This window comes from Mongoliitalea lutea, from assembly GCF_014652135.1.
GTDB lineage: Bacteria > Bacteroidota > Bacteroidia > Cytophagales > Cyclobacteriaceae > Mongoliitalea > Mongoliitalea lutea.
Genome location: NZ_BMYF01000006.1, coordinates 1 through 208,161 on the forward strand (window position 1 = coordinate 1; position 208,161 = coordinate 208,161).

General features: G+C 40.2%; 173 protein-coding genes and 2 pseudogenes. 96 read left to right on the top strand and 79 right to left on the bottom strand.

What is annotated here, in order from left to right; genetic code table 11:
- Positions 1–190: 190 nt before the first annotated feature.
- From IE080_RS05935 to IE080_RS05950, 4 genes are all read right to left on the bottom strand, one after another.
- On the bottom strand, positions 191–799 hold the full coding sequence (locus IE080_RS05935) for a Uma2 family endonuclease (RefSeq protein ID WP_189579547.1): 609 nt from the start codon (positions 797–799) through the stop codon (positions 191–193).
- 107 nt (positions 800–906) lie between these two features.
- The gene (locus IE080_RS05940; RefSeq protein WP_189579548.1) at positions 907–1,335 is read right to left on the bottom strand and encodes a DUF8479 domain-containing protein; all 429 of its coding nucleotides are present in this window, start codon (positions 1,333–1,335) and stop codon (positions 907–909) included.
- A gap of 64 nt (positions 1,336–1,399) precedes the next feature.
- Positions 1,400–2,011, bottom strand: a complete 612-nt coding sequence (locus IE080_RS05945; RefSeq protein ID WP_189579549.1) for a sigma-70 family RNA polymerase sigma factor — start codon at positions 2,009–2,011, stop codon at positions 1,400–1,402.
- Positions 2,002–3,141, bottom strand: coding sequence for a glycosyltransferase (locus tag IE080_RS05950; RefSeq protein WP_189579550.1), 1,140 nt, complete (start codon positions 3,139–3,141; stop codon positions 2,002–2,004). Before IE080_RS05950 ends, IE080_RS05945 begins: the two co-directional genes overlap by 10 nt.
- Positions 3,142–3,274: 133 nt before the next feature.
- Here IE080_RS05950 and tgt point away from each other — a divergent pair, with 133 nt between their 5' ends.
- Genes tgt through IE080_RS05965 form a run of 3 tightly spaced genes read left to right on the top strand, consistent with a single transcriptional unit; the run spans position 3,275 to position 6,398 of the window.
- Entirely contained in the window at positions 3,275–4,405 is a 1,131-nt protein-coding gene (gene tgt / locus IE080_RS05955; RefSeq protein ID WP_189579551.1) for a tRNA guanosine(34) transglycosylase Tgt, read from the top strand.
- On the top strand, positions 4,405–5,478 hold the full coding sequence (locus IE080_RS05960) for an LptF/LptG family permease (RefSeq protein ID WP_189579774.1): 1,074 nt from the start codon (positions 4,405–4,407) through the stop codon (positions 5,476–5,478). The genes tgt and IE080_RS05960 overlap by 1 nt, the downstream gene beginning before the upstream one ends.
- Positions 5,478–6,398 carry a DMT family transporter gene (locus IE080_RS05965; RefSeq protein ID WP_189579552.1) on the top strand — a complete coding sequence of 307 codons (921 nt, stop codon included), beginning with the start codon at positions 5,478–5,480 and terminating at the stop codon, positions 6,396–6,398. Before IE080_RS05960 ends, IE080_RS05965 begins: the two co-directional genes overlap by 1 nt.
- A gap of 155 nt (positions 6,399–6,553) precedes the next feature.
- Here IE080_RS05965 and IE080_RS19785 read toward each other — a convergent pair.
- Together IE080_RS19785 and IE080_RS05970 are read right to left on the bottom strand one after the other, a co-directional pair.
- Positions 6,554–6,763: pseudogene (locus IE080_RS19785) on the bottom strand (hypothetical protein); the annotation flags it as partial.
- A 12-nt stretch (positions 6,764–6,775) separates the two neighbouring features.
- Positions 6,776–7,006: a hypothetical protein gene (locus IE080_RS05970; RefSeq protein WP_189579553.1), complete on the bottom strand. Its 231-nt coding sequence runs from the start codon at positions 7,004–7,006 to the stop codon at positions 6,776–6,778.
- Positions 7,007–7,979: 973 nt separating this feature from the next.
- On the opposite strand from IE080_RS05970, the gene IE080_RS05975 reads away from it, so the two are divergent.
- The 8 genes and pseudogenes from IE080_RS05975 (at position 7,980) to IE080_RS06010 (ending at position 16,143) form a co-directional block, all read left to right on the top strand.
- Positions 7,980–9,194 carry a hypothetical protein gene (locus IE080_RS05975; protein ID WP_189579554.1) on the top strand — a complete coding sequence of 405 codons (1,215 nt, stop codon included), beginning with the start codon at positions 7,980–7,982 and terminating at the stop codon, positions 9,192–9,194.
- Positions 9,191–9,751: a hypothetical protein gene (locus tag IE080_RS05980; RefSeq protein WP_189579555.1), complete on the top strand. Its 561-nt coding sequence runs from the start codon at positions 9,191–9,193 to the stop codon at positions 9,749–9,751. Before IE080_RS05975 ends, IE080_RS05980 begins: the two co-directional genes overlap by 4 nt.
- A 113-nt stretch (positions 9,752–9,864) precedes the next feature.
- Positions 9,865–10,167 (top strand): annotated as a pseudogene (locus IE080_RS05985) (EamA family transporter); the annotation flags it as partial.
- Between the two features lie 513 nt (positions 10,168–10,680).
- Entirely contained in the window at positions 10,681–11,967 is a 1,287-nt protein-coding gene (locus IE080_RS05990) for a hypothetical protein (protein ID WP_189579556.1), read from the top strand.
- On the top strand, positions 11,964–12,524 hold the full coding sequence (locus tag IE080_RS05995) for a hypothetical protein (RefSeq protein ID WP_189579557.1): 561 nt from the start codon (positions 11,964–11,966) through the stop codon (positions 12,522–12,524). The genes IE080_RS05990 and IE080_RS05995 overlap by 4 nt, the downstream gene beginning before the upstream one ends.
- Positions 12,525–12,570: 46 nt before the next feature.
- Positions 12,571–14,910, top strand: a complete 2,340-nt coding sequence (locus tag IE080_RS06000) for a TonB-dependent receptor (RefSeq protein ID WP_189579558.1) — start codon at positions 12,571–12,573, stop codon at positions 14,908–14,910.
- Positions 14,891–15,820, top strand: coding sequence for a DUF4249 domain-containing protein (locus IE080_RS06005; protein ID WP_189579559.1), 930 nt, complete (start codon positions 14,891–14,893; stop codon positions 15,818–15,820). The genes IE080_RS06000 and IE080_RS06005 overlap by 20 nt, the downstream gene beginning before the upstream one ends.
- Positions 15,821–15,984: 164 nt before the next feature.
- Positions 15,985–16,143, top strand: coding sequence for a hypothetical protein (locus IE080_RS06010; protein ID WP_189579560.1), 159 nt, complete (start codon positions 15,985–15,987; stop codon positions 16,141–16,143).
- A gap of 15 nt (positions 16,144–16,158) precedes the next feature.
- Here IE080_RS06010 and IE080_RS06015 read toward each other — a convergent pair whose 3' ends face one another.
- Genes IE080_RS06015 through IE080_RS06025 form a run of 3 tightly spaced genes read right to left on the bottom strand, consistent with a single transcriptional unit; the run spans position 16,159 to position 18,615 of the window.
- Positions 16,159–17,253: a BF3164 family lipoprotein gene (locus tag IE080_RS06015; RefSeq protein WP_189579561.1), complete on the bottom strand. Its 1,095-nt coding sequence runs from the start codon at positions 17,251–17,253 to the stop codon at positions 16,159–16,161.
- A 48-nt stretch (positions 17,254–17,301) separates the two neighbouring features.
- Positions 17,302–18,363 (bottom strand): BF3164 family lipoprotein, encoded by a 1,062-nt coding sequence (locus IE080_RS06020; protein WP_189579562.1) that lies wholly within the window; start codon positions 18,361–18,363, stop codon positions 17,302–17,304.
- A 48-nt stretch (positions 18,364–18,411) separates the two neighbouring features.
- Positions 18,412–18,615, bottom strand: coding sequence for a hypothetical protein (locus IE080_RS06025; RefSeq protein ID WP_189579563.1), 204 nt, complete (start codon positions 18,613–18,615; stop codon positions 18,412–18,414).
- Positions 18,616–18,992: 377 nt separating this feature from the next.
- On the opposite strand from IE080_RS06025, the gene IE080_RS06030 reads away from it, so the two are divergent.
- Positions 18,993–20,135: an ATP-binding protein gene (locus IE080_RS06030; protein WP_189579564.1), complete on the top strand. Its 1,143-nt coding sequence runs from the start codon at positions 18,993–18,995 to the stop codon at positions 20,133–20,135.
- A 2-nt stretch (positions 20,136–20,137) separates the two neighbouring features.
- On the opposite strand, the gene IE080_RS06035 is transcribed toward IE080_RS06030, so the two are convergent.
- From IE080_RS06035 to ispE, 4 genes are read right to left on the bottom strand one after another with little or no spacing between them, the layout of a single operon-like run.
- Entirely contained in the window at positions 20,138–20,392 is a 255-nt protein-coding gene (locus IE080_RS06035; RefSeq protein ID WP_189579565.1) for a YlcI/YnfO family protein, read from the bottom strand.
- Between the two features lie 18 nt (positions 20,393–20,410).
- Entirely contained in the window at positions 20,411–20,746 is a 336-nt protein-coding gene (locus IE080_RS06040) for a type II toxin-antitoxin system PemK/MazF family toxin (protein ID WP_189579566.1), read from the bottom strand.
- Positions 20,733–20,975, bottom strand: a complete 243-nt coding sequence (locus IE080_RS06045) for a ribbon-helix-helix domain-containing protein (protein ID WP_189579567.1) — start codon at positions 20,973–20,975, stop codon at positions 20,733–20,735. Before IE080_RS06045 ends, IE080_RS06040 begins: the two co-directional genes overlap by 14 nt.
- Before the next feature lie 40 nt (positions 20,976–21,015).
- Complete coding sequence (gene ispE / locus IE080_RS06050; protein WP_189579568.1) at positions 21,016–21,822, bottom strand: 4-(cytidine 5'-diphospho)-2-C-methyl-D-erythritol kinase; 807 nt, start codon at positions 21,820–21,822, stop codon at positions 21,016–21,018.
- Positions 21,823–22,452: 630 nt separating this feature from the next.
- Here ispE and ilvD point away from each other — a divergent pair.
- The 10 genes from ilvD to truA all read left to right on the top strand — a co-directional run bounded on the left by ilvD (position 22,453) and on the right by truA (position 34,980).
- Positions 22,453–24,129, top strand: a complete 1,677-nt coding sequence (gene ilvD / locus IE080_RS06055; RefSeq protein WP_189579569.1) for a dihydroxy-acid dehydratase — start codon at positions 22,453–22,455, stop codon at positions 24,127–24,129.
- Positions 24,130–24,187: 58 nt separating this feature from the next.
- Positions 24,188–25,870, top strand: a complete 1,683-nt coding sequence (gene ilvB, locus IE080_RS06060; protein WP_189579570.1) for a biosynthetic-type acetolactate synthase large subunit — start codon at positions 24,188–24,190, stop codon at positions 25,868–25,870.
- Between the two features lie 19 nt (positions 25,871–25,889).
- A complete protein-coding gene (gene ilvN, locus IE080_RS06065) occupies positions 25,890–26,408 on the top strand; it encodes an acetolactate synthase small subunit (RefSeq protein WP_189579571.1) in 519 nt (172 codons plus the stop codon).
- A 10-nt stretch (positions 26,409–26,418) separates the two neighbouring features.
- Entirely contained in the window at positions 26,419–27,462 is a 1,044-nt protein-coding gene (gene ilvC, locus IE080_RS06070) for a ketol-acid reductoisomerase (protein ID WP_189579572.1), read from the top strand.
- A 5-nt stretch (positions 27,463–27,467) separates the two neighbouring features.
- Entirely contained in the window at positions 27,468–28,976 is a 1,509-nt protein-coding gene (locus tag IE080_RS06075; RefSeq protein WP_189579573.1) for a 2-isopropylmalate synthase, read from the top strand.
- A gap of 5 nt (positions 28,977–28,981) precedes the next feature.
- Complete coding sequence (gene leuC, locus IE080_RS06080; RefSeq protein WP_189579574.1) at positions 28,982–30,382, top strand: 3-isopropylmalate dehydratase large subunit; 1,401 nt, start codon at positions 28,982–28,984, stop codon at positions 30,380–30,382.
- A 17-nt stretch (positions 30,383–30,399) separates the two neighbouring features.
- Entirely contained in the window at positions 30,400–30,990 is a 591-nt protein-coding gene (leuD, locus tag IE080_RS06085; protein ID WP_189579575.1) for a 3-isopropylmalate dehydratase small subunit, read from the top strand.
- A gap of 359 nt (positions 30,991–31,349) precedes the next feature.
- On the top strand, positions 31,350–32,906 hold the full coding sequence (locus IE080_RS06090; RefSeq protein ID WP_189579576.1) for a hydroxymethylglutaryl-CoA lyase-like TIM-barrel protein: 1,557 nt from the start codon (positions 31,350–31,352) through the stop codon (positions 32,904–32,906).
- A 24-nt stretch (positions 32,907–32,930) separates the two neighbouring features.
- Complete coding sequence (leuB, locus tag IE080_RS06095; protein WP_189579577.1) at positions 32,931–33,992, top strand: 3-isopropylmalate dehydrogenase; 1,062 nt, start codon at positions 32,931–32,933, stop codon at positions 33,990–33,992.
- Between the two features lie 202 nt (positions 33,993–34,194).
- On the top strand, positions 34,195–34,980 hold the full coding sequence (gene truA, locus IE080_RS06100) for a tRNA pseudouridine(38-40) synthase TruA (RefSeq protein ID WP_189579578.1): 786 nt from the start codon (positions 34,195–34,197) through the stop codon (positions 34,978–34,980).
- Positions 34,981–35,023: 43 nt separating this feature from the next.
- On the opposite strand, the gene IE080_RS06105 is transcribed toward truA, so the two are convergent.
- The 9 genes from IE080_RS06105 to IE080_RS06145 form a co-directional block, all read right to left on the bottom strand.
- Positions 35,024–35,665: a DUF2911 domain-containing protein gene (locus IE080_RS06105; protein ID WP_189579579.1), complete on the bottom strand. Its 642-nt coding sequence runs from the start codon at positions 35,663–35,665 to the stop codon at positions 35,024–35,026.
- Position 35,666: 1 nt separating this feature from the next.
- Positions 35,667–36,482 (bottom strand): enoyl-ACP reductase FabI, encoded by an 816-nt coding sequence (locus IE080_RS06110; RefSeq protein WP_189579580.1) that lies wholly within the window; start codon positions 36,480–36,482, stop codon positions 35,667–35,669.
- Between the two features lie 115 nt (positions 36,483–36,597).
- On the bottom strand, positions 36,598–38,250 hold the full coding sequence (recN, locus tag IE080_RS06115) for a DNA repair protein RecN (RefSeq protein WP_189579581.1): 1,653 nt from the start codon (positions 38,248–38,250) through the stop codon (positions 36,598–36,600).
- Positions 38,251–38,295: 45 nt separating this feature from the next.
- On the bottom strand, positions 38,296–39,207 hold the full coding sequence (gene porD / locus IE080_RS06120) for a type IX secretion system protein PorD (protein WP_189579582.1): 912 nt from the start codon (positions 39,205–39,207) through the stop codon (positions 38,296–38,298).
- Positions 39,208–39,238: 31 nt separating this feature from the next.
- Positions 39,239–40,447, bottom strand: a complete 1,209-nt coding sequence (gene coaBC, locus IE080_RS06125; protein WP_189579583.1) for a bifunctional phosphopantothenoylcysteine decarboxylase/phosphopantothenate--cysteine ligase CoaBC — start codon at positions 40,445–40,447, stop codon at positions 39,239–39,241.
- Entirely contained in the window at positions 40,447–40,761 is a 315-nt protein-coding gene (locus tag IE080_RS06130; RefSeq protein ID WP_189579584.1) for a DNA-directed RNA polymerase subunit omega, read from the bottom strand. The genes coaBC and IE080_RS06130 overlap by 1 nt, the downstream gene beginning before the upstream one ends.
- Before the next feature lie 22 nt (positions 40,762–40,783).
- Positions 40,784–41,713, bottom strand: coding sequence for an outer membrane protein assembly factor BamD (locus tag IE080_RS06135; RefSeq protein ID WP_189579585.1), 930 nt, complete (start codon positions 41,711–41,713; stop codon positions 40,784–40,786).
- Positions 41,714–41,781: 68 nt separating this feature from the next.
- The gene (locus IE080_RS06140) at positions 41,782–42,486 is read right to left on the bottom strand and encodes a T9SS type A sorting domain-containing protein (protein WP_189579586.1); all 705 of its coding nucleotides are present in this window, start codon (positions 42,484–42,486) and stop codon (positions 41,782–41,784) included.
- 185 nt (positions 42,487–42,671) lie between these two features.
- The gene (locus IE080_RS06145) at positions 42,672–44,288 is read right to left on the bottom strand and encodes an OstA-like protein (RefSeq protein WP_189579587.1); all 1,617 of its coding nucleotides are present in this window, start codon (positions 44,286–44,288) and stop codon (positions 42,672–42,674) included.
- A gap of 49 nt (positions 44,289–44,337) precedes the next feature.
- Between IE080_RS06145 and tilS the strand changes: the two genes are divergently transcribed.
- From tilS to IE080_RS06200, 11 genes are all read left to right on the top strand, one after another.
- A complete protein-coding gene (gene tilS, locus IE080_RS06150; RefSeq protein ID WP_189579588.1) occupies positions 44,338–45,657 on the top strand; it encodes a tRNA lysidine(34) synthetase TilS in 1,320 nt (439 codons plus the stop codon).
- A 4-nt stretch (positions 45,658–45,661) separates the two neighbouring features.
- Positions 45,662–46,192, top strand: a complete 531-nt coding sequence (locus IE080_RS06155) for a Crp/Fnr family transcriptional regulator (RefSeq protein WP_189579589.1) — start codon at positions 45,662–45,664, stop codon at positions 46,190–46,192.
- A gap of 126 nt (positions 46,193–46,318) precedes the next feature.
- On the top strand, positions 46,319–47,257 hold the full coding sequence (gene mdh / locus IE080_RS06160; protein WP_189579590.1) for a malate dehydrogenase: 939 nt from the start codon (positions 46,319–46,321) through the stop codon (positions 47,255–47,257).
- Between the two features lie 115 nt (positions 47,258–47,372).
- Positions 47,373–50,081, top strand: coding sequence for a hypothetical protein (locus tag IE080_RS06165; RefSeq protein WP_189579591.1), 2,709 nt, complete (start codon positions 47,373–47,375; stop codon positions 50,079–50,081).
- A gap of 70 nt (positions 50,082–50,151) precedes the next feature.
- Positions 50,152–51,816 carry a mechanosensitive ion channel family protein gene (locus tag IE080_RS06170; protein ID WP_189579592.1) on the top strand — a complete coding sequence of 555 codons (1,665 nt, stop codon included), beginning with the start codon at positions 50,152–50,154 and terminating at the stop codon, positions 51,814–51,816.
- Between the two features lie 80 nt (positions 51,817–51,896).
- Positions 51,897–52,577, top strand: a complete 681-nt coding sequence (gene ccsA, locus IE080_RS06175) for a cytochrome c biogenesis protein CcsA (RefSeq protein WP_189579593.1) — start codon at positions 51,897–51,899, stop codon at positions 52,575–52,577.
- On the top strand, positions 52,574–52,825 hold the full coding sequence (locus tag IE080_RS06180) for a CcmD family protein (RefSeq protein WP_189579594.1): 252 nt from the start codon (positions 52,574–52,576) through the stop codon (positions 52,823–52,825). The genes ccsA (IE080_RS06175) and IE080_RS06180 overlap by 4 nt, the downstream gene beginning before the upstream one ends.
- A gap of 10 nt (positions 52,826–52,835) precedes the next feature.
- Positions 52,836–53,252, top strand: coding sequence for a cytochrome c maturation protein CcmE domain-containing protein (locus IE080_RS06185; RefSeq protein ID WP_189579595.1), 417 nt, complete (start codon positions 52,836–52,838; stop codon positions 53,250–53,252).
- Between the two features lie 21 nt (positions 53,253–53,273).
- Positions 53,274–55,805 (top strand): cytochrome c biogenesis protein CcsA, encoded by a 2,532-nt coding sequence (gene ccsA / locus IE080_RS06190; RefSeq protein WP_189579596.1) that lies wholly within the window; start codon positions 53,274–53,276, stop codon positions 55,803–55,805.
- Position 55,806: 1 nt separating this feature from the next.
- Positions 55,807–56,583 carry a Rossmann-like and DUF2520 domain-containing protein gene (locus IE080_RS06195; protein ID WP_189579597.1) on the top strand — a complete coding sequence of 259 codons (777 nt, stop codon included), beginning with the start codon at positions 55,807–55,809 and terminating at the stop codon, positions 56,581–56,583.
- Positions 56,584–56,774: 191 nt separating this feature from the next.
- Entirely contained in the window at positions 56,775–57,902 is a 1,128-nt protein-coding gene (locus IE080_RS06200; protein ID WP_189579598.1) for a DUF4221 family protein, read from the top strand.
- 101 nt (positions 57,903–58,003) lie between these two features.
- Here IE080_RS06200 and IE080_RS06205 read toward each other — a convergent pair whose 3' ends face one another.
- Positions 58,004–58,858, bottom strand: coding sequence for a pirin family protein (locus tag IE080_RS06205; protein WP_189579599.1), 855 nt, complete (start codon positions 58,856–58,858; stop codon positions 58,004–58,006).
- A 93-nt stretch (positions 58,859–58,951) separates the two neighbouring features.
- A complete protein-coding gene (locus IE080_RS06210; RefSeq protein ID WP_189579600.1) occupies positions 58,952–59,953 on the bottom strand; it encodes an acyl-ACP desaturase in 1,002 nt (333 codons plus the stop codon).
- Positions 59,954–60,212: 259 nt separating this feature from the next.
- On the opposite strand from IE080_RS06210, the gene IE080_RS06215 reads away from it, so the two are divergent.
- A complete protein-coding gene (locus IE080_RS06215) occupies positions 60,213–61,451 on the top strand; it encodes a dipeptidase (RefSeq protein WP_189579601.1) in 1,239 nt (412 codons plus the stop codon).
- 16 nt (positions 61,452–61,467) lie between these two features.
- On the opposite strand, the gene IE080_RS06220 is transcribed toward IE080_RS06215, so the two are convergent.
- Positions 61,468–64,632, bottom strand: coding sequence for a histidine kinase N-terminal 7TM domain-containing protein (locus tag IE080_RS06220; protein ID WP_189579602.1), 3,165 nt, complete (start codon positions 64,630–64,632; stop codon positions 61,468–61,470).
- 186 nt (positions 64,633–64,818) lie between these two features.
- Here IE080_RS06220 and IE080_RS06225 point away from each other — a divergent pair, with 186 nt between their 5' ends.
- The 9 genes from IE080_RS06225 to IE080_RS06265 all read left to right on the top strand — a co-directional run bounded on the left by IE080_RS06225 (position 64,819) and on the right by IE080_RS06265 (position 78,273).
- Complete coding sequence (locus IE080_RS06225; RefSeq protein WP_229800523.1) at positions 64,819–65,292, top strand: hypothetical protein; 474 nt, start codon at positions 64,819–64,821, stop codon at positions 65,290–65,292.
- Between the two features lie 169 nt (positions 65,293–65,461).
- Positions 65,462–68,074: an ATP-dependent chaperone ClpB gene (gene clpB / locus IE080_RS06230; protein ID WP_189579604.1), complete on the top strand. Its 2,613-nt coding sequence runs from the start codon at positions 65,462–65,464 to the stop codon at positions 68,072–68,074.
- Positions 68,075–68,272: 198 nt separating this feature from the next.
- Positions 68,273–68,848 carry a pyridoxamine 5'-phosphate oxidase family protein gene (locus IE080_RS06235; protein ID WP_189579605.1) on the top strand — a complete coding sequence of 192 codons (576 nt, stop codon included), beginning with the start codon at positions 68,273–68,275 and terminating at the stop codon, positions 68,846–68,848.
- Positions 68,849–69,009: 161 nt separating this feature from the next.
- Positions 69,010–69,339: a hypothetical protein gene (locus tag IE080_RS06240; protein ID WP_189579606.1), complete on the top strand. Its 330-nt coding sequence runs from the start codon at positions 69,010–69,012 to the stop codon at positions 69,337–69,339.
- 3 nt (positions 69,340–69,342) lie between these two features.
- Positions 69,343–69,825: a hypothetical protein gene (locus tag IE080_RS06245; protein ID WP_189579607.1), complete on the top strand. Its 483-nt coding sequence runs from the start codon at positions 69,343–69,345 to the stop codon at positions 69,823–69,825.
- Between the two features lie 202 nt (positions 69,826–70,027).
- The gene (locus IE080_RS06250; RefSeq protein WP_189579608.1) at positions 70,028–70,573 is read left to right on the top strand and encodes a septal ring lytic transglycosylase RlpA family protein; all 546 of its coding nucleotides are present in this window, start codon (positions 70,028–70,030) and stop codon (positions 70,571–70,573) included.
- A gap of 200 nt (positions 70,574–70,773) precedes the next feature.
- Complete coding sequence (locus tag IE080_RS06255; RefSeq protein ID WP_189579609.1) at positions 70,774–71,841, top strand: efflux RND transporter periplasmic adaptor subunit; 1,068 nt, start codon at positions 70,774–70,776, stop codon at positions 71,839–71,841.
- A 3-nt stretch (positions 71,842–71,844) separates the two neighbouring features.
- Positions 71,845–74,874, top strand: coding sequence for an efflux RND transporter permease subunit (locus IE080_RS06260; protein ID WP_189579610.1), 3,030 nt, complete (start codon positions 71,845–71,847; stop codon positions 74,872–74,874).
- A gap of 279 nt (positions 74,875–75,153) precedes the next feature.
- Complete coding sequence (locus IE080_RS06265) at positions 75,154–78,273, top strand: efflux RND transporter permease subunit (protein WP_189579611.1); 3,120 nt, start codon at positions 75,154–75,156, stop codon at positions 78,271–78,273.
- An 88-nt stretch (positions 78,274–78,361) separates the two neighbouring features.
- On the opposite strand, the gene IE080_RS06270 is transcribed toward IE080_RS06265, so the two are convergent.
- From IE080_RS06270 to IE080_RS06285, 4 genes are read right to left on the bottom strand one after another with little or no spacing between them, the layout of a single operon-like run.
- The gene (locus IE080_RS06270; protein WP_189579612.1) at positions 78,362–79,057 is read right to left on the bottom strand and encodes a hypothetical protein; all 696 of its coding nucleotides are present in this window, start codon (positions 79,055–79,057) and stop codon (positions 78,362–78,364) included.
- A gap of 1 nt (position 79,058) precedes the next feature.
- Positions 79,059–81,065: an alpha-ketoacid dehydrogenase subunit alpha/beta gene (locus IE080_RS06275; RefSeq protein ID WP_229800524.1), complete on the bottom strand. Its 2,007-nt coding sequence runs from the start codon at positions 81,063–81,065 to the stop codon at positions 79,059–79,061.
- A 39-nt stretch (positions 81,066–81,104) separates the two neighbouring features.
- Entirely contained in the window at positions 81,105–82,337 is a 1,233-nt protein-coding gene (locus tag IE080_RS06280; RefSeq protein ID WP_189579613.1) for a M48 family metallopeptidase, read from the bottom strand.
- Between the two features lie 9 nt (positions 82,338–82,346).
- Positions 82,347–83,393, bottom strand: coding sequence for a PorP/SprF family type IX secretion system membrane protein (locus IE080_RS06285; protein ID WP_189579614.1), 1,047 nt, complete (start codon positions 83,391–83,393; stop codon positions 82,347–82,349).
- A gap of 82 nt (positions 83,394–83,475) precedes the next feature.
- On the opposite strand from IE080_RS06285, the gene IE080_RS06290 reads away from it, so the two are divergent.
- From IE080_RS06290 to IE080_RS06330, 9 genes are all read left to right on the top strand, one after another.
- Complete coding sequence (locus tag IE080_RS06290) at positions 83,476–89,076, top strand: T9SS type B sorting domain-containing protein (RefSeq protein WP_189579615.1); 5,601 nt, start codon at positions 83,476–83,478, stop codon at positions 89,074–89,076.
- An 11-nt stretch (positions 89,077–89,087) separates the two neighbouring features.
- A complete protein-coding gene (gene yaaA / locus IE080_RS06295) occupies positions 89,088–89,831 on the top strand; it encodes a peroxide stress protein YaaA (protein WP_189579616.1) in 744 nt (247 codons plus the stop codon).
- 551 nt (positions 89,832–90,382) lie between these two features.
- Complete coding sequence (locus tag IE080_RS06300; protein WP_189579617.1) at positions 90,383–93,466, top strand: T9SS type B sorting domain-containing protein; 3,084 nt, start codon at positions 90,383–90,385, stop codon at positions 93,464–93,466.
- A 105-nt stretch (positions 93,467–93,571) separates the two neighbouring features.
- Positions 93,572–93,883, top strand: coding sequence for a 50S ribosomal protein L21 (gene rplU, locus IE080_RS06305; RefSeq protein ID WP_189579618.1), 312 nt, complete (start codon positions 93,572–93,574; stop codon positions 93,881–93,883).
- Positions 93,884–93,915: 32 nt separating this feature from the next.
- The gene (gene rpmA / locus IE080_RS06310) at positions 93,916–94,176 is read left to right on the top strand and encodes a 50S ribosomal protein L27 (RefSeq protein WP_189579619.1); all 261 of its coding nucleotides are present in this window, start codon (positions 93,916–93,918) and stop codon (positions 94,174–94,176) included.
- Between the two features lie 123 nt (positions 94,177–94,299).
- Positions 94,300–97,026 (top strand): S9 family peptidase, encoded by a 2,727-nt coding sequence (locus IE080_RS06315; protein WP_189579620.1) that lies wholly within the window; start codon positions 94,300–94,302, stop codon positions 97,024–97,026.
- Between the two features lie 139 nt (positions 97,027–97,165).
- Positions 97,166–100,243 (top strand): WD40/YVTN/BNR-like repeat-containing protein, encoded by a 3,078-nt coding sequence (locus IE080_RS06320; RefSeq protein ID WP_189579621.1) that lies wholly within the window; start codon positions 97,166–97,168, stop codon positions 100,241–100,243.
- Positions 100,244–100,412: 169 nt separating this feature from the next.
- Positions 100,413–102,998, top strand: coding sequence for a zinc-dependent metalloprotease (locus IE080_RS06325; RefSeq protein ID WP_189579622.1), 2,586 nt, complete (start codon positions 100,413–100,415; stop codon positions 102,996–102,998).
- A gap of 249 nt (positions 102,999–103,247) precedes the next feature.
- Positions 103,248–103,559, top strand: coding sequence for an HPF/RaiA family ribosome-associated protein (locus tag IE080_RS06330; RefSeq protein ID WP_189579623.1), 312 nt, complete (start codon positions 103,248–103,250; stop codon positions 103,557–103,559).
- A gap of 83 nt (positions 103,560–103,642) precedes the next feature.
- On the opposite strand, the gene IE080_RS06335 is transcribed toward IE080_RS06330, so the two are convergent.
- From IE080_RS06335 to IE080_RS06370, 8 genes are all read right to left on the bottom strand, one after another.
- Positions 103,643–104,272 (bottom strand): rhomboid family intramembrane serine protease, encoded by a 630-nt coding sequence (locus IE080_RS06335; RefSeq protein ID WP_189579624.1) that lies wholly within the window; start codon positions 104,270–104,272, stop codon positions 103,643–103,645.
- 1 nt (position 104,273) lies between these two features.
- Positions 104,274–105,263, bottom strand: a complete 990-nt coding sequence (locus IE080_RS06340) for a polyprenyl synthetase family protein (RefSeq protein ID WP_189579625.1) — start codon at positions 105,261–105,263, stop codon at positions 104,274–104,276.
- Positions 105,238–107,430: a ribonuclease R gene (gene rnr, locus IE080_RS06345; protein ID WP_189579626.1), complete on the bottom strand. Its 2,193-nt coding sequence runs from the start codon at positions 107,428–107,430 to the stop codon at positions 105,238–105,240. Before rnr ends, IE080_RS06340 begins: the two co-directional genes overlap by 26 nt.
- 254 nt (positions 107,431–107,684) lie before the next feature.
- Positions 107,685–108,857, bottom strand: coding sequence for an ATP-binding protein (locus tag IE080_RS06350; protein ID WP_189579627.1), 1,173 nt, complete (start codon positions 108,855–108,857; stop codon positions 107,685–107,687).
- A gap of 261 nt (positions 108,858–109,118) precedes the next feature.
- The gene (locus IE080_RS06355) at positions 109,119–109,853 is read right to left on the bottom strand and encodes a 3'-5' exonuclease (RefSeq protein ID WP_189579628.1); all 735 of its coding nucleotides are present in this window, start codon (positions 109,851–109,853) and stop codon (positions 109,119–109,121) included.
- An 81-nt stretch (positions 109,854–109,934) separates the two neighbouring features.
- Entirely contained in the window at positions 109,935–110,336 is a 402-nt protein-coding gene (locus IE080_RS06360) for a hypothetical protein (RefSeq protein WP_189579629.1), read from the bottom strand.
- Between the two features lie 81 nt (positions 110,337–110,417).
- A complete protein-coding gene (locus tag IE080_RS06365; protein WP_189579630.1) occupies positions 110,418–110,639 on the bottom strand; it encodes a hypothetical protein in 222 nt (73 codons plus the stop codon).
- A 37-nt stretch (positions 110,640–110,676) separates the two neighbouring features.
- A complete protein-coding gene (locus IE080_RS06370) occupies positions 110,677–110,856 on the bottom strand; it encodes a hypothetical protein (RefSeq protein ID WP_229800525.1) in 180 nt (59 codons plus the stop codon).
- A 1,140-nt stretch (positions 110,857–111,996) separates the two neighbouring features.
- Between IE080_RS06370 and IE080_RS06385 the strand changes: the two genes are divergently transcribed.
- Positions 111,997–112,536 (top strand): DUF6705 family protein, encoded by a 540-nt coding sequence (locus IE080_RS06385; protein WP_189579633.1) that lies wholly within the window; start codon positions 111,997–111,999, stop codon positions 112,534–112,536.
- 49 nt (positions 112,537–112,585) lie between these two features.
- Here the strand turns inward: IE080_RS06385 and IE080_RS06390 are convergent, their stop codons facing one another.
- Complete coding sequence (locus IE080_RS06390; RefSeq protein ID WP_189579634.1) at positions 112,586–112,813, bottom strand: hypothetical protein; 228 nt, start codon at positions 112,811–112,813, stop codon at positions 112,586–112,588.
- Positions 112,814–113,194: 381 nt separating this feature from the next.
- Between IE080_RS06390 and IE080_RS06395 the strand changes: the two genes are divergently transcribed.
- Positions 113,195–113,749, top strand: a complete 555-nt coding sequence (locus IE080_RS06395; RefSeq protein ID WP_189579635.1) for a hypothetical protein — start codon at positions 113,195–113,197, stop codon at positions 113,747–113,749.
- Positions 113,750–113,751: 2 nt separating this feature from the next.
- Positions 113,752–114,291, top strand: a complete 540-nt coding sequence (locus tag IE080_RS06400; protein WP_189579636.1) for a DUF6705 family protein — start codon at positions 113,752–113,754, stop codon at positions 114,289–114,291.
- 126 nt (positions 114,292–114,417) lie between these two features.
- On the opposite strand, the gene IE080_RS06405 is transcribed toward IE080_RS06400, so the two are convergent.
- Together IE080_RS06405 and lipB are read right to left on the bottom strand one after the other, a co-directional pair.
- On the bottom strand, positions 114,418–115,134 hold the full coding sequence (locus IE080_RS06405; RefSeq protein ID WP_229800526.1) for a hypothetical protein: 717 nt from the start codon (positions 115,132–115,134) through the stop codon (positions 114,418–114,420).
- Between the two features lie 145 nt (positions 115,135–115,279).
- On the bottom strand, positions 115,280–115,996 hold the full coding sequence (lipB, locus tag IE080_RS06410) for a lipoyl(octanoyl) transferase LipB (RefSeq protein WP_189579637.1): 717 nt from the start codon (positions 115,994–115,996) through the stop codon (positions 115,280–115,282).
- Between the two features lie 103 nt (positions 115,997–116,099).
- On the opposite strand from lipB, the gene IE080_RS06415 reads away from it, so the two are divergent.
- Complete coding sequence (locus IE080_RS06415) at positions 116,100–116,456, top strand: YraN family protein (RefSeq protein ID WP_189579639.1); 357 nt, start codon at positions 116,100–116,102, stop codon at positions 116,454–116,456.
- Here the strand turns inward: IE080_RS06415 and IE080_RS06420 are convergent.
- Entirely contained in the window at positions 116,450–118,915 is a 2,466-nt protein-coding gene (locus IE080_RS06420; protein WP_189579640.1) for a mechanosensitive ion channel family protein, read from the bottom strand. The genes IE080_RS06415 and IE080_RS06420 overlap by 7 nt on opposite strands.
- Positions 118,916–119,129: 214 nt before the next feature.
- Here IE080_RS06420 and IE080_RS06425 point away from each other — a divergent pair, with 214 nt between their 5' ends.
- Positions 119,130–120,626 carry a trypsin-like peptidase domain-containing protein gene (locus tag IE080_RS06425; protein WP_189579642.1) on the top strand — a complete coding sequence of 499 codons (1,497 nt, stop codon included), beginning with the start codon at positions 119,130–119,132 and terminating at the stop codon, positions 120,624–120,626.
- Positions 120,627–120,731: 105 nt separating this feature from the next.
- Here IE080_RS06425 and IE080_RS06430 read toward each other — a convergent pair whose 3' ends face one another.
- A complete protein-coding gene (locus IE080_RS06430) occupies positions 120,732–122,681 on the bottom strand; it encodes an amylosucrase (protein ID WP_189579644.1) in 1,950 nt (649 codons plus the stop codon).
- A gap of 42 nt (positions 122,682–122,723) precedes the next feature.
- Positions 122,724–124,208, bottom strand: coding sequence for an MFS transporter (locus IE080_RS06435; RefSeq protein ID WP_189579646.1), 1,485 nt, complete (start codon positions 124,206–124,208; stop codon positions 122,724–122,726).
- Between the two features lie 329 nt (positions 124,209–124,537).
- Between IE080_RS06435 and IE080_RS06440 the strand changes: the two genes are divergently transcribed.
- Both IE080_RS06440 and IE080_RS06445 read left to right on the top strand, forming a co-directional pair.
- Positions 124,538–125,011 carry an N-acetyltransferase gene (locus IE080_RS06440; protein WP_189579648.1) on the top strand — a complete coding sequence of 158 codons (474 nt, stop codon included), beginning with the start codon at positions 124,538–124,540 and terminating at the stop codon, positions 125,009–125,011.
- On the top strand, positions 124,986–125,528 hold the full coding sequence (locus tag IE080_RS06445) for a hypothetical protein (RefSeq protein ID WP_229800527.1): 543 nt from the start codon (positions 124,986–124,988) through the stop codon (positions 125,526–125,528). Before IE080_RS06440 ends, IE080_RS06445 begins: the two co-directional genes overlap by 26 nt.
- A gap of 133 nt (positions 125,529–125,661) precedes the next feature.
- Here IE080_RS06445 and IE080_RS06450 read toward each other — a convergent pair whose 3' ends face one another.
- The 6 genes from IE080_RS06450 to IE080_RS06475 all read right to left on the bottom strand — a co-directional run bounded on the left by IE080_RS06450 (position 125,662) and on the right by IE080_RS06475 (position 132,844).
- On the bottom strand, positions 125,662–127,281 hold the full coding sequence (locus IE080_RS06450; protein ID WP_189579650.1) for a Gfo/Idh/MocA family protein: 1,620 nt from the start codon (positions 127,279–127,281) through the stop codon (positions 125,662–125,664).
- A gap of 12 nt (positions 127,282–127,293) precedes the next feature.
- On the bottom strand, positions 127,294–127,782 hold the full coding sequence (locus IE080_RS06455; protein WP_189579651.1) for a DoxX family membrane protein: 489 nt from the start codon (positions 127,780–127,782) through the stop codon (positions 127,294–127,296).
- 101 nt (positions 127,783–127,883) lie between these two features.
- Complete coding sequence (locus IE080_RS06460) at positions 127,884–129,233, bottom strand: M48 family metalloprotease (protein WP_189579652.1); 1,350 nt, start codon at positions 129,231–129,233, stop codon at positions 127,884–127,886.
- A 165-nt stretch (positions 129,234–129,398) separates the two neighbouring features.
- Entirely contained in the window at positions 129,399–130,697 is a 1,299-nt protein-coding gene (locus tag IE080_RS06465; RefSeq protein ID WP_189579653.1) for an aminotransferase class I/II-fold pyridoxal phosphate-dependent enzyme, read from the bottom strand.
- Positions 130,694–131,620, bottom strand: a complete 927-nt coding sequence (locus IE080_RS06470; RefSeq protein WP_189579654.1) for a DMT family transporter — start codon at positions 131,618–131,620, stop codon at positions 130,694–130,696. Before IE080_RS06470 ends, IE080_RS06465 begins: the two co-directional genes overlap by 4 nt.
- Positions 131,621–131,671: 51 nt before the next feature.
- Positions 131,672–132,844 (bottom strand): MFS transporter, encoded by a 1,173-nt coding sequence (locus IE080_RS06475; protein ID WP_189579655.1) that lies wholly within the window; start codon positions 132,842–132,844, stop codon positions 131,672–131,674.
- A gap of 92 nt (positions 132,845–132,936) precedes the next feature.
- On the opposite strand from IE080_RS06475, the gene IE080_RS06480 reads away from it, so the two are divergent.
- Positions 132,937–133,587 carry a Crp/Fnr family transcriptional regulator gene (locus IE080_RS06480; RefSeq protein ID WP_189579656.1) on the top strand — a complete coding sequence of 217 codons (651 nt, stop codon included), beginning with the start codon at positions 132,937–132,939 and terminating at the stop codon, positions 133,585–133,587.
- A gap of 52 nt (positions 133,588–133,639) precedes the next feature.
- On the opposite strand, the gene IE080_RS06485 is transcribed toward IE080_RS06480, so the two are convergent.
- Positions 133,640–134,287, bottom strand: coding sequence for a peroxiredoxin (locus tag IE080_RS06485; RefSeq protein WP_229800528.1), 648 nt, complete (start codon positions 134,285–134,287; stop codon positions 133,640–133,642).
- Between the two features lie 182 nt (positions 134,288–134,469).
- Between IE080_RS06485 and IE080_RS06490 the strand changes: the two genes are divergently transcribed.
- Positions 134,470–135,948: a CotH kinase family protein gene (locus IE080_RS06490; protein WP_189579658.1), complete on the top strand. Its 1,479-nt coding sequence runs from the start codon at positions 134,470–134,472 to the stop codon at positions 135,946–135,948.
- Between the two features lie 13 nt (positions 135,949–135,961).
- Here the strand turns inward: IE080_RS06490 and IE080_RS06495 are convergent, their stop codons facing one another.
- Positions 135,962–137,263, bottom strand: a complete 1,302-nt coding sequence (locus tag IE080_RS06495) for a pyridoxal phosphate-dependent aminotransferase (RefSeq protein WP_189579660.1) — start codon at positions 137,261–137,263, stop codon at positions 135,962–135,964.
- 60 nt (positions 137,264–137,323) lie between these two features.
- Positions 137,324–137,524 (bottom strand): hypothetical protein, encoded by a 201-nt coding sequence (locus tag IE080_RS06500; RefSeq protein WP_189579662.1) that lies wholly within the window; start codon positions 137,522–137,524, stop codon positions 137,324–137,326.
- 198 nt (positions 137,525–137,722) lie between these two features.
- Here IE080_RS06500 and IE080_RS06505 point away from each other — a divergent pair, with 198 nt between their 5' ends.
- The 4 genes from IE080_RS06505 to IE080_RS06520 all read left to right on the top strand — a co-directional run bounded on the left by IE080_RS06505 (position 137,723) and on the right by IE080_RS06520 (position 139,583).
- Positions 137,723–138,103 (top strand): hypothetical protein, encoded by a 381-nt coding sequence (locus IE080_RS06505; protein ID WP_189579664.1) that lies wholly within the window; start codon positions 137,723–137,725, stop codon positions 138,101–138,103.
- Positions 138,093–138,293: a helix-turn-helix transcriptional regulator gene (locus IE080_RS06510; protein ID WP_262893052.1), complete on the top strand. Its 201-nt coding sequence runs from the start codon at positions 138,093–138,095 to the stop codon at positions 138,291–138,293. Before IE080_RS06505 ends, IE080_RS06510 begins: the two co-directional genes overlap by 11 nt.
- A gap of 38 nt (positions 138,294–138,331) precedes the next feature.
- A complete protein-coding gene (locus tag IE080_RS06515) occupies positions 138,332–139,066 on the top strand; it encodes a hypothetical protein (protein WP_189579666.1) in 735 nt (244 codons plus the stop codon).
- Between the two features lie 85 nt (positions 139,067–139,151).
- The gene (locus IE080_RS06520) at positions 139,152–139,583 is read left to right on the top strand and encodes a hypothetical protein (protein WP_189579668.1); all 432 of its coding nucleotides are present in this window, start codon (positions 139,152–139,154) and stop codon (positions 139,581–139,583) included.
- 574 nt (positions 139,584–140,157) lie between these two features.
- On the opposite strand, the gene ettA is transcribed toward IE080_RS06520, so the two are convergent.
- Positions 140,158–141,837, bottom strand: a complete 1,680-nt coding sequence (ettA, locus tag IE080_RS06525; protein ID WP_189579670.1) for an energy-dependent translational throttle protein EttA — start codon at positions 141,835–141,837, stop codon at positions 140,158–140,160.
- 125 nt (positions 141,838–141,962) lie between these two features.
- Between ettA and IE080_RS06530 the strand changes: the two genes are divergently transcribed.
- Positions 141,963–143,210, top strand: a complete 1,248-nt coding sequence (locus tag IE080_RS06530; protein WP_189579672.1) for a DUF349 domain-containing protein — start codon at positions 141,963–141,965, stop codon at positions 143,208–143,210.
- A gap of 76 nt (positions 143,211–143,286) precedes the next feature.
- Entirely contained in the window at positions 143,287–143,508 is a 222-nt protein-coding gene (locus IE080_RS06535; protein ID WP_008625540.1) for a DUF2795 domain-containing protein, read from the top strand.
- 32 nt (positions 143,509–143,540) lie between these two features.
- On the opposite strand, the gene IE080_RS06540 is transcribed toward IE080_RS06535, so the two are convergent.
- The 5 genes from IE080_RS06540 to queA form a co-directional block, all read right to left on the bottom strand.
- Positions 143,541–144,260 (bottom strand): LytR/AlgR family response regulator transcription factor, encoded by a 720-nt coding sequence (locus IE080_RS06540; protein WP_189579674.1) that lies wholly within the window; start codon positions 144,258–144,260, stop codon positions 143,541–143,543.
- Positions 144,235–145,290 (bottom strand): sensor histidine kinase, encoded by a 1,056-nt coding sequence (locus IE080_RS06545; RefSeq protein WP_189579676.1) that lies wholly within the window; start codon positions 145,288–145,290, stop codon positions 144,235–144,237. Before IE080_RS06545 ends, IE080_RS06540 begins: the two co-directional genes overlap by 26 nt.
- A gap of 65 nt (positions 145,291–145,355) precedes the next feature.
- Positions 145,356–146,153 carry a LiaF transmembrane domain-containing protein gene (locus tag IE080_RS06550; protein ID WP_189579678.1) on the bottom strand — a complete coding sequence of 266 codons (798 nt, stop codon included), beginning with the start codon at positions 146,151–146,153 and terminating at the stop codon, positions 145,356–145,358.
- 117 nt (positions 146,154–146,270) lie between these two features.
- Positions 146,271–146,951, bottom strand: coding sequence for a 2-C-methyl-D-erythritol 4-phosphate cytidylyltransferase (locus IE080_RS06555; RefSeq protein ID WP_189579680.1), 681 nt, complete (start codon positions 146,949–146,951; stop codon positions 146,271–146,273).
- A gap of 109 nt (positions 146,952–147,060) precedes the next feature.
- A complete protein-coding gene (gene queA / locus IE080_RS06560) occupies positions 147,061–148,110 on the bottom strand; it encodes a tRNA preQ1(34) S-adenosylmethionine ribosyltransferase-isomerase QueA (protein WP_189579682.1) in 1,050 nt (349 codons plus the stop codon).
- A 126-nt stretch (positions 148,111–148,236) separates the two neighbouring features.
- On the opposite strand from queA, the gene IE080_RS06565 reads away from it, so the two are divergent.
- Complete coding sequence (locus IE080_RS06565) at positions 148,237–149,481, top strand: ABC transporter permease (protein ID WP_189579684.1); 1,245 nt, start codon at positions 148,237–148,239, stop codon at positions 149,479–149,481.
- Between the two features lie 79 nt (positions 149,482–149,560).
- Here IE080_RS06565 and recA read toward each other — a convergent pair whose 3' ends face one another.
- Entirely contained in the window at positions 149,561–150,592 is a 1,032-nt protein-coding gene (recA, locus tag IE080_RS06570) for a recombinase RecA (protein ID WP_189579686.1), read from the bottom strand.
- A 162-nt stretch (positions 150,593–150,754) separates the two neighbouring features.
- On the opposite strand from recA, the gene IE080_RS06575 reads away from it, so the two are divergent.
- The 3 genes from IE080_RS06575 (at position 150,755) to IE080_RS06585 (ending at position 153,432) form a co-directional block, all read left to right on the top strand.
- Positions 150,755–151,543 carry a DUF3108 domain-containing protein gene (locus tag IE080_RS06575; RefSeq protein WP_189579688.1) on the top strand — a complete coding sequence of 263 codons (789 nt, stop codon included), beginning with the start codon at positions 150,755–150,757 and terminating at the stop codon, positions 151,541–151,543.
- A gap of 149 nt (positions 151,544–151,692) precedes the next feature.
- Entirely contained in the window at positions 151,693–152,382 is a 690-nt protein-coding gene (locus tag IE080_RS06580) for a response regulator transcription factor (RefSeq protein ID WP_189579690.1), read from the top strand.
- Between the two features lie 3 nt (positions 152,383–152,385).
- The gene (locus IE080_RS06585; RefSeq protein WP_189579692.1) at positions 152,386–153,432 is read left to right on the top strand and encodes a sensor histidine kinase; all 1,047 of its coding nucleotides are present in this window, start codon (positions 152,386–152,388) and stop codon (positions 153,430–153,432) included.
- A gap of 66 nt (positions 153,433–153,498) precedes the next feature.
- Here the strand turns inward: IE080_RS06585 and IE080_RS06590 are convergent, their stop codons facing one another.
- Genes IE080_RS06590 through IE080_RS06600 form a run of 3 tightly spaced genes read right to left on the bottom strand, consistent with a single transcriptional unit; the run spans position 153,499 to position 157,525 of the window.
- Positions 153,499–154,776 carry an APC family permease gene (locus IE080_RS06590; RefSeq protein ID WP_189579694.1) on the bottom strand — a complete coding sequence of 426 codons (1,278 nt, stop codon included), beginning with the start codon at positions 154,774–154,776 and terminating at the stop codon, positions 153,499–153,501.
- A 12-nt stretch (positions 154,777–154,788) separates the two neighbouring features.
- A complete protein-coding gene (locus IE080_RS06595) occupies positions 154,789–155,850 on the bottom strand; it encodes an NAD(P)H-dependent glycerol-3-phosphate dehydrogenase (protein ID WP_189579696.1) in 1,062 nt (353 codons plus the stop codon).
- Positions 155,828–157,525 carry a 1-acyl-sn-glycerol-3-phosphate acyltransferase gene (locus IE080_RS06600; RefSeq protein ID WP_189579698.1) on the bottom strand — a complete coding sequence of 566 codons (1,698 nt, stop codon included), beginning with the start codon at positions 157,523–157,525 and terminating at the stop codon, positions 155,828–155,830. Before IE080_RS06600 ends, IE080_RS06595 begins: the two co-directional genes overlap by 23 nt.
- 220 nt (positions 157,526–157,745) lie before the next feature.
- Between IE080_RS06600 and IE080_RS06605 the strand changes: the two genes are divergently transcribed.
- The gene (locus IE080_RS06605; protein WP_189579700.1) at positions 157,746–158,720 is read left to right on the top strand and encodes a polyprenyl synthetase family protein; all 975 of its coding nucleotides are present in this window, start codon (positions 157,746–157,748) and stop codon (positions 158,718–158,720) included.
- 53 nt (positions 158,721–158,773) lie between these two features.
- Positions 158,774–160,198 (top strand): SLC13 family permease, encoded by a 1,425-nt coding sequence (locus IE080_RS06610; RefSeq protein WP_189579702.1) that lies wholly within the window; start codon positions 158,774–158,776, stop codon positions 160,196–160,198.
- A gap of 49 nt (positions 160,199–160,247) precedes the next feature.
- Here IE080_RS06610 and IE080_RS06615 read toward each other — a convergent pair whose 3' ends face one another.
- On the bottom strand, positions 160,248–161,474 hold the full coding sequence (locus IE080_RS06615; RefSeq protein ID WP_189579704.1) for a peroxiredoxin family protein: 1,227 nt from the start codon (positions 161,472–161,474) through the stop codon (positions 160,248–160,250).
- Positions 161,475–161,906: 432 nt separating this feature from the next.
- On the opposite strand from IE080_RS06615, the gene mraZ reads away from it, so the two are divergent.
- The 13 genes from mraZ (at position 161,907) to ftsZ (ending at position 177,259) form a co-directional block, all read left to right on the top strand.
- Positions 161,907–162,338: a division/cell wall cluster transcriptional repressor MraZ gene (gene mraZ, locus IE080_RS06620; protein ID WP_308428152.1), complete on the top strand. Its 432-nt coding sequence runs from the start codon at positions 161,907–161,909 to the stop codon at positions 162,336–162,338.
- A gap of 8 nt (positions 162,339–162,346) precedes the next feature.
- Complete coding sequence (rsmH, locus tag IE080_RS06625; protein WP_189579707.1) at positions 162,347–163,252, top strand: 16S rRNA (cytosine(1402)-N(4))-methyltransferase RsmH; 906 nt, start codon at positions 162,347–162,349, stop codon at positions 163,250–163,252.
- A gap of 1 nt (position 163,253) precedes the next feature.
- The gene (locus tag IE080_RS06630; RefSeq protein ID WP_189579709.1) at positions 163,254–163,634 is read left to right on the top strand and encodes an FtsL-like putative cell division protein; all 381 of its coding nucleotides are present in this window, start codon (positions 163,254–163,256) and stop codon (positions 163,632–163,634) included.
- Positions 163,631–165,736: a PASTA domain-containing penicillin-binding protein gene (locus tag IE080_RS06635; RefSeq protein ID WP_189579711.1), complete on the top strand. Its 2,106-nt coding sequence runs from the start codon at positions 163,631–163,633 to the stop codon at positions 165,734–165,736. The genes IE080_RS06630 and IE080_RS06635 overlap by 4 nt, the downstream gene beginning before the upstream one ends.
- The gene (locus IE080_RS06640) at positions 165,737–167,200 is read left to right on the top strand and encodes a UDP-N-acetylmuramoyl-L-alanyl-D-glutamate--2,6-diaminopimelate ligase (RefSeq protein WP_189579713.1); all 1,464 of its coding nucleotides are present in this window, start codon (positions 165,737–165,739) and stop codon (positions 167,198–167,200) included.
- Between the two features lies 1 nt (position 167,201).
- On the top strand, positions 167,202–168,413 hold the full coding sequence (mraY, locus tag IE080_RS06645) for a phospho-N-acetylmuramoyl-pentapeptide-transferase (protein WP_189579715.1): 1,212 nt from the start codon (positions 167,202–167,204) through the stop codon (positions 168,411–168,413).
- Position 168,414: 1 nt separating this feature from the next.
- Positions 168,415–169,764, top strand: coding sequence for a UDP-N-acetylmuramoyl-L-alanine--D-glutamate ligase (gene murD, locus IE080_RS06650; RefSeq protein WP_189579717.1), 1,350 nt, complete (start codon positions 168,415–168,417; stop codon positions 169,762–169,764).
- Positions 169,761–170,930, top strand: coding sequence for an FtsW/RodA/SpoVE family cell cycle protein (locus IE080_RS06655; RefSeq protein ID WP_189579719.1), 1,170 nt, complete (start codon positions 169,761–169,763; stop codon positions 170,928–170,930). The genes murD and IE080_RS06655 overlap by 4 nt, the downstream gene beginning before the upstream one ends.
- Positions 170,930–172,042: an undecaprenyldiphospho-muramoylpentapeptide beta-N-acetylglucosaminyltransferase gene (gene murG, locus IE080_RS06660; protein ID WP_373295121.1), complete on the top strand. Its 1,113-nt coding sequence runs from the start codon at positions 170,930–170,932 to the stop codon at positions 172,040–172,042. The genes IE080_RS06655 and murG overlap by 1 nt, the downstream gene beginning before the upstream one ends.
- Positions 172,039–173,430, top strand: coding sequence for a UDP-N-acetylmuramate--L-alanine ligase (gene murC, locus IE080_RS06665; RefSeq protein ID WP_189579721.1), 1,392 nt, complete (start codon positions 172,039–172,041; stop codon positions 173,428–173,430). Before murG ends, murC begins: the two co-directional genes overlap by 4 nt.
- Before the next feature lie 8 nt (positions 173,431–173,438).
- On the top strand, positions 173,439–174,182 hold the full coding sequence (locus tag IE080_RS06670; RefSeq protein WP_229800529.1) for a cell division protein FtsQ/DivIB: 744 nt from the start codon (positions 173,439–173,441) through the stop codon (positions 174,180–174,182).
- A gap of 11 nt (positions 174,183–174,193) precedes the next feature.
- Positions 174,194–175,516, top strand: coding sequence for a cell division protein FtsA (gene ftsA, locus IE080_RS06675; RefSeq protein WP_189579725.1), 1,323 nt, complete (start codon positions 174,194–174,196; stop codon positions 175,514–175,516).
- Positions 175,517–175,627: 111 nt separating this feature from the next.
- Entirely contained in the window at positions 175,628–177,259 is a 1,632-nt protein-coding gene (gene ftsZ, locus IE080_RS06680; RefSeq protein WP_189579727.1) for a cell division protein FtsZ, read from the top strand.
- Here the strand turns inward: ftsZ and IE080_RS06685 are convergent, their stop codons facing one another.
- The gene (locus tag IE080_RS06685) at positions 177,260–177,784 is read right to left on the bottom strand and encodes an NADPH-dependent FMN reductase (protein ID WP_189579785.1); all 525 of its coding nucleotides are present in this window, start codon (positions 177,782–177,784) and stop codon (positions 177,260–177,262) included.
- Between the two features lie 87 nt (positions 177,785–177,871).
- On the opposite strand from IE080_RS06685, the gene IE080_RS06690 reads away from it, so the two are divergent.
- From IE080_RS06690 to IE080_RS06710, 5 genes are all read left to right on the top strand, one after another.
- The gene (locus IE080_RS06690; RefSeq protein WP_189579729.1) at positions 177,872–178,708 is read left to right on the top strand and encodes a purine-nucleoside phosphorylase; all 837 of its coding nucleotides are present in this window, start codon (positions 177,872–177,874) and stop codon (positions 178,706–178,708) included.
- A gap of 64 nt (positions 178,709–178,772) precedes the next feature.
- Positions 178,773–180,050: a M20/M25/M40 family metallo-hydrolase gene (locus IE080_RS06695; protein WP_189579731.1), complete on the top strand. Its 1,278-nt coding sequence runs from the start codon at positions 178,773–178,775 to the stop codon at positions 180,048–180,050.
- A gap of 811 nt (positions 180,051–180,861) precedes the next feature.
- On the top strand, positions 180,862–182,202 hold the full coding sequence (locus IE080_RS06700) for a TlpA family protein disulfide reductase (RefSeq protein ID WP_189579733.1): 1,341 nt from the start codon (positions 180,862–180,864) through the stop codon (positions 182,200–182,202).
- A 1,096-nt stretch (positions 182,203–183,298) separates the two neighbouring features.
- Entirely contained in the window at positions 183,299–183,751 is a 453-nt protein-coding gene (gene tnpA / locus IE080_RS06705; RefSeq protein ID WP_189579735.1) for an IS200/IS605 family transposase, read from the top strand.
- A 448-nt stretch (positions 183,752–184,199) separates the two neighbouring features.
- On the top strand, positions 184,200–185,084 hold the full coding sequence (locus tag IE080_RS06710) for a Fic family protein (protein WP_189579737.1): 885 nt from the start codon (positions 184,200–184,202) through the stop codon (positions 185,082–185,084).
- A gap of 270 nt (positions 185,085–185,354) precedes the next feature.
- Here IE080_RS06710 and IE080_RS06715 read toward each other — a convergent pair whose 3' ends face one another.
- Both IE080_RS06715 and dnaK read right to left on the bottom strand, forming a co-directional pair.
- Positions 185,355–185,729, bottom strand: coding sequence for a co-chaperone GroES (locus IE080_RS06715; protein ID WP_189579739.1), 375 nt, complete (start codon positions 185,727–185,729; stop codon positions 185,355–185,357).
- A 323-nt stretch (positions 185,730–186,052) separates the two neighbouring features.
- Positions 186,053–187,966, bottom strand: a complete 1,914-nt coding sequence (gene dnaK, locus IE080_RS06720) for a molecular chaperone DnaK (RefSeq protein WP_189579741.1) — start codon at positions 187,964–187,966, stop codon at positions 186,053–186,055.
- A 623-nt stretch (positions 187,967–188,589) separates the two neighbouring features.
- Here dnaK and IE080_RS06725 point away from each other — a divergent pair.
- Positions 188,590–189,387, top strand: coding sequence for an MOSC domain-containing protein (locus IE080_RS06725; protein ID WP_189579743.1), 798 nt, complete (start codon positions 188,590–188,592; stop codon positions 189,385–189,387).
- Between the two features lie 189 nt (positions 189,388–189,576).
- On the opposite strand, the gene IE080_RS06730 is transcribed toward IE080_RS06725, so the two are convergent.
- The 10 genes from IE080_RS06730 to rocD form a co-directional block, all read right to left on the bottom strand.
- The gene (locus IE080_RS06730) at positions 189,577–190,314 is read right to left on the bottom strand and encodes a DUF6733 family protein (protein WP_229800530.1); all 738 of its coding nucleotides are present in this window, start codon (positions 190,312–190,314) and stop codon (positions 189,577–189,579) included.
- 372 nt (positions 190,315–190,686) lie between these two features.
- Entirely contained in the window at positions 190,687–191,067 is a 381-nt protein-coding gene (locus tag IE080_RS06735) for a hypothetical protein (RefSeq protein ID WP_189579745.1), read from the bottom strand.
- A gap of 35 nt (positions 191,068–191,102) precedes the next feature.
- Positions 191,103–191,657 carry a hypothetical protein gene (locus tag IE080_RS06740; RefSeq protein ID WP_189579747.1) on the bottom strand — a complete coding sequence of 185 codons (555 nt, stop codon included), beginning with the start codon at positions 191,655–191,657 and terminating at the stop codon, positions 191,103–191,105.
- A complete protein-coding gene (locus IE080_RS06745) occupies positions 191,635–192,582 on the bottom strand; it encodes a hypothetical protein (protein WP_189579749.1) in 948 nt (315 codons plus the stop codon). Before IE080_RS06745 ends, IE080_RS06740 begins: the two co-directional genes overlap by 23 nt.
- Before the next feature lie 57 nt (positions 192,583–192,639).
- Positions 192,640–193,209, bottom strand: coding sequence for a hypothetical protein (locus tag IE080_RS06750; RefSeq protein WP_189579751.1), 570 nt, complete (start codon positions 193,207–193,209; stop codon positions 192,640–192,642).
- Positions 193,210–193,430: 221 nt separating this feature from the next.
- Positions 193,431–194,402, bottom strand: coding sequence for a porphobilinogen synthase (gene hemB / locus IE080_RS06755; protein WP_189579753.1), 972 nt, complete (start codon positions 194,400–194,402; stop codon positions 193,431–193,433).
- Between the two features lie 66 nt (positions 194,403–194,468).
- Positions 194,469–194,978, bottom strand: coding sequence for a TlpA family protein disulfide reductase (locus tag IE080_RS06760; RefSeq protein ID WP_189579755.1), 510 nt, complete (start codon positions 194,976–194,978; stop codon positions 194,469–194,471).
- Positions 194,979–195,435: 457 nt separating this feature from the next.
- Entirely contained in the window at positions 195,436–196,647 is a 1,212-nt protein-coding gene (locus IE080_RS06765) for a porin (RefSeq protein ID WP_189579757.1), read from the bottom strand.
- Between the two features lie 248 nt (positions 196,648–196,895).
- Positions 196,896–197,552 (bottom strand): HAD family hydrolase, encoded by a 657-nt coding sequence (locus IE080_RS06770; protein ID WP_189579758.1) that lies wholly within the window; start codon positions 197,550–197,552, stop codon positions 196,896–196,898.
- 117 nt (positions 197,553–197,669) lie between these two features.
- Complete coding sequence (rocD, locus tag IE080_RS06775; protein ID WP_229800531.1) at positions 197,670–198,944, bottom strand: ornithine--oxo-acid transaminase; 1,275 nt, start codon at positions 198,942–198,944, stop codon at positions 197,670–197,672.
- Between the two features lie 87 nt (positions 198,945–199,031).
- Here rocD and IE080_RS06780 point away from each other — a divergent pair, with 87 nt between their 5' ends.
- From IE080_RS06780 to trxA, 3 genes are all read left to right on the top strand, one after another.
- Positions 199,032–199,187, top strand: coding sequence for a C1orf53 family protein (locus IE080_RS06780; RefSeq protein WP_189579760.1), 156 nt, complete (start codon positions 199,032–199,034; stop codon positions 199,185–199,187).
- 87 nt (positions 199,188–199,274) lie between these two features.
- Positions 199,275–203,561, top strand: a complete 4,287-nt coding sequence (gene dnaE, locus IE080_RS06785) for a DNA polymerase III subunit alpha (RefSeq protein ID WP_189579762.1) — start codon at positions 199,275–199,277, stop codon at positions 203,559–203,561.
- A gap of 114 nt (positions 203,562–203,675) precedes the next feature.
- On the top strand, positions 203,676–203,996 hold the full coding sequence (gene trxA / locus IE080_RS06790; RefSeq protein WP_189579764.1) for a thioredoxin: 321 nt from the start codon (positions 203,676–203,678) through the stop codon (positions 203,994–203,996).
- 55 nt (positions 203,997–204,051) lie between these two features.
- Here the strand turns inward: trxA and chrA are convergent, their stop codons facing one another.
- On the bottom strand, positions 204,052–205,248 hold the full coding sequence (chrA, locus tag IE080_RS06795) for a chromate efflux transporter (protein WP_189579766.1): 1,197 nt from the start codon (positions 205,246–205,248) through the stop codon (positions 204,052–204,054).
- 5 nt (positions 205,249–205,253) lie between these two features.
- Positions 205,254–206,234 (bottom strand): isopenicillin N synthase family dioxygenase, encoded by a 981-nt coding sequence (locus IE080_RS06800; protein WP_189579768.1) that lies wholly within the window; start codon positions 206,232–206,234, stop codon positions 205,254–205,256.
- A gap of 81 nt (positions 206,235–206,315) precedes the next feature.
- Here IE080_RS06800 and IE080_RS06805 point away from each other — a divergent pair, with 81 nt between their 5' ends.
- Positions 206,316–207,080, top strand: coding sequence for a hypothetical protein (locus IE080_RS06805; RefSeq protein ID WP_189579770.1), 765 nt, complete (start codon positions 206,316–206,318; stop codon positions 207,078–207,080).
- Position 207,081: 1 nt separating this feature from the next.
- Here the strand turns inward: IE080_RS06805 and IE080_RS06810 are convergent, their stop codons facing one another.
- Positions 207,082–207,918, bottom strand: coding sequence for a serine hydrolase (locus tag IE080_RS06810; protein ID WP_189579772.1), 837 nt, complete (start codon positions 207,916–207,918; stop codon positions 207,082–207,084).
- Between the last annotated feature and the right edge of the window lie 243 nt (positions 207,919–208,161).

A 208,161-nucleotide genomic window follows, 5' to 3' on the forward strand; every position in this document is an offset into this window, starting at 1 on the left:
ATATAATTATCCAAGAAAATTGTAATAAAAAAAAAATTAAACCATATGAATTTCCCAAATCATCAAATATAAAAAGATAAAATAAAGGGCATTAAAATGATTGAAATCAGTATAATTTATGAAAAAAGTAATTTACAAAATCATCGGATTTATCTATTCAGACAAAATAAGTTATAGACCTTTTTAAGTTTCATTTTAATTCTTCAAAAACCTTATCCAGATCCAAGCTAAACCCTTCAACAGCCTTTAATGCGAAGGTTTCCCCAAAAGTCAGCAATTTGGAACTTTGATAGCATCCATTCACTAATGAATACACGAGTAATGTACATTCATTGGGGTGGATTAGCCAATATTCCTTTACCCCTGCCGCTTCATAAACTTCGTATTTGTGGGTGATTTCCTTTTTGTTATTGCCCGGAGAAAGAACCTCAATAATCAAATCAGGGGCACCTATACATCCTAATTCGTCGATTTTTTCAGGATCGCATATCACACAGATATCAGGTTGCACCACAGTATCAATGTCTTTGTTTTTCTTGGATTTCAATGGAAGACGGACATCGAATGGTGCGGTAAATACTTCACATTTTTTACCTTGCAAAAAATTATAAAGAGCTCCGGATATCTTCATAGAAATTCGTTGATGATTGACCCTTGGTGCGGCGGCTTGTTTGAATACTTTACCTTTGATCAGTTCAATCATGCCCTCAAATTCCCATGTCAGATAGTCCGCATAAGAATAGCTACCGTAGTCCGCTATAGGTTCTTCTACGTTTATATGGTTCTTATCCTTTTTCATACCTTAAAAATAATAAAAACACAAAACAAAATGTATTGGTTTTCATGGGTTTGGGTAAAAAAAATAGGGTGTTCTTTTTGAAGAAATGGGGTTTGGCTGATTGCTGCTTATTGGTATTTGTCAGGTCCCACTTGGATATCAAAAAGGAAGGCGCCATTTCTATCATGATATCGATAAGCCATGGTCACCTCTCTATCTCGGAATACTTGTAGCTGTTCATTTTTCACCACTTGACGGGTAATTTGGGGCTCCAAAATCTCCTTAATCCCCTCTATGTTCACACCCTCGGCTACCATGTTTATCAGGGTATAATTATACTGGAAAACGTTACCCGGAAGCGCTTCTGCTCCATCCAAACGTGTCTCCTGATCTACCATCATAGGGCAGGATTTATTGACCTCTGTTGCCGCCCGCTGAAGGTAATCCTCCTCACTGTGCTCTTGGAAAAAGAAATATTGGATCAAAAAAAAGGTTGCCGCAAATGCGACAGCATATGCAGCGATAGTCGTAATGTTTGGCTTGGGAGATTTTTCCATGAATTTTTATGTGCTATATCTCCAAAAGTAGGAAAATAAATTGGGTTAACACACTTGGATGTTTTTAAATATGTCCTGCTTTTCCAGAAGCTATTTCATACAATAACTCACGTGACCGGTGTAATTGGGCTTTGACCGTTCCCAGTGGCTTTTCCAATTCCACAGCAATCTCCTCATACGAAAGCTCATCGAAATACCGCAACTGTACCAGTTTTCTGTATTTGGCAGGTAATTTATCTACAAAAATCCGAACCATCTCTTTACGCTGGGACTTGATGTACTCGTCCTGTGGATTGTTGTCATCGTCTTCCACATCTATGGTCACAGCATTTCCACCATCATCACTAAGCGTGGTGTTAAGACTCATGGTTTTAAGTTTTTTCTTTCGGATGAAGTCGATGGTATTATTGGTTGCAATTCGAAATAGCCAAGTTGAAAAGGTGTAGTCTTTCTTAAACTTGTGAAGATTTCTAAAGGCTTTGGCAAATGCTTCCATGGTCAGATCCTCCGCATCATCTGCATCACGGATCATTTTTAAGATCATGAAATACACTGCTTTTTTGTAGCGCTTCATCAAGGTCGCAAAAGCCTGCTGATCCTTGTCATTGACAGCCCGATCAATAAGCTCAAAGTCTTGAAGTGCCTTGCTAGAAAAACCTCTTTCGTTTATTTCCATCTAACTTTTCTTGATTGATAACCAATTGTTCCTAAAATCCAGAAATACCCGATGTATAGCAGGTCAAAAAAGCCCGTCCAAAACAGTTTGTTAATTCCGGTCAATTTCTTTCTGGCCGATGTGAATACTGAAGTCAGCAAAATCGATCGGACAGTAATTATACCCAAAATAACGGCAAAATGTTCCCAATTTTGTTCAATACCTGAATAAATCATCAAAGCAGTTCCCAAAAACCAAAAAATAAGGTGTGTAAAGGCATAGATTCCTATCTTTTGTTTGTCTTTTGCCTTGTAGTATTTTCCGGCATGTAGGTGCCTTTTCTTTTGGGTGAAATATTCTTTCCAGGTTTCCTTTGGTTCGGAAAGCGTGATGCTATTTGGGTCGATTACGATTGCTGTGTTTTTACTGGTAGCATAACGGTTGACCAACAAGTCATCATCTCCTCCTTCGATATGCCAAAAACCTCTAAAGGCTTTTTGTTCCATGAAGAAACTCCTGCGATAACACATGTTTCTTCCCACGCCCATAAAGGGGGCTTTCCATAAGGTAAATGAAGCATAAAGCAAAGCAGTCCAAAAAGTCTCAAATTGAATCCAGTGATTTAACAGCCCTTTATTACTCTTGTAAGGGGAGAAGCCTAAAGCAAATGTTTTTCCTTCATTGCGTACGGGTGCAGTCATCAGACGTATCCAATCTTCGGATTGAGGGATACAATCAGCGTCTGTTAGTAGCAACACATCGTTTTTGACTACTTTTATACCCAATGTCAGGGCATATTTTTTAGCCGTAACATGATCGGGTGTGTATTTGATGGTGACGGTTCTCAATTTTGGGAATTCCGACATCAGTTGCTCCAAAAGTGCTTTGGTGCCATCATGCGAGCGGTCATTGATGACCATGACATCAAAGTTAGGGTAATTTTGATTGCAAATGATGGGGATAAGTTTGGCAAGGTTTTCTTTTTCATTGCGTGCAGCAATGACAACCGTTACACCCTCGTATGTTTCCGAAGTTGATTGTTTGGATTTGCTTCTATAGAATAAAGAAGCCCGGCCAAATATCACCAGAATGTAAAAGAATTGTATGACAGCAACAACCAAAAAAAGAACCAGCAAAATCTCTGTAAGCATTTCCATTGTATATAAGGGGCAAATATAAAATACATTTGAGCATTCAATTAAGAATAAGCTTATATTTTTGTGGGATTAAATTTTATCCCCTAGCTATACTGGTTTTCGCTAGCGGAGGTAATGGACTCAATACATGAAATTTAAGTTAGAACACCAAGATACTAAAAGTAAAGCCCGCGCCGGTACCGTTACTACGGACCATGGGGATATCCAAACCCCGATTTTTATGCCTGTGGGTACGGCAGGTTCTGTGAAGGCTGTGCACCAGCGTGAACTGACCTATGATGTCAAAGCCCAAATTATCCTTGGGAATACCTATCATCTTTATTTGCGCCCGGGTCTGGATGTGTTGGAAAAAGCAGGAGGCCTACATAAATTTAATGGATGGAATAAGCCGATTTTGACCGATTCGGGAGGGTATCAGGTTTTTTCATTGGCCAATAACCGAAAACTAACAGAAGAAGGGGCCGTATTTAAATCCCATATTGATGGTTCCAAGCATTTGTTTAGCCCGGAGCGGGTGATGGATATTCAACGTACGATTGGTGCGGATATCATCATGGCTTTTGACGAATGCCCTCCTTATCCCTGCGATTATGGGTATGCCCGGAAATCCATGGAACTGACTCATCGGTGGCTAAAGCGTTGCATTGATCGATTTGATAGTACGGAAGGAAAATATGGCTACAGCCAAACCTTGTTCCCAATTGTGCAGGGAAGTGTGTATCCTGAGTTGCGCAAGCAGTCTGCTGAATTTATTGCCTCTTGTGAAAGAGAAGGTAACGCCATTGGAGGATTGTCCGTGGGAGAGCCTGTGGAGGAAATGTATGCGATGACCGATATGGTCACAGATATTTTGCCAGCGGATAAGCCAAGATACTTGATGGGCGTGGGTACACCTGCCAATATTCTAGAAGGGATTGCTTTGGGAGTAGATATGTTTGATTGCGTCATGCCGACCAGAAATGCCCGTAATGGCATGCTGTTCACGTCTGAAGGAATCATCAATATCCGAAATGAAAAATGGAAGGATGATTTTAGTCCTATCGATCCACATATTAATTCCTATGTGAGTTCGTTTTATTCCAAAGCCTATCTGAGACATTTGGTGATAGCCAAGGAAATCTTGGCAGCTCAGGTTGCGAGTATCCACAACCTTAGTTTTTATTTATGGTTAGTAGGACAGGCGCGTGAACATATCATTGCCGGAGATTTTGCCACTTGGAAAAATCAAATGGTAGAAAAAGTAAGCAGACGATTGTAATGAAGCTATTGGACAAACTTATTATCAAGGATTTTCTCAAGACCTATTTCTTTGTGGTCTTGATGTTAATATTGGTAGTCTTGGTACTTGATTTTACCGAGAAGAATGATAAGTTTATCCGTAATCAGGTACCTGCGTCCGAGATTCTGATTTATCTTGGAAATTATGGTTTGTATCTGAATAACCTGCTGACCCCAATCACAGTATTCATTGCGGTGATTTTTATTACCTCCAAAATGGCTGGTCGTACAGAAATCATTGCCATTTTAAGTAGTGGGACTAGTTTCGTTCGCATGTTAGTTCCTTATTTTATTGCTGCCTCTTTGATTGGTGCTGCCAGCTTCCTGTTGAATGGTTGGGTGCTTCCAGGAGCTACAGCAGGAGTAACCGAGTTTAAGTCCCGTTGGTTGGATGAGGATAAGTTTTTCACCCAAAGCAATATTCATATTAAGGTAGCCCCTGATGCGTATGCATACATCTCACGCTATTACACATCTGGAAATACTGGGTATAATTTCACCTTGGAGCAGATTCGCGATGGGCAGTTGATAGCCAAATTGTCAGGAGATCGAATCGTGTGGGATACAGCCATCAATTCCTGGTCTGTGAAAAACTGGAAATTACGGGTGCTTAAGGAAGGAAGGGAGGATTATAGCAAAGGAGAATCTTTGGATACCCTACTTTCGATAACACCCAATGATTTTGATCTTCCAACCAATCACCATGAGACACTAAAGCTTCCGGACTTAACCCGTCAGATTCAGATTTTGGAAGACAGGGGGGCAGATAACGTAAATTACTATATTATCGAGCGCTATGTGCGGTACATGTCCCCTTTTGCGGCAATTATTTTGACATTTATTGGTGTGATCGTTTCCTCAAGGAAAACACGTGGAGGTTCAGGCTTTCAGATAGCCTTGGGCTTTCTATTAGCATTTATTTACATCATCTTATTTCTTCTCTCCAGAACCTTTGCGGAGGCGGGTACCTCTCAGCCCTTGCTGGCTATCTGGATACCAAATATCGTTTTTGCACTTACAGGTTTAGCCTTATACAAAACAGTTCCTCGCTGATGTCCACTGCCAATCCGGTCAAAGATTATGCGATGCTCCATTTTATCGTGATGATATGGGGCTTTACAGCCATACTTGGCTTATTGATCAGCCTACCTTCTTTGGAGGTGGTTTTTTACCGTACCTTGCTAGCATCGGTGTTGATAGGGTTGGGCTTTGCTTGGAAGAAGTCTTCTTTGCGTGTGAGTCGAGCTGAGTTATGGAAAATCATGGGAACGGGTGTGATCGTAGCCTTGCATTGGGTGTTGTTCTTTGGGGCTGCACGGGTTTCTACGGCTTCGGTATGCTTGGCTGGTATGGCCACCACTTCCCTTTGGACAGCGTTGATAGAGCCTTTGGCCAATCGCAAACCTGTTAAGCTATTTGAGATTTTCTTGGGTTTGATGGTTTTGTCAGGCCTGTACGTGATTTTCAGATTTGAATTGGATTATTGGCTTGGGTTATTGATGGCTGTTATTTCTGCCTTGCTAGGCGCTGTCTTTTCGGTGATCAATAGCAAGCTGACTAAGCGTCACGAGCCTTTTGTATTGACTTTTTATGAAATGTTGGCCGCTTGCCTGTTTGCAGGGCTTCTCTTGCCTCTATACACGCTGGTTTTTCCTGAGGAATCTTTGCAGCTGATTCCACAAGGAATGGATTGGATATGGCTGGCGCTCTTAAGTGGGGTATGTACCGTCTATGCTTTCTCTGTGTCGGTGGAACTGATGCGCCGAATCTCTGCCTTCGCGGTCAACCTGACGATTAATTTGGAGCCGGTATATGGGATTATTTTAGCCGTAATCATCTTTGGAGAAAAAGAGCAGATGACCGGAGGGTTTTACCTAGGAACACTGATTATCTTGGTTTCGGTGTTGATTTATCCGGTGTATAATTATTACCTCAGAAGAAAGGCAAAGCGAAATAACCTGTTGAGGGCTTAAGGGATATTTTTATGGTTTTATTAACAAAAACCATAAATATTCACAATCCCAAAACCTAGTAATGCCTAATGTTAGGTAATATTTTTAAAATAAGCTTCCAGTATCTCTCCCTAACTATGATTAGAAAAACTCTATTTTTGGTTCTTGTATTCCCTTCACTTTTGATTTACATTTTCTGCATAGTTGATAGCCTTTCGGTATTTAATACAGCCCCTGTATCCATCTTTCAAAAAAACATCATATACTTCGTAGGTTATGTTACCATCTTTATCGTATGCTTTGATAATCATTTCTTTATCTCTAAGCGCATCAAGAGATTTAAAGACAGTTGAGGGATTGCCAAGGTTATTTTTGCCTATAAAATCTTTGGAAGTTGGTTATGTTACTTCACCTGTTTTTGCAATGGCGACAAGAAGCTTCCATTGTTGTGGGCTCAGAAGAGTTCTGTAATGGATGAAGAATGCTTCCTGTTCCTTAAGTATGTCCTTGGCGCATTTTTGCCAATCTTCCTTTAAATATTGTCTATTAGGCAATTGATATAGCCTATTGCAAAGCATTTGGACATAGTAGGTATGGCATTTGGTCCATTCCAGTACTTCATCTACCATTTGCTCGGGTATGGATTTTCCAGCTAAACTAAAATGGCGGATGATGAATCCCTTATATTCGGGACGATGTATTTTTTCTATTTTAATAGGAGTAGCACTCCTGAAAAATGGTCTGGAGGGACTGCTGAACAGTTCGTTTAAGATACTTTGCTGGCTCCCAGAAAAGATAAAATAAACATTTTGTAATATGATTCACTAAAGGTTATTTACTTTTAGTGAATTACAAAAGGTGAATTAGGGAATTTTGTCAGGCTAGTCATAAATCTTGTTAACTATTCTTTTTATTGGGGAAAGTGAGAAAATGACCGGAGGATTTTACCTAGGAACATTGATCATTTTGGTGTCGATATTGATTTATCCAATGTATAATTTGTATTTGAGGCCGAAGGGGAAAGTGAGTTCCTCATTGCAGCGTTGAGGGAGTTTGAATATTGGTTTTTATACTTTACTTCCAGAGGTTGTGTTCAACTATAGAGTTTTTAATTCATTGTACTTTAAATAGGTTATTTTTTGTAAAACTTATAAAGTAGATGATGAGTATGTTAAACTAAGCAGAAGAAATGTCAGTGGGGGCTAAGACAAAGAATATGTCGTATTTATGAATGTATCTAACTCGTACAAAAACCAATTTAAATAATAAGAGAGAGGTTGTTTTTTGAAAAACATATGAAGTTCCTGACTAAATTATATGTTGTATTGATTATTTACTGTTGGGATAGTAAATATTTTATTTTTTTCAATATGGTAAATATTTTTTTTGAAAATGGCGAAAAAACAAATTTTTTTTATTGACATATAAATAAAAACTAATTACTTTTGTTTAAACTTTTAAACAAAAAATTATGAAAAATTTATTTGGAAAATTTAGAGATTATGCTCTCTCTCTCTCTCTGTAGTTTTCTTGATTGCAGGATGTAATCAAGTAGAGAATATTGAGCCCACAGTAGAACTTGACAATAGAGCTATCGGTGAAGTGAAAAGCATTGATGAGGGGCACCTTATTGAACTTTCGGCTTTCTTTGCTTCAATTCTTAACAAGCCAGAAGTTTTAAATGAATTTTATGGGTATTCCAAATTAGAAGGAAATGAAGGAGAGTTGGAGTTCAGTCTAAGAAAGGTTTTCGAAACCGAATTTGATCAAATTGCAAGAAAAAGTTCGGCTATTGTATCCCATTTTAAGGAACATGGAGGAAACCTAAGGACACAATCAGCTAGTTTTGATCCTGACTTCTTTATAAAGTTTATGAAGGAAAATGACCTTGAAGTTTTGGCGCCGTATTTAGCAAGGAATTTTTTGTTGGAGGAGTTAGATGAATTAACAATTTCTTGGTGGACCGAAGAAATGGAAGAAGAAGGACTAAAAAAAAATCCCAATTGGAAAGGAGAGACCCCCGCATTCAAAATTAGGTTAAGTGAGGATTTGTCATTTGAATCAATTATGAAAGGCTTAAAGGATAAAAGCTTGGAAGTATTTATGGTAAGTGATGAATATGCGATGAAGAATCCTACAATTGTTTTTGGTGCATTTGAAGAAGGACTTTATGATAGAGAACTACAATTAAAAGAAACAGGAATTAGTGAAGCTAACTTGAGCTATATTAATGTTGTACCTGTATTGAATGGGATAAGGTGTGATCAAGTGTTATCAACAGATTTGGTTAGATATGTAATACCTGAGCTAAGAGTTTTAGATAATACTCAAGGTTGGCCAAAAGGAAATTATATTTCTTTATGGGTAGCATATGGAGCTTGGCAAGCTGGTAATACTCCAACGCTTGGATTTAATGTCAATAATATATTGAATGAAGAAAAGATAAATAGAGGGGATTTTAAATGGAAGACTGACTTCGTAAAAAATCCACTAATTGTACATTGGCATGAGTCAAATGTATCAATACAATTAATTTTTGCTCATAGAAGAAGGAAACATAAATTGAGTCAGCAGGTAACATCAGTATCAACAAACCCAACAACTGGAATATCTACTGAGTCAAAACAAACATTAACAGCCACTGATACAAGGCTTTTTAATTCAAACCATTGGTTTAGATGCCAAGAAATTAATGGGGCTCATAGAATACAATCCATTCCAAGTTTGGATATTAGAAATGGGAATGCGATTTATCAGTTTTCAAACTCGGATGGAAGAATCCAATGGACAATGGAACCAAGACTTAGTAGGTTATGAAAAATAAATTCAAATTCATTCTGATTCTTTTTCAATTCTTTTATTCCTCTGGAAATTCTCAGAATTTAGATAAAAAATGTGGAGTTATATACTTTGGAGTTGATCTCTTTAATGTTTCTAGCAAATTGTGGGAAGATAAGAATAATGGAATTGGCTTAAATTTGGAATATCATCACCCTTTGATAAAAAAAATCGGGGTAGATATTACTGGTAATTTAGGTTATCATCAATTATTAGGTTGTGAAATTTGCTTGTCGGATTGGTTTGCAAAATCATTCACCGCAGGATTTGGATTATCAAAATCTTTAATAATTGATCAAAAGTATGAGTTTCTTTTAAAAGTTCGGCATAGTTTTGTTGGGTTTAAAAGAGATGAGCGTGAATTGATTATTGATGATGTTGTTGTTAGTAGAAGAACAAATGGTTCAAATATTAATTTACTTGGTTTTGAAATTGGCTATTTTTTGCCAGTTAAAATACCTTTAGTTTTTTCATATCGACATGAGGATACTACTTTTCACAGAATTAATGCTATATCTTTATCCTATCAGTTTTGATAAATATTTTAGGCATTGCTTTTTGCCAGCCCTAATTTAAATTAAGGCTGGCATTTTTCGACGAGTTTAATGTGAATAACGATTAGCTTCTCTTTGGTTTGGGCGATTTTTTAATTATTCCCCAAGAAATGGATTGGTTATGGCTAGCTTTATTAAGTGGGGTATGTACAGTTTATGCTTTTTCAGTATCGGTAGAACTGATGCGCCGAATCTCTGCTTTCGCTGTCAACCTTACGGTTAATTTGGAGCCAATGTACGGGATTATTTTAGCCGTAATCATTTTTGGAGAAAAGGAGCAGATGACTGGAGGATTTTATTTAGGAACACTGATCATTTTGGTGTCGGTGTTGATTTATCCAATGTATAATTTGTATTTGAGGAGGAAGGTGAAAGTGAGTTCCTCATTGCAGCGTTGAGGGAGTTTGAATATTGGTTTTTATACTTTACTTCCAGACTTCCAGAGGTTGTGTTAAACTATAGGGTTTTTAATTCATTGTACTTTAAATAGGTTATTTTTTGTAAAACTTACAAAGTAGATGATGAGTATGTTAAACTAAGCAGAAGTAATGTCAGGGGGGGGGCTAAGACAAAGAATATGTCGTATTTATGAATGTATCTAACTCGTACAAAAACCAATTTAAATAATAAGAGAGAGGTTGTTTTTTGAAAAACATATGAAGTTCTTGATTAAGTTATATGTTGTATTGATTATTTACTGTTTGGATATTAAATATTTTATTTTTTTGAATATGTGAAATATTTTTTTTTGAAAATGGCGAAAAAAACAAATTTTTTCTATTGACATATAAATAAGAACTAATTACTTTTGTTTAAACTTTTAAACAAAAAATTATGAAAAATTTATTTGGAAAATTTAGAGATTATGCTCTCTCTCTCTCTCTCTCTCTCTCTCTCTCTCTCTAGTTTTCTTGATTGCAGGATGTAATCAGGTAGAGAATATTGAACCCACAGTAGAACTGGACAATAGAGCTATCGGTGAAGTGAAAAGCATTGATGAGGGGCACCTTATTGAACTTTCGGCTTTCTTTGCTTCAATTCTTAACAAGCCAGAAGTTTTAAATGAATTTTATGGGTATTCCAAATTAGAAGGAAATGAAGGAGAGTTGGAGTTCAGTCTAAGAAAGGTTTTTGAAACCGAATTTGATCAAATTGCAAGAAAAAGTTCCGCTATTGTATCCTATTTTAAGGAAAATGGAGGAAACCTAAGGACACAATCAACTAGTTTTGATCTTGACTTCTTTATAAAGTTTATGAAGGAAAATGACCTTGAAGTTTTGGCGCCATATTTAGCAAGGAATTTTTCGTTGGAGGAGTTAGATGAATTGACTATTTCTTGGTGGACCAAAGAAATGGAAGAAGAAGGGCTAAAAAAAGATCCCAATTGGAAAGGAGAGACCCCTGCATTCAAAATTAGGTTAAGTGAGGATTTGTCATTTGAATCAATTATGAAAGGCTTAGAGGATAAAACCTTGGAAGTATTTATGGTAAGTGATGAATATGCGATGAAAAATCCTACAATTGTTTTTGGTGCATTTGAAGAAGGGCTTTATGATAGAGAGCTACAATTAAAAGAAGCTAGAGTTAGTGAAGCTAATTTGAGCTATATTAATGTTGTACCTTCTAATGTGGGGATAGGTTGTGCTCAAATTCAATCCAATGATGTTGTACGATATAATATACCTGATTTAAGGATAAGAGATAATACCAGAGGTTGGCCAAATGGAAATTATATTACAATTTGGGTGGCCTACGCAGCATATTCCTCAAATTCAAGTGGGTTACCAACTTTGGGATTTAGTGTAAATAGATTAGTGACTGAAAAAAAAATAAATAGAAGTGATTTTGATTGGAAATCTAATTTTGTAGGTCAGCCATTATTGACTCACTGGCACGAATCTAATTTGTCAATTCAAATTATTTTTGCATACAAGAAAAGTGGAAAGGATTTGACTCAAACTGTAAATTCTGTAAGTAATAATCCAAATACGGGTGCAACAGTTACATCTACTCAAACTCTTACTAGAAGAGATACCAGAACTTTTGGGTCTCAGCATTGGTGGAGATGTCCAGAGATTAATGGCGCACACAAAGTCGATACAGGACATGGTTTTAGAGGAACAAATGCCATTTGGCAAATGCAAGGGCAAGACGGTAGAATACAGTTCACATTAGAACCTAGGTTAACGAGACTATGAAAAATATAATTTACTTATCAATAATTGGTATTTTATTCTTTGGCAAAAATGCCTATTCACAGAGTAAAACTTCAAATAATTTTCAAGTCCATGTTAATTATCTTAATGTAAAGGAAAAAGCTAGAGGAGGGAAAGATTTGGGATTTGGAATAGGAGCTGAATACCACTTAAACTTAGTAAAAAGAATCGGCCTACAGGGAATAGGTGGAATTGGGTATGAAAGATTATCAGGGAATTGTCCTTTATGTGATTCTGAATGGTTTCAGAATGGTTATTGGGCGGGAATTGGTCTTTCAAAAACATTTATTCTTAAGGAAAAGCATCAATTTGTTGGGCAAATTAGGTACAGGTTTGTGGGATTTGAAAGGATGGAACCTGAGTTGATTGATATGGATGGTACTATAGTAAGGTGGCAAGAAGCAAATACACCACAAGATTTAGTGGGTTTTCGTTTTGGGTACTTTGTGCCGATCAAATTACCAGTTATTATTTCGTATACATTTGAAAATGGGTCATTTTTTAGAATGAATTCAGTTTCTTTAGGATTTCAGTTTTAATTTAATCCACCTGCTGTCTTGTTTTGACAGCAGGTGTTTTTTTCTTATGGGATATTTTAGGGTTTTCTTTTTCTTTTTCTTCACTTCAACAGTGCTCGGTCAAGTGACAATTACGGGCTATATCAAAGATCGATCATCCAAAGAAAGTCTATATGGTGCAAATGTCTATGAAGTTATCTCTCAAAAAGGAGTAAGTAGTAACTTTGACGGATTTTTTTCAATTAGATTGAATGAGGGTGATCAAAAATTACAGGTAAGCCATGTAGGTTATCGTCTAAAATCTATTCCATTAACGATTAACAAGGACACCTTGCTTTTTATTGACTTGGAGCCCATGATGGAGCTGAATGAGGTAGTGATTGAGTCTGATAGAGCTTTTGACTTTGAGCGGTCCACTCAATTATCTACAATAAGAATTCCGATCAGGCAAATAAGACAAATGCCAGCAATAGGGGGCGAAATTGATGTGATAAGGGCCATTCAGTTGCTACCTGGGGTGCAAAGTGGTAAAGAAGGTCTTACTGGCTTTTATGTACGGGGAGGGGGCATGGACCAAAACCTTATTCTATTAGATGGAGTACCCCTCTATAATATTAGTCATATTGGTGGGATTTTTTCCATTTTTAACGCGGATGTCATTTCAGATGTAGAACTCATCAAAGGGGGCTTTCCTGCCAGGTATGGGGGGAGACTTTCTTCCGTATTGAATATAAAAGCCAAGGAAGGAAACCGGCTGCGTAGCGAGACCAGTGGGGCAATAGGGTTGGTCTCCTCAAGGATAGCACATGAAGCCCCCATTAATAGGGGAAAAGGCTCCTTTATCGTTGCAGGGAGAAGGTCTTATCTGGACCTATTTACCCGACCGATTTCCAAGAGAGCATCCAAAGGGGAGTTTTCTTTGGGTTATGACTTTTATGATTTCAATGGAAAGGTGAATTACGACCTTTCTGAAAAAGATAAAATCCTTTTTTCTATGTATTCCGGCAGAGACAAGGGGATAGTGCGCTCAGAGGATAGGAAATTTCTGTCAGAAACCAAAAATAGCTTCGAATGGGGGAATTTTCTGGCCAGTATGAAATGGACCAGAAGGATCAATGACAAGATATTGTCCAATTTTAGTGCAGGATATACGCGCTATGAGTTTTTGGTAGATCTTACGCATGAGGATAAAGTAGAAAAAAGGGACATCAGTTATATTTTTAAGTCCGGTATTGAGGATATTCACTTGAAATACGACTGGGAAACTTTGATCGGTTCAGGTCATCTAGTCAGGGCAGGGGTGCAGTACATCAATCATTTTTTCTTTCCTGGAGTCAGTGTTTTTTCCCAGCAAAGTGCTAGTGAATCGGTGCGTACCAGAACAGGGTCATTTGATGTCAGGGCAAATGACCTGTCCTTTTTTGTCGAGGATGAATGGGAGATTTCCCGTACACTGAGTGCCAATATCGGCCTAAGGTATAATAATTACCTCGTCAATGGGGAGAGTTATGACAGTTTCCAGCCTCGTGTAAATGTGCGGTATATGCTTTCGGAAACCAGCTCGATGAAGGCCTCCTATGCCACCATGCAGCAAAATGTCCACTTGCTGAATAATACAGGTGTGGGCCTGCCTGTGGATCTTTGGGTGCCGGCCACGGAACAGACCCAGCCACAGTTCTCAGCACAATGGACCCTGGCTTATAACAGGAGGCTTTCCCGATCACTGGAGCTGAGCGGAGAGGTTTTCTACAAGGATTTCAAGCATCTGATTGCCTATTCGGATGGGATCAATTGGATGGAAGGAACCGGAGACTGGCAGGAAAAGATCGAAAGAGATGGTGTCGGAAGGGCTTATGGGCTGGAGCTTTTCCTTCAGAAAAAAATGGGAAAAGCCTCAGGATGGCTGGGATATACTCTGTCGAGGTCTGAGATGCGTTTTGAGAATATAAACTCTGGAAATTTCTTTCCTCATAGGTTTGATCGGACACATGACATAGGACTGACACTGGTTTACGAGTTTTCCAAGGATTTCAATTTTTCATTCAATTGGGTTTACGGTACAGGGGAGGCAATTACTTTGGCAAGAAGCAGGCATTTAGGGATTACAAGAGGACTCATTAATTTTAATAATGAAAGGAGTTTGCCAACTATTGAATTCTATGGGGATAGAAATAGCTTTAGAATGCGGGCATACCACCGTGCTGACGTGGGACTTAGATTTTCGAAGGATAAGAAAAGGGGTGTCCGCACCTGGAATCTAAGTTTTTACAATGCGTATAACAGGGCCAATCCTTTCTACTATACATGGAGCAGAGATAATGTCAATGATTGGAACAATCTATCCTTGAGGCAGGTAGCGATGTTTCCGATTATACCAGCATTTAATTATGAATTTAGATTTTACTGAGATGAAAGTATTGAAACAGTTTGCTTTTTTGATGCTTGTTGCGGTATTGGGATTCTCTTGTTCGGATTTCTTTAACAAAGAAATACCCATTAGCTTGGAGGATCACAGAAGCCTTTTGGTGGTCAATAGCATCCTAGGGGAAGGTCAGGAAGAGCTTTTGTTTGGCATTACTACTTCCCGTTCGATGACGGATACCACAAGCTTGATTATCACTCCCAGAGATTTGGATATTGATCTGATACTAAACTCAGATAGTTACCTGCCAGTGAGTTATGATTCTTCAAGGAACCTCTACTATTCAACATACAAGGTGCAGTCCGGGGATGTTTTTGAATTAAATGTAAAATCCGAGGCATACCCTGAAGTCGAGGCAGAAACAAGGGTACCAATGCCCGCCAGGATTTTAGATGCAAGAATTGGGGCAAGAGCTTTTGATTCCAACGGACGGCCTGTAAGAGAAATCTTTTTTACTGTGGAGGATATTGAAGGTGAACAGAATTTTTTCTTTATGGATTTAATAATGACACGTGAAGAATGGGGTAACATATCCGATGTGAGTACTTTTGAGTCCCCGCTTAGATTTTTTAGAAGGGCTGAGTTCAGGGAGAGTTTGGCATTTAATGATACTTTTTTTGAAAATGCTTCGGTGGAATTGATGTTATGGATGGCAGAAGAAGAATTTCAGAATATGATTTATAACCTTCCTGATTTTTATGTTCGCCTTTATACTGTGGATAAGCCAATGTATGATTACTTCACGCAGCTGCATGTTCACCTTAGGAATAGAAATGCAGACCTTTTTGCAGGCGAACCCATCAATGTACCCAGTAATGTCAAAGGAGGTTTTGGGGTTTTTGGCAGCCATAGTTTTATGGATTTTAAGCTGGATTATCAGGAGTTTTTGGATTGATTTCCAGCTATACTGACTAGAGCTTACAGTACCTAGGTTTTGTTGTGTGCTTAATATTGCTCGGAAGTGGATGAAAAACACTTACTGTGCTTGCATCATTTCTTGGCACATTTTTATCTTTAGTAATTTACAAAAAGTAAAGTATAGAATTTATCATGTTAAAGATGAGTCTTCTAATAATCCATGACTTATTTAAAGTGAGTTTATTAATTAAGCAAAAATTGATTCTGACTATACTTGTAATTTTGGTGGAAGGCGAGGGTGCATCCTCCCTTGCAGCCTTGATTGATGTAAGTATGCATGATTTCAGTGGATTTATTTGAGGATCCTTACTCCTTTTATCTACCCATTTCAAACACCACTATCCCCGGATCTTCGTCGGCTGTGATTCCAAAAAGTTTCCTTTTTTGCTCATTCATCGTAAAAGCGTACAGTGGATAATCCAGCCTGAAGTTATTCAATAGGTTTCCTTTGTAATCAAATTCGAAGATTCGGTTGAGATTGCTGGATTCACTGATTTGCCGAAAGCTTTTACCGGAATACAATACAAAAAAAGACGCTTCTCCTGCATAGACATCCAGGTATTTGTTGGTCAGCGTGCGAATATCAAAGGATGCCATATCATAGCCCACGCTTTCCGAAATAGAGAACTTTGGACTTTCATTTACCGGACCTCTTAGTGTTAGTATTTGTTGGTTTTCCCAATCAATAATGTCAATAAAATCTGTATGGATGCCCGCTTTGACAAACTTGGTTTTGGAAGGATTTCCTTTCATTTCGCTCGAAAATATAGATGCAGCTACATTTGGGGCAATATCCACTTCTTTGATGCCATCAGGAAGTTTTATAAACGAGAACATCTCTCTCCAATCACCCAAACTTTTCAACGTATCTTTTTCAGTGCTTACCTCGTAATACTTTTTCCACCCGTCAACCATCTCCACGAGAAAAGAGTTTTTGCTAAGCCAAGCTGCTTTTGTTGCATAAAAGGGTACGTCAAGGGCTTTGATTTGCTCCACTGCCAGTTGAGAACTGTCCTGCAAAGCAAATTTTGAAAAATTGAATTGCTGCGTATCATATACCCAAAAGAAGCCTTTTTCTAATCCATCCATAAGAGGGTATCCAATTCCAAGTTCTCCCGGTCCGAAACCTATTTTTCCTTTATGGGATACAAATTCTAAGGTATTGGAATCAATAATAGTTATGGCGGATTCGGTTTTTGAACTTACTGATTCCGCTATAATCAAAAAACCTTCTTTAAATAAGATTTTCCGTGGGTTGAGGATTTCTTCTAGCACAAACTTTTCACCTGAAAGCAATTGTTTTTCTGGTAGATCCTTTTCAGAAAATAGTTTAGATTGCTTAATTGGGACATTTTCGCATGAAAAAAGGAGCACTGAACAAAATATGAGTAAGATATTACCTAATTTCATACTGATTTTATTTGTGAAGGAGTCTTTGCTATTTCGAGAAATAATGCTTCAATCAGGCAATTGATAAATCACTACATTAGGTTCGGCATCTCGTGTAAGTCCATAAAGTTTGTTTTCAGATTCGTCTATTGTGAAGGATATAATTTTGTAGTCCAATTCAAAATTCGATACTATTTCTCCAGAAAGATTGAAAGTAAAAACTCTTGAAGTAGTTGCGTCTTTGTTTGCTTCACTGCTGAGGCCGGAGTATAAAGCATATATTATACTTTCACCGATATACATACTGTAATATTGTATAATGGTTTCTTTCATGACAGGATATGGATGACCCGACATATTGATGAGTTCATAAGCAGGTATCTCATTGACAGGTCCTCTTAAGAAAAGCGATTTCCCAGTATTTCTATCTATAACTTCTATATAATCGATTAGTATGCCACATGCTCCAATGTATCTTTTATTTTTAGAACTCACTAAACTTCCTTGATACAAGGAGTAAAGTACAAAATTGGTTAATTCTTGGTCCGTTCGGTGCTCATCCCAATCTCCATAGGAGACTAATTTGGAACCTTGATGGGTAAATTCCTGATACTTAGTAGATGCATGTATTTCTCTGCCAATGAATGAACTATCCGAAATAGGTATGAAATCCAATACGGCGGCTAACATTCCGCTTTGTTGAATTTGAATATCTGCCAATCCGTCTTTATTTTCATTGATTATAAATTTGTTGAAGGTTTGATTTTTGCTATCATAAGCCCAGAAATCATTATCTCCAAGTCCCTGATGAATAAAATCTGCTGTAAGTATTTCGTTAGGACCTATGCCGTTTATCCCCATACTTTTGACAAAGCTTTTGTCTTTTTTAGAGTAAACATAAAAGATATCATTGTTAGCATTTTCCGCTACTACAATGTAATCCCTTGTTACTTGAATGTGCCTAGGTAGAAGAAATTCCTGGAAATCCATTTTTTTACCTTTTAGTAAAATTGGTTTTGGTAGGTCCTTTTCAGAAAATACAATCTGATTTTCAGGAGATTCCACTTTTTGTGTGGATCGTGAACAGCTGATGAAAGCAAGAATAATGATGATTAATGTTATTTTATTCATATAAAATGAACAGGCACGCTAACATTATGCGTGACTGTGATTTAAAGTTTAACAAGTTGTTTGACCAAGTTTATATATTGAATCTGCAAATTTTATTAAGTACACGGGATGTATACAAGAAGGACCAATGACTTGGCAACACACCCCTCCTTCTCCTATTTCTGGATCTGGGACTGATTCTTGCCCACTTGCAGTACTTAAGCCAAATCCAAATGAAATGGCCAAAATGGAGGAAAATAATAATTTACGCATAATTGTTAATGGTTTAATGAAATAATTAAGTCCGATAACGGACTAGCTTTTACCCAAAAGCTGTTACAATATTATTATTATTATGCGCAAATAGTTTTTAATATTTTTTTTTGAAATTACTGTTATAAATAATTTTAGTATATGTTTGAATAATCATGTAAATAAATTTTAGGAGACTTTTAATGAAATAATCATGGGTTACCCAACATCGTGATTTTTATGGCTTTTTTACGATCTAATCCTGCAAAGTCATAACTTTACAGGAATGAAATCCTTTAAAGTTATAACTTTAAGGGAATGTAATCCTCCAAAGTTATGATTTTGAGGGAATAAGTCTTAAATTTGTGTTTGAATTAGATTTTAAAAAAATTGATAGAATGAAGTTTGAACGATCCATCCAAGAGTTAATTCAGGCAAAGTTTTTCTTAGGGAAGGCGATTGTATTATTGGGGCCGAGGCAGGTGGGGAAAACGACCTTGATTGAAACCATCCTGAGAGGTAGAGAGGAGAAGTTTTTATACTTGGATGGGGATGATTCTACCGTAAGGGAAATTCTTGAGCAGGCTAATACGGAGACTTTGCGCGCCATCATTGCGGACCATAAAATAGTGTATATTGATGAAGCTCAGCGTATCAATGCAATCGGGTTGCAGTCAAAAATTATCGTGGATCAGTTCAAGCATATCCAATTGGTCCTGAGCGGATCTTCAGCATTTGAACTCAATGAAAAAATTCAAGAGCCGCTTACGGGAAGAAAGTGGACCTTTCACTTGTGGCCCATCGCTTGGCAGGAATATGAAAAAGAAGTGGGCTATTTGAAAGCGGAACAAAGTTTGGAAAACAGACTGGTTTATGGGTTTTATCCGGATGTCATTACTGATGCAACTCATGAAAAAGAGGTGCTTTTAGAGTTGACCGAAAGCTACCTATATAAAGATGTCTTGATTTACGGAAACTTAAAAAAGCCCAAATTGGTCCGAAACATCCTAGAGGCCCTGGCTTACCAAGTGGGTAATGAAGTGAAATATAAGGAACTGGGAGAAACCGTCGGTGCAGATCCAAAAACTGTCGCTTCTTACATTGATGTCTTGGAGAAAGCATTTGTAGTCTTCAGTTTATCCTCTTACAGTCGGAATCTCCGTACTGAAATTAAGACAGCTAAAAAGCTATATTTCTATGATAACGGTATAAGAAATGCTGTGATCAGGGATTTCACCCCAATGGCAGTAAGGCAAGATGTGGGAGCTTTGTGGGAAAACTTTCTAATCAGTGAGCGATTAAAAGCTAATTCGTACACTAGGAGCTTGGCGAGAACCTATTTTTGGAGAACTAAGCAGCAACAAGAGATTGATTATGTAGAGGAGCTTACAGGAAAATTTCATGCTTATGAATTTAAATGGAATCCTAAGCGAAAAGTGAATTTTCCAAAGACGTTTACAGAGGCTTATCAAAGCCAGAATCTATTAGTGAATAGAGGGAATTTTAGGGAATTTCTCAATGAATATGAAGTAATCGGATAGTCTTATTTATCTGTATTTCGAAATTTACTTTCAATTTTTTCCTTAATAATCCTTTTGTATTCTACGGAGAGGTGTGAGTCTTGGCATTCAACCCCAAATAAATCTTTTCCAAGCTCAACAGAGGATTGAAAAGCGTCATAGTTTTCTAAATACTTTTGCAAAGCATCTTGAATGATTTGTGATTTGGAAATGCCTTTTATCTCACTTATGAGATTCAGTTTTGTCTCTATTTCCTTATTTAGCCTGAGATGAAGCATGTTTTCTGTGGTTTTGGGTTAGTGTAGCGTAGTAATATCCTGCAAAGTCTCCAATGCCTGCATAACTTCCTCTTCGGAGATCTCTCCAATCTTTTCTACCAACCGCTCCTTGGATATAGAGCGGATATGGAAAACCATCATTTCGGAAGTGGCTTTTAGGTTGTTTGTGTTGTTGGGCTGTAGGATTGGGTTGCCTTGGTAATGTTTGATTTTTGTAGTCAATGGCACGGTAATTACTACATTCAGGTATTTGTTCAGCATATTGCCACTGATGATGACTACAGATCTAAATCCAGCTTGCTCAGAACCTCTTACAGGATTCAGGTCTGCATACCAAATCTCACCTTGTCTCATCTTCCAATTGCTTCAAATATTCTCCCATACCTTCTTCTGCTAAGGACAACATATCTTGATCCTTTCCGGCAGCTTGATAGGATTTTACATAAGCAACCCTTTTGAGATGATCAAGATAGAGACTCAGCGCTTTTTCTATCAGTTTGTTTTTGGGCAAGCCCAGGGTTTTTGCATACTTAGCTAGTCTTTGCACGAGCTCATCGGGGAGTGAAGTAGTGATAGTGGTCATAATTTATGTATTTTTTGTAAATATAAAATTTACATATAAATTACACAACACACTCAAAAACAATATATTCTGAAGGCCACTTGGTGGGCTCTGGTTTCTCCGAAAATAATCCAAACACCGTAGAACCTGAACCAGACATAGCAGCATAGTAGGCGCCCATCTCGTAGAGCTGCGTTTTGATTTGGGGAAGCGTTGGATGATTGGGAAAGATACTTTTTTCAAAATCATTGACCAAGTGTTCTTTCCAGGTGTGCTTATCTTTCAAAATCTCTTGAAGATCAACTGTTGGCGCTTGAGGCTTGACACCTGCGTACGCTTCTTTGGTGCCGATATGGATCGGAGGTTTGACCAAAACCAGGTAATCTCCTTGGATATTGACATCGGTTGAAGCTAAGATTTCGCCTCTTCCGGTGGCAATTTTTGGCTTATTTTCTATAAATAAAGCGCAATCACTTCCCAATTGAGCGGCGTATTCTTCTAAAAATAGGTCTTCCAAATACAACTCAAAAAGTTGGTTCATTAAAGTCAACGCAAAGGCTGCATCAGCAGACCCTCCCCCTAAGCCGGCACCCATTGGAATATTTTTATGCAAGTGGATGTGGACTTCCGGAATGTCGGGAAAATCCTTTTTCAGAAATTTATAAGCTTTTACTATCAGGTTATCTTTGGTTTCTCCCGGGATGGGTAGTCCTGTACTTTCAAAAATTGTCTTTTTGGCGGGGATCATTTCTAAAGCGTCCAACCAAGGAATAGGTACCATACAGGTTTCCAGTTCGTGATAGCCATCAGCCCGTTTGGCTGTAATGTGGAGTCCTAGGTTGATTTTGGCATTTGGAAAGCAGATCATACAAATTCTTTGTTTGAGGCTTAAAGATGCTATTTTTATGGAGATAGTGGAAGTCTGTCAGAGCTGATTTTACAAAAGAAGTTTTATTTCATAACCCTTATCAGTGATTTATAAGCGTAATAATCAGTAGAATTATGTTCAGGTATTTCATTAATCCTTATCGAAATCTTTTCAACCAATCCACTATTAATTGTAGCCTATTTACCAAATGCTTCGAAAAATTAATAAATGTTTAACGGAATCAATATTTTCATGAAAAAAATGAAATTAAAATTTTGTTTGGAAAATTCAGGTTAAGAGGCATTTTTTATGATAGAATATTTTGTTTGATGCTTTTTTATGGTTTTATATTTTGCCATAAATAATTTTGAGGCATATAAAAATTTATTTTGAATCAAAAAAAAGAAATAAAATATTGCAACTCTCGGTAATGGGCTTTAATATTGTACCATCAAATCAATAAGAACCATACCACATGTTTGAATTAGTCACTCCTCTCAGCTTTATTATTATTCTCATTTGTGATAAGTGAAGAGGCGCTAGACTATTTGACATCAACCATAGATTCGAAAGTGCCTCAGAACATGAGGCACTTTTTTTATAAACCTATTTTAACCGCGAGTAGTACAGATGAATTTGAAGAAACATAGTTGGGAAATCAGCCAAAATGAAGAACATCCCGCCGGTAAGGCCATGCTATATGCCACGGGTATGTCGGATAAACAGATGAACCAACCCTTCTTGGGAATAGCGAGTTGCGGCTATGAAAGTAACCCCTGCAACATGCACCTCAACGATTTTGCCGGTCTGATCAAAAACGCCTCTAAGGCTGATGATTTGACCGGTTTGGTTTTTAATACTATGGGAATTTCAGATGGGATATCCATGGGCACTTCAGGGATGCGTTATTCCTTGGTTTCGAGAGAGATTATTGCTGACTCTATCGAGTCTTTTATTTTGGGCCATTCTTTTGATGCCTGCATTGCGGTAGCTGGTTGCGATAAAAACATGCCGGGCGCTGTCATGGGGATGTTGCGCATCAATAGGCCTGCTATCATGGTTTACGGGGGTACAATCCGCTCTGGAAATTATAAAGGTGAAAAGTTGAACATCGTATCCGCCTTTGAAGCGTACGGCAAAAGGATTAAAGGGGAATTGTCAGACTTGGATTACCAAGGTGTAATCCAAAATGCCTGTCCAGGTGCAGGCGCCTGTGGAGGGATGTACACAGCTAATACGATGTCCTCTGCTATTGAAGCCATGGGGATGTCTTTGCCTTACTCCTCCTCAACTCCCGCCACAGCTCCTGAGAAATTAGAGGAGTGCCAAAGGGTAAGTTCTTACATCAGAATTTTGCTAGAAAAAGATATCAAGCCAAAAGATATTGTCACGTATAAAAGTTTGGAAAATGCCGTACGGGTTGCGGTAGCTTTAGGAGGCAGTACGAATGCAGTGCTGCATATTTTGGCAATTGCAAAGACAGCTGGAATCACATTTACGCTGGATGATTTTAAGCGGGTTAATTCCGAAACGCCATTGTTAGGCGACTTTAAGCCTTCCGGTAAATTTTTAATGGAAGATTTGTATCAGCAAGGTGGACTGCCGGCCTTTATGCGCTACCTATTGGATAATGGGATGTTGCATGGGGATTGTAAGACGGTAACAGGTAAAACTGTGGCTGAGAATCTGGCAGCTATTACACCTGTAGTTCCTTCTGTAGTCAATGTGATTCATCCGATTGAGCAGCCTTTGAAAGAAACTGGTCACCTATGTGTGTTGAGAGGAAATTTGGCGCCGGAAGGTTCGGTGGCTAAGATTTCAGGAAAAGAAGGTAAATCGTTTACAGGTCCTGCTAAAGTATTTGATTCTGAACTGGATGCCAATGAAGGTATCAAAAAGGGATTGGTCAATAAAGGCGAGGTAATTGTTATTCGCTACATAGGTCCTAAAGGAGGCCCTGGCATGCCGGAAATGTTAAAACCTACCTCCATGATTATCGGTGCAGGCTTAGGTGCAGATGTTGCTTTGATAACAGATGGCCGTTTTTCTGGTGGCACCCATGGCTTTGTTGTAGGGCACGTCACTCCGGAAGCTTACAGCGGTGGACCAATTGCTTTGGTAAAAGATGGGGATCAGATTACCATCGATGCGGATGCATTGGCAATTCATCTACATGTAAGTGATGAAGAACTCGCAGAACGGAAGAAATCTTGGGTCAATAAGGATCTCAGTGATTTGCAAGGTACGCTCAAAAAATATAATAAACTGGTCGCTTCTGCTTCTGAAGGTTGTATTACAGACCGCTGATTGCACACTAAAGACTAGTAAACTTACTTATAACCTATCCATCTAACTCCACCATACCATGATCAGAGGAGCCGATATCGTAGTAAAATCCCTCATAGAGGAAAATGCCGAATTTATTTTCGGATATCCTGGAGGGGCCATCATGCCAGTGTATGATGCTTTGTATGATTACAGCGATCGCATCAAGCACGTATTGACGCGACATGAACAAGGTGCCATCCATGCAGCACAGGGTTATGCCCGAGTCTCAGGTAAAGTTGGAGTGGTTTTAGCTACTTCGGGACCAGGTGCTACCAATCTGATTACTGGTTTAGCAGATGCACAGATAGATAGTACGCCTCTCGTCTGTATCACTGGCCAAGTGGCAGCTCATTTGTTGGGTACAGATGCTTTTCAGGAAACGGATGTGGTAGGTCTTTCCATGCCTGGTACCAAATGGAATATACAGGTTAGGAGAGTAGAAGACATTGCACCTGCCATTGCTAAAGCATTTTTGATTGCGAGATCAGGAAGACCGGGCCCTGTTTTGGTAGATATCACCAAAAATGCACAAGTGGAGTTTGGGGAGTATAATTATGTTCCTTGCTTAGGCGTTCGCTCTTATAGGCCCTATGTCAAAATCGATCAAAGTGCGGTGAACGCCGCAGCGGCTTTGATTGATGCGGCGGAAAAGCCCTATGTCTTGTTTGGACAAGGGGTGATTTTAGCTCAGGCAGAATCGGAATTAAAGGCTTTTTTAGATAAAACAGGAATCCCCGCAGCATCAACTTTACTCGGTTCGGGAGCTTTATCGGAAGAACATCCTAGCTACGTGGGTAAATTGGGTATGCACGGAAATTATGCCCCTAATCTATTGACCAATCAATGCGATGTCCTTATCGCTGTCGGAATGCGATTTGATGACCGGGTGACTGGGGATTTGAAACGCTATGCCAAACAAGCCAAAGTGATCCACCTCGAATTGGACCCAAGTGAAATCAATAAAAATGTTGCTTGCACGGTTGCTATTCAGGGTGACTGCAAGGATAGTTTGGCACTCCTGACTGCTGCCGTAAAGGAAAATTCCCATGAATCTTGGATGGACCGCTTCAGAGAGTTGGAAAAAGAAGAAAAAGAAGCTGTAGTCATCCATGACCTGCATGCTACTCAAGGGGGCTTGCATATGGGCGAAGTGATCCATATCATCAATAAGTTTAAAGAGGATGATGCGATTCTGGTAACGGATGTAGGACAGCATCAGATGATTGCGTGGAGATATTTTGATTACAAAACGAGTCGTACTCAGGTCACTTCGGGAGGTCTTGGCACCATGGGATTTGCTTTGCCTGCTGCCTTGGGAGCTCAGTTACACGATTATTCCAAGCAAGTGATTTGTGTGGTAGGGGATGGTGGTATTCAAATGACCATTCAGGAATTAGGAACCATTATGCAGACCAAGGCTCCGGTGAAAGTAGTCTTGCTCAACAACAACTATTTGGGAATGGTACGCCAATGGCAGCAGCTCTTTTTTGACAAGCGCTATTCCTTCACGGAATTGGAAAATCCAGATTTCATCAAAATTGCGGAAGCTTATAAAATCCAAGCGCGTAAAGTCACCGAACGGGAAGACTTAGAAGCGGCTGTTGCAGAAATGATGCTTCATCAAGGGCCATTCTTCCTAGAAGTAGTGGTGGAAAAAGAAGATAATGTATTTCCAATGATTGCCACGGGCTGCTCTGTGGAAGAAGTAAGATTAAGCTAAGCTCTATCCTCACAACACTATGAATCGCTATACCATACTTATATACACGGAAAATTTTATTGGGATTCTGAATCGAATCACAATCATTTTCACGAGAAGGGGAATCAATATTGATGCTTTGACTGCTTCTGAAAGTAGGCTAGAAGGTATCCATAAAATTACCATGGAGGTTTCTGTTACAGAACAGCAAATGGTACACCTCGCAGGCCAAATCGAGAAAATCGTAGACGTAATCAAGGCCTATTATTTCAAAGATGATGAAGTAGTCTATCAGGAAATCGCTTTGTACAAAGTTCCTACCGAAAGTTTGGATCCGGGATTGGAGAAAGTCATCCGTCAATTTAACGCCCATATTATTGCCGCAGAAAAGGAATTTGTAGTGGTGGAATTTACCGGGCACAAACAGGATACACAAGCATTACTAGAGATACTCAAACCATTCAATTTATTGGAATTTAGTAGGTCAGGCAGAGTTGCCATTGCCAAGCCTAAGTTCTCTGTTCAAGAATATTTAAATAATCAAACCTATAATCATTAACACTAACACTATGAAACTGAAATTCGGATCAGTAGAAGAAAATGTTGTCACACGAGAGGAATTTCCTTTAGAGAAGGCCAAAGAAGTATTGAAAGATGAGGTAATTGCTGTCATCGGTTATGGTGTTCAGGGGCCTGGTCAGGCATTGAATCTCAAAGACAATGGCTTCAAGGTCATCGTTGGCCAACGTAAAAATTCCAAGACTTGGGACAAAGCAGTAGCTGATGGATGGGTTCCCGGTGAGACGCTATTCGAAATCGAAGAAGCTTGCCAAAAAGGAACTATCATACAGTTTTTGCTTTCTGACGCTGGTCAGATTACCCTTTGGCCTACGGTTAAAAAGTATCTTTCTCCGGGGAAGGCCTTGTATTTCTCCCATGGATTTGGGATTACTTACAAAGAAAAAACAGGCATCATCCCTCCTGCGGATGTAGACGTGATTTTGGTCGCTCCTAAAGGTTCTGGTACTTCTTTGAGAAGAATGTTTGTGGAAGGTAGAGGCCTTAATTCATCGTATGCTATCTATCAGGATGCTACTGGAAAAGCAAAAGATCGAGTGGTTGCCTTGGGTATTGGAGTGGGTTCAGGCTATTTGTTTGAAACAGACTTCTATAGAGAAGTTACCTCTGACTTAACAGGTGAAAGAGGGACCTTGATGGGAGCTATTCAAGGAATTTTTGCAGCACAATATGAAGTGTTAAGAGCAAATGGTCATACACCTTCGGAGGCATTCAATGAGACCGTAGAAGAATTGACTCAAAGCTTGATGCCATTGGTGGCTGAAAACGGGATGGATTGGATGTATGCCAACTGTTCTACCACAGCCCAAAGAGGTGCTTTGGATTGGTGGAAGCCTTTCAGAGATGCGACCAAGCCAGTATTTGAAGAGTTGTATAACAGTGTAAAAACAGGTCAAGAAGCTCAGAAATCAATTGACTCTAACTCCAAGGCAGATTATCGTGAAAAGTTGGAAGAAGAATTGAAAGAATTGAGAGAGTCAGAAATGTGGCAGGCAGGTGCCGTCGTCAGACAATTGAGACCAGAAAATAATTAAGTATCATGAGTGAAAAGCTATGGATATTTGATACCACCCTCCGAGATGGAGAGCAGGTACCTGGTTGTCAGCTAAATACCCAGGAAAAGATAGTGGTAGCACAAGCTTTGGAAGCATTAGGGGTTGATATCATTGAGGCAGGATTTCCAATATCCAGCCCGGGGGATTTCAATTCGGTAGTGGAAATTTCAAAGGCAGTTTCTAATCCTATCATCTGTGCGCTCTCCCGTGCGGTGGAGAAGGATATCGAAGTAGCTGCTGCGGCATTGAAATATGCCAAAAAAGGGAGAATACACACGGGTATTGGTGTGTCTCCCTACCATATCCAATACAAATTGCGCTCCACACCTGAGGATATTATCGAGCGGGGAGTCAAGGCAGTAAAATTTGCCAAGCGATTTGTGGAGGATGTAGAGTTTTATGCAGAAGACGCCGGAAGGGCTGAGTTGCCATTTCTTGCTCAAATCATCGAGCAGGCCATCAAGGCCGGCGCAACTGTGGTGAATATTCCGGATACTACAGGGTATTGTCTACCCGAGCAATATGGAGCAATCATCCGCTACCTCAAGGAACATGTTTCCAATATTGATAAGGCAATTATTTCCACCCATTGTCATAACGACTTGGGAATGGCAACAGCTAATACAATAGCCGGTATTCAGCATGGAGCAAGACAGGCGGAGTTGACCATTAACGGTATCGGAGAGCGTGCAGGAAATACTTCTTTAGAAGAAGTGGTGATGGCTATCAAATGTCATCAAAGCATTCCGGTGCATACGGACATTCAAACCGAGAGAATTTACGGTACCAGCCGGTTGATTTCCAAGTTGATGAATATGCCGGTGCAGCCAAATAAGGCCATCGTTGGGAGAAATGCATTTGCCCACTCTTCGGGTATCCACCAAGATGGAGTATTGAAGCATCGGGAGAATTATGAAATCATGGATCCTAAGGAAGTGGGTGTACATGAGTCGTCCATTGTTCTGACAGCCCGTTCCGGTAGAGCAGCACTCAAACATCATTTAGATTCTTTGGGGGTAGAATTAGAGGGAGAAGCATTGAGAGAAGTTTATGAAGATTTCTTGTTATTGGCTGATAAAAAGCGTGATATAGGACCAAAAGACTTACTTGCCTTGGTTGGTAAATACTTGGATGAGTCTTCCTTCATAGAGTTGGAATCAGTTCACTATCAGTCTAATGGTTCTATCAAAGCAGAAGTTCAATTAAAGGTAGGAGATGTATCCCATAAATCGGAATCCTCTGGAAATGGTCCAGTGGATGCGGTCTTGAAGGCGATTGAAAAAATTGTACAGCCAACCTATGTTTTGGAAGAATTCCTCATTCAAGCAATCACGGCAGGTAGCGATGATGTGGCCAAGGTTCATATGCGCTTGATGCAGGGAGAGAAGCCCTATCATGGATTTGCTTCCAATCATGACATTGTCTTAGCATCGGCACAAGCATTTGTGGATGCATTAAATAAAATACCTGTCAAAGAAAAAGTGACCCAATAAATACCATGGAAAAGAAAACATTATTTGATAAAATTTGGGATGCTCATGTGGTGCGCTCTGTTCCTAATGGACCGGACGTTTTTTTTATCGATAAGCATTTTATACATGAAGTAACCAGTCCTGTTGCCTTTTTGAATTTGGAAAAAAGAGGAATAGGCGTCATGTACCCTGACAGAACGATTGCAACCCCTGATCACAATGTTCCTACAGTTGATCAGGATAAAACCATCAAAGACAAACTATCCCGTATGCAGGTAGAAAAGCTGCGTGATAACTGTAAAAAGCACGGGATTGAATTGCATGACTTGGGTTCAGCCCATCATGGCATTGTCCATGTGATTGGACCTGAATTAGGAGTGACTCAACCCGGGATGACCATTGTCTGTGGTGACTCCCATACATCTACCCACGGTGCCTTTGGAGCTATTGCATTTGGTATTGGTACCTCTGAAGTGGAGATGGTATTGGCTACGCAGTGCATTATGCAGGTGAAGCCTAAGAAAATGCGAATTACAGTAGATGGTGAATTAGGGAAAGGAGTAACATCCAAGGACATCATCCTGTACATCATATCTAAAATTTCTGCTGCCGGAGCTACAGGGTATTTTGTAGAATATGCAGGTTCTGCTATTACCAATCTCAGCATGGAAGCCCGAATGACTATTTGTAATATGAGCATTGAAATGGGGGCGAGAGGAGGACTCATTGCTCCTGATCAGACTACCTATGCTTATCTCAAAGGCAAGCGATATGCGCCACAGGGAGAAGCTTGGGAGCAGGCAGTTGCGCATTGGGAATCTTTAAAAACTGATGATGGTGCTGAGTTTGATCTAGAGTATCACTACGATGCTGCGGATATCGAACCGATGATCACTTACGGGACTAACCCTGGTATGGGGATCAAAGTCAAAGACCGAATTCCTAATGCTGATTTGCTAGAGGGAAGTAACAAAACGAGTTTCCTTAAGTCTTTGGAGTATATGGGCTTCGCTCCAGATGAACCTATCAAAGGCAAAAAAGTGGATTATGTATTTGTGGGAAGTTGTACCAATGGTCGCATAGAAGATATCCGTGCTGTTGCTGGATTTGTCAAGGGCAAGAAAAAAGCAGCTAACATCACTGCTTGGATTGTGCCGGGTTCAAGGGAGGTTGAAAAATTGGCCCATGAAGAAGGCTTGGTGAAAATCTTGGAGGAAGCAGGTTTTGAACTGCGTCAACCGGGTTGTTCGGCTTGCTTGGCAATGAATGATGATAAAATTCCTGCTGGGAAATATGCGGTCTCTACTTCCAATAGAAATTTTGAAGGAAGACAGGGACCTGGTGCAAGGACTTTATTGGCTAGTCCATTAACAGTTGCAGCAGTAGCAGTTACTGGTGTGATTGCTGATCCACGTGAAGTATTCTAAACCCCAAAGACAACATTATGCCTTACGATAAATTTAATACCTTGACCAGTACGGTAGTTCCTCTACCGGCTGAAAATGTAGATACCGATCAAATCATCCCTGCCCGTTTCCTGAAAGCAACCGAGCGGGAAGGTTTTGGAGATAACTTATTTCGTGATTGGAGATACGATGTGGAAGGAAATCCTAAACCCGATTTCGTGTTGAACAATCCTACTTACAGTGGAAAAATCCTGTTAGCCGGGAAAAATTTCGGTTCAGGTTCCAGCCGAGAACACGCAGTCTGGGCACTATATGATTATGGTTTCCGCTGTGTGGTTTCTTCCTTCTTTGCAGATATTTTCAAAAATAACTGTTTGAATATCGGAGTACTTCCGGTAACCGTTAGTGCAGGCTTTGCGCAACAATTATTCGACGCTGTAGAAGCCGATCCTAGCACAGAAATTACCGTAGACATAGCCCAACAAACCATCACACTCAATTCCACCGGAGCATCCGAAACCTTCGATATCAATGCCTACAAAAAGGAAAACATGCAGAACGGATTCGATGATATTGATTACTTGTTGAATATACAGGAAGAGATACGGGAGTTTGAGATGAAAGGATGAGGATTAGAAGCGAGATGCGAGAGATTAGACTTAAGAGTCAAGAATGAAATATGCTTGCGCGAAATAAGTTGAAATATGCCTATCGGCGAAATAATAGTGGTTTGTAAATAAGAGAATTATTCTTAGAGAAAGTGGCAAGTAATTTCAGGACGAGACATAACCAATTACTCAATCAACTAATCACTAAAATGTACCAAGTACCAAGTACGAAGAACCAAGTAGGTCTTTGTACTTCAATCACTAATCACTAATCAACTACTCACTAAATCAATTGCTCACTACTCACTGTTCACTATTCACTAATTCAAAATTCATCATTTTACATTCCTAATTTATTTATTGCTCACTGCTAACTACCAATGGGAAATCAACGAAAAATAGAAATCATGGACACCACCCTTCGGGATGGGGAACAGACCTCGGGGGTTTCCTTTTTGCCTTCTGAGAAATTACAGATTGCCAAACTCCTTTTGGAAGAACTCAATGTAGACCGCATTGAGGTGGCTTCAGCCAAAGTATCCGACGGAGAGATGGAGGGAGTGAAAAAAATTACGCAATGGGCTAAGGAAAAAGGATTGTTGGACCGGGTGGAGGTATTGGGATTTGTCGATACCCCGTCTTCTGTGGATTGGATAGTGGAAGCAGGTGGGCGCGTGATGAATTTGCTCACCAAGGGTTCTATGAACCACCTGGTGCATCAGCTACGCAAAACCCAAGACCAGCATTTTGAAGATATTCATCGCAGTGTCACATATGCCCGCTCCAAGGGTGTTACCGTAAATGTATATCTGGAGGATTGGTCTAATGGTATGCGGAATTCTATGGAGTATACCATGGATTTGATAGGCATGTTGGCGAAACTGAATGTTAGAAGGGTCATGTTGCCCGATACCTTGGGCTTGCTTTCACCTAAGGAGGTTTCTCACTTTATCAAACTCATAACTTCTGAATTCCAGGATACCCACTTTGATTTTCATGCGCACAACGATTATGATCTCTCTGTTTCTAATGTATTAGAGGCTATTTTCAGTGGCATCAGTGGTATTCATACCACCGTTAATGGCTTGGGAGAACGTGCAGGCAACGCCCCTTTAGAGTCTGTAATTGCAGTGATCAAGGACTTCACCGATTTCAAATGTAATGTACGGGAGAATAAAGTTTTCAGAGTAAGCAAGCTGGTTGAACAGTTTTCAGGTCAACATATTCCCGCTAATAAACCGGTGGTAGGAGAGAATGTCTTTACCCAAACTGCTGGGATTCATGCGGATGGGGATAATAAAAAGAATCTTTATTTCAATGATCTGATGCCGGAGCGCTTTGGAAGACAGCGCAAATATGCCCTTGGTAAGACTTCAGGTAAAGCTAACATTCTTAAAAATTTACAGGAGTTAGGGATATCCTTGGAAAAGGATGACTTAGCTAAAGTAACTCAGCGCATCATTGAATTGGGGGATAAAAAAGAACGGGTTACAACAGAGGATTTGCCTTACATTATTTCTGATGTCTTGCAGCACACCTCTATTGATCAGCATATTCATATTGAAAGTTATAATCTCAGCCATTCAAAAGGCCTACGTCCATCTGCCCAAGTAAAATTATTGGTTTATGGAGAGGCTTTCGAAGAATCAGGTACTGGCGATGGGCAGTTTGATGCGTTTATGAAAGCCATCAAGAAAATTTACAAATCCCTGAATAAAGAATTACCCAAATTGATCAACTATCAGGTGAGTATTCCCCCAGGTGGAAAAACGGATGCCTTCGTGGAAACAATCATTACTTGGGAGATGGGAAGAATATTTAAAACCAAGGGATTGGATTCGGATCAGACGGTGGCAGCTTTGAAAGCGACCGAAAAAATGCTCAATATTATGGAGCAGCTAGCTCCTTCCAAAACTACAGTTAAAACATTAGCATAAAAAACTTAGAAAATACAAGCGACTATGGAAATGAAAATCGCATTGCTGCCAGGTGACGGCATCGGACCCGAAGTCATTGCTCAGGCAGTAAAAGTTGTAAAGGCAGTAGCCGAGAATTTTGGACATGAGGTAAGTTTTGAAGAAGCACCAGTTGGTGCTGCGGCCATTGACTTGGAGGGTGACCCTTATCCTGATTCTACCCATGATGTATGTCTTCGGGCGGATGCGGTATTGTTTGGGGCTATTGGAGATCCGAAATATGACAATGATCCAAAAGCAAAAGTAAGACCTGAGCAAGGATTGCTTCGTATGCGCCAAAAGCTCGGTTTATTTGCCAATGTCAGACCTACGTTTACATTTCCTTCGTTGATCCACAAATCTCCACTAAAGTTGGAGCGAGTAGAGGGGGTTGATTTTGTATTTTTTAGAGAATTGACTGGGGGGATTTATTTTGGTGAGCCTAGAGGGAGAAACGAGCAAGGGACTAAGGCTTTTGATACCAATGTATATTCCAAAGAAGAAATAGCCCGCTTGGCCCGTATGGGTTTTGAGGCAGCTCAGAAGCGTAGAAAGCATCTAACATGTGTGGATAAGGCGAATGTATTGGCGACGTCCCGCTTGTGGAGGGAAACTGTACAGGAGATAGCTCCAGAATATCCAGATGTAAAAGTTGAATATGAATTTGTGGATGCCGTAGCGATGCGCTTGATTCAGTGGCCAAAGGCATACGATGTATTGATTACTGAAAATTTATTTGGGGATATTTTGACCGACGAGGCTTCGGTAATTTCAGGTTCTATGGGCTTAATGCCGTCTGCATCCTTGGGTGTAGAAAATAAGCTTTTTGAGCCCATTCATGGATCTTATCCACAAGCTGCGGGTAAAGATATCGCCAATCCATTGGCAACAGTGCTTTCAGCTGCTATGATGTTTGAGTATGCCTTTGGACTGAAAGCAGAAGCAGAGGCTATTGCAGCAGTTGTTAACGCATCTTTAGCAGCAGGCGTAGTAACCGAAGATATTGCAGATGGTGGCAAGGCTTACAAGACCTCGGAAGTGGGGGATTGGTTGGCTGCTAATTTATAAGGAAGTTGGATAGGGAAAACTTTTCCAAAGTTTCAAACTTTGGAAAAGTTTTTTCTAGCCCAGCCATCCATTTTTTTAATAAGAGGAAGCTCAATTACGCACAAATTACTTAGCTAAAATCTCTTCAATGGTTCAGCATTTTTTCAAATTTGCAGCAAGGAATCAAATCCTGTACTTTTGAATAAATCCAATTCCTTTATTTATGCAGACCCGCCCCTTTATCTACCGCTTTCCCATTCAATACCTAGGGCTACGCTATGCAGGGTGGGCTAAGCAAAATAATGCCAAAACTGTACAAGGAACTTTGGAGCGAAGCATCCGATATGTATTGGGGCATAAAGATTTCAGAACCTTAGGGGCAAGTAGGACAGATGCGGGAGTTTCGGCCAATCAGGCTTATTTCTGTTTGTATGTAGCCACGGAGATTGAAAACTTAGAACATATTCATGAAGTGTTTAACCGTAACTTACCTCCCGATATTCGATTAGGAGCTGGAACGGAAATGGATACTTCTTTCAATATCATTCAGGATGTAGCTAGTAAAGAATACCACTATCACTTGGCTTATGGGGAAAAATTTCATCCATTTCATGCGGGTACGCTTAGTTTCTTTCCAGAAGATTTAGCAGTAGAGGAAATGAAAGAAGCTATTAAAATCTTTATTGGGAAGCACGATTTTAGACGATTTTGTTCGGTTGACAAGGTTACTGATGACTACGAGCGAGAGATTTTAGATGCGGAAGTACAAGTACACCCATTGGCCGGAACTAGCAACTTTCCAGAAAAATCCATACTAATCAAGTTTCGTGGTGCCGGTTTTTTGCGCTATCAAATTCGAATCATGGTGCAGGCTTTGGTGGATTTGGGTGCTGGAAAAGTAAGCAAAGAAGGACTTGCAGATGCCTTAAAAAGTCAAGAGAAATCACCTATTGCTCCTACTGCACCAGCAAATGGATTGGTGTTGGAAAGAATTGTGTTCAGAGTTTAATAAAAAAAGCTACTCAAAAAAAGAGTAGCTTTTTTTTAAAGTCTTACAGGCTTACGGGCATCCGAACTCTTATGGTGTCCCAAGAGAGGGCAATCTCAACTTCTGAATCACCTGCCATTAATATTTCGTAGGTCAAGCGTTGCACAGGATTGTCAAGTGTTTCCGGTGTTACCTTTACCCTTACCACATCTTCTGCCTCATCATACTCATCGGCTAAATGCTGGTCATAGACCTTGTTCAAAATCAATGTCCACTCTTCTCTGCCAGGGATGGTGAAAAATCCATACATGCCTGCTGGAACCGTTACACCATTAATCGTAACATCCTTGGAGAAAGTTACTGCCGTAGCCCAATGTGAACCTGATACCCATACTTGGTCATAAGAAACTAAGCCATTCCAGATAACTCGGCCACGAACACCCGGTGAACCATAATTAACGGTAATATCAGTTCCTCCCATGCTTGCTGATGCCTCTCTACGAGCACTACCTTTGAAGGTGTCCTCGATTAGCCCTGCATTCACACTGTCTGCATAGGCCACACGTTCCAGTAAGTGTTCTTTTTCAAGGTTGCTAAGCTCTGCTTCAACGATTTCAACCTCTAATTCATTGTTTGTTTCCTGACTGCTACAAGCAAATAGGCCTGCAAAAGCAAGGGCCAAAACTCCGACAAATAATTTTTTCATCTTATAAATCTTTAAACTGATCCATCAATTCTTCAGAAATACCTGTGGTAGAATACCCTCCATCGTGGAAAAGATTCTGCATGGTCACATACTTTGTTAAGTCCGAGAACATGGTGATGATATAGTCTGCACAAGCTTCTGCAGATGCATTACCTAGTGGAGACATTTTATCTGCAAAGTTGTAGAAGGTATCAAATCCTCCGATACCAGTTCCAGCAGTAGTTTTGGTTGGAGATTGGGAGATGGTGTTGACACGTACTTTTTTCATTTTTCCGAATCGATAGCCATATCCTCTTGCAATGCTTTCCAACAATGCCTTAGCATCCGCCATATCTGTGTAGAAAGGATACACTCTCTGAGCAGCAATGTAGGATAGTCCCATGATGGAACCCCACTCATTCATGATATCCATCTTCTCAGCCACATGCATCATTTTATGAAAAGAGATAGCAGATACATCGTAGGATTTGTTCACCCAGTCATAATTTAAGTCTCCATAGCTTCTGCCTTTACGGATATTAGGAGACATACCGATAGAGTGCAGCAAAAAGTCGAAATTTCCTCCTAAGTATTCTTTTGCTTCTGCATAAAGTTTTTCCAAATCTTCCAAGGAAGTAGCGTCAGCAGGGATGACGATGGTATTGCATTGCTCCGCCAATTCTTTGATAGCGCCCATTCTCATGGCAATAGGGGCGTTGGTCAAAACAAACTTTGCTCCTTGCTCATGTGCTTTCACCGCAGTTTTCCAAGCGATTGAATTCTCATCCAAGGCGCCGGTGATGATGCCTACTTTTCCTTTCAGTAAATTTTCAGCCATTGTATGTGTATTTGGTTGGTTACGTAGATTAATCGGTAAAAATAGCTAAAAAAACTAGAAGTGATGCCATCTATGTCTAATCCTAAATTGCTTCCAATGCTTGGATAGCTTAAAATCAGTTTTGCAGGAGTTCCTTGGCGCTCTCAAAAGCTGATTCTGAAGGATTGGCACCTGCGATCATTTGTGCGATGGTGGCTATGCGCTCCTCTTTTTCCAGTAATTTCATTTTACTGATTGTTTTGGCAGCACTGTGATCTTTATAGACAAAGTAATGGTGTTCACCTTTCGCAGCAACCTGCGGCAAATGGGAAATGCAGATGACCTGATGTTTTTCGGCAATATTTTGCATCATTTTGACCATTTTGAGAGCGACTTCACCGGAAACACCTGTGTCAATCTCATCAAAAATCAAGGTTGGTAAGGCCATTTTATCGGCCATGATATACTTGATGGCAAAAATCAAGCGTGAAAATTCTCCTCCGGAGGCTACCTGCTTTAAGGCCTGCGGCTTCACCCCTTTGTTGGCTGAGAATAAGACCTCCAACTGATCTAAGCCTGTTTGGCTTGGAGAAATACTGCTGACCTGAACATGAATCACCGCATTTTCCATACCCAATTGATGCAATAGCTGCGTAAGTTCTTTGGCAAATGGATCAAATGCCTTGGCTCGTTTGTCCGAAAGTTTCTTTCCAGCGGCTAGCAATTGCTTTTCTTGCTCTTGAAGTTTCTTCTGAAGCTTTTCAAGAGATTCATCCAAGTTTTCAACTTTAAATACCTTTTCGGAAAGGCTTTCTTCCAATGCCATTAAGCCTGCAATAGAGTCCATGCCATGTTTCTTTTGTAGGTGATAGATTTTGCTTAACCTATCCCGTACTTGCGCTAGCTTATCAAAGTCAACCTCAATTTTGTGGTCTTCTTCTTCCAAGCTAGCTGCAATATCCTTCAACTCAATCCAGACTGACTGTAAGCGCTCGTGTAAAGGTTCGAATTTATGCGTTAGTTTACTTAAATGCGAGAGTCCATTGGTAGCAAGCGATAGGGTTCGGACTGCTCCAAATTGTTCATCCTCCAACTGATGCAATACTTCCTGGATTTTACTTTTGATTTCCTCAGCATTTTCAAGGATTTCCTGCTCTTCTTCCAAAAATGCTTGTTCATCTGCTTGCAACTGAAGACTGGAAAGTTCTTCCAGCTGAAACCTATTGAAGTCTGCCTCTTTTTGTAAGTCTTGGGCTTCTTTCTCTAGGCTTCGTAAGGCTTTTTTGGTTTGTTCAAAAGTTGCAAAAGCTTCCTGATACTGTTGCAGCTCTACCTGAGTAGCAGCATAAGCATCGATCAGGGATAGTTGATAGCTTCCATCGCCAAGCATCAGCGTATCATGTTGGGAATGTACGTCCATCAGGAATTTCCCCAACTCTTTCAAGACATCTAAGACTACGGGGGTGTCATTGATGAAAGCCCTGGATTTACCTGCGGGACTGATTTCTCTACGGATAATGCATTCTTTTTCATAGTCCAAGTCATGATTTTCAAAAAAGCCTTGGAGTGCATAGGAACCGATTTCAAAAACTCCCTCTACCACACATTTGCTTTCAGGGTCATGGAGTGTTTTGACATCTGCCCGATTGCCAAGTAATAGCCCCACTGCTCCAAGCATAATGGATTTACCGGCACCTGTTTCACCTGTAATCATATTGAGGGCAGGGCTTGGATGCATTTCCAAGCTTTGAATCAATGCATAATTTTGAATACTGAGGGATGTGAGCATGTCAGAAACAGGGCTTTTGAAAAAACAAATCTAGTAAAATCGGGCCTAGCCTTTTAAGATATCATTGTATCTTTTTGCATTGGTAGGGTCAATTTTTAACAACAATGCAACCGCTTCTGTTCGCACTTCCATAGGAGCTGTTCTCAAAATATTACTAATTTCCTCACTTTTTGCATCCATAAAAGCGATTGTCAGGATACTATTTGGCTGAATTTGATTGGCTTCCCCGATTAATTTCAGTGCAGCAATGATATTTTTATAGGCCTCATCTGGTTTTGTTAATAATAAATCCAGGCCTTTTCTATGGTATAAATAAATGGATTCCCGGATTGGTGACATAACTGATGATGTATACACGTCAGTAATCAGGGCATGTCTATTTCTCCGGTCATTATTGCTTGGAGTCCATCCAGGTCTGTTAGAGGATTGAGCATTGTTTACAATGTTGTTGGCGATTTCAAAATAAGGATCGCCACCTCTTAAAGAAAAGCTATCGTAATCAAAGCCTAAAGCTATGTAAGCGTAGTATGACAATAGAGAACTGATATTATTCAAAAAAGAGAAACGGTTGAATTCAATGGGCTGGGAGGCAATGTATTCAAAAGTCCAGTTTCGATCGATAAAGTTCAATACCATAGTCTCGTAATTGGTGCCAAAGACGGGTCGAATCGATTGGATTTGTACGGTGGCGTTATAGCTCCCTGCCTGGGTCATATCTCCAATGGTCAGCAACATATTGCCTTTAATCCGCTCATTGGGACTGAATTGGTCCGTGGTCCAAGATCTTCCATTCAGGAATTGCTCGAAATTGGTCTTCATGTCTTGGAAGACATTCGTTTCCATAGTTCTTGCGCGATCACTATTGATGATTACAGTGAAATTGAGCTCCTGAGCATTGGCAAGAGTTGATAGTAACAGAAGGGAAATGAAGATTCGTAGAAATTTCATGTTTTTCATTGGACTCATGAATTTAACGAAATATTCTGAATCAAATTTCAATTGGGAGCTCTTTCACACATTTCACCAAAAGTTCCGCAACCTCTTTTTTGTGCAAGGTCTCTGTTGCGATACTTTTACCATCCTTAAAGAATATGGAAACTTTATTGGTATCGTGCTGGAATCCTGCTCCTTGATCTCTCATGGAGTTTAAGACTACCAAGTCAAAGTTTTTCTTAGCCAATTTATTTTTTGCATGAAAGACTTCATTTTCAGTCTCTAATGCAAAGCCAACATGAATTTGGCCAGCTGCTTTTTTTTGGCCCAAAGCATAAGCAATGTCGATATTCTTGACCAAGGTGATTTGCATGTGATCATCTGATTTTTTGATTTTTTCAGATGCTACATCTTTTGGCGCATAATCTGCCACCGCTGCTGCAAATACGCAGATATCCGCTTCACTGTGTATTGCTAAAGCTGCTTCATACATTTCCTGAGCACTTTTTACCGGAGTGATTTGAATATTGGCATGCTGTGGCTTTTTGGCTCCATGGCCCAATATTACATGTACTTCGGCTCCTCTATTAGCGAAAGCTTCGGCAATAGCAGCCCCCATTTTTCCAGAAGAATGATTGGAGATAAAGCGTACTGGGTCAATAGCCTCTTGGGTTGGACCTGAGGTAAGGAGAACTTTTTTCCCTTTCAGGTCCTGTGATTGTTCAAAAAAATGAATGACATGCTCCAAAATATGTTCGGGTTCCATCAATCTACCCTGTCCATTCAAGCCTGAGGCTAATTCTCCAGACTCTGCTTCTAGGATAATATTTCCAAAAGAAGCTAGTCGCTTGAGGTTTTCCTTCACAGCGGGATGCAGATACATATCTAGATCCATGGCAGGTGCCACTATTACAGGACACTTGGCAGACAGATAGGTTGCCGCTAATAAATTGTCACAAATGCCTTGGGCAAATTTGGCCAAGGTATTAGCAGAAATGGGAGCAACTAAAAATAAATCAGCCCACATGCCTAGTTCCACGTGATTGGTCCAAACTCCTGTGCCAGCATCATAGAACTGATGGTGTACAGGGCCTTTGGATAGCGTGGCCAAGGTCAAGGGGGTAATAAAGTCAAGAGCAGAAGTGCTCATAATGATCTGCACTTCTGCTCCTTCTTTCATAAGGAGTCGTGTAAGATGCGCTGCTTTGTAGGCAGCAATACTTCCCGTAACTCCTAATAAGATTTTTCTACCTTTTAATGGCATTAACCTTCAGTAGATTCTTCTGGCATACGAAAATGAACTTTCTGCTCCAAGAACTCTTCCATTGCTAGGGTACTTGGCTTAGGCATTCTTTCATAGAAGCGGGAAATCTCGATTTGCTCCTTATTCTCAAATACCTCTTCCAAATTATCAACAGTAGAAGCAAACTCAGAAAGTTTGTTATTCAATTCCTCTTTCATAGTAGAAGAAATTTGCTTAGCACGCTGGCCTACAATGTGGATTGATTCGTAAATATTGCCAGTTTTTTCAGCTAATTTATCCAGATCTCTGGTGATGATGGATGGATTGATTGCCATAGTATTCTTTTGTTAAGATTTTCTAGTTATTATTTATTGCAGGTCCTGAAGTGACTGTTTCAGGCTGATTAACTGCTTCTGCGGCAGCTGCTTCTGCCTTCGCCCTTCGCTCATCAAATTCTTTTTTCAATTTGGCGTAGGCGATTAATTCGGCCTCTGATTTTTTCACGTGGTTTTCGACCACTGAAATATATTTGCTTTCAGGGTATCTTCTTTTAAACTGATCAGCAAATTTGGATACCTCTTTCAAACGCTCCTCTTTTTTGTCAAAGGCAGAGTTTGAACCATATTTGTAAGCTACTTCCACTAATTTATAGGCGAGCTCCTCGTTGTATTTGCTATCGGGATAGTTTTTGGCAAAATTCTGAAAGCTAATGATACAGGCTCTAAAGAAATCCCCTGGAAACAATCCCTCAGTCATTCGTAGATAGAGCATAGATTCTTGGTAAGCTTTCTCCTCAAATCTTACTTGAAGATCGTTGATCATTGTCATTGCCCTTTCGTAAGAATCAGACTGTGGGAAACGGTTGATAAATAACTGAATCGCATTTACGGCATCCTTGCTGCTTTTTTGGTCCAAATTGTAGTCCGGAGAATCCATGTACAAAGAGTACGCATTCATAAACAATGCTTCCTCTGCCAATGGGCTTCGATTGTAAGTCTGATAGAAGGTATTAAAATATCCCGCAGCCTCTATGTAACGTTTAGTGCGGAAATGGCTGTAAGCATAATTAAAATCTGCTAATTCAGCTTTTTCGCTTCCACGAATTACAGGGAGTACTTTATCATACAAAATGATGGCTTTGTTGTATTCTCCTTCATTATAATACTTATTGGCTGCTTCGTATAGTAATTCCCAGTCGGTGCTGCGCTCCAGTTTATAAAACTTACCGCAAGAACTGAATGCTAGAACACTGAACAGAAGGATACTATGGATGAGGTACTTATTCATAAATTTTGGAGGCGCAAATATAAGGCATATTTATTTGGTATCAAACTGTAACACTTGTAGTCAAGTCATTACTTCTTTACAACGAGTTTTTTGGTCACTATATTTTTGTTGTCAACAAAAAGTGTGTAAAAATAGACACCAGGGTTAAGATTGGAGACATTGATGGCCAATGACTTCTGCTGTGGATTTAATTGATATTCCGCAACCGGATTACCAATAAAACTATTTAAGACAATTTTAGCAGTTGCAGCTGGGTTTTTGAATTCATAATCTATTTGTGCAATTCTATTGCTTGGATTAGGGTAAATCTCTCCTAAAGCAATATCCTTGTGCATAGTTTCAGTTGGGTTTGGTGCATACACATCATACACAGCTTCTATCGTAAACATGTCGCGACTATTCGTTCCCTGTATGAATTGCAGGTCAAAACTACCTCTCACTTCAGAGATTCCTAATTCAAATTCTAAATACAAGTCCGTGTAGATTTCACCTGGGCCTAAAGTAAATTTGATTTTCCCTAACTCTCTTCTAGGGTCAAAGCATTTATCTCCCAAACAAACTTTTAATTGTTGGGAACTGCCCACACTGCCCTTTAACCCTCGAAGTGTATACTCTTTGGCTTGGGCTGATTCGTTCTGAATAATAAGTGATTTACGTTGGGTAGTACCTATTTTACCAGAAAAGTCAATATTTTCGGACAATACACGAACCTGACCCCAAGAATTCCAAGGTAGCATGAGCAAGCAAGCTAATATCAGAAGGGTTTGTCTCATGTAAAGTTGTTCTATAAGCGTAAGGAATTAAGTACTTTACTGGTTTAACGTTAAATTTAACAATAAGATTTGTACAAATAATAATATGTGGGTTAATTTTTGTTAACCTTCGTGAAATATTTTTTCTGAATTGTCGTTCCAAAAAATCGCTCAAAAAACTGGCCAAGTTTGAATATTATTTTGCATTAATAATTATTCTTTTCATTTAATGCTTTTTGTATCTCATCGTCGGATGGGAGCGGTATGTTTACGTCAGGCCTGTCAAATAAACTCGTGTTTTCTTGTTCCCTTCTCTTGGGTGTTCTCCATACAAAAAAATCTTCCATAGATGGTTTTTCTTCCTCTCTCCAAGTAAATCCTTCTAGAAGCTTGTCCTCTTCCTTGATCATATGTGGAGGAAGAAAAGAACCCTCTGGTTTGACCAACCAATTGATCTTTTGGATATCTCCATCCTCGAAGAACATCATAATGCTGGAACAAAGGATCTTGTTCATTCCTCTTAAGGTAGAGTCTCCGATGAGGTCGAAATACAAGGATTCCCCGTTGCCTTCAATGTGGAAGCGGTTAATCTTCCCATCAAGGAAATATCCGGTCATTCTTCGCCCCTTGATTTGATTGAAGTTTCCAATCGTGTCTTTGGTGATATTGAAAGCATTTCTTCTCAAAAAGACCTTGTCAATGTCCTCATTAGCAATTAAGAAATGGATGCTATCAGCGGTAATTTGTGATTTTTCATTCCAAAGAATGGGATCACGGTATAAATGTACCGTAGAGTCTGCATAATTGTAAGAAAGGGAGTCAGATTTGCCTCGGAAGTCACCTTTGATCATTTGAACATTTCTGAATGCATTGAGGTAACGCTCCTCTGCCAGTTCACTATCCTGAGAAATCAGAGTGTCGGCAATCATGTAGAGGGTGTCTTTTTCAAAATAGCGTTGAACCATCGCATTGCCGTACATGAGGCTATATTTACGGTCTTCCCAATATTTTCCTTCATCACCAAAAATCTCAACATTACGTTCTTTGTTGAGTACCGAGACATTGTTGAGGCCCTCATAGTATTGTTGCACCTCATCGTAGTACAAGACATCTCCATACACTCTGCTTCGTTCATTTTCTACATCCCCTTCAAAGAATCGGAAAAGTTTATTTACGGTATCGTAAAAACTCCCTTTTTGCGCATTGAGGCGGTCCCCGTCTTTGGACACAATATTGGTGATACCTACCGTCTCTGTGGTTTTGGGGATCGTACGGTAAATCATGAAATTAGTCTTCAGGGTATAATCTGGATTGACTAGGACCACATCTTCTGTAAAAGTGATTTTTTCTATGGTTGTTTCATAAGTGCCAAAACGGCTTGTCAGCACATTGGTGCTGTCTACCACTTTGCCATTATTGAAATAGTTTGCTATACCTGTGCTTCTGTCATAATCCAAAAATTCAGTATAAAGGGTAGTTCCTTCATTTTTCAAAACTACGTTTGTTCGAAGTTTGGCAAGCTTGGTGTTGCCATCATACTCAGCATAGCGGCTTGTGGTGACTACCGGATCTTTGGTATCCACGATGCGGACATTTCCATAGAGCTTAGCCATGTTTTCTTCCCGGTAAAAATGGGCCGAGTCACAATAAATCAAAGAGTTTTGATGCTTCATGCGCACATTCAAAAGCAAGCGCTCAAATCCATTGGCCCCCTGAAGCAACTCCGCCTGTTGAATTTCCAAGAGATTGTCGGATTGACTCCAGGAAACTTGGTTGCTGAGGAGAATCAAAAAGAAAAGGAGTAATCGGGAGAATTTTTGCATTTGATCTTGAATAGGGCGCAAAATTAACTAAAATTGGTATTTTTGGCTTATGCTCGAGGACTTTATCAGCCACATACGTTCAAAAAATCTTTTAGATTCCCAAAAAAGATATTTATTGGCCATTAGCGGAGGAGTAGATTCCGTTGCTTTGGGGTATTTGTTGCATCAAGCAGGCTATGATTTTGATGTAGCTACTGTAAATTTCAATCTTCGAGGAGAAGATAGTAAGGCTGATTTTGCCTTTGTTGAAGCTTTATCCAATCAGTGGGGAGTACAATTCCATGGAAAAGTAATAGATCCTGAGGTGTGGGAAAATCTCACAGGTGAGAGCGTCCAAATGAAAGCTCGCTCACTGCGATATGAGTGGCTAGAAGAATTGAGGATGGTACATGGATACGAAGGTATCTTGGTTGCGCATCATTTTGAGGATCAATTAGAGACGATTCTGTTGAATTTACTGAGAGGCTGCGGCATCGATGGGATTGCAGGAATGGCTGAACGAAGAGGGGCTATCATTCGTCCTTTGTTGAGTTTTCGAAAAGATGCGTTGATTGAATTCATGGAAAGCCATAACTATCCATGGAGAGAAGATAGCAGTAACCAAAAAGATGTGTATCAGCGCAACTTTGTTCGCAATCAGATTCTCCCAAAAATAGCAAATACCTTTACGAGTGGACTGGAAGTCATGGCAGAGAGTTTTGGTCGGATCAAGGATACTGGCAAGGCTTTTCATTACTTTTTTGAGAAATGGAAGGTAGAGGCTGTGGTCAGAGAAGCTGATTTTCATATTGTAAAGATCAATTCATTTCAAGCAATTCCCGGCAGACATAGTCTGTTGTTTTATTGGTTGCGGGATTTTGGCTTTTCTTCAGCTATAGTAGAGGCTATTCTTCAGGCCGTAGATGATGCTCATGTGGGGAAGTTATTTCATTCACATTCCCATACACTTAATCTTGATAGGGATTGTCTGATTGTAGGACCAAAGGAAAGTGAATTTTTAGCCAAAGAAGTACTAGCAACCGATGTGGAACTCAATCTTCAAGATCAGGTGTATGATATTTTGCGGATAGAAAAAGATAGCTTTGTAGATAAATCTTCCGAAAACGCCATGATGGATGCATCCCAGCTACAATTTCCCTTAACAATCAGAAATTGGGAGATAGGCGATAGGTTTATCCCTTTGGGAATGAACAAAGAGAAAAAGGTTAGCGATTTTTTGGTAGATTTGAAAGTGCCAATGATTCAAAAGCGTCATGTGAAAGTGATGCTCAGTGGAGAAAAAATCATTTGGGTTATTGGTCTTCGGATCAGTGATTCCGTTAAAATTCAAAAGCAAACGCAAGCGATAGTGTATTTCAAGAAAAAATAGTCCTATGATCAATCCCTTTTCCCGTACCTTCTCCGTTTCCGAACTAGAAATCTTTGAATTCTTTTCGCAAGTGAATTTTTTTGAAAAATTGAAATATGTAGAAATGGCAAAGTTTCTTCCTGCCTTGCATTACCGTTCCTACAACAGGGATGAAGTTGTTTTTTTTAGCGGGGATCCGAGTCAGGCTTTTTACATGGTCCGCTCAGGGCTTATCAAACTGTCCATAGATATCAAGGATAACTTTGAGACAATTTATGAAGTGAGAAAGCATGGTGCTTTTGGAGAAAATGCACTCTTGGAAAACCAAAAACGGATTTATACGGCAATTGTAGCTTCGGAGCAGGCAGATTTATTAGTGATTCCTCATTTTGCTCTTCAGGAGATTTTTGATAGCAATACTAAAATAAAAGCGAAGATGATGACCGCTTTGGCTGAATTTTATAACCAAAACAATCACAGGCTTTTTAAGTCCTACAAGAACTCCTTTGGCTTTTTCAACCTATCCGAAATGTTTACACCGAAGGAAAATCTATAGTATTTAGCAAATCCTTTTTTTTCTGAAACAAGTTAAAGTATCAAAAGCTTCCTAAAGTGTGCGCTCTTTGATACCTTTGGAACACTTTTGAAAATCAAATATTAACTAAAAATAAATCCATATATCATGACAAAAGTAACTGTAGTTGGAGCAGGTAACGTAGGTGCTACCTGTGCGGATGTTTTAGCTTACAGAGAAATAGCTGAAGAAATTGTTTTATTGGACATCAAAGAAGGTATGGCTGAGGGCAAAGCCCTTGACATCTGGCAAAAAGCTCCAATTAATCAGTATGACAGCAGAACTGTGGGTAGCACAAATGACTACTCAAAAACAGCAAATTCTGATGTAGTAGTGATCACTTCTGGTCTTCCAAGAAAGCCAGGGATGACTCGTGATGATTTGATCGAAACCAATGCTGGTATCGTGAAAACGGTAACCGAAAATGTTATTCAGCATTCTCCAAATGCAATCATCATTGTAGTGTCCAATCCTTTGGATGTAATGACCTATCAGGCACACATCACTTCTCAATTACCAAGAACCAAGGTAATGGGTATGGCGGGTATCTTGGATACTGCACGTTACAGAGCATTTTTGGCTGAGGAGCTTAACATCTCTGGTAAGGAAATCCAAGCGATCTTGATGGGTGGTCACGGTGACACCATGGTTCCGCTTCCACGTTACACCACTGTCGCAGGTATCCCTGTGACCGAAATGATTGCAAAAGATAAATTGGATGCTATCATCGAGCGTACAAAGTTTGGTGGTGGAGAGTTGGTGAAGTTGATGGGTACATCTGCTTGGTATGCACCGGGTTCTGCATCTGCTCAAATGGTAGAGGCTATCTTGAAAAATCAGCGTAGAGTATTCCCAGTATGTATCAAATTGGACGGTGAGTACGGTATCGACGATTGCTACTTGGGTGTACCGGTTATCCTAGGTAGAAATGGTGTGGAAAAAGTAATCGAACTAGATCTAAATGATGAGGAAAAAGCCTTATTAGAAGTGTCTAGAGGTCACGTGAAAGAAGTCATGAATGTATTGGATAAATTATCCTCCAAGTAATCATATTTCAGTTATAGATAAGCAAGAATCCCGATAGTTTTGTCGGGATTTTTGTTTTATTCGTATTTTTGAGCAGAAATCATCCGTTTTTCCAAAATTTATCGTTTACTGTTCTGTGAGAATATTAAAAGTCATTACTCTAAGTTTGTTTTTTGCCGGGCTCGGATATGGGCTCTATTATGTGTACCAAGAAATCATTGGTAAAAAGGGAATCGATGGGATTCATCTGATTTCTGCTGATGCTATTTTTGTTTTGGAAACATCTCAGGGTGATGAATTTTGGGAAAAACTAACGACACAGCCTTTTTGGTACACGCTTCAGGAAATCCCTTCTGTCAATGATGCCGATGTGCAGGTGGCGGCATTTGCCTCTGTGCTGGAGGGTTATCAGTCATTTTCTGGATTGTTGAAAGGAAAAAAAGCCAGTATTTCCCTGCATCCTGTTGGCAGGGATGATTTTGATTTTTTGTTTACGATCCATTTGAAAAATGCAGACGAAAAGAGCTTTTTAAAATACTTGGAAGCCAATCTGCCCGAACTCTCCCAGATCAATGAGCGAATGTACTCAGGGGTTACGATCAAAGAGTTTCAATCCTTAAATCTCAATAGAAACTTTTCTTTCACTTGGGTAGGGGACGTGTTGGTTGGGAGTTTTACTTCATTTTTGGTAGAGGAAGCTATTCGCCATGCGCAAAATTCTTCCCTGTCCAATTTCCGTGAAGTCAATAAGGCATTATTTGCAGCTTTACCGGAAAGTAAAGGTCTTGGGACCCTTCGGGTTTCTTCCAATGGATTTGCTCGGTTGATAGAAGGGATATCTAAAAGCCAAAATCAAGCCTTGGATCAATTGTTCTCCAAAAATAAGTTGATTGGTAATTATGAGATTGATTTTGAAGAAGGTGAAATTGTACTGAAAGGGACCACCATATTCCCTGAGACATCAGTTACGCCAAAAGTAGGAATATCAAACTTTGAGGTTGGCGGGTTTGTCACTAATCGGGTATCTTCTTGGGTAAGCTTTAATTTTGAAAACATTTCAGGAATCAACTTTTTCGAAAATGCAGCTTTCAATGAAAAAAGTACGGTAAAAGGTGATGTAGAGAAAAGGCTGCTGGGAAATGGTTTTTTCGATCAGCTTGACGGGCAGATGCTCTTATTGAATTTCGAAAAAGTAAGTAATAATGCTCAGGACAGGGTGTTGCTTTTGAAAACCAAAGAGCTGAGGAGGCAATTGGAGCTGCTGAAAGCGTTTAATCCTGCGGCAACTCAACTTGATATGTCACAGGGAAATGTGGATTTCTTTGGTACGAATGAAATCTTTGTGCTTGCTGTCGAGGAATTACCAGCCCACATGTTTGGCGGTAAATTTCTAGGTTTTCCGGATACTTATGTGACAGGATTGGATGGGTACCTTGTTTTTGCCAATAGTTCTAAAGCAATGAAGCTATTTTTGGATGATTATGGGTCCAAAAATTTCAGTAGACAGGTGTTTTATAAAAATCCAGAACAGCTGATTCAGTTTTATTTGGATATTCCGCTTTCTTGGAGCTCTCTTATGGATATCAGTGCTCCTTCATGGACTCCTTTCTTCCAAAAGTATGCACGAAACTTACAATCTTTTCAGAGTTTGAATGTGAGTTTGCAGGATTTTGTAGCTAATAAGTTTTCAACGACCATTCGGTTAGGTCATCAGGCAGCAGCTACCAAGCCACAGGCAAGGCAGGATGTGTTTTTGACCGAAACCAAATCTATTCAGCTGCCTAACCAACTACAGTATGGACCTAAAAAAGTGTTGAATTTCAATGATAAGAGCCCTGAATTCGTTGTGCAGGATGAAAGCAATGTCATGTATTTAATCACTAAAGATATGGAGCAGGTTTTTTCAAGGATGTTGGAAGGGCCTATTGTTTCAGATGTTTTTCAGGTGGACTATTTAAAAAATGGGAAGTTGCAAATGCTCTTTGCTACCCCAAATCAAGTACATATCATTGATAGATTAGGGAATTATATTCCCGGGTTTCCAGTGAGTCCAACACAGGGGGAGAACATTACTCAGCTCAATTTAGTGGATTACAATAATGACCGGGACTATCGTTATTTTTTGGGTACGGCAGATGGTAATTTGTGGTTATTGGATCGTGCTGGCAAAACCTTGGATGGTTGGAATCCGAAAAACATTAGCGGAGAACCTGTGGTCAAGCCTGCTCATCATCGCATCGCAGGTGTAGGAGATCGCATGATTGCTTTGTCCAAAAGGGGTGAGCTCTACTTTTTCAACCGTCGGGGAGAACCTGAGGTTGGTAGCCCATTTAGGTTGGGAGATGCATTGGGGACGGATTATACCATCATCGAGCGAGGCAACGCCAAAGATACCCGTTTAGTGACCGTTACGGCAGGAGGGGAAGTAGTACAAGTGAATTTTAGTGGAGAGCTTACCTACCGAAATCAATTAGCCAAAGATGATCGGGATACTCGCTTTATTTTAGTCAAAGATCAAAAAGAAGATAGATACCTCATTGCTACCCATAGCTACAATAAAGTCTGTTTTTATGATGAGACGTATCAGTTGATTTTCGAAAAGGATGTGGTCTCAGATAATCTGGATTTCCAGTTGTATACTTTTGGAGGAGATAAAAATCTGATTGGACTTTTGGATAGGGATCAGGAGTTTTTATACCTCTATGGGTTAAAAGGTGAACTGCTTAATGCAGTGCCGATTTCTTCGGTAGAAAAAATGGAGCTAATCTATGCAGGAAGCCAAAATGAGTACTTAATCTATACCATTTCGGGTAATAAACTAGCAGAGTACAGATTGCCATTTTAAGTAAGAAGACAGGTTGAGCAGAGCTCAAACAGTTTATTTTATTAATTTTGCGGCTCAATTACATGCATGGATGATGAAAAAATTGTTTTGGCTAATTGCTATTGTTTCTTTGACTTGGGCGCCTGTGATGGGGCAAGTAATGGTTGATGGAAGCCCTGTTCCTGTAGATCCAGAAGATTATCATAACCTAAAAACACCTTACACTGCTTCTCTTACCTTTTTTCTTAATTTGCGGGAAGATAATTTTGATCCTGAGGCAGCCGCTTTATCGTTGATGACTGATGATCTAGGTGAAGGTGTTGAGCCACGGGAATTGGCTATCAAGTTGAAGCAGATTTTTGATGGAAATGGAGTGGCCATCCGATTTGCTGAGATACCCAATGAAGCTACATTCATAGATTCTGTTTATACCAATCAGGCAAAGTATTTTTTTGATACCCGTGTACTTCCTTTTGTGTATCTTCAAAAGTATGGGGATGAATGGAAGTTCAGTGCGTTTACTGTCAGTCAGATCCATGAGTTGCATAGGGCAACTTTTCCCTTTGGTACAGATCAATTGATTAATCAACTGCCCAAGATGGGTACAAAAACCTATTTTGGTTTTCAAACCTGGCAGTTGGTCGGTCTATTTGGGTTTATTTTGTTGCTTTTTCTGGCCCATAAGCTGTTTACCTTTCTATTTGATCGGGTAATTTTATTTTCTCTCGAGAGGTTAGGATATGGAAATGTAGGAGAGAAATATATTTTGCCCGTAGCTAAGGTCTTAAGTATTTACTTGATTCTCTTGGTTTCGGCCTTGTTCATTCGCCTTTTACAATTACCAGTGGAAGTGGTGGCTTTTGTTCTGAAAATGCTCCATGCAGCTAAGCCATTTGTACTGACTATTGTTTTTTACAAGATTGTAGATGTGGTGGCACTCTATTTTGCCAAGCTAGCCGAAAAAACCGAATCCACATTAGATGATCAATTAGTACCCTTGGTTCGCAAAACCCTAAAAGCATTTGTTGTGGTAGTGGGTACCTTGTTTATTTTGAAAGAAGGCCTAGATGTTGATATCGTTCCTTTTTTGACGGGTTTATCCATTGGTGGTTTGGCTTTTGCTTTGGCGGCGCAGGATACCATCAAAAACTTCTTTGGATCCGTGATGATTTTTATTGATAAGCCCTTTCAGGTAGGGGATTGGATTACTTCCGGAGATGTGGATGGTACGGTAGAGGAGGTGGGTTTTCGTTCTACCCGTATTCGGACTTTCCGTAATTCCGTCACATATATCCCTAATGGGAAAATTGCTGATGCCACCATTGATAATCACGGATTGAGGCAGTACAGAAGGTTTTATACTACCTTGACTGTCACGTACGATACCCCTCATGAGTTGATTGAAACCTTTGTGCAAGGACTTCGGGAAATTGTATTGAAGCATCCGGAAACACGTAAAGACGCTTTCAATATTTACTTCAACAACCTTTCTTCATATAGTAAGGATATCATGTTCTACATCTTTTTTGAAGTGCCTACTTGGCCTGAGGAGTTGCGCTGTAGACATGAGATATTGATTCAAATAGTGCAATTGGCAGAAGTGTTGGGTATACGTTTTGCCTTCCCAACGCAGACCCTGCATATGGAAAGCTTTCCTGAGAAAAAGGACCTAATTCCAGGTTACCCATCCGATGCCTCGGTTTACAAGCAAAAATTGACACAATTTTTGAATCAGGAACTTGGTAAAAAAGAATAAGGTTGGAAGTTTATGACAAAAAGCACAGTAATCAGGAACTTATAGCGTATTTTTGCACTTAATTAGCAAAAAATACGCTGATGAAGAAAAATTGGTGGAAAGTTCTCACGATTCTATTGCTCTTATACACCCTGACAGTTGGGTTAATCCAAGATGTTCCTCGTTTACCCATTTTAAATGAGACCATTCGGGCCCTGTACTTTCACGTGACCATGTGGTTTGGAATGATCATCTTGTTGGTAGTGGCAGTAGTGCAAAGCGTGAAGTACCTACGCACCAATGACCTCAAGCATGATGATAAGGCTGTTGAGTTTACCAATGCAGCCATTCTATTTGGTGTATTAGGAATTGTGACGGGGATGCTGTGGGCAAAGTATACATGGGGAGATTACTGGAGCGGAGATCCTAAGCAGAATGCATCTGCTATTGGACTCTTGATGTATTTTGCATATTCCATCTTGCGCAATTCACTCACAGATGTACATCAGCGCGCCCGTATCGGTGCTGTTTATAATATTTTTGCATTTGCTGCCTTTATTCCGTTGATTTTTATTTTGCCAAGATTAACCGATAGTCTACATCCTGGAAACGGTGGAAATCCGGGCTTCAATGCCTATGATCTCGATAGTAAATTGCGCATGGTCTTTTATCCCGCAATCATCGGATGGACACTTTTGGGAACTTGGATGAGCGTTGTACGTGTAAGGCTTAGAAGAGTAGAAAGAAAGTTAGAAGATAAATTGATTAACCAAGTTTCATGAAAAAGTACTTAATCATCCTTTTTCTGATGCTTACGCTTCAGGTGTCTGCTCAGGAAAAAATCGCAATCAATGAATCCGACTACCAAAATACCCGTGTAGAGATGGCGGATGTGATGCGTGCGGAAGGGAAAATTTATGTCTTGGTAGGCATTATCGTAATCGTATTTGCAGGTATTGTTGTCTATCTCATCAATACCGATAGGAAAGTTGCTCGTTTGGAGAAACTGTTAGAGAATCAGGAATTATAAAAGTAACTATATGAAAAAGGGTCATTTGTTGGGTTTGGGTGTTATTGCAGTGGCAATCATCATTATCATTTCCATGATTGGTGACGCAAGTACCTATGAAAGTTTTTCAACTGCTAAGAAAATGATGCTTAGCGGGGATGAAAAGCCTATACATGTGGTAGGAGAGTTGAAAAAAGCGGATAACGGAAATGTAGAAGGTATTGAAGTGAATCCGAATAAAACTTCCTTCTATTTTATGATGGTGGATAATGATGGGACAGAGCAAAAAGTTTTTTACAATGAACCGGTTCCGCCAGACTTTGCGCGTGCAGAACAGGTTGTAGTCATCGGTTCTTACAAAACTGAGGACTTATTTGTTGCTGACAAAATCCTAATGAAGTGTCCATCTAAGTATCAGGAGAACGACCTTGCGCAAGCAGGTATGTAAACTCCTTTAACATTCACTAAAATGATTAATACCCTCATCGGTAATATCGGTCACTTTGCCGTCATCCTGGCATTTGTGACCTCTCTAATTACTGCATATGCATATTATCAGTACACCGTCGTTCCCGAATTGGAGAAGCCCAATTGGAGGCGATTTAGCCGGATAGCCTTTTACATCCATTCCATCGCGAGCTTTGCGATTGCATTTGCGCTATTTGAAATTATTTATAATCATCGATTTGAATATTTCTATGCGTATTCGCATTCATCCATGGCACTTCCGGTACATTACATGATTTCCAGTTTCTGGGAAGGTCAGGAAGGCTCCTTTATTCTTTGGATATTCTGGAATGTTGTACTGGGCTTAGTATTGATTCAGACGAATAAAAAGTGGGAAGGACCTGTAATGGTTGTTTTCTCTTTGGTACAGGCTTTCCTGGTATCCATGATTTTGGGTGTAGTTATCGGTGATTTGAAAATCGGTAGTTCTCCGTTTATCCTCTTGAGAGATGCCGTGAATGCTCCGATCTTCCAACTCAATCCTGATTTTATTCCGGAAGATGGTACGGGCTTAAATCCTTTGTTGCAAAATATTTGGATGGTGATCCACCCGCCTACCTTGTTTTTGGGGTATGCGTCTACCTTGATTCCTTTTGCTTTCTTGATCGGAGGACTTGCCACACGTAAATATACGGAGTGGGTAAGACCTGCCTTGCCTTGGGCACAGTTTTCTGCCATGATCCTGGGAATGGGTATTATCATGGGTGCTTATTGGGCTTATGTGACCCTAAACTTTGGTGGGTATTGGAATTGGGATCCTGTAGAAAATGCTGTATATGTACCTTGGTTGATTTTGGTAGCAGGTATACATACCATGATTACCTTTAAGAAAAGCAGTACAGCTTTGAAATCTTCTATTGTTTTGATCATTGCGTCTTTCATTTTAGTGCTATACGCAACCTTCTTGGTACGATCAGGGGTATTAGGAGATTCTTCCGTACACTCATTTACAGACTTGGGTCTTTCAGGACAGCTGTTGATTTATATGTTGTTTTTCCTTGCAGTTGCTATTTTCTTAGCAGCGAAGCATTGGAAACATATTCCTACATCTGAAAAAGAAGCAGATGTATATTCCCGCGAATTTTGGATTTTCATAGGAGCTACAACATTGGCTTTGATGGCTTTTCAGGTGATTCTTCCTACCTCTATTCCAGTGTGGAATTCCATCGTAGAAAGTTTTGGAGGTATCTCGAATATTGCCCCACCGGTTGATCAAGTTGGTTTTTATACAAAGTTCCAATTATGGTTTGCAGTGGTAGTAGCACTGCTGACAGCGGTAGGACAGTATTTTTGGTGGAATAAGATGGATGCCAAAACATTGAGAGAAGCCTTAGTATTGCCTTACATCATCTCTGTGTTGGTATCAGCCTTTATCATCATTGCAGGGAAAGTCTTTGATATCACGTACATCATCGTTGTATTGGCTTCGGTATTTACCATTGTGGCCAATGCAACCATTCTGACACGCTTGATCAAAAAGTCAACTTTCAAACTTGCCGGGGGTTCGTTAGCACATATTGGCTTAGGGTTGATTTTGATAGGTACCATGTTCTCCTCAGGTTATTCTGAGGTGATTTCTCAAAACATGTCCGGATTAGTATATAGTAATTCTTGGGAAGATGAATTGAACAAAGAGCATGTCTTACTTTGGATCAATAAACCAACGCAGATTAAGGAATATACTGCTATTTATAGAGGTAGGCAAAAGAAAGTAAGTGGAGTCCCTGAATTGGTTCCTGTGAAATACCTGCAAGAAACTGATCGTGTGAATGAGGCAATTGCCAAGGCAGATATTGTTGTAAGAGGAAAAACATATTTCCAAAAAGGCGACGTAGTGCCTATCGTATTGGAAGAAAATGATTACTTCAGGATTGATTATTATAAGGAAGATGAATTCCAGTTTTCACTGAATCCAATGTCACAGTTCAATACAGCGATGGGATTGATTTCATCTCCTGATTCCAGAAGATTTGTAAATCGCGATTTGTACACCTTCGTTTCAGCCATCAATGATTTTGAAGATCCGGAGTGGAGAGATGATGAAGTGTATGAAGTGGCACCTGGAGATACCTTTTTCATAGCTGATTTTGTAACGAATTTTGAAGGTGGCGAGGTGTTGACTGAAGTAGAAGGAGTTCCTTTGTTTGATGGTGATGTAGCAGTAAAGGCTAAGCTTACTGTACAGGATTATGATGTAGAAAAACGTTTAGAGCCTATTTTCATTATCCGTGGACAGCAGGTAGGTAGAATCCCTGTAGTGGATACGGAATTAGGAGTGAAAGTAGAATTGACGAATATTGTCCCTGAGGAGAATAAATTTGTGTTTACTGTTAACCGTTATCAAAAAGATTATGTGGTGTTGAAGGCTATCATTAAGCCTCAGATCAATATTCTTTGGGCAGGTACTATCATTATGTTGATTGGGTTCTGTGTAGCGATTTATCGTAGATACGATGAATTCAAGAAAATGAGAGATAAGGGATTAGAATATTAAGATGGCCTATAGAATAGTGATCATCGGAACGGGAAATGTGGCTTGGCATCTTGCAAGTGCTTTGGAGGATGCCGGCCATACCGTTACTGAAATTTACGGTCGAGATATTCAAAAAGCCACCAAACTGACTGGCAAACTATACACGACCGAACCTGTCGATTCTCTTGATTTTTCGGAATCTGAAGCAGAGATTTTTATTTTGGCAGTTTCTGATGATGCGGTCACCGAAGTAGCTGACGCGGTAATTCTTCCTGAAGAAAGTATATTGGTTCATACTTCCGGAACGCTACCCATAGATGTGTTGGGGTATAGTTCTGCGACCTACACTGGTATTTTTTATCCATTGCAGACGTTTACAAAGGGGAGGGAATTGGATTTTAGAGATGTTCCTATTCTTTTGGAAGCCGATGATCCAGGGGTCTTGGCTAAGCTAAAAAAATTAGCTAAAAGTTTGTCTGATCTTGTGTATGTGATCCGGTCTAAAGATCGAAAGGCCCTTCACGTGGCTGCGGTTTTTGCCAGTAATTTCTCCAATCATATGCTTCGCTTATCTGAGGAGATCATGTCAAGGCAAGGCTTGGATTTTGAAATGTTGAAACCGCTCATTATCGAAACCATCAGTAAAAGCCTTGAATTAGGAGCCAAAAAAGCCCAAACAGGCCCTGCTAAACGGGAGGATTTTGAGACTATGGAAGAACATTATCGCTTTTTAAACTACAACGAGCAGGTTGCAGAAATTTATCGACTGATTTCTCAGGATATAATTGATTCGCATTAGTATCTTGATAAAGTGTTGGAATAATTATTTGTGGAGTTTTAATTTTTCTCGATTCCTAAACTTGGCCATTGATTTTTTCTTACCTAGGCATTAGTTTAATTAATACGATTAATTTAGATAGGTTCAACTAAGTTTGTCTATTATTATTATTATTGAGGATTACTTATTTAAGTCTCACAAATGAATCAACTATGAAATTTTGGATATTAGCTTTTTTATTGACTTTGATAACTTTTGCTTGTTCTCAAAAAATGCAGACCGAGAAGAAGCTTGAAGCATCAGGAGTCACTCTTGCTTTTAGTATTGATGATAACACTCCTAATGTAAGTCTGGGTTTTTCGACTTTTCATGGGTTATTATTTAATATTCTTTGGCAGCGAAATGAAATCCAGATTTATGATATAGCTAATAGAGGCTTAGTCAAACGCCTGGCTTTTGAAAGTGAAGGTAATCAAGGAGTTGGGGATTTGTTTGGGATTCATGTCCATAGCTTGGATAGTATTTTTCTTTTTGGTCAAAGTGCTCCTATAATTTATCTGACAGACACTAGCGGTATTGTCAAACAGCGGCTGAGATATGTCGCTCCAGAAGGATATTCAACTGCTTTTGTTCATCCATCTTACTTTTTATCTCCTCCCATTATTACGGGTGATGAATTACTGGTAAAAACGCACGTGAATGGGAATTATCGCGAATTTACCAACGAGCTCCTAAGTGAAAGTCATATGGTTTATGCCATTAATCTGACCAATGGCAACGTTAGATTTGTAAATCATCGTTATCCCAATGATTATTTAGCAGATGGTTTGAAGCATTTTGAACCGAGCATGGCCAAAGGGAAGGATAAGATTGTTTATTCTTTATTTGGAGATCATCGGGTATTTTATGCGTCTTCATTTGAAGAAGAATTAAAATCAAAATATGCAGGGAGTCAGTATTTGGATGCACGGTTAAAACTATTTCCCTCAGGTGGTGAGCGATTGGAAACGATGCAGTATATGAATACGAGTTCTCGATATGATAACTTGGTTTACGACCCATATAGAAATCTCTACTACAGATTTGCCTACCCAACACTGGATATTACTGACTTGAATGAAATCCAACGATTGAGAACCTCTCCAGGTCCTTTCGTAATCATGGTTTTAGATGATGAGTTGAATGTCCTTGGGGAAACTTTCTTTGAGGCAGGTAGATATATGCCAAATAATTTTTTTATCCACGAAGATGGATTATACGTCTCCATCAATCATCCTGATAATCCTGAAAATGATGAGGATATGTTCAAGTTTGAATTGCTTAAAGTGATCGAGAAATGATTCGGTTTAGTTATGGGGAAAAAATATACCCCGAAATTGACTAAAAGCGTTCATTTCGGGGTTTTAGACTTGGAGATTATATGTGGAGGATCAGCTCTTGTTTAATCTTCCCAAGACCCAAATTTGCCTAATTGGTAATCTCTATAGGCTTCCATGATTTCTTGTTGGGTGTTCATGACAAATGGGCCTTGGGCGACCATCGGTTCGTTGAAAGGGATTGCATGCCCGAGTATGACGACTGCATCTTCTGTTGCCTCAAACTTGAGAAGTTCGCCATCGTTGTTGAATTCCACTAGATTTCTGAAAGGGATTTGCTCTCCCCACACGCTCACTTTACCTCTGACGATGTAGAAGAAGATATTTTCATTGCTAGGGATGGTTTTTTCAATGACAGCTCCTTTGGATAGATGAATCGTACTCAAAAAGATTGGCGTCAATGTCTCGAACGAACCTTGCTGTCCATTCCATTCTCCAGCAATTAGTTGCACATGCGCATTTCCATCATTCAATTTAAAATGCGTGATTTCATCTTTTTGAAGTCCAATGTACCGAGGTTCAGTCATTTTGTATTTTGCTGGTAGATTGAGCCACAGTTGAAGAATTTCTAAGTCACCTCCATTTTTCTTAAATTCACTGGAAGAAACTTCCGCATGGATCAAACCTCTTCCGGCCGTCATCCACTGAATTCCCCCAGCCTTTATAACTGATTCATGACCACCTGAGTCTTTGTGCATAATGTCTCCTTCCAAAATAAAGGTGACTGTTTCCATTCCTCTATGTGGATGTGGACCAAATGGCAATCCATTGTTGTTTTTCGGATAGGTTTGGAATCCGTGATGGTTGAGGAAAATAAAGGGGTCTATCTGTCTCAGTCTTGGAGATGGCAGAGGATTATAGGTGATAAGATCCGCTATCGGATGATAATCAGCTTTGTGTATATTTTTGATCGTTCTCATAAGCAAATATGTGTATATACATGTAATAAGCTTATTTCACTAAAAATTGTTCCCAAGACATAAAAAAAGCCCGGCTGTTCCGGGCTTTCAGTATTATTTTAACCAAGCTAAGGAAACTTCCTCTGGGGCTTTCATGCGATCTGCGACTCGCATGTATCGGTCGCTTAGATTTGCTAGGTAATCTTGGGCTTTTGCAGCCATACCATTCAATCCTGTGAGGTTTTCAATATCCCAAAGTTTGACCAAATGGTCGATAATTTTGGCATAATCCCAACCCGTGTACACACCAATTTTTTGGGTAATGGCTGAGAATTGATCGAACAAACTAGGGTTGCTTCCACCTGTTCCCATCAAAACCGCCGGCATGACGATTTGCTTGCGCATCATTTTTTCAAATGCCAGGATTGCTCCATTTGGATCAATTTCAAAAATCTGCGACATGAAGCTCTTGTAAGCTTTTTCATGTCTTGCTTCATCACCGGCTATGGTTTTACAAATTCTGGAGAGTACATCATCCCCAGCTTTATCGGCTAATTTACCGGTGTTTACATGGGAAATTTTTGTAGCTCTTTCCTGGAAAGAAGTATAAATAATCGCCTGATAAGGATCTCCTTCGGAGCGCGGGTCAAAACCATTGTAAATCAATCGGTGGATCGTTTGCTCCACTTTTTTCATATCGCATCTACCGGAGAGGTAGAGATATTTATTGAGTAAGTCTCCATGCCTGTTTTCTTCAGCAGTCCAAGCTTTGGACCATTTTACCCATCCGGAATTGCTCAAGAGCGAACCTTCCACATTGATCCCTTCCAATAAATTGAAATAGGTCTGATAACTTGGCAATGCTTCCTCGGTAATCATATTTCCAACCAAGGAAGTAATCACTGTATCCGGGATATTGGCAGAGCGTTCTTGCAGCTTTTTAAGTTCATCGAAAGCGTCAGGCTGAGACATATCAGGCAGAAAATCGGTTGGCTGCCAACATTCCTCCGGATCAACCAATACATTTTCTACGGCATGATTGACAAAGCCATCAAGTTGAGAAATCACTTCTAGGTTTTTCTCTAACTCATAATTAATTTTTTCTACTTTACTCATATTCTTTTGTTTAGCCTCGTGTATTGATTCATTGAGCAAATCTCTAAACAAGGCTTTTTACCAATTATCTTATAAAATTACTAACAATACTTGAGAAAGGGTACTAAAAAACTTGATTTGTGATATGGGTTTCCATGAGTGCTTTAATTCGGATATGGTCGGTCCATCTAAATGACACTTTACCCATCAATCAAGCCGTTTATACAGAATGATAACGCAGAAATTCAGAATTTTATATTTTTAAATAAACTTATATGCTATGAAAAAATATTTACTTCCGATTCTCGGTTTAGCTTTTCTTTGGTCTTGCGAGTCCAAAGTTGCCGAAGTTGATTACAGCGCCCTTAGTGACGAGGAGCGTCTGGAAGCTGCCAAAGCACTTGCCTTAGAAACCATCATCGTAGATGGGCACATGGATTTACCATTTCGTATGTACAATTTGGGTAACCATATGAATGGTCCTGTGTATGATTTTGTGACAAGGAGTACTGAAGGAAATATTGATTACCCTCGTGCCAAAGAAGGTGGTATGGATGCACCTTTTATGGCTATCTATATCCCCGCAGCTTATCAAACCCGTGGTGGAGCCAAGGATTTGGCAGATACCCTAATCATGATGGTAGAGCGCATGGTCAATACATGGCCTGATAAACTGGCACTTGCCCGTTCTCCTCAGGAAATTAAAGACAATTTCAGCAAAGGCCTGTTGTCTTTACCTATGGGTATCGAAAATGCAGCTGCTATCGAAGATGATCTTTCCAATGTGGAGTATTTTTACAATAAAGGTATTCGGTACATGACGTTAACCCATGGTCGTGATAATTTGGTTGGAGATTCCTCGTATGACGACTCTGAGACCCACGGTGGACTCAGTGAGTTTGGAAGAGATGTGGTGAAGGAAATGAACCGCCTAGGCATGATCATCGATGTTTCCCACATTACAGACAAGACTTTTTTTGATGTAGCGGAAGTGAGTACGGCTCCCATAGTGGCCACCCATAGTTCTGCAAGACATTTCACGCCTGGATTTGAGCGAAATGTGTCTGACGAAATCATTCAAAAGATTGCAGAAAAAAATGGAATGGTGATGATTACGTTTGGGGGAAGCTTTATCGACCAAGCGTATTCCGAAAAAAATGCAGCTAACCGAGCACATATTCAGGAATGGATGGCTGAAAATAACCTTACAAGAAGAGATGAACAAGCTCAGGCTTACATTGCTGCATATATGGAAGAAAATAAACCAATAGTCCATGTGTCTAAAGTGGTGGATCACATCGATCATGTGGTCAATTTGGTTGGTATTGATTATGTAGGCTTGGGTTCTGATTTTGACGGCGTGGGTGATACGCTGCCGGAGGGATTAAAAGATGCCTCAATGTATCCGAATATCATTGCTGAACTGATGAAAAGAGGCTATAGCAAAGAAGATATCATTAAAATCTGCCATGGCAACTTCTTCCGTGTGTGGGAAGATGTCATTGCTGCTGCAAACTAAAGCCTAACAGCTTCTCTTAGCTAAGCTGATTCAATTCCTTATCGATATTTTCTAAGATAAAATTGATCTCTTGGTTGAGAGAAGCTACTTTTTCTGTTGCTTCTTCCCCCAATTCAGTTACTTTTTCAACATTAGTTGCTAGTGTAGTAAGATTTGGTAAGTCCAAATTCAAGCCCAAACCTTTCAATGCATGCCCCGTTTGTTTTAAACGTTCCAAATTATTTTCTATTAAGTAGAGGGTAAGTTCGCTTTGAAGCTTGTTAAGATTCTTTTGGCTGACTTCTAACAATTCTTTAAAAAAATCTGGATCGGCTTCTCTAAATTCCTCATATCGTGAAAGCACTTGTTTACGTTGTATGGGTTTCTTATCGGATAAGTCTAAATATTTGTCAAGTACATTTTCAATATCTTCGATTAATACAGGTTTGCTCAAATAAGAATCCATGCCGATTGCAAGGCATTTTTCGAATTCACCTTTGACAGTACCCGCAGTTAAAGCTATGATAGGGACTCGGGATTCTTTGCCTTGTTCTAGAGCTCTAATTATAGCAGTAGCTTCATATCCACTCATTTCAGGCATTTGGATGTCCATGAAAATCAACGAAGGATTGTAAGCTTTGAATTGTTCAACTGCTTCTAGTCCATTTTTAGCCTCGAGTATTTTGGTATTTGGTATGAGGTTTTTGACTATAGTTTTTGCTAATAGCATGTTTACAGAGTTATCATCTACGAGCAAAATCTTTATTGCTTTTTTCTTGATAGTCCTTGATGGTGCTTCTACTTGTACTTGCTGCTGAGATCCAGCGATTTTTTCTAGTTCATTTGATTGCCAACTATTTTCTAGTTCCAATTCAAAAGAAAAAACGCTTCCTTTGTTGAGTTCACTTTCAACAGAAAGCCTACTTTCCATTAATTTGAGTAACTTGTTGCAAATTGTAAGACCTAAGCCAGTCCCTCCGTATTTTCGAGTGGTAGAATTATCCTCTTGTGCAAAGGCCTCAAAGATCACCTGCTTTTTTTCTTCTGAAATACCAATACCAGTATCCTTTACGGCAAATTCAATTCTACTTTTATTGGTTAATTTGCCCTGATTGATTAATGTGATTTTTAGTTCAATTTCTCCTTCGGAAGTGAATTTGGCTGCATTACTTAAAAGATTAATGAGGATTTGTTTAACACGCATCACATCTGCAATCACAAATTCCGGAACTTGAGGGTCTACAGATAAAACTAAGTTTAGGTTTTTTTGGTCTGCTGTTGGAGAAATAACTTTTAAACTTTCATTTGCGATATCGTTGATGTTGCACGACAACAAACTTAGTTCCAGTTTGCCAGCTTCAATTTTTGAGAAATCTAAAATGTCATTAATCAAATTAAGCAATAGCTTTCCTGACTGCATAATGGCATTTGAATACTCTTTTTGCTCTTTACTAAGTTTAGTTTTGGATAATAAGTCTGTAAATCCAATAACTCCATTTAAAGGTGTTCGTATTTCATGACTCATATTTGCCAAAAACTCAGATTTGGCAGTGGATGCTTCCCTGGCTTGTTCCATTGAGGCACGAAGACTTTCTTCCAGTTTTTTACGTTCTACAGCATTGGAAATGGAATCTGCGAAACTGATCAATAATGCTGTTTCTGCTTCACTCCATTCTCTTTCTTCTGAACAGTCATCAAATCCTACTAGACCCCAAAATTCTTTTCCAACAAAAACAGGAATAATAAGGATTGTCTTTATTCCTTGAAACTGTAAAAACTCACGTAAGGTATCTTCCTCGATTTTAGCTACGATAGAATAGAAAAACATGTTTTTTAGAAACTTTGAAAAAACATCTTGTCCAAAAATCTGTAGTGGAATATTTTGAAGATTTGGATTGTTTATCTCAGGGGGAACTCCATTAGCACTCCATTCGAATCGTTGGGAAATAAAATAGTCACCATCCTCACTTTTAAAACCTTCAAATAAATAGGCTCTATCTACACCAGCTCCATCTCCCAATAACGTTATAGCTTTTTGAGTAGCAAATGTAAATTCTCGATTTGATAAAAGTTCTTTAGTCGCAAAAGCAATGGAAGTGAGCATTTTTTCACTTCTCAATAAACTCATGTTAAAACTTTGAAGCTTTTGTTCATTAGCTTTAATCCTTATTTCGGCAATTTTTTGTTCAGTGATGTTTCTGATATTCAGAAAAAAGTAATTGCTGGTTTTATGTTCATTATTATACACTTTAAATGAAACTTCAAAAAAAATATTGTTGGTTTGATTACTTAATATAATATGCCCTGTTCGTTGATCGAGCAATTCTGGAAGGTCTTTCACTTCTTTTCCCAACTCTACTAGATTTTGAAAATTTTGAATTTGAAGAGTATTTAAATAAGCCTTAGCAGAAATGTTTATTGCAATCATATGTTTGTTTTGGTCGTAGATAATTACTCCTTCGCTGATATTCTGGAATATTGTTTTAAATGCTAGCGGTGGCGCTTTAAAAAATTGGTATTTGTAAAGAGCCCAAAAAATTATCAAGGCAGTAAAAGATAGTGCGAATGGAATCAAGTCCATATCATATGGTGCAAATCCAGCGATTGCAATGATGTGTGCTGCCCAAGGAATGAGTGAGCCCAATAGTACCATCCAAATTCGATTTATGTAAACCTTTGGACTAGCATAAAGTGCTCTTACAAGAATTATATTACTAACGATAGTAAGAATTGAGTTATATACAGCGTAAATCCAATGTAGGATGCCTTGTTTAACATCAACTGCGAAAAACAACCCATTATCACTTCCCCAAATTTCTTGAAAAAAAAGGCCATGAGCTTCATTAGTCCACATCATGATTAAAAAAAACAAAGAAAAGCTGAAAAGTGGAATGGTTAAAATAGGTGTAATATACTTGGAGTTGTTTGTGTATTTAAGTATGAAAAGTAAGAGGAGAGGTGTTAGAAAAACTCCTGGTAAATATTCCAATTTAAATATAAAAATTAAAACTTCCTCTGAAATAGCCATTAGCTCAAAACCGTAAAGTAAACCATAAAAAAAGCATGTAATTAACAAGAAAGAAAACTCCCTTTCTCCTTGTTTATTCTCAGATTTGATAGAAAGAATATACAGTGCTAAAAATAAAATACTTGTTGCAAATACCGGAATAGATAAAGGATTGAATGCAAGTGTTTGATTCATAGCAGCAGAAGCGTAAATGATAAAGCCTAAATTATAAAAACCTTGTTATATTCTATCAAAAATAGTAATATTAGTCTTGAAAGAAGATGTGAACTGCAAGAATGTACATTATCTGGTGCTTTGATTTTCTTTTAGGAATATTTTACAACATAAATTATTGTATCTATGAAACTTAGACTCTGTATTTTGATATTTTCTTTAATTCTTATATGTCCAGTTGTTTCTGTCTTCGCACAAGAGTTAAGTAAAGAAGAATTAGCCGAACAAAAACGCTTAGATAAAGTGGAAAAGCAGCGGCTAGCACAATTAAAATCTGAGGAAAAAAAACTTCAAGCGGAACTTAAGCAGGAACAAGCAATTCTTAAAGCAGAGCAAAAAAGAGTGGCCAATCTTGAAAAAGCTCAAAAAAACCATGATAAATCCTTGACAGCAAAAGGGAAAGCAGAGTTAAAGCTTTCAAAGCAAAAACTTGCCTTAGAAAAAGCAATTCAAAAAGGGAAAAAGACAGATGCTGATTTGGCTAAAATGGAACTTAATATTAAAAAAACTGAGATAGCGGTTCAGCAAGCAGAAATGAACATCCAACGGTATCTTCGGGATATTGACCGCTTTATGACAGAAGAGGAAAAACAGCGCTTACGGCCAGCTGTAGATAATTGAAATTGAAAATGTCAAGGGCTGAAATGAATCAGTCCTTTTTTATGACAAAACGGCTTATTTTTCATGGTTTTCTCTGAAATTCATGACATTATTACAGGGTTTTTATCCTTATTGCCATTGGAAGATTTTTTGCGTAGGAGCTCATATAAGGTAAGTAACTACAACCATTATGGATTTCAAAGAATATACAATCAAGTCGCAGGAAGCTATCCAAAAGGCAGCTGAACTTGCGATGGCCGCACAACAACAAGCCATAGAACCTACACATATCTTGAAGGGGATTTTGGCAGACGATGAACATGTGGTGGATTTTCTTTTTAAAAAATCTGCTATCAATAAGTCATTGTTGACTCAAAAGTTGGATGCTCTACTAGCCAGTTTGCCCAAAGTAAGTGGACAGCAACCCTATTTATCCCATGCCTCTCAGCAAGTACTAACAAAAGCAAAAGAGCAGTTGAAAAGTTTTGGAGATGAGTTTGTAGCTATCGAACATTTGCTTTTGGGAATGTTAGCCGGATCAGATAAGACAGCCCAGCTATTAAAAGATCTCGGCTTAAATGAGAAAAGCCTGAAAGAATCAATCAAGGAACTAAGACAAGGGAATAAAGTGACAGATCAAAATGCAGAATCCAAGTACAGGGCTTTGGAGAAATATTCCAAAAATCTGAACGAATTAGCCAAGAAAGGGAAAATTGACCCTGTGATTGGTAGGGATGAAGAAATCAGGAGAGTATTGCAGATTTTGGCCCGTAGGACCAAAAACAATCCTATCCTTTTGGGAGAACCAGGAGTGGGGAAAACGGCTATCGTGGAAGGCCTCGCCCAGCGTATCGTCAGTGGTGACGTGCCTGAAAACCTCAAATCAAAAACCCTCATCTCCTTAGATATGGGGTTGTTAGTGGCAGGTGCCAAATACAAAGGTGAATTTGAAGAGCGCTTAAAAGCAGTCATCAAAGAGGTGACCGATTCAGATGGTGAAATCATCTTATTCATTGATGAAATCCACACGCTTATCGGTGCAGGTGGAGGAGGAGAAGGAGCCATGGATGCCGCCAATCTCTTGAAACCAGCCTTGGCAAGGGGTGAATTGCATGCCATCGGTGCGACTACCTTGAAAGAATATCAAAAATACATTGAGAAAGATAAGGCATTGGAGCGAAGGTTTCAGGCTGTGATGGTGGATGAACCGGATGCTGCTGACGCAATTTCTATCCTGAGAGGTATCAAAGACAAATATGAATTACACCACGGGGTGAGAATCAAGGATGATGCAGTCATCGCGGCTGTGGAATTATCCCAGCGATACATTTCTGACAGATTCCTACCAGATAAAGCCATTGACTTGATGGATGAGGCTGCGGCCAAATTGCGTATGGAAATCGATTCCCTTCCTCAGGAATTGGATGAGCTGTATCGACGTATCATGCAATTGGAAATAGAGCGGGAAGCCATCAGGAGAGAAAATAATAAAGACAAGGAAGCTGTCCTCAGCAAAGAAATCGCTGGCTTAAGCGAAAGAAGGCAAGCAGTTAAAGCTAAGTGGGAAGCGGAAAAGGCTGTTATCATGGGTATTCGAAGAGAAAAAGAAGCCATTGATAAGTTTAAGCTGGAAGCCGAGCAAGCGGAGCGAGCAGGAGATTTTGGGAAAGTAGCCGAAATCAGATACGGTAAGATTATAGAAGCTGAGCAAAAGTTGGAGTCATTCAAAAAGCAATTGGATGATATGCAGCAAGGTTCGCCTCTACTGAAAGAAGAAGTGGATAATGAGGATATTGCCGCGGTAGTTTCCAAGTGGACTGGTATTCCTTTGTCCAAAATGATCCAAAGTGAGCGGGAAAAACTCCTGCACTTAGAGGATGAATTAGGGAAGCGCGTAGCTGGTCAAACGGAGGCAATTGTTGCTTTATCAGATGCGGTAAGGAGAAGCCGTGCAGGATTACAGGATCCAAAGCGACCAATTGGTTCATTTATCTTCATGGGTACCACCGGTGTCGGTAAGACCGAACTTGCAAAAGCTTTGGCTGAATATCTCTTTAACGATGAAAACGCCATGGTGAGGATCGATATGTCCGAGTATCAGGAGCGACATGCCGTATCTCGATTGGTGGGAGCGCCTCCAGGATATGTGGGGTATGATGAGGGGGGACAATTGACGGAGGCTGTTCGTCGCAAGCCTTATTCTGTAGTCTTATTAGATGAGATTGAAAAGGCTCACCCAGATGTTTTCAATATCTTGCTACAAGTATTGGATGATGGTCGCTTGACGGATAATAAAGGTCGAATTGCCAATTTCAAAAACACCATCATCATCTTGACGACCAATATAGGCTCGCACCTGATTCAGGAGCGCTTCGCTGAGATGGAGGAATGGAATAAAGAAGCAGTGATGGAAAAAACCAAGCAAGAAGTGTATGAATTGCTTCAAAAGTCTGTTCGTCCGGAATTCCTCAACCGTATTGACGAAACCATCATGTTTGAGCCATTGACCAAGTCAGTGACCAGAAAGATTGTCGATATACAATGGAAAGAAATTCAAAAACGCTTGGCAGAAGCAACTATCGAAATTGAAGCTACTCAAGAAGTATTGGATTATTTGGGTGAAGTCGGTTTTGATCCGCAGTTTGGAGCGAGACCATTGAAGCGAACCATGCAGCGACTGATTTTGAATGAGCTTTCTAAGCAAATCCTTGCAGGATACATAAAAAATGACTCCGCAGTATTGGTGGATTTGGATGCAGAAGGTCACGTGTATTTCAAGAATATTGCTGCCGTGGAAGTCTAATCCTTGGAGAAAAATTCCACTAAATACAACCTGTTAGGTTTTCCATCAGTCTTCATAGAGAGCTGAAAAGGAATTCAACCTAACAGGTTTTGTGTTTAGGTGGATATACGAATTATTAATCATTTTTGGGTTGGAATGCTACTGTCGTCAAACTTTTTACCCAGCCCTATGTTCTTTGCATGAATAGATTCAATCGCTATGCTTATCAAGCCCGGTACCACACTCGAGGTTGTATTTAAAGATGTTCAACAGGAAGTCCGACGCGGAGTGGTGGATAAAAAACATCCTTTTCGGTTCATTACACTAGCTACTGTTCAAAATGGAATCCCGGAAGCGCGGTATGTGGTTCTTCGGAAGATTGATGAGCAGTTTAATTTTTACCTTTATACAGACGCTCGTACCACAAAGGTGAAAGCAATCCAATCCAATCCCTTGGTTTCTGTTTTGCTTTACCATCCACAAAAAAGAGTACAGGTGCGGGTTCAGGCTTCTGCGATGATTCATCATAAGGATTCATTGGCATCCGATCATTGGATACGGGTGCAAGGAGATGCTCAAAAGGCATACAATTCAATTTTAGCTCCCGGGGAATTCATCTCAGCTCCCGAACAGGCGTATACTTGGGAGGAGGAACTTTCTAATGCTGAAAATTTTGCAGTTGTACTACTTAAACCATATAAACTGGATATTCTTCAGTTGAATGGGCTGGAGCATTTGAGGGCGGCTTTCAATTTTACAGCCGAGGGTTGGCAAGGAGAGTGGTTGGTTCCTTAATAATATTTCCTGACAGTATGTGTCAATAAATTTCTTAACTCATTTTTTGGGAGTACATTTACAGAGTAGTCGAGTCAAGGTTCTTGTTTCATTTACTTGATGTTTTTTAAGGATCAGAATGAAGGCTCCTCCATACATCGAACAACTAACTAAACTATATTATGTGGATAGCTTCTACAGATGGATTCATTTCCATCGTTCAACACCGTGAACTGCCGGACATGTTAATGGTCCGCGCGAGGGTTCGAAAGGATTTGCTCAGTTTATTTAAAGAAGAGCAGATTATTGAGACTTTGGATGCGGATTACCGCTTCCGGGTATTGGTTCCAAAAAAGGAAATGGCTGCATTGGTGGCTCAGAAAATTCTAGATTTGGATTATCTGAATTTCAAAAGTAAAGTGGCCAGGGTCCCTTCTCAGCAAGATAAGCTTACAGCATATCATGAGATCTGGGGAGTGATGTGGGAATATGGGAAAAAACAAAATCTTTAATTTATGAGAAAAATAATCTTTGTGCTCGGAATCCCAGGATCGGGAAAAAGCACTTTTATTCAAAAGCACTATGGAGATGCTGCTAAGTTTCATGTAATGGATTTGTATCAAGAGAGTATACTTCGCTTTGGGACTATTCAGCCTGTGTTGGATGGATTCAAGGTGGATGAAAATGATGCGTATATCGAGTTATACAATGAGGTTCCTTGGGATGCTTTTATGGCTTTTGATGATGGAAAAGTAGTTGTGATTGAGTGCCCTGTGTTGGATGAGGAGACCAGCCCATTTATGGAGCTGATTTATCAGGCAAGCGATGCGGGCGTAGAAACAGAAGTAATTTTTCTCACGGTAGAACCTGAAGAAGCTCATCGCAGAGTCCTGATAGCTGGTCCAGATTATCGCTCTTCTGCCGATATTTTGGAAGAACAGCTGGATGCTTTGGAGTTTTTGATCGATCACTGCAAGCGTAATAAGCTACAAGTGTAGAGTATTGCTGACTCAGTTTTTCATTTTGATTGAGTGTAAACTAGTCCCAAGAAATGCTGGAGTCATAGGTTAATTCTAAGGGGTATTGATTTACAGGTGTTTATGTGTATCTTAGCAAATGGGTTTTGTTAAAAAATCCGAAAACACGTAGCAGAAAGCCCTCATTAACGATTCTGGTACATGAATTGCTAAGATGCATTTGATGAAAAATATTTTCTTGATCTTATTCTTTATCGGTACATTCCCATTTTTAGTAAGTGGTAATGATAGCATTCCCGTGGTAGAAGAACGACTGAAAATTCAGGAGGGAGTGGCTAGTTTTTATGGAAAAAAATTCCATATGAGAAAAACGGCTAATGGTGAAATTTATGATATGCGTGAATTAACTGCAGCTCATAAATACTTGCCTTTTGGCACTATGCTGAAAGTTACCAATCTTAAAAACGGTCTGGAAGTATGGGTGAGAATCAACGATCGCTTGCCTCAGTCTTCCAAACGTATCATTGATTTATCCCGTGGTGCAGCAGAGCAATTGGATATGATTCGTGACGGTGTGGTTAAAGTAAGGGTAGAGGTTGAGGATGAAGAGATAGTCATGCAGCTTTTGGAGCACTTTCAAGATGAAAAGCCTGAGGACTTACGTTTACGCCTATATGAAAATCCAATTGATGTAGAGTTAGAAAAACCGGTGATTTTTACCTTTCCTTTAAAAATGGAGCCAATGTTCATTTTGGCATCAGCCAGATAAAAAAAATCCTGAACCGAAGTCCAGGATTTTTAAATTTTTACTTTCCAAACACATATCGGATATTGAGACCGAAGCCTCCTGCTCGAAATGCGGCTGTTAGTTGTAGATTTTTTTGAAGGTATAAAGATTTTTTAACAAATGCATTTTGATTTCTAGTTAAAAACTTAGTTATTTAATGCTTTCAAAATCTACCATATTCTATGAAAGTCAAATTTCCGCATATTCTTTGGGTTTTATTTTTCCTTGCCATAGCATGTAAAGAAGAAAAACAAAAGGGCGAAGAAATCCCTTTGGAAACTTTCCGTGGAGAAGTAGCTGCCACACCGGTGCGGGTAGCTAAGGCCGAGCGAAAGTCTTTCGATTACTTGATCAATGCCTCAGGCAAAGTAGAGGCGAGCGAACAGGTCATGGTGGTAATTGAGCGAGCTGGTTATCTCTTAGAATTGAATGCCAAAGAAGGAGACTTTGTAGAGAAAGGTAAAGTGCTGGCCAAATTGGATGATACGGAAGCTAAATTAAAGTTGGAGAAGGCAAAAATAGCTTTGAAAAATGCACAATCTACTTACCAATCGGATTTATTGAGTTTTGAGACAATCCTGAATTCGGGCGATCAGCAAAGGATTACTCAAATAGAAGAGCAATTGAAAGCTAAAAGTGGCCTGTTTACAGCCGAGATTGATGTAAAAGAGGCAGAGATGGACTTGGAAAAAACCATTATCAAAGCGCCCATTAGCGGGAGAATAGCAGATCTGAAAATCAAGCGGGGAAGTTTGGTCAAGTCGGGAGACGAATTGATGGAAATCATCAGTTCAAATCGTTTGGAATTGAAAGTTAAAGTGTTGGAGTCCGATATTTCATTGATCAGCTTAGGCCAAAAAGCTGAAATTTATCCAGTAGGAAGTGCCGAGCAACTGACAGGATCAGTACAAAGTATCAACCCTAAAGTAGATGAAAATGGTTTGGTCCAAGTAGGAATCTTGTTAACTTCTTCCAGTAAATTACTGCCAGGAATGAATGCCCGAGCTATTATCCGTGCACCTCAAAACAATTCTTTGGTCGTGCCAAAGCAAGCCTTGGTATACCGTTCCCAGAGAGCTGTCGTATTTACTATCGATAAAAATGAATCTAAGTGGAACTATGTAGAAGTGGGGAAAGATAACGGACAGGAAGTGGAGATTCTTTCGGGGATTGAAGACGGAGCAACAGTGATTACTACCAATAATCTGCAATTAGCCCATCAAGCACCTGTACAAATCGTAACTGAATAAGCAATGGTTAGATTTTTACTCCAAAGGCCTATTGCGGTCAGCATGATTTTTATAGCCCTGATGGTTTTTGCGGTGATTGTTTTCCGCAGCTTGCCCATCAGCTTGCTACCACCGATTGATGTTCCTCAGATCGTCATCAAGGTCAATTATCAAAATGCATCCCCTGAGGCTATCGAGCAAAATGTATTGTCACCGATTCGAGAGTCTTTGATGACATTGAACGGCTTGGAGGATATGGAAAGTAAAGCGGGCTCGGAAGTGGGGAATGTGCGTTTGACATTTGATTATGGTACGCAGATGGAGTTGGCTTACATAGAAGTCAACGAAAAAATTGACCGCTTGACCAATAACCTCCCCAGTGACCTTCCCAGGCCTCAAGTCATCCGAATCAATACAAATGATATTCCCATTATTCGGGTACAAGTAATTCCTAAACCAGGGTTTGATTTTACCGAAGTCAGCTTATTGACGGAAAATGTACTCAAAAAGCGCTTGGAACAGTTGGAAGGGGTATCCCTGGTGGATATCAATGGACGAAAAGAGCGTGTCATTGCCGTAACTCCCAATATCCCTGCTTTACGGGCCTTGGGCATGACTGCTCAGGAAGTCATCAGTGCAATCCGCTTTGGGAATGAAGAATTACCAGGAATTTCGGTGGAGGATGGTCAGTTTCGTTATTACTTACGATTAGCAACTCGTGTGAATAATCCGGACGATATTGCTCAACTCCCTGTGACCTCTAAGGATGGGGTAACTATTCCCTTGAATAGAGTGGCTGATGTGCGTTATGAGATAGCAGATGTCTTGGGCCACCATCTGTATGGCATGGATGAAGGCATGGTCATTACGGTACACAAGCAAGCTGCTGCCAAAATGAATGAACTGGTCCCCAAAGTATATGAGGCAGTTGATTTATTCAAAGTGGATTATCCGCAGGTTGATTTTGAATTGACTCAAGATCAGTCTGTATTGCTCAATGCAGGAATCAGTAATCTACAGACTTCTCTTTTGTTTGGGGGGATGTTTGCCTTTGGGGTCTTGTTTATCTTTATGGGGAATTACCGTATGCCAATAATCATCGGTGTTTCTCTTCCCGTATCCTTATTGATTAGCTTTTTGGTTTTCTATTTCTTTGAGGTGTCCATCAACGTGATTTCTTTGTCCGGTCTTGCTTTAGGTTTGGGGATGTTGATAGACAATTCCATTATTGTGCTCGATAACATTACGAGGAAACGCAAGCAAGGACTTACGCTTTTTGAAGCTTGTGTAGCAGGGGTAAATGAAGTGATGTCGGCCCTAATCAGCTCTGTATTGACAACTTTGGCTGTTTTTGTGCCTTTGGTGTTCCTGAGTGGTATTTCAGGTGCTTTGTTTAAAGATCAGGCGATTTCAGTAGCTGCGATCTTAGGTGTATCCTTGATGGTAGCATTTATTCTCTTACCTATGTTGTACCATTTGTTTTTCAAAAGTACCGAAAGCAAAGGTGTGCAAGGAGAAGACAGTAAACTGTTTTTATGGGTTCTTAAAGGCTACAAGCGTTTGTACAAACGGATTTTTGCTGTCAGAAAATTGAGTTTTGCTATCTTCTTGGTATTAATCCCACTAGGTTTGGCGCTGTCCCAGCTTTTGGAAGTCAGAGGGCTTCCCCCCATTGAAAAATTCGATGCAGTGGTACAGATCAATTGGAATGAACCTATCGGAGTAGAGGAAAATAAAGAGCGGGTGCTCAAACTTTTGGGAGTATTGGAAGGAAATTATGCACAAGCGGAAGCAGATGTGGGTGTCCGTCAGTTCTTGTTATTTGATGGAGAAAGCTCCCTTCAAGAGGCAAGTGTGTATTTCTTGTTTGAAACGCAGGAATTGAAGGCTCAAAAAGTGGGAATGCTAAATCAGTATTTAGACTCCCAATACCCCAATGCTTTCTTTGAAATCACAGATGCTCCCAATGCCTTTGATCAGTTGTTCAATACCAATATTCCTTATTACGAGGTTCGCTGGAAGGATCTAGTATCCAAGAGACCTGTGCCAGAAAGTAAAATGGATGGCTTGTTGGAGCAGTTTCCTGTCAGCGAATTCAGTAGAGGACCAGGTTTGCAGAAGGAAGCTTCTGTGGTATTCCGACTGGATGCGGGGAAATTGGCACTTTATGGCATCCCTGCAAATGACTTGCAAGAAAAGGTAAAACAGCTTTTCGGTTCCTTCACGATCACGGATATTAAGAGATTTGGAGAGATTACCCCGATCAAGTTGAAAACTGAGCGTGCTGACTTTGAGCGCTTGCTCAGGTCCAATGTGCTGATAGGGAAGGATGGGAATGAATATGCGCTTAGCAATTTTATCAGTTTTGATTATGAAAATCATTACAAGTTTGTAACAGCAGATAAAGGCGGGATATATCAATCGGTACTGCTAGAAGATTCGAACCCTGAGCAATACACAAGTGAAATCATGTCGTGGGGCGTGGAAAATAATTTGGGTGTCAGTTTCTTTGGGCAGTATTTCAAAGATCGGGAGACTATCCAAGAGTTAATTGGGATATTGTTGATTTCAGTGCTTTTGCTTTACTTCATTTTGGCAGCCCAATTTGAAAATTTCCTTCAACCCCTGATTGTGATATTTACTTTGCCTCTAGGGATTGCAGGTGCATTTATTGTGCTGTTGATTACAGGCACAAGCTTGAATGTGATGTCGGCCATAGGTCTGGTAGTAATGTTGGGGATCATGGTGAATGATGCGATCCTGAAAATTGATACTATCAACCGTCTTCGAGCCAATTACCAAGAACAGTTTTCTGTTCAAGAAGCCTTAGAAAAAGCCTTGTATGAAGCTGGAGAAATCCGACTCAAGCCAATCTTAATGACATCCGTAACCACCATCTTGGCATTGCTACCCGTCGTATTTAGTGCCGGTCTCGGAGCCGACCTCCAAAGACCATTGGTCTTTTCGGTAATCGGAGGTTTGACTATCGGAACGTTTACAGCTTTGTATTTCGTGCCTTTGGCGTATTGGGTTTTGGTGAGAAAGGATGATTGAGGAATTAGTGGACAGTGTGGAGTGAACAGTGCCTAAAAATTAGGAATAATAAAAGAATCAAGAAACAAGAGCCAAGAAACTATAAAAAAGTAACAAAAAAATCAGTGTAAACCATGTAAACCAATAATTGAGCAAAAGCGAATAAGAAGAAGAAAGACTCAATCCTACCAGTTAATAAAGTGGAAATGGAAAAGCAAAAGTGAAATTGCCGAAATTCAGTGTTCATTTCTCTAATTTCTAGCCTCTCGTCTCTCGCTTCTAGCTTCTCGCATCTAAAAAATGTCTTCTTTCAGAATCATCATATCGTTTGTAGTCATCAGCATCATAGGATTTGCCTTGGTGCCCAGGCTTTCGGTGGATCTCAATCCACGGGACAGGGAACCTGTGCTCTCGATTTCCTACTTTGTACCCCGTTCATCTCCTGAATTGGTGGAAAAATTGGCGACATCCCCTTTAGAAGGTGCATTGTCTCAATTAGCTGATCTGAAAAAAGTCAACTCCGTATCCAACTATGATCAGGGTTCCATCACCCTGCGTTTTGATAAAAATACGGATATGGAGTTCAAAAAATTTGAAGTTGCCTCCATCATCCGACAGGTATACCCCAATTTGGATCCCAAAGTATCCTATCCAGTAGTCAGGCAATCCGAAGAACGCAAGGCAAATGCCAAAACACCGATTTTGACCTACTCTGTCAATGGCCCTTTTGCCTCCTTTGAAATCAAAAAAATAGCAGAAGATGTCATCAAGACTTCCCTCAACAAGTTTGAGGAAATAGAAGAAGTAATCGTTCGGGGAGCCAATGACTTGCAATTGTTTATCACCTATGATATCAAGCGCTTACAACGCTATCAGCTGAACAAGTCAGATTTGGAGTCGGCTATTCGGGGAGCATTTGGGGTGAATTATCCGGGTGCCGTTGTGAATACGCGTAATGAAACACTTTTTATCCAACTTGACCGATCCCTGACTTCCTTGAGTCAATTAGAACAATTGCTGATCACAACCAAGGAAGGGAAAGAGGTCTACTTAAAGGATTTAGCTCAACTTACCTTAGAGGAAGCCGAACCCACATCTTACTATAGGATTAATGGCAATAATTCCGTCACTGTAGCAGTAGTCAATCGGGATGGAGTAAACAAAGTATTACTGGCCAAGGCTATCAAATCCGCCGTGGAGGAAGCAAAGAGTCTTCTTCCTGCTGGTTTTGAAGTGCGTTTGGAAAGTGATGATACAGAGTTTTTAGAGAAGGAGCTAAATAAAATCTACAAGCGCTCCGGTCTATCTATCTTGATTTTGATTGTATTCATATTTTTGATCAATCGCAACCTCAAGTACCTCACTACGCTGTTTTTAGGGATTGTGGTCAATTTGAGCATTACAGCCTTGGTTTTATATGTGTTGGGAGTGGATATACATTTGTACACCATCGCAGGGCTTACGATTTCATTTGGATTGATTGTGGATAATGCCATTATCATGATTGATCACTTGCATAAGCATAAAAACCGGAAAGTATTTTTGGCTTTGTTGGCGGCTTCACTGACGACAATTGCAGCCTTGATGATCGTGTTCTTTTTGCCGGAAGAAGACCGAAAGAACTTAACTGAGTTTTCGGTGGTGGTAGCGGTAATGCTTGCGGTGTCTTTACTTGTGGCATTGTTGTTTACGCCGGCGATGTACGAGTTACTCTTTGGTGGCAAAGCTAAATCCGGTCGAAAGCTGAGCATCAAGCAATTGCGAAGAAGGGTGCGTTCCTTCAATGTTTTTAGTAAAAGTATTGGATTTGTAGCCAACTACCGGAAAACCTTTATTTTTCTATTGCTTTTGCTGTTTGGATTTCCTGTCTTTTTCTTACCCAACAAATGGGAAGGACAGGAATGGTACAATAAAACCATTGGAAGTACGGTCTATCAGGAAGACATCCGACCTCATGTAGATAAATGGTTAGGAGGCTCTCTGCGAATGTTTGTTAGGGGGGTATTTGAAAAGTCATCTTATCGAGAGGCTGAGAAAACCCGCTTATACGTAACTGCCCGTTTGCCTTTTGGCAATACCCTGGATCAGATGGATTTCATCATGCGGGAGTTTGAGGGATTCCTGAAAGGCGTTGCGGGTATCGATCAGTTTGTGACTTACGTACGCTCAGGACAATCAGCTCAAATCATCATTACTTTTAAAGAAGAATATGAAAAATCAGCCCTGCCCTATCAATTGAAGGGGAGGCTTTCTGTGAAATCAACGGATTGGTCAGGGGCTCGTTGGACAATTTATGGTGTAGGACAAGGATTTTACACAGGAGCAGGTGGTGAAGGAATTCCTTCCTTTCGAGTCACTATGAAGGGGTATAATTACGATGAACTTGAGCGGCAATCCGAAATTTTAGCTGAAAAACTATTGCGTCATAAACGTATTCAAGAAGTCAATACCAATGAGCGATTGGGTTGGGATGAGCAAAAAACAGAAGAATATGTACTTCGCTTGGATCAAAACGCCCTCGCTTTGGGTAGAACCAATCAGTTTGAAGTTCTGAATGCACTACAGGATGTTACCAAGCCAACAGGACCTGCAACTTCCCTTACTTTGGAAGATAAAAATTATGGGGTTGTTGTGCAGGAAAAAGAATCCCAACAATACTCAAGATTTGATTTGCAGGAAAATAGCCTGATCAAAGATGCCGATAAGATTTTCAAAGTGAGCAATTTTGGCTCATTGACTAAGGAGTTTACTACCAATGCGCTTCACAAAGAGGATAGGCAGTATATCCGGTTGGTAGCTTTTGAATACATGGGTTCTGCCAAATTTGGGAATGAATATTTAGATGAAGTGCTGACTGAGATGAAGGCGACCATGCCTATAGGCTATTCTGCATCTAAGCAGACTTGGTCCTGGAATTGGGAAAAAGCCAAGAGGCAGTACTCCTTGATTTTGGTATTGATTGTGGGAATATTCTTCATCACATCTATTCTTTTCGAAAATCTCAAACAGCCATTCTATATCATTGTCATCATTCCCATTGCTTTTATAGGATTGTTTTTAATTTTCTCGCTCTTTGATTTCTATTTTGATCAAGGGGGATATGCTGCATTTGTGTTGCTGGGAGGCCTGGCGGTGAATGCTGCCATATTTATTGTCAACGACCTGAATAATCGTAGAGAGGGTCTGTACAATCGGAATGTGATCAAAGCAGTCGCAGGAAAAGCTATTCCGATTATGCTCACCATCCTATCTACCTGTTTCGGTTTGATTCCTTTTATCATGGAAGGTCAAAATGAAATATTCTGGTTTTCTCTGGCTATTGGGACTATCGGAGGCTTGATTTTTAGTATCATCGGTGTATTCATTGCCCTTCCGGTATTTCTGTGGAAAAAAGTAAAGCCGTCCCAAAAGACGGCTTGATAGAAAAATAGTTGGTTTAGCTTTGTTCAAACTAAACTTCAATTTCTGTGCCAAGTTGTGCTTAAAGTATCAGAAAGAAGTTGGGTTTTTAATCCTCTGAGTATATCGGCATCACCACCCCAAAGCCTAATTGCAGGAGTTGAAAGGGTGAGCGGGTAGGATGGTAATCGAAGGTGCGGGTATTGGGATCAAAAGAAGTGTCCTGTCTGCGGAGGAAACTGACCGGTCCGGATTCGTGATATAGCAATCGGATCTCAGAATATCCTTTTTGAGGATTTTTAAAAGGGATTTTTATGCCTCCACCACCTCGGTAGCCCAAGACCCAATCGCTGAAATCCCTGCCTTGCTCAAATGGTTCAGCAAACCGTGTTTCTCTGATTTTATAGCGGGTATAAAAATAATTGGCTCCCATCTGTACTTCAATAAATGGAATTACCCGTGCATCTAATTCAAAGGTATAGCGAAACACTCCCATGAATGTCAAAAGATTATTATTCCTACGAATGCGTAAATCCTGATTACTGGAAGCGAATAAATCATTTCTTCGCTCCACTTGCGTTCCATAAATGCTGTACCCAAGATTGATACCCACTTCTATGGGCTTGAATGGTGCTTGGTAGTACCCGGCTAGATTCAACTCAGGAAAAAAAAGTGTCCCCACTTTGTTTTGTAAGTCTCTGACGGGCATGCCTCCATTGAATTGGAGAGTATATAAAAGATCCTGTGCCTGAAGCTGAAAAGGCAAAAGCAACCACCCAATGATCAACACAGGAATAATACGCATCTTAATAGTTTTTCAAGGTGATGAGTTTTTCTTTGAACCGCTGAACGGGTAGAAAGTTTTTCTCCAAACTTGGAGCAAAAGGTACAGGTGTATCCAAACTCCCTTCCCGCATAACCGGACCGTCAAGGTATTCAAAACAGTTTTCTGAAATCCAGGCACATATTTCAGCGCCTATTCCTCCCGTATTACAATCTTCCTGAAGGAAGATCACCTTTCCGGTTTTTGCTACGGTTTCTTTGACAGCCTCTTGGTCCCATGGTAAGAGCGTTCTTAGATCAAGAATGTCCGCTTGAATGCCCAACTCTTCTACTGCTTGCAATGCCCAATGCACACCCATGCCATAGGTGATGATACTCAATTCATCCCCTTTGGCTGATAGCGCTGCTTTACCAATGTGGACAGTATAATAATCTTCAGGGATTGCTGCGCTTATAGAGCGGTACATGCCCTTATGCTCAAAGTACAAGTATGGATTAGGATCTTCAATGGCTGCATTGAGCAAGCCTTTGGCATCATAAGGATTGGAAGGATAGACAATCTTCAATCCCGGTGTGTGGAAAAACCAAGCCTCATTGGATTGGGAATGGAAAGGACCCGCTGCAACTCCTGCACCCGTAGGCATTCGGACCACTACATCGGCATGTTGTCCCCATCGATAATGGATTTTCGCCAGATTATTGACAATCTGATTAAATCCACAGGTGACGAAATCTGCAAATTGCATTTCTACCATAGCCTTGTAACCTTTGACGGACAAGCCAAGGGCTGTTCCAATGATGGCACTTTCACATAAAGGTGTGTTTCTAACGCGCTCTCTTCCAAATTTCTGCACAAACCCATCGGTGATTTTAAATGCACCTCCGTACTCAGCAATGTCTTGTCCCATCAATACTAAGTTTGGATATCGCTCCATAGATTGGTTCAAGGCATCTGAAATGGCATCTATAAATCGTTTTTCCTGAGTATTGCTGCTTTTTGGTTCAATTACTTCTTGCTGATAATGCGCATACACATCACGCAATTCTTCCTTGGTGTCGGGCTCGATAGCAGCTTCTCCAAAAGCAATGTCTAACCCTTGGTTAATGGCGGTTTTGATAGCGCTATTGATAGCTTCTTTCATTTCAGGAGTCAATATCCCGTTTTCTTCCAAAAAGCGTTCATAATTATCCACAGGATCTTTGAGCGTCCAGGTTTCCATCAGTTCTTTAGGAACGTACTTGGTTCCAGATGCCTCTTCATGTCCACGCATGCGGAAAGTGATGGCTTCTACCAAGACGGGTCTAGGATTTTCTCTTAGGTCTTCTGCCAATGTTTTGATAGTATCATACACTTCCAAAACATTATTACCATCTATCCGGATCGCTTCTATACCATAGCCGGGCGCTTTGTCTGTAAAATACTCCATAGCGAATTGCTCATTGCTAGGAGTGGAAAGGCCATAACCATTGTGTTCGATCACAAAAATCACTGGTAATTTCCAAACAGCCGCTACATTTACCCCTTCATGAAAATCTCCTTCCGAGGTAGCCCCATCACCTGAAAAAACCAAAGCAACTTTAGATTCACCCGCAAGTTTATGGGCCAGTGCTATCCCGTCCGCTATCGCCAATTGAGGACCCAAATGGGAAATCATCCCTACAATGTGATGTTCTTTACTCCCAAAGTGAAAAGAACGGTCTCTTCCTTTGGTGAATCCTGATTTTTTTCCCTGAAACTGAGCAAAGAGCTTTTCCAAAGGCATTTTTCTTCCTGTAAAAATCCCCAAGTTTCTGTGCATAGGTAAGATGAATTCATCCTCTTCCAAGGCATTGACAGCACCTATGGAAATTGCCTCTTGTCCCCATCCGCTAAACCATTTGGAGATTTTTCCCTGCCGGAGAAGAATTAACATTTTCTCTTCAATGCGCCGGGGCATTACTAAAGAGCGGTATAAGTCCAGCAAGGTTTCATCGCTGTAGGATTTGCGGTCAAAGACCATGGGAGTGAGGGCTAATGCTAGGTTGCTCATAGGGTTTATTTTCTCGGAATTTACGGATTAGTCGGGTAATCAGTTCTCAAGCCTTTGTAATCTTTCCATCAATGGTGGATGGGAATAATTGACAAAAACATACCATGGGTGTGGGTTTAAGTTACTAAGAGAATTCACGGAAAGCGTTTTCAAAGCTTCTGCCAACGGTTGCCCATCATAAGTGGTCTTGGCATAATGGTCTGCTTCAAATTCATGCTTCCGGCTCAGCATATTCATCCCAATTCCCAAAACCATGGAAATAGGAGAAAAGAGCATCGTGAATCCAATGATATTTAAATGTATGGCCATCTCGGTTCCTCCCAAAGCCAAACTCATATTGGTAGAAAAAATAAATTCTGAGAGGATAAATAAGAGGAGTCCAACCTGAAGAATGGAAGTACTCATGCCCCAAATGATATGTTTTTTCTTGTAATGCCCGATTTCATGGGCTAGCACAGCCACCAATTCGTCCGGTGTATGTTGCTCAATTAAGGTGTCATACAGCACGACTTTCTTTCTCTTGCCAAATCCAGAAAAGAAAGCATTGGCTTTGGAAGAGCGCTTGCTACCATCGATCACAAAAATGTTGTTCAAGGGGAAGTTTACTGATTGGGCGTAGGCAAAAATTTTGGATTTGAGCTCCCCTTCTTCTAAAGGAGTTAATTTATTGAATAAGGGTAGAATCCAGGCGGTATAAAAAAGATTGACACTAACCATAAAAATGATGGAAATGATCCAAAACTGCCACCAAAAATCCTTCCCAATCTGATGAATTAACCATAATAGCACAAACAACAATCCCCCACCGATGAGGATGGATAGCAGGTAGCCTTTGACCTTGTCGGAGATGTAGGTTTTTAAACTGCTTTTGTTGAAGCCGAATTTTTCTTCGATAACAAAGGTCTGATAGTAATCAAAAGGAATAGATAAAATGTCTGAGCCGATAAAAATCACTCCAAAGTAAAGGATGGAAAGGGAAATAGGGTCGGAAACAATTTCACGCAGCCAAGAATCAATCAGACCAAAAAAACCCAAATAAATCAATGCCAAGGTTATCAAAAAGGTAAAGGTCCCTGTCACCAAACCAAATTTAAAGTTTGCTTGCTGATAGGATTTGCTTTCAGCGATTTTGTCCATGCTTATATATTCAAGCAAACTTGTTGGAATAGCGGGGATGGGTTGCCTGATATTTAGAAAGCTTAAGAACTTTTCAAAAATAAAGCTAAGCGAAAGCACCCCTACGAGTAGGTATGTTATCCAATCGGCATCCATGATTGTGTTTTAGAATTTTGGACAAGGAAGCATGGTGTCCCTGCTTCTTAGCTTCGTTCGGTTTCGGTCTGCTAGGAGCACGGAAACGCTGATTTCGTGCGCTCCGCCTGATTGAATTCCCAATTGGGACACCGTATAGTCAAAGCTGTACCCAACATTGAGACCTGAGGGCAAATTGACACCTAGCATCATAACGATGGCATCTCGGTTACTTTGGTTTTCTATAGGTCTGTATGGCAGCCCTCTGTACCACACGCCAAATACGATAGGTTCAGCAAACACATAAGCACCTACATCTAATTGCTCGAAAGGTCCTTGTCTTTTGTAATTGACTGTTGGTACAAAATAGCGCTCTTTGAAGGTGTGCGTAAAGTCTGAGCGGTATCCGCCTGTACCCAAGGAAATACGATAACCTGCATGTAGGGAGTACTTAGCGGGTAATCTGCTGACCCCATCGAGGAATGATTGATTGGGTTGATTTAAGTGGTCAGCAGAGAATCCAAGCCAAAAATTTTCCGTGTAGAATAACCCACCTGCCGACAGTGAAAGCATGTTAACTGGATCTCCTAATCCAGCTATGTCTGTTCCTGGTAAAGTCGGCCCGGTAGGATCCGAAGGATTAATCATGTTAGCAAAAATCAGATTTTCAAAGAATCCAATTTCTCTTCTCATGTAGCTTGCACGAAAGCCAGGTCTAAAAAATGCACGTTCTCCAAGTCGTAGTTCATAGGAATACAAGGCAGCTAAAGTTGTTGACCGTAATCTAGCTGCGCCTTCTGTATCACTCATGACTAAGAATCCAACTCCTGAGTTATAATCATCTAGGTAAGTGTCAATGTAGGCGGAAAAAGTGGTAAATTGAGCATTTAAGCCAGGCCATTGGTTTCTGTAGTTGAATCCAACTCGTGGTAAAAGCTCCGAGCCTGCAAATGCAGGGTTTAAATAAAGCGGCGCCGCATAGTATTGACTATATTGTGGATCTTGTGCAGTTGCTTGGAAATACCCTAGCGCAAGAATAATAATCAAAAAAAGACGATATATTTGAGACCTTTGCAATTAAAACTTCGTTTATTGTTAAACTCAAAACATTAGGGTAACGAAAAATATTCTCCCATGTTTTGAATGCAGCGTGTAAATTATGAAAAGGCTATATAATTCCATACATTTTAGGTTAATTTTTAACGGCATATGCGCAGTTTTCTTTTTTTTGCATCCAGAGATTGGCTTTTCACAAGGATTCAATGGAAACGAATGGATATTTGGATACTGTCCGACTGCTTCAACTAACAGTTATCTCTCTTTTGGAAGAGGTGAGGACCCCATCGTGCGTGATTTGCCAAGCAGCATTGTAATCGGGTCCGAAACAGGTATTGTAGATAACAATGCGGTGATGATTGACCCCATTACAGGTCAAGTATTGTTTTTTACCAATGGAATTCTTGTTTACAACTATGATAATGAAATTATCACAGGAGCTCCTTCAGGAATCAATGGAATCAATAATGATGCAAGGCAGGCAATAGCAATTGCCACGTTGAACTACGATCCAGAAGGTGACCGTTTGTTTTATATTTTTTACCGCACCCCCACAGGTCAGCTGCAATATGCAGTGGTCGATATGAATGCACCGGGAGGAGCCTTGCCTAATCAGCCACCTCTCGGTGCAGTGACTACCCTCAATCAGACAATCGGTACAGTATCCGGAGCGATTGCAGTTGTGAAAACTCCCAATAGCCCCAATTACTTGGTAAATTACGATGGGGGGAATCTTGTCGTCAGGAGAATTGAAGCAACCCAAGGAGATTTTACAGAAACTGCGAGTATTCCGCTTAACTTCACACCCAAAGCGATCATTTTCAATGAAAGTACCAATCAGTTGATACTGATCCCAACTGATCTAGGGGAAGATATAGTGTTGATTGAATTGGATACGGCAGATGGTTCTCTCGGTTCAATCAGCACGGTGGAGCAGTCAGGTGGAGCCGATGCCATTGAAGGAGCAGATCTTTCTCCCGATGGTGAGTTTTTGTACTTCTCTAGAGGAAATCAACTGTTAAGAGTACCTACAAATGAATTGACAGCTGCACCTGAAGAGGTTCCCATTCCCAATACACCTCACCAAATTTATGATATCCGTGTAGGACCTGATGGTAGATTGTACTATATCTACCAAGAAGAAGCGGGTGGCCCATTTTTAATAGGTAGAGTGAATAATCCGGATGAAGAAGAATTGGACGAGTTGGAAATAGAAGAGGACCCATTCAATGGAGTGGATTTTTGTGGGACTGTTTTTCCTCAATTCGCCCCGAATCAGGATATCAATCCTACCGTAGATTTTGATTGGGAACCAGAGATCCCATGTGCCAATAATCCTATTCAGCTGACCTCTGAAATTACGCCATTAAATTACAGACCGGTAACTTTTCAGTGGACTTTTAATCCACCTCTTGAGAATGAAGATGGACAGCCAGTAGAAATTGATTTCAATCAGGAACATTTATTGATTCCAGAGGAGGCAACAACCGGAGAAAGTATTAATGTGACTTTGACTGTAACTTTTGCGGATGGCTCTACTTTAGATGTGGAGAAATTGATTACGCTCCGTGAGAATAATTTGGAAGCCAATTTTACTCCACAAGATACTACCATTTGTGCGCCGAATTGTATTGATTTGATGCCATTATTAGAGGCGCAGCAAGGTGGTGGAGAGGGGCCAGGCGGTCCTGGTGGTCCAGGCGGGCCGGGAGGCCCTGGAATTGGTGGTCCAGGTGGTCCTGGAGGGAATTTTGAATATTTCTGGTCCAATAAAAGAGAGGAAGGTTGGGGGCCTGAGGCGCCTAATGAAGTTTGTCTTCCTGGATTATACTGGGTGTTAGTTAGGGAAGTTGGGTCTTCTTGTTATGCATATGCTGAATTTAGATTGAGAGTATGGGATTTAGATGATCAAAGTAATGGAGTATGGCACTTTGGAGATGGTGCCGGCTTGGATTTCAATCCAGACCCTAATGATCCAAGCGCGCCAAGTCCTAGACCAATTTCTCACCCGAATAATATACCTGCCGGTACTGCAACAATCTCTGATGAAACTGGTCAAATCCTATTCTATACGGATGGTCAAACCGTGTGGGATTCGAATGGTAATGTGATGGAAAATGGGGATAATATCGGTGGTAGTAATCAGACTTCCCAAGGGGTAATTGCTGTGCCTGTTCCGCAAAACCCGACGATTTACTACGTATTTACTACACAAGCTACTGGTACAGGGAGTAATGAGGTGCGATTTTCCGTAGTTGATTTAACTGCCGAAAATCCAACTGGAGCTGGTGCGGTGACCTCAAGTAATAACTTTTTATTCAGCCCTGCCACGGAACAAGTGGCAGCGTTAGCTACGGGTGCTACTAATTGGGTTCTTTTCCATGAATTAGGCACCAATACTTTCCGTGCTTATCCTTTGACAGAGTTTGGAATTGGTCAGCCTGTATTTTCTTCTGTGGGGTCACGTCATGGATTTGGAGCAGGGGTGGGCACGATGAAATTTAGCCCCGATGGTTCTCAGGTAGCGGTCACAATCAATGATGGAGCATGTAGCCGATTAGAAATATTTGATTTTGATATGCAATCAGGAAGATTAACGGAGTATGCACTTTTAGACCTTGGTTGTAATAATGAAGATGTTTATGGTGTGGAGTTTTCTAATGATGGTAGCCGGGTGTTTGTAAGCTATCGGTCTGGTTCAGGAAGAATAGAAGAATTTTTAATTCGCAATCCAAGGGCCGATAATAGTGAAGGCGATCCTTTGACTTGTGGAGACTGTTTTGACAACGCTGGCACCAGGCAAGAAAGAGAGCAATGTATTTTAAATTCAGCTATCAGAAATACGATCACTACAGCTGGACCATTTGGAGCAATTCAAATCGCACCAAATGGTCAGATCTATGTAGCTAGACCGGGGCAAAGTACAATTACATCTATTTTAGCAGGCTCAGGATGCAATACCTCAGTCTATGATGAAATGGGAGTAGATCTAATACCTGGCACAAGTATGAACTTAGGCTTACCGTCTTTTGCAGTACAGTCAGGTAGCAGTATTCCTGAACCTGCTCTAGAAGGCCCTGAGCGTTTGTGTTTGGATCCGGTAGAAGGAGCAGAAGCAGAGTTTGGTGGAGGGGGAGAGCCAGATATTGACTCTTATTTTTGGACCATTGTACACGAGGATGGTACAGCTGATGTTACACGTGATGGAGGGGCAGGAGAAGATTTTCAGAATTACATCCATAATTTCAGGAGACCAGGTAATTATACAGTAACCTTGGAAGTTGATCGGTGCGGGCAGCCATATGAGGAATTTACTATGGAGGTACTTGTAGTTGCAGTTCCAGAAATTACTTTGCCAGACGACGCAGTTCTTTGTGTAGGTAGTCCGATAGAACTGACAGCGATTGAGGGATACGATCATGCGGATGGATTATATGATTTTGAGTGGAGAAATGCAGCAGGTTTTCAAATCGGGGATATCAACTCCAATACTATCGTAGTGGATTCGGAAGATATTTACACAGTTACTGTTTCTTTCCGTGTTCCTGAAGGTGTAGATCCTGCTTTGTTTGATAGATGTCCGGCTTCACGTTCCATTTTTGTGGGTCCTGCTTTTAATTTTTTTGTCAATTTGTCTCAGGACGAGGTTTGCTATGATGATATAATCGTGACCTTTGCACCAAATACTCCAATTTCCGGGGATTGGTTCTTTGAATTGCAAGGTCAGCCTGGGAGAGTATTTTTGGTTGAAGCTTTCGAATTGGAGTTGAATCCTCTATTGCAACTGCCTGGTCCAGGAAGTTATGATATCATTTTCGTTACTGAGGACCCTTTGGTTCCAGGTTGTTTGATTGAAAAGGTAACTGAGATTGTGGTTCACCCGCTTCCCTTACTAGAATTAGTGGTGCTCAATGACTCTGATTGCGTTTTGGAGGATGGTGTGTTGGAGGTCACAGCTTTAACAGATATCCAAACATTGACTTTGATTGAAACAGGGCAGGTTGTGAATAATATATCCGCAGGTACTGTTTTGCCGCTTTTTGTGGATTTGGGTCCTGGTATTTACACGTTTGAGGCGATCAATGAATTTGGCTGTTTGAATGTGCAAACAGTCATCATTCAGAATAGAAATGCTCCTGCTGGTCTGGAGGATTATGTAGTAACAGCCATAGATGAGTCCTGTAGCACCTCAGGGGTGTTAGATGGGCAGATAGTGCTAACGTTCCCTACAGCTCCTGTATCTTTGCTTGGTGTGCGCTACCGAATTGTCCGGTTAGGGGATGGTAGGGAATTTACGGATGATTTGGCGACAGCGGCAACGGCAGATCCTTTGGTATTTATAGTGGATGTTCCTTATGGCGAGTATTCCGTTGAGCTATTGGACGAAAATGACTGTCCTATACCTTCGGAAAACACCGTGGTGGTTGAGCGGAAGTTTCAAGTAGATTTCTCAGTTCCCAGCAATGCAGTGGCCTGTGAGCAATTTGTGTTTACCCCAACTTCTGCTGTTCTTCTGAATTTTGATTTGAGAGCGGCTAGCAATCCATCTGTCCCGATTCCACAAGGAGCTGACGGTACTTTTGTTTTGACCGAGTCTGGTGAATATATTTTGTTTGGTTTTGATCCTGCAGATGAGGATTGCCCTCGTGAGCGCCGATTCTTTGTCACAATTAATGATCCGATTCCATTTGATTTGCTTGGTCCTGCGATAGATGACTGTGCAGAGGGTTTATTTTACGAGGTGGATTTATTTGGAGCTAATCCAGCAGATTTTCTAATATTCTGGAGAGATGATGCAGGCACTATTGTGGGGAGAAACCCGATTTTCTTCCCGAGAGAGGTGGGAGTGTTTACCTTGGAGGTACAGCCTCGTTTGGGTACTCAATGTGAAACCAATGAAATTTCTTTCACCGTTACTTCTGTATTGGGTCAGGTAGATTTCTCCGTGGAAGCAGAAGCGATCTGTGACCCTGAAGTTCCCGCGGTGATTAGGTTAGTAGGAGATTATGAGCAGGCAGCTCTCATACAGTGGTTTAGAGTAGCAGGAACAACTAATACACTACTTCCTCAATTTAATAATTTTAATTCTATTGAAGTTGATCAAGAAGGTATTTATGAGGTGGTTCTCTCAGATGTTTTGTGTGAGTTGGGGAGGCAGCGTGTGCAAGTAAGAAGATCCACTGGTATAGCTCCTGTTTTAATGGATCGATATACTATTTGTCAGATTGAAAATGTAGTTGAGATTTTAGAGCCTGGAATGTATGAGAGTTTTGCATGGTACTTAGATGGTAATCTTGTATCCGATGAATCAACTTTTGAACTTAGAGAAGCTGGAACCTATAGATTAGAAGTTTTAGATGATGTTGGCTGTGCTTTTGTGAGGGAGTTTGTAGTTGAGGAGGATTGCAGGTTACTGGTAAGAGCTCCTGATGCTATGATTCCAAGTGATAGTAATAGACAGTTCCTTGTTTATGCCAATAATTTTGTTGACAATTTGGAAGTAGCCATTTATAACCGATGGGGTGAATTGATTTTTTACTGTGAAACAAGTGATGTGTCAGCTGAACAGCCGGTATGTCAGTGGAATGGAATGTATAGAGGGAAAGTTGTTCCTGTAGGAACTTATGCAGTTGTGATAAGGTTCAGTAGTATACAACAGGGTATTACCCGAACCCAGCGTTCTGCTTTATTGGTAATTGAGTAAATTTTAGAAAAATGATTACACTAATTTCACCTGCCAAAACATTAGATTTAAGTACTCCTCAACAAGAGTTTGCCACACAGCCCGACTTTCAAAAGGAAACGTTTGAGTTGGTCGGAATCATGAAAAAGCAAAAGACAGAGGACTTGATGAAGTTAATGGGTATCAGTGAGAAATTAGCTGAACTGAATGCCGCTCGCTACAAGGATTTCAAAAAAACCTTTGACACCGATAATTCAAAACAGGCATTGTTAGCTTTCAAAGGTGATGTGTATACCAAAATAGATGTAGATAATTACTCAGCAGAGGATTTTGATTTTGCACAGCAGCACTTACGCATTCTTTCTGGTTTATATGGCTTGCTAAAGCCGATGGACTTGATTCAGCCTTACCGTCTTGAAATGGGTACAAAGCTTGAGAACAAAAAAGGCAATAATCTGTATGAATTTTGGGGTACCCGAATTGCGAAAGCTATCAATGAAGCTTCCAAAGGGGCTCCTATTGTCAACTTGGCCTCTCAGGAGTATTTCAAAGCAGTACATACGTCTATCATTAAATCTGAAATAATTTCCCCTGTTTTTCAGGAATATAGAAATGGGAAATATCAAATCATTGGCTTGTTTGCCAAGCAAGCAAGGGGTTTGATGACGGATTATATCATCAAAAACCGCATCCAAGATCCTGAAAAGCTTAAGCTATTTAATGTAGAAGGATACGAATGGGCAGGTGATGAAAAGGAGTGGAAGTTTGTTCGTTAATATTCTGTGTATTGATCCTCAATAAATTGAATGTTGAGGCTTTTTTTAGATCTTGATTTTTGTGTTAAATTTGGTACGATTTTTAGTGATATTAAAATTCCACCTTTCAAAAAATGTTTCGTATCCAGAGAATTTTTAAGATATTGAAAAATACATTAAGCATCTTTTCCATGATCTTAGTGGTTGGTGTTTTACAATCTTCCGGTAGGAACTCATTTAACTATGCTGTAAATGAATTTGGGATTGTTGGCTCTGACAAGATTTGCCTACTAACTGGCAACACACTTGAGGAGTTTTTTGGTGGAGGGAATCCTGTGACAGATGTTTATCGATGGGAAATTATCGAACCAGATGGATTGATACGAATCTTTCAAGGAGGGGGGGCATTTCAGGTATTAGCTTACACGTTTTCCAAGACGGGGAATCATTCCATTAAGTTATCAATCCAGCGAGGAGGTGTCCAGATTTTTTCGGATGAAAAGACGGTTTCAGTTGTTCTAGGGGCTCCAGGTATTCTTGAAAGTACGTATTTACTTTGTGAAAATCAAGATTTGTTACTTCGTGCCATTGATCCTAATTCACCAGACGTAGATGATTATTTCTTTGAGTGGAGAAAAGATAATGTGGATCTAGTAATCTCAAATAAGAATGAATTAGTTGTTTCTGATGCTGGTAAGTATTCTTTAACTTACTTCTTTATAGACTCAGATGGTAATCGAGCATGTGAAAATTTTTTGAATACAGAGGTTAAACTTGCAGAAGACTTTGAATTGGAAATAAATGGGGTTATTTTTTGTGAAGGAAATGAGGTAAGGATAAGGCCTTCAGAACAGAATAGTGGTGCATGGTTTATTAAAAGAGAGGGAGAAGATAAAATCTTTTTAGGTAACCGAGAATCTTTGGAATTAAATACTTCCGAACTTCAAGGTTTCGGTGAATATACCATTTTTTTTGAGGTGAGTAATCCTTCAAATCCCACATGTTCACTTGAAAAATCAGTACAGTTTACTTTTAATCCATCTGCGCTGGTCTCTATTGAGTTTGTGAAAAAAGTTTCTGATTGTACAGCTAGCGATGGAAGTCTTTTGATCCGAGCTCTTACAGATATTGACTGGATGTATTATGTCATTGATGCGGAAAATGAACAATTTAGCCCTGGATTTTCATTATTAGAAGGAGAAGAGAAAATCCTTGAAGGTTTGTCTTCAGGTGTCTACATTTTTGAAGCAATAAGAGCGGGATGTATCAATGCTTTTTCGAGTGTAGTTCCTTTAGAAAACACACCTCCCAGTTTGGTTTTTAGTGTTGATCCAGATTTAATAGTGCCTGAAAGATGCACAACAAACGGAAAAAGTATAGGTTCATTTACAGTCTCTTTTCAGATACCTCCTGATGATCTGCGCTTTGAATTGTATAGTCCGAGAGGTGTGCTTGTTAATTCAGGGGAGTTTGATAGCGAAAGCCAATTGGATTTTGTTGTTGAAGTTTCGGGAGGCACATACTTTTTAGAGATATTTTCTTTAATTGAAGACTCTGATGATGAGTCTTGTAAAGTTCCAAATACTGTGGAAATTGAAGTTCTAGGCTTGCCACAAGTTGAATTTTCAGTTCCTGAAATCATTAATTTTTGCAGCAATTATGAGTTAAAGCCAAATTTTGACACCAATCAAAATTTGGAGTTTTCATTGATTAATCTAGATGATGATAGTGTAGAAGAATTAGTTGGAGCATCTTTTCTGATAGAAAAAGAGGGTAGGTATGCTTTAACGGGAAGAAGCTTAGACTTCCCTGATGATATTTGCCCAAGGAGAATTGAAATAGTAGCGACTAGCGTGGAACCTGTTATTTTTGAGGAGTTGTTTGTTTCACAAGATTGCCAAGGTAATCAGATTTGGGAGGTAGAGCTCCAGAATTACGCTCCTAATCAAGTAAATGTAAGATGGTTTGATCCCAGTGGACAACTTGTAAGCACAGGGCTCAGTATGCGTCCTGTGACTTTTGGTGATTACAAGGTTGAGGTTCAGCCCATCAATATTCTAGGGGCCTGTCCAGATTCATTTAGTAGTTTTTTTGTTTCTGAACCTGTCTTATCCGTAGATGTAGCATTGAATTCAACCCCGTTATGTCCATCTTTACCAGACGCAAGTATTTCATTAATTTCTGATTTCGATAACATTGGAAGGATAGTTTGGAGATTTTTTGGTAATGAGGGTCAAATCGAAGAATTGGTTTCTTTTGAAAATGAACCTGTGATTATTGGTTCAAAAGCTGGTATTTATGAGGTTGCTGTGTTTAATTCACTCAATACTGCATGTGAAATAGGGCGAACTTCCATAGAAGTTAATCAAAGCAGTGATTTGACTGATTTTGATGTTCCAATGTCATTATTAACTATATGTGAATTTTATGACTGGACACCTACAACAGATTTTGAACTTGAATTTCTTTTGATTTTTCCTGATGGAAATGAAGAAGTTAAAATGAAGGGAGATTCCTTTAGGTTGAATCAGGCAGGGGAGTATCTTCTGAGAGGAATTCCAGTAGGGCCTAGCAATGAGCCTTTTTGTCCAATTGAAAAGAGTTTTGAAGTTGCGCTAGTTAGTCCGATAAACTTTAGTCCAGAATTTATAGATAGGGATTGTGATGGTTTTTTTACTTACAGTGCTAACATTGGTCAAGTAGATGCCTCTTTAGCGACGTTTTACTGGAGAAATTCCGCTGGTGAGATTGTAGGCTCCAATCAAATTTTTCAAACAAATATACCTGGCATTTATACATTGGAAGTACAGCCTCTTGGAAGTATTCCTTGTGATGTTGTCCTTCAGAGTTTTGAAGTTGAAGAACCAGTTTTATCATTAGCAATAGAATTAGAGGCTGATCCTTTTTGTCCAGAGGCAAACTTTACACTCATTAGAATTAATGAAGTAGATTCTGAATTATATCAAGTGTCTTGGGTTTTTATAAGTCCTTTTAACAACATCGTCCCTTTAAATGAATTTGAAGGTGAAATAGAAATTGCAGTAAATCAAGAAGGGACATATGAAGTAACAATTCTAGATGATATTGGATGTGTTTTGGCCTCGGATCAAGTGTTGTTATTAAGAAGTTCAGACCCGATTCGACCTACCATTAAAGAGCGATATCAAATTTGTAGAGAATATGAAATTGGAGAGCTCATTAACCCTGGTAATTTTTTGGCTTACAGCTGGATATTGGGCGAGCAAATACAATCTAGTTCAAGTGTTTTTAAACCTCAATTGCCAGGTGAATGGAGTCTTATAGTTACCAGTTTGGAAGGTTGTGATTATCAAGTAGATTTTCTTGTGGAAGAGGAGTGTGAATTAAAAGTCACGTTACCGAATGCCATGATATTAAACGATCCTGCTAGAGATTTTCGAATTTACACAAACTATTTAGTTGATGAGATTGAGGTTTATATCTTTAATAAATGGGGTCAACAAGTTTTTCATTGTAAAAATAGTGACGCAGTTAATTCTATTACGGCATGTGAATGGGATGGTTCTTATGGAGGAGAGAAACTTGTCCCAGGGGCCTATGCAGTGAGAATTATATATAGAAATGTAGGAGAGAGTATTACGAAAAACCTTAATACCACGCTAACTGTCTTTCAATAGTTTAAATTAATTTTCATTCAGGCTTTTCATTTATAGTAATGCTTTTTTTTCTAAAAATAATAGCTATATTTGCACTCCAATTTCCTATACTAGCTAAATACACATATGTACGCAATTGTTAACATCGCAGGAAAGCAGTTCAAAGTAACAAAAGATCAGTATGTCTATGCACCAAAAATGCAAGGCGATGCTGGCGCTTCCGTGGAATTTGATCAAGTATTGTTGGCAGAAGACAACGGTACGGTATCAATAGGCGCTCCAATTATCTCTGGCGCAATGGTATCTGCAAAAATTGTAGATCACGTTAAAGGTGACAAAGTAATCGTTTTCAAGAAGAAAAGAAGAAAAGGTTACAAAAAGAAGAATGGTCACAGACAACAGTTTACTAAAATTTTGATTGAAAATATCACATTGTAAGATTTCTTCCGAAATCATAAACAACTAATATTATGGCTCACAAAAAAGGTGTCGGTAGTTCCAAGAACGGTAGAGAATCACATTCCAAGAGACTTGGTGTGAAGAAATTTGGTGGTGAGGCAGTAATTGCCGGTAACATCATCATCAGACAAAGAGGTACAAAGCATCACCCAGGTGACAACGTAGGTCTAGGAAAAGATCATACATTGTTTGCCTTGACGGATGGTAAAGTTCAATTCAAGAAAAAATTCGATGGCAAGTCTTACGTTAGCGTAGTTCCTGCTGAAGCTTAAGATTTCGAAAAACTTATATAAACCCTCTCCTAGTAGAGGGTTTTTTTTTGTCCTATCGTGTAAAATTCATTTGATTTTTTAGGACTAGGTACCAACTTTCCTTACGTTAACTAGTTCGATTGTATGAAAAACCCCAGAATTCTTAGTTTGATACTGTTGTTATTCCTTTTTCAAGGAGCAATAGCCCAACAAAAGCCTTTGGAATTGAAAGATTATTCCAAATGGTCCAGAATTGTATCTCCCACACCTTCCCCTGATGGGTCTTGGTTTGCTTATGCGCTCCGTCCCAATGGTGGAGACGATACCCTTCATGTAAAATCTGTTCAATCGGATGCCATAAGACGGATTCCTTATGCATCTAGTTTTTCTTTCTCAGATGGCAGTAAGTATTTCAGTTATTTTCTCCGACCAAATAAAGCAGAATCGGATAAGTTAAGGAGAGCAAGAAAGCCTATTACACAAACAGCCGTGTTAGAAACAGTTGACGGGACTGAGCTTTTCCGTGTAGAAAATGCTAACAGTGCAGCTTTTTCCAGTGATGAGCGCTTTTGGATGGTCCATAGGAAAAAGGCGGAAGATGATAAGACTTCCCATAAAGGTGCCGATTTGGTGCTTTTCGATATTCAGAAGAAAAGCTCATTTGTAATCGGGAATGTTTCGGAATTTTCTGTCAATAAAAAAGGAACGCATTTAGCCTACTTGGTAGATGCTCAAGATCAAATTGGTAACGGTGCTTTTTTGATGAATTTAAGTAGCAAAACTACCCAGATGCTGGATGGAGATGCCAAAACCTATCAATCACTCGTATGGGATGATCGCTTCTTGAACAAAACTGAGGCTGCTACCCGTGGCAATCAATTGGCGTTTTTGAAAGGTACATCTGTTGACTCCTTGGAGCAAGGGATCAATCATTTGTTGGTATTTGGTAATCTCTCAACAATGCCCCTTAGCTACGAGTTAGGTCCAGATCATCAAGAATTGCCCAAAGGTTTTGTCATCAGCGAAAAAGCACCTATTTCATTTATGCACGATGGAAAAGCGGTTTGGTTTGGGGTAAAAGAACAAACAGCTACATTCAAAGCAGACAAGGACACCCTTCCCAATGTAGATGTGTGGCATTGGAAAGATGATTATATCCAATCGGTTCAGATTGTGAGAGCCAATCGGAATAGAAATGAAACCATGCCGGCAGTTTTCCACTTTGCCCAAAACAAGTTTGTGCAATTGGCAGACGAGGAGATGAAGACCGTATTGCCTTCCAAACATGCTCGCTATAAAATTGGCAGAGACGAGAAGCCTTATATCAGTGATATCAATTGGGGTGTTTCTCCGGCAGATTTGTATCGAGTAGATGTGACTACCGGTGAACGGGTTTTGGTAGAGAAGTTAGTCAATAGAGCCTTGCAATATTCTCCGGATGGTAAATTTTACCTATATCAAAAAGATACGGCGCTGATTGCTTACAATTTGGAGACAAATGCCAAAATCAATGTTTCTGCAAAAGCTCCAATGGTATTTATGGATTTAGAGCATCCTTATCCCCATGAGAAGCCTCCTTATGGCGTGGCAGGTTGGACTAAAGATGGTAAACACGTAATCGTCAATCATAAGTATGATTTGTGGATGCTGGCGTTGGATGGGAGTAAGGCTACAAATATTACGCAAATTGGGGATGCCGAGGAAATCCGTTTCCGGTATGTCAATCCTGACCGAAGCCAAGATTGGATCGATACATCCAAGCCACTTTGGTTGGAAGCTTACGGTGAATGGACCAAGAAAAATGGATTTTATGAGTTGAAAGTGGGCAGCAAGCCCGCACCTTTGATGTTTGTAGACGCAATGATTGGTAATCCAATCAAGGCAGAAAATGCTGATCGCTATTTCTTTACCAAGCAGACTTTCGCGGAATTTCCTGACTATCATGTAAGTAACGGGAAGTTTGCTAATCCTAAACAGCTGACTAATGCAAATCCTCAGCAGGCTGAGTTTGCTTGGGGTAAGCGTAGATTGGTAGAATTCACCAATAGCAAAGGACAGCGCTTACAAGGTACCTTGACACTTCCTGCCAACTATGAGGAGGGCAAGGCTTATCCGACCATCATGTATTTCTACGAAAAAATGTCTGATCGTCATCATCAATACTCCATGCCGGTTTACGATGACCGACCGCATTTCTCCACCTATGCTAGTAATGGATATATGATTTTCATGCCGGATATTGTCTTCGAAGAGGGTAGACCGGGAACTAGTTCCTTGGATGCCATTACTTCTGCGGCGAATAAATTGATTGAGTTGGGCTATGCAGACAAGGATAATATCGGTTTGCAAGGACATTCTTGGGGTGGTTATCAAACCTCTTTTATCCTGACCCAGACAGATATGTTTAAATGTATTGTGACAGGTGCACCTCCGACCAATTTGGAAAGTTTCTATAATAATCTCTATGCAAGTACAGGTACGGTACATCATGGAATCATGGAAATTGGACAAGTGCGCATGGGTAAAGGAGTGACTCCATGGACTCATAGAGAAGATTATAATCGGGAAAACCCTATGTACCATGTGCCAAATATCAAGACTCCATTTATGATTTTACATGGAACTAAGGATGGTGCAGTAGATTGGGCACAGGGTTTGGAATTGTATAATGCAGCCCGCAGAATGGGCAAAGAAGTGATTTTCTTATCCTACCCAAATGAAGGCCATCACCTTGGAGTGGAAGCCAATCAAAAAGATTTCCAAATCCGCATGAAGCAGTATTTTGATCACCACTTAATGGGTAAGGAAGCGCCCGAATGGATGGAAAAAGGAATTCCTCACTTAGAAAAACTGTATGATCGCGTGCGATAATTGAACCGTTGACCTGAATGGAAAGCGTGGATGGAAGTCCACACTTTTTTTATAGGCTCTTTTGACCAATTATCATTTTTTATGAAATTTTTTATTGACTTCCACTTAAATTCCCTAATGAATCATTAACCTACATGCTATGAACAAAATATTACGACTTTGTTGCGTTGCACTGCTTTTTTTGGGGCTAAGTATGCTCCCTCAGGTGCAGGCACAGACCTACGATGAAAAATTATACGATGCTGTCCAATGGAGACTTGTGGGTCCTCATAGAGGTGGGCGCTCAGCTGCTGTTTCGGGAGTGATCGGAGACAGAAATACCTTCTATTTTGGTGCCACAGGTGGAGGCGTATGGAAGACGACGGATGGAGGGAGTACCTGGGCCAATGTTTCTGATGGCTACTTTGGAGGCTCTATTGGTGCTGTTACAGTAGCGCCATCTGATCCGAATATCATTTATGTAGGAGGGGGCGAAAAAACTGTCCGTGGAAATGTTTCCTATGGCTATGGCTTTTGGAAAAGTTCGGATGCCGGCAAAACTTGGGAAGATTTGGGAATGGAAGAAACAAGATTTATTTCCCGAATACGCGTGCATCCAAGCAATCCTGATGTAGTGTATGCCGCAGTATTGGGAGATATTTTCAAGCCTACAGCTATGCGTGGGGTCTATAAGTCCACAGATGGAGGAAAGTCCTGGGATAGAAAATTGTTTGTGGACTCCCAATCAGGAGCAGTTGATTTGATATTGGACCCCAATAATCCTGAAGTGATGTATGCTACTACTTGGCAGGTGAAGCGTACGCCTTATAGTCTTGAAAGTGGAGGTCCAGGCTCCAAAATGTTTAAAAGTACTGATGGGGGAGAAAATTGGACAGAAATTTCCAGAAATAAAGGACTTCCAGCAGGCTTGTTGGGTATCATGGGAATCACTGTTTCTCCTGTTAATTCAAACCGACTATGGGCAATTGTGGAGAATTTGGATGGTGGGGTGTTTCGATCTGATGATGGAGGGATGACTTGGGAAAAGACCAATGATGATCGTAACCTCAGACAGCGCGCCTGGTACTACACCCGTTTGTATGCAGATTCGCAGGATGAAAATACCGTGTATGTACTCAATGTGGCCTACCATAAATCTACCGATGGAGGTAAAACTTTCAAAAGTGCAAATGCTCCTCACGGAGATCATCATGATCTTTGGATAGATCCTTCTGACAATCAACGGATGATTATTGCGGATGATGGAGGTGCTCAGGTGTCATTTGATGGAGGAAAGAATTGGTCAACCTATATGAATCAACCTACGGCTCAATTTTATAGAGTGACTACGGATAATCACTTCCCATACAGAATCTATGGTGCTCAGCAGGATAATTCCACCATGCGTATTGCCCATAGAAATGAAGGTGCTGGAATCACCGAAAATGATTGGGAAGTAAGTGCTGGTTCGGAATCAGGCTGGTTGGCCGTTGATCCATTGGACAACGATATTGTGTACGGTGGAAATTATGGTGGATTGCTTCAAATGCTCAATCACAGAACGGGTGCTAAGCGAAATGTAAACGTGTATCCTGACAACCCTATGGGGCATGGAGCAGAAGGAATGAAGTATAGATTCCAGTGGAACTTTCCGATATTCTATTCCCCTCATGATCCAAAAGTACTTTATACTACATCTAATCATTTCCATCGCTCCACTAATGGAGGGCAATCTTGGGAGACTTTTTCTCCGGATTTGACCAGAAATGCCAAGGAAAAGTTAGGCCCTTCTGGTGGTCCGATCACCAAGGATAATACTTCCGTTGAATACTATTCCACCATTTTTGCAGCTGCTGAATCGCCATTGAAGCAGGGAGTGCTATGGGCTGGTTCCGATGATGGATTGGTACATGTTTCCAAAGACAATGGTAAAACCTGGGAAAATGTCACACCAAAAGAAATGCCTGAATGGACCCAAGTCAACAGTATGGAGGCTCATCCATTTGAAGAAGGTGGTTTGTATTTCGCTGCCACAGCCTATAAAAATGGAGATTACGCGCCTTATTTGTTCAAGACTACCGATTACGGAAAGACATGGTCGAAAATTGTCAACGGAATCGATGCCCAACATTTTACCCGTGTAGTCCGTGCTGACCCTGTCAAAAAAGGAATCCTGTATGCAGGAACAGAGACAGGTATGTATATTTCCTTCAATGATGGGCAATCATGGCAGCCCTTGCAATTAAATCTGCCGATCGTACCTATCACTGATTTGACGATTAAAGAAAATAACTTGATTGCAGCAACCCAGGGTAGAAGTTTTTGGATCATTGATGACCTCACAGTGCTGCATCAGTTGTCCAATGAGGTCGCAAGCAAGCCATTCCATTTATTCCGCCCTCAGGATTCCTATCGCTTGGATGGTGTTCGCAGAGAATCCAAGACAGCTGGTACCAATAGACCTGGAGGCGTATTGGTGTATTATCAGTTGAATCAGGAGCCGAAGGAGGAAGTGAGAATTGAGTTTTTGGATAAAAATAACCAAATCTTAAAAGCTTATTCTTCCAAAGGTATTGAGAAGGATACGCTCAAATACAAGATGGGCTCCAATGAGTTTAACTGGAATCTCCGCTTACCTGACGCCAAAGGTTTCGATGGGATGATCATGTGGTCAGGACCATTGAGAGGGCCAAAGGTAGTGCCTGGAGATTATACTGTGCGCTTGATTGTGGATGGTGTTGCTCAGGATCAGTCCTTCAAAGTATTGCCTGATTTACGTTATGAATCCACTCAGGAAGATTTGCAGGCTCAATTCGATTTCTTGCTTCAGGTAAGGGATAAATTGACAGAGACGCATGAGACTATTATACTCATCCGGAAGTACAGAGAGCTGATGGAGGAGATGATTGCCAAAGACAGCAGACAAAAACGCAGACTTGACCCGATCATTCAGTCCATCTCAGCAATTGAAAAGGAATTGTACCAAACACAAAATCGTAGCGGGCAAGACCCATTGAATTACCCAATTCGTCTGAATAACAAGCTGGCGCATTTGAATGTGATTGTAGGGACAGGAGAATACAGACCTACGGATGGCGCAGAAGAAGTTCGGGTAGAGATAACCCGTCAGATCGATGAACAATTGCAAAAATTCAGAATGATTGAGAAAAACCAACTCACTAATCTCCTGAATATCGGTGAAATCAAACAAAATTTGAAAATCAGCAGAGCACACTGATAAACTTACTTTCTCACTTACCAAATCCCTTGTCAGTACTGGCAAGGGATTTTTTGTTAATTATTCAAAATGGCCAATCAATTTGGTGCTGGTATTTAGGGATATGTAGATTTTTAGCCTTATTTTTCAGAATTAGATAATAGTCAACCAATTTGAAAATACAATTTACATGATGAGAACAAGCCAACGCTACCTTTTGCTCGCTATGCTGGCATTTGGAGTGGTGCTAATGCCCACTGATGAGGCATTTGCACAGAAAAAGAGCAAAAAGAATGCTCCCGTAGCTACTACGGCACCTGCTGCTGAGAAGAAGCCGGAGAAAAAGAAGTTGGAAGATGTAGTCAAAGGCCATAAAAAGTTTGAAGGTCTTTTTACATTCTACCAAGACACCACAAGTGGTGAGATGAAACTATTGATCAAAAAAGAACAGCTCGGCAATGAATACCTGTACTTCTCCCAAATAGGGGATGGCGTAACGGATGCAGGCACCTTTCGTGGTTCTTATGGAGACAACAAGATTTTCAAAATCGAGCGTTACTTCAATCGGGTAGAATTTGTACAGCAAAACACTTCCTTTTACTTCGATCCTGAGAACCCCTTGAGCCGCTCAGCAGATGCTAATATCAGTCCGGGAATCATGGCTTCTGCCAAAATCGAGTTTGAGGATGCTGAAACAGGCGTGATTGTAATCAAAGCAGATAACCTATTCCTGAAAGAAACTTTTGGTATGATCAAAAGACCTCCATTTCCGGGAGAGTCTCCGATGTCTTTTAAATTAGGAAACTTGGATAGTGAAAAAACCAAAGTGTTGGCTATCAGAAGTTATGAGAAAAATTCCGACTTAGCCGTTGAGTATGTGTATACCAATCCATCTGTATTGAATGGAGGATCGGATGCAGTGACGGATGGAAGAAATGTTTCCATCAAAGTGTACCATAGTTTGATTGAGTTGCCGGATAATGGCTATGAGCCAAGATTTGAGGATCCACGTGTCGGATATTTCACTACGAAAGTTACGGATATGACTTCTAGCTCCGCCACTCCTTACCGTGATGTCATTCACCGTTGGGATTTGAGAAAGAAAGATCCGAATGCAGCGCTTTCCGAGCCGGTAGAGCCTATCGTATGGTGGATAGAAAACTCTACACCTCATGAATGGAGAGAGACCATCAAGAATGCAGTGTTGGAGTGGAACAAAGCATTTGAAAAAGCTGGTTTCAAAAATGCTGTACAAGTAAATATTCAGCCTGATGACGCAGATTGGGATGCAGGTGATATTCGTTACAATGTGTTGCGTTGGACAAGTTCTCCAAATCCTCCATTCGGTGGTTATGGTCCTAGCTTTGTCAATCCTAGAACTGGGCAGATTTTAGGTTCTGATATTATGTTAGAATTTGTGTATCATACCAATCGCGTAGTGTATAATGAGCTCTTTGGGGAGACCGCAGCGAATGAGCCTGTGGTTGGAACCTGGCATAATGGACACTTTTGTACGGTAGGTGCGCATCTGCAAAACAGCATGATGTTCGGTCAGGCATTTTTGAGAGCAAGTGGTGCTTCAGATTATGAGATGGAAGGAATGAAGATGGAGGCAATGGCCGAATTGCTGATGCATGAGGTAGGTCACACCTTGGGATTGAACCATAACATGAAAGCTTCTCAATTATTCTCTCCTGCGCAATTAGCGGATAAGGACTTTATCCAAGGAAAAGCTTTGGCAGGTTCTGTGATGGACTATATGGCGATCAATATCGCTCCTGATAAATCCAAGCAAGGACATTATTTCTCTACAACCGTAGGTCCTTATGATGTTTGGGCAATTGAATTTGGTTACACGCCTGTGAAAAATCAGCAGGAAATGGATGCCATCCTAGCCAAATCAACCCGTCCGGAATTGACTTTTGGTAACGATGCGGATGATATGCGTGCGCCTGGTAAAGCGATTGACCCTCGAGTGATGATCGGTGATCTTTCCAATGATCAGATAGGCTATTCCATTCACATGATGGAGACATCCAGAAAATTGATGAAGGGTATCAAAGATAAGTACACGAAAGATGGTCAGTCTTACCAAGAGTTAGTACAGGCTTATGGTATCTTGATGAATCAATATGCAACTGCAGGTGGTGTGATGTCACGATTTATTGGAGGTGTCTATGTGGACCGTGCAATGGCAGGTCAGGAAGGTGCCACACAGCCTTACACACCTGTTAGCTTACAGGATCAAAAAAGAGCAATGAATGCGTTGAGCAAATACATGTTTGCGCCAAATGCGTATGAGATTCCAAATGATTTGATCAATTATTTAGCTAGACAGCGTAGAGGATTTGACTTCTTCTCTGGTCCAGAAGATCCAAAAATCCATCAGCAAGTCTTGGGAGCTCAGAGAAGTGTTTTGGCACACTTGACCCATCCAAACACCTTGCAAAGAATGGTGGATTCTGAACTGTATGGCAATAAGTATAATTTGGCTACCTATATGAATGATTTGACCAAAGCGATCTTTGATGCAGATATCAGCGGAAATGTCAATTCTTTCAGACAAAACCTGCAAGTAGAGTATGTGAATACCTTGAAAGGTATGGTGGCTGGTACAGGCAGTGCCCGCTACAATCACTTAGCAAGATCCGCTGCTTTGTATAATTTGAATTATATTAAAGGAAAAGTATCCAATGCTGGAGGCGATCTGTCTTCAAGGGCCCATAAAGACCATTTGAAGTTGTTGATCGAAAATAGCATGAAGGAGGTTAAATAATTTTTGAATAATTGAATCAGGAAAACCCCTTCTCAATTCTTTAGTAAACAATATTGGCTGATCATCCTAAAGAGGGTCAGCCAGTTTGGTTTTAGGAGGATTAAGTCCAAAAAACTGCTATTTAATAAATTTTAAGCCTTCACCTGTCAACCAAACAATAAAAAAAACGTCTATCTATATGACATTTGTCATAAATTTTAAGCTATAATTGGTATAATTTTGAATCACACAATAAATCCTTTTAAAGAGATGAATTACACAGAAAATTACCGAGGAATCAAGGTTGATGTACAAGCGCCACAAGTAGATGTACCAGCTGGATTACAAGAACAAATCAGAAAGTCAATTGATAAATTATTGAGATTTACACCTGTCATTAATGCCGTAGATATTTATCTAAATATCTCTGGTACAGGCAAAACAGCAGAAAGAACTTTAGGCATGCGTGTAGGTATACCAGGCCCCGATGTTTTTTCTGAAGAAAAGGCAAAAGATCGCTGGAACACCATGTTGAGAGCTGTAGTGGATAAAAATGTAAGGCAATTGCAGAAGGGGAAATAATTTACCTTCTAGAGGCTCTAAGAACTTTTGATATTAGTTGATATAGGATATTGATTGATATTGACCCTAGAAAAAGCTTCCGGTTAGAATAATCGGAAGCTTTTTAATTGTTCCCAAAACATCTCAGCACTTGATGGAAAAATCAGCAGAATGAATAGAATACCTGCGAGCGCCCCATACAAATGCGCATCATGGTTGACTCCGTCATGACCTTTTTTAGCCTGAACAATGGTGTAGATCAAAAACATCCCCCCCAAAGCAAAACCAGGTAGGCAAATCAAGCCAAACAAGCAAATATCTGATAAAGGACGTAAGACAATACTGCCAAATACGGCGGCGGCCACTCCTCCTGAGGCACCTAATGCTCGGTAATAGCTATTGCCCTGATGCTTCAGGAATGTAGGGATATCTGCGATTACAATCGCTCCAATGTAAAATAGTACATACGTAACTATACCCAAGCCATAACCTAAGCGATAGATTAGGAAATACTCAATCGTGCTTCCAAAAAAGTAGAAGGTAAACATATTGAAAAACAGGTGCATGCCATCCTTATGGATAAAACCTGAGAGTACGAAGCGATCCCATTGACTCCTATTTTTGATCAGGTAGGGGGTAAACATCCAGCGATTGAGCAAGTCTGACTTGTTCCACGCCTGATAGGAGGTCAACACGGTAATTCCTATCAGGACAAGCGTAGCAGTGATTTCCATATTATTTTTCCCGATTAATCAGGTCTTGGGTAATGGTACGCAAGTTTTGGAAAGCGGTTGGATTATCTGCCTCTACAGCGTCTAATTGTGCAAATCCTTTATCAAAGTATTCGTACATTTTGGCTTCTGTAAGGGACTGTATGCCTATACGATTATAAATTGCGGTTACTGCTTGGATTTTTTCCTCTTTATCAAAGTTTTTTGCATCTATCCACTGCTGTAAGGATGTCGCATCAGCACCTGTAGCCAGTTCTTTGGCTTTGATGAGGAGGAAGGTTTTCTTATTGGCGATAATGTCTCCGCCTACCTGCTTGCCAAACTTGGCTTTATCTGCATAGACATCCAGCAAGTCATCCTTCAGCTGAAACCCTATCCCAATATTGACCCCGAAGTCGTAGAGTTTTTGGCTCTCAGCCTCAGACTGCCCAGCCAGTAAAGCGCCGAATTGTAAAGCAAAGCCTAGCAATACCGCTGTCTTTTGACGGATCATATCGATGTAGGCATCCTCGCTAACCTGTGAAAGACTTTCAAAATTCATATCATGCTGCTGTCCTTCGCAGACTTCAGCTGCAGTCTTATTGAAAAGACGTAGACAGACAGGTAGTAAGCTTGGTACCATTTCCAACAGCATGTCATAGGCTTTGACAAGCATTACGTCACCTGATAGAATGGCTGTATTGGGATTCCATTTTTCATGGACGGTTGCTTTTCCTCTTCTTAGAGGTGCATTGTCCATGATGTCATCGTGCATAAGGGTAAAATTGTGAAAAACTTCCACCGCAGCAGCAGGAGTGAGGATTTTTTGGTAATCATCTTTATACAGGCTATACGCCATCAGTGTCAGCAGGGGACGTATTCTTTTACCGCCCAAACTCATCAGGTAGCCGATGGGTTCGTAAAGCTCTTGCGGTGATGTTCCGTACGTGTATTGTTGGATATGTTGTTCTAAATCCTTTAAAATCTGATTAACGTCGTTTGCGGGTTGGTTCATTATCGGCAAATTCCAGGTCTATGGTTCTTCTATTGATATCGGTAGCAACAACTTTTACCACTACTTTGTCTCCCAAAGTGATGATTTTTTTCGTTTTGCTACCAATTAATCGCATGTTTTTTTCGTCAAAATCGTAGTAGTCATCGTTCATTTCAGAGACTTTCACCATTCCTTCACACTTGGTTTCTGTGATTTCCACATAGACACCCCATTCTGTCACTCCGGTGATGATCCCTTCATAATCTTTATCTTCCGCTAGTGCCATGTATTCCACCTGCTTGTACTTGATGGAAGCACGCTCCGCGTCGGCAGCTCGTTTTTCTCTATCGGAGGAATGCAGGCACTTATCTTCCCAGTCGTCTGATTGTGGCGACTTACCTCCATCCAAATAATGTTGCAACAAGCGATGCACCATCATATCCGGATATCTACGGATAGGTGAGGTGAAATGGGTGTAGTGGCTAAATGCCAATCCAAAGTGCCCTTTGGGTTCGGTGGTATACTTAGCCTTAGCCATGCTTCGTATTGCTAATTGCTCTAGGATATTTTGCTCAGGCTTACCGATGATCTCATCCATTAACTTGTTAAGCGCTTTGGATATTTGAGGACCTTCTGCAATCTTGATTTCATGACCAAATCGCTTCGCAAATCCAGCAAAGGTCTCTAGACGCTCGATGTCAGGATTGTCGTGAGTCCTGTAGACAAAGGTATCTTTTCCTTTATTCTTGTGATAGATAAATTCTGCTACTGTACGGTTTGCTAGGAGCATAAACTCCTCGATCAACTTATGGATATCTTTTCGCTCCTTGACTACGAGACCCAAGGGAGTGCCTTTTTCATCTAGCTTGAATTTCACTTCTACAGTTTCAAAATTTACAGCTCCAGTGTCAAAGCGTTTCTTCCGTAGTTTTTTCGCCAGTTCATTGAGAATAGTCAATTCCTGATAGAAGTCTCCCGATTGCTTGTCAATGTTTTCCTGTCCTTCTTCGTACGCAAATCGTCTGTTGGAATGTGTGACCGTACGACCTATCCAAGAATTCATAACTTTGGCTTCTTCATCCATTTCGAAAACGCAGGAGAAGGTCAATTTGTCCTCATTTGGCCGCAAGGAGCAGAGTCCATTGCTGAGTCGCTCGGGAAGCATGGGGATTGTTCTGTCTACCAAGTACACAGAAGTGGCCCGCTCATAGGCTTCACGTTCTAAGGAAGTTTTGGGTTTGACATAATGAGTTACATCTGCGATATGTACACCGATTTCATAGTTGCCATTGTCTAGTACACGGTAAGATATGGCGTCATCAAAATCTTTGGCATCGTGTGGGTCTATGGTAAAGGTTGGTACATCCCGCATATCCCGACGATTATCAATTTCTGATTGAGGAATAGCATCAGGGATGGCTTCTGCCTCTTGTACAGGTTCCTCGGGATATTCAAAAGGTAATCCAAATTCTGCCATGATGGAGTGGATTTCCACTTCATGCTCTCCGGATTTTCCAAGAACTCGGATAATTTTCCCTGTGGGGTTTTTGTCATCTTCTCTCCATTCGGTGAGTTTGACTACTACTTTTTGATTATGTTCGGCACCTAGAAGATCTCCTCTGTGGACAAATATATCCTGATGCATTTTTCGGAAATCTGGCACTACAAAGGCAAAGCGTGGAGAAATTTCCACTCTTCCGACAAACTCATCACGCATGCGTTCGATAACCTCCAATACCTTTCCTTCTTGTCTGCCATTTTGTCCTCGCATAGGATAGACCATCACCCGTACTTTATCACCATCTAGGGCATGCTTCATGTCAGCCTCTTTGACCAGAATGTCTTCTTCCAGGTTATGCTTGGCATCGGGTTTAATAAAGGCAAAGCGTGGGTTGACATAATCCACTACCCCTTCTATAAATTCAGGCTCTTTGGTTGAACTGAAGTAGTTTCTAGGGTTTTTGGAAACAGAGCCAGCTGCCGCCAATTTGTGTAAAATTGGTTCTACTGAGCCTTTGTTTAAACTGTCTCTAATTTCTAGCTTTTTAGCTACTTGCTTGGCATTGAATTCTTGTCCGTAATGGTTATCTAAAAAATTCAATATTTTCTTAGCCAACTGAGCGGTGTCTAAAACCTTTCCGCTACTTTTTTTTCCGCGTTGGCCTTTTTTGTCTGATTTTCTTCCCATAAAAATGAGTATTTAATTTTGTGTTTAATATAACAATTGTTTTACCGCTTTGGTAAAAATATCGATGAAGCTTTTGTGAGATTCTCTGTTTTGGGTGCCCGGGTGCCAGCAGTGCTTTAAAAGAGATGCTTCAAGGAGGCTGTATTTTGTATCAAAGGTGAAAAACTTTTAGCTACTTACAAAAGGTGATTTTTTTGTAATTAGTTCCAATAGGTCCTTCACCATTAGCTAGTCCGTCATTGCTTGGGCCGAAATCACTCGGATGATACCCCAAAATCCTTCCAAGAGACCAACCTTCCTATGGACCTTTTTTGGGAAGCTGTCCCGCTATATATGAGTTTTTTGTCCAAATTGGGCAGTTGAGAAATAGTTTCAAATTTTGTCAAGCTGTCAAACATGTCTGATTTGATAGTTTGGGTGGCTTTGAATTCGATGATTTCCAAGTTTTCGCCATGGTCGACCAAGAGATCCACTTCATTGCCTGATACATCTCTCCAGTACCAAATGTCCTGAGCGTTGTTTTGGTGATGCATTTGTTTGACATATTCTGCAATCATCATATTTTCAAATACCGCACCTTTGATGGGGTTTTTGATTAGTTTTTCACGGGAATTGATTTTTAGCAGATGGCACAGCAATCCTGTATCGTAGAAGTACAGCTTGGGCGTTTTAATGATCCGCTTACTGAAATTCTTGTAATAGGGGTGTAATTGGAACGTGATGTAGCTTTGATCCAATGCAGAGAGCCATGCTTTGGCAGTCGGTTGACTGATTCCGCACTCATTGGCCAATCCATTCAGGTTCAAGAGCTGCCCAGCTCGCGTAGCGCAAAGTGCAATAAAGTTTTGGAATAACTTTAAATCTCTGATGGCAACCAATTCTCCAATGTCCCTGTTTAAGTAGGTTTCTATATAGTTGGAATAGAATACTTTTGGCGGGATATTTCGGTCGTATACTCCTGGGTAGAAGCCTTTGATTGATAGGTCTATAAAGTCATTTTTCATGAGTTGTGCCCCTTTCATTTCATTGAAATCCAAGGGGAACAGCTTGAAAATTGCAACTCTGCCAGCCAAACTCTGCGTGATGCTGTGCATCAAATGGAAGTTTTGAGAGCCCGAGAGGACATACAGCCCCATTTCTCGATTCCTATCGTCAACACTGCTTTGCAAATAAGAAAACAGTTCGGGGACTCGTTGTACTTCGTCGAAAATTACTTTAGAATGAAACTCTTCCAAAAAACCATTGGGATCAGTGGAGGCAAAGTTTCTGTTGTCGGGATTCTCTAAACTTATGTATCTAAAGTCGGGGAATAGCTCTTTCAAAAGTGTTGTTTTACCGGATTGTCTTGGGCCAGTGAGCGCCAATATGGGATACATCTGAAGGGTGTCCTTTATTGTCTGGACTATATGTCTGGTAATCAGTGTCATTTGTGTTTCAAATGTACACTGAATTTTGAAATATCACAAATTTAATTTTGAATTATCATACATAAAACTTTGAAATGTACGATATGTAATTTTGATTTTTACTATAAAATATTTTGAAATATAAAATAGTAAATTTTGAAATATATAGTACCTAATTTTGAAATATCACAAGTTTAATTTTGAATTATCATAAGTTAAATTTCTGTAAAACAATGTGTTATGTTTTTTTGATAAAAAGTATGAACGAGTTCAAAACTTGAGTTAATCATCGTCTCTATTGATGATTTCCATATCGAGGTCGGGAGGTAAGCCCTGGAAGGCGAGGTAGATTTGAGCAGTTACGAGGACATCTTTGAGACAGTAATCTTTGATGAGGTGAAGGTTTTTGTCCTGATAGTAGGTCTGATTGACTTGTGAACCATCGATGCTATCTTTGGAGGTAGGTATGTCAAAAACAGAAGCTAATAGCTCTAAGCGGGTATAGTGCTTGTAATCTCCAAATTTCCATAACTCCAGGGTGTCCAAATGTCGGATTTCCCAAGGTTTTTTGCCAGCCAACTGCAAGGGTTCGGGCAGTGGTAAGCGGTTGATCAGGATTCGTCTGCTCAGGTAGGGGAAGTCAAATTCCTTTCCATTGTGTGCACATAAAGTCCAGCGCTTTCTGCTGAGGAGTGTGCAAAAGTCTGCTAGTAGCTCATATTCATCATCTCCATAGAAGCTTTTGGTACGGAATTCCAGTTTGTCCTCACCCTTTACAAAATGGAAATAGCCAACACCTATGCAGATGACCTTTCCAAACTCGGCATAGATGCCCGCCTTTTGGAAGAATAAGCTGCCAGGTTCTCGCTCTTGTGTAGCATCTGCTTGAATAAGCTTTTCCTTTTTAAGCCATTCCTCTTGCAACCTAGGCGGGAGTGTATCAAAGCTTTCCTCCAAACTTGCTGTCTCGATGTCCAAGAAAAGAATTTCTGCTAACTGCCCAAAAAAATCGTTCATAGCTGCTCTTATTGATTGATTGAAATTAACGCAACTTGAAGAAGTTTCCTAGCCTAGTATGTAACTTAAGTACTTAATCTATCAGCTATGCAATACACCATCCAGGCCGAGCTCTTGGATATGTTGAATATGTTGGGGCTCCATGCTGCCTTGGACAAAGACAAACTTTTTGTCAAAAATCTGGTCGAGGATATAATAGCTGACCCAAAACTCATTGGTCAAAGCAAACAAGGCAGGGTCAATAGGTTCGATTTTGGCGATGGACTGGGCTCCTAGCTCTTTGATGACATGTCGGAGCGTAGAAGTCTTACGCTCTTCTCCGTCTATGGTTCCATACCCTTTAGAGGTGATCATGACCGTATGTAGCTCAATCAGGTTATGGTTGATGATATACACGCCCCACTCTTCCTGTCCGTTAACTTCCTCTTTGGCTATGGCAAGTTTCACCCCCGTAACCGGGTGAAAGGTGATGTCTTTTTTCATGCTGTAATTTAATCAGACCCCAAAGTTAGGGATTAGAAAGGTCAAGGACAATTGTGAGGTTAACGGATAGGTTTGAAAATTCTAACTAAGTTTATCAAACTCTCTACATACCTTGATGGATTCCTTCCATACCAACTTGGATTCAAATTGAAGTTTTTCTTCTAATAGTCTTCTTCTTTGAGATTGATTATATAAAGTTAATGCTTCTGAGACATATTCTGCCATCGTCATTCCCATTCTTTTTCGTAGTTCATTGGTTTCATTGAACTTACTCTCGTCCAAGTTTATTTCCACGGTTTTCATAATCTGCTAATTTACTCAAAACTCTAATTTCAAGAGCCTATAACTCATCACTGAAATCATCTCGATACATATTGTTAGTAGAAAGGTAGAGGCCCGCTTTGCCAACGAGGAAGTTATCTGAAGAATGTACTTCATAGGCTTCAAATAGGTGTTCTGCCAGGACATTCAACTCCTTATCCAAAACCATAATCCCTGTTACTGGTCGGGACCGCTCCATCAAGCGTAACTGAGTTGGATCTTAAAAATCCCGGTATTTAAACCTAAATTTTTAAATATTATTTTTTTATATGAAAGGATATAGTTATCATTACTGATCACTAAAAAAATAATAATGAAAAAAATCTATCCCCCCCCCTTAATTTTGCAATACTAAAGAAACAGGTTTTTGAAAAGCTTTTATTGTTTATTGTTTGTGTGTTGTTTTTATCATCTTGTTTACCTGAAAATTTTGAGGAACCAAACCTGAACAATTCAGAGGTTTTAAAAGCAAAACAATGGTTTGAGTCGCAAGATCTCAAAAACCTACCTGGAACAGAATCTAAAAATGCTAGAGTATCAAATTCAGCAACTCCTTATAGATGCGGGTTTCAAATCAAAAATGGATACGCTCAAAAATGCCGCAAATAATTTAGATTATGAAATTGGCTATAAAATGAACAGAAATTCTGATGGTACTTTTAGTTATGAGTACGTTCAAGGACTCCCTAATTCTGGCAGTCTAGATGGATTAGTAGTAAATTCCCCTTTAGATGGACTAATCCATAGTCATAACCAAGGGACTGATATGCTTTCTATATTTTCGTTAGCGGATATTTTTACGCTTGGAGCCTTAGTTCAAGGGAATTTGATCAACAATATTGACAATTTCGTATTTGGNGCCAAATACTGGAGAAATACTTTTTGATGTAAATTCACCTTTAGACGGATTCATTCATAGTCATTACCAAGGGACTGATATGCTTTCTATATTTTCGTTAGCGGATATTTTTACGCTTGGAGCCTTAGTTCAAGGGAATTTGATCAACAATATTGACAATTTCGTATTTGGAGTAGTTACCTCTACTGATACCTACCTTTTGAGTATAGATAATGTGAATAGCTTTTTAGGCTACTTCTCTGCAAATCAAATTGATCCAACTAATGAAAACCACTTAAATTTATATGAATTTGAATTTTTAATATTTGTAAATTCACAAAACTCAGCTCTTCAAAATGAGATAGGGCTTATAAATTTCATCAACGAAAAAAACTTAGGTTTATCTGTGATTAAAGGTGATCCCAATAGTTTTAATTCTTGGAATAAAATAAGTACAAATAGAGGAAAAACTAACACTATAATTGTAAATTGTAACTAATCATGAGAACACTCAAAATAATTTTAATATATTCCCTTCTAATTATTATAATACCTTTTAGCATAATTAATGCTCAAAGTATAACTGAGAAAGAAATATTATCAAGCTTAGAAGGAAAGTGGATTTATACAAATGATAAAATTGAATTCACTGTAATGCTAGTTCAAAAAAACTTAAAGTTTTCTGATTGGGAAAAAAATTATGTTTTAGGAAATTGTAAATTAAAAGTTGATGGAGAAATTATCTATGATTTTCTAAGCTTGGCTGATAGATATAATACTAAACCTTCCTTTGACTTTAATGAAATAATTGATCTAAAGTACCCTGATTTATTACCCAATATAATTCTTGATTTAAAAGATGAAAGGATCACTGGTAGTTTTATGGTATATGAAGTGACAAAACCAATAACAATGTCAGTTTCCTTTGATAATGAGAATCTTATTTGGGATTTTAAAAATTTCTCCTCTAAAGGAAAAATTGACCCTGACCACATTCCAAAGGTACCCTCAACTTGGGTATTGCAAAGAGTAGAAGAATAGAACATAACATCAAAAGTACCCTTAATTCATTTGGATTAAGGGTACTTTTTTATTCAAAATGAGCTATTCTCGAATTGTATGTCAGAAGCTTATAGCTCATCACCTCATCACTGAAATCATCTCGACTCATATTATTGGTAGAAACATACAGGCCCACTTTGCCAACGAGGAAGTTATCTGAAGAATGTACTCCAAAGGCTTCAAATAGGTGTTCTGCTAAGACATTCAACTCCTTATCCAAAACCATAATCTCTTTCAATGGTCGGGATCGCTCCATCAAGCGTAACTGAGTTGGATCTTAAAAATCCCGGTATTTAAACCTAAATTTTTAAATATTATTTTTTTATATGAAAGGATATAGTTATCATTACTGATCACTAAAAAAATAATAATGAAAAAAATCTATCCCCCCCCCTTAATTTTGCAATACTAAAGAAACAGGTTTTTGAAAAGCTTTTATTGTTTATTGTTTGTGTGTTGTTTTTATCATCTTGTTTACCTGAAAATTTTGAGGAACCAAACCTGAACAATTCAGAGGTTTTAAAAGCAAAACAATGGTTTGAGTCGCAAGATCTCAAAAACCTACCTGGAACAGAATCTAAAAATGCTAGAGTAACAAATCCAGAAACTCCTTATAGATGCGGGTTTCAAATCAAAAATGGATACGCTCAAAAATGCCGCAAATAATTTAGATTATGAAATTGGCTATAAAATGAACAGAAATGCTGATGGTACTTTCAGTTATGAGTATGTTCAAGGACTCCCTAACTCTGGCAGTCTAGATGGATTAGTAGTAAATTGCCCTTTAGATGGACTAATCCATAATCATAATCAAGGGCCTGATATGCTTTCTATTTTTTCGTTTTCTGATATAAACTATTTAAGTTACTTGTTTAGTGAAGGTTACATCAATAACATAGACAATTTTGTTTTCGGAGTTGTGACTGATGAAGGGACATATCTTTTAAGCATTTCTGATCCAAATGCGTTTTCAAATTTATCCTCAGAATTGAGTATTTTAGAAAGTATATATGATATTTATGTTAAGCCTGAGAACTCTGGATTACAAAATGAAATTGGGTTACTTCAATTTCTTAAAACTACAAATTCTGGGCTTTCACTGTACAAAGGTGATTTATCAAACTTTAACACTTGGAACAAAATTGGAACAAATAGACAGCATACAAACATTATCAACTTAAACTGCAACTGATCATGAAATACTCAGTAAATATATTATTAATAATTATTTTCATTGCTTTGCCTTTTGGTAAAAGCAATGCTCAATCTGATATACAAGAGGAAAAATTGAAAGATTTGGAAGGAACTTGGATTTATAGAGATGAGAGAATTGACTTTGAAGTTATTTTACGAAATAAAAAAATTAATGAAACACCTGAGAAACCATTTCTTTTTGGCTTTATTAAATTGGTAGTAAATGGACATCAAGTTTATAATAATTTAGAATTCGTAGAATTTTTAGAATCAAAAGGCAGTTTTGATTTTTATGAAATTTTCGATGGAAGGGGTGATCGGAAAAAAATTCCTACAGTTATATTTTCATCTGATGATAATGGAATTTCTGGAAGTTTTCAAATTCTTGATAAGGTAAAAGCTATTCATATCAATGTAAAAGTCAATGAAAATGAATTGATTTGGAATTTTAAACGTTTTGTGACCCCTGTTAATGAAGTTGACCAAGATCACATTCCTGCCGTCCCATCAACTTGGGTATTGCAAAGAGTAGAAGAATAGAACATAACATCAAAAGTATCCTTAATTCATTTGGATTAAGGGTACTTTTTTATTTAAAATGAGCTATTCTCGAATTGTATGTCAGAAGCCTATAGCTCATCACCTCATCACTGAAATCATCTCGATTCATATTGTTAGTAGAAAGGTAGAGGCCCGCTTTGCCCATGAGAAGTAAGATAGTTTTTTCCCCTGTTCCCAGTAATCCAAAGCATAGTAAACCTCATGCCATGTGGCCTTATCATTGGTTAAACTAGCACTGTAAACCAGTGATTGTTTTTGGATATCACTTGTACTCATCCGATGATGGTCCATGAGAAATGGCTGTGCCCCATGAACTCTATCATGAGATATAAAAAGTGGAATCATGCTTCCATTTCCTATATGAGAAACTCTATAGTTTCCCTCGGGTAAGGTCTGTTCCCAAAGCAATTCACCATTAAAATTAATCATGCCCAAAGCAGGAGGGTAAAATGTAACAAAAATGGAATCATTTCCTATTAAAGTTCCTCCAGTAAAGCGCCTTGACCGTTTTTCGTTGTCAAATTCAAGAGGGATAGTAAGTTTGAGTTTTCCTTCTGGAAATGAAGAAATCTGAAGTTTTTTAATGACATGATTGTAAATCATTACATGCTCTCCCGAATCTGAGTCAAAAAGGTGAATCATTCCAGGGTTGGAGGAGGCGAAGTCAATAGTCGGAACTTCTATGGTTTCGGGGGATAGTTTGATGGTCACCGCAGTTTTCTGATTGTTCCCCGAAGAACAAGCTGCCATAACTAGTAAAATCAGATAACGTGATAGATTTTTCACAAAAACTTCTAAAAATTGAGAAAATTGAATCATCATAAAATTTAATTTTTCTAAACTAAAAAATAAATGTCAAACTAAAAAATTGTTTCCTCCCTTGCGGCCTGGCCCCTCACTAAAAATGTTCACTGAACATTTTCTCAACGTTCGGTCCTCTAAAATCTAAAATCTAAAATCTGAAATCTCAAACCAACTCCATCCCAAACAACTCTACCAAGTGATTTCTGACTTTTTCCTTGACTTCTGACTCATCCACCGCTCTTCCCAATTCTAGATGTAAGGAAGTTACGGCCTTATCGGCGATGCCACAGGGGACAATATTGCCAAAATAAGAGAGGTCAGCATTGACATTAAAGGCAAAGCCGTGCATGGTGACCCAGCGGCTGGATTTGACTCCCATGGCGCAGATTTTCCGTGGATTCTTTTGTTCCACATGATCTAACCATACACCAGTGAGTCCATTAATTCTCCCAGCGGCTATGCCATAATCAGCTAAGGTCAGAATGATGGCTTCTTCCAGCAATCGTAAATACTTGTGGATATCGGTAAAAAAGTTTTCCAAATCCAAGATGGGATAGCCTACCAATTGGCCGGGTCCATGATAGGTGATGTCACCCCCTCGGTTGATTTTGTAAAAAGTAGCATGCTTTTCTTCTAAACCTTTTTCGTCCAATAAGAGGTGTGAAAGTTCACCGCTTTTACCCAAGGTGTATACATGAGGGTGCTCCACAAAAAGCAGGTAGTTTTCCGTAGCTACCTGTGCTTCTGGAGCTGCTTTTCTATTGTCTATCTTTTGGTTGACAATACTTCCAAAGATGGATTCTTGATAATCCCAACATTCTTTGTAGTCCTGTAGTCCAAGGTCTAGAAATTTTACTTTTTTATTGATAACTTGATTCACGGATTTGAAGGAGTTTTGGGAAAAACATGTGTAGGGATAGAATAGTTCTGACTTATCTCCACGAATTGTTTGGGTTTTATTTTCAAAAGTAACAATAATACCGATGGCAGCGCACAACGAGCAAGGAAAGCTTGCAGAAGAATTGACCAAGGATTGGTTAACGGGCAAGGGCTATATTTTCAGAGATGCCAACTACAGGCATGCTCATGCAGAGATAGACTTGATTTTTGAGTATCAAGGGCTATTGGTTTTTGTAGAAGTGAAGTTTAGAAGTGGTACGGGATTTGGCTATGCCGAGGAATTTGTAGACTACACCAAGCGGAAGCTCCTTGTCAAAGCTGCAGACCATTATATTCATCAAAAAGATTGGCATAAGGATATTCGCTTTGATATAGTCGGGGTGTACAAGGATCAAAGCAACAATTACCATTTCAAGCATTTTGAGGATGCTTTTTATTGACTATCTTCTTCTGATGGTCCTTTTTGGTCTGTGGGTTTGATTACTGATTCTTTGATTACTCCAGGATAGGATTTGATATGTAGGTCGCGCTGAGGGAAAGGAATTTCAATGTTATTTGTCTTAAAAGACTTGAATATAGCGCGCATGACTTCATCCCGGATGATGATCCATACATCAATATCATCCACCCAAAATAGCACTCGGAAATTTATTGAGTTATCTGCAAAGGTTTGTAAATATACTCTTGGTACAGGTAGTGTCAAGATTCCTTCTCGTGTCAGTTGCTCATAGATGAGTTGTGTGACTAGATCAGGATCTGATTGATAGCCGACTCCAATAATTAATTCAACCCTTCTTTTTTTATCTGAAAGCGTCCAGTTGGTCAGTTGTTGTGCTAGTAGGTCTCCGTTGGGGATAATGATTTCTGCCCCATCGTAATTTTTGATTTTGGATGCACGGATCCCTATATCACTTACGGTTCCTTCTATAGTGCCTACCTGAATGATATCGCCAATTTCTATGGGTTTTTCGAAAGCTAAAATAATGCCCGAAACTAAGTTATTGACAATAGTCTGAAGACCAAAACCAATTCCAACTGACAAAGCGCCCAAGACTATGGCTATTTTATCTACCGGAATGCCAGATGCTGCTATAGCAATCAGAAAGCCAACAGAAAGCACCCCCAGTCGTAATAAAAGGATTGCAGAACCCAGTCTTTTTTTCTTTGCCGCGGCATATTGTTGGTCTTTGATAGAAGCAAAATATGCTACGTTATTGGCTAAAAAGGAGGAAATATAGACCACTAAAATAAACACCGCTACTTGCCCAAAGGTAAAAGAGGCATTGAGGATGTTGCGAGGTTTGGCTAGGGAATTCCCGATTGCTTCCAAAAGCGTATCAAGCAAGGAAAGACTTTCAAAGAAATAATACCCCCAAATGGCGATGGCTAATAGGGAAAAAAGCTTGGTAATTCTTTGTTGGATATCTTTAAAATCAATCATGGAGGTAAACTCTGATTGATTTTTTCGACTGACTTCTATTTGGAGGTAAATCATTTCTTTGATTACGATCAGAAAAACCAACAAACTCACCGCATGCATGAGGCTGAGGGTTGCAGTAATCCCGAGCATTTTTGCTAAGCTGAATCTCCCCAGAATATTTGCTAAAATGGCTACTGCTTGGAAGCCAATGTATACGTTGGTGATTTTACTCAGATAAGGGGGAAGTGAGTTTTCTGCATCCGTTGCAATAACTTTTTTCAGTTGTAAGCCTAATAGGATTGCTATAATACCAAAGGCTAATAAATACCAGCGTTCATTGTAGCTAATCTCCCAATAAAGATTGCTGATTAAGCTAAATACAAATAAGATAAATAAACCACCCCATACTTTCAAGGCGGGTTTATTGATACGATTGGTGAGTAATATTCCTGAAAAAGAGACCATAAAGAATAGAATAACAGCAAAAAGTGTCACAGGTGGATTGGTGAAAAAGAAAGGTGAAATAGCCAATATTAGCAAAGAAGAAGCAACTAAGGTGAATTTGTGAATGTAAACCAGCCTTCCCAGTATGATAGAGGCAAATTCTTTTTCTTGTTCGATTTTTTTGATGTTCGTACTAGTCCACCAATAGAGTACCCCGATGGAGGTCAATAGGAAAAATAAAACTCCCATGTGGCTGGTGATGTAGCGGGAAACGATCAATCCGTTGAACCTTAGGGAAGCTTTGAAAATATCGAGGAGACGTTCTGTGTCTGGAAAATCCCTTTTTTCCCATAGGTAGTTGTTTTCTTTATCAAGTAAGCTCCTTTCAAGAGTTCTCCGTTGGGATTGTATTCGTTCTCCAACCAATGCTAGATTAATGCTTACTCTGGATATTCTGCTAAGGTAATTGGCATTGACCATGCGAGCTTCCTGAAGGGATTTTTCTAGTTGCCCTAATTTTTTAGAAAGGTCTTTCTTGGCTTGGGTATATTCTTCAAATCCAATGGTACTTTCCTTGCCCAACTGCCAAATTCCATCCGTCTTAATGGAATCAACGACTGTTCGAAATCCTAAAAGTTGCTCCATTTTAACCAAGACTGGCTTTTCGGCTTCATTCAATTGTGATTTGATACCAGAAAGTAAATTGTCCAAGGCATTGATGTAGCGAAGATTGATCCGAGACTCCTGACTGTCAAGCCGTGACTGAATGACAGTTGCTATTCGTTCGGCACTTGGCAAAATGTCAGCGAGTATTGTAGTGTCTACTTCAGCCTCCAAACCTCTGATGATGGAATTGATGGCAATATTGAACTGTTGAATTCTCTTAATATTTTGCTCCAAGCTAGCTTGAGGAGCTTGGACTGTTTCTGTATTTCCTTGGGTAAGGACTTGCTGAGATGATACCTGCCCCAACAAAAGTTGCTGAGCGAGTATTAATTGAAGGGTAAGGACTACTAAAAAAAGCCTTTGCAGCATATTTTTTTCTTTAAATGTAAACAGAATTCCACAAAGTTTTAAAATGTTAGAAACTTGAGCTATTATTTTTTGTTATACCTTAGCAACAATCGGCAAGCACTGTTCTCACGTTAAAGCTTGTTAAACTCCCTGACATAAAATTAAATTTGCTTGGTTTTTGATTGCGGTAGCTTAGTGATTTACGTACAAAATTAAGAACTTAAATTTACAGGATATGAATAAAGGTCAGTTTTTCCTAGGTATCATTGTCGCCTCTATGATCGGAGGCATCATAGCCTTGGCAGGGGCAAGCTACCTGTCCAAGCAAAATTCGGCAACCAATTTTACGGATAAGCAAAACACCAGTTTGGTCAATTGGCTTTCGGATGATAAGTTTATTGTGCCAGAAGGGATCAATTTTGTAGCCTCTGCAGAGCAAGTAACACCCGCAGTTGTCCATGTCAAAAGTTCAGTTACCGTAGCTCAACAGCAAAGAGGTATGGATCCCCTAGAGGAGCTTTTTGGTTTTAGACAGCCAGATAGAAGAGGCGCCCCTAGGCAGGGACAGAGTTCAGGATCGGGTGTGATCATCTCTGAGGATGGGTATATAGTGACAAATAACCATGTCATAGAAAACGCTACAAAAGTAGATATCTCATTATCTGACAATACGCGCTACACTGCACGTGTCATAGGTACGGATCCTACCACTGATTTAGCATTATTAAAAGTGGAGGCCAAAGGCTTGCCATACGTGAAGTTTGGAGACTCAGATCAGGTGAAGGTTGGTGAGTGGGTATTGGCCGTGGGTAACCCATTTGACTTGACATCTACCGTTACTGCTGGGATCATTTCTGCGAAAGCGAGAAATATTGGGATTTTAAGAGATTTAGAAAATAACCTTCAGATTGAATCTTTCTTGCAGACAGATGCTGTGGTAAATCCTGGAAACTCTGGTGGTGCCTTGGTGAATCTTAAAGGAGAATTAATCGGTATCAATACAGCGATTGCCTCTCGTACAGGTACCTTCAATGGCTATGCATTTGCCGTGCCTACGTCTATTGTGAAAAAAGTAATGGATGATTTACTGGAATACGGTACTGTTCAAAGAGGTATTTTGGGAGTTACCATCAGAAATGTCAACCCTGAGCTGGAAGAGCAATTGAATAAGACTTTAGGAGTCTCTCGAGGTGTGTATGTTTCTGGTGTCAATGATGGTAGCGGAGGTGCAGAGGCTGGTTTGAAGGAAGGTGATATTATCGTTGGTATTGACGGTGTGGAAACAGAATCAGTAGCCCGACTGCAAGAAATGGTTGCAAGAAAGAGACCTGGAGACAAAGTAGAAGTTGCTTACTTAAGGAATGGAAAAGAAACAAAGGTAAAAGCAACATTGAAAAATATTTCAGGTGATACAAAGATTATCAGAAAGGAACTGCCGAAGCGTGCAACGTTTGAAGGGATCATATTTGAAGATGTCAAGGACGACTTGAAAAACCGCTTGAGTATTTCTGGTGGAGCTAGCATTATCAGTATCAATAATGAGGAATGGAGAAAATCAGGTGCTAAAGTTGGCTTTATCATTACTTCTGTAATTGGTTCAGATGGAAGATATAGAATTTCTGGTGCCGAAGATTTGAATAATGTACTTGCTGACAACAAAGGAGAAGAAGTAGTAATCCTTGGAGTATATCCTTCTGGTCAGGAGTATTACTTTGAAGTTAAAATCAAATAATTGATTGCAAAGAAATAAAAAGGCCGCTCAGTTGAAGAGCGGCCTTTTTTTTATCCGAATCATATAGAAGGTTTCGTAATTGAAGATCTATTGCGTATGTTGGGTTTAATGTACTTCCAATAGCATGAATTGATATGGTTCAAAGTGAAGGAATTCATGATCCATTCCTACCTCAAGTGTGACTCCGTTCCAGAGATCCAGTAATCTTTCTGGCTTTTCGGTATATTCACGGAAAGCATACCAGCTGATTTGAGTAGCATACGCGCTGAAGTTAAAAGCACCAAAGAAGCGTTTTCCTTCATGTTCCCGCAAAAAGACAGTCACATGGTTGCTTTGAGGACTGGACCAAACTAAATTTTTGAGGTCAGCTAGTTGTGGGAGCTGTTTACGGATAGCAATCAGCTTTTGTGTGCCTAGGTAAATCTTTTGTTCAACAGTGCCTTCAAGTTGAATATTGGCAGCTTTTTCCCAATCTATCAAAGGCCTGTGCATCCAGCGGTTATCGTAACTTTTGGCAGGATCATCATAGAAGCTGTAATCGTTGGTATAGCCAATCTCATCCCCGTAAAATAACATAGGCAATCCACCCAAAACTAGGGAGTGCGCCTGCATCAACAAAATCTTCTGAATGGATTCTTCAATTTTAGAGGTGTTGTTTGTTTCAAGTGCTACTTCCAAACCACATAAGGAAGCCAATGTTCCGCTGATACGGGCATCCCCTGTTTTCGGATTGAAGGAGAATAATGCTCCTTTGGAAGGACTGTTGGGGTAATTCCCCGAATAAAAGTCCGTGATGAATTTTCGGTGATGATAAGGATTCTTACCGATGCTCCGGATCATTTCATCTGTATAACCCAACCCAATATCATCATGGCATCGGGTGTAGGTGATCCAAGAAGTTCCATAAGGTTTTTGAAGCATCAAATGCTGTGCGCTCATCAATAATTCAGTGTCCCCGGTTGCTAAAGTATCCCATTGCAAGGCCATATGCGTTGCGTTATAGGCAAAATCACATTCTTTGGCAGTATATTCACCTGTGCCAAAATACTTGATGATTTCCTGAGGAGCGACGATCGCCTCACCCAAGAGCGCCATGCCAGGTGCAGCTACCAATACACAATGTTTGATGAGTTGCAAAAGACTATGTACTTGAGGAAGGTTTTGACTGGTGGTGCCCGTTTGTTTCCAGATAAAAGCAGGAGCATCTACACGTAGTACATCTACACCCAAATTGGCATAAAAAAGAACATTGTCCACCATTTCTTTCAATACGATAGGATTCATGTAATTCAAATCCCATTGGTAATTGTGAAATACTGTCATCACCCATCGGTTGCATTCGGGAACCCATGTGAAGTTGCCCGGAGCTCCCTCAGGGAAGATTTCTGGCATGCTTTGTTCGTACTGATTGGGTATCCATCGATTATCGTACATGTAGAAGAAGCTCTGATAGTAGGGATCACCCGCTTTCGCTTTTTCCGCCCATTCGTGTTTGTGGGAAGTGTGATTCAGTACGATGTCCAACATCAGGTACATGCCTTTTTCATGCATGAGTTTACGCAACTTTTCCAAATCCTGTAAGTTTCCGAATTTTGCATCTACTTTTCGGAAATTGGAGACAGCATAACCTCCATCACTTTCTCCTTCTGGACTTTCAAATAGCGGCATCAGGTGTAGGAAATTTACGCCCAAATCCTCTAAATAGGGGAGTTTGGATGGCATATCTTGCAGCTTACCTGCAAATCTGTCCACATACAAGCTCATTCCTACAATTTCATTACTCAAAAACCAATGGTCTTTTGTTGCTTTCTCTTTATCTCTCGCTTGTAGATCATTAGCACGATTTTGACCCTGCTGAATGACTTGGACTATCAGTAATTCAAATTGCTCATCCTTTTGAGGGTGGGTGCTGTAGAGCTCATAAAATAGTTTGCCAATCACTTCCAAATGAGTTTCCAATCGTTGGATGATGGGAGTGTCTTTTGGATGGATGTTTAGCGCATATTTAGCAATGATTCGGAGAATGAAATCATTTTGGATGATCGTCGATGGCATAATTGATGGTTGGTAGAAAGAATGAATAGTGTTTAATTTTTTTTAATGTCCCCCTCCCATAGGGGCCTTGGTAGTATCTACGTCGTGCGTTTCTTTGATGCGGAGCACTGCCGCAGCCGCTCCAAGCAATAGTAGACCGGCAAATAGGATGGCAGTTCCCGGATCATTGCCCAAGAAGTGTTTGGAAATAAATCCAAAGGTCAATGTTTGTAGAATCATGGGGATTACAATCATCATGTTGATGATGCCCATGTACACGCCGTAGCGTTCTTTTGGAATTTCATTCACTACCAATAAGTAAGGAATTCCCATCATACTTGCCCACGCTATTCCAAATCCTGTCATTGGGGCAAATAGTAAATATTTATTTTCAATAAAGGGGAAAATCAATAAGCCAACTCCAGCCATGATCAAACAAACGAAGTGCACTTTTCGAGGCCCATATTTCTTGGCAACCCCCACGAGTCCAAATGCTGTAAGGAAGGTGACAATATTGTACCAGCCATTTACGAGACCTGTCCAGCCTACGGCCTCTTCAAAAAGCTTCATGTCAGCGGTAGGAGATGTTTTCCAGACAGATTGTGCAATACTTTTTGCTGCATTCTGCCAGTAAACAAATAGCGCATACCACTGAAATAAATACACCAAGGCAAGCTGCCACATCACTTTAGGCATGACAACTATAGAATTGACAATTTCCAAGTTTTGCCCAAAAAGCACAGAGAGTCTTGGGTTATTTTCGATCGCATCAATTTGTCTTTTGATCAGCCCGCGTGAAAAAATAGAGGGTATCAATAAAAGCGCGAAATAAATGTAAATCAATAAGGATGTGATGATAGACAAGAAAAACTGAATCACCAGGTTTGGTTTGCCTTCTTGATGTTTTCGTAATTCTTTCAATTCTTCTTCTGTGGGTGGAATTTCAGTGGTTTTTGAGATACTCCACATAACCGATGTGATGGAACAGATGGTCCCCAAAAAGAAGGAAGCATACACCCATACAGGCAAAGAACCAGCTGTACCAGGGATGTATTTTTGAAAAACAAAGAGAGAAACATTGGCCAAAGTAATTCCCAGCCCGGTGAAAAAACTTTGGGTTAGAAATCCTTTGGCAAATTGATCTTCGGGCATGGTGTCTGCAATTAAAGCCCGGTAAGGCTCCATAGCAGTATTGTTAGCAGCATCCAATACCCAGAGTAATCCAGCAGCCATCCAAAGACTGCTACTGAACGGATAAAGAAATAGGCAAATACTACAAAAAACAGCACCGATAAAAAAGTAAGGCTTCCTTCGGCCAAACCTTGAAGACCATGTTTTGTCACTCAAGGCTCCAATGATGGGTTGAATCAAGAGACCTGTCATGGGGCCTGCTAAATTCAGAATAGGAATTTCATGTGGTTGCGCCCCCAACATATCATAGATGGGGTTGACAGCACTTTGCTGCAAGCCAAAGCTGTATTGAATGCCGAAAAACCCGACATTCATGTTGATAATTTGACTAAAGGATAAACGAGCTTTTTGGTTCATCTTGGGTTGTATGGGTTTAATATGTGGTAGCGCATTGTTGGCAAGCCACTCAACCCTACCAAATTATAAAAAAATATTTGGAGTTTGATATACTTAGGCTTTTGAAAACCCCTAGAAAAGTGGCTTTAAAGCCTGTTTTTTAGTGAAAAATTAGGTTTTCGGGAAGTCTAAAACGTTTGCGGAGAAGTGGGGGATTTTTTAAAAAATTTAAATCTTTTTTTCAAAGGAACCATTGACTTCGTACTACGGTAGATAAATAGTTGTTTACTTTTTTTATAAAACATCTAAATTAACTTTACAAAAATCGTAAAGTTTAGTAAATTTAACCTATGGTAGTTGTGGAGGTATCTACTGGAAAAAGGTTGAAGGCATTAGTATTGCCTGTAGAAGCTAATGATTTTAAATCTTTAAATAAGTCAATGTATTTCTTTAATTGGAAAGAGGAGCGGGGTTACGAAATTTATAAGTTGATTATAGTAGGGCAATTAGAAATATTGGGACTTATTTCATTTGAGAAAATTCCCTTTGAATGGAGGTATCATATCAGGTTACTCTCAGCTTCTAAAAAAAATGTCGGAAAACAGAAACAGTATGACTATGTTATTGGGAATCTTCTTGCCCATGTGGGCAAAATTGCGGTAGCTGATTTTGGGGAAATGGCCTGCATTTCACTTAAGCCAAAGACTGCGATAATTGATCATTACAGGAAAAAATATAAGATGCAAGTCACTGGTTCAACGTTGAGTTTAGAGGTGCCTGAGTTAATTAATTTAATTAATGAGTATGATCATGATGAAAAATAGGAGTCAAAATAAAATGGATTTTGAATTTGGGATAGATTCAAGGTATTCTTCCAAGGAAGAAAGGGATGGCGATGCTATTATTTTAATGGAAGCACGGCTTAAACGCATGAAAAACCTTTCTAAAGAGGAGATTATACGTGCGAAGCTGATTCAGTTAAAAATTAAAATGGAGGAATGTCTTAGCAATGATCATAAAAATCAGAGTCAAAGCTTTAGTCAATTTCTAGCCCATTATGTAGACTCTATGTATTCGCGAAGAAATGATTTTGCTAGGGATCTCGGTGTGTCTCCAGTTATTTTAAGTCAAACAATCAATGGTCACCGGGAGCCTAGTAAAGAATTTATTTTAAGGTTGATGATTCATTCTGAGAAGGTTTACCAAAGTGTCACTAAGTTTAATCACGAAATTTGGTATCAGATTTTTTTGAATGAAAAGTTAAGGGAAACAATGGAGGCAGAAGATAGCTGGAAGTCTGAATTAGAAAATGAAGTTAAAATGCCTGAATTTATTTTGTAACGACTTAACCGACTCCTCAGCTGTAATGTAAGTGCCCTCATCTTCTTGCAATCGTTCTTCCAGATGAGTTAATTCAACCAACTCCCATCACATCAAGAGACTCTTCAAAATGCGATGGGAGTAGTTTTATCATTTAAACTTCGTTATTTAAGAGAATCGCATCTAAATCCTCTCCTGGCAGTGCGATGATGGATTCACTTGCTTCATCCCATGCTATTTTTCTGCCAATTTTATAGGAAAGCCCTGCCATGTGGGCCGCTATGGCTTCTTCAAATCCTTCCTGAATACCACAACTTGGCTCTCCTCCATTTCGGATACAGCTCAGCCATTCGCGTATATGTAAAAAGGTAGAGTCCACTCTTTTTCCATCCCGGTACGTCCATAATAAGCCTTTGTCCGCAAAGTATTTGGCTGTAGCGGAGGTGACGGCATCCACTCCACTGACTGCACTAGGGTCATATTGGAATATGGGTACGTTGGGGTCGATTCTTCCTTCCTCTATCAAGTCACGGTACTTGGTTGATCTAGGGTCTGCGTAGATGCTCAGCGTATTGCCTAGTTTCATACTGGCATCATGGCCCATCAATACGGTTCCTCTTTCGAATTGATTTCCTAAAGTAGCACTGTAGACGAGGGTCATGCCGTTTTCTTTCGATTCTCGCTGTGTTCCCCCCGTACTAAACTCCGGAAACTCCATGTTGACATGCATGACGTCGGGAACATTTCTGCCATCTCTGTGCGTGTAAATTCCTCCTGATGCTGTCACATATTTGGGAATGCCCATTTTCAAAATGCAATTGATTCGGTCGTAATCATGGGTCAATAAGTCGCCTGACAAACCGGAACCATAAGCCCACCACTTTCTCCATCTGAAAAAATGCTCGACGTTAAAAGGTACCTGAGGAGCTGTTCCCAAGAAAGCATTCCAGTCAATTGTTTCAGGAGATGCTTCTGGATGTATATCGTATTGCCAGGCTCCATTATCATCGTTACGGTTGGTAGTAGTCATGATCAGGGAAACATGTCCAAGGGTGTTTTTTTCCAGAGCATCCATAGCAGTGAGGAAACTTTGGGTTTGACGGTGCTGATGACCTACCGCAAAAACAGCTTTCGGATTTTTTCTGCAAGCTTCCCGCAAGGTGTATGTTTCCGCTATGGTATGTGTCATAGGTTTTTCTAAATACACATGAATTCCAGCTTCTATGGCTGCTTGGGCCATAGGGGCATGCCAATGGTCAGGAGTAGCGATGATAACTGCATCAATTTCCCCACTATGGATCATATCCAGGTAAGTATCGTAGCGCTTACAGGTGTTGTCATTGGTATTGAATGATCTGAGGGCATTTTCAGCCCTTACATCAAAGATGTCACAAATACCGCTAAGCTTTACGTTAAGGCTTTCCTGTGCTTTGAAATCTGCCAATCGCATATCATTTGGATTCTTGCGCTCATTTTCTGCCATCTCTTCCAACCACTCATTCGTTGCAAGGCCTAGGGAGCGCATCAACTGCTCTCCTCTGATACCAAAGCCAATCACCCCAATCCTTAAAGGTTCACCGCTCATGGGGCCACTTTCGGGTGGAGGGGTGGCTTTGATGTTGAGTTTTTCTAGTAGAAAATCTCGCTCTAGCTTGCTTTTTTTATCATGATTGACGCCTGCAAACCAAACTGCTCCTAAAATGGGAATGCCCCCAAGGCTTTTCAATAAATCCCTTCTGGAAAATCCTTTGAATAATTTTTTATCCTCTGCCATGGTCTTTGCTCGTTAGGTGGTGGATGGGGTGATTTCTTTTTTGACAAATAGCCGATCTATGCCAACAAATGAAGAAGTGGGAAACAGGAATATGACAAATAGTGCAGCTGCTTCGATCAGGTTTTTATTGATGATCCAATAACTGCCCTCACTAGGTCCTAGTGGATAGCCAGGAAATGGAGGGTGGGCCAAGTAATAAAAAAGCAGTAATCCTATTCCGATGAGACTGCCCCAGCTACTTTTAAATCCTAATAAGAGACTTACACCTACAAAGATCAAGGCAGCGATATTTAGGGTGTCGGTTACGGCTATCATGGAGTCTGAGGCCAACCAGCCAAAGAATCCTTCCATATAGGTTGCACTGAGCAGGTAGCCTTTGGCTGTCCAGGAAGGGTTGTACAATTTGATGACCCCTTCATAAAGAAAATGCCAGCCAATCAATATCCTGAGCAGGACCAAACTGACTAGCTGAATTTGGTTGAAATTGAGTTTATCGTTCATAGTCTGAGTAAATAGATTGAAAGTACGATATTACTGACTTTTAAAAACAAAAAACCTGATGAAAATCAGGTTTTTATATGATTGTGGTAGCGTTGGTTTACTTAATCTTGTATTTCAGTCACTCTTTTGGATAAATTACTGGTACGTTGAATGAATTGGTCAATGCTTCTTAACTCTGAATCGACAAAATGACCTTTATCCCTTAGGCTGCTGAGGTGCTGCCGATACTTGCTAAATGCCTCAATTGCTTTGTCAAATTCTCCCAAGCGTTGATAAATCAGTCCTTCTTCTTTGTAGAGTTCGGGGAATTCTTCCCAGGATTTCGCTCGTCCTTTTTCAATATATGCTAAGGCTAGTTCATTGGACTCCAAATCGTTGTATTGTTTTCTGATGATTCGGCTCATCAAAAAATAATCCATGTCTGTAGTCAGTCCATGATCTTCCAATCGTTGAATCATATGGTAAGCTGTACCATAATGTTTGAAGTGAAACTGAGTCCAAGCAGCAACACTGATGGCAGGTGCAAGTTGGGTTATAAAAGCCACTTCGTCATAATTGACAACTTCTGGATACGTGTGTAAAAATTTTTGAGCCGTTTGTTTGGCTATTATCCGTTGTGCATTGTTATATTCAGCCCCTATATTACTTCGGGTATTTCTCGATAAAAAATATACAGAAGCACCTAAATCTGCCGCCAATCCATAATCATGCCATCTTCCAGTATTTACTTCGTCTACAGCCATGGCTGTAGCAGCGGCAACGGCCGTGATGGTACCCCAGATTCGCGCATTTCGTTCTGCTTTCAAGGCTCTGTTAAAATTAATCAGATTGTGTTCCAACACCACATGGGCAATATTCTCAGCAAGTAATTGGATAAGTTGCTCCTCAGTTTGTAAAGTAGCCAATAAGCCTGTTGTCAACACAATCATTCCATTGTCAAAAGCAAAACTGCTTTCTTCAGGGGATTTCAAAACCAAAATACTGAAGTTCCGTTGACGCTCTTTGAGCATTTCGAACGGGTGAATGGCCAATGTCAATTGATATAAATAATCGCTTAGCAATTCATCTTCAAAAATTAAGTTATTCTTTAAAGCAGTAGAATAGTAATCCATGGCATCTTCGTACAATTCTTGCCGCTTTTCTTTTTCCCAACCCACTTTGGTGATTTCATCAGCACGGTTGGTAAACCAAACTTCTTCCCAGAAGTCCATATCAGGGTTTAAAATTTCTATGCGATCCTCATCAATAAATTTACGATTACCATAACTGATATACCCATACTGTTTGGTTACGCCATCAAATTTCATTCGTTGGGATACTACAGTAATGGTATCCCCTGCAGCATGTTCACCTGCTGACCTGAGTAAGACACCCTTTAATTGGATCATATCCTGAGCACTAATCAGCCCTGTAAGCAATGCCAGGATAAAAGAGAGAGAATACTTAAGCATAGCTTCTATTGTTTGGTTAAGTTGACTTACGCAGAACTAAAGATGCTAGTTGTTAAGTTTTGGAATTTTTATTAAAAAAATTCTTTGTTAGTTGCAATAATAAAACACCATCCTCATAAAAGTCATAAAATTTAATTTGGTTTAGAAAAAACGCTTTACTTATTCTTAAGCTCGTCTATAACTTACGAAGCTTGATAACCTCCTCATCGCTTCTTGTATTCCCTCCAATGGCTGACTGGAAATTACCATTCGATACCAGCCTTTTTCAGAATGCCCAAAACCGTTGGTTGGTGTTAAAAGAATGCCTGTTTCATGGAAAATATCCAACCATAATTTTTCTTCTCCTGCTGCGGAATGTTCTTGAAGGAATTCACTCAGATTGGCCCATACAAATAAGCTTCCGTAAGAAGGGGTGTAAGGAATCTTTAAAGATTTGAGGGTATGGATTATAGCTGCATAATTTTCAGTCAGAGCAGCCTGAGAATGGGTAATAAACCGATCCATAAATGCAGTGTCTGTTAATACTTCCTGCATCAGCCATTGGGTATAATTGGAGATCGCATGCGACAAACCAACATTTCGGTAACCCTTGATCAATTCTTGGTTGTGTGAGTACATGGCACCAACCCTAAAACCGGAAATTCCTAAATCCTTGGAAAAGGAATACCAAAAATGCAGGAAGGGACTTTTTCTCTCCTCAATTACTTGAAGGAATGAATGAAAACAGTCATCCGTTGGATAATCTTTTGTGATAGTAGGATGTTGGGTGTCTATCAAAGACATGCCGTATATCTCATTCACTATCATATGCACTTCATTCGAAATGCACCAATCCGCCAGCTGATTTAATTCTTGTAGTGTATAGATTTTTCCCGTAGGATTATCAGGCTGGGTTAAAATCAATAGTTTACATTCACTTCCCGAGGCTTTGATGGAACTTTTGGCTTCATCAAGTTTGACTAGAGAAATCGCTTTGCCCATTTCAACTTGTAGATCGTATCGTTCCACTCCCGAAAAAACTTGTAAGTCAGCCGTGTAAACCGGATAGCTGGGGGCTGGTATGACTGCTGTATCTCCTGGGTTTGCTAACAAAAAACTGCTCATTTCAATGACTGCCGTAGCCCCTGCTGAGCATGCTAAATTTGCTGGATCTAATGGTTTGACCTTCAAAAAGCGCTCAAAATAGCCACATACAGCCTCACGGAATGAAAGTACCCCAGCTGGGTCTCCATAACTCGAAGTCCAATCCGTCAACGTTTGCTGTCGGCATATGTGTTGGATTTTCTCATGTAATAATTCCCATCCTAAGTGGTTTTCAGCCATGTTCATTGGGATAGCACCTGTTGGATTCTTCTCAGGATGATAGGGGTTTTCCAGCACTTGGTAATATAAGTCTAGATCTACCCGCATGGCATTTGCTGCTGCTTTTATTCCTCGTTTACTTAGATTGTTTGCTTGTTTCATGGTTGATTGCTGGTTGTAACTGGTTTTTTGTTGAGGGTCAAGATAGCAACGGTTGCCAAGATCAAGATAGTTCCCAACCAATCCATGCCAGTAAATAGGATTCCTAACCAAAACACGGCTGTAATGGCAGCAGATAAAGGCTCTACGCTGCACAATAAAGAAGCGGTTTGGGCACCAATCAGATTCAATGAATGTAAGAATATGGAAAAAGGAATGACTGTTCCGAAAACTATGATAAAGCCGACTGCTCCATAGGTTTCTATGTCCCAGATTCCACTCCAATACCAAGGCTGTGTATACAGTGCAAAGGTCACACCTCCAATAAGCATGCCCCAGGCTGTGACCGTATTAGAGGAAAATCTCCGTAAGAGTTGTACGGGTTGGATGGTATAAAATGCTAAAGCCAAGGCCGATAAAATACCCCAGATGATTGCAGCTTTGGAAATAACCAAACTCTCAATGGTCCCATGGGTGACCAGTAAAAAGATACCTATACTAGCCAAAACAAGCGCAGCATACTCTCGCCAAGTGGGCCATCTTCTGTATTTGATAGCATAAAAAGCCACCACAAATACAGGTCCGACATATTGGAGGATGGTAGCAGTGGCTGCATTGGAAAGAGAGATGCTATAGAAGTAGGTGTACTGCACGGTTACCATACCAATAGCGCCAAAGAGGAAAAGCTCAATCCCGTCTTTGGGTTTTTTCCAAATATGCTTAATATCAGTTCCAGCCTTGTTAAATCCATAGCTCAATAAAATGACACCTGCGATAAGCATTCGCCAAGTAACCAGCCAGTCGGGAGCAATGGATTTTACTTCAAATAAAAATTGGGCAACTGTACCGGAGATGCCCCACAATACTGCCGCTGTAAGGGCCATGATATAACCTGATACAGCTTTAGAGCTGCTTACTCGGACCATGTGATTCAAATTTCAGCGAATCTAAGGATTCATTCCCTTAATTCATATGGCTTAATCTGTGAGAGCATTTCTTTTTTTGAAGCGATAAATTACTGCATAGGCAAGTGCTAATAAAACAGCTTGAATGGCAAATGAAAAGGAGATGATTTCCAATCCAAAATACTCTGCCAAAAAGCCCGAGCTTGCCGGTAACAAAGCACCTCCAACCATAGCTGCTGAAATTTGGAAACTGATCAAGGTAGGAGCGAATTTTGGTTCAAACAGTGTGGATGCTAAAGCAATCATAGAAGGGAAAATGGGTGCACAACTAAGACCGATGAGGGCAACTGAAGCATAGCTCAAATTGGCATTCACATCCCAATAGAGCATCATGCTTCCCAACACAATACCAATAGTTCCAAGGCTGAGAACTTTGGAGGTACTGGATTTCCGCAATACAAATCCAAAAAATATCCTTCCTAGAGTCAAGCTTCCCCAATAGGTGCTTACCCATAATCCTCCTGTATCTTCAGCAATTCCTCGGGACTGGGTTAGGATGGTGTAAAGCCATTGTCCAACGCCAATTTCAAATCCTGTATACAGAAAAAATACCAATATGCTGAGAAAGGCCATAGGCTGTTGGATACTCTCTCGAAAGCTTCCAGCTTTGGGGTCTGGGGATTCGGTGGCTTGATTTTTCCAAAGTTTTATGGTGGAAAGGAATACAATTCCTAATCCAATTTGAATCCCCCCAACAATAAAGTAACCCATTGTCCACGAGTCTCCTTGGGTAAATAAATAGGTTAAAATCAAAGGGCCTGAGGTTGCCCCAATACCATAAAAAGCATGAAGCCAGTTAACCACACTGGGAGAGAAATTAGCGGAGGCGAAGATATTAAGAGAGGTATCAATTGCTCCACCGCCAGCACCCAAGAAGTAGGCAGCAATCAATAGAAAAGGTAATCCACCTGCCCAAGTAAAAGCCCATAAACTTACTCCTGTCAGCATGCAGCTCCCTGCTAGTAGCCAGCCTAAAGAAATGATGTTGCTGATTTTAGAATTACTCAAGCTCGCACTCAAGTATCCTGCCACAAAGGCCATTAAAATAAGTCCAAGTTTTTCAAGACGGATATCGATAGCCTCACTGATAAATGGCCAAGCGATTCCTAATAGTCCATCAGGTAATCCCAAACTGATAAACGCTATAAAGGAAATGAATATAAGCAGGTTTTTTCGAGACTTCATACGATGGTCTTTTTTGGAAAAAAGGAATGCATTGTGAAGATTATTTCCTAAAATTAACTTTCAAATTTGAATTTTAAGCAATTCCAAAAATTATGATGGGGGCCAAGGGAGATATTGCTACTTATTTAGGTAAGCATTTTGTTCATTTTGAGGATCAATTGAAAAAAGAGATTGCCCAAGACGGGGAGTTGGTACTATTTCCAGCGGATGAACTGATTATGGATATTGGACAAAAAGTGGAGCAAATACCCTTGATTGTCAATGGTATCGTGAAAGTGTTTCGGGAAGATGAGCAGGACAATGAGATATTTTTATATTACTTGGAGCCTGGGGAAGCCTGTGCCATAACCATGATTTGCTCTGCGCGGGAAGGATATTCCAAAATAAAGGCTATTCCTGTGGAGGATACCACGGTAGTGGTCCTGCCTATAAGCAAGCTCGACGAATGGATGCCCAAATACCAATCCTGGTACTTCTTTGTCATGGATAGTTATCAGGATCGCTTTGAAGAACTGCTGAAAGTAGTAGATGCCATTGCCTTCCGGCAAATGGATGAGCGATTATTGGAATACTTACATAAAACTGCTGAGGCGAGTAATTCAAGAGTAATCCGTGAAACACAAACTCAAATTGCCCTGGAATTAAATTCAAGCAGAGAGGTGGTGGGGAGATTATTGAAAAAACTGGAACAACAAGGTGTAGTGAAGGTGAGCAGGACTCAGATTGAGTTGTTAAAAAACTAAAGAGAGGGCTGTCAAAGCCCTCTCTTTTTGGTTGTTTAGTGGTAGTATATCCTTATAGTGATCTTTTTGCCAGATAGAAATCAACCATTTCATAATCCGAAGCTTCTCTATCCAACATTTCTGAAACTGTTTTTGGTGGAGGGACGATTACTTTTTCTCCCGGTGTCCAATTCAATGGCATTGCGCATTTATTCTGATCAGCTGTTTGAAGTGCTAGTAATACGCGTTTGATTTCTTCCATATTTCTACCCACATTCAATGGGTAATACATGATCAATCGGATTTTTCCAATTGGGTCGATGAAGAATACAGCTCTTACAGCAGCAGTTTCACTTTCTCCCGGTTGTAACATTCCATACAACTTGGACACACTCATATCGATATCTGCAATGATAGGGAATTCAAATAACACACCTGTGTTTTTCTTAACATTGTTCACCCATGCGATGTGTGAGTGGATGGAATCTATACTCAAACCTACTAATTTGGTTTTGTGCTCATCAAAGAATTTTTGTTCCAATGCAAACCCGGACATCTCGGTAGTACATACTGGCGTAAAATCCGCAGGATGCGAAAATAAAATTGTCCAGCTATTGTTGATATATTCTGAAAACTGCATGGGACCTGTGGTCGTCATTGCTTTGAAATCCGGTGCATGATCCCCGATTCTTGGCATACTAGGTGTTGTTTGATCGTTCATATAAATTTTTGTTAGTGTTAAATTTTGATACTACAAATTACGCTTGTTAGGATAACTATGAACGAGACTTGTGTCACTATTGACTGTAAAAAACGATAGAAAAAAACTATTAATTAAATTAGGTTTTCTATCGGCTTGAATGCTGCTTAGTTTTAACTTGTGGACAATTAACCCAAATGATCATGAAATTATTTCAATACCCTCGCTTAATAGTGTCTTTTAGATTCATTTTTTTGGGGATGCTTTTTTCTTTGCTGGCATGCCAAGAAAAAATTCAGCCAGATGTGTTGCCAATAGGGGATGATGGACAAGTTTTTGCCATTGATGTAGGAGATAGCGAGATTCCTTATTTGGTCATCAATACCAATGGGGCTGATATTCCTTTCGAGCCAAGGATTCCAGCTACTTTGAAAATCTATGAAGGGAAAAAGCTCAAGCAAGAACAACGGATCGGGATTGAGTTTAGGGGAAAGACGAGCTTTAGATTATCCCAGAAAAAAGGCTTCAACATTGAGACCATTGATGGAACTGGCAATAGTGTGAATGTTTCTTTTTTTGGTTTGCCTGAGGAAGAAGATTGGCGGCTTGTTGGGCATGTGGTCAATCTTCAAGAAAAATACATGTGGGACCAAACGTTGATGTATAATGATGTAGGGTATGAACTTTCTAGAAGTATTGGAAAATATGCTAGTAGGACTAGATTTGTAGAACTAGAAGTCAATGGAGAATATCTTGGAGTGTATTCTTTTATGGAAAAGCTCAAAAGGGATACGCATCGTATTGATGTCAAATCTCTGAATGCGAATTCTACCAATTTATCTGGAGGCTATATTTTAACAATTGATAAAACATCGGTAGGAGATGCTGGTATTGGAAAGCCGCTATCGTATTTTTACTCTAATTGGGATGATGATGCGAGGTATACTCCCGAAAATGGATTTCGGAGTCAATATGACATTTTTGGAAATTTGATAGATTTCGAACCGTATGGGCCGCCCTATCATGCCAACATGTATTTGGAAACCTATTTTTTGTATGAGTATCCAAAAGATAGAAATATTACCCCTGCTCAAAAAGAGTATATATTCCGGTATATGCATGATTTTGAGACTGCGCTCCTTCAGGATGACTTTTCCAAGGGAGAACGTAGTTATGTAGCTTTTGTGGGTTTAGAAAGTTTCGCTGATTATTTTATCATCAATGAATTATGCCGCAATGTAGATGCTTATCGTCTCAGTACCTTTTTGCAGAAGGATAGGAATGGAAAGTTGGAAATGGGTCCCGTGTGGGATATGAACATAGGTTTTGATCAAGGTGATCGAATTCCTATGAATGGATGGGTGATGCGTTACAATAATTTTGTTTCCAATGATCCGTGGATGATTCATTTTTGGTGGCCCCGCTTGATGGAAGACCCGGAGTTTCGGAAATTGATCAAACAGCGTTGGACAAATTACAGAAATGGCCCGCTATCAGACATTGCATTGACCCGATTGGTAGATAAGAATGCAGATTACTTGGAAAAGAATGGAGCTGTACAGCGAAACTATGCCAAATGGGATCAAGGGATAGGTGTAAATTATCCCGATGCAGTACGGAATTTGAAAAATTTCCTAACCCAACGAGCCGCTTGGATGGACGGGGAAATTATGGGGTTTTAGAGAGAAGTTATAGTTAACTTTTTAAATATTCATTTACAGCATTCCCTAGTTTTTCAAAGGTTTGGCGGAAGGTGGATTCATCTTCTTCGAGTAGGGTTACGCGGAATCCTCGGAGGTCTGAACAGAAAGACGAAATAGGAACTACACAGATTTGTTTGGCTGCTAATAGGTAGTACACAAAACGTTTATCTAATGGCATATCGGGTTCCAGCCAAGAGTCTAGCTTTTCTTGCAGTGCCGTGTTTTCAATGGTTAATGACTGATTAGGTTTTAAGGCACCTTCTTCAAATACGATAGTGTTGTAAAATGCACCTTTGGTTGGGTTGAACTTGATGCCAGGAATTTTCCCCATAATCTCAGCCATGATGCGGCTTCTTTGTCCAATTTTTTCGTTTTCTGCTGCTCTGTATGCGGGATATTCTGAATGCTGCATGATTTTGGGTATAGACAGCTGGGGAAGTATAGTTGCGCACACCTCAATCATTTTGGCATTTTCCAAGGTTTGGCAGAGTTTAGCAAATTCTTTGGAAGAATTGCGGTTGTAAAATTCCATCCAACCGCAGCGTGAACCAGGCCAAGGGAATTCTTTGGAAATTCCTTTCAATGAAATCGCTGGGCGATTACCAATAACTTCTGCCAAAGAAATGGCTTTGACTCCGTTGTAAGTGATGTTTTGGTAGATTTCATCGGCTATCAGCAATAGATTGAATTCCCTTGCTATAGCTACAAATCCTCGCAATACTTCCTCAGGATAGACCATCCCGGTTGGATTGTCTGGATTGATTATCAAGATACCTACCACAGAGGGATTGTATTTTACCTTATTGTAAAGGTCCTCCATATCTGGCAGCCATTGATTGGACGGATCCAATTTGTAGGTAATAGGCGCTGTGTTGGCGTGTGCAGCCTCAGCAGAACTATGGGTGCTATAGGCAGGTGAAGGACCAATGATACGGGCTGTAGGAATAAGGAATTGATATAGTTTAGCAATAGCGTCCCCCAAGCCATTGAAAAAAAGAATATCATCTGCGGCGATTTGTGCTCCTTTTTTTTCATTGTTTAACCCAGCTAAAAATCGTCTCGTTTCCAAAACTCCCTTAGAATCAGCATACCCATAAGTCTTGTCATCCTGTACTAACTCAGATACAATCTGCTTCATCCATGATGGGATGGGATTGTTTTTTTGAATGGGGTCGCCGATATTTTCCCAGGTAATGGGGTATCCTAATGCTTCAATCTCCCGAGCTTTTTTAACAATACCTCGGATTTCGTAAGAAAGCTCCTCCGCTCCCGGACGTAAAAGTAAATTTCTCATATGCTGGCCTGTATTTCGTTGACAAAGAAACAAAAATCAGGTAGAAATAATGAAAAATTTTTAATTAGTCGTTCGATTTTTTGAATGTTGCTTTTTTCTCTTCAATAGGGCGTTCCAGAAAAGCAAGACAGATGCAGTAATTAATAAAATAGCACTGAACGAAGGCGGGACAGTAATCCCCCCAATAAATTTTGCTGCCAAGGTAAGACCAAGCAGGATGAAAATCACCGTGTATGCAATCGGTACATATTTTTTGGCCATAACAGTATGGGATTTAATTCATCCAAATGTAAAACATTTTTTTAGTTGAGTAATGTTGATTCTGATACAAATTATCCATTGTCTGAGTTTTTAATTGGCTGAACTAGGGTACCATTAGGTCCATTCTATAATTTTTTTGTCAAAATATTTTGACTTAATGTAAAGTATAATTTACATTTGGTAAAAAATAATTGACATATGATTCCAAATTTCTTATTTCCTCATTATTGCAAGTGGCTAGGCTGGATCTTGTTTGGCGCGGGTGTTCTTGGTCATTTGGTTTTTGGTTTTTACTATTTCTTACTCTTTTTATCTCTGGCTTTGTTGGGATTGTTTGTAGTAGCGTCATCCAGGCAACAAGTGGAGGATGAGATGATTCAGAGCATCCGTCTCCGTTCGTTACAAACTGCCGTATTTGTCCAAGTACTTTTCATTTTGGGTTTTTCATTATTAGATGATTGGAAAGGGGAGGGCTTGGTCAATTTGCCGATTCCGGCAGTTTTGGCGGGTATACTGTTTGTTGGGATTTATCTGCTAGTATTTCACTACAAAATTTATCGATTGGATCATGAAGAATAGCATCAAGGTAGAGCGGGCGAAAAAGAACATGACCCAACAGGAACTAGCGGAATTGATCCAAGTTAGCCGTCAGACGATAAATTCTATTGAAGCGGGAAAATATGTACCATCTACGGTGCTTGCGCTCAAAATCGCAAAGATTTTTGGACAACCTGTGGAGCTGATTTTTGAGCTGGAAGAGGGTGATTAAGAAACAGATAATTGAACAAAAATTAGAATACATAAGATATGAAAAAGTTAAAAATGATCGGATTTATAGCCATTATCTCTTTCGGGATAATGTCTTTTGTTTGGAAATTTGAATTGCTCAAGTTGGAAGGTCCAAGGCAGGAGTTGGTATTGGAGGAAATCAATGAGGATTACCAAGTGCGTGTCTATCGCGAAAAATTTATTACCGGGATTATACATAAAGGGTATGCGATAGGTCCAAATATGTTACAAAAATCAGGTGACTTACGAGAAGTCATTGGAGTATTGCTAGATGTGAGTAAAGTGGAACTTGCTGATACAGACAAGCGACAATACAAAATGGAAATCAATACTTCCAAACCATTGAAACTTGTACAGCCTGAAATTGCTGCATTTATTTTGGATACCTTGGGTTTTTCCGTTGAGAAAACTGAGCGACTGGTGCAAACAAAAAATCTAAGCGTTCAAGATTGGGATAAAGCTGTCCAAGCAAAAAAAGAAATGGGTCCGGGAGTTTTGACCTACAGGGAAGTGAAAAACAACAAAATGGAGCTTCTCGGTTACAGCTTGAATGAACTGAAGAAAGAGTTTGAGGACTTATTTCCTGCTACCTATTTTTCTGTACCTTCTGATCAGAGCAATCTACCTTTGTACCTTACATTTTCGGACATAAGAAAAATAGACCGTGTACTTGAAGATTTGGAAGCACAAGGACTAGTGATAGAGAATTTAGAGGAGATAAGAGATGTATATGTAATTAAAAGGAAGCCATAAATAAATTCAACACCTTTATGCATTGTAATGATTGAATCAATAAAGAATACCAACGTTAATAAATTAATCAAAACAATTTGTACCTATGAAAAAACTCGTTTATTTACTTTCATTAACATTTATTGCCTGCGTTAGTTTTGGGGCAATTCCTTTCGCTACTGCTCAGGAGTTAATTCCCAAAGAAGTACAGGGGTTTGAACTAGTGATTGAAAACTCAGAATCTGGGATTCTTATGAAGGGCAACTCAGGTACCGCTTGGGTGGAGTTGGGTTTTAGTCTTCGGTCCGGAAGAGTTCCGGTAGTAGATTCATTTGGAGTAACACAAGTAAAAGGCGATCAAGTATGGGAAGATGTTTCAAATGCTATTTTTTCCTTTAAGATTACACGAAAGAACAATCAAATAAATCTTACAAGCTTTCATGGAACGCATTGGACAGATCTCAGTTTTACTTTGCCTAAAAATGAAAAACTTGTAATTAACCAATTTGGTGTTCAGCCTCTTGAGGAGGTCTTTTGATATAGCGATTTAACCTAGTGCCACTACTTATAGAATCTAAATCCATCTTAATCAATACCCAAGAGAAGTCATGTGCTTTTCCTTTCTTGATAAATTTGAATCAATAAGGAAGTCATCACCAAAACCATGGCTACTGCACTTAACCAGCCTGATTTTATAATTGCAAGAATTGCCAACAAAGTAGCTACAATTAGTAATACAATTCGAAATTTCAATCCCCAGCTCATCGACTAATTTTTCTTTAAATATATTATTCTGGTAGTCAAAAAACAAACACCCTAGTGAAATCCTCTAGGGTGTTTAGTTTTCTGTATTTATAATATCCAAACTAAAATATGAATGGTATTAAAGGTATATGGTTGTAAAGCATTAAAATCGTTATCATTGCTGTTTTTCATTCGAGTAGAAATCCTGAATTGTGGAGTAAAAGGAATAAATAAAAAAGCACCCCAAAGTATTAACTGAGGTGCTTTTTTAAGAATAACTCTCTTTTCTACTACTGAAGTCTCTACATGGTACTTCGTATCCCGAGGATCGGGACAGGCATTGGTACTTGGTACATCCTATACTCTACCTACCTCAACTTCTTATACTTAATCCTCTTCGGAGTCAGATCGCCCAAGCGCTTTTTCTTGTTTTCCTCGTAATCTGAGAAGTTTCCTTCAAACCAATACACCTGAGAATCGCCTTCAAAGGCCAAGATATGTGTACAGATTCTATCTAAGAACCACCTGTCGTGAGAGATTATCACCGCGCAGCCACCAAAGTTTTCCAAAGCTTCTTCCAAGGCCCGCAGTGTATTCACGTCCAAGTCGTTGGTTGGTTCATCGAGAAGTAGTAAGTTTCCGCCTTCCTTTAACGTCATCGCAAGGTGCACTCTGTTGCGCTCACCGCCGGATAGTACACCGATTTTTTTCTCTTGATCAGATCCGGCAAAGTTAAACCTGCTGACATAAGCACGTGCATTGATTTCTTTGTTGCCTAGTTTCATCAGTTCATTGCCTTCGCTGATGGCCTGATAAACAGTTTTGTTTGGGTCAAGATTATCGTGTTCTTGATCTACGTAAGCAAGTTTGACGGTGTCTCCTACTTCAAAGTGTCCTGCATCCGGTTGCTCTTGACCAGTGATCAATTTGAATAGGGTGGATTTACCGGCTCCATTTGGTCCAATAATTCCCACAATGCCCCCTTGAGGCAAGTTGAAGCTAAGGTCTTCAAAAAGTAACTTGTCTCCATAAGCTTTGGATACTCCATTGACTTCGATCACCTTGGCTCCCAATCGTGGTCCTGGTGGAATGTATAGTTCAAGCTTTGCCTCTTTCTCTTTGGACTCTTCAGACACTAATTTGTCATAAGCAGACAAACGTGCCTTACCTTTGGCTTGACGGGCTTTTGGAGCCATACGAATCCATTCCAGTTCACGCTCTAAGGTCTTCTGTCTCTTGGATTCGGTTTTTTCTTCTTGTTTCAAACGCTGCTGCTTTTGATCCAGCCAAGAAGAATAATTTCCTTTCCAAGGAATGCCTTCTCCTCTATCCAGTTCCAAAATCCAGCCGGCCACATTGTCCAAGAAGTAACGGTCGTGAGTAACGGCAATGACTGTTCCTTTGTATTGTTGTAAATGTTGCTCCAACCAATGTACCGACTCAGCATCCAAGTGGTTGGTAGGCTCATCGAGTAATAGGACATCTGGTTCTTGTAATAGTAATCTGCACAAGGCAACGCGTCTTTTTTCACCACCGGAGAGATTACCGACAAGTGCATCACTAGGCGGAAGACGAAGGGCATCCATAGCTCTTTCCAGCATAGTGTCCAATTCCCAAGCATTGGCAGCATCCAATTTTTCCTGAACTTCTCCTTGCTTGGTGATTAATTTATCCATGGCGTCCGGGTCCTCCATTAAGGCTGGATCCATGAATTTTTCATTGATTTCTTCAAACTCTTTTAGCAAAGCTACGGTTCCTGCAACTGCCTCTTCTACAATTTCTTTAACCGTTTTGCTTGGGTCAAGCTTGGGTTCTTGCTCCAACATGCCTACCGTATACCCAGGAGACCATACCACTTCTCCTATAAAATCTTTATCGAGTCCAGCGATAACTTTCAATAAAGAGGATTTACCTGAACCGTTGAGACCTAGTACGCCAATTTTTGCGCCATAAAAAAAGGATAAATAAATATCTTTTAGAACTTTTTTCTGAGGAGGGTAGATTTTAGATACTCCCGCCATTGAAAAGATTATTTTTTCACTGCTCATTGTTTGCTTGTTGATTTGCTAATTGCAAAGATGCCAAAAAAATAGCTTTCTTAGGATAAATGCTTTTGAATTAATTAATTTGCAAAAAATTAGTAAACGCTACCACGCAACCAACCTATTAAACCATGGAGCATCCATACGGGTACATCAAAGATAACAAGGTTTATCTCAAAGGATTTTTGAATCAGCCAGATCGGGTGATTGGAGAAGTAAAAGAAGACGAAGCAAGTACGATAAAGTATTTTGAGGATAGGTTTGTGACCTTGACTGAGAAAATCAGTCAATTGAAACAAGACATCGAAGTAAACCAGAATAAAGGGTCATTTCTGATGAAGTTATTGCATCTGAAAGACTCTTTGTATCAATACGATGCATTAGGTGATTTTATTCCATTGATTGAGGACTTGGAGAAAGTACAGAACTATCTGGAAGATATCATTCAAAAAAACAGAGAGAAGAATCTAGAAATTAAAAAAGGGTTAATACTTGAAGCTCAAGCTCTACAGCATGATACAGATTGGAAAAATACTTCTGAGGAGTTTAAAAACCTAAAAATGCGCTGGATAAAAACTGGTCCTGTTGAAAAGGAGCAGGAAGCCAGTATGGAGGCAGAGTTCAACGGAATTGTAGACGCTTTCTTTGAAAACAGGAAAAATTTCTTCGAAGGATTAGCCTTACAGGCGGAAGAAAATATTAAAGTGTACGAATCCCTTGTGCAGCAGGCAAGAGATGCATTTGCTATGCAGGATCCGAAATTATCCTTTGAGATTTCCAAAAGAATCCAAAAAGAGTGGAAAGCAGCGGGTAAAGTTCCAGCAGAAAGAAGACAACCGCTATGGGATGAATTTTCTAAGTTGAATAATCGGATTTTCAGCAGATTTAAGCGTTCTATGCAAACAGAACCTGAAATGCGTCCATGGGAATTGATGAAGAAAATGGAGTCGATGCTGGAAGAAATAAAAAAATTGGCGCATGCTGAAACAAGTTTTGCCGTTATTTCGTCTGCGAAGAAACTCCAAGCTGATTGGAAGAGATTGCCTCAGCGAAAGCCAAAGGATGCAAATCTATTGATGCGTTCCTTTACGTTCTTCTCTGAAATGGTCTTTGAAAAGCAGTTTTTGGATAAGCTTGCAAATGGCAAGTATGCTGATTTCAGGCAAAAAGATATAGCGGAACAGAAGAAAATCAAATCTGCAATCTTGAGGGATTTAATCCATAGAGATGAAACTGAACTGGCTACTATCCGAGATAATGCAGAGAAGTTTCGGACCAATGAACCGGATTTCGAAATTATGCTGAGAAGAAAGTTGAGTGCCTTCAAAAGAAAAGTTGATGTAAAAAATCAGATCTTGAAGGAACTTTCAAATAAATAATTGGTTAACAGTTGAAAATTTAAAACAATTTCTATTTTTGCAAGCCGTTGAGGCACAAACAAAAAATTAATAAGCTATGTACTGGACACTAGAACTAGCATCTTATTTAGAAGATGCACCATGGCCTGCAACCAAAGACGAGTTGATTGATTATGCAATCCGTTCAGGTGCTCCACTGGAGGTAGTAGAAAATCTCCAAGAACTTGAGGATGATGGCGAGCCTTACGAGAATATCGAGGAAATCTGGCCTGATTATCCAACAAAAGATGATTTCTTCTTTAACGAAGACGAATATTAATAACAAAGCCTCAGCGATGAGGCTTTTTGTTTTTACAGACCAAGTACGTTTTTGAGTTTGGTATATCCCGTTTTGCTTACAGGGATTTTCTCGCCATTACTCAAGAGTACGATATAAGCATCTTTTTCATAGGATTCCAGCTTCGTGATTTCGGAGACCTTAACAATAAAAGATCGATGGACCCGTACAAACTCCAAACGAGCCAATCCTTTTTCATAAAAGCTGAGTGTTTTGTTTTTTAAGTGTTTTCCATGCGTGCTGTAAATGTTTACATAGTCGTCATTAGCTTCAAGGTAACGGATTTCATTGACCGGAATGATGATGATTTCTCCTTTTTCTTTTAATACGATTCTGCTGAGGAATTCTTCTTGAATATCGGTTCCTCCGGTAGCCTGCTTGAGATTGCCTTGCAGTTTTTCGATCGCCTTTGCAAACCTGCTTTTGGAAAAGGGTTTTAATAGATAATCCACAGCTGCATTATCAAAAGCTTTGACAGCGTATTGTTCATATGCCGTAGTGAAAATTACTGCGGGGGGATGGTCAAGTAATTCCAGTAGCTCTAGTCCATTGATTTTGGGCATTTCTATATCCAAAAAGATGAAGTCGGGCTGATGGGTTTGGATGGCTTTCATCCCATCAAACCCATTATGGGCAACCGCACAGACTTCTATAGACGGAAAGTCTATAAGGTATTCCTGAATCAAAGTTGTCGCCAAAGGTTCGTCGTCAATGATGATTGTTTTCAGTTGCATAATGTGGTATGGTTAGTTCTACCGAGAATGTGTTGGTGCTTTGCTGGATTTTCAGGAGGTCACTTCTCCCAAAAAGTAATTGCAGTCTTCTATTGACTGCTTCCAAGCCGAAGCCACTGCCTTTGGCTTGGCCAGCCTGCGGGTCAAAAGGATTTTGAATGTTGATAATGAGGTTACCGCTTTTTTCTGAAATCTGAACTGAAATAGGTACTTCCCCTGTCATTCCATAGAGGCCATGCTTGATGGCATTCTCCAATAAAGGTTGAATCATCAGCTGGGGAATCATTAGTTTCTTGGATGCTTCATCCTGACTGATTGTTACCAAAAGCCTACTTCCAAAGCGTACTTTTTCTATGTAAAGAAACTTTTCTATTTGGGAAAGTTCTTCCTCCATACTGATCCATTGATTTCCATCTCTTCGAATAGTCCCTCGGAGGAAGTCAGCTAATTCTACAACCATTTCCCTAGCCTGTTCCGGTTGGGATTTTACAAGGGCTGATATGGAATTAAGACTGTTGAAAAGAAAATGAGGCTGGAGTTGCTGTCTCAAATGATACATTTCAGCCTCTTTGGCGAGCTTTGCCGAGTTTGCTTCCGTTTCTTTGATCTTCTGTTGATCCTCCAGTTTACCTGCAAGAAGTAAGAGAATAGTCCAAAATTGGAATAATAAATAGAAGTAGGTGCCCTTTAGATAACTACTATTTTTAAGAAATTGAATATATGTTTCTTGACTAGGGCTAATCCATGTGATCACTGCATAGCCTAGAGCCGTAAAACCAGTTGCAAATACCAATGGTAAAGCGATACCAATCCAAAGTTGTCCTTTCTGAGGAATGTAGAAATAGAAAATATTCCCAAGCAACCATGCACCTGTCAAAATACTGATCGTTTGTAAGCAGGACTCTAGGATAGCATGAGATAAGCCTAAGCTATAAAAGTGTAACAAAGTGCCCACTGCAATAGTCCAACTGCTTCCGATCAGCAGAACGACCATCCAGTGGGTTTTGATTCCTTGTCGAAAAAGGTGCATAGCTCGGTAGGATTGGTGAAAACCCTAGGATGTTCACAAACAAACTCCTAGGGCTGCTTAAGTTACTAAAAGGATTTGATTTCAAGTCCTCCAAATACTACGGAGCCGTATATTTTTAAAACTTTGGTCTTATCTACTTTTGTTGGATTGTAGAAGCGCTTATCTTCTACGCCAGCGGCGAAGACTGTACCGATATTCACTTGCACATCCCAGTGTGGAGGCACAACCAATTTCACTCCTCCAAAAGCAACCTCTAAGTTGATGGCGGCTTCACCATCGATATCTGCTTGTGAAAAGTCGATTTCAGTACCTCCAAATGTGGCGGAAACCTTGCCTCCTTTGAAGTTTTTGGAGAAAATTCTGCGTTGGATTCCCGTAAACAGTGCTTGAGCATTCAAGACTTCTGCGTGGTCAAAGCCGGAGAAGTTTTGTTTGGACTCGCTAGCCTCAGGAATTATTGGCGTTTCGCTCAGCTCAGGGGTCTCCTTTTTAGGAGCATTGTAGTTTCTAAAGAAATCTTCATTGAATTTTTGGTTATCTCTGCTCCTTTTCAACATAAGGTACAAACCAAAGAGAATTAAGCCACCGGGAATGATGAAGGGTTTGAGTTCAAAGGGTAAGCTGAAGTATTTGCTTACTAGCGCAACTCCTCCAAATATCACCAAGAAGATACCAAAACCATTTTGGAAGTTATGTCTCGCCAATATCACCAAGCCGATAGCTATCAAAAGCATTGGCCAGGAAATTAACCAAAATGGAAATACAAAGCCTAAGGCCTTTAGCAGGAGTACCACACCTACCAAAAGTACGATCAAACCTGCGGTCAGGTCAGAGTTTCCGGAGTTGATGTTTTTAGTTGCCATTGTCGTATAGTTGAATGTTTGATGATTCAAAAATAGGATACTCAGCTAGGCTTTCTGAGGGAGAATAGGTCATTAGCAGGCAATTCTCGGTGAATGGCAGTTTTTTATCGGTGAATGTCAGCTTGTTTTTTCACCGAGGATAAAAGTTGCAAAGCGGAGATCGTCCTGTGTGGTCAATTTGATGTTTTCCAGATTACCGGGTATAAGACTTACCTGCCATCCTTGATGTTCGTAAACCGTCGCATCATCAGTAAAAGCTGGAGATTCTTCTGTTTCAAATGCTTGCTTGATTTTGGCTAATTGAAAAGTTTGGGGTGTTTGGACCAATCGGTATGCGGATCTATTTTGAAAGGTGGAGCTTCCGTTTTCTTCCACTTTTCGGATAGAGTCCTTTAACTCCACGACTGCTATGGCACTTCCTGTGATGGAAGCTGTCTGAAAACTCTGATGGATGACTTCCAAGTGTACAAAGGGCCGTACACCATCGTGGATAGCCACTAAACCATCAAGGCTTTGAATTGCATTGAGACCATTCTTTACGGATTGAAAGCGGGTTTGGCCACCTGCTACAAGTTGATGTGGAATATGGAAATCATATTCTTTGCAAAGGCTTTTCCAATAATCTGTGTCGGAACCTGGAATAACTAAAATCAAGTCCATCTCTGCATCAAACTCATGAAATCTTTGTAGGGTATGCATCAATACAGGCTTGGCGCCAATAGGTAGGTATTGTTTGGCTATGGGGCTTCCCATACGTGTTCCACTTCCACCGGCTACTATCAATGCATATTTTTTCATAAAACTTCAATTAGGTCGTCAAAAATAAGGCTTAATGTAAATTTAGAAAAGGGATAAACAAAAAGACCTGCCTTGGTTTAAGCAGGTCTTCGTTTGAATAGTTGAGAGATTAAAGGATTAACATTGCATCTCCATAGGAGAAGAATCTGTATTTCTCTTTAATAGCCTCTTGATAAGCTTTCATAATCAAATCATAACCACCAAAAGCAGCAGCTGTCATCAATAGCGTAGATTCAGGCAAGTGGAAATTGGTGATCAATGAGTTGGCAATTTTAAACTCGTACGGAGGAATGATAAACTTATCTGTCCAGCCACTACTCTCCTTCAGACGGGAATTAGCGGTTACGGATGACTCAATTGTTTTCAAAGATGTAGTACCTACAGCAACCACACGCTTTTTATTATCTAATGCCTCATTGACAAGATCGACAGTTTTAGTTGGGATATCGTAATTTTCAGAATCCATCTTGTGCTTAGTCAAGTCTTCCACATCGACTTTTCTGAAAGTACCCAAACCAATATGTAAGGTGATAGGGCTAACTTCTACACCTTTCAACTCCAAACGCTTCAATAGATGAGGCGTAAAGTGAAGTCCAGCAGTTGGAGCAGCAACAGCACCTACGTGGCTAGCGAAAATAGTTTGGTAACGCTCACGGTCTTCCAATTCTACTTTACGCTCAATATACTCCTTCAATAAAGGGGTTTCTCCCAAAGAGTCGATAGTTTTGTAAAACTCCTCATCAGAACCATCAAATAAGAATCGGATAGTACGTCCTCTGGAAGTGGTGTTATCGATGACTTCAGCCACTAAGTCTGAATCACCGAAATATAGTTTATTGCCTACACGGATTTTTCTGGCAGGATCTACCAATACATCCCATAGACGCAATTCTTGATTTAACTCTCTCAACAGGAATACCTCAATTTTTGCACCTGTTTTTTCTTTGTTTCCATACAATCTGGCAGGGAACACTTTTGTGTCATTGATGACAAATACATCTCCTTCGCCAAAGTACTCGATAATGTCCTTGAAAATTCGGTGCTCAATTTCACCAGTTTTTCTATTGACTACCATCAACCGGGACTCATCACGATTGTCTGTAGGGTATAAGGAAATTAACTTTTTGGGGATGTCGAATTTAAAGTCTGATAACTTCATATAGAATGAATAGAATTTTCGCTTTTTTTGAGTTTGAATTACTCTGTAAAAAGTGCAAAGATACAAAATAAAATTCCCGAAATCTATCTATATTGCATTTTTGTTTTAAACCAACTAGTTGAAGCCGTGCTCTATCTGAAATTAATTTGGGAAAGTATTCGATTTGCCATGCAGGCATTGAAATCTAACTTGACCCGTACCATCCTTTCCCTATTGGGAGTAACTGTAGGTATTTTTGCTATAATCGCGGTTTTTACTCTGGTCGATTCCCTAGAAAAAAACATCAAATCAAGTTTTAGCTTTTTGGGTACTAATGTGGTAACTGTTAATCGTTTTGATTTTGTAGGAGGTCCTGATTACCCTTGGTGGAAGTATTTCAGAAGGCCATATAATACCTATACCGAGTATCAGTTTTTGCGGGATAAGCTTAGAAATGCAGAAGGAGTTGCATTTTCGGCTGGAGCAAATAGTACGGTGCAAGCAGGTAGTAATGCATACCGAGGGACCAATATTACAGGTGTTACTTTTTCTTATCAAGACGTCTATGATGTTTCCCTAGAGGCTGGTAGATACTTTACAGAACAAGAAGTAAATGCTTCTAGGAATGTAGCTATGATAGGGGTGAAAGTCGCCAATACGCTTTTCCCAAATGCTGATCCACTTGGAAAGGAATTGAAAATCAAAGGATCCAAGTTTGTAGTCGTTGGTCTTTTTGAGGAAGAAGGAGAGGGACTTTTAGAGATTTCTTCTAAGGATGAGGCAGTCATGATTCCTTATGGAAGCTTCACTAAGCTATACTATGTTGGTCCTAATGGCATTGAGCCCTCTATTGCTGTCAAAGGATTGGATACGGATATTGGTTTGGTGGAATTGGAAAATGAGTTGATAGGTCTCTTACGGGCAAAAAGAGGCCTAAAACCAACGCAGGAAGATAATTTCTCCTTGAATAAGTCTGAGTTTTTAATGAATACCATCGGGTCTATTTTTGATGTAATCAGTACAGCTGGATGGGTGATTGGTGGCTTTTCTATTTTGGTGGGAGGTTTTGGGATTGCAAATATTATGTTTGTCTCAGTAAAAGAGCGGACAAGTATTATTGGAATTCAAAAATCCTTAGGAGCAAAAAATTACTTTATTCTCTTTCAGTTTTTGTTTGAAGCAATGTTTTTGAGTATGATTGGTGGGATAGCAGGGATAATCATTGTATTTGGAATGACGTTTATTCCTCTCGGAAGCTTAGAACTTGTGCTGTCCTTTAAGAATTTGGTTCTTGGCTTAGGGATTTCTTCTGTCATTGGAATTGCGTCAGGAATTGTTCCAGCTACCCTCGCTGCTAGAATGGATCCGGTGGAAGCGATTCGAGCTGTCTAATGTGTAGACTGAAGTATGCATAAAATAAAAAAGCAGCTGAATTTCCTTAGCTGCTTTTATAATGTGTATTTCGAATAATTTAATCTTCCAATTCAGGAGTTGGATTAGCGCCAATAATTAAACCAGATTTTTCTTTGATCTTTTTTTCCAATTCTTCCATCAATTCTGGATTGTCTAGCAAGAGGTTCTTTACAGAATCTCTTCCCTGTCCAAGTTTATTGCCTTCATAAGAGAACCAAGATCCAGCCTTTTTGATGATTTCAAACTCCACACCCAAGTCAATAATCTCACCTACTTTAGAGATTCCCTGACCATACATGATGTCAAATTCTACTACTTTAAAAGGAGGGGCTACTTTATTTTTAACCACTTTTACTTTGGTTCTATTTCCTAAGACATTGTCTGCACCTTCCTTAATTTGACCGATTCTACGGATATCCAAACGAACGGATGCATAAAACTTCAGGGCATTACCACCGGTGGTCGTCTCAGGGCTACCGAACATCACGCCGATTTTATCACGTAACTGATTGATGAAAATGCAAGCACAACCGGTTTTGTTGATAGCACCTGTCAATTTTCTCAAGGCTTGGGACATCAATCGGGCCTGTAAACCCATTTTGCTTTCTCCCATATCACCCTCCAATTCACCTTTTGGTACTAAGGCTGCCACGGAGTCTATGACGATAATGTCTATAGCGCCGGAACGGATTAAATGTTCCGCAATTTCCAAGGCTTGCTCACCATTGTCAGGTTGTGAAATCAATAAGTTTTCGGTATCAATGCCTAATTTTTCTGCGTAAGTTTTGTCAAAAGCATGTTCTGCATCGATAAAGGCCGCCAGTCCACCTGCTTTTTGAGCTTCTGCGATACAATGCATAGTCAAGGTTGTCTTACCGGAAGATTCTGGCCCGTAGATTTCGATTACCCTACCTCTTGGGATTCCTCCTATTCCTAAAGCCATATCCAAGCCCAAAGAACCAGTTGAAATAGCCGGTATATCCTGCACTTTGTTATCACTCAACTTCATGACAGTACCTTTTCCGTACGTCTTTTCCAGTTTGTCTATGGTCAACTGGAGTGCTTTTAATTTTTCAGTATTGGCGCTCATATCTGTGTTAACAATTCAATGATTTGCATGATTGAAAATAAAGATTCATACTTGAACCTTCAACGATAATCCGAGAGTTTACGTAATTGTTTCTCGAATCCTTAATTTATCTGCTAATATTGGAATAAGATTTGAAATGCACTTAGAGTAACCATGATTTTCATGAAAAATAGTCGACTATTGTCAGTAATTGTCACGCTTTGTTTCCTTTGCTTAAGTTTTCCAAGCATTGGGCAGAAAAATACTGCCTTTAAACCAGGAGAGGAATTGACATTTAAAGTCAGCTATGGCTTTTTGAATGCAGCTGAGGCAAAAATGGTGGTGGACCCGAAAGTGACTTCTTTAAATAATCGTCCAACCTACAAAATGGATGTGTTCGGTTCTACGTTAGGGGTATTTAAGCTATTTAAAGTGAATGATAATTGGGGTAGCTATATTGACACTGTACGGATGATTCCTCATAAATCCTACCGACATATAGAGGAGGGTAGTTATCGAAAGCATGAGCATGTCTTTTTTGATCATCAAAAAAAGAATGCCCATGTGAAGCTTTTTGATAGAGAAAATAGAGAGGTGGTGAGTACCAAAGATTACACAGTACCGGCTAATGTGCAGGATATTGTCAGTGGTTTTTATTACTTGAGAACCATGGATCTTAGTAAACTCAAAAAAGGAGAGACGATCCTATTGACAGGTTTTTTTGATAAAGAGGTGTATAATTTGAGGATGGTTTTTCAAGGGAAGGAAACAATTGATACCAATTTAGGAAAGTTTGAAACTTTCAAATTGTCCCCAATTATTCCCAAAAACAAATTATTCAGAGGAGAGCAACCTGTGACGGTATGGGTTTCCAATGATCAAAACAAAATACCGTTAAAAATTAAAGCAAAATTGATGGTTGGCTCCTTGGACATGGAGGTAATGGAGGTGAAAGGCTTGCGTAATAATTAGATGATATCTTCGTAACACTAGCTTAATATTTGCGAGCTTAATAAAAATTTAATGTTGTCTTTTGTGGCTAAAATCGTTAATTCTATTTTTATCAAGAGTCTTTTTTTAACTTAGCAATATCTTAGCGCTGCTAAAAACGCTATTTCTACATGAGCGATAAACCAAAAGTGAAAGTACTCGTTGTTGATGACGAGCCGGACATTGTCGATTTGCTGACATATAACCTGAAAAAGGAAGGCTACGAAGTAGAGTCTGCTGAAGATGGTATCAAGGCTGTAAAAGTTGCCAGCAAGTTTGTGCCTGACGTAATCTTGCTGGATATCATGATGCCTAATCAAGATGGGGTGGAGACCTGCAGGCAGATGCGGGAAATTCCTGATTTGAAAAATACCTTTATTATTTTTCTTACTGCCCGTTCGGAAGAATACTCAGAAGTTGCGGCCTTTGATGTGGGTGCAGATGACTACATTACCAAGCCAATCAAGCCAAGAGCATTGATGAGCAGAATTGCGGCTTTATTTCGCAGAGAATCCAAAAAGGAGCAGGAATTTACGCAAATCAAGATCAAGGATTTAATCATTGACCGGACGAGTTATACCATCGATCAACGTGGTACCATCATCACCTTGCCTAAGAAAGAATTCGAATTGTTGTATTTTTTGGCCAAAAACCCTAATATAGTGTTTAGTAGAGATGATCTCTTGCAGAATATTTGGGGTGCGGATGTGTATGTATTGGCCCGAACAGTAGATGTACATATTAGAAAAGTACGTGAAAAGATTGGCGAAGATTATATCACTACTGTAAAAGGAGTAGGTTATAAGTTCGATTTGAATTAAACTATGTTTACAACATCCCGAGGGATATCCTTTATTTTAGGATTAGCGATTTCTGCCTTAACTGTTGCGTTTATATCCTTAATCGATACTTCCACCCCTACCTTATTATTGGTAGCGGGTGGTATTTCTTTTTCAGTCTCATACATATTGATCAACGTAACGTTGGAGTTTTTGATTTTTAAGGAAATTAGCAATATCTACTCGGTGTTGGAGAAGATTCAAAAAAAGGATTACTCCATTGCTTCTGAAAAATTTGACGGCCTATCAATTTCTCCTTTGAAGCGGATCAATAAGACAATCAATTCGTATGCACAGGCCAAAAATCAAGAAATTGAGACGCTTAAAAAGAATGCGGAATTTAGGAAGGATTTTATCGCAGATATTTCGCACGAATTGAAAACTCCCATTTTTGCTGCTTTAGGATATATACATACCTTGCTGGATGGTGCTGTGGAAGATAAGTCAGTCCGTTTGAAATTTCTCAAACGTGCAGCTAAGAGTCTGAATGCTTTGGATAAATTGGTTCACGATCTTCTGACACTTAATCAAATGGAGAGCGGGGTAGTTAAATTTAATTTCGAGGTTTTTGACATGAAGGAGTTACTACATGAGGTAATTGAAGAGTTGGAGCAAAAGGCCAATAAGCGGGATGTATTGATCCGTTATTTTTACGATAAGGAAAAAGAATTTATGACAAAAGCAGATAAGGATAAGATATTCCGTGTTTGTCAAAATCTGATTTATAATGCCATCAAATACAATAATGATGGGGGGGAAGTAGAAGTGAACCTCAAAGCCCATAAGAACCATATTTCAGTTGAAGTCAAGGACAATGGTAAAGGTATTCCCCCGGAAGATATCAAGCGCATTTTCGAGCGGTTTTATAGAGTCGAAAAAAGCAGAAACCGGGAAGCGGGAGGCACCGGCTTGGGATTAGCGATCGTGAAGCATATTTTAGAAGGACATAAAAGTAAAATTTCTGTCAGTAGTACCGTTGGTAAAGGGTCGTTGTTTAGTTTTGATCTTCCATTAGAGAAGGTAGAAGGCTAGGCTGTAGACTTAGATTGAACCGTTGGTTTAGTTTTTTATTCCTTTACTCTAAGGGTTTCAAATCCTTTATTTTTTCCATTTATGGAAAACAAAAATTACCACTCCTATTCCTGTCCATAAGATTGTGTCCCAGATTTCTTTGGCTTGGGTGCCGGAGAGGAGCCAGAGGGTGGCCAGGATTCCGATAATGGCTAAGGCATTTCCGTATCGAACGCGGAAGTAATCTTTACTGGTAGAGGTAGAGCGAAGTTTGATCAAGGAGGCACAAACAAGTGCATATAAAATCAGACGTGCTATAACAGAGACTGCCAATGAATTCATAAAGCCCCAAACAATTGCCACGAAGGCAACTAAGCTAGAGAAGAATAGGATGGAAATATGCGGTGTAGCAAATTTTGGATGGATTTTTCCAAAAATCGTCGGTAACTGATCTTCACCGCTTAGAGCAAACGGGAGTCTTGAACCACTCAGGATTTGTACATTTAAAGTACCCAAAATAGAAATCACTGCACCAATCGTAATGAATGTGCCTCCCCACCATCCGAGCATCTGTCCGGCTGCATCGGCTACTGGTTTGTCGGAATTGGCTAAGTCGGGTAAGGTACCGATGGATACCACTTGGATCAAAATATAAAAGCTCGCGATGATGGTAGCTGCCATCATCAATCCAAAAGGTAAATTTTTCTTGGGGTTGACAATTTCACCGCTATTGACCAATCCTGCTTCAAATCCTCCAAATGCAAAAATCAAAAGCAAGGTGGAAGCTGAGAAATCTGTTAAACTTGGCATCGGTCCTGGCTCTAACAAGTCCGTGTTAATATAGAAGAAGCCAACGACTATAAACAAAGCCAGTGGTATCAACTTGGCAACGGTTAAGACATTACTTACCTTAGCAGTGTTTTTCACTCCAATCCAATTGAAATAGGTGATGATGCCTGTAATCAATAAAATCATTCCTATCCTTACTCCCTCCTGTGCAAAAAAGCCCGAAAAAAAGGTAAGGTATAGAATCAGTAAATTTATCAAAGTCGCGTAGCTGAAAAGCCGGGTCAGCATCAATAACCAGCCAATAATAAAGGCAGGAATGGGGCCAAATGCAGTATGTACATAGAGGTATGGGCCTCCTGTTTTGTCAAAGCGTGAACTGACTTCTGCAAAAACCAAAATCAGCACTACCATTACCAAAGCGCAAACCAAAAACGCAGCAATGGAATATACTCCTGATAATGCAAAAACCTTTGCAGGTAGTGCAAAAATACCAGCTCCTATTACGGAGTTGATGATGAGGAATACTAAATCCCAGCGCTGAATGCCACGTTTGAGTGAAGTTGGTTTTTGCTCCAAGGTAATTCGTTTTTAGAGGAAATCCACGTCTACACTAAATGGATATTTCATCAGGTATTGCAGCGCTTCTTCAATTTTAAGGTCTTCGAAAAGTACTTTGTATAGATTTTCAGTGATAGGAGCACGCATATTTCCTTTTCCTTCCAAAAAGGCTTTCATCACTTTGATTGTATTGATGCCTTCTGCCGTTTCCTGCATGGTTTGCTCGATCTCTGTCAAACTCTCACCCTGTGCCAATCTGTAACCTACGGTGTAGTTTCGAGAAAGTGTTGAATTACAGGTTGTGACCAAATCACCGATTCCTGCCAGGCCAATAAAGGATTTGATGCTGCCACCGAGCGCATTTCCAAGATAGGCCATTTCTACCATACCTCTTGATACCAAAAGACCTTTGGCATTTTCTCCTAGACCCATGCCGGCCAAAGCTCCAGCTGCAATCGCAATGATGTTTTTAAGCACCCCGGATAACTCGACACCTATGATGTCCGAATTTCCATAGACTTGAAATTTCTCTGAACGTAGCAGTCGCTGTCCTTCTAGGATTACCTCATTGTAAGGACTGGCAATTACGGTAGCTGCGGGATGTCCAAGCATCAATTCTCTTGCAAGATTAGGTCCTGCAAGGCAGCCTACACGTACAACCACGGTCTCTTTGAGAATCACCTCACTCATCGTAAGTATATTCTCCCGCTTGATTTTTGGCAATTGTTCCAAAGATTTCCCTTCTGGTAGGGAAAGACACAATCCTTTCGTACCATGGATAATCATGTGGTAGGGGTAGAGATAGGGTGCAAATGAGCGAATTACTGCCTGAAAACCAGAAGAAGCAACCATGAAAAAGAGTACGTCGCAGTTTTCACAGATATGTGCCGGGTCTTGTGTCGCCCGAATATTAGCATGAATAGTTTGCCCATCCACTGTATGTTGTTGGTTGATCTCATCGACTAAGTCTGTTCTTCGGACGAATGCGATCACCTGATTTTTTTCTGCAAGTATATTGGCTATGGCTGTACCAAAACTGCCCATGCCCACTACGCCAATTGCTTTGGGTTTAGAAGAGTTTTTCGAGCTCATATCCATGTAATCTATTGTGATAGAAATAAAGTAAATTCATGTCTTGGGTGACAATGTTGCCTGCTTGGTTGCGAATGAGGGGGCGCTTGGCATGGTACATACCTACATTGTCAAGTCCGTGAGCGATAAGCGCATCCATTTCTTGCATCAAATGAGGAGCAGTATTGACTTTACCTTCGGATTTCAGTTCCAGGATTTTCTTCAATACTTCTTCGCATCTTTGCTTGAAAAGCTCATAATCTAATTCAATTTCTTCTTCTGGTAATCGAAGTAAATTAAACAAATCAAGTTTTCTGTTTTCTGCTTTGATCATTTGAAAGGCAGTAAATGCTACTAAATGCGAACTGAACACCCGGTTGTTTTTATGGAATTCTTCTACAATCCGATCGGCAAGACGCTTGGTGTACTCTTCTTCCCGTTGTTGATCTACGTTGACTTTTCCATTGTAAGTGAAGTAGTCTTGGGTGTTGATGATCCGTCCATTTTTATCGTAACTATTACCCTCATTGTCTACGTAGTTACCCATGATGTCCATGGCTTTACCAATAGACACAGAAATGTCAGAGCCTTTGGTGAAGAACTTTACCAGGAATTTGGAGATTTTGTAAGAAGTAGAAAATTCATCCGTTTCCCGATAATACCGCTCCTGACCGGTGATGGTCAGATATTCCTGAATTAAGGAAGGGGCTTCCAATACAAAGTGATAGTTGATAGTTACAGGCACAATAAATACTTTCCCTCCGACATCTGTCAATCCTTTTTGGTAATTCATTCGCTGCGCTTCAATAGCAGTGCTTAGCAATCCCATTTTCAATTTGCTCTCAATCATTCCACTGCGAGAGCGCGTGCCTCCTGGGAAAAACAAACTGTGCGCTCCGTATTGGATAGCTTCCGAAGAGTAGGTTTTCAAGGTCTCCAAATACAACAAATTCTTTTTTCTTCTATCCACTTTATATGCTCCAAGTGCATTCATGAAATAGGCAAAAATCTGAATATTGAATAGGTTGAGTCCTGCACCATAGATAAAGGGTGGAAGTCCCAATACCGAGATAATCCAACCGATAAGGATACTATCCAAGTTGGAAAAATGGGTAGGAACCATCACAATGGTACCCTTGGATGCTAGTTCCCGGATTTCATCCGTAGCGCCAACAATTTGGATTTTGTCCTGAAGTGAATACTGATTACTGAAAAGAGATTTAAAACCTTTAACACGTGCAGCATTAAGCAATCGGCCAAAACCGAAAGTCACTATTCTTCTTGTCAACTTATAATGCGAGTGTACGAAGTTACTTGCGATTTCCTCAGCGTATCGGTTGGTGATTTTATCGAGAATACTGATATACTGCTCTTTTTTTTCTGCCTTTGATAGTGTGGTATCAGCGGATATCTGAACCAAAGCAGATTTGACATCATTCCAAAAATCGTAATCATCCTCTGGATCTACGTCCCAAGGGTTTTGTTTGATGCGCTGTTTTTCCCGGTAAAGGGTTGTCTCAAGCTCCTCCTTCAGCAAGTCCACTTGACCATTAGTAATTTCTAATATGGCTTTTTTACTGGATTCTGCAACCTTTTTGACAAAATCCTTACGGTTTTTACTCAAGCGGACAACGGGCCATTCATCTTTGAGAGGTAGAATAGGCTCGTATTTATGTTTGATGTATTCGGTTTCCAATGCAGGATTTCTTTTTGGGTAAAAACAAAGATAGTAAAAAATAGAAGCCTATGGATAGAACTTTTTGCTGAGAAGTTGATTTAACTATCAGATGTAATCATCTAAAATGGCCTATTAATCTATTGAAAAGTTGCAAAATCTTGCATTATACCCGATAAATATTCCAAGCGCTTTTTTGACAGTGCTTTATTCCGTTGTATAATTGCATCGTTAATTTCCTATGAAAGCTGACCTTAAGCAAATACAAGCACCCATTTCTTCCGAAATGGTGGAATTTGAGAAAAAATTCCGTGACTTTATGAAAAGTAAGGTCAAGCTATTGGATCATATTACCAATTACATCGTCAGACGTAAGGGGAAGCAGATGCGGCCTATGTTTGTGTTTTTGACGGCGGGAGTGTGTGGAGGAATTCAGGAATCCACCTATAGAGGTGCGGCTTTGATAGAACTGTTGCATACAGCTACTTTGGTACATGATGACGTGGTAGATGATGCCAACTATAGGAGAGGTTTTTTCTCGGTCAATGCCTTATGGAAAAATAAGATCGCCGTATTGGTAGGTGATTATTTGTTATCACGAGGATTGCTGCTTTCTGTGGACCATGGAGAGTTTGAATTACTTAGAATTGTTTCCCATGCAGTGAGAGAGATGTCAGAAGGGGAGTTGCTGCAAATTGCGAAAGCCCGCAAGCTGGATATCACTGAGGAAGTTTATTATACCATTATCCGTCAAAAAACCGCTAGTTTAATAGCCTCCTGCTGTGCCGTGGGTGCCTCTACTACCGGTGCATCGGAGGAAGTGATAGAGCGCATGCGTTTATTTGGTGAAAAAGTAGGGATGGCATTCCAAATCAAAGATGATTTGTTTGATTATGGAGAGGATGAAATCGGTAAGCCACTAGGAATTGATATCAAGGAAAAGAAGATGACTTTACCCTTGATATATGCTTTGAACCATGCGTCTTGGTTGGAGAAGAAGAAAATCATCTATCTTATCCGAAATAAAAACGAGGATAAAAAAGCTGTCAATCAAGTAATTGATTTTGTAAAGAAATCAGGTGGGATGGATTATGCTACGCAAGTGATGAATACTTACTTAGAAGAAGCCTTGGATTTATTGAAAGAGTTTCCTGAATCCGAATATAAAACATCATTGGAAGCATTGGTTCGTTACACAATAGAAAGGAAGAAATAGTTTTTTTTCATAAAGGTTTATCGTAAATTTATAGTCGATCAAACCTATTTTTCATGTCACACACAGATTCCCATAGGGCCGCCGCCCGTCTGTATACCAAATTAAAATACGGATGGGTCTGGGCTACCACCTCCTTTGCCGGTAACTTCATTCTGGCGATTATAACCACCTCATTATTCAGTAACCTTGGATATGGACAAGAGGTAAATTATGTCTTTTTCCTGGCAGTTTTGGCCGTGGGTCTTTGGGTAACCGAGGCTATTCCGCCTTTTGCAGTAGGTATATTTATTTTCACAGGGATTTTGTTGGGCTTTGGGACGGATTATATCTTGGAAGATGCCAAAAAGCCAGTAGAAATGTACCTTGGGACCTGGACCAGTAACGTGATTTGGTTGTTATTGGGAGGATTTTTTCTAGCAGAAGGGATGAGTATTGTGGGATTGGATCGCGATCTTTTTAAGATGACCATCAAGCGCTTCGGTACAGAGCCTAACCGCCTTTTATTAGGTTTGATGTTGATGACTGGAGTAGCCAGTATGGTGATGTCCAATACGGCTACAACAGCAATGATGATTTCATCCATTCTTCCGGTAGTCCGCATGTTAGGAAAAGACTCGCCTTATTCCAAAGCGCTTATGGTTGGGATTCCCGCAGCAGCTACACTGGGAGGTATGGGCACCATCATTGGAAGTACACCCAATGCAATTGCGGTAGGTGCGCTTCAAAAAGAGGGAATCAATATTACTTTTATCGATTGGATGATTTTTGGAATTCCTTTGGCATTTATCACCTTGTATCTGTTTTGGTGGTTTTTGAAAAAGACGCTCAAACTCGATGGAATCAAGCTGGATATGTCTGAAATCACCAAGTCCCGTCCTGATAATCGGCCAAAATTTGAAAAAAATGCGGTGATTTTCACGTTGATTGTGACAGTGACTGCTTGGTTAACCGAGCCTATTCATGGCCTGCCGATTGCAGCGACTTCGGCTATTCCGATCGTATTGTTGACCATGCTGCAAGTGGTACGGGCTGAAGATGTGCGTAAATTACCTTGGGATACCTTGATGTTGGTAGCGGGTGGTTTGGCTTTGGGTATTGCGATGGTGGATGTTGGCTTAACGGATATCATCATGAAAAGTATCTCCACGCTGCCTGTATCTGTTTTTGTGGTAGCCGCCATTTTTGCATTTGTTGGTGTATCTATCTCCAATATCATGAGTAATACAGCAGCGGCATCTATTCTTGTCCCCTTAGGGTTGGCATTACCAGGAATGTGGGGATTGGCTACACCACTGATAATTGCGATCAGTTGTTCCTGTGCATTATTACTTCCTGTGTCTACTCCTTCTAATGCCATCGCGTTTTCCACGGGCTTGGTAGAACAAAAAAGTTTCAGGCCTGGAGGGATTTTGATGATGTTTGTTGGGCCTGTTTTAGGGTTTGGATTGGTTCTAGTTTATGCCTTGATCTTTAAATAATCAAGAAAACCGCCATTGTAAAATTGTGATGCAATGGCGGTTTCATTTTTTATTCCTTTAATAGCTCCTGTACTAAAGCTTCATGTTCTTCGATCCAGCGCTCATAATATGTGCCTGTTCCGGGGCCGTTGAAGCCTGTATGGATTTTTCTGACTGTTCCCGATTTATCCAAGTAGATTAAAGTTGGAAACGCAATCACTCGATTGAGTGCTGGTAGAGCTTTAGAAGCTTCTTCTTTATTACTGCTGCCTGCGATGAGGAAAGTATAGTTTGCTTCCAGTCGTTCAATTGATTTTTTAACCCGCTCGCTTGCATAGGCAAAGTCGGCTTTGCTTTCAAAGGCCAATCCAATAATCTCAATTCCCTTATCTTTATTCCGCTCATACCAAGGAGCTAAAAAGCGAGTTTCATCCACGCAGTTTGGACACCAAGTACCAAATAATTGGATAAGTACTACTTTGTCCTGGAATTTGGGGTCATTGGAAGAAACCATCGTTCCGTTGACATCCGGAAATTCAAATTCTATGCGGTCATATCCTTCCTTAAGATAGTTCATGCTATAAGCATCGGGTAATTCAAAGGTGTCATTTCGCTCAGCAGAAAAGGTCTCTCTGTAGCGAGGCCCGCTTCTGAATATCCCTATTAATTCTCCAGCCTCCGATAAGGCAGCCTGAAATAAAAATGCATGACTTCCATCAAAGGTGCTTAGAAGCATTTCATTTCCCGAAACATTGCCTTCCAAAAATCTATAATCACCCAGAGGAGTAAGAAAGGTTCCGCTGATTCGATTGCCATTTTGCTCGAATAAACCGATCGCATCGTATCCATCTCCATCTGATTTGCTGAATCTAACCTTCCATCTGCCTGAAAAATCAACTGACGGTTCTGTACCTACAGGGAATCTGCTGTTAAAACCCTTAGATCCTAGTACAGTAATGAAGTAATCAGGCACAAAGTTTTTGATAAATCCTCCACTGATGGTATTCTCCTTTTCAAGTTTTAACTTAAGAATGCTATCAAAGACACCCATGGGAATGAAAATGGAGTCCTCTTTGATCAAGATGTCTTCAAAATGATGAATATCCCGATCATTTTTGATAAAAACCTCCCACTTTTCTCCACTTTCCTGAAAGGTAAGTTGAAATGGGATAGCATCTGGACTGATAACCAACTCCATACGCCAATCCCCGGATAGGTCTAAGCTTGATTCTTCGTTGGTTTGACAGCTGAAAAGAGCCCCAATCAGCAGTAAGGTTATAAACACATGATTTTTCATAGCAATTTGTAGTAAAACCGCCCAAAATTACTCCATTGCTGCCCAATCATCCTAGCAAACTAATAGGAATTATATGGAAGGTTTCTGCCACATTTCGTAAAAACTTCCCAAAAACTTCAAAAAAGTGGGAAATTCTCCCACTTTTCTCCCCATCTCCAAAATGTGTGTTTATTAGTTAGTTAAAAACCCTTGTTTTGATTGAAAAAATGCGTTTTTTTTGGATTTTTGACGCGTTTTTTTTAGCTTGACTAAAGGCCTCAAGCAACTGATACTCAAGTTAAATAATTGAGAATTTTTCGGAAAAAAATTGGGATATCTGAAACTTTTGAATAGTTTTATAAAAAAGTGGAGAAAAGTGGGGTAAAGTGGTGGATTGTGTAAAACCTTTTCTTACTTTTGTGATTACAGCAAACTCAAGATAAGCCCATGGGAATGTTCAACAGTAAGTATGATGTCAAGATCGACGCAAAAGGTCGTCTGGCATTGCCTGCCAAAATAAAGGCGGCAATTCCAGAGTCCAATGGCGCCGAACTCATCTTACGTTATGGTGACGATGGCTGTCTTGCGTTGTACACTCAAGTCAAGTTCAAAAAACTTTTGCACCAAGTTGAATCCCTTTCAGATAGAGATCCAATTCAGCGAAAAATTAAGAGGAGTTTTTTTGAAAGTATGGCTGAAGTGGAATTGGATAGTGCTGGTCGTATTTTAATTCCAAAGCCATTTTTACAATGGTCGGGAATAGATAAAGATGCTGTTGTTTGCGGCGTAAACGGATTGATTGAAATCTGGAGTCCTGGAAAATATCAAGACAATACCTTGGATCCTGCGGAGCTTTCCAAATTGATGGATCAATACCTCTCATAATTTAATAAATGACTATCAGAGATTATCATATCCCCGTAATGCTTACTCCTTGCATTGAAGGCTTGGCTATAGATCCGAATGGAATCTATGTAGACTTAACCTTTGGTGGAGGAGGCCATTCCAAGGAAATCTTGAAGAACTTGGATAGAGGGCATCTCTATGGTTTTGATCAAGATACGGACGCTGAGAAAAATGTACCGAATGACAGTCGGTTTACCTTTGTGCAGGCAAATTTCAGAGATTTCAAAAAGTATCTGAAGCTATATGGTGTGAAGCAAGTGGATGGTATTTTGGCCGATTTAGGGATCAGTTCCCATCAGATTGATGAGCCAAGTCGTGGGTTTTCGACCCGTTTTGACGGAGCCTTGGATATGCGCATGAGCAGTAATCTTGAACTTACAGCTGGAAAAGTATTGAATACCTACGAAGAAGGTCAATTACATAAAATTTTCGGGATTTACGGAGAGGTGAAAAATGCTAAAACGCTTGCACAGGCCGTAGTATCACGCAGAGCAATGAAGGCTTTTGATACGACAGCTGATTTCAAGGAGTTTTTGCAAAAGTTTGCCCCGAGAGGGAAGGAGTTTAAATACTTCGCACAAGTATTTCAGGCATTGAGAATTGAGGTAAACGATGAGATGGGTGCTTTGGAAGAGATGCTATTACAGACAGTGGAAGTGTTGAAGCCGGAGGGAAGATTGGTGATTATGAGTTATCATTCCTTGGAAGATCGCTTAGTTAAAAATTTCATTAATAAAGGAAAGTTTCAGGGAGAGTTGGAAAAGGATTTCTACGGGAATCCAATCAAGCCCTTGGACTCGGTAGTTCGCAAGGCTATCGTGGCAGATGCAGAAGAGATCGCTCGAAATAACCGTGCGAGAAGTGCCAAATTGAGAATTGCCAAAAAAAACTAAAATGACTGAGAATACTTTCAGAAAGCGAATCAAAGCGAATAGCAAATCAAAAGGCCCTCAAAAGAGTCTTTTCTCTCGTTTGGACGAAAAGCTGAATGTTACAGCCATTTTCGGAGAGGGCATTCCGGTAAAGTTTGTGCCTCCGATTTTGTACGCCGCTCTCATAGCAATGATTTATATCTGGAGCAATCACCGTTCTGAACGGATGATCAGGCAAATCGAGCGGGTGCAACTGGAAGTAGAGGATTTGAGGGCAGATGTCACTACGCTGGAAGCCGAATTTATGTACAGCAGTAAGCAATCAGAAGTAGCAAAAAAGATCCAGATTTTGGGAATAGAAGAAATTAAAGAACCACCATTTAAAATAATATCAAAAAAGTGAATATCAAAAGTTCTATAGTGTTACGCGTAAGAATCGCCTTCATCTTGGTGGCGATCTTTGCTATCGCTATTTTTTATAGAATTATGGTATTACAGGTGTCTGAGCGGGATGTTTGGGAAGCAAAAGCAGAGAATTTACACTATCAAATGAGACCTATCTCAGCCACGAGAGGTAATATCTATGCAGGTGACGGTAGTTTATTGGCTACAAGTTTGCCTTTTTACAGAGTTGCATTGGATCCCATGGTAGCCTCCGATGAAGTTTTCAAAGCAGGAATCGATACCCTTGCCAATAAGTTAGCTGCATTTTACAAAGACCAATCTGCGATAGCCTACAAGCGAATGATCAGTGATGCCCGCTCATCCAAGAAGCGTTACCTTATCCTCAATAGGACTCAGGTTGGGTATCAGGAGATGCAGGAGATGAGTTCTTGGCCGATTTTCAATAGAGGTAGAAATGGTGGAGGAGTATTGTTTGAAAAAGTAGAAAAACGTTATAGGCCCTTCAAGGATCTTGCCGGAAGGACAGTGGGCTTTGTTAATGAAGATGATTACGGAGCTGGGTTGGAATACAGTTTCAATGAATACCTTTCTGGGAAAAACGGAGAAGCATTGTTTCAGAGAATAGCAGGAGGTGTTTGGAAACCTGTATTCGATGCAGCAGATGTAAAGCCAGACGATGGATTTGATGTGATGACTACCTTGGATGTCAATATTCAGGATGTAGCCGAGTCAGCATTACTCCGTCAGTTAATTGCCAAAGATGCGGCATTTGGTTCGGTTATCGTTATGGAGGTAGCTACAGGGCATATAAAGGCCATTGCCAATTTGCAGAAAAATAAAAACGGGAGAGGATACGGAGAGAATTATAATTATGCCATTGGAGACCAAGGATTGACAGAGCCAGGATCTACATTCAAATTACTTTCCATGTTGGCTTTGTTGGAAGAAGGGAAAGTTGGTCTTTCTGACAAAGTAGATACAGGAGAAGGAGTGTACAAGTTTTACGATCGAAAAATGACCGATGCCAGAACAGGTGGATTCGGCGTATTGACTGTACAAGAGGTTTTTGAAAAGTCTTCCAATATTGGCGTATCCAAACTAGTAGAGCAGAATTTCGGTCATAATCCATCAAAGTTTGTCGGATACTTAGAAAAGGTAGGGTTGGATAAGTCAGTTGGGTTCCAATTGATCGGTGAAGGTGAACCGTATTTCAAAAAGCCTGGAAGCAAACTATGGTATGGCACTACCTTGCCTTGGATGTCTATAGGCTATGAAGCCAAATTGACACCTCTTCACACCTTGATGCTGTACAATGCGGTGGCCAATAATGGCACCATGGTCAAGCCCATCATTGTACAGGCTATCGCCAAAGGTGGTAAAGTGGATACAAAGTTTGAGACAGAGATTCTACGTAAAAAAATCGCATCCGACAAGACGATCAAGCAATTACAAGAACTGTTGGAAGGAGTGGTGACTAACGGAACGGCCAGAAATATCTATAGCAATGAGTATAAAATTGCTGGAAAAACAGGGACCGCTCAGAAATTGGTCGATGGAAGATATACCCAACGCTACTACACTTCTTTTGCAGGATATTTCCCAGCTGACAAGCCCAAGTATTCGGCCATTGTAGTGATTGATAGTCCGGTTGGTTTCAATGCTTATGGAGGAGATATTTCAGCCCCTGTGTTCAAGGAAATTGCTGACATGATTTTTTCTCAAGACATCGAGCTTAATCATAGAATTCCTTCTAAAATATTTAAAGCATCAGCAACCACATTTCCTGCCATCAAGACAGGTAAAGTGGACGAACTCCAAATGATCTGTAACAAATTTGGAATTTCAAATCATTTTCAGGGAAGTGCAGATGCTTGGGTGAGACCTGTTTCACAATCAAAATCCATTCAATGGCAGCAAAAAGCCAATACTGAAAAAACAGTGCCAGATGTGAGCGGAATGACATTGAGAGATGCATTGTATGTATTGGAAAATAAGGGTTTACGGGTTATTTATCAGGGTAAAGGCAAGGTAAAAGATCAGTCTATACCAGCTGGTGCACCAGTACAACAAAATAACATCATTAATTTGGTTTTGGGATAAATGAGAGTGCTGAAAGACATATTGTACAAAGTCTCCCTAGTATCTACTGTTGGAGATATGGAGCAGGTGATCGGGGAGATTCACTTTGATAGCCGTAAGGTGAAGCAAGGTGATCTATTTGTTGCCATACCAGGTACTCAGGTAGATGGGCACGACTTTATCCCTACAGCCATCGCTAATGGTGCGTCTTGCATCGTCTGCGAACAACTTCCATCAGAACAGTTGGATAAAGTTGCTTACATCCAGGTAGTCAATTCTCCTCGCGCTTTGGGGATCATGGCTTCCAATTATTACGAAAATCCATCTGAGAAGCTGAAGCTTGTGGCGGTGACCGGTACCAATGGTAAAACTAGCACCGTCACACTTCTTTTCCAGTTATTTATGGAGATGGGCTATCGCTCAGGGATGATTTCTACTGTAGAAAATCGCATCCACGACTCGATAGTGCCTTCTTCTCATACTACTCCTGATTCTCTACAATTGCAAGCACTATTGAAAAAAATGGTAGATGCAGGTTGTACGCATTGCTTTATGGAGGCGAGTTCTCATGCGATTGTGCAGGAAAGAATTGCAGGCCTTCACTTGGCAGGTGCAGTGTTTACCAATATCACTCATGATCACTTGGATTACCACGGCACTTTTGATGAGTATATTAAAGCTAAGAAAAAACTTTTTGATGAATTGGCTAAGGACGCATTTGCCTTGGTAAATGCAGATGATAAGCGGGGCATGGTGATGTTACAAAATTGTAAATCGACCCATCAAACATTCGCACTAAAATATCCTGCTGACTTCAAAGCCAAGGTACTGTCCAACACTCTTGAAGGGTTGGAACTGGATATCAACAATAAGCAGATTTGGTTTCGCATGATCGGTGAATTCAATGCTTACAATCTCTTGGGAGTGTATGGTACGGCAGTATTGTTGGGTGAAGATGAAGAAGAGGTGTTGATGCAATTGTCCAAAGTACGTGGTGCTCAAGGAAGATTTGATCAAATACATGTAGGTGGTGTTACTGCGATTGTAGACTATGCACATACACCAGATGCCTTGGAGAATGTCCTCAAAACTATCGCGGGTGTGCGCACCGGAGGGGAGCAGGTAATCACGGTTGTGGGTTGTGGTGGAAATCGTGACCGAAGCAAACGTCCTTTGATGGCAAAGATCGCTACACAATTAAGCGATCGAGTGATTTTGACTTCCGATAATCCACGGGATGAAGAGCCTGAGGCTATTCTGAAGGAAATGGAAGCTGGCGTCAATCCAGTGGACTTTAAAAAAACCATGACCATTGTGGACCGAAGAGAAGCGATCAAAACGGCCGGTATTCTAGCCAATGCAGGGGATATCATTTTGATTGCAGGAAAAGGACATGAAACCTATCAGGAAATTAAAGGGGTGAAATATCCTTTTGATGATCGCGCAGTAGCGCTTGAATTACTAGAACTATTGAAAAAAAATTGACATGTTGTATCCAATTTTTGAATACTTAGACCGAGTGCTTGATGTCCCTGGAACGGGAGTGTTCCGCTATATCTCTTTTAGAGCAGGTATGGCGGCACTCTTGTCTCTCATCATCACCATCACCTTCGGTAAAAACATCATCGATTGGATCAGAAGCAAGCAAATCGGTGAGACGGTTCGTGATCTTGGCTTGGAAGGACAAGCAGAGAAAAAAGGAACACCTACCATGGGAGGACTCATGATTATGGCAGGTATTATCATACCGACCTTGTTGTTTGCCAATATCAATAACATCTACATTATTCTTTTATTGGTAACCACTGTATGGTTGGGTGTAATTGGGTTCTTGGATGATTATATCAAGGTATTCAGAAGGAATAAAGAAGGCCTCAGAGGCCGGTTTAAAATTGCAGGACAAATCATCATCGGGATTATTGTAGGAGCTACCTTATATTTCCATGAAGGAGTTGTCGTGCGAGAATTCACCAATCCTGTGTCCATCGAAGAAGGTGTGGTAGAAACACCCGCTTACCGAGATGTTAAAGTTGCAAAAACAACCATTCCGTTCTTAAAAAATAACGAACTCAATTACGAAAATTTCCTTGGATTCTTAGGAGAAGGCGTTACGCCAATCCTCTATATTCTTTTGGTGATTTTCATCATTACTGCCGTGTCCAACGGTGCCAATATTACGGATGGCATCGATGGACTTGCAGCAGGTACTTCGGCAATTATTGGGCTAGCAATAGCCATTTTCGCCTACATCTCAGGTAATGCTATTTTCTCACAATACCTCAACATCTTCTTCATCCCGAATTCCGGGGAGTTGGTTATTTTCTGTGCGGCTTTTGTGGGTGCATGTGTGGGTTTCCTTTGGTACAATGCCTACCCAGCCCAAGTATTTATGGGAGATACCGGGAGCTTGATGTTGGGCGGAGTGATTGCAGTGTTGTCGTTGACCTTGAGGAAGGAGTTATTGCTACCGATTTTATGCGGGATTTTCGTGATTGAAAATGCCTCTGTAATTATTCAGGTGTCATACTTCAAATACACAAAAAAGAAATATGGTGAAGGTAGAAGAATCTTTTTGATGTCTCCGCTTCATCATCATTATCAAAAGAAAAATATTCATGAAGCTAAGATTGTGACGAGGTTCTGGATCATTGGAATTCTATTAGCCATTATCACACTCGCAACATTGAAATTACGATAAGATGCAACAAAGGATAGTCATAGTAGGTGCAGGCGAAAGCGGAATGGGAGCAGCAATGCTTGCCAAACAGCAGGGCTATGCCGTGTGGGTATCCGATGGTGGTTTTATCCGTGCAGATAGAAAAGAGCAGTTGAACCATGCTTCCATTGCTTTTGAAGAAGGGGGGCATTCAGCTGAACATGTTTTGGCAGCTGATCTAATTATCAAGAGTCCTGGGATTTCTCCTCAGGCGGAGATCATTCAAGCCGCAATTGCCAAAGGAATAGCAGTTATAGACGAGTTGGAATTTGCCAGCAGGTTTACGCAAGGAAAGGTGATCGCAATCACTGGAACCAACGGTAAGACTACTACCACTTTATTGACTTATCACCTCTTGAAAGAAGCAGGAATTGATGTGGGGTTGGCTGGAAACGTAGGTCAAAGTTGGGCAGGTCAATTAGCCGAAGGCAAAGATCATGCTTGGTGGGTGTTGGAGACGAGCAGTTTTCAGATAGATGGTTTTGTGACATTCAAGCCAAGTGTTGCGGTATTGACCAATATCACTCCGGATCATTTGGATCGCTATGCTTACGAGATTGATAATTACATACAGTCCAAGATGTCGCTTTTTGCGCGTATGCAGGCTTCAGATACTGCTATTATTTATGCAGCGGATGCATTGACCCAAAGAGGATTTTCTCTAAGTCAGGTCAATGCAAGTGTTCGGAAAGTGTCATTGGATTCCAAAGAAGGGATGGATGCGTATTTGGAAGGTGATGATACTATTCAAATACAAAATTGGTCGATTTCAGTTGCTGAACTTTCCATTCAAGGGAAGCACAATGTGCTCAATGCAATGATGGCGTTATTAGCGGCCAAAGCAGTTGGGGTTTCTGAGGTGAGTACTCGAAAAAGTATCCAAACATTCCAAAATGCTGCCCATCGAATGGAGCCTATCGGTAGCATCAATGGAGTGACTTTCATTAATGATAGTAAAGGTACCAATGTAGATGCCACTGCCTACGCTTTGGATAGCTTCAAAAGCCCTTTGGTATGGATAGCTGGGGGAGTGGACAAAGGAAATGATTACAGTGTACTCTATCCGATCATTGAAGGTAAAGTAAAAGCCTTGGTCTGTTTGGGAAAAGATAATTCAAAATTGAAGAAGGCATTTGGTGCACATATTTCACAGATACAGGAGACCGAAGATATGTGTGAGGCGGTCAAACTATCCATGGAATTAGCAGTGGCAGGAGATATTGTATTGCTTTCTCCAGCTTGTGCAAGTTTTGACCTCTTCAAAAATTATGAAGATAGAGGAAATCAGTTTAGAGAATCCGTACTGGCATTAGAAAGGGGGATGGTCGTATGAACGCACTGAAAGCATGGTTTGATAGAAATTTGAAAGGCGATCCAATCATTTGGTTCATCGTGATTCTACTTTCTATCCTCAGCATTCTGGTCGTGTACTCAGCGACAGGAACCTTAGCGCATAAAAGAGCGGGAGGGGATACCGAGAAATATTTATTCTCCCATGCGTTATATGTAGGTTTTGCGCTTTTCTTGATGTGGATAGCAAGTAATATAAAATATAAGTATTATGGTGGTCTCGGTAAGTTTTTGCTGATGCTATCTGTGCCTTTATTGCTTGTTACTTATTTCTTCGGCTCAGCTGTTAACGAAGCAAATCGATGGTTCCAAATACCTTGGACCAATATTGCTTTTCAACCATCAGATGTTGCAAAAATGGCTTTAATAGCCACATTGGCTTCTTTATTGGCCAAAAGACAGCGCAATATTGCCGATTTCAAGCAGTCCTTGATCCCCATGATTTTGGTGGTAGGTTTGATCTGTCTATTGATTGGGTTGGCCAATATGTCCACGGCAATCTTGTTGTTTTCAACTTGCTTGTTGCTGATGTTTATCGGAAGGGTGCCGTTGAAGCAAATCGCTCTTTTGTTGCTAGTAGGGGGTATTGCTCTTTCCGCAGCGATGATGTTGGGTCAGCGTGGTGGTACTTTCCAATCTAGGATAGCATCCTTCGCAAATAAGGAGGAAATTCCATATCAGGCTGAGCATTCTTTTATAGCCATTTCAACTGGTGGATTAACTGGAAAAGGTCCTGGCAAATCCGAGCAGCGCAATACCTTGCCTCACCCGTATTCTGATTTTATATATTCCATCATTGTGGAGGAATACGGATTGATTGGGGGAGTGGGTGTGCTGTTTTTATACCTGGCATTACTCTACCGTGGCATGCGCATCGTCGTATCGTCTACCAAACCATTTGGGGGATTGCTTTCTGCAGGTTTGAGCTTTGCATTGGTCTTGCAAGCCATGGTCAATATGGCGGTAGCGGTTGGTTTAGGACCAATTACAGGATTGCCTTTGCCCTTGTTGAGCATGGGAGGGACATCCTTATTTCTTACAGGATTTTCGATAGGAATTATTCTCAGTGTGAGTCGAGGTGATCATGAGGATCAACTGGATGCGGCACCGGATCAAAATAAACGAAGAAAAGCATTTCAGGCTGCCTAATGGATCAAGCAAAAGGAATATATCGCATCATGATAAGTGGAGGAGGTACCGGAGGGCACATCTATCCTGCTATTGCCATAGCGAATGCTTGGAAAGAACGCTTTCCAAGGACAGAGTTCCTATTTGTTGGTGCTGAAGGAAAGATGGAGATGGAAAAAGTACCTGAAGCAGGATATAGAATAGAAGGATTGAAAGTAGCAGGATTGCAGCGAAGCTTGAGCTTAAGCAATTTAAGCTTGCCATTCAAATTATTAAATAGCTTGAAAAAGGCAGGGCAATTGATTCAGGAATTTAAGCCGGATGCAGTTGTGGGAGTTGGAGGATATGCAAGTGCACCGGTATTGTATATGGCACAGCGTAAAAAAATCCCAACCCTTATTCAGGAGCAAAATTCCTACGCTGGTTTGACCAATAAGTTGCTGGCTAAAAAAGCATATAAAATCTGCGTGGCCTATCCGAATATGGAGCAGTTTTTCCCTAAAGATAAATTGGTCTTCACAGGAAATCCGGTTCGGAAGGATATTCTGAATTTGGATGGGAAAAAGGAGTTTGGCCTAGAAAAGTTTGGCCTAAGTGCCGATAGAAAAACCATCCTTGTGATTGGTGGAAGTTTAGGCGCACGCACGATCAATCAAGCGATGTTGGCAGATATGAAAGCTTTGGAGCATGCAGGCTATCAGGTATTGTGGCAAACAGGGAAGTTTTACTTCGAAGACATGCATGCACAAGTGCAGGCTGCTCAACTGAAACACATCCACCCGATGCAGTTTCTAAAGGAGATGGATTTGGCCTATGCAACGGCTGACCTGATTGTATCGAGAGCAGGTGCGTTATCTGTTTCAGAATTGAGTTTGGTGGGAAAAGCAGTAGTCTTTATCCCTTCTCCCAATGTGGCAGAAGACCATCAAACCAAAAATGCAATGGCTTTTGTACAGGCCCATGCTGCTGTCTTGCTGAAAGATGCAGAGGTAGTGGGGAATTTGAAAAACACGATTGATCAAATCCTGGGAAATCCTGCTCAGGTAGCGGAACTAGGTAAAAATATTCAAACGCTGGCGAAGCCGTCAGCAGCAGAAGAAATCATTGAAGCATTGGAATCAATTATTAAATGAACATACAAAGCATCCATAGGGTCCATTTCTTAGGTATCGGTGGTATCGGTATGAGCGCTATTGCCCGGTGGTTTAACCATTTGGGTAAGGTGGTGACCGGCTATGACCGTACGCCTTCTGCCTTGACGGATGCCTTGGAATTGGAGGGTATGGCTATCAGCTTTGATGATTCAGAAGCAGCAATCCCATCAGCAATCAAGGAGGATAAGGGATCATGCCTGATCGTGTGGACTCCAGCGATTCCAAAAGATGCTGTTCAGTTGAATTATTTTCTTTCCAAAGGATATGCATTGCATAAGCGTGCAGAGGTATTGGGTTTTATCACAGCAGGGATCCCTACTGTAGCAGTGGCAGGAACACATGGTAAGACGACAACTTCATCCATGGTGGCTCATTTGCTCAAAGTGGGAGGAGTGAATATATCAGCATTTTTAGGTGGATTGACCCAGAATTATCAGAGCAATCTGATTCTTCCGGATCAAGACCTTTCCGAGCCTGTGATAGTCGTGGAGGCCGATGAGTTTGACCGATCCTTCCTTCATCTGCATCCAAATACAGCGGTGTTGACAAGCGTAGATCCGGACCATTTGGATATCTACGGAGATGGTCAGGAAATGCTTCAAGGATTTAAATCTTTTGCGTCGTTGATTCCAGCAAACGGGAAATTGTATATCAGCGAAGGGGCTTCTCAAAAGTTGCCTTTAGCAGGTTTCAAGGTTCAGGATATTCTGGTATATGGACTTGGAAAAGTTGGGTATGCGGCCAGCAATATCAAGCCTTTGCCGGTATCCTTTGTATTTGACTATAGCAATCCTCAGACGGTTATTGAGGGCTTAGAATTGCATATGCCAGGCTATCACAATGTGGAAAATGCAGTAGCGGCCATTTCCATCGCCTTGGATTTTGGTATTTCAGAGGAAGCCGTAAGAGAAGGAATTGCTAGTTTCAGAGGGGTAAAGAGAAGATTTGAAATCTTGGTTCAAAAAGAAAACCAAGTATTTATAGATGATTATGCACACCATCCGGAGGAAATCAAAGCTTTCCTCGGTTCTGTGAAGGCGATGTATCCTCAGTACAAGTTGACGGCTGTATTTCAGCCACACTTGTTTTCGCGCACGCGTGATTTTGCCAAGGACTTTTCCAAAAGTCTTTCATTGGCGGACCATGTGGTTTTGCTGGATATCTATCCGGCAAGGGAACTTCCAATGGAAGGAGTGACATCAGCCATGTTATTGGACGATATTTTGTCCGATCAAAAAACCTTACAAACGAAGGAAAATCTGATTCCTTACTTGGAACAGCATAGACCGGAAGTGTTGGTGACAATTGGGGCGGGAGATATTGATCGATTAGTGGAGCCATTAACCAAATTTATGCAAGAAGGATGAGCACAGGCATGAAGAAAATATTGGTTTTTGCTTTTGCAGCTAGCTTACTAGTCGCTTCCATCGCCTTGGTAGAAAAGAAAGAGGCGCGAAAGAAGTTGGCGGGCTTGGAAATCAATATTCAGGGAGTAAGTGATGTGTATTTTGTGGGTGAGGAAGAAATCAGAGATTTAGTTTTGGGTGAATTTCCCAATCTGAGATCAGGCCTTGCCATGCAAGAAGTCAGTTTGTATGCGATTGAGAAGAAAGTTTCCAGTCATCCTTTTGTGAAAAATGCGGAGGTATTTACAGATGTGAAGGGGAATGTGACGATTGATATCCAACAGCATGTGCCGATTGCGAGAATTGTAAAACCTATGGAGGCTGATGCTTACATCTCTGATGAGGGGTTGGTATTGCCTACCTCTTCCAAACATACCACTCGGGTGCTTTTATTGTCTGGAAAATTTGCCGAGCAATTGACCCAAGAAGAGAATCTATTGGAGGCTTATCCTGCCATCATGAACTTGGTGAATTTCATCCAGGGTGATGATTTTTGGAGAGCGCAGATTCCTGAGATTGAGTTAGTCAAAGAAAAAGATATACGCTTGTATCAGCAAGTTGGACATCAAGTGATTGAGTTTGGTGATGCCAATGATTTGGAGGAGAAGTTCCATAAAATCACCCTGCTATATGAGCAAATTCTTCCCAAAAAAGGCTGGGATGCCTACAACAAATTGAATGTGAAATTTAAGAATCAGATAGTTTGTGAGTAAATGTTGATGCTATGGAAAACGATAAATTTATAGTTGGTTTAGACATCGGAACTACCAAGATATGCGCTGTGGTAGGCCGAAAGAATGAGTTTGGCAAGCTAGAAGTCTTGGGTATGGGCAAGGCTGTTTCCGATGGAGTCATCCGTGGGATAGTTACCAATATTGACAAAACTGTAAATGCTATTCAAAAGGCTGTTGCAGACGCGAGCGATATGGCGGAAGTCGATATCGGTAACGTGATCGTAGGGATTGCGGGACAGCATATCAAGAGCACCATTCACCATGGCAGCATTATCCGTGCAAACTACGATGAGGAAATTACTGTAGAGGATGTGCATAGGCTATCCAGCGATATGGAAAATATCGTCGTACCTCCTGGTAATAGCATCATCCATGTCATGCCTCAGGATTATACCGTGGACTACGAACCGGGTATCAAAGATCCTGTAGGAATGTCTGGATCCCGATTGGAGGCTGACTTTCACATCATCACTGCACAAACTACCGCTATCAATAATATCAATAGATGCGTCAGAAGAGCTGATTTGTATTCTAAAGAATTGATTTTAGAGCCATTGGCAAGTTCTTTGGCTGTTCTAAGCGATTTGGACAAGGAAGCAGGCGTATGCTTGGTTGATATAGGAGGCGGAACTACTGATATCGCTATTTTCCATGATGGCATTATCCGTCACACAGCTGTGATTCCTTTGGGTGGAAATATCATCACCACGGATATCAAGGAAGGCTGCATGGTTTTGCATAATCAGGCAGAGTTGTTAAAAACCAAATTTGGTAGAGCTATCCCAGAGGAAGCCAATCCAAATGAAATTGTTTCCATCCCAGGTTTGCGCAATAGACCACCGAAAGAGATCTCTATAAAAAACCTGGCAAGCATTATCCAAGCGCGTATGGAAGAGATCATCGAGTACGTTCAAAGCGAACTAGTAGCCAGTGGATACTATAAGAAATTGGCAGGTGGTATTGTATTGACTGGAGGAGGGTCTCAATTGCAGGGAGTGGCGCAGCTTTTTGAATACTTGACAGGCTTAGATACACGTATTGGTTACCCTAATGAACACTTAGGTAAATGCAAAGTAGAAGAAATCAAAAGTCCAATGTATGCAACTTCTGTTGGGCTAGTACTTGCTGGTTTCAAGTCTTTTGATGATCGGGAAGATTACTACAAGCAAAAACAAGGAGAAGATAAACGGTTAAATCAATCAGGTAGTAAAAAGGGGAAGCCTTCCACTCCATCGGGAAGTAATATCCTACTTACTATCAAAAATAAATTGAAAGACATTATTATCAGCGATATACCTGATAATAGTTACTAGGGCTTATCATATTGAGGGAGATGATAAGTAATACTTTTCATTTCCTTTTTCTTAAGCTGAAAAATGAAAATAGAAATATTCACCAACAAACACCATTAAATGTCAGATAACATGAAAGATTACAAATTTGATCTTCCTAAAAATCACAAATCAATTATCAAGGTAATTGGCGTAGGAGGAGGTGGTTCCAATGCAGTGAACCATATGTACAACCAAGGTATCAAGGATGTGGAATTCGTTGTAGTAAACACGGATGCTCAGGCCTTGAAAAGTAGCCCTGTTCCATTGAGACTTCAGCTGGGAGCCAACCTCACGGAAGGTTTGGGTGCAGGAGCAAATCCTGAAAAAGGTAAAAATGCAGCTTTAGAAAGCAAAGAAGATATTCGTGAGTTGCTTTCAGATAATACTAAGATGGTTTTCATTACCGCTGGTATGGGTGGTGGTACCGGTACGGGTGCTGCTCCGGTCATAGCTAAAATCGCCAAGGATATGGATATTCTGACGGTAGGAATTGTGACTGCGCCGTTTATGTTTGAAGGAAGGAAAAAAATGATCGCTGCACAGCAGGGAATTGAATCTCTTCGTGAAAACTGCGATACTGTATTGGTTATTTTGAACGACAAATTGAGAGAAATCTACGGAAATCTTGCCATCCGTTCGGCATTTGCGAAGGCTGATAACGTATTGACTACTGCCGCTAAATCCATTGCCGAAATCATCACGATCCATCAGGATGTAAACGTGGATTTCGAAGATGTGAAAACAGTTATGAAAGACGCAGGTGCTGCGGTAATGGGTTCTGCTACGGAGGAAGGCGAAGGCCGTGCTATTCGTTCGGCTGAAAAAGCAATAGCTTCTCCATTGTTGAACAATGTGGATATCAAAGGAGCGCAAAAGATTTTGCTTTCCATTATGTCTGGTGAAGATGATGAACTTTCTATGGACGAGTTAAGTGAAATCACTGAATACATTCAGGAAAGAGCTGGAGATGAAGCAGAAGTCATTTTTGGTCAAGGTATAGATCAAGACCTAGGTAAAGCTATTCGGGTAACAGTTATTGCTACTGGATTTGAAATGGATAAATTGACAACTGCGTCACCTGCCAAAAGCACTAAGCCTGTAGCAGAACAGGAGCCTGCCGATAATCAAAAGCCTGAGAGCTTCAAAGTGATTGATTTAGAGTCGGGAAAAGCAAAGCAAGTAGAGGAAGAAATTCAGCCTGTTGGGCAGATGCTTACACTTACGTTTGAAAAGCCCATTTTTACAGTAGCAAATGATGTAAAAAAGGAAGAAGAAGGCCCTATTCAGAAAGAAGAAGATGCCGAAGTCAACACTCCTAGTTATGAGTTTACTGAGCCTGAAATCAAAAAAGTAGACTTGGAACTTCCTAAAGCACCTGCTTATGAATATGAGGTTAAGCCAGTACATGAGCAGTCAAAAGTTGAGGCTAAAGTTAAAGAAGAAGAGCCTAAACCTTCCTATGGCAATGATTATTATGAAGAAATGAAGAAAAAGGCAATTCAAAGAGCACATGAGCGATTTGAAAAGCTGAAGAGCTTGAAAAACTATGGACAGAACCCTGAAGAATATAAAGAAAGTTTGGAGACTCCAGCTTATCTGCGGAAACAAGTAAAACTTTCTGATGTTCAGCATTCCTCTGAAAGGCAAGTATCTAGATTTAATTTAAGTGACGATAATGAAATCTTGAGAAACAATAAGTTTCTCCACGATAATGTTGATTGATTAGAAATCAATCAACATTTCCGCTTGGGACAGAAGTAATTCCATGTACAGCCTGTTGGTGAGCAGGTTATCTGACATATTTTCCTCAATCTTAGCTAGCTTTGGTTTGAGGGGAAGTACATGCATCCCCAAGTAATGGAAGATGTCGGTGAGGTGGCTCAATGCGATGCCACCCCCGCCAACTCCAGAGGATAATCCCACCAAAGCACATTTTTTATCACGGAAGTGGTTGGGATAATTCATGCCATCAATAAAGGTCTTCAATACGCCTGGAAAAGAGCCATTGTATTCGGGAACGATAAAAACAAATTTTTCACCTTCTTTCACCCGATCATGAAAGGCATTGAAAGCAGGATTTTTTCCATTGTTTTGATACAATGCAGAAAAAGCAAAATCATGCGGCAGCTCATTCAATTCCAAAATTTCTGACGATTCTCCTAGCTTCTGTAGGTTATTTTGATACATCAACGCTAACTGCTTGGATAGAGGATGAGGCCGATTGGTGCCTACAATGATTTTGATGATAGATTTTTCCATAGGATGAATACAAAGAAACGTTCAAAATGGTTTAAACATAAATGATTTTCTTATTTTGGAAAAAAATTCAAATACATGAGAGCAGAAGCCCAAATAGATTATTTAGAGCAAATAAATCATGCTACTAAATATATACAGGAAATTTACCAGAGTAATATAGATATAGGAATCATATTAGGTACGGGGTTGGGTCAGTTGATCCAAAATATACAGGTGGAACACGAGATTCCCTATGAAAATATCCCGTTCTTTCCGGTGTCTACTGTTGAAAGTCATAAAGGGAAATTAATTATTGGCCGCTTATCAGGCAAACAAGTCATCGCTATGCAAGGACGTTTTCATTATTATGAAGGCTACTCAATGAAAGAAGTGACTTTTCCTGTCCGCGTCTTGAAAATGTTAGGAGTAAATACAATGATTGTTTCTAATGCAGCAGGAGGCCTTGATCCAGTTTATTCTGTTGGTGATTTAATGATATTAAATGATCATATTGATCTATTTCCTGAAAATCCATTAAGAGGTAAGAATTTGGACACTTTAGGAGTTCGATTTCCTGATATGAGTGAGCCTTACAGTCATCGAATGATCGATATAGCAACAGCAGTTGCAAAGGAAGAGGCTATTCATGTCAATGTAGGTGTCTATGCAGCTGTTCAAGGCCCTAATCTAGAAACTAGGGCTGAATACAAGTATTTAAGAACTATTGGAGCGGATGCAGTTGGAATGAGTACGGTTCCTGAGGTTATTGTTGGCAGACATATGGAGATGGAGATTTTTGCAGTTTCAGCTATTACAGACTTATGTTCTCCAGGGAATATTAAAAAAGTATCCATTGCTGAAGTGCTTGCTGCAGCTGCAATTGCTGAGCCAAAATTATCTAAAGTAATAAGAGGGTTAGTAGAGCGATTATGAATTGATTCTAAGTTTAATAATACACATGAATGGATTAACAAATAATTTCCTAGCTTTCCAAATTATGAGTCGATGGCTAATTTTAACTTTTCTTGTAGTTACACATGCTCCTTTGCTTTTAGCCCAAAAGATTGAGCCTATATACACGCAGAAAGTTCAAGAACTGGTAAAAGATACCCGAGTCCAAGAGGCTTTTGCGTATATCCATGAGATTGATGCGCAGACCATAGTCGATATGATTACCTTGACGGAGATTGAATCTCCTTCTTTTCATGAGGCGGCCAAAGGGAAAGTGTTTATGGAGATGTTGCGTCAAGCAGGCGCAGATGAGGTGTGGACGGATGAAGTCGGAAATGTGATTGCTTTGAGAAAAGGAACAAACTCCTCCAAAACCATTTTGGTGGAGGGACACTTGGATACGGTTTTTCCATTTGGTACGGATGTGAGCGTTAAGCAAAGAGGTGATACGCTATTTGCACCAGGTATTTCGGATGCCAACCGTGCTTTAGCTGTGGTGGTGGCCTTGCTTAATACTATGCATGAGAAAGATATTCGAACTACCCATGATATTTGGTTTGCTGGTACGGTAGGGGAAGAAGGATTAGGTGATTTGTTGGGAATGAAGCATTTATTTAGAGAGGGAGCACATCCCTTGGCTGCACATATTGCCATCGATGGTGGCGCAGTGGAGGATATTGTTAATGCGGGAATAGGGTCTATCCGTTACAAAGTTACGTTTAAAGGACCTGGAGGACATTCTTATGGCGCCTTTGGTATTGGAAATCCTCATAATGCCTTGGCGAAAGCAGTGGCAGCATTTGTTCCTCAAGCCGATGCTTTTACCAAATCTGGCCCAAAGACTACTTACAGCGTCTCAGTTTTGGGAGGAGGGACTTCGGTCAATTCAATCCCTTACGAATCGTGGATGTTGGTTGATATGCGCTCCGAAAGTCAGGAACGCTTGCAAGGAATCAATCAGCTGTTTTTACAAGCCATGGAAGAAGGGTTGAAACAGGAAAATGAGATCATCCGCAGAGGAGCGCCTATAACACTCCAAGTGGAAAAAGTTGGAGATAGACCTTCTGGTACAGCAGACCCAAGTTCGGAACTCATCCAACAGGTCATGGCAGCCGCAAAATTCCTTTCTGGAAATGATCCGGTACTCAGTGCAGGTTCTACGAATGCGAATATTGCCTTTTCCAAGGGTGTTCCTGCCGTAACCATTGGGCGGGGTGGAATCGGAGGAGGTGTACATAGTCTGGATGAATTTTGGATCAATAAAGATGGATACTTGGCTATTCAGCATGCTTTGTTGTTGATTTTGATGCAGGGAGGATTTTAGTAGGCTCGCAGAAGGCGCCGAATACGCGGAAAATTTTGGAAGGAAGGTTGGCTGTGTCAGCTTTTCTTCATTTGGTTGAAATTGAGAAAGTTTACTGGTTTTGGTAATTCATAGATGCTTTTTTTTTGGTATTTTGGGTAACTATTTTAATTAGAATAGCTTAGAAGTGGCAGATGAAAAGTTAAAAATCTATAATCTCTCTTTTTGCCCAAAAAATCTGAAAGGTTTCATGAAGAAAAAAGGCTAAAATTTCCCTGTCAGTGAAATTACGAATGATATGACCGAAGGGTTAGGTATCCAAGGTTACCTCACCAAAATGCTGATATCCCCCGAAGGAAATTATGTAATTATTTCCTTTGGCTTGGATTGGCAGAGTTTTTTGAGGAATTATGTATTGTTATGAGTAATGAGTGCTGCCCCTTCAGGGCAGATTAAGTGAATTGGATACCTTTAGCCACGGGTCGAGACCCGTGGTTACTGTTTTGTTGCCCTTTCAGGGCAGGAGGTGGAACGGTTGAATCATAGTGAGTATATTGAATTATCTTTTCAGGGCAGAGTGAATGTTTGTAAAAATTGCAATCTTTTTAGGGCAGGGTTTTTGTACTTAGTTTAGTATTGAAGAGACCTTGCTTTCATCGGGTTCTAGGGTTAAAGATAGTAATTAGGATCTACCAATGGACTGTAAATCCCAAGTTGCTTTTCACTGAAATCCCAAAATTTGTTTCAGGTTTCCAAAACTTAGAAAACTAATCTATCGTGTATAAATCAATTTTAAGAAATTGTTTTTTAGGTAATTGATAATGGTATATGTATGATAAGACTAGTTGGAGCACTTGTGAGTGTCTTGTTGGCTTCTTCTTCGGTAGTTTGGGGTCAGACTTTTAAGCAAATTGCCAAAACCTCTGCTGCTGTAGAGCGGGCTTGGGCAAAAGGACAAACTGAAAAGGCACTAAAAAAATCCGAGGAGCTGTATGGGCAACGTAAGAGCTTTTTCTACAGCACCATGCATGACAGGTTAGTTAGGTTGATCCAACAAGATGAAAATCGGTATTGGTGGGATTATTTGGAAGCGCTATGGGAAAAGGCAGATGCCAATCAACAAGAAGCACTTGCACCGCTTTATTTATGGGGCAGGACTGTTGCAGCACAAGATGAAGAAGAATATGCCTTGATCAGGGAAGATTTGTTCAGGTTACAGGAAGAAAATTTCCATGAATACGGGAAGTTGGAACGCTACGCTCAATTGACACTTCAGGAGTTAGTAAAGAATAGTGCTGCATCTGAGGATTTCAAAAAGCAAGTTGTAGCAAACAATATTGCTCGGCTGCAAGCATATCCTTATCTAGTTGAAATACCGGAAGATCACTTGGAATACATAACGCGGGCTTCCAATCGCTTTCTACTTGCCTATGCATATGATTATCTGTTTTCACATATAGAGGAAAAAGAAGAATACCTAAGGAATGCAGCTGAATTTAGCCCAGATGAGTTGGATTTACTCAATACCTATAGTGCCTATCATGACGGTTTGCTATTAACAGGATTTAATCGGGTTCCTGTAGGTTTTAGGAGTAAGTATCATACCTATTTAGTAGAAAACAGCGGTGATAGGACCTCCATCGAATTATTGGCTGAATTTGCCTTCATACAGCCAACGGATGCTAATCTTAAAGCTTTGAAAGAAAGTTTTGTCAAGCAACATGGGGAAGAAGCATCATTTGAAACGTTTTGGAGGGAATTTATTACTAGCAAAGCTACAGACCTTCCACTGCTAAACATTCCTTTTGGAGATGAAGTATTGGAATTAGCTGCACCGAAAGATCATTGGACTTATATTTATGTTTGGGGAACTTGGTGTGTTCCATGTGTAAAAGATTTACCCAATTTTCAGCCTTTTTATGCTGATAACTTACTCAAGTCCACAAGTAATCTTAAAATATACACGCTATCCTATATGTCCCGGAACTTGGGAGGATTCATGAAAAAAAACGGATACACGTTTCCAGTCAGTGAAATCTCCAATGAAATGAAGGATACCTTGGGCATCTCAAAATACCCAACGAAAATGCTGATTACCCCAGAAGGAAAATTTATAGAATTGCCGATGGACCTGGATTGGCAGACTTCTTTGAGGAATTATGTGTTGCTTTAAGTAGCGAGTGCTACTGCTGCCCCTTCAGGGCAGACCAAGTGGATTGCTTACCTTTAGCCACGGGTCGAGACCCGTGGTTACTGTTGTTTTGCCCTTTCAGGGCAGGAGGGGGAAGGGTTGAATCAAAGTGTGTATCTTGTATTACCCTTTCAAGGCGGATTGAATTTGTCACTCATTGTTTATTTTTAGTAATGTTTCTATTAGTTGAATTATGGGTCTCTCAATTTCGGAAATATGAAGGGCCGATTGAGTAAAAGGGTATTCTAATCAAATCAATTCAGGGCTAAGAACCCTTGTAAAGGGTTCTACAATAGTAACCATGGGTTTTTAAAACCCGTGGTTCTGGAGAATGTATAATATTGGCCAAGCCTGAAGGGCTTGAACTAGCTCTCTGTGTGTGGTGAAGATTTTTAAATGATTGGGTTGAGATAGTGCTGCCCCTTCAGGGCAGATCAAGTGGATTGCTTACCTTTAGCCACGGGTCGAGACCCGTGGTTACTGTTGTGCTGCCCTTTCAGGGCAAGGAGGTGCATAGTGAGTATGTTGTATTGCTCTTTCAGGGAAGGAGGTGGAAGGGTTGAATCAAAGTGTGTATCTTGTATTACCCTTTCAAGGCGGATTGAATTTGTATCTCATTGTTTATTTTTAGTAAAGTTTCTATTAGTTGAATTATGGGTCTCTCAATTTCGGAAATATTTGAGTAAAAGGGTATTCTAATCAAATCAATTCAGGGCTAAGAACCCTTGGAAAGGGTTCTACAATAGTAACCATGGGTTTTTAAAACCCGTGGTTCTGGATAATGTGCAACATTGGCCAAGCCTGAAGGGCTTGTACTAGCTCTTTGTATGTGGCAAAATTTTTTTAGATAAGAGATGGGAGATATTGCTGCCCCTTCAGGGCAGGCCAAATGAGACTTTCGCTTGATTCATGGGTTGAGACCCATGGTTACTGTTTTGTTGCCCTTTCAGGGCAGGAGCAGGAAGGGTTAACTCATGTTGAGTATGTTTTATAGCCCTTAATGAATTTAAGTACTTATGTTCAGTTAGTTTTTAGGAGCTCAACAGCCTTTAGTTTATTTTAGATAAAAAATAGACCTATGAGTTCCTATCGACAAAACTTCTATCATATTATCATTGGAACAAAGTCCAGTGAGCGTGTAATCCCGGACAAATATTGTCTAGAATTACACAAGTATATCTGGGGGTTTACGAAAAATAAAAACTGTAAACTTTACCAAATCAATGGTACAGAAGATCATATTCATATTTTAACAGACATTCACCCAAGCATTAGTTTAGCGGATTTTATAAAAGGGTTAAAAAGAGCAGCAGGCGATTGGCTAAAAGAGCATCCAGAAGTTAGAAACTTCAAAGGGTGGCGGAGTGGATATGGTAGTTTTACTGTAAGCTTTAAGGAGAAGTCAGCTGTTATCCAATATATAAAAAATCAAAAGGCACATCATCGGAAGGAGTCCTTCTATGATGAATACAAAAAATTATTAGATGAGCATGGAGTTTCATTTGATGAAAAGTATATGTTGGGTGATTAAATGTACTATCTATTTTTAGTGCTGCCCCTTCAGGGCAGACCAAGTAAGACTTTCGCTTGATCCACGGGTCGAGACCTATGGTTACTGTTGTGTTGCCCTTTCAGGGCAGGAGGTGCATAGTGAGTATGTTGTATTGCTCTTTCAGGGAAGGAGGTGGAAGGGTTGAATCAAAGTGTGTATCTTGTATTACCCTTTCAAGGCAGAGTGAATCTTTGTAAAAATTGCAGTCTTTTCAGGGCAGGGTTTTGTACTTAGTTTTGGATTGAAGAGACCTTGGTTTCATCGGGTTCTAAGGTTAGAGATAGTGCTTAGAATCTACCAATGGACTGTAAATTCCTAGTATCTTTTTGCTGAAATTTCATGGTTACCATTGCCTATATCGGCAATAATTTCAAACAATTTTTTATATTTAACAAGTTTTTTGCCGATAACGGCAAAAATTATTCATATGAACTATATTTCAGTCAATGAGTTTGCCAAGCTGAATAAGCTGTCCGCAAGGACGGTAAGGCATTATTGTGCCAATGGGAAGATTAAAGGAGCCTTTTTGACAGGGAAAACTTGGAATGTTCCCGAAGGTTCAAAAATCATTTCCACAAAAGAGAAAAGTAATAACACCTTACTTGGTATCCTGAGAGAACAAAAAGAAATGAGGTTAAAAGGGGGAATTTATCACAAGGTCCAAGTAGAATTGACATATAACTCAAATAGGATAGAAGGCAGTAAACTTACCCAAGACCAAACACGGTTTATTTTTGAAACCAATACCATTGGTGCTTTTTCAGAAAGTATCAATGTGGACGATATCATTGAAACAACAAATCATTTTAGATGCATTGACCTAATGATTGATAAGGCACACATGAAGTTATCCGAGTCATTTATCAAGCAGCTCCACTTTTTTCTAAAAACTGGCACTTCGGATAGCAGCAAGGATTGGTTCAATGTAGGGGAATACAAACGACTCCCCAACGAAGTTGGAGGCAACGAAACCTGTCCTCCAAAGGAAGTTGCGGCTAGGATGAATAAGTTACTCCAATCTTATCATAGAAAACCCAAAAAAACACTTGAAGACATCATCGGCTTTCACTATGAGTTTGAAATGATACACCCTTTTCAGGATGGAAATGGCAGGGTTGGGAGATTGATTATGTTCAAGGAGTGTTTGGCTAACCAAGTTGTTCCTTTCATTATCGATGAGAACCTTAAATTTTTTTATTATCGAGGACTACAAGAGTGGCCACAAATCAAAGAGTTCCTAATCGATACTTGTTTGACGGCTCAGGATAATTTTAAAGCGATACTGGATTATTTCGAAATCCGATATACGTAAGGTTTCTCGCAGAAGGCGCGGAATTCACAGAAAAATGGATGGATCAAGACCCTTGCTTTGACTTCGATCAGCCACCAAAGTGCTCTATGTTCACTGTTCATTGATCACTACCCACTGGTCACTGCCGACTGCTCACTGCCCACTGGCTTCGACTTCACTTAGCCTCCAAGGTGTTCGATATTCACTGCCAACAGTTCACCCACATTTCACTGTTCATTGCTCACTACCCACTGCTCACTGTCAACTGTTCACTGCTCAAAGCCCACTGTTTCACAGTTCCTCCTCTCTTTCCAGCATCAATATCGAATGCTGTGGGACGATGTAGTACTTTTCTCCTTCGTACATGACTTCGTAGCTTCCGTTGAGTAGAAAGATAGCCAAATCGCCTTCTTTAGCCTGTAAAGGAATGTACTTGATACTTTCTTCCCGGTCTTTCCAAGGTTCATCGTCTTCCATAGGTACAGGAATAGGATACCCTGGACCGGTTTTGATGATGTAACCTTGCTGAACTTTCTCCTTTTCCTGTACACCCGGAGGTAAGTACAAACCTGAGGAAGTTCGCTCATCTGATTTTCTCAACTTTATCAAAACCCGATCACCGACGATGATGAGTTTTTTTAATTTATTGTCAGCAGTTAGTTGCATTGGTAGTTCAATTTTCGGTTGATGTTCAAGAAACAAGAAGCTGTTAGTAGAAGCAAGAGACGAGATGCGAGAAGCTAGATAATAGTACCAAGTACCACGTACCAAGAACCAAGTAGGGATTCGCATGTCAGAACCGAGAAGCGAGAAGCGAGAGATGAGAAATTAGACTCTAGTCTCCTTCTTAATAATACTGGGTCTTTTTCATCCTTCATCCTTCATCCCTCATCCTTATTTCTAATTTCTCGCCTCTAACCTCTCGCCTCTACAAAAAAGGCATCCATAGTCTCGCTACAGATGCCGTTTTTTGTTGGTTTAGTTCTGAATTATTTTTTGTCTTCAGAAACTTCTTCGTAGTCTACATCAGATACACCGTCTCCGGCATTACCTGCGTCTGCACCTGCATCAGGTCCTGGCTGAGCGCCTGCACCTTGGGTAGCGTTGTAGATTTCCTGAGAAGCAGCTTCCCATGCTTTATTTAAGTTTTCCATAGCCGAATCGATACCAGCTAAGTTCTGAGACTGATGTGCTGCTTTCAACGCTTCCAAAGCGGAAGAGATATTAGCTTTATTGCCATCTGACAACTTGTCGCCATACTCTTTCAATTGCTTTTCTGTCTGGAATACTAAGCTGTCAGCCTGATTCAACTTCTCAATTTTTTCTTTTTCAGCTTTATCAGCAGCGGCATTGGCTTCTGCCTCACGCTTCATACGCTCGATATCATCCTGAGATAGGCCTGAAGATGCTTCGATTTTGATTTTCTGCTCTTTGCCTGTTCCCTTGTCTTTAGCAGATACATTCAAGATACCGTTGGCATCGATGTCGAAGGTTACTTCGATTTGAGGTACACCTCTTGGTGCTGGTGGGATATCAGAAAGCTGGAATCTACCGATGCTTCTGTTATCTTTTGCCAAAGGTCGCTCACCTTGTAATACGTGGATATCTACAGCAGGCTGATTGTCGGCAGCAGTGGAGAATACCTCGGATTTTTTAGAAGGAATAGTAGTGTTGGCTTCGATTAGTTTGGTGAATACACCACCCATAGTTTCGATACCTAGGGACAATGGAGTCACGTCTAGCAACAATACATCCTTCACTTCACCTGTCAATACACCCCCTTGAATCGCAGCACCAATCGCTACAACCTCATCAGGGTTTACACCTTTGGAAGGTTTTTTGCCAAAGAATTTCTCAACTTCTTCCTGAATTTTAGGGATTCTTGTAGAACCACCTACTAAGATAACTTCGTCGATTTCAGAAGCGGAAAGACCTGCGTCCTGTAGTGCCTTTTTACAAGGCTCCATGGATCTTCTTACCAAGTCCTCAGAAAGCGATTCGAATTTTGCTCTGGAAAGTGTTCTTACCAAGTGCTTAGGACCTGTTTGCGTAGCCGTGATATACGGAAGATTGATTTCTGTAGAAGCAGAACTCGATAATTCAATTTTTGCCTTTTCAGAAGCCTCTTTTAAACGCTGTAATGCCATTGGGTCCAGTCTTAAGTCGATTTGCTCTTCTGACTTGAATTCCTCAGCCAACCAGTTCATGATCACTTGGTCAAAGTCATCACCACCGAGGTGTACGTCACCGTTGGTAGATTTTACTTCAAACACGCCATCACCTAATTCCAAGATAGAAATATCGAATGTACCACCACCCAAGTCATACACAGCGATTTTCATGTCCTGATTTTTCTTGTCCATCCCGTAAGCCAGGGCTGCTGCTGTAGGCTCGTTGATGATTCTTTTCACTTCCAAACCAGCGATTTGACCAGCTTCTTTGGTAGCTTGTCTTTCTGCATCGTTGAAGTAAGCCGGTACGGTGATGACAGCTTCCGTAACTGTTTGACCCAAGAAATCTTCCGCTGTGGACTTCATTTTTTGAAGAATCATGGCAGAAAGTTCCTGAGGCGTGTACGAACGGTCACCGATTTTTACCGCTACTGTGTCGTTAGAGCCTTGCTCAACTTTGTAAGAAGCGTGTTTCTTTTCCTCAGAAACTTCCGAGAACTTCTTACCCATAAATCTTTTAACAGAGGAGATGGTGTTAGCAGGGTTGGTGATAGCCTGACGCTTCGCAGGGTCACCCACTTTTCTTTCACCGTTGCCATTGTCCAAGAAAGCGACGATGGACGGAGTAGTTCTTCTACCTTCTGAGTTTTGGATTACTACAGGTTCGTTACCTTCCATTACGGCAACGCAGGAGTTGGTAGTACCCAAGTCAATACCTATGATTTTTCCCATGATATATGTATGTCTTAATTGATTACAAATTGTTTACACTGCCTCTGAATCAATGCATGTGCCAAGGGAATTTTTAGGAAAAATCACGTCAGATTGGCAGAAATCGATGACAGAATCTATCAAAAGTTATGACAACAGGTAAGAAAATGGGATATATTCTGACAGGTGGAGTTGTTTTTCAGTACTCAAATACTAAGATCCCGGGTTCTCGATCAGTAGAAGTACCGTAGAATTTTCTTTGTTGTTCGTCAACCGTAATATTCAAAACCGCTTGGTCTAGAATGAAGCGCCTAAGAGGCTTACCATCAAAGTCAAGCACGAAATAATTTTTAAATTTATATATATCCCCAGTCATACCTGTAAAATCTTACCAGTAAAATTTGCCTGTGATTTCGAACTAATATCAAGAAATATCTATAAGTATCCGTTTGCAGATAAACGCTCGTTTATTCGCTGAGTGGCAAGAGTATCCGATAATCGAAGTGAATTTTAACCATTTTCAAACTAATAAGCTAATTTTTTTTCAAAAATGATGTAAAATTCCGTTGGGGAGGGATACCTTGCGATTGAAAAGATTCAAATATGGAAATGTTGTATCTTTAGGCCCGATAATGAGCCACTTTATGAAATTACAGGATATCTATATTTACCCCATCAAGTCCTTGGGAGGCATTCGATTGGAGGAAGCAGTGTTGGAGGAGCGGGGATTTCGCTATGATAGGCGATGGATGTTGGTGGACAAAGCGGGGATGTTTATCACCCAGCGGACGCACCCAATCTTGGCACTGCTGCAAGTGGAGATTGTAGGGGATGGACTAGTGGTATTTCATAAGCAGCATCCCGAGCGGCGCATGATCGTTCCATTTGAGCCAGTGTCCCAGCATAGGATGCAGGTGATAATCTGGGAGGATACGGTGGAGGGACAGGTTGTCCAAGGGGAGGTAAGTGCTTGGTTTCAGCAAATATTGGGATTGGAATGCGAGTTGGTCTACATGCCGCTCAGTACAGAGCGGAAACTGAAGGAGAAATATGCCGTAAATGGCGAATCCGTGAGTTTTGCCGATGGCATGCCTTACTTGATCATCGGACAGGAGTCTTTGAATGACTTGAATAGTAGGCTTGAAAAACCAGTTCCCATGAACCGCTTCCGTCCAAATCTGGTCTTTAGCGGAGGAACTCCTTTTGTGGAGGATGAATGGAAAGAAATCAAAATAGGAGAGGCGATATTTAAAGTAACCAAGCCTTGCGCCCGCTGCGTCTTGACGACTGTTGATCAGACCACTGCCGAAAAAGGTAAGGAGCCATTGAAGACGCTTGCAACCTATCGCACCTTCCATAACAATGTCATGTTTGGTCAGAATATGTTGTTACTTGAGGGGGAAAAGGTGCGTGTGGGAGATGTTTTGGAAGTCGTATTATAGGTTTATGTAAACACAGATTTCGAAGATTTTCACGGATTAGCACAGATTTTCCAAATGGCATAATCATGAGATTAATAGTTTCTTTTGGTATTGATTAAAAGTCTGAATCTGTTTATTTCACATTTGTATTCCATTAAAAAAGCCCACTGACATAAATCAGGGGGCTTTTTGTATGGGATAACAGTCCATTTAGAAACTAAAGCCAGTTGCCAATCTATAAAAGGATTCATTACCTTCATAAAAGTCTTTTCCGAAGGTGAATCGTACGAATGCCCCACCCTTTGGATTTTTGAATTGGATGTAGGGTCCTAACCATTCAAGTTCGGTAGAAGGAGCGGTAATATTGGAGCCTCCTGTATTGATGAGCTTCTCATAATGAGCTCCGAAGGAGAAAAATTCAGATGCTTTGAAGCCGTAATAAGCAAGGTAATGCAAGTAGTTGAGGGTAGTGCCTCCTACAGGTGCTTCATTTCGGAGTGGTGCATAATACCAAATGGTGGCTTCTCCTTCTGTTTTCTTCTTCTTCAGCGTGATTGCAAGATTTGGAGCAATACCATCTCCTAATATGCCAACACCATCTGCCCCTTTGGAAAGTAAGCTTCCTCCTAAAAGACCTATCTGCGGAGTGATATAAATGCCTTTAGCGGCTTCGAAACTTAAACCAACTCCAAATTCGGTCCAATTTCCCCAGGCACCACCTTCCCCAGCTGACCACATGACCCCATAAAAGGTAAAATCTAGTTTATTGTTCAGGCTGTAGGAACCTATAAAATAAGGATAGAATCCCCAAAATTGGTCCGAAATCAATTGTACGTCCATGCTGAACCTGTCTTCTTCTTGGGCGTGTAAAGGTTGTAAAGCTGTTATGAGGTAACATACTGAAGCGATGAGTCCAATTTTAGCTAATATTGCAAATTTGTTAACCATAGGTTTAAGTTGGTTTTTTAAGAGGGAATTGTAAATTTGATTTAACTATGCAAATTAATTGCATAAATATTTTCTAAGCTAAAAAGTAGACGTATTAACGGAGGTTTTTTAGCATTTCTATTTCAATAATCTTACAGGGATATACTTAATTAGGATAACTAAACGATACTCCTCTAACAACCCAAATTCCTTCGCAAAATAACTCAAAATCACATTCGCCACTGACATTGTAAGCGACTATAAGTAGGTTGGAGTTGTCTTTGAGTAAGCGACCTTTACAGTTTGATGGAATATAAAAAACCTCTTCGGATGGGAAATATCTGTCCGAAGGGGCTTTTTAAAATTCAGTTTATCTTTTTGAAATTAAGAAAACTATTTGTTCCAAAAATATCTTAATTGAAGGATTCCGTCTTGGAAACCATAAATCTCATAACAGAATTTTTCTAATGGATTATTAATGTTTGTTCTTGTAAAATACTCAAACAGTGGCCCTTCGTCAACTTCGAGTCCACATTGAGGACTTATCTTTTCAATAGAGTAATAATAAATGTCGCTTAATTCTCCATCATAATAATCATATAATTTTCCATCTGACTTAAATTCCCAAACCCAATTCGAGTCATCAGCGCTTACATACTTTCCTATTAAGTTTTCAGATGAATTTTGTTGATTAAATATCAAGTTGAATCCAACAATTAAGGTTAGGACAGTAACAGGTACACTTATTTTTATTAATAAATTTATCTTTCTCATGGATTGGGTTTTACCGGCAATTATGATTCTTATTGTCAATTTTCAATCAAATCTTTACAAGATCCTGTAGTATAAATTTGCACGCCTATACCCTTGATATTACTTACTTTGCTTATCCAATCAGTACTATCTACTAAAATCAAGGTTTTCTCAAATAGATTTGAATCATTTTCAAACCAATAAATAAATGGGGTTTTATTTTCATCTATTATGGTAATAGTATCTAAACAGAGCTTAGCTTTGTCAATCCAATAAACATCATCAAACATTGGAGGGCCTGGATGATGGGTAAATTTTAATTCAATACATGGATCTTTCAATAAAGGATATTTCTTTTTGAAAATTTCTTCTTTGATTACTTCACCATCAAATGTCCACTTTCTTAGATTTTTCTCAACATTTATATGCTCACTATTAAAAATGATAAGAATTGTATCCTGAGGATTACTTCGTTTATAATAACTCTTGCTACTTATACCTTCTTTATAATTAGTTGATATTGGTTTTATTTGACAGACTGCATCTAATTGAAACCCCAAACAAAAGAAAAGCAATACGATTATTCGATTAATTACAACTATTCGTTCCATATTTAGCTTTTTCAATGTGGAAATTAATTTCATCCTTTTCAACGGTAGTTTTATTCTTCCAACCTCTTACATTTTTATATTTTAGTCCGTCCCATGCTAATGCTTTGTAAAAATCTTTTGGAATTCCTGATGGATATGCCCACGAACTTGAAAAGTTATTAAGCTCCGAATATCCCAACTGCGGATGGATCCGCTCAAGTATGTCTGCCATTCTATCTACCCAATAATCAGCCATATAATTATGATGACTATCATTATCTCCAATAAATTGGCGTGTGTAATCTTCAAAAGTTTCCTTAAAAGATAAATCGGAATTTGTAGGGTTTTGTGTATTAAGCGCTCTGTACAATTCTGCATGAATCATCTCATGGATAATTGTCCTAGCGACTTCTAAGGCAGACCGGTTCATTTTTGCTTCATTGAAGGTGATTTCAATAGGCTCAAAAGGACCTCTCCACCATGCCTGACCATTTGCTGTAGGGTTTAGTGTTGCTCCTATTTTCAACACTACATCAAACTCAGTACCCAAACCTTCAAATTTGGATGCTAACTCTTTAAATCCATCGATAGACTTTAGTTTTTCATAAATGCAATCGGCAGTTGTATCTTCAAAGCTAGGATCCTTTATGATTTGCTCATCTGGAAAATCCGGTGTCAATTCATCACCCGGGAATGGGATACAGTCTTCGTGAAGTGGTTCACATGGTATTGTTTGGTTGGGATTGCCATTTGGGTCTCCGCTTCCACTACCTCCACCTCCTGAGATTGGGTTTCCGCCGGGTCCAGGGGGAGTTGCAGTTGAAGGAATACATATATAATCAATAACATTTATGCAAGTTATTTCATAGGCTGGTAATTCAGACGGGTCTTCTGATGGATATACAGTTCCATAACAGTGCCAATTTGAATAAGGTATGCAAGACATGCTATTGGTACTCAAATTTTCGTTAGCGGGGGAAGTTTTTATTGACTCTATTACTCTTCAACTTTCCATTGAAAAACTTTGTAGCAATGTTCCATTTAAACTGAATATGCTAATACGCCCATTCCATTTTTCACCTAATTTAGAATAATTAAAGCTCTTGCTTGACACATTCCCTGTTGATTTTGAAGGGTAATATCTGATCAAATATGCAAAAAAGCCTTCTTGTAATTGATTTTCAATTAACAGCAAATGAGTTTGGATAACAGTTCTGACATCTATCCTATCCCACTCTTTTTCAAAGTCTTTGGGGAAAATTAAAATTGCATTTTCGACTGGCACTTCAACAGCTTTTCTGCCATTTCGGAAATGATACTTCTGTGAATTTTCCCAGATAGCCTGAAAGTCATTTTCATCAAAATTGACCAAGTTTAGTCTAGCCGATTGCCAGCTTTGGTTATTCACAAGGTTCTTTTTGTTGGTTTCAAACCATTCTTTTGCAAATAAGATTTCTGAGTCTACAATTTCCTTGGGGTCTTTTTTTAGCAAGCTTTCAGAATCTTCAGGTATACAAGATAGTACAAAAATTGAAGTTAATAAAAGAACAGCTAACCAAGAAAAAGGCTTCAAAAGAAAGCTACTTTTTCTTTTGTCTTTTTCCGGCTTAACCAGTCGATTCAACAGATTCAACCTTGAACCTATCGAATAGGGGGGGGGTATTTTTTAGTTTCATATTGATTTTGTTTAGTTTCAAAAGTAAGGCCTAGCATCGTAAAAAAAAAATACCCAATTTTGGGTATTTTTCGATTGAAACTATGCTAAAACTTCCCTTTAGAAAAAGAAATCACTACCTATTTCTTCTCCAACAACCCAAATTCCTTGGCAAAATAACTCAAAATCACATTCGCCCCGGCGCGCTTGATGCTCAGGAGACTTTCCAGCATGGCCCTTTCCCCATCGATCCAGCCACGCTCGGCGGAGGCTTTGATCATGGCATATTCACCGCTGACATTGTAAGCAGCTATGGGTAGGTTAGAGTTGTCTTTGAGTAAGCGGATGACATCCAAGTAGGCTAGGGCAGGCTTGACCATCAGAAAATCTGCTCCTTCCTCCGTATCCAAATCTGCCTCAATCAAGGCCTCGTAATAATTGGCTGGATCCATTTGGTAGGTTTTTTTATCCCCCATCTTCGGGGCAGAATCCAAGGCATCCCGGAAAGGGCCATAAAATGCAGAGGCATATTTGGCAGTGTAGGACATGATGGACACATCGGTGTAACCGTGTTCATCCAGGACACTTCGAATATAACCAACACGCCCATCCATCATATCGGAAGGACCTAGGATATCAGCACCTGCCTGTGCTTGAGCCAAAGACATCTTGCCTAAAATCTCAAGTGTCTCATCGTTCAGGATTTTCCCATCTTGCACAAGTCCATCATGTCCATCCGAACTGTAGGGATCCATGGCCACATCGGTCATTACTACCGCCTCCGGAAAGGTAGATTTGATGCTATGAATGGCTTTTAAGTAAAACGTCTCCGGATTGTAACTTTCAGTAGCATACTTGTCTTTTCTGGCATCCGGATATGCAGGGAAAATATCAAAGGCACATATACCTAAGTTCATGCATTCCTCTATTTCCTTCAACATCAAGTCCAAGGAGAGTCGGTATATTCCTGGCATGGAGGAAACCTCTATTTTTTGGTTGACTCCGTCCACTAAAAACAAAGGGAAAATAAAATCTTTAACCGAAAGCCTGGTTTCTTCTATCATGTTACGGATAGCCTGTGACTTGCGGTTTCTTCTCGGTCTTCTATGCATAATCAGTTGATTCAGTCTTCAAAGGTACGTTCATTCATCCCTTTGCGAACAGTTTTTGACCGGTTTTTAGTTTCTTTTTGCCTGTTTTTTGACAAATGCTTCGGTTCGTTGGGTATTGGTAGGGGATGCACCCACAAAAGCCTCTGCTTTACCATTCCGATCAACCAAAATATGCAAAGGAATTGCTCTTCCTTGGTATTGCTTGTCAAAAGTATTGATAAAGGCAATGGCCTGCGAATTGGCAAAACTCATCTCATAATCAAATGTGAAGTCAGCTCTTTTCTTCAAAAAAGCATCATATACAGCTGTTGTTTCATTGGTGAATGCCAAGAAACGTATTCCTTGGTCTTTGTACTTTTCCACAAGTTCATTCAATTCGGGAATTTCCTTGATACATGGCCCGCACCAAGTAGCCCATACGTTGATCACCACCGCTTCACCGTCTTCAATTAAGGGCTGCTCACTGGTTTTCAAAAATTGATTGAGCTGTTCTTTAAATTCATTTCTGGGTTGCTCTATAGGTAGTATGGCACTGGAAAAGAACAGTAGGACGATAAAAGAAAATAAGCGAATCATAGTCAATTGTTTTTTTGCCCAATATACTCAATTGAGAAAATCTAAGCAATAAAAAAAGCAAGCCTACCGGGCCTGCCTTTCGAGTAAACTAAACTTTATAGGATTGGTGAATTAGTGATTGGTTGATTAAGTGATTGGTAGCTGAGCGAAGTCGAAGCTAGTTTTGGGAGGTCAACGGTCCACTGTCGACAGACCACGGCGCGATTGCGGTTGAAATACGATTATTCTTTTTTTATCTAAATTAAGAGTTAGCGTTGGCCGAAATTTTATCATTCGACGTTTGACATTCATCATTCGAAATTTCATTCTTCCTTCATCCTTCAATTCCCCTAGAGGATTACAAATCCTCATTATCTCTAATTCAAGATTGCAAATCTCGAACAGCATTATAGGAACACCGGAAGTCCTCTACACGCCCCGAGTCTATGGTCTAATGTCTCGCATCTCGCCTCTACTACTAAAAATTCACCTGTGCCTGCAAGCGCAGAAGACTTCCCGCTTGACGGTTATTCGGATTGAGTGAATTTTCAAATGTTCTATCGGAGATGGTGTACATGGCTACCAATTCAAAGGCTCTGTTAGGTTGCCATTCTACTCCGATTTCTAGTTCATTCACTCGGTGTCTAGTAGCATCCAATTCATGCTTTTTCCCACCTTTGTAGTAATGGTAACGGGTAAATGGAATAAAGACATCTTTTTCTGTTTTCAGCATGTAGGTTGCCATCACATAGCCCCCGCGGATAGGTGCATCTTCAATGTCATTGGTCTCAGGATTGTATTCTGGACCTCTACCCCAGTTGAACTCTGCTTGTAAGCCAAATGGTTGTGGGTATAGGACAAAGGTAGGTCCGTAACGATATTCTGAAAATTCTGTTTGGTTGATATCAGATGCAACCGCTCGGTTTATGACAAATTTGCCCGTATATCCTTGAAAAGAAGCCTCTACAAACTGCCCACTAGGCAATTCCCAAGGATAGGTTAATCGGGAAACTACGTGCATGGAACCGTTGCGTTCCGGCTGATTGGCTGTCTGACCATTGTAAATTCCCAATCCGAAAACCCCATAATCACCCGAACCTTTTAAACCAGAAGATACCAAGTAGCTAAATCGCTTGCGTATTTCCGCTGGAGCATAGTAAAACATCACCCCAATATCCCGTTCATTGGCTACGGCAGAGTTTAATCCATCGTTTCGGTCTAATGGAATACGGTTTTGGCTGGATTGTAGGTTTTCGAAGCCAAAGGGAACCTTAGATTGGCCGATTCTTAATCGAAACTCCTGCTTAGCATCCAAGCCCAAGTCAAAGTAAGCATCCCGGATTTGCCCTAAGTTCTTACCATCAGAAGCAAAGTCAGGTTGGAAATAGAGATAGACACGCTCATGGATTTGTCCATAGAAAATCAGACGGATACGACGGAAGAAAAACCCGCCATCACCACCCCAAGAGCGATCACACTGCGCACATTGGAGGTTGGGGTTGGTTTCCAACAGTCCATTGTAACGCATCTGCATATAGCCCCTCAACTGTATAGTCTCGGTCCAATGCTTCTTAATTGCTACGGGTTTTATCTCATCCGTAGCAAGCGAATCTTCACCAGCACCCCTTGCAAAAGTACTTGTGAAGGTGGTAAGTATTAGGAAACTTACCACTGCGAAATGTCTCCGCATAGAATTTTTTTTAAGTATTTACTACTTATTGTACAGCGTCACAAAATTGGGGCAGATATGTTTCTTTATGATGTAGCTACCGTTACGCTTTTGTTAACAGGGATGACTATGTGGGATTCAGAAAATGAGAAAAATAAGTCCTAAATGTGCTTAAACATGATTTTTGGAACTCGTCTAAAATTAAGCCAATGTTAAGTTTTTTGAGTTGTTAAGAAATGCTTAAAAAATTGTTACCTAAATCGATGGTTTTATTTGTTAAATAGACTATGGAGCTGTGGGATTTCTAATCCTTCATACGAAGTAATATACAAATTGCAGGGGGGCAATTCCTCTTTGGTGTGGGAGGAAAGCACACCTATCACCTTCATGCCTGCATTTAAAGCAGCAGAAACACCCGAGTAAGAGTCCTCAAATACCAAACAATTTTCAGGAGCAACACCCATATTTTGTGCAGACTTTAGATACACTTCCGGGTCAGGTTTGTGTTTGCGTACATCCTCACTGGCCAACATGGATTCCATATGGCTTTGAATCCCCAATTTATCTATGATCAACTCCATATTAGCCATAGGAGCAGAAGTCCCCACGGCTGTTGGAAGACTTTCTTTTTTCAAATCGTGAAAAAATGGCAAAAATCCGCTGATAGGCTCCACCTTGCTTTTATAGATTTCTCGGAAAAGGCTTTCTTTCTCATCCTCCAATTTGGCCAACTCCTCTCCTTCGACCGTTCTGCCCAAAAAATGGCTTAAGATATACGAATTGTTTTTGCCGTACATATGGTCTTTAAACTCCTCTTCTGTAGGATACAGATCACGTTTGGCAAAAAACTCTTGGAAAGCAATAGAATGGAAAGGATTGGTGTGGCAAATAACACCGTCCATATCGAAAATAACAGCTTGGAGCATGAGGGTAATCTTAATTAAATGAAGACAATTGGGCTAAAAAAAGAAACCTGCCAGGAATTATTATCAAGCTTGGTGATTGGGCCTGTTGAAAAAGCCTGGCAGGTGACATTTCAATAATTATTTCTCGAATTCCTTAACCACTCTCTCAATAATATCACAGCAATCATGTAACTGCTCTTCGGTCATCACTAAAGGTGGGGCAAAACGGATGATATTTCCATGGGTTGGCTTAGCCAGCAATCCGTTTTCGGCCAATTTCACACACATATCCCAAGCTGTACTGCTGTCAGGGCTATCGTTGACTACCACGGCATTCAGTAAGCCTTTACCTCTTACAAGTTTGAGGATGCTGTATTTATCTACCAATAGCTGCATGCGCTCGCGGAAGATTTTTCCAAGTTTGCGGGCATTAAGAGCCAGCTGTTCGTCACGTACCACTTCCAACGCAGTCATGGCAACCTTAGCCCCTAGTGGATTCCCTCCAAATGTTGAACCGTGCGTTCCTGGCTTGATAACATCCATGATAGGGTCATCTGCAAGTACTGCGGATACCGGATAGAAGCCGCCTGAAATTGCTTTTCCAAGAATCAATATGTCCGGTTTGGTGTAGCTTGCCTGTCTTTCGCAGTGTCTTTCGCAGGTACAATTCCCACATACAGCTAATAGAGAGCCTGTCCGTGCGATGCCTGTTTGGATTTCATCAGCTATAAACAGTACATTTTTAGCACGGCATGCTTCGGCTGATTGACGTAAGTAGTCTTCTGCCGGCGTATATACACCGGCTTCACCTTGAATAGGCTCCACCAAAAATGCCACTACAGTTGGGTTTTCCAAGGCTTTTTCCAAAGCGGCTACATTATCATAAGGAATGCGCTCAAAACCCACCATATAAGGACCGAAATTCTTACGGGCATTGGCATCTGATGAGAAAGAAATAATCGTGGAAGTTCTTCCATGGAAATTTTGTTCGGCAACGATGATTTTGGCTTGCCCTTCGGCTACGCCCTTTTTCTCATATCCCCATTTACGGGCGATTTTGATAGCGGTCTCCACTGCTTCTGCTCCTGTATTCATTGGAAGTACCTTGTCAAAGCCAAAATATTCCGTTATATATTTTTCAAATGGCCCTAAGACATCATTATAAAAAGCTCGGGAAGTCAGTGTCAAAGTACTTGCCTGCTCAATCAGAGCATCTTTGATGCGCGGATGGCAATGTCCTTGGTTGACCGCTGAGTAAGCAGATAAGAAGTCATAGTATTTCTTACCTTCTACATCCCATAGGTAGACTCCCTCTCCTTTGGCAAGTACCACAGGCAGCGGATGGTAATTGTGAGCTCCGTACTTGTCTTCCAGCGCAATGGCTTGTTTGCTTGAGTTTATTGTTTCCATCATAAAATTGGTAATTTTGTGCTCGGTTAAAGCAGATTTGACCATTCATTCTATTCTGACAAATATAGCAAATGCCTTTTGCATAAACGCATGAAAAGCCCAAAGAAGCCCCTACAAGCCCAACCGCTACAGCCCGGTGATTACTACCTCAATGATCAGGGATTGATGGTTTTTACTGCTCAATATCATTTAAAGCGGGGTTACTGCTGCGGGAGCGGTTGCAAACATTGTCCGTATAAAAAGTAGAAATTTTTTTGTGACAATTTCCACCACAAGTTTTTCTCCCTGTGGTTTAAATCTTAATTTGGAATCCCCTTAAAAATAGGATTGCGTATGTACATCATTTTTGATACCGAAACCACAGGATTGCCAGGCAATTACAATGCCCCCATGGAAGATTTGGACAATTGGCCGCGACTGGTCCAATTGGCCTGGCAGTTGCATGATGCTTCGGGTAAACTGATTTCCAACAATAATTTCATCGTCAAGCCAGAAGGTTTCACGATTCCATACAATGCCGAAAAAGTTCACGGGATTTCAACGGCCCGTGCGACAAAGGAAGGACATGATTTACAGGAGGTATTGGCCATTTTTCAAAAAGATGTAGATCAAGCGAAGTATTTGGTAGGTCATAATATCGGCTTTGATATCATGGTCGTGGGCGCAGAAATGCTGAGAAAGCAAGTGACCATGACGCTTCGTTCAAAGAAAGAATTGGATACCAAAGACCTTTCTACGGACTTCTGTGCTATTCCTGGTGGGAAAGGTGGCAAATTTAAGTGGCCTACCCTTACTGAATTGCATCAGAAACTCTTCGGTGTTGGATTTGGAGATGCCCACGATGCTGCTTACGATGTGGATGCGACGGCCAAGTGTTTTTTCGGCTTGATCACCCAAAAGGTAATTGCTCCCGAAGAAGGACTCAAAGCTTCCGATGTCATCTATGAAGCGCCCAAACTCGCAGCTGCAAATTTTGCGGCTGTAAAAGATGATACAAAAGCCGCTGCAAAAGAAGTTTTGAAAGCAGCCGGAAAAGCGGATATCTCCGATATGGAGGATATGCCGTTTACGCATTTGCATGTGCATACCCAATATTCGGTGTTACAGGCCACTTCGGAGATACCTGCACTTGTAGCACAAGCCAAAGCACTAGGTATGCAGGCATTAGCCATGACAGACCATGGGAATATGATGGGTGCATTCAACTTTGTGAAAGAGGCTTTCTCCAAAGAAATCAAGCCTATCATCGGTTGTGAGTTTAATCTTGCCAAGGAAAGAAAAAATAAAAGCCAAAAAGACGATGGTTTTCAGACAGTCTTGTTAGCGAAAAATAAAGCAGGCTATCATAATTTGGCTAAGTTGGCTTCTTATGCCAATATTGAAGGTTTCTATTATGTACCAAGAATTGACCGAGAGGTATTAGTTCAGTATAAAGGAGATTTGATAGCTACCACTGGGGGGTTATGGGGAGAGGTGCCTTACTTGATATTGAATGTTGGGGAAACCCAAGCTGAGGAAGCCTTTATCTGGTGGAAGGAGCAGTTTGGAGAGGACTTCTATGTAGAGCTCAACCGTCATGGTATTCCTGAAGAGGAAAAAGTGAATGAGGTTTTGTTACAGTTTGCCCAGAAATATGGCGTGAAATATTTTGCTGCTAACAATACCTATTACAATCAGAAAAATGATGCCAAAGCTCACGATATTTTGCTTTGTGTCAAAGATGGGGAGCTGGTAGAAAAGCCTAAAAAGTATGTAGGTAAGCGTGGACGGGAGTTTCGTTACGGTTTTCCAAATGACGAATTCTACTTAAAGAGCCCGGAGGAGATGAAGGCTTTGTTTGCAGACCTTCCAGAAGCCATTGCCTGTACCCAAGAGATTGTCGATAAAATCGAGCCATACAAATTGCAGCGCGATGTATTGCTTCCCAAGTTCGATATACCCGAGGAATTCAAAGACCCTCAGGACGACGTGGATGGAGGAAAGCGTGGGGAAAATGCATATTTGCGACACCTAACCTACGAAGGCGCCAAGCGCCGCTATCCTGTCATCACGGATGAAATAAAAGAGCGGTTGGATTTTGAATTGGCGACCATTGAAAATACAGGGTATCCAGGGTACTTTCTGATTGTGCAGGACTTTACGGGTGCAGCACGAAAGATGGGAGTTTCAGTAGGGCCGGGAAGGGGTTCCGCAGCGGGTTCGGCCGTAGCGTATTGTATTGGGATTACCAATGTGGATCCCATTGCATACGATCTCCTTTTTGAGCGTTTTCTGAATCCGGATCGAGTTTCCTTGCCCGATATTGATATTGACTTTGATGATGAGGGCCGTCAAAAGGTTATCGATTATGTGATCAATAAATATGGGGCCAATCAAGTAGCCCAAATCATTACTTATGGTACCATGGCGGCGAAATCTGCCATTAGGGATACGGCGAGGGTGTTGAATTTGCCATTAGCAGAGGCAGATAAATTGGCCAAGCTGGTACCTGATATCAAACTCAAGGCACTATTTGACCTCAGTAAAGACCGGGCAAAACTGTCGGATAAACTGAAAGGCAATGGGGAGGATATCTCCAAAGCAGATGAATTGATTCGGATTTCCAAAGGAAGTGATGAGCTCTCACGAACCATCAATCAAGCGAAAGTATTGGAAGGTTCTGTTCGCAATACGGGTATTCATGCCTGCGGGGTGATTATTACACCAGATGATATTACCAACTTTGTTCCGGTAGCTTTAGCTAAGGATTCGGATATGGTATGTACCCAATTTGACAACTCGGTGGTGGAGAGTGCCGGCTTGTTGAAGATGGACTTTTTGGGGCTCAAGACACTAACGCTTATCAAAGATGCTTGCAGGATTGTGAAAGAGAGGCATGGAATTGAGTTGGATCCGGATGAATTTCCCATCGATGATGTCAAAACATACGAGCTATTCCAACGTGGTGAAACGGTAGGTATCTTCCAGTACGAATCCCCTGGGATGCAAAAATACATGCGGGAGTTGAAGCCGACGGTGTTTGCAGATTTGATTGCCATGAACGCATTGTACCGTCCAGGGCCACTCGAATATATTCCGTCCTTCATTAAACGGAAGCATGGGCACGAACCAATCACCTATGATTTGGATGACATGCAGGAGTATTTGGAGGAGACCTACGGGATTACGGTTTACCAAGAGCAGGTGATGTTGTTGTCTCAAAAGCTGGCGGGCTTTACCAAAGGTGAGGCGGATGTCTTGCGTAAGGCTATGGGTAAGAAGCAGAAGGATGTCTTGGATAAGATGAAGCCTAAATTTGTAGAGCAGGCTTCTGCTAAGGGGCATGATGCAAAAAAACTCGAGAAAATATGGAAAGACTGGGAGGCTTTTGCATCCTATGCATTCAATAAATCCCACTCGACATGTTATGCCTGGGTAGCCTATCAAACAGCTTATCTGAAAGCCCATTATCCAGCGGAATACATGGCTTCTGTATTGAGTAATAACATGAATGACCTGACTCAGGTGACTTTCTTTATGGAAGAATGTAAGCGTATGGGGATTGCGGTATTAGGGCCTGATGTGAATGAATCTAAATCTGGATTCACCGTAAACAAAGATGGGCAAATCCGTTTCGGGATGGCTGCGATTAAGGGTGTTGGTTCTGCTGCGGTGGATGCCATTGTAGAAGAGCGGGAGACTAAAGGCAAATACAGCAATATTTTTGAGTTCTGTAAGCGAGTCAATACGCGAGCATTGAATAAGAAAACCTTAGAGTCTTTGGCAATGGCGGGAAGTTTTGATTGCTTTCCACAATATCACCGCAGACAATACTTAGAGGCGCCTGATGGAGAGGCACCTTTATTGGAAAAGGCTGTGCGTTATGCCCAAAAAGTACAGCAAGAGGCAGATAGTGCACAGGTAAGTTTGTTTGGAGGAGGTGGAGGTATGGAAGTGCCGCTTCCGTCCGTTCCTTCCATGGAGCCATTCAGCCAATTGCAGCAATTGAACATTGAGAAAGAGGTGGTTGGTCTATTTATCACGGGTCATCCGCTCGATCAGTTCAAAGTAGAGATTGAATCCTTTACCAATACTAGTTTACCGGAATTTACAGACATTGATGGTCTCAGGAAGAAAGGCGATATCAAAACTGCCGGCATGGTTACTTCTTTTGCTCACAGGACCACCAAGACGGGTAAACCATTTGGTACCTTGACCTTGGAGGATTATTCCGGTGGACATACCTTCTTTATTTTTGGAGATGACTATGTGAAGTTTAAAGAATACTTCATGAACGGGTGGTTCTTGTTTATCACAGGAGGAGTTTTCCAAAGTAAATGGAAGGAAAATGAATATGAGTTTAAGATTGGTACGATGGCTTTACTCAGTGAGGTGAGGGGCAAGATGGTCAAAGGATTACGGATCAATATTGATTTGGATGATTTGACCTATGATTTGATGGAGAAATTGGAGGCTATCACCAGCAAGTATAAAGGAGATGCAAAGCTGCATATCAACGTCATTGACTCCAAGGAGAACATTACCTTGGATTTAGTTTCCAAAAATTACAGGGTAGATCCATCCAATGAAATGATCAAGGATTTGGGGCAGATTCCAGAGGTAGTGTATCAGATTTTATAATCAGAGATTCATACCTAAAAATGAACCATTCATGAATTTGGAATGAACTTATTTTAAGTGAATTGAATTTATAAGTATATTCGAAAATCGAAGTACAATTAAAAGACATAGATAATGGCAAAAGCAATCGAAATTACTGATGCAAACTTTGAAGAAGTATTAAAATCAGATAAACCAGTGCTAGTAGATTTTTGGGCTGAGTGGTGCGGTCCATGTAAAATGATCGGTCCAATCGTTGAAGAATTGGCAGGTGATTATGAAGGCAAAGCAGTGATTGGAAAAGTGGACGTGGATGCAAATCCAGCGGTTGCTTCTGCTTTGGGCATCAGAAGTATTCCTACGTTGATGTTTTTCAAAAACGGAGAGTTGGTAGATAAGCAGGTAGGTGCAGTTCCAAAGGCTGTATTATCTCAGAAGTTGGACGCTCAATTATAAGAAGCTTACAGAATAGATAAAAACCACCAGGGAGACTTCGGTGGTTTTTTCATTTTTAAAAAAACCAATTGTAGCCAATACCTGCCACAATCCCAATAATGATAATCAGTGGAGAGCTTAATTTTGTAAATTGAAGCAAGAGGTACGTGCCAAAGATTGCAAGAATATTAAAAAGGTTAGCGTCAAGAGGCTCAAAAAGCAAATAAGCAGCAGCAATCAACATCCCACAGCTGACGGCATTGATTCCCTCCAAGGCAGCCCTTACAGGTCTATATTTTTTTAATTGGTCCCAAAATCGGATCACAAAGAAAATCAGGAAGGTACCCGGCAGGAAAATTCCTGCTGCGGCGATAAAGCCGCCTGTCAATAAACCTGGGATGCCATACTCACGCATAGACAAGGCACCGACGTAGGAACTGATACTAAAAGTTGGTCCAGGGATGCCTTGGGAAATACCATAGCCGGTCAAGAATTCCTGGGAGCTCAAGAATTTTTTAAATTCCACAAACTCGGTGTATAGATATGGGACCAATACTTGCCCACCTCCGAATATCAAAGAGCCATTTCGATAGAAATTTTCAAATAAGAGCACCGATTGATTTTTGGTAATAGCTCCCAAGACAGCTGCTACTACTAAAACACCTCCCCAAAGGAAAAAATTGGACCAATTGATCAGGAGTTTTTTATCCCCATCTTCTTTGGGTTGTTCTCTAAATTTGAGTGAAGTACTGACACCACCTACAACCAATAGTAAGGGGAAAACATAGGGGGAATTATAGAAGAAAGAAACAAAGGCAGACAACATCATCAGTACTGTTGCTTCGGAGGTTTTGACCATTTTAAAAATGGTTTTTTGGGCAGCATAGATGATGAAGCCAATAGCCATGGGCTGGATAAATTTGGCGAAATTGAGTGCTCCGGGAGTGTTTTCCTGCAAAAAATCAATCAGAAAAGCAGCAGCTATCATTAGAATCGTTGCTGGTAAAATCCAAACAAAAAGTGAGAGATAGGCTAGGTTTGGACCACCTATTCTGTATCCGATAGCAGAGATTGTTTGAGTGGATGTGGGTCCTGGAAGAATTTGGCAAAGTGCATTGAGCTCCCACAATTCTTCTTCTTTGATATAGCCCCTTTTTTTGACCATCAGGTCAAGGACCATGGCAAGGAATGCCTGAGGTCCTCCAAAAGCCGTTACGGAAAGTAGCAATACATCCTGTAAGTAGAGATAATACCGTACTTTCCGTACCGACATAGGAATTATTTTTTAAGTCCTAATTCTCTTAGACGCTCATCGAGGAATTTACCCGCTGTAGCATCTGCAAATTGTTTTGGATTTTGTTCATCCACACAGCTATCCAAGCAAGTCAAATCCATTTCCGAACGCGGATGCATGAAGAAAGGGATAGAGTATCTGCTTGTGTGCATCAATTCTCTTGGTGGGTTCACCACACGGTGGATGGTAGACTTTAATTTCTTGTTGGTCAGACGCTCCAACATATCACCCACATTCACGACCAATTGGTCTGGTAAGGCGGTGATTGGGATCCACTTACCATCTCTTCTCAATACCTGTAAGCCATCCGCAGAAGCACCCATTAACAGTGTGATCAAATTGATGTCACCATGCTCTGCAGCACGAACTGCATCAGCTGGAACTTCTTCAGGGTTTTCGATAGGGAAGTAATGGATTTGTCTCAAAATAGAGTTTCCATAGGCTACTTTATCCTCAAAGTAATCTTCTTCCAAACCTAGGTGCAAGGCGATTGCTTTCAGCATGTTTTTGCCCGCGGCTTCCAAGGTTTTGTAAATTTCTAAAGCTACCTCCTTGAATTCTGGTAATTCTGCAGGCCAGATATTGGCAGGGTACTCAGCTTTGATAGGGTCTGAATCCGGGATATCAGAAAGCTCCTGACCTACATGGTAGAATTCTTTCAAATCGCCCGTATTTCTTCCTTTGGCATGTTCTTTTCCTTTACCGGTGTATCCTCTCTGGAAACCGATTTCAGGTTTTTCATATTGCGTTTTCACCTCATCGGAAAAGGTGAAAAATTCTTTGATGACTGAATACAGACGATCCTGAAGCTCTTTGCTCAGACCGTGCCCTTTGATTGCTACGAAACCAATGTTTTGATAAGCGTCGCCAAGTTTATTGACAAAAGCGGCTTTTTTGCTTGCATCTCCGGAAGTGAAATCTGCTAAATCCAAAGATGGGATTTCATCATATAAAATCTCTGTCATATTTTAGGTTATATTTACTGTCGCAAGTTACGAGTTTTTGCGTTAAAATTAATTGTTCTATCGTTTAAGAGCTATTCTGTCATGAAAAGGGTCAACTTAGTTGTTGTTTTAGGTATATTGATAATTGGTTTTTCCTGTGATTCTTCCAAGGAAAAGCAAGAGGAAAAAGTCATTGCTCAAGAAAGTACTATGGAGGATGTGCCGAAGCCTGATATCAGTTTTTATTTTTATGAAGAGTCCAATGAATATCCTGATGCAATTATTGAAATGTATACACCTTTAGGGAATCAAGTCTTTCGACCAGGTAAAGTTCCTTTTGAGTTTAATATCAAAAATTTCCCTTTTGATGCAGGTTTGGGAGGGTTTCAGTTGAAGATGATTTTGAATAGTGGAGACCCCGTTGGGTATAATTCCCCTATTTTTCAGCGAGAACTCAAAGAGGGAACTTATCGGGTGGTTGCGTATCTGGTGGATGCCAACGGACTTGCTTTGAAATCCTTTGGGAATTATGTAGATCGGGATTTTAGAGTGGGTGATACCCGTCCTTTTCCATACCAAGCAGAACCATACATAGTATTGAATAAACCTACCAATAACCAAGAACTGATGGAAGGAGAGGAGTTGATTATTGATTTTTTACTCTTGGGCGGTGAAATGGATTTGGATCAGTTGAAGGTAGATATACGTTTAAATGATTTACATTATGAAGTAGAGCAGGTCATGCCTGTCCGAGTAGCGAATCTTCCAAAAGGAGACTATCAATTGACGGTGTCTTTGTTGAAAAAATCAGGTAAGGAATTGGATGGGCCATTTTCGTCTGCAAAGAAATCTATCCGAATAAAATAGACTACTGTCGAATTTCTTTTTCTAATTGTGTGGCAATGTTACGGATGATTTCTTCTGCATGCTCCAACTCGTCAAATCCTTCGACAATGATTGACATGATAAGGGTTTGATTTCCTGATTGTAAGATAGCTGCATCCCCACGTACATAATCAAGGGTGCCTGTTTTATTATAAGAAGTATAGGTTGGAACTGCTTCAGCGATAAGGCTTTTGTCTTCGCAGTTTTGTAACAGATTTAGGAAAATCACCTTTGATTCATCATTCAAAATCTCCCCATTCCAAACGGCTTCTAATAGCAAGACTAAATCCATTGCAGAGGTATAATTTTGTTTACCCTCTTCAATAGCTTGAAAGTCCATCATCAATCTATTGAGGGATGTTTGCTGTAGCCCATAATCTTGGATTCTTTGGTTGATCCATGGCATGCCAAGATAGTTGATCAGAATATTTGTAGCGGTATTGTCAGATGTCCGGATCATTTCAGCAGCTAAAAAGCCAAGCGTAACTGATTGATTGGATCCATGATGTTGGAGTTCGCCGGCTCCTCCAACAATTTCATCCTCTTGGATGATGTGTATGTCATCCATGGATAGGGTGCCTTGTTCTACTTTTTCTAAAAAAGCAGTAAGAATGGGGATTTTTATCAGGCTGGCAGATGGTGTGATTTTTGTACTTAATCGTGCTATGCCACTAGTAGGGCTTTCAAGTTTATGGACTACAAAGCTTACATTGATTTTTGGGTTTAAAGAATTGATATACTGATGTGTACTCGTTTGCGAAAAGCTTGAAGTGATGGTGGAAAAAAGAATTGTTGCTAATAGAAAACCGATTTTTTTCATGAGCATAGAGATTCAAAATTATACTATTGCATTAAATTATTTTGTTTAAATCATTAGAAAAGGGCATATTTATTGTTCAGCCAGTCACCGAAATGTTTAACCTATGAATTGCGGTTTCTACTAACCGATAACAAATCAAAAATCACTAGTGTCCGACTAAAGTCGGCCATTAGTGAAAATTGTTTGAAAGGAATAAATATAGCTACTCTTTCTGTTATGAATGAAAAGTAAGCCCCTATGTTG

Coding starts and splice junctions, on each gene's coding strand:
- IE080_RS06465 (WP_189579653.1), bottom strand. CDS start 130,697: ATGAAACAAGCAAACAATCTAAGTAAACGAGGAATAAAAGCAGCAGCA.
- IE080_RS06460 (WP_189579652.1), bottom strand. CDS start 129,233: ATGCTTAAGTATTCTCTCTCTTTTATCCTGGCATTGCTTACAGGGCTG.
- IE080_RS06695 (WP_189579731.1), top strand. CDS start 178,773: ATGAGTCGATGGCTAATTTTAACTTTTCTTGTAGTTACACATGCTCCT.
- clpB (WP_189579604.1), top strand. CDS start 65,462: ATGGATTTCAAAGAATATACAATCAAGTCGCAGGAAGCTATCCAAAAG.
- IE080_RS06135 (WP_189579585.1), bottom strand. CDS start 41,713: ATGAATAAGTACCTCATCCATAGTATCCTTCTGTTCAGTGTTCTAGCA.
- IE080_RS06330 (WP_189579623.1), top strand. CDS start 103,248: ATGAATTACACAGAAAATTACCGAGGAATCAAGGTTGATGTACAAGCG.
- rplU (WP_189579618.1), top strand. CDS start 93,572: ATGTACGCAATTGTTAACATCGCAGGAAAGCAGTTCAAAGTAACAAAA.
- IE080_RS06025 (WP_189579563.1), bottom strand. CDS start 18,615: ATGCGTAAATTATTATTTTCCTCCATTTTGGCCATTTCATTTGGATTT.
- IE080_RS06365 (WP_189579630.1), bottom strand. CDS start 110,639: ATGAAAACCGTGGAAATAAACTTGGACGAGAGTAAGTTCAATGAAACC.
- yaaA (WP_189579616.1), top strand. CDS start 89,088: ATGATTACACTAATTTCACCTGCCAAAACATTAGATTTAAGTACTCCT.
- leuC (WP_189579574.1), top strand. CDS start 28,982: ATGGAAAAGAAAACATTATTTGATAAAATTTGGGATGCTCATGTGGTG.
- IE080_RS06690 (WP_189579729.1), top strand. CDS start 177,872: ATGAGAGCAGAAGCCCAAATAGATTATTTAGAGCAAATAAATCATGCT.
- ftsA (WP_189579725.1), top strand. CDS start 174,194: ATGGAAAACGATAAATTTATAGTTGGTTTAGACATCGGAACTACCAAG.
- IE080_RS06260 (WP_189579610.1), top strand. CDS start 71,845: ATGGTTAGATTTTTACTCCAAAGGCCTATTGCGGTCAGCATGATTTTT.
- IE080_RS06340 (WP_189579625.1), bottom strand. CDS start 105,263: ATGAACCAACCCGCAAACGACGTTAATCAGATTTTAAAGGATTTAGAA.
- rnr (WP_189579626.1), bottom strand. CDS start 107,430: ATGGGAAGAAAATCAGACAAAAAAGGCCAACGCGGAAAAAAAAGTAGC.
- IE080_RS06000 (WP_189579558.1), top strand. CDS start 12,571: ATGGGATATTTTAGGGTTTTCTTTTTCTTTTTCTTCACTTCAACAGTG.
- IE080_RS06045 (WP_189579567.1), bottom strand. CDS start 20,975: ATGACCACTATCACTACTTCACTCCCCGATGAGCTCGTGCAAAGACTA.
- IE080_RS06545 (WP_189579676.1), bottom strand. CDS start 145,290: ATGCACCTTTTTCGACAAGGAATCAAAACCCACTGGATGGTCGTTCTG.
- murG (WP_373295121.1), top strand. CDS start 170,930: ATGGATCAAGCAAAAGGAATATATCGCATCATGATAAGTGGAGGAGGT.
- IE080_RS06450 (WP_189579650.1), bottom strand. CDS start 127,281: ATGGCAGAGGATAAAAAATTATTCAAAGGATTTTCCAGAAGGGATTTA.
- IE080_RS06315 (WP_189579620.1), top strand. CDS start 94,300: ATGAAAAACCCCAGAATTCTTAGTTTGATACTGTTGTTATTCCTTTTT.
- IE080_RS06215 (WP_189579601.1), top strand. CDS start 60,213: ATGAAAAAATATTTACTTCCGATTCTCGGTTTAGCTTTTCTTTGGTCT.
- IE080_RS06595 (WP_189579696.1), bottom strand. CDS start 155,850: ATGAGCTCGAAAAACTCTTCTAAACCCAAAGCAATTGGCGTAGTGGGC.
- IE080_RS06035 (WP_189579565.1), bottom strand. CDS start 20,392: ATGCTTCATCTCAGGCTAAATAAGGAAATAGAGACAAAACTGAATCTC.
- recA (WP_189579686.1), bottom strand. CDS start 150,592: ATGAGCGCCAATACTGAAAAATTAAAAGCACTCCAGTTGACCATAGAC.
- murC (WP_189579721.1), top strand. CDS start 172,039: ATGAACATACAAAGCATCCATAGGGTCCATTTCTTAGGTATCGGTGGT.
- ilvN (WP_189579571.1), top strand. CDS start 25,890: ATGAATCGCTATACCATACTTATATACACGGAAAATTTTATTGGGATT.
- IE080_RS06105 (WP_189579579.1), bottom strand. CDS start 35,665: ATGAAAAAATTATTTGTCGGAGTTTTGGCCCTTGCTTTTGCAGGCCTA.
- IE080_RS06515 (WP_189579666.1), top strand. CDS start 138,332: ATGAAAAAGTTAAAAATGATCGGATTTATAGCCATTATCTCTTTCGGG.
- ilvB (WP_189579570.1), top strand. CDS start 24,188: ATGATCAGAGGAGCCGATATCGTAGTAAAATCCCTCATAGAGGAAAAT.
- IE080_RS05995 (WP_189579557.1), top strand. CDS start 11,964: ATGAAAAATATAATTTACTTATCAATAATTGGTATTTTATTCTTTGGC.
- ilvC (WP_189579572.1), top strand. CDS start 26,419: ATGAAACTGAAATTCGGATCAGTAGAAGAAAATGTTGTCACACGAGAG.
- mraY (WP_189579715.1), top strand. CDS start 167,202: ATGTTGTATCCAATTTTTGAATACTTAGACCGAGTGCTTGATGTCCCT.
- IE080_RS06725 (WP_189579743.1), top strand. CDS start 188,590: ATGAAATTACAGGATATCTATATTTACCCCATCAAGTCCTTGGGAGGC.
- IE080_RS06495 (WP_189579660.1), bottom strand. CDS start 137,263: ATGAGAAATTTACTTTTACGTCCGGGAGCGGAGGAGCTTTCTTACGAA.
- IE080_RS06710 (WP_189579737.1), top strand. CDS start 184,200: ATGAACTATATTTCAGTCAATGAGTTTGCCAAGCTGAATAAGCTGTCC.
- leuB (WP_189579577.1), top strand. CDS start 32,931: ATGGAAATGAAAATCGCATTGCTGCCAGGTGACGGCATCGGACCCGAA.
- IE080_RS06445 (WP_229800527.1), top strand. CDS start 124,986: ATGAGTATGATCATGATGAAAAATAGGAGTCAAAATAAAATGGATTTT.
- IE080_RS06455 (WP_189579651.1), bottom strand. CDS start 127,782: ATGAACGATAAACTCAATTTCAACCAAATTCAGCTAGTCAGTTTGGTC.
- IE080_RS06325 (WP_189579622.1), top strand. CDS start 100,413: ATGATGAGAACAAGCCAACGCTACCTTTTGCTCGCTATGCTGGCATTT.
- IE080_RS06435 (WP_189579646.1), bottom strand. CDS start 124,208: ATGAACCAAAAAGCTCGTTTATCCTTTAGTCAAATTATCAACATGAAT.
- IE080_RS06765 (WP_189579757.1), bottom strand. CDS start 196,647: ATGCGGAGACATTTCGCAGTGGTAAGTTTCCTAATACTTACCACCTTC.
- ettA (WP_189579670.1), bottom strand. CDS start 141,837: ATGAGCAGTGAAAAAATAATCTTTTCAATGGCGGGAGTATCTAAAATC.
- IE080_RS06520 (WP_189579668.1), top strand. CDS start 139,152: ATGAAAAAACTCGTTTATTTACTTTCATTAACATTTATTGCCTGCGTT.
- IE080_RS06715 (WP_189579739.1), bottom strand. CDS start 185,729: ATGCAACTAACTGCTGACAATAAATTAAAAAAACTCATCATCGTCGGT.
- leuD (WP_189579575.1), top strand. CDS start 30,400: ATGCCTTACGATAAATTTAATACCTTGACCAGTACGGTAGTTCCTCTA.
- IE080_RS05950 (WP_189579550.1), bottom strand. CDS start 3,141: ATGCTTACAGAGATTTTGCTGGTTCTTTTTTTGGTTGTTGCTGTCATA.
- IE080_RS06480 (WP_189579656.1), top strand. CDS start 132,937: ATGATGGGGGCCAAGGGAGATATTGCTACTTATTTAGGTAAGCATTTT.
- IE080_RS06390 (WP_189579634.1), bottom strand. CDS start 112,813: ATGGAGCGATCCCGACCATTGAAAGAGATTATGGTTTTGGATAAGGAG.
- IE080_RS06640 (WP_189579713.1), top strand. CDS start 165,737: ATGAGAGTGCTGAAAGACATATTGTACAAAGTCTCCCTAGTATCTACT.
- IE080_RS06670 (WP_229800529.1), top strand. CDS start 173,439: ATGAAGAAAATATTGGTTTTTGCTTTTGCAGCTAGCTTACTAGTCGCT.
- IE080_RS06020 (WP_189579562.1), bottom strand. CDS start 18,363: ATGAATAAAATAACATTAATCATCATTATTCTTGCTTTCATCAGCTGT.
- IE080_RS06730 (WP_229800530.1), bottom strand. CDS start 190,314: ATGGTTAACAAATTTGCAATATTAGCTAAAATTGGACTCATCGCTTCA.
- IE080_RS06475 (WP_189579655.1), bottom strand. CDS start 132,844: ATGAAGTCTCGAAAAAACCTGCTTATATTCATTTCCTTTATAGCGTTT.
- tgt (WP_189579551.1), top strand. CDS start 3,275: ATGAAATTTAAGTTAGAACACCAAGATACTAAAAGTAAAGCCCGCGCC.
- ftsZ (WP_189579727.1), top strand. CDS start 175,628: ATGAAAGATTACAAATTTGATCTTCCTAAAAATCACAAATCAATTATC.
- IE080_RS06615 (WP_189579704.1), bottom strand. CDS start 161,474: ATGAAAAATCATGTGTTTATAACCTTACTGCTGATTGGGGCTCTTTTC.
- IE080_RS05935 (WP_189579547.1), bottom strand. CDS start 799: ATGAAAAAGGATAAGAACCATATAAACGTAGAAGAACCTATAGCGGAC.
- IE080_RS06630 (WP_189579709.1), top strand. CDS start 163,254: ATGACTGAGAATACTTTCAGAAAGCGAATCAAAGCGAATAGCAAATCA.
- IE080_RS05970 (WP_189579553.1), bottom strand. CDS start 7,006: ATGGTAGATGAAGTACTGGAATGGACCAAATGCCATACCTACTATGTC.
- IE080_RS06415 (WP_189579639.1), top strand. CDS start 116,100: ATGGCAGCGCACAACGAGCAAGGAAAGCTTGCAGAAGAATTGACCAAG.
- dnaE (WP_189579762.1), top strand. CDS start 199,275: ATGTACATCATTTTTGATACCGAAACCACAGGATTGCCAGGCAATTAC.
- IE080_RS06485 (WP_229800528.1), bottom strand. CDS start 134,287: ATGAACGATCAAACAACACCTAGTATGCCAAGAATCGGGGATCATGCA.
- ispE (WP_189579568.1), bottom strand. CDS start 21,822: ATGATCTGCTTTCCAAATGCCAAAATCAACCTAGGACTCCACATTACA.
- IE080_RS06005 (WP_189579559.1), top strand. CDS start 14,891: ATGAATTTAGATTTTACTGAGATGAAAGTATTGAAACAGTTTGCTTTT.
- IE080_RS06140 (WP_189579586.1), bottom strand. CDS start 42,486: ATGAGACAAACCCTTCTGATATTAGCTTGCTTGCTCATGCTACCTTGG.
- IE080_RS05945 (WP_189579549.1), bottom strand. CDS start 2,011: ATGGAAATAAACGAAAGAGGTTTTTCTAGCAAGGCACTTCAAGACTTT.
- IE080_RS06320 (WP_189579621.1), top strand. CDS start 97,166: ATGAACAAAATATTACGACTTTGTTGCGTTGCACTGCTTTTTTTGGGG.
- IE080_RS06235 (WP_189579605.1), top strand. CDS start 68,273: ATGCTTATCAAGCCCGGTACCACACTCGAGGTTGTATTTAAAGATGTT.
- ccsA (WP_189579593.1), top strand. CDS start 51,897: ATGAAGAAAAATTGGTGGAAAGTTCTCACGATTCTATTGCTCTTATAC.
- IE080_RS06075 (WP_189579573.1), top strand. CDS start 27,468: ATGAGTGAAAAGCTATGGATATTTGATACCACCCTCCGAGATGGAGAG.
- IE080_RS06015 (WP_189579561.1), bottom strand. CDS start 17,253: ATGAAATTAGGTAATATCTTACTCATATTTTGTTCAGTGCTCCTTTTT.
- IE080_RS06290 (WP_189579615.1), top strand. CDS start 83,476: ATGAAAAGGCTATATAATTCCATACATTTTAGGTTAATTTTTAACGGC.
- IE080_RS06220 (WP_189579602.1), bottom strand. CDS start 64,632: ATGAATCAAACACTTGCATTCAATCCTTTATCTATTCCGGTATTTGCA.
- IE080_RS06700 (WP_189579733.1), top strand. CDS start 180,862: ATGATAAGACTAGTTGGAGCACTTGTGAGTGTCTTGTTGGCTTCTTCT.
- IE080_RS05980 (WP_189579555.1), top strand. CDS start 9,191: ATGAAAAATAAATTCAAATTCATTCTGATTCTTTTTCAATTCTTTTAT.
- recN (WP_189579581.1), bottom strand. CDS start 38,250: ATGCTCACATCCCTCAGTATTCAAAATTATGCATTGATTCAAAGCTTG.
- porD (WP_189579582.1), bottom strand. CDS start 39,207: ATGAAAAACATGAAATTTCTACGAATCTTCATTTCCCTTCTGTTACTA.
- IE080_RS06535 (WP_008625540.1), top strand. CDS start 143,287: ATGTACTGGACACTAGAACTAGCATCTTATTTAGAAGATGCACCATGG.
- IE080_RS06130 (WP_189579584.1), bottom strand. CDS start 40,761: ATGGCAATCAATCCATCCATCATCACCAGAGATCTGGATAAATTAGCT.
- IE080_RS06185 (WP_189579595.1), top strand. CDS start 52,836: ATGAAAAAGGGTCATTTGTTGGGTTTGGGTGTTATTGCAGTGGCAATC.
- IE080_RS06250 (WP_189579608.1), top strand. CDS start 70,028: ATGAAAAATATTTTCTTGATCTTATTCTTTATCGGTACATTCCCATTT.
- IE080_RS06010 (WP_189579560.1), top strand. CDS start 15,985: ATGAGTCTTCTAATAATCCATGACTTATTTAAAGTGAGTTTATTAATT.
- IE080_RS06350 (WP_189579627.1), bottom strand. CDS start 108,857: ATGACACTGATTACCAGACATATAGTCCAGACAATAAAGGACACCCTT.
- IE080_RS06255 (WP_189579609.1), top strand. CDS start 70,774: ATGAAAGTCAAATTTCCGCATATTCTTTGGGTTTTATTTTTCCTTGCC.
- IE080_RS06210 (WP_189579600.1), bottom strand. CDS start 59,953: ATGAGTAAAGTAGAAAAAATTAATTATGAGTTAGAGAAAAACCTAGAA.
- hemB (WP_189579753.1), bottom strand. CDS start 194,402: ATGCATAGAAGACCGAGAAGAAACCGCAAGTCACAGGCTATCCGTAAC.
- chrA (WP_189579766.1), bottom strand. CDS start 205,248: ATGTCGGTACGGAAAGTACGGTATTATCTCTACTTACAGGATGTATTG.
- mdh (WP_189579590.1), top strand. CDS start 46,319: ATGACAAAAGTAACTGTAGTTGGAGCAGGTAACGTAGGTGCTACCTGT.
- IE080_RS06395 (WP_189579635.1), top strand. CDS start 113,195: ATGGATACGCTCAAAAATGCCGCAAATAATTTAGATTATGAAATTGGC.
- IE080_RS06110 (WP_189579580.1), bottom strand. CDS start 36,482: ATGGCTGAAAATTTACTGAAAGGAAAAGTAGGCATCATCACCGGCGCC.
- IE080_RS06735 (WP_189579745.1), bottom strand. CDS start 191,067: ATGAGAAAGATAAATTTATTAATAAAAATAAGTGTACCTGTTACTGTC.
- IE080_RS06205 (WP_189579599.1), bottom strand. CDS start 58,858: ATGAGAACGATCAAAAATATACACAAAGCTGATTATCATCCGATAGCG.
- IE080_RS06585 (WP_189579692.1), top strand. CDS start 152,386: ATGTTTACAACATCCCGAGGGATATCCTTTATTTTAGGATTAGCGATT.
- IE080_RS06440 (WP_189579648.1), top strand. CDS start 124,538: ATGGTAGTTGTGGAGGTATCTACTGGAAAAAGGTTGAAGGCATTAGTA.
- IE080_RS05960 (WP_189579774.1), top strand. CDS start 4,405: ATGAAGCTATTGGACAAACTTATTATCAAGGATTTTCTCAAGACCTAT.
- IE080_RS06740 (WP_189579747.1), bottom strand. CDS start 191,657: ATGGAACGAATAGTTGTAATTAATCGAATAATCGTATTGCTTTTCTTT.
- IE080_RS06470 (WP_189579654.1), bottom strand. CDS start 131,620: ATGGTCCGAGTAAGCAGCTCTAAAGCTGTATCAGGTTATATCATGGCC.
- IE080_RS06180 (WP_189579594.1), top strand. CDS start 52,574: ATGAAAAAGTACTTAATCATCCTTTTTCTGATGCTTACGCTTCAGGTG.
- IE080_RS06270 (WP_189579612.1), bottom strand. CDS start 79,057: ATGCGTATTATTCCTGTGTTGATCATTGGGTGGTTGCTTTTGCCTTTT.
- IE080_RS06490 (WP_189579658.1), top strand. CDS start 134,470: ATGAAATTATTTCAATACCCTCGCTTAATAGTGTCTTTTAGATTCATT.
- IE080_RS06360 (WP_189579629.1), bottom strand. CDS start 110,336: ATGAAAAAAGACATCACCTTTCACCCGGTTACGGGGGTGAAACTTGCC.
- IE080_RS06090 (WP_189579576.1), top strand. CDS start 31,350: ATGGGAAATCAACGAAAAATAGAAATCATGGACACCACCCTTCGGGAT.
- IE080_RS06400 (WP_189579636.1), top strand. CDS start 113,752: ATGAAATACTCAGTAAATATATTATTAATAATTATTTTCATTGCTTTG.
- truA (WP_189579578.1), top strand. CDS start 34,195: ATGCAGACCCGCCCCTTTATCTACCGCTTTCCCATTCAATACCTAGGG.
- tilS (WP_189579588.1), top strand. CDS start 44,338: ATGCTCGAGGACTTTATCAGCCACATACGTTCAAAAAATCTTTTAGAT.
- IE080_RS06170 (WP_189579592.1), top strand. CDS start 50,152: ATGATGAAAAAATTGTTTTGGCTAATTGCTATTGTTTCTTTGACTTGG.
- IE080_RS06385 (WP_189579633.1), top strand. CDS start 111,997: ATGAGAACACTCAAAATAATTTTAATATATTCCCTTCTAATTATTATA.
- IE080_RS05965 (WP_189579552.1), top strand. CDS start 5,478: ATGTCCACTGCCAATCCGGTCAAAGATTATGCGATGCTCCATTTTATC.
- ccsA (WP_189579596.1), top strand. CDS start 53,274: ATGATTAATACCCTCATCGGTAATATCGGTCACTTTGCCGTCATCCTG.
- dnaK (WP_189579741.1), bottom strand. CDS start 187,966: ATGGGAAAAATCATAGGTATTGACTTGGGTACTACCAACTCCTGCGTT.
- IE080_RS06760 (WP_189579755.1), bottom strand. CDS start 194,978: ATGATTCGCTTATTTTCTTTTATCGTCCTACTGTTCTTTTCCAGTGCC.
- IE080_RS06770 (WP_189579758.1), bottom strand. CDS start 197,552: ATGCTCCAAGCTGTTATTTTCGATATGGACGGTGTTATTTGCCACACC.
- IE080_RS06800 (WP_189579768.1), bottom strand. CDS start 206,234: ATGACAGAGATTTTATATGATGAAATCCCATCTTTGGATTTAGCAGAT.
- IE080_RS06030 (WP_189579564.1), top strand. CDS start 18,993: ATGAAGTTTGAACGATCCATCCAAGAGTTAATTCAGGCAAAGTTTTTC.
- IE080_RS06655 (WP_189579719.1), top strand. CDS start 169,761: ATGAACGCACTGAAAGCATGGTTTGATAGAAATTTGAAAGGCGATCCA.
- coaBC (WP_189579583.1), bottom strand. CDS start 40,447: ATGCCATTAAAAGGTAGAAAAATCTTATTAGGAGTTACGGGAAGTATT.
- IE080_RS06245 (WP_189579607.1), top strand. CDS start 69,343: ATGAGAAAAATAATCTTTGTGCTCGGAATCCCAGGATCGGGAAAAAGC.
- IE080_RS06530 (WP_189579672.1), top strand. CDS start 141,963: ATGGAGCATCCATACGGGTACATCAAAGATAACAAGGTTTATCTCAAA.
- IE080_RS06425 (WP_189579642.1), top strand. CDS start 119,130: ATGAATAAAGGTCAGTTTTTCCTAGGTATCATTGTCGCCTCTATGATC.
- IE080_RS06405 (WP_229800526.1), bottom strand. CDS start 115,134: ATGATGATTCAATTTTCTCAATTTTTAGAAGTTTTTGTGAAAAATCTA.
- IE080_RS06500 (WP_189579662.1), bottom strand. CDS start 137,524: ATGGCCAAAAAATATGTACCGATTGCATACACGGTGATTTTCATCCTG.
- queA (WP_189579682.1), bottom strand. CDS start 148,110: ATGAAGTTATCAGACTTTAAATTCGACATCCCCAAAAAGTTAATTTCC.
- IE080_RS06195 (WP_189579597.1), top strand. CDS start 55,807: ATGGCCTATAGAATAGTGATCATCGGAACGGGAAATGTGGCTTGGCAT.
- IE080_RS06420 (WP_189579640.1), bottom strand. CDS start 118,915: ATGCTGCAAAGGCTTTTTTTAGTAGTCCTTACCCTTCAATTAATACTC.
- IE080_RS06430 (WP_189579644.1), bottom strand. CDS start 122,681: ATGCCATCGACGATCATCCAAAATGATTTCATTCTCCGAATCATTGCT.
- rpmA (WP_189579619.1), top strand. CDS start 93,916: ATGGCTCACAAAAAAGGTGTCGGTAGTTCCAAGAACGGTAGAGAATCA.
- IE080_RS06510 (WP_262893052.1), top strand. CDS start 138,093: ATGAAGAATAGCATCAAGGTAGAGCGGGCGAAAAAGAACATGACCCAA.
- IE080_RS06575 (WP_189579688.1), top strand. CDS start 150,755: ATGAAAAATAGTCGACTATTGTCAGTAATTGTCACGCTTTGTTTCCTT.
- IE080_RS06240 (WP_189579606.1), top strand. CDS start 69,010: ATGTGGATAGCTTCTACAGATGGATTCATTTCCATCGTTCAACACCGT.
- rsmH (WP_189579707.1), top strand. CDS start 162,347: ATGACTATCAGAGATTATCATATCCCCGTAATGCTTACTCCTTGCATT.
- IE080_RS06810 (WP_189579772.1), bottom strand. CDS start 207,918: ATGAAAAAAATCGGTTTTCTATTAGCAACAATTCTTTTTTCCACCATC.
- IE080_RS06605 (WP_189579700.1), top strand. CDS start 157,746: ATGAAAGCTGACCTTAAGCAAATACAAGCACCCATTTCTTCCGAAATG.
- murD (WP_189579717.1), top strand. CDS start 168,415: ATGCAACAAAGGATAGTCATAGTAGGTGCAGGCGAAAGCGGAATGGGA.
- mraZ (WP_308428152.1), top strand. CDS start 161,907: ATGTTCAACAGTAAGTATGATGTCAAGATCGACGCAAAAGGTCGTCTG.
- IE080_RS06745 (WP_189579749.1), bottom strand. CDS start 192,582: ATGTCTTGCATACCTTATTCAAATTGGCACTGTTATGGAACTGTATAT.
- IE080_RS06335 (WP_189579624.1), bottom strand. CDS start 104,272: ATGGAAATCACTGCTACGCTTGTCCTGATAGGAATTACCGTGTTGACC.
- rocD (WP_229800531.1), bottom strand. CDS start 198,944: ATGATGGAAACAATAAACTCAAGCAAACAAGCCATTGCGCTGGAAGAC.
- tnpA (WP_189579735.1), top strand. CDS start 183,299: ATGAGTTCCTATCGACAAAACTTCTATCATATTATCATTGGAACAAAG.
- IE080_RS06580 (WP_189579690.1), top strand. CDS start 151,693: ATGAGCGATAAACCAAAAGTGAAAGTACTCGTTGTTGATGACGAGCCG.
- IE080_RS06780 (WP_189579760.1), top strand. CDS start 199,032: ATGAAAAGCCCAAAGAAGCCCCTACAAGCCCAACCGCTACAGCCCGGT.
- ilvD (WP_189579569.1), top strand. CDS start 22,453: ATGAATTTGAAGAAACATAGTTGGGAAATCAGCCAAAATGAAGAACAT.
- IE080_RS06265 (WP_189579611.1), top strand. CDS start 75,154: ATGTCTTCTTTCAGAATCATCATATCGTTTGTAGTCATCAGCATCATA.
- IE080_RS06275 (WP_229800524.1), bottom strand. CDS start 81,065: ATGAGCAACCTAGCATTAGCCCTCACTCCCATGGTCTTTGACCGCAAA.
- IE080_RS06355 (WP_189579628.1), bottom strand. CDS start 109,853: ATGAACGATTTTTTTGGGCAGTTAGCAGAAATTCTTTTCTTGGACATC.
- IE080_RS06155 (WP_189579589.1), top strand. CDS start 45,662: ATGATCAATCCCTTTTCCCGTACCTTCTCCGTTTCCGAACTAGAAATC.
- IE080_RS06370 (WP_229800525.1), bottom strand. CDS start 110,856: ATGGAGCGGTCCCGACCAGTAACAGGGATTATGGTTTTGGATAAGGAG.
- IE080_RS06550 (WP_189579678.1), bottom strand. CDS start 146,153: ATGGCAACTAAAAACATCAACTCCGGAAACTCTGACCTGACCGCAGGT.
- IE080_RS06145 (WP_189579587.1), bottom strand. CDS start 44,288: ATGCAAAAATTCTCCCGATTACTCCTTTTCTTTTTGATTCTCCTCAGC.
- IE080_RS06280 (WP_189579613.1), bottom strand. CDS start 82,337: ATGGATGCCGATTGGATAACATACCTACTCGTAGGGGTGCTTTCGCTT.
- IE080_RS06610 (WP_189579702.1), top strand. CDS start 158,774: ATGTCACACACAGATTCCCATAGGGCCGCCGCCCGTCTGTATACCAAA.
- IE080_RS06555 (WP_189579680.1), bottom strand. CDS start 146,951: ATGAAAAAATATGCATTGATAGTAGCCGGTGGAAGTGGAACACGTATG.
- IE080_RS06540 (WP_189579674.1), bottom strand. CDS start 144,260: ATGCAACTGAAAACAATCATCATTGACGACGAACCTTTGGCGACAACT.
- IE080_RS06040 (WP_189579566.1), bottom strand. CDS start 20,746: ATGAGACAAGGTGAGATTTGGTATGCAGACCTGAATCCTGTAAGAGGT.
- IE080_RS06805 (WP_189579770.1), top strand. CDS start 206,316: ATGAAAAGGGTCAACTTAGTTGTTGTTTTAGGTATATTGATAATTGGT.
- IE080_RS05940 (WP_189579548.1), bottom strand. CDS start 1,335: ATGGAAAAATCTCCCAAGCCAAACATTACGACTATCGCTGCATATGCT.
- trxA (WP_189579764.1), top strand. CDS start 203,676: ATGGCAAAAGCAATCGAAATTACTGATGCAAACTTTGAAGAAGTATTA.
- IE080_RS06200 (WP_189579598.1), top strand. CDS start 56,775: ATGAAATTTTGGATATTAGCTTTTTTATTGACTTTGATAACTTTTGCT.
- IE080_RS06505 (WP_189579664.1), top strand. CDS start 137,723: ATGATTCCAAATTTCTTATTTCCTCATTATTGCAAGTGGCTAGGCTGG.